This is a genomic window from Metallosphaera tengchongensis (assembly GCF_013343295.1).
Classification (GTDB): Archaea; Thermoproteota; Thermoprotei_A; order Sulfolobales; family Sulfolobaceae; genus Metallosphaera; species Metallosphaera tengchongensis.
This window is the reverse complement of sequence record NZ_CP049074.1, coordinates 1,098,528-1,326,928: the sequence shown is the minus strand read 5'-3', so window position 1 is coordinate 1,326,928 and position 228,401 is coordinate 1,098,528. Positions and strand designations below refer to the sequence as shown.

The 228,401-nt window shown below is 43.6% G+C and carries 240 protein-coding genes, 5 tRNA genes and 5 pseudogenes; 127 read left to right on the top strand and 123 right to left on the bottom strand.

What is annotated here, in order from left to right; translation table 11 throughout:
- Positions 1-319: 319 nt before the first annotated feature.
- Positions 320-445, bottom strand: coding sequence for a hypothetical protein (locus GWK48_RS11675; RefSeq protein WP_281359962.1), 126 nt, complete (start codon positions 443-445; stop codon positions 320-322).
- Between the two features lie 506 nt (positions 446-951).
- On the opposite strand from GWK48_RS11675, the gene GWK48_RS07285 reads away from it, so the two are divergent.
- Positions 952-2,376 (top strand): APC family permease, encoded by a 1,425-nt coding sequence (locus GWK48_RS07285; RefSeq protein WP_174630952.1) that lies wholly within the window; start codon positions 952-954, stop codon positions 2,374-2,376.
- 2 nt (positions 2,377-2,378) lie between these two features.
- On the opposite strand, the gene GWK48_RS07280 is transcribed toward GWK48_RS07285, so the two are convergent.
- The 5 genes from GWK48_RS07280 to GWK48_RS07260 form a co-directional block, all read right to left on the bottom strand.
- A complete protein-coding gene (locus GWK48_RS07280; RefSeq protein WP_174630950.1) occupies positions 2,379-3,074 on the bottom strand; it encodes a GntR family transcriptional regulator in 696 nt (231 codons plus the stop codon).
- Positions 3,075-3,099: 25 nt separating this feature from the next.
- Positions 3,100-4,248, bottom strand: a complete 1,149-nt coding sequence (locus tag GWK48_RS07275) for a mandelate racemase/muconate lactonizing enzyme family protein (protein ID WP_174630948.1) — start codon at positions 4,246-4,248, stop codon at positions 3,100-3,102.
- Between the two features lie 32 nt (positions 4,249-4,280).
- Positions 4,281-5,441: a UxaA family hydrolase gene (locus GWK48_RS07270; RefSeq protein WP_174630946.1), complete on the bottom strand. Its 1,161-nt coding sequence runs from the start codon at positions 5,439-5,441 to the stop codon at positions 4,281-4,283.
- Positions 5,438-5,722, bottom strand: a complete 285-nt coding sequence (locus tag GWK48_RS07265) for a UxaA family hydrolase (RefSeq protein ID WP_174630944.1) — start codon at positions 5,720-5,722, stop codon at positions 5,438-5,440. Before GWK48_RS07265 ends, GWK48_RS07270 begins: the two co-directional genes overlap by 4 nt.
- A gap of 285 nt (positions 5,723-6,007) precedes the next feature.
- Complete coding sequence (locus GWK48_RS07260; RefSeq protein ID WP_174630942.1) at positions 6,008-6,982, bottom strand: Ldh family oxidoreductase; 975 nt, start codon at positions 6,980-6,982, stop codon at positions 6,008-6,010.
- A gap of 213 nt (positions 6,983-7,195) precedes the next feature.
- Between GWK48_RS07260 and GWK48_RS07255 the strand changes: the two genes are divergently transcribed.
- From GWK48_RS07255 to GWK48_RS07225, 7 genes are all read left to right on the top strand, one after another.
- On the top strand, positions 7,196-8,557 hold the full coding sequence (locus GWK48_RS07255; protein WP_174630940.1) for an MFS transporter: 1,362 nt from the start codon (positions 7,196-7,198) through the stop codon (positions 8,555-8,557).
- 200 nt (positions 8,558-8,757) lie between these two features.
- Positions 8,758-9,645, top strand: a complete 888-nt coding sequence (locus tag GWK48_RS07250; RefSeq protein ID WP_174630938.1) for a fumarate hydratase — start codon at positions 8,758-8,760, stop codon at positions 9,643-9,645.
- Positions 9,646-9,650: 5 nt separating this feature from the next.
- Positions 9,651-10,232 (top strand): FumA C-terminus/TtdB family hydratase beta subunit, encoded by a 582-nt coding sequence (locus GWK48_RS07245; protein ID WP_174630936.1) that lies wholly within the window; start codon positions 9,651-9,653, stop codon positions 10,230-10,232.
- Complete coding sequence (locus GWK48_RS07240) at positions 10,222-11,943, top strand: FAD-binding protein (RefSeq protein ID WP_174630934.1); 1,722 nt, start codon at positions 10,222-10,224, stop codon at positions 11,941-11,943. The genes GWK48_RS07245 and GWK48_RS07240 overlap by 11 nt, the downstream gene beginning before the upstream one ends.
- On the top strand, positions 11,944-12,351 hold the full coding sequence (gene sdhC, locus GWK48_RS07235; protein ID WP_246263772.1) for a succinate dehydrogenase, cytochrome b556 subunit: 408 nt from the start codon (positions 11,944-11,946) through the stop codon (positions 12,349-12,351). It begins immediately after the preceding gene.
- Entirely contained in the window at positions 12,348-12,671 is a 324-nt protein-coding gene (locus tag GWK48_RS07230) for a succinate dehydrogenase (RefSeq protein ID WP_174630932.1), read from the top strand. The genes sdhC and GWK48_RS07230 overlap by 4 nt, the downstream gene beginning before the upstream one ends.
- A gap of 5 nt (positions 12,672-12,676) precedes the next feature.
- Positions 12,677-13,366: a succinate dehydrogenase/fumarate reductase iron-sulfur subunit gene (locus GWK48_RS07225; protein WP_174630930.1), complete on the top strand. Its 690-nt coding sequence runs from the start codon at positions 12,677-12,679 to the stop codon at positions 13,364-13,366.
- A 137-nt stretch (positions 13,367-13,503) separates the two neighbouring features.
- On the opposite strand, the gene GWK48_RS07220 is transcribed toward GWK48_RS07225, so the two are convergent.
- Together GWK48_RS07220 and GWK48_RS07215 are read right to left on the bottom strand one after the other, a co-directional pair.
- Positions 13,504-13,788: a hypothetical protein gene (locus GWK48_RS07220; protein ID WP_174630928.1), complete on the bottom strand. Its 285-nt coding sequence runs from the start codon at positions 13,786-13,788 to the stop codon at positions 13,504-13,506.
- A gap of 229 nt (positions 13,789-14,017) precedes the next feature.
- Positions 14,018-14,458: a hypothetical protein gene (locus tag GWK48_RS07215; RefSeq protein ID WP_174630926.1), complete on the bottom strand. Its 441-nt coding sequence runs from the start codon at positions 14,456-14,458 to the stop codon at positions 14,018-14,020.
- A 353-nt stretch (positions 14,459-14,811) separates the two neighbouring features.
- Between GWK48_RS07215 and GWK48_RS07210 the strand changes: the two genes are divergently transcribed.
- Complete coding sequence (locus tag GWK48_RS07210) at positions 14,812-15,564, top strand: enoyl-CoA hydratase-related protein (protein ID WP_174630924.1); 753 nt, start codon at positions 14,812-14,814, stop codon at positions 15,562-15,564.
- Between the two features lies 1 nt (position 15,565).
- Positions 15,566-16,321: an enoyl-CoA hydratase/isomerase family protein gene (locus GWK48_RS07205; protein ID WP_174630922.1), complete on the top strand. Its 756-nt coding sequence runs from the start codon at positions 15,566-15,568 to the stop codon at positions 16,319-16,321.
- 240 nt (positions 16,322-16,561) lie between these two features.
- Here GWK48_RS07205 and GWK48_RS07200 read toward each other — a convergent pair whose 3' ends face one another.
- On the bottom strand, positions 16,562-17,899 hold the full coding sequence (locus GWK48_RS07200; protein WP_174630921.1) for an ATP-binding protein: 1,338 nt from the start codon (positions 17,897-17,899) through the stop codon (positions 16,562-16,564).
- Positions 17,900-18,250: 351 nt separating this feature from the next.
- On the opposite strand from GWK48_RS07200, the gene GWK48_RS07195 reads away from it, so the two are divergent.
- Complete coding sequence (locus tag GWK48_RS07195) at positions 18,251-19,258, top strand: aminobenzoate oxygenase (RefSeq protein WP_174630919.1); 1,008 nt, start codon at positions 18,251-18,253, stop codon at positions 19,256-19,258.
- A gap of 135 nt (positions 19,259-19,393) precedes the next feature.
- Here the strand turns inward: GWK48_RS07195 and GWK48_RS07190 are convergent, their stop codons facing one another.
- From GWK48_RS07190 to GWK48_RS07170, 5 genes are all read right to left on the bottom strand, one after another.
- Complete coding sequence (locus GWK48_RS07190) at positions 19,394-20,200, bottom strand: HpcH/HpaI aldolase/citrate lyase family protein (protein ID WP_174630917.1); 807 nt, start codon at positions 20,198-20,200, stop codon at positions 19,394-19,396.
- A gap of 618 nt (positions 20,201-20,818) precedes the next feature.
- Positions 20,819-21,718 (bottom strand): helical membrane plugin domain-containing protein, encoded by a 900-nt coding sequence (locus GWK48_RS07185; protein ID WP_174630915.1) that lies wholly within the window; start codon positions 21,716-21,718, stop codon positions 20,819-20,821.
- 4 nt (positions 21,719-21,722) lie between these two features.
- The gene (locus GWK48_RS07180; protein ID WP_174630913.1) at positions 21,723-22,100 is read right to left on the bottom strand and encodes a DsrE family protein; all 378 of its coding nucleotides are present in this window, start codon (positions 22,098-22,100) and stop codon (positions 21,723-21,725) included.
- A 12-nt stretch (positions 22,101-22,112) separates the two neighbouring features.
- Positions 22,113-23,267 (bottom strand): NAD(P)/FAD-dependent oxidoreductase, encoded by a 1,155-nt coding sequence (locus tag GWK48_RS07175; RefSeq protein ID WP_174630911.1) that lies wholly within the window; start codon positions 23,265-23,267, stop codon positions 22,113-22,115.
- Positions 23,264-23,494: a sulfurtransferase TusA family protein gene (locus tag GWK48_RS07170; protein WP_246263771.1), complete on the bottom strand. Its 231-nt coding sequence runs from the start codon at positions 23,492-23,494 to the stop codon at positions 23,264-23,266. The genes GWK48_RS07175 and GWK48_RS07170 overlap by 4 nt, the downstream gene beginning before the upstream one ends.
- A gap of 256 nt (positions 23,495-23,750) precedes the next feature.
- On the opposite strand from GWK48_RS07170, the gene GWK48_RS07165 reads away from it, so the two are divergent.
- A complete protein-coding gene (locus GWK48_RS07165) occupies positions 23,751-24,491 on the top strand; it encodes an ATP-binding protein (RefSeq protein WP_174630909.1) in 741 nt (246 codons plus the stop codon).
- Positions 24,492-24,493: 2 nt separating this feature from the next.
- On the opposite strand, the gene GWK48_RS07160 is transcribed toward GWK48_RS07165, so the two are convergent.
- Entirely contained in the window at positions 24,494-25,309 is an 816-nt protein-coding gene (locus GWK48_RS07160; protein WP_246263770.1) for a sulfurtransferase, read from the bottom strand.
- 439 nt (positions 25,310-25,748) lie between these two features.
- Between GWK48_RS07160 and GWK48_RS07155 the strand changes: the two genes are divergently transcribed.
- From GWK48_RS07155 to GWK48_RS07145, 3 genes are all read left to right on the top strand, one after another.
- Entirely contained in the window at positions 25,749-27,515 is a 1,767-nt protein-coding gene (locus tag GWK48_RS07155) for a chloride channel protein (protein WP_174630907.1), read from the top strand.
- 199 nt (positions 27,516-27,714) lie between these two features.
- Positions 27,715-29,046 (top strand): glycosyltransferase family 2 protein, encoded by a 1,332-nt coding sequence (locus GWK48_RS07150; RefSeq protein WP_174630905.1) that lies wholly within the window; start codon positions 27,715-27,717, stop codon positions 29,044-29,046.
- A gap of 544 nt (positions 29,047-29,590) precedes the next feature.
- Entirely contained in the window at positions 29,591-30,061 is a 471-nt protein-coding gene (locus tag GWK48_RS07145; RefSeq protein ID WP_174630903.1) for a peroxiredoxin, read from the top strand.
- Positions 30,062-30,130: 69 nt separating this feature from the next.
- Here GWK48_RS07145 and GWK48_RS07140 read toward each other — a convergent pair whose 3' ends face one another.
- On the bottom strand, positions 30,131-30,400 hold the full coding sequence (locus GWK48_RS07140; RefSeq protein WP_174630902.1) for a hypothetical protein: 270 nt from the start codon (positions 30,398-30,400) through the stop codon (positions 30,131-30,133).
- Positions 30,401-30,651: 251 nt separating this feature from the next.
- On the bottom strand, positions 30,652-31,260 hold the full coding sequence (locus GWK48_RS07135; protein WP_174630900.1) for a sulfite oxidase-like oxidoreductase: 609 nt from the start codon (positions 31,258-31,260) through the stop codon (positions 30,652-30,654).
- Between the two features lie 201 nt (positions 31,261-31,461).
- Between GWK48_RS07135 and doxD the strand changes: the two genes are divergently transcribed.
- From doxD to GWK48_RS07120, 3 genes are all read left to right on the top strand, one after another.
- Positions 31,462-32,010 (top strand): thiosulfate:quinone oxidoreductase large subunit, encoded by a 549-nt coding sequence (gene doxD, locus GWK48_RS07130; RefSeq protein ID WP_174630898.1) that lies wholly within the window; start codon positions 31,462-31,464, stop codon positions 32,008-32,010.
- A 5-nt stretch (positions 32,011-32,015) separates the two neighbouring features.
- On the top strand, positions 32,016-32,516 hold the full coding sequence (doxA, locus tag GWK48_RS07125; RefSeq protein ID WP_174630896.1) for a thiosulfate:quinone oxidoreductase small subunit: 501 nt from the start codon (positions 32,016-32,018) through the stop codon (positions 32,514-32,516).
- Between the two features lie 578 nt (positions 32,517-33,094).
- Positions 33,095-33,535 carry a hypothetical protein gene (locus tag GWK48_RS07120; RefSeq protein ID WP_174630894.1) on the top strand — a complete coding sequence of 147 codons (441 nt, stop codon included), beginning with the start codon at positions 33,095-33,097 and terminating at the stop codon, positions 33,533-33,535.
- Positions 33,536-33,547: 12 nt separating this feature from the next.
- Here the strand turns inward: GWK48_RS07120 and GWK48_RS07115 are convergent, their stop codons facing one another.
- Positions 33,548-34,234 carry a PD-(D/E)XK nuclease family protein gene (locus tag GWK48_RS07115; RefSeq protein ID WP_174630892.1) on the bottom strand — a complete coding sequence of 229 codons (687 nt, stop codon included), beginning with the start codon at positions 34,232-34,234 and terminating at the stop codon, positions 33,548-33,550.
- Between the two features lie 81 nt (positions 34,235-34,315).
- Between GWK48_RS07115 and GWK48_RS07110 the strand changes: the two genes are divergently transcribed.
- On the top strand, positions 34,316-35,884 hold the full coding sequence (locus GWK48_RS07110) for an aldehyde dehydrogenase family protein (RefSeq protein WP_174630890.1): 1,569 nt from the start codon (positions 34,316-34,318) through the stop codon (positions 35,882-35,884).
- Positions 35,885-35,970: 86 nt separating this feature from the next.
- Here GWK48_RS07110 and GWK48_RS07105 read toward each other — a convergent pair whose 3' ends face one another.
- The 11 genes from GWK48_RS07105 to GWK48_RS07055 all read right to left on the bottom strand — a co-directional run bounded on the left by GWK48_RS07105 (position 35,971) and on the right by GWK48_RS07055 (position 42,824).
- Positions 35,971-36,381 carry a hypothetical protein gene (locus GWK48_RS07105; RefSeq protein WP_174630889.1) on the bottom strand — a complete coding sequence of 137 codons (411 nt, stop codon included), beginning with the start codon at positions 36,379-36,381 and terminating at the stop codon, positions 35,971-35,973.
- Between the two features lie 132 nt (positions 36,382-36,513).
- Entirely contained in the window at positions 36,514-37,119 is a 606-nt protein-coding gene (locus GWK48_RS07100) for an MBL fold metallo-hydrolase (protein WP_174630887.1), read from the bottom strand.
- A 17-nt stretch (positions 37,120-37,136) separates the two neighbouring features.
- Positions 37,137-37,499, bottom strand: coding sequence for a DsrE family protein (locus GWK48_RS07095; protein WP_174630885.1), 363 nt, complete (start codon positions 37,497-37,499; stop codon positions 37,137-37,139).
- Positions 37,496-37,792: a hypothetical protein gene (locus GWK48_RS07090; RefSeq protein ID WP_174630883.1), complete on the bottom strand. Its 297-nt coding sequence runs from the start codon at positions 37,790-37,792 to the stop codon at positions 37,496-37,498. The genes GWK48_RS07095 and GWK48_RS07090 overlap by 4 nt, the downstream gene beginning before the upstream one ends.
- 1 nt (position 37,793) lies before the next feature.
- Entirely contained in the window at positions 37,794-39,044 is a 1,251-nt protein-coding gene (locus tag GWK48_RS07085) for a YeeE/YedE family protein (protein WP_174632650.1), read from the bottom strand.
- A 17-nt stretch (positions 39,045-39,061) separates the two neighbouring features.
- Entirely contained in the window at positions 39,062-39,316 is a 255-nt protein-coding gene (locus GWK48_RS07080; RefSeq protein WP_174630881.1) for a sulfurtransferase TusA family protein, read from the bottom strand.
- 81 nt (positions 39,317-39,397) lie between these two features.
- The gene (locus tag GWK48_RS07075; RefSeq protein WP_174630880.1) at positions 39,398-39,937 is read right to left on the bottom strand and encodes a TQO small subunit DoxD; all 540 of its coding nucleotides are present in this window, start codon (positions 39,935-39,937) and stop codon (positions 39,398-39,400) included.
- The gene (locus GWK48_RS07070) at positions 39,924-40,835 is read right to left on the bottom strand and encodes a hypothetical protein (protein ID WP_174630878.1); all 912 of its coding nucleotides are present in this window, start codon (positions 40,833-40,835) and stop codon (positions 39,924-39,926) included. Before GWK48_RS07070 ends, GWK48_RS07075 begins: the two co-directional genes overlap by 14 nt.
- A gap of 22 nt (positions 40,836-40,857) precedes the next feature.
- The gene (locus GWK48_RS07065) at positions 40,858-42,072 is read right to left on the bottom strand and encodes a YncE family protein (protein WP_174630876.1); all 1,215 of its coding nucleotides are present in this window, start codon (positions 42,070-42,072) and stop codon (positions 40,858-40,860) included.
- 82 nt (positions 42,073-42,154) lie between these two features.
- The gene (locus tag GWK48_RS07060; protein ID WP_174630874.1) at positions 42,155-42,424 is read right to left on the bottom strand and encodes a DsrE-related protein; all 270 of its coding nucleotides are present in this window, start codon (positions 42,422-42,424) and stop codon (positions 42,155-42,157) included.
- 31 nt (positions 42,425-42,455) lie between these two features.
- Positions 42,456-42,824 carry a hypothetical protein gene (locus GWK48_RS07055; RefSeq protein ID WP_174630872.1) on the bottom strand — a complete coding sequence of 123 codons (369 nt, stop codon included), beginning with the start codon at positions 42,822-42,824 and terminating at the stop codon, positions 42,456-42,458.
- 139 nt (positions 42,825-42,963) lie between these two features.
- Between GWK48_RS07055 and GWK48_RS11670 the strand changes: the two genes are divergently transcribed.
- Positions 42,964-43,089: a hypothetical protein gene (locus tag GWK48_RS11670; RefSeq protein ID WP_281359961.1), complete on the top strand. Its 126-nt coding sequence runs from the start codon at positions 42,964-42,966 to the stop codon at positions 43,087-43,089.
- 233 nt (positions 43,090-43,322) lie between these two features.
- Positions 43,323-44,306 (top strand): sulfurtransferase TusA family protein, encoded by a 984-nt coding sequence (locus tag GWK48_RS07050; RefSeq protein WP_246263768.1) that lies wholly within the window; start codon positions 43,323-43,325, stop codon positions 44,304-44,306.
- A 226-nt stretch (positions 44,307-44,532) separates the two neighbouring features.
- On the opposite strand, the gene GWK48_RS07045 is transcribed toward GWK48_RS07050, so the two are convergent.
- The 4 genes from GWK48_RS07045 to sepP form a co-directional block, all read right to left on the bottom strand.
- Entirely contained in the window at positions 44,533-45,069 is a 537-nt protein-coding gene (locus tag GWK48_RS07045; protein WP_174630871.1) for a hypothetical protein, read from the bottom strand.
- 673 nt (positions 45,070-45,742) lie between these two features.
- Positions 45,743-45,922, bottom strand: coding sequence for a hypothetical protein (locus GWK48_RS07035; protein ID WP_174630869.1), 180 nt, complete (start codon positions 45,920-45,922; stop codon positions 45,743-45,745).
- A 70-nt stretch (positions 45,923-45,992) separates the two neighbouring features.
- Positions 45,993-46,283 carry a hypothetical protein gene (locus GWK48_RS07030; protein WP_174630868.1) on the bottom strand — a complete coding sequence of 97 codons (291 nt, stop codon included), beginning with the start codon at positions 46,281-46,283 and terminating at the stop codon, positions 45,993-45,995.
- Positions 46,284-46,455: 172 nt separating this feature from the next.
- Complete coding sequence (gene sepP, locus GWK48_RS07025; RefSeq protein WP_174630866.1) at positions 46,456-47,067, bottom strand: undecaprenyl-diphosphatase SepP; 612 nt, start codon at positions 47,065-47,067, stop codon at positions 46,456-46,458.
- Between the two features lie 137 nt (positions 47,068-47,204).
- Between sepP and GWK48_RS07020 the strand changes: the two genes are divergently transcribed.
- Positions 47,205-48,392: an MFS transporter gene (locus GWK48_RS07020; protein WP_174630864.1), complete on the top strand. Its 1,188-nt coding sequence runs from the start codon at positions 47,205-47,207 to the stop codon at positions 48,390-48,392.
- 256 nt (positions 48,393-48,648) lie between these two features.
- Positions 48,649-49,248 (top strand): NAD(P)H:quinone oxidoreductase, encoded by a 600-nt coding sequence (gene wrbA, locus GWK48_RS07015; RefSeq protein WP_174630862.1) that lies wholly within the window; start codon positions 48,649-48,651, stop codon positions 49,246-49,248.
- Here the strand turns inward: wrbA and GWK48_RS07010 are convergent.
- The 5 genes from GWK48_RS07010 to GWK48_RS06990 all read right to left on the bottom strand — a co-directional run bounded on the left by GWK48_RS07010 (position 49,238) and on the right by GWK48_RS06990 (position 54,865).
- A complete protein-coding gene (locus GWK48_RS07010; protein WP_174630860.1) occupies positions 49,238-49,534 on the bottom strand; it encodes a hypothetical protein in 297 nt (98 codons plus the stop codon). The two genes, wrbA and GWK48_RS07010, sit on opposite strands and share 11 nt — an antisense overlap.
- Positions 49,535-49,565: 31 nt before the next feature.
- Positions 49,566-50,918 (bottom strand): MFS transporter, encoded by a 1,353-nt coding sequence (locus GWK48_RS07005; protein ID WP_174630858.1) that lies wholly within the window; start codon positions 50,916-50,918, stop codon positions 49,566-49,568.
- Positions 50,919-51,007: 89 nt separating this feature from the next.
- The gene (locus GWK48_RS07000; RefSeq protein WP_174630856.1) at positions 51,008-52,624 is read right to left on the bottom strand and encodes a thiamine pyrophosphate-requiring protein; all 1,617 of its coding nucleotides are present in this window, start codon (positions 52,622-52,624) and stop codon (positions 51,008-51,010) included.
- A gap of 219 nt (positions 52,625-52,843) precedes the next feature.
- Positions 52,844-53,740 carry a PEP/pyruvate-binding domain-containing protein gene (locus GWK48_RS06995; protein ID WP_174632642.1) on the bottom strand — a complete coding sequence of 299 codons (897 nt, stop codon included), beginning with the start codon at positions 53,738-53,740 and terminating at the stop codon, positions 52,844-52,846.
- 558 nt (positions 53,741-54,298) lie between these two features.
- Positions 54,299-54,865, bottom strand: a complete 567-nt coding sequence (locus tag GWK48_RS06990; protein ID WP_174630854.1) for a cysteine hydrolase family protein — start codon at positions 54,863-54,865, stop codon at positions 54,299-54,301.
- Positions 54,866-54,998: 133 nt separating this feature from the next.
- On the opposite strand from GWK48_RS06990, the gene GWK48_RS06985 reads away from it, so the two are divergent.
- Complete coding sequence (locus GWK48_RS06985) at positions 54,999-55,661, top strand: DUF3834 domain-containing protein (RefSeq protein ID WP_246263767.1); 663 nt, start codon at positions 54,999-55,001, stop codon at positions 55,659-55,661.
- A 168-nt stretch (positions 55,662-55,829) separates the two neighbouring features.
- On the top strand, positions 55,830-56,507 hold the full coding sequence (locus GWK48_RS06980) for a hypothetical protein (protein WP_174630853.1): 678 nt from the start codon (positions 55,830-55,832) through the stop codon (positions 56,505-56,507).
- Positions 56,508-56,544: 37 nt separating this feature from the next.
- Here the strand turns inward: GWK48_RS06980 and GWK48_RS06975 are convergent, their stop codons facing one another.
- A complete protein-coding gene (locus GWK48_RS06975; protein WP_174630851.1) occupies positions 56,545-57,483 on the bottom strand; it encodes an NAD-dependent epimerase/dehydratase family protein in 939 nt (312 codons plus the stop codon).
- A gap of 102 nt (positions 57,484-57,585) precedes the next feature.
- On the opposite strand from GWK48_RS06975, the gene GWK48_RS06970 reads away from it, so the two are divergent.
- Positions 57,586-58,926 carry an FAD-binding oxidoreductase gene (locus GWK48_RS06970; protein ID WP_174630849.1) on the top strand — a complete coding sequence of 447 codons (1,341 nt, stop codon included), beginning with the start codon at positions 57,586-57,588 and terminating at the stop codon, positions 58,924-58,926.
- A 737-nt stretch (positions 58,927-59,663) separates the two neighbouring features.
- Here the strand turns inward: GWK48_RS06970 and GWK48_RS06965 are convergent.
- The gene (locus GWK48_RS06965; RefSeq protein WP_174632638.1) at positions 59,664-61,001 is read right to left on the bottom strand and encodes a cryptochrome/photolyase family protein; all 1,338 of its coding nucleotides are present in this window, start codon (positions 60,999-61,001) and stop codon (positions 59,664-59,666) included.
- Positions 61,002-61,138: 137 nt separating this feature from the next.
- On the bottom strand, positions 61,139-62,128 hold the full coding sequence (locus GWK48_RS06960) for an alcohol dehydrogenase catalytic domain-containing protein (RefSeq protein WP_174630848.1): 990 nt from the start codon (positions 62,126-62,128) through the stop codon (positions 61,139-61,141).
- 147 nt (positions 62,129-62,275) lie between these two features.
- Here GWK48_RS06960 and GWK48_RS06955 point away from each other — a divergent pair, with 147 nt between their 5' ends.
- Complete coding sequence (locus tag GWK48_RS06955; protein ID WP_174630846.1) at positions 62,276-63,883, top strand: S9 family peptidase; 1,608 nt, start codon at positions 62,276-62,278, stop codon at positions 63,881-63,883.
- 72 nt (positions 63,884-63,955) lie between these two features.
- Here GWK48_RS06955 and GWK48_RS06950 read toward each other — a convergent pair whose 3' ends face one another.
- Positions 63,956-66,235 carry an ABC transporter substrate-binding protein gene (locus GWK48_RS06950; protein WP_174630844.1) on the bottom strand — a complete coding sequence of 760 codons (2,280 nt, stop codon included), beginning with the start codon at positions 66,233-66,235 and terminating at the stop codon, positions 63,956-63,958.
- Between the two features lie 445 nt (positions 66,236-66,680).
- Complete coding sequence (locus GWK48_RS06945) at positions 66,681-67,850, bottom strand: hypothetical protein (RefSeq protein ID WP_174630842.1); 1,170 nt, start codon at positions 67,848-67,850, stop codon at positions 66,681-66,683.
- 373 nt (positions 67,851-68,223) lie between these two features.
- Here GWK48_RS06945 and GWK48_RS06940 point away from each other — a divergent pair, with 373 nt between their 5' ends.
- The 7 genes from GWK48_RS06940 (at position 68,224) to GWK48_RS06910 (ending at position 75,262) form a co-directional block, all read left to right on the top strand.
- Complete coding sequence (locus GWK48_RS06940; RefSeq protein ID WP_246263766.1) at positions 68,224-69,237, top strand: ABC transporter permease; 1,014 nt, start codon at positions 68,224-68,226, stop codon at positions 69,235-69,237.
- A complete protein-coding gene (locus GWK48_RS06935; RefSeq protein ID WP_174630840.1) occupies positions 69,234-70,637 on the top strand; it encodes an ABC transporter permease in 1,404 nt (467 codons plus the stop codon). Before GWK48_RS06940 ends, GWK48_RS06935 begins: the two co-directional genes overlap by 4 nt.
- Position 70,638: 1 nt before the next feature.
- Positions 70,639-71,625, top strand: a complete 987-nt coding sequence (locus GWK48_RS06930; RefSeq protein ID WP_174630839.1) for an ABC transporter ATP-binding protein — start codon at positions 70,639-70,641, stop codon at positions 71,623-71,625.
- Positions 71,622-72,563, top strand: a complete 942-nt coding sequence (locus tag GWK48_RS06925; RefSeq protein WP_174630837.1) for an ABC transporter ATP-binding protein — start codon at positions 71,622-71,624, stop codon at positions 72,561-72,563. The genes GWK48_RS06930 and GWK48_RS06925 overlap by 4 nt, the downstream gene beginning before the upstream one ends.
- Entirely contained in the window at positions 72,532-73,050 is a 519-nt protein-coding gene (locus GWK48_RS06920; protein WP_174630836.1) for a hypothetical protein, read from the top strand. Before GWK48_RS06925 ends, GWK48_RS06920 begins: the two co-directional genes overlap by 32 nt.
- 70 nt (positions 73,051-73,120) lie before the next feature.
- The gene (locus GWK48_RS06915) at positions 73,121-73,894 is read left to right on the top strand and encodes a zinc ribbon domain-containing protein (RefSeq protein WP_174630834.1); all 774 of its coding nucleotides are present in this window, start codon (positions 73,121-73,123) and stop codon (positions 73,892-73,894) included.
- A gap of 165 nt (positions 73,895-74,059) precedes the next feature.
- Complete coding sequence (locus GWK48_RS06910; RefSeq protein ID WP_246263765.1) at positions 74,060-75,262, top strand: NRAMP family divalent metal transporter; 1,203 nt, start codon at positions 74,060-74,062, stop codon at positions 75,260-75,262.
- On the opposite strand, the gene GWK48_RS06905 is transcribed toward GWK48_RS06910, so the two are convergent.
- Entirely contained in the window at positions 75,259-75,588 is a 330-nt protein-coding gene (locus tag GWK48_RS06905; RefSeq protein ID WP_174630832.1) for a DsrE family protein, read from the bottom strand. The two genes, GWK48_RS06910 and GWK48_RS06905, sit on opposite strands and share 4 nt — an antisense overlap.
- 104 nt (positions 75,589-75,692) lie before the next feature.
- Here GWK48_RS06905 and GWK48_RS06900 point away from each other — a divergent pair, with 104 nt between their 5' ends.
- Positions 75,693-76,451 carry a dioxygenase family protein gene (locus GWK48_RS06900; RefSeq protein ID WP_174630830.1) on the top strand — a complete coding sequence of 253 codons (759 nt, stop codon included), beginning with the start codon at positions 75,693-75,695 and terminating at the stop codon, positions 76,449-76,451.
- A gap of 141 nt (positions 76,452-76,592) precedes the next feature.
- A complete protein-coding gene (locus tag GWK48_RS06895; protein WP_174630829.1) occupies positions 76,593-76,949 on the top strand; it encodes a single stranded DNA-binding domain-containing protein in 357 nt (118 codons plus the stop codon).
- Between the two features lie 102 nt (positions 76,950-77,051).
- Here GWK48_RS06895 and GWK48_RS06890 read toward each other — a convergent pair whose 3' ends face one another.
- The 3 genes from GWK48_RS06890 to GWK48_RS06880 are packed head-to-tail and all read right to left on the bottom strand — an operon-like array spanning position 77,052 to position 80,330.
- On the bottom strand, positions 77,052-77,531 hold the full coding sequence (locus GWK48_RS06890; protein ID WP_174630827.1) for a DUF4382 domain-containing protein: 480 nt from the start codon (positions 77,529-77,531) through the stop codon (positions 77,052-77,054).
- Positions 77,532-77,570: 39 nt separating this feature from the next.
- Positions 77,571-78,758, bottom strand: a complete 1,188-nt coding sequence (locus GWK48_RS06885; protein ID WP_174630825.1) for an MFS transporter — start codon at positions 78,756-78,758, stop codon at positions 77,571-77,573.
- A gap of 57 nt (positions 78,759-78,815) precedes the next feature.
- A complete protein-coding gene (locus tag GWK48_RS06880) occupies positions 78,816-80,330 on the bottom strand; it encodes a CARDB domain-containing protein (protein WP_246263764.1) in 1,515 nt (504 codons plus the stop codon).
- Positions 80,331-80,761: 431 nt separating this feature from the next.
- Between GWK48_RS06880 and GWK48_RS06875 the strand changes: the two genes are divergently transcribed.
- Positions 80,762-81,682 carry a lactate/malate dehydrogenase family protein gene (locus tag GWK48_RS06875; protein ID WP_174630821.1) on the top strand — a complete coding sequence of 307 codons (921 nt, stop codon included), beginning with the start codon at positions 80,762-80,764 and terminating at the stop codon, positions 81,680-81,682.
- A gap of 218 nt (positions 81,683-81,900) precedes the next feature.
- Here the strand turns inward: GWK48_RS06875 and GWK48_RS06870 are convergent, their stop codons facing one another.
- Together GWK48_RS06870 and GWK48_RS06865 are read right to left on the bottom strand one after the other, a co-directional pair.
- Positions 81,901-82,704 carry an aldo/keto reductase gene (locus GWK48_RS06870; protein ID WP_174630819.1) on the bottom strand — a complete coding sequence of 268 codons (804 nt, stop codon included), beginning with the start codon at positions 82,702-82,704 and terminating at the stop codon, positions 81,901-81,903.
- Positions 82,705-82,915: 211 nt separating this feature from the next.
- A complete protein-coding gene (locus tag GWK48_RS06865; protein WP_281359960.1) occupies positions 82,916-83,650 on the bottom strand; it encodes a nucleotide-binding protein in 735 nt (244 codons plus the stop codon).
- A 48-nt stretch (positions 83,651-83,698) separates the two neighbouring features.
- On the opposite strand from GWK48_RS06865, the gene GWK48_RS06860 reads away from it, so the two are divergent.
- The 6 genes from GWK48_RS06860 to hjc all read left to right on the top strand — a co-directional run bounded on the left by GWK48_RS06860 (position 83,699) and on the right by hjc (position 89,833).
- Positions 83,699-83,848, top strand: coding sequence for a hypothetical protein (locus GWK48_RS06860; RefSeq protein WP_174630816.1), 150 nt, complete (start codon positions 83,699-83,701; stop codon positions 83,846-83,848).
- Positions 83,849-84,680: 832 nt separating this feature from the next.
- The gene (locus GWK48_RS06855; protein ID WP_246263763.1) at positions 84,681-85,058 is read left to right on the top strand and encodes a hypothetical protein; all 378 of its coding nucleotides are present in this window, start codon (positions 84,681-84,683) and stop codon (positions 85,056-85,058) included.
- A 264-nt stretch (positions 85,059-85,322) separates the two neighbouring features.
- The gene (locus GWK48_RS06850) at positions 85,323-86,777 is read left to right on the top strand and encodes an ABC transporter substrate-binding protein (RefSeq protein ID WP_174630814.1); all 1,455 of its coding nucleotides are present in this window, start codon (positions 85,323-85,325) and stop codon (positions 86,775-86,777) included.
- 2 nt (positions 86,778-86,779) lie between these two features.
- Positions 86,780-87,733: an ABC transporter ATP-binding protein gene (locus GWK48_RS06845; protein WP_174630812.1), complete on the top strand. Its 954-nt coding sequence runs from the start codon at positions 86,780-86,782 to the stop codon at positions 87,731-87,733.
- Positions 87,730-89,379, top strand: a complete 1,650-nt coding sequence (locus GWK48_RS06840; protein ID WP_174630810.1) for an ABC transporter permease — start codon at positions 87,730-87,732, stop codon at positions 89,377-89,379. Before GWK48_RS06845 ends, GWK48_RS06840 begins: the two co-directional genes overlap by 4 nt.
- A 43-nt stretch (positions 89,380-89,422) precedes the next feature.
- On the top strand, positions 89,423-89,833 hold the full coding sequence (hjc, locus tag GWK48_RS06835; protein ID WP_174630809.1) for a Holliday junction resolvase Hjc: 411 nt from the start codon (positions 89,423-89,425) through the stop codon (positions 89,831-89,833).
- A gap of 114 nt (positions 89,834-89,947) precedes the next feature.
- Here hjc and GWK48_RS06830 read toward each other — a convergent pair.
- Positions 89,948-90,223: pseudogene (locus tag GWK48_RS06830) on the bottom strand (zinc ribbon domain-containing protein); the annotation flags it as partial.
- Between the two features lie 176 nt (positions 90,224-90,399).
- Between GWK48_RS06830 and GWK48_RS06825 the strand changes: the two are divergent.
- Positions 90,400-91,371, top strand: a complete 972-nt coding sequence (locus GWK48_RS06825; RefSeq protein ID WP_174632631.1) for an acetamidase/formamidase family protein — start codon at positions 90,400-90,402, stop codon at positions 91,369-91,371.
- A 237-nt stretch (positions 91,372-91,608) separates the two neighbouring features.
- Positions 91,609-91,941: a hypothetical protein gene (locus tag GWK48_RS06820; protein WP_174630806.1), complete on the top strand. Its 333-nt coding sequence runs from the start codon at positions 91,609-91,611 to the stop codon at positions 91,939-91,941.
- Between the two features lie 561 nt (positions 91,942-92,502).
- On the opposite strand, the gene GWK48_RS06815 is transcribed toward GWK48_RS06820, so the two are convergent.
- A complete protein-coding gene (locus GWK48_RS06815) occupies positions 92,503-93,498 on the bottom strand; it encodes a CBS domain-containing protein (RefSeq protein ID WP_174630804.1) in 996 nt (331 codons plus the stop codon).
- Positions 93,499-93,507: 9 nt separating this feature from the next.
- Positions 93,508-95,367 (bottom strand): 4Fe-4S binding protein, encoded by a 1,860-nt coding sequence (locus tag GWK48_RS06810; protein WP_174630794.1) that lies wholly within the window; start codon positions 95,365-95,367, stop codon positions 93,508-93,510.
- Positions 95,368-95,868: 501 nt separating this feature from the next.
- Between GWK48_RS06810 and GWK48_RS06805 the strand changes: the two genes are divergently transcribed.
- The 3 genes from GWK48_RS06805 to GWK48_RS06795 are packed head-to-tail and all read left to right on the top strand — an operon-like array spanning position 95,869 to position 98,444.
- Positions 95,869-97,971 (top strand): AAA family ATPase, encoded by a 2,103-nt coding sequence (locus GWK48_RS06805; protein ID WP_174630793.1) that lies wholly within the window; start codon positions 95,869-95,871, stop codon positions 97,969-97,971.
- Positions 97,958-98,245 carry a hypothetical protein gene (locus GWK48_RS06800; protein ID WP_246263762.1) on the top strand — a complete coding sequence of 96 codons (288 nt, stop codon included), beginning with the start codon at positions 97,958-97,960 and terminating at the stop codon, positions 98,243-98,245. The genes GWK48_RS06805 and GWK48_RS06800 overlap by 14 nt, the downstream gene beginning before the upstream one ends.
- Before the next feature lie 4 nt (positions 98,246-98,249).
- Positions 98,250-98,444, top strand: coding sequence for a hypothetical protein (locus tag GWK48_RS06795; protein ID WP_174630791.1), 195 nt, complete (start codon positions 98,250-98,252; stop codon positions 98,442-98,444).
- Positions 98,445-98,452: 8 nt separating this feature from the next.
- Here the strand turns inward: GWK48_RS06795 and GWK48_RS06790 are convergent, their stop codons facing one another.
- The 12 genes from GWK48_RS06790 to GWK48_RS06735 all read right to left on the bottom strand — a co-directional run bounded on the left by GWK48_RS06790 (position 98,453) and on the right by GWK48_RS06735 (position 108,657).
- Positions 98,453-99,223 (bottom strand): hypothetical protein, encoded by a 771-nt coding sequence (locus tag GWK48_RS06790; protein ID WP_174630789.1) that lies wholly within the window; start codon positions 99,221-99,223, stop codon positions 98,453-98,455.
- 64 nt (positions 99,224-99,287) lie between these two features.
- On the bottom strand, positions 99,288-101,165 hold the full coding sequence (locus GWK48_RS06785; protein WP_174630788.1) for a hypothetical protein: 1,878 nt from the start codon (positions 101,163-101,165) through the stop codon (positions 99,288-99,290).
- A gap of 10 nt (positions 101,166-101,175) precedes the next feature.
- Complete coding sequence (locus tag GWK48_RS06780; protein WP_174630786.1) at positions 101,176-101,331, bottom strand: hypothetical protein; 156 nt, start codon at positions 101,329-101,331, stop codon at positions 101,176-101,178.
- A 260-nt stretch (positions 101,332-101,591) separates the two neighbouring features.
- Complete coding sequence (locus tag GWK48_RS06775; protein WP_174630784.1) at positions 101,592-102,197, bottom strand: DUF1404 domain-containing protein; 606 nt, start codon at positions 102,195-102,197, stop codon at positions 101,592-101,594.
- 15 nt (positions 102,198-102,212) lie between these two features.
- Positions 102,213-102,410 carry a SepZ protein gene (locus GWK48_RS06770; RefSeq protein ID WP_174632627.1) on the bottom strand — a complete coding sequence of 66 codons (198 nt, stop codon included), beginning with the start codon at positions 102,408-102,410 and terminating at the stop codon, positions 102,213-102,215.
- A gap of 183 nt (positions 102,411-102,593) precedes the next feature.
- A complete protein-coding gene (locus GWK48_RS06765) occupies positions 102,594-103,421 on the bottom strand; it encodes a hypothetical protein (protein WP_246263761.1) in 828 nt (275 codons plus the stop codon).
- Positions 103,422-103,542: 121 nt separating this feature from the next.
- Positions 103,543-105,189 carry a DOMON domain-containing protein gene (locus GWK48_RS06760; RefSeq protein WP_174630780.1) on the bottom strand — a complete coding sequence of 549 codons (1,647 nt, stop codon included), beginning with the start codon at positions 105,187-105,189 and terminating at the stop codon, positions 103,543-103,545.
- A 32-nt stretch (positions 105,190-105,221) separates the two neighbouring features.
- On the bottom strand, positions 105,222-105,467 hold the full coding sequence (locus tag GWK48_RS06755) for a hypothetical protein (RefSeq protein ID WP_174630778.1): 246 nt from the start codon (positions 105,465-105,467) through the stop codon (positions 105,222-105,224).
- A gap of 5 nt (positions 105,468-105,472) precedes the next feature.
- Complete coding sequence (locus tag GWK48_RS06750) at positions 105,473-106,078, bottom strand: cupredoxin domain-containing protein (RefSeq protein ID WP_174630776.1); 606 nt, start codon at positions 106,076-106,078, stop codon at positions 105,473-105,475.
- A gap of 321 nt (positions 106,079-106,399) precedes the next feature.
- Positions 106,400-106,855: a hypothetical protein gene (locus GWK48_RS06745; protein ID WP_174630774.1), complete on the bottom strand. Its 456-nt coding sequence runs from the start codon at positions 106,853-106,855 to the stop codon at positions 106,400-106,402.
- A gap of 1,120 nt (positions 106,856-107,975) precedes the next feature.
- Positions 107,976-108,437, bottom strand: a complete 462-nt coding sequence (locus GWK48_RS06740; RefSeq protein ID WP_246263760.1) for a hypothetical protein — start codon at positions 108,435-108,437, stop codon at positions 107,976-107,978.
- Between the two features lie 19 nt (positions 108,438-108,456).
- On the bottom strand, positions 108,457-108,657 hold the full coding sequence (locus GWK48_RS06735) for a hypothetical protein (RefSeq protein WP_246263759.1): 201 nt from the start codon (positions 108,655-108,657) through the stop codon (positions 108,457-108,459).
- A 594-nt stretch (positions 108,658-109,251) separates the two neighbouring features.
- On the opposite strand from GWK48_RS06735, the gene GWK48_RS06730 reads away from it, so the two are divergent.
- The gene (locus tag GWK48_RS06730) at positions 109,252-111,006 is read left to right on the top strand and encodes a cbb3-type cytochrome c oxidase subunit I (RefSeq protein ID WP_174630770.1); all 1,755 of its coding nucleotides are present in this window, start codon (positions 109,252-109,254) and stop codon (positions 111,004-111,006) included.
- A 199-nt stretch (positions 111,007-111,205) separates the two neighbouring features.
- Here the strand turns inward: GWK48_RS06730 and GWK48_RS06725 are convergent, their stop codons facing one another.
- From GWK48_RS06725 to GWK48_RS06700, 6 genes are all read right to left on the bottom strand, one after another.
- Positions 111,206-111,958, bottom strand: a complete 753-nt coding sequence (locus tag GWK48_RS06725) for a CBS domain-containing protein (protein ID WP_174630768.1) — start codon at positions 111,956-111,958, stop codon at positions 111,206-111,208.
- 322 nt (positions 111,959-112,280) lie between these two features.
- On the bottom strand, positions 112,281-113,168 hold the full coding sequence (porB, locus tag GWK48_RS06720) for a pyruvate synthase subunit PorB (protein ID WP_174630760.1): 888 nt from the start codon (positions 113,166-113,168) through the stop codon (positions 112,281-112,283).
- Entirely contained in the window at positions 113,137-114,333 is a 1,197-nt protein-coding gene (locus GWK48_RS06715; RefSeq protein WP_174630758.1) for a pyruvate ferredoxin oxidoreductase, read from the bottom strand. The genes porB and GWK48_RS06715 overlap by 32 nt, the downstream gene beginning before the upstream one ends.
- The gene (locus GWK48_RS06710) at positions 114,330-114,587 is read right to left on the bottom strand and encodes a 4Fe-4S dicluster domain-containing protein (RefSeq protein ID WP_174630756.1); all 258 of its coding nucleotides are present in this window, start codon (positions 114,585-114,587) and stop codon (positions 114,330-114,332) included. Before GWK48_RS06710 ends, GWK48_RS06715 begins: the two co-directional genes overlap by 4 nt.
- Positions 114,577-115,143 (bottom strand): 2-oxoacid:acceptor oxidoreductase subunit gamma family protein, encoded by a 567-nt coding sequence (locus tag GWK48_RS06705; RefSeq protein ID WP_174630754.1) that lies wholly within the window; start codon positions 115,141-115,143, stop codon positions 114,577-114,579. Before GWK48_RS06705 ends, GWK48_RS06710 begins: the two co-directional genes overlap by 11 nt.
- Positions 115,144-115,191: 48 nt before the next feature.
- On the bottom strand, positions 115,192-116,409 hold the full coding sequence (locus tag GWK48_RS06700) for a 4Fe-4S dicluster domain-containing protein (RefSeq protein WP_174630753.1): 1,218 nt from the start codon (positions 116,407-116,409) through the stop codon (positions 115,192-115,194).
- Between the two features lie 60 nt (positions 116,410-116,469).
- Here GWK48_RS06700 and GWK48_RS06695 point away from each other — a divergent pair, with 60 nt between their 5' ends.
- Positions 116,470-116,712 (top strand): hypothetical protein, encoded by a 243-nt coding sequence (locus GWK48_RS06695; RefSeq protein ID WP_174630751.1) that lies wholly within the window; start codon positions 116,470-116,472, stop codon positions 116,710-116,712.
- Positions 116,713-116,797: 85 nt separating this feature from the next.
- Here the strand turns inward: GWK48_RS06695 and GWK48_RS06690 are convergent, their stop codons facing one another.
- Complete coding sequence (locus tag GWK48_RS06690; protein WP_246263758.1) at positions 116,798-117,667, bottom strand: sodium:calcium antiporter; 870 nt, start codon at positions 117,665-117,667, stop codon at positions 116,798-116,800.
- Between the two features lie 876 nt (positions 117,668-118,543).
- Between GWK48_RS06690 and sso10a the strand changes: the two genes are divergently transcribed.
- A complete protein-coding gene (gene sso10a, locus GWK48_RS06685; RefSeq protein WP_174630750.1) occupies positions 118,544-119,131 on the top strand; it encodes an Sso10a family chromatin protein in 588 nt (195 codons plus the stop codon).
- Positions 119,132-119,179: 48 nt separating this feature from the next.
- Here sso10a and GWK48_RS06680 read toward each other — a convergent pair whose 3' ends face one another.
- Positions 119,180-121,498 carry a M1 family metallopeptidase gene (locus GWK48_RS06680; protein WP_174630748.1) on the bottom strand — a complete coding sequence of 773 codons (2,319 nt, stop codon included), beginning with the start codon at positions 121,496-121,498 and terminating at the stop codon, positions 119,180-119,182.
- 430 nt (positions 121,499-121,928) lie between these two features.
- Between GWK48_RS06680 and cutB the strand changes: the two genes are divergently transcribed.
- From cutB to GWK48_RS06635, 9 genes are all read left to right on the top strand, one after another.
- Positions 121,929-122,771 (top strand): glyceraldehyde dehydrogenase subunit beta, encoded by an 843-nt coding sequence (gene cutB / locus GWK48_RS06675; protein WP_174630746.1) that lies wholly within the window; start codon positions 121,929-121,931, stop codon positions 122,769-122,771.
- Entirely contained in the window at positions 122,761-123,249 is a 489-nt protein-coding gene (locus GWK48_RS06670; RefSeq protein WP_174630744.1) for a (2Fe-2S)-binding protein, read from the top strand. The genes cutB and GWK48_RS06670 overlap by 11 nt, the downstream gene beginning before the upstream one ends.
- Positions 123,246-125,474 (top strand): glyceraldehyde dehydrogenase subunit alpha, encoded by a 2,229-nt coding sequence (gene cutA / locus GWK48_RS06665; RefSeq protein WP_174630742.1) that lies wholly within the window; start codon positions 123,246-123,248, stop codon positions 125,472-125,474. Before GWK48_RS06670 ends, cutA begins: the two co-directional genes overlap by 4 nt.
- A 234-nt stretch (positions 125,475-125,708) precedes the next feature.
- A complete protein-coding gene (locus GWK48_RS06660) occupies positions 125,709-126,002 on the top strand; it encodes a hypothetical protein (RefSeq protein ID WP_174630741.1) in 294 nt (97 codons plus the stop codon).
- Positions 125,962-126,495, top strand: a complete 534-nt coding sequence (locus tag GWK48_RS06655) for a nucleotidyltransferase family protein (protein WP_246263939.1) — start codon at positions 125,962-125,964, stop codon at positions 126,493-126,495. The genes GWK48_RS06660 and GWK48_RS06655 overlap by 41 nt, the downstream gene beginning before the upstream one ends.
- A gap of 282 nt (positions 126,496-126,777) precedes the next feature.
- Complete coding sequence (locus tag GWK48_RS06650; protein WP_174628449.1) at positions 126,778-126,981, top strand: hypothetical protein; 204 nt, start codon at positions 126,778-126,780, stop codon at positions 126,979-126,981.
- Positions 126,982-127,071: 90 nt separating this feature from the next.
- On the top strand, positions 127,072-127,503 hold the full coding sequence (locus GWK48_RS06645; RefSeq protein WP_174630737.1) for a rubrerythrin family protein: 432 nt from the start codon (positions 127,072-127,074) through the stop codon (positions 127,501-127,503).
- A gap of 1 nt (position 127,504) precedes the next feature.
- The gene (locus tag GWK48_RS06640) at positions 127,505-128,707 is read left to right on the top strand and encodes a heterodisulfide reductase-related iron-sulfur binding cluster (protein WP_174630735.1); all 1,203 of its coding nucleotides are present in this window, start codon (positions 127,505-127,507) and stop codon (positions 128,705-128,707) included.
- Positions 128,691-129,254, top strand: coding sequence for a DUF3501 family protein (locus GWK48_RS06635; RefSeq protein WP_174630733.1), 564 nt, complete (start codon positions 128,691-128,693; stop codon positions 129,252-129,254). The genes GWK48_RS06640 and GWK48_RS06635 overlap by 17 nt, the downstream gene beginning before the upstream one ends.
- Positions 129,255-129,472: 218 nt before the next feature.
- Here the strand turns inward: GWK48_RS06635 and GWK48_RS06630 are convergent, their stop codons facing one another.
- Genes GWK48_RS06630 through soxA form a run of 4 tightly spaced genes read right to left on the bottom strand, consistent with a single transcriptional unit; the run spans position 129,473 to position 133,856 of the window.
- On the bottom strand, positions 129,473-130,024 hold the full coding sequence (locus GWK48_RS06630; protein WP_246263757.1) for a DUF1404 domain-containing protein: 552 nt from the start codon (positions 130,022-130,024) through the stop codon (positions 129,473-129,475).
- A 7-nt stretch (positions 130,025-130,031) separates the two neighbouring features.
- Positions 130,032-131,729: a proton pump complex cytochrome B SoxC gene (soxC, locus tag GWK48_RS06625; protein ID WP_174630731.1), complete on the bottom strand. Its 1,698-nt coding sequence runs from the start codon at positions 131,727-131,729 to the stop codon at positions 130,032-130,034.
- Positions 131,730-133,328 carry a proton pump complex quinol oxidase subunit SoxB gene (gene soxB / locus GWK48_RS06620; RefSeq protein ID WP_425487497.1) on the bottom strand — a complete coding sequence of 533 codons (1,599 nt, stop codon included), beginning with the start codon at positions 133,326-133,328 and terminating at the stop codon, positions 131,730-131,732.
- Positions 133,329-133,379: 51 nt separating this feature from the next.
- On the bottom strand, positions 133,380-133,856 hold the full coding sequence (soxA, locus tag GWK48_RS06615; protein WP_174632619.1) for a proton pump complex quinol oxidase subunit SoxA: 477 nt from the start codon (positions 133,854-133,856) through the stop codon (positions 133,380-133,382).
- Between the two features lie 336 nt (positions 133,857-134,192).
- On the opposite strand from soxA, the gene GWK48_RS06610 reads away from it, so the two are divergent.
- The 6 genes from GWK48_RS06610 (at position 134,193) to GWK48_RS06585 (ending at position 137,387) form a co-directional block, all read left to right on the top strand.
- Positions 134,193-135,167: a Rieske 2Fe-2S domain-containing protein gene (locus GWK48_RS06610; RefSeq protein ID WP_174630727.1), complete on the top strand. Its 975-nt coding sequence runs from the start codon at positions 134,193-134,195 to the stop codon at positions 135,165-135,167.
- A gap of 124 nt (positions 135,168-135,291) precedes the next feature.
- Positions 135,292-135,474 (top strand): hypothetical protein, encoded by a 183-nt coding sequence (locus GWK48_RS06605; protein WP_174630719.1) that lies wholly within the window; start codon positions 135,292-135,294, stop codon positions 135,472-135,474.
- Positions 135,475-135,585: 111 nt separating this feature from the next.
- The gene (locus tag GWK48_RS06600; protein ID WP_174632617.1) at positions 135,586-135,999 is read left to right on the top strand and encodes a hypothetical protein; all 414 of its coding nucleotides are present in this window, start codon (positions 135,586-135,588) and stop codon (positions 135,997-135,999) included.
- 143 nt (positions 136,000-136,142) lie between these two features.
- The gene (locus GWK48_RS06595; RefSeq protein ID WP_174630718.1) at positions 136,143-136,532 is read left to right on the top strand and encodes a hypothetical protein; all 390 of its coding nucleotides are present in this window, start codon (positions 136,143-136,145) and stop codon (positions 136,530-136,532) included.
- A 101-nt stretch (positions 136,533-136,633) separates the two neighbouring features.
- A complete protein-coding gene (locus GWK48_RS06590; RefSeq protein WP_174630716.1) occupies positions 136,634-136,942 on the top strand; it encodes a hypothetical protein in 309 nt (102 codons plus the stop codon).
- On the top strand, positions 136,932-137,387 hold the full coding sequence (locus tag GWK48_RS06585; RefSeq protein ID WP_174630714.1) for a hypothetical protein: 456 nt from the start codon (positions 136,932-136,934) through the stop codon (positions 137,385-137,387). The genes GWK48_RS06590 and GWK48_RS06585 overlap by 11 nt, the downstream gene beginning before the upstream one ends.
- A gap of 13 nt (positions 137,388-137,400) precedes the next feature.
- Here the strand turns inward: GWK48_RS06585 and GWK48_RS06580 are convergent, their stop codons facing one another.
- The 8 genes from GWK48_RS06580 to GWK48_RS06545 form a co-directional block, all read right to left on the bottom strand.
- The gene (locus tag GWK48_RS06580; RefSeq protein WP_174630712.1) at positions 137,401-137,952 is read right to left on the bottom strand and encodes a hypothetical protein; all 552 of its coding nucleotides are present in this window, start codon (positions 137,950-137,952) and stop codon (positions 137,401-137,403) included.
- A 166-nt stretch (positions 137,953-138,118) separates the two neighbouring features.
- Entirely contained in the window at positions 138,119-139,255 is a 1,137-nt protein-coding gene (gene gltA / locus GWK48_RS06575; RefSeq protein ID WP_174630710.1) for a citrate synthase, read from the bottom strand.
- 1 nt (position 139,256) lies between these two features.
- Complete coding sequence (locus GWK48_RS06570) at positions 139,257-139,682, bottom strand: CBS domain-containing protein (protein ID WP_174630708.1); 426 nt, start codon at positions 139,680-139,682, stop codon at positions 139,257-139,259.
- A 33-nt stretch (positions 139,683-139,715) separates the two neighbouring features.
- Positions 139,716-140,540, bottom strand: a complete 825-nt coding sequence (gene prpB, locus GWK48_RS06565; RefSeq protein ID WP_174630706.1) for a methylisocitrate lyase — start codon at positions 140,538-140,540, stop codon at positions 139,716-139,718.
- Complete coding sequence (locus tag GWK48_RS06560; RefSeq protein ID WP_174632615.1) at positions 140,527-141,813, bottom strand: MmgE/PrpD family protein; 1,287 nt, start codon at positions 141,811-141,813, stop codon at positions 140,527-140,529. Before GWK48_RS06560 ends, prpB begins: the two co-directional genes overlap by 14 nt.
- A gap of 78 nt (positions 141,814-141,891) precedes the next feature.
- Positions 141,892-144,159 (bottom strand): xanthine dehydrogenase family protein molybdopterin-binding subunit, encoded by a 2,268-nt coding sequence (locus GWK48_RS06555; protein ID WP_174630705.1) that lies wholly within the window; start codon positions 144,157-144,159, stop codon positions 141,892-141,894.
- Positions 144,156-145,352, bottom strand: a complete 1,197-nt coding sequence (locus tag GWK48_RS06550) for an acyl-CoA dehydrogenase family protein (RefSeq protein ID WP_174630703.1) — start codon at positions 145,350-145,352, stop codon at positions 144,156-144,158. Before GWK48_RS06550 ends, GWK48_RS06555 begins: the two co-directional genes overlap by 4 nt.
- Before the next feature lie 17 nt (positions 145,353-145,369).
- The gene (locus tag GWK48_RS06545) at positions 145,370-146,623 is read right to left on the bottom strand and encodes an acetyl ornithine aminotransferase family protein (protein ID WP_174630701.1); all 1,254 of its coding nucleotides are present in this window, start codon (positions 146,621-146,623) and stop codon (positions 145,370-145,372) included.
- A gap of 175 nt (positions 146,624-146,798) precedes the next feature.
- On the opposite strand from GWK48_RS06545, the gene GWK48_RS06540 reads away from it, so the two are divergent.
- From GWK48_RS06540 to GWK48_RS06500, 9 genes are all read left to right on the top strand, one after another.
- On the top strand, positions 146,799-147,959 hold the full coding sequence (locus GWK48_RS06540; RefSeq protein ID WP_174630699.1) for an acyl-CoA dehydrogenase family protein: 1,161 nt from the start codon (positions 146,799-146,801) through the stop codon (positions 147,957-147,959).
- Between the two features lie 110 nt (positions 147,960-148,069).
- A complete protein-coding gene (locus tag GWK48_RS06535; protein ID WP_174630697.1) occupies positions 148,070-149,140 on the top strand; it encodes an acyl-CoA dehydrogenase family protein in 1,071 nt (356 codons plus the stop codon).
- 106 nt (positions 149,141-149,246) lie between these two features.
- Complete coding sequence (locus tag GWK48_RS06530) at positions 149,247-150,362, top strand: thiolase domain-containing protein (RefSeq protein WP_174630695.1); 1,116 nt, start codon at positions 149,247-149,249, stop codon at positions 150,360-150,362.
- Positions 150,359-151,534 carry a thiolase domain-containing protein gene (locus tag GWK48_RS06525; RefSeq protein ID WP_174630693.1) on the top strand — a complete coding sequence of 392 codons (1,176 nt, stop codon included), beginning with the start codon at positions 150,359-150,361 and terminating at the stop codon, positions 151,532-151,534. Before GWK48_RS06530 ends, GWK48_RS06525 begins: the two co-directional genes overlap by 4 nt.
- Before the next feature lie 9 nt (positions 151,535-151,543).
- The gene (locus GWK48_RS06520; RefSeq protein ID WP_174630691.1) at positions 151,544-152,044 is read left to right on the top strand and encodes a Zn-ribbon domain-containing OB-fold protein; all 501 of its coding nucleotides are present in this window, start codon (positions 151,544-151,546) and stop codon (positions 152,042-152,044) included.
- A 1-nt stretch (position 152,045) separates the two neighbouring features.
- Positions 152,046-152,474 (top strand): Zn-ribbon domain-containing OB-fold protein, encoded by a 429-nt coding sequence (locus GWK48_RS06515; protein WP_174630689.1) that lies wholly within the window; start codon positions 152,046-152,048, stop codon positions 152,472-152,474.
- Positions 152,471-154,300 (top strand): AMP-binding protein, encoded by a 1,830-nt coding sequence (locus tag GWK48_RS06510; protein WP_174630687.1) that lies wholly within the window; start codon positions 152,471-152,473, stop codon positions 154,298-154,300. The genes GWK48_RS06515 and GWK48_RS06510 overlap by 4 nt, the downstream gene beginning before the upstream one ends.
- A gap of 184 nt (positions 154,301-154,484) precedes the next feature.
- Positions 154,485-154,853, top strand: a complete 369-nt coding sequence (locus GWK48_RS06505) for a winged helix-turn-helix transcriptional regulator (RefSeq protein WP_174630685.1) — start codon at positions 154,485-154,487, stop codon at positions 154,851-154,853.
- A 125-nt stretch (positions 154,854-154,978) separates the two neighbouring features.
- Positions 154,979-155,410 (top strand): PaaI family thioesterase, encoded by a 432-nt coding sequence (locus GWK48_RS06500; RefSeq protein ID WP_174630684.1) that lies wholly within the window; start codon positions 154,979-154,981, stop codon positions 155,408-155,410.
- Positions 155,411-155,475: 65 nt separating this feature from the next.
- On the opposite strand, the gene GWK48_RS06495 is transcribed toward GWK48_RS06500, so the two are convergent.
- From GWK48_RS06495 to GWK48_RS06480, 4 genes are all read right to left on the bottom strand, one after another.
- Positions 155,476-155,880, bottom strand: coding sequence for a DoxX family protein (locus GWK48_RS06495; RefSeq protein ID WP_174630682.1), 405 nt, complete (start codon positions 155,878-155,880; stop codon positions 155,476-155,478).
- Positions 155,881-156,234: 354 nt separating this feature from the next.
- Positions 156,235-156,759: a hypothetical protein gene (locus GWK48_RS06490; RefSeq protein WP_174630680.1), complete on the bottom strand. Its 525-nt coding sequence runs from the start codon at positions 156,757-156,759 to the stop codon at positions 156,235-156,237.
- On the bottom strand, positions 156,756-157,160 hold the full coding sequence (locus GWK48_RS06485; protein WP_174630678.1) for a hypothetical protein: 405 nt from the start codon (positions 157,158-157,160) through the stop codon (positions 156,756-156,758). The genes GWK48_RS06490 and GWK48_RS06485 overlap by 4 nt, the downstream gene beginning before the upstream one ends.
- 268 nt (positions 157,161-157,428) lie before the next feature.
- Entirely contained in the window at positions 157,429-157,800 is a 372-nt protein-coding gene (locus GWK48_RS06480; protein WP_174630677.1) for a putative metallopeptidase, read from the bottom strand.
- Between the two features lie 171 nt (positions 157,801-157,971).
- Between GWK48_RS06480 and GWK48_RS06475 the strand changes: the two genes are divergently transcribed.
- Positions 157,972-158,865: a pirin family protein gene (locus tag GWK48_RS06475; RefSeq protein ID WP_174630675.1), complete on the top strand. Its 894-nt coding sequence runs from the start codon at positions 157,972-157,974 to the stop codon at positions 158,863-158,865.
- A gap of 205 nt (positions 158,866-159,070) precedes the next feature.
- Here GWK48_RS06475 and GWK48_RS06470 read toward each other — a convergent pair whose 3' ends face one another.
- The 3 genes from GWK48_RS06470 to GWK48_RS06460 all read right to left on the bottom strand — a co-directional run bounded on the left by GWK48_RS06470 (position 159,071) and on the right by GWK48_RS06460 (position 163,436).
- Positions 159,071-160,189 (bottom strand): MFS transporter, encoded by a 1,119-nt coding sequence (locus GWK48_RS06470; protein ID WP_174632613.1) that lies wholly within the window; start codon positions 160,187-160,189, stop codon positions 159,071-159,073.
- A 135-nt stretch (positions 160,190-160,324) separates the two neighbouring features.
- Positions 160,325-162,505, bottom strand: coding sequence for a tRNA(Met) cytidine acetyltransferase TmcA (locus GWK48_RS06465; protein WP_174630673.1), 2,181 nt, complete (start codon positions 162,503-162,505; stop codon positions 160,325-160,327).
- On the bottom strand, positions 162,492-163,436 hold the full coding sequence (locus tag GWK48_RS06460) for a 2-hydroxyacid dehydrogenase (protein ID WP_174630671.1): 945 nt from the start codon (positions 163,434-163,436) through the stop codon (positions 162,492-162,494). Before GWK48_RS06460 ends, GWK48_RS06465 begins: the two co-directional genes overlap by 14 nt.
- An 84-nt stretch (positions 163,437-163,520) precedes the next feature.
- Between GWK48_RS06460 and GWK48_RS06455 the strand changes: the two genes are divergently transcribed.
- From GWK48_RS06455 to GWK48_RS06440, 4 genes are read left to right on the top strand one after another with little or no spacing between them, the layout of a single operon-like run.
- Complete coding sequence (locus GWK48_RS06455) at positions 163,521-164,870, top strand: MFS transporter (protein WP_425487496.1); 1,350 nt, start codon at positions 163,521-163,523, stop codon at positions 164,868-164,870.
- A gap of 59 nt (positions 164,871-164,929) precedes the next feature.
- Positions 164,930-165,322 carry a universal stress protein gene (locus GWK48_RS06450; protein ID WP_174630669.1) on the top strand — a complete coding sequence of 131 codons (393 nt, stop codon included), beginning with the start codon at positions 164,930-164,932 and terminating at the stop codon, positions 165,320-165,322.
- Positions 165,323-165,365: 43 nt separating this feature from the next.
- On the top strand, positions 165,366-166,319 hold the full coding sequence (locus tag GWK48_RS06445) for an ATP-binding cassette domain-containing protein (RefSeq protein ID WP_174630668.1): 954 nt from the start codon (positions 165,366-165,368) through the stop codon (positions 166,317-166,319).
- Positions 166,316-167,083, top strand: a complete 768-nt coding sequence (locus tag GWK48_RS06440) for an ABC transporter permease (RefSeq protein ID WP_174630666.1) — start codon at positions 166,316-166,318, stop codon at positions 167,081-167,083. The genes GWK48_RS06445 and GWK48_RS06440 overlap by 4 nt, the downstream gene beginning before the upstream one ends.
- A gap of 149 nt (positions 167,084-167,232) precedes the next feature.
- On the opposite strand, the gene GWK48_RS06435 is transcribed toward GWK48_RS06440, so the two are convergent.
- The gene (locus GWK48_RS06435) at positions 167,233-168,633 is read right to left on the bottom strand and encodes an APC family permease (RefSeq protein ID WP_174630664.1); all 1,401 of its coding nucleotides are present in this window, start codon (positions 168,631-168,633) and stop codon (positions 167,233-167,235) included.
- Positions 168,634-168,827: 194 nt separating this feature from the next.
- Positions 168,828-169,145 (bottom strand): hypothetical protein, encoded by a 318-nt coding sequence (locus tag GWK48_RS06430; RefSeq protein WP_174630662.1) that lies wholly within the window; start codon positions 169,143-169,145, stop codon positions 168,828-168,830.
- 204 nt (positions 169,146-169,349) lie between these two features.
- On the opposite strand from GWK48_RS06430, the gene GWK48_RS06425 reads away from it, so the two are divergent.
- Both GWK48_RS06425 and GWK48_RS06420 read left to right on the top strand, forming a co-directional pair.
- Entirely contained in the window at positions 169,350-169,946 is a 597-nt protein-coding gene (locus GWK48_RS06425; protein WP_174630660.1) for a ParA family protein, read from the top strand.
- A gap of 217 nt (positions 169,947-170,163) precedes the next feature.
- On the top strand, positions 170,164-170,940 hold the full coding sequence (locus GWK48_RS06420; protein WP_174630658.1) for a cytochrome C oxidase assembly protein: 777 nt from the start codon (positions 170,164-170,166) through the stop codon (positions 170,938-170,940).
- 20 nt (positions 170,941-170,960) lie between these two features.
- Here GWK48_RS06420 and GWK48_RS06415 read toward each other — a convergent pair whose 3' ends face one another.
- Genes GWK48_RS06415 through GWK48_RS06405 form a run of 3 tightly spaced genes read right to left on the bottom strand, consistent with a single transcriptional unit; the run spans position 170,961 to position 173,863 of the window.
- Complete coding sequence (locus tag GWK48_RS06415; RefSeq protein ID WP_174630656.1) at positions 170,961-173,258, bottom strand: tRNA(Met) cytidine acetyltransferase TmcA; 2,298 nt, start codon at positions 173,256-173,258, stop codon at positions 170,961-170,963.
- Positions 173,259-173,262: 4 nt separating this feature from the next.
- The gene (locus GWK48_RS06410) at positions 173,263-173,508 is read right to left on the bottom strand and encodes a MazG nucleotide pyrophosphohydrolase domain-containing protein (RefSeq protein ID WP_174630654.1); all 246 of its coding nucleotides are present in this window, start codon (positions 173,506-173,508) and stop codon (positions 173,263-173,265) included.
- Positions 173,498-173,863 (bottom strand): hypothetical protein, encoded by a 366-nt coding sequence (locus tag GWK48_RS06405; protein WP_246263755.1) that lies wholly within the window; start codon positions 173,861-173,863, stop codon positions 173,498-173,500. The genes GWK48_RS06410 and GWK48_RS06405 overlap by 11 nt, the downstream gene beginning before the upstream one ends.
- 33 nt (positions 173,864-173,896) lie before the next feature.
- On the opposite strand from GWK48_RS06405, the gene GWK48_RS06400 reads away from it, so the two are divergent.
- The 3 genes from GWK48_RS06400 (at position 173,897) to agl3 (ending at position 177,586) form a co-directional block, all read left to right on the top strand.
- Entirely contained in the window at positions 173,897-175,324 is a 1,428-nt protein-coding gene (locus GWK48_RS06400) for a gamma-glutamyltransferase family protein (RefSeq protein WP_174630653.1), read from the top strand.
- Positions 175,325-175,378: 54 nt separating this feature from the next.
- Positions 175,379-176,338 carry a zinc metalloprotease HtpX gene (gene htpX, locus GWK48_RS06395; protein WP_174632607.1) on the top strand — a complete coding sequence of 320 codons (960 nt, stop codon included), beginning with the start codon at positions 175,379-175,381 and terminating at the stop codon, positions 176,336-176,338.
- A gap of 93 nt (positions 176,339-176,431) precedes the next feature.
- The gene (agl3, locus tag GWK48_RS06390; RefSeq protein ID WP_174630651.1) at positions 176,432-177,586 is read left to right on the top strand and encodes a UDP-sulfoquinovose synthase; all 1,155 of its coding nucleotides are present in this window, start codon (positions 176,432-176,434) and stop codon (positions 177,584-177,586) included.
- A 1,074-nt stretch (positions 177,587-178,660) separates the two neighbouring features.
- Here the strand turns inward: agl3 and GWK48_RS06385 are convergent.
- The 4 genes and pseudogenes from GWK48_RS06385 to GWK48_RS11475 all read right to left on the bottom strand — a co-directional run bounded on the left by GWK48_RS06385 (position 178,661) and on the right by GWK48_RS11475 (position 180,715).
- A complete protein-coding gene (locus GWK48_RS06385; protein ID WP_174632604.1) occupies positions 178,661-179,419 on the bottom strand; it encodes a nucleotidyltransferase family protein in 759 nt (252 codons plus the stop codon).
- Positions 179,420-179,623: 204 nt separating this feature from the next.
- Positions 179,624-179,815, bottom strand: a pseudogene (locus tag GWK48_RS11485) (RNA-guided endonuclease TnpB family protein); the annotation flags it as partial.
- A 66-nt stretch (positions 179,816-179,881) separates the two neighbouring features.
- A complete protein-coding gene (locus GWK48_RS11480) occupies positions 179,882-180,151 on the bottom strand; it encodes a transposase (protein WP_281360018.1) in 270 nt (89 codons plus the stop codon).
- Between the two features lie 180 nt (positions 180,152-180,331).
- On the bottom strand, positions 180,332-180,715 hold the full coding sequence (locus GWK48_RS11475; RefSeq protein ID WP_246263753.1) for a hypothetical protein: 384 nt from the start codon (positions 180,713-180,715) through the stop codon (positions 180,332-180,334).
- 371 nt (positions 180,716-181,086) lie between these two features.
- Between GWK48_RS11475 and GWK48_RS06375 the strand changes: the two genes are divergently transcribed.
- From GWK48_RS06375 to GWK48_RS11825, 7 genes and pseudogenes are all read left to right on the top strand, one after another.
- Entirely contained in the window at positions 181,087-181,473 is a 387-nt protein-coding gene (locus GWK48_RS06375; RefSeq protein WP_174630649.1) for a CBS domain-containing protein, read from the top strand.
- 562 nt (positions 181,474-182,035) lie between these two features.
- Positions 182,036-182,239 carry a hypothetical protein gene (locus tag GWK48_RS11835; protein WP_425487472.1) on the top strand — a complete coding sequence of 68 codons (204 nt, stop codon included), beginning with the start codon at positions 182,036-182,038 and terminating at the stop codon, positions 182,237-182,239.
- Between the two features lie 351 nt (positions 182,240-182,590).
- Positions 182,591-182,740 (top strand): hypothetical protein, encoded by a 150-nt coding sequence (locus GWK48_RS11830; protein ID WP_425487471.1) that lies wholly within the window; start codon positions 182,591-182,593, stop codon positions 182,738-182,740.
- A 218-nt stretch (positions 182,741-182,958) separates the two neighbouring features.
- Entirely contained in the window at positions 182,959-184,461 is a 1,503-nt protein-coding gene (locus GWK48_RS06365) for an MATE family efflux transporter (RefSeq protein ID WP_174630647.1), read from the top strand.
- A gap of 200 nt (positions 184,462-184,661) precedes the next feature.
- A complete protein-coding gene (locus tag GWK48_RS06360) occupies positions 184,662-184,883 on the top strand; it encodes a transposase (RefSeq protein WP_174630645.1) in 222 nt (73 codons plus the stop codon).
- A gap of 118 nt (positions 184,884-185,001) precedes the next feature.
- A complete protein-coding gene (locus GWK48_RS06355; protein WP_174630643.1) occupies positions 185,002-185,820 on the top strand; it encodes a class I fructose-bisphosphate aldolase in 819 nt (272 codons plus the stop codon).
- A 98-nt stretch (positions 185,821-185,918) separates the two neighbouring features.
- Positions 185,919-185,990: pseudogene (locus tag GWK48_RS11825) on the top strand (putative integrase); the annotation flags it as partial.
- Between the two features lie 33 nt (positions 185,991-186,023).
- Here GWK48_RS11825 and GWK48_RS06345 read toward each other — a convergent pair.
- The 3 genes from GWK48_RS06345 to hxlB all read right to left on the bottom strand — a co-directional run bounded on the left by GWK48_RS06345 (position 186,024) and on the right by hxlB (position 187,209).
- A tRNA-Val gene (locus GWK48_RS06345) sits at positions 186,024-186,098 on the bottom strand.
- Positions 186,099-186,278: 180 nt separating this feature from the next.
- Positions 186,279-186,506, bottom strand: coding sequence for a hypothetical protein (locus GWK48_RS06340; protein ID WP_174630641.1), 228 nt, complete (start codon positions 186,504-186,506; stop codon positions 186,279-186,281).
- Positions 186,507-186,582: 76 nt separating this feature from the next.
- The gene (hxlB, locus tag GWK48_RS06335) at positions 186,583-187,209 is read right to left on the bottom strand and encodes a 6-phospho-3-hexuloisomerase (RefSeq protein WP_425487495.1); all 627 of its coding nucleotides are present in this window, start codon (positions 187,207-187,209) and stop codon (positions 186,583-186,585) included.
- Positions 187,210-187,473: 264 nt separating this feature from the next.
- Here hxlB and GWK48_RS06330 point away from each other — a divergent pair, with 264 nt between their 5' ends.
- Both GWK48_RS06330 and GWK48_RS06325 read left to right on the top strand, forming a co-directional pair.
- Positions 187,474-187,752 carry a hypothetical protein gene (locus GWK48_RS06330; protein ID WP_174630639.1) on the top strand — a complete coding sequence of 93 codons (279 nt, stop codon included), beginning with the start codon at positions 187,474-187,476 and terminating at the stop codon, positions 187,750-187,752.
- Positions 187,739-188,527 (top strand): carbohydrate kinase family protein, encoded by a 789-nt coding sequence (locus GWK48_RS06325; protein WP_174630638.1) that lies wholly within the window; start codon positions 187,739-187,741, stop codon positions 188,525-188,527. Before GWK48_RS06330 ends, GWK48_RS06325 begins: the two co-directional genes overlap by 14 nt.
- Here the strand turns inward: GWK48_RS06325 and GWK48_RS06320 are convergent.
- Together GWK48_RS06320 and GWK48_RS06315 are read right to left on the bottom strand one after the other, a co-directional pair.
- Positions 188,493-189,365, bottom strand: coding sequence for an FAD/NAD(P)-binding protein (locus GWK48_RS06320; protein WP_174630636.1), 873 nt, complete (start codon positions 189,363-189,365; stop codon positions 188,493-188,495). The genes GWK48_RS06325 and GWK48_RS06320 overlap by 35 nt on opposite strands.
- A 30-nt stretch (positions 189,366-189,395) precedes the next feature.
- A complete protein-coding gene (locus GWK48_RS06315) occupies positions 189,396-189,707 on the bottom strand; it encodes a hypothetical protein (RefSeq protein ID WP_174630634.1) in 312 nt (103 codons plus the stop codon).
- A gap of 148 nt (positions 189,708-189,855) precedes the next feature.
- Here GWK48_RS06315 and GWK48_RS06310 point away from each other — a divergent pair, with 148 nt between their 5' ends.
- Together GWK48_RS06310 and cedB are read left to right on the top strand one after the other, a co-directional pair.
- Positions 189,856-190,056, top strand: a complete 201-nt coding sequence (locus GWK48_RS06310; protein ID WP_246263752.1) for a hypothetical protein — start codon at positions 189,856-189,858, stop codon at positions 190,054-190,056.
- On the top strand, positions 190,053-191,900 hold the full coding sequence (gene cedB, locus GWK48_RS06305; RefSeq protein ID WP_246263751.1) for a DNA import protein CedB: 1,848 nt from the start codon (positions 190,053-190,055) through the stop codon (positions 191,898-191,900). The genes GWK48_RS06310 and cedB overlap by 4 nt, the downstream gene beginning before the upstream one ends.
- Here the strand turns inward: cedB and GWK48_RS06300 are convergent.
- A complete protein-coding gene (locus tag GWK48_RS06300; protein WP_174630616.1) occupies positions 191,874-192,299 on the bottom strand; it encodes a hypothetical protein in 426 nt (141 codons plus the stop codon). The genes cedB and GWK48_RS06300 overlap by 27 nt on opposite strands.
- Positions 192,300-192,354: 55 nt before the next feature.
- Between GWK48_RS06300 and argC the strand changes: the two genes are divergently transcribed.
- From argC to GWK48_RS06250, 10 genes are all read left to right on the top strand, one after another.
- A complete protein-coding gene (gene argC, locus GWK48_RS06295) occupies positions 192,355-193,404 on the top strand; it encodes an N-acetyl-gamma-glutamyl-phosphate reductase (RefSeq protein WP_174630614.1) in 1,050 nt (349 codons plus the stop codon).
- 2 nt (positions 193,405-193,406) lie between these two features.
- The gene (locus tag GWK48_RS06290; protein WP_174630612.1) at positions 193,407-194,195 is read left to right on the top strand and encodes a [LysW]-aminoadipate/[LysW]-glutamate kinase; all 789 of its coding nucleotides are present in this window, start codon (positions 193,407-193,409) and stop codon (positions 194,193-194,195) included.
- A complete protein-coding gene (lysM, locus tag GWK48_RS06285) occupies positions 194,192-194,617 on the top strand; it encodes an HTH-type transcriptional regulator LysM (RefSeq protein WP_425487470.1) in 426 nt (141 codons plus the stop codon). The genes GWK48_RS06290 and lysM overlap by 4 nt, the downstream gene beginning before the upstream one ends.
- A 66-nt stretch (positions 194,618-194,683) precedes the next feature.
- Positions 194,684-194,854: an alpha-aminoadipate/glutamate carrier protein LysW gene (lysW/argW, locus tag GWK48_RS06280; protein WP_174630610.1), complete on the top strand. Its 171-nt coding sequence runs from the start codon at positions 194,684-194,686 to the stop codon at positions 194,852-194,854.
- A complete protein-coding gene (gene lysX, locus GWK48_RS06275; protein WP_174630608.1) occupies positions 194,851-195,702 on the top strand; it encodes a lysine biosynthesis protein LysX in 852 nt (283 codons plus the stop codon). The genes lysW/argW and lysX overlap by 4 nt, the downstream gene beginning before the upstream one ends.
- Positions 195,699-196,859: a [LysW]-aminoadipate semialdehyde/glutamate semialdehyde transaminase gene (gene lysJ / locus GWK48_RS06270; RefSeq protein ID WP_174630606.1), complete on the top strand. Its 1,161-nt coding sequence runs from the start codon at positions 195,699-195,701 to the stop codon at positions 196,857-196,859. Before lysX ends, lysJ begins: the two co-directional genes overlap by 4 nt.
- On the top strand, positions 196,810-197,847 hold the full coding sequence (locus GWK48_RS06265; protein WP_174630605.1) for an N-acetyl-lysine deacetylase: 1,038 nt from the start codon (positions 196,810-196,812) through the stop codon (positions 197,845-197,847). The genes lysJ and GWK48_RS06265 overlap by 50 nt, the downstream gene beginning before the upstream one ends.
- Positions 197,820-198,599, top strand: a complete 780-nt coding sequence (gene uppS, locus GWK48_RS06260; protein ID WP_174632597.1) for a polyprenyl diphosphate synthase — start codon at positions 197,820-197,822, stop codon at positions 198,597-198,599. Before GWK48_RS06265 ends, uppS begins: the two co-directional genes overlap by 28 nt.
- 39 nt (positions 198,600-198,638) lie before the next feature.
- Positions 198,639-199,025, top strand: coding sequence for a 30S ribosomal protein S8e (locus tag GWK48_RS06255; RefSeq protein WP_174630603.1), 387 nt, complete (start codon positions 198,639-198,641; stop codon positions 199,023-199,025).
- Positions 199,022-199,288 (top strand): signal recognition particle subunit SRP19/SEC65 family protein, encoded by a 267-nt coding sequence (locus GWK48_RS06250; protein WP_174630601.1) that lies wholly within the window; start codon positions 199,022-199,024, stop codon positions 199,286-199,288. The genes GWK48_RS06255 and GWK48_RS06250 overlap by 4 nt, the downstream gene beginning before the upstream one ends.
- Before the next feature lie 64 nt (positions 199,289-199,352).
- Here the strand turns inward: GWK48_RS06250 and GWK48_RS06245 are convergent, their stop codons facing one another.
- On the bottom strand, positions 199,353-200,978 hold the full coding sequence (locus tag GWK48_RS06245) for a thiamine pyrophosphate-binding protein (RefSeq protein ID WP_174630599.1): 1,626 nt from the start codon (positions 200,976-200,978) through the stop codon (positions 199,353-199,355).
- Between the two features lie 45 nt (positions 200,979-201,023).
- Positions 201,024-201,139: transfer RNA gene (locus GWK48_RS06240), tRNA-Cys, on the bottom strand.
- A gap of 59 nt (positions 201,140-201,198) precedes the next feature.
- On the opposite strand from GWK48_RS06240, the gene GWK48_RS06235 reads away from it, so the two are divergent.
- The gene (locus GWK48_RS06235; RefSeq protein ID WP_174630597.1) at positions 201,199-201,762 is read left to right on the top strand and encodes a nucleotidyltransferase; all 564 of its coding nucleotides are present in this window, start codon (positions 201,199-201,201) and stop codon (positions 201,760-201,762) included.
- Here the strand turns inward: GWK48_RS06235 and GWK48_RS06230 are convergent.
- Positions 201,749-201,919 (bottom strand): 50S ribosomal protein L40e, encoded by a 171-nt coding sequence (locus GWK48_RS06230; RefSeq protein WP_174630595.1) that lies wholly within the window; start codon positions 201,917-201,919, stop codon positions 201,749-201,751. The two genes, GWK48_RS06235 and GWK48_RS06230, sit on opposite strands and share 14 nt — an antisense overlap.
- A 69-nt stretch (positions 201,920-201,988) precedes the next feature.
- On the opposite strand from GWK48_RS06230, the gene GWK48_RS06225 reads away from it, so the two are divergent.
- Positions 201,989-202,495, top strand: a complete 507-nt coding sequence (locus tag GWK48_RS06225) for a transcription elongation factor NusA (RefSeq protein ID WP_174630593.1) — start codon at positions 201,989-201,991, stop codon at positions 202,493-202,495.
- Positions 202,495-203,784, top strand: a complete 1,290-nt coding sequence (aspS, locus tag GWK48_RS06220; protein WP_174630591.1) for an aspartate--tRNA(Asn) ligase — start codon at positions 202,495-202,497, stop codon at positions 203,782-203,784. The genes GWK48_RS06225 and aspS overlap by 1 nt, the downstream gene beginning before the upstream one ends.
- 73 nt (positions 203,785-203,857) lie before the next feature.
- Here aspS and truD read toward each other — a convergent pair whose 3' ends face one another.
- The 4 genes from truD to GWK48_RS06200 form a co-directional block, all read right to left on the bottom strand.
- Positions 203,858-204,949: a tRNA pseudouridine(13) synthase TruD gene (gene truD, locus GWK48_RS06215; RefSeq protein WP_174630589.1), complete on the bottom strand. Its 1,092-nt coding sequence runs from the start codon at positions 204,947-204,949 to the stop codon at positions 203,858-203,860.
- 9 nt (positions 204,950-204,958) lie between these two features.
- Positions 204,959-205,312 carry a peptidyl-tRNA hydrolase Pth2 gene (pth2, locus tag GWK48_RS06210; RefSeq protein ID WP_174630587.1) on the bottom strand — a complete coding sequence of 118 codons (354 nt, stop codon included), beginning with the start codon at positions 205,310-205,312 and terminating at the stop codon, positions 204,959-204,961.
- A gap of 92 nt (positions 205,313-205,404) precedes the next feature.
- Entirely contained in the window at positions 205,405-206,514 is a 1,110-nt protein-coding gene (locus GWK48_RS06205) for a GMP synthase (glutamine-hydrolyzing) (RefSeq protein WP_174630586.1), read from the bottom strand.
- Complete coding sequence (locus GWK48_RS06200; RefSeq protein WP_174630584.1) at positions 206,515-207,918, bottom strand: cobyric acid synthase; 1,404 nt, start codon at positions 207,916-207,918, stop codon at positions 206,515-206,517. It abuts the gene before it with no gap.
- Positions 207,919-207,935: 17 nt separating this feature from the next.
- Here GWK48_RS06200 and GWK48_RS06195 point away from each other — a divergent pair, with 17 nt between their 5' ends.
- Together GWK48_RS06195 and GWK48_RS06190 are read left to right on the top strand one after the other, a co-directional pair.
- A complete protein-coding gene (locus GWK48_RS06195) occupies positions 207,936-208,676 on the top strand; it encodes an adenosylcobinamide-GDP ribazoletransferase (RefSeq protein ID WP_174630582.1) in 741 nt (246 codons plus the stop codon).
- Positions 208,643-209,566 carry a cobalamin biosynthesis protein gene (locus GWK48_RS06190; RefSeq protein ID WP_174630580.1) on the top strand — a complete coding sequence of 308 codons (924 nt, stop codon included), beginning with the start codon at positions 208,643-208,645 and terminating at the stop codon, positions 209,564-209,566. The genes GWK48_RS06195 and GWK48_RS06190 overlap by 34 nt, the downstream gene beginning before the upstream one ends.
- On the opposite strand, the gene GWK48_RS06185 is transcribed toward GWK48_RS06190, so the two are convergent.
- Complete coding sequence (locus GWK48_RS06185) at positions 209,495-210,511, bottom strand: zinc-dependent dehydrogenase (RefSeq protein ID WP_174630578.1); 1,017 nt, start codon at positions 210,509-210,511, stop codon at positions 209,495-209,497. The two genes, GWK48_RS06190 and GWK48_RS06185, sit on opposite strands and share 72 nt — an antisense overlap.
- 85 nt (positions 210,512-210,596) lie before the next feature.
- On the opposite strand from GWK48_RS06185, the gene GWK48_RS06180 reads away from it, so the two are divergent.
- From GWK48_RS06180 to GWK48_RS06170, 3 genes are all read left to right on the top strand, one after another.
- Positions 210,597-211,217: a M48 family metallopeptidase gene (locus GWK48_RS06180; protein WP_174630576.1), complete on the top strand. Its 621-nt coding sequence runs from the start codon at positions 210,597-210,599 to the stop codon at positions 211,215-211,217.
- Positions 211,218-211,328: 111 nt separating this feature from the next.
- A complete protein-coding gene (locus tag GWK48_RS06175; protein WP_174630575.1) occupies positions 211,329-213,467 on the top strand; it encodes a xanthine dehydrogenase family protein molybdopterin-binding subunit in 2,139 nt (712 codons plus the stop codon).
- Positions 213,460-213,933 carry a DUF1947 domain-containing protein gene (locus tag GWK48_RS06170; protein ID WP_246263937.1) on the top strand — a complete coding sequence of 158 codons (474 nt, stop codon included), beginning with the start codon at positions 213,460-213,462 and terminating at the stop codon, positions 213,931-213,933. Before GWK48_RS06175 ends, GWK48_RS06170 begins: the two co-directional genes overlap by 8 nt.
- 73 nt (positions 213,934-214,006) lie before the next feature.
- Here the strand turns inward: GWK48_RS06170 and sul12a are convergent, their stop codons facing one another.
- The gene (gene sul12a, locus GWK48_RS06165) at positions 214,007-214,321 is read right to left on the bottom strand and encodes a Sul12a family chromatin-organizing protein (protein WP_174630573.1); all 315 of its coding nucleotides are present in this window, start codon (positions 214,319-214,321) and stop codon (positions 214,007-214,009) included.
- A gap of 63 nt (positions 214,322-214,384) precedes the next feature.
- Between sul12a and GWK48_RS06160 the strand changes: the two genes are divergently transcribed.
- Positions 214,385-215,323 carry an ornithine cyclodeaminase family protein gene (locus GWK48_RS06160; protein ID WP_174630572.1) on the top strand — a complete coding sequence of 313 codons (939 nt, stop codon included), beginning with the start codon at positions 214,385-214,387 and terminating at the stop codon, positions 215,321-215,323.
- Entirely contained in the window at positions 215,308-216,447 is a 1,140-nt protein-coding gene (locus GWK48_RS06155; RefSeq protein ID WP_174630570.1) for an aminotransferase-like domain-containing protein, read from the top strand. Before GWK48_RS06160 ends, GWK48_RS06155 begins: the two co-directional genes overlap by 16 nt.
- On the opposite strand, the gene GWK48_RS06150 is transcribed toward GWK48_RS06155, so the two are convergent.
- Both GWK48_RS06150 and GWK48_RS06145 read right to left on the bottom strand, forming a co-directional pair.
- The gene (locus tag GWK48_RS06150; protein ID WP_174630568.1) at positions 216,444-217,499 is read right to left on the bottom strand and encodes a M24 family metallopeptidase; all 1,056 of its coding nucleotides are present in this window, start codon (positions 217,497-217,499) and stop codon (positions 216,444-216,446) included. The genes GWK48_RS06155 and GWK48_RS06150 overlap by 4 nt on opposite strands.
- Positions 217,500-217,529: 30 nt before the next feature.
- Positions 217,530-218,360 (bottom strand): zinc ribbon domain-containing protein, encoded by an 831-nt coding sequence (locus GWK48_RS06145; RefSeq protein WP_174630567.1) that lies wholly within the window; start codon positions 218,358-218,360, stop codon positions 217,530-217,532.
- A 379-nt stretch (positions 218,361-218,739) separates the two neighbouring features.
- On the opposite strand from GWK48_RS06145, the gene GWK48_RS06140 reads away from it, so the two are divergent.
- Together GWK48_RS06140 and GWK48_RS06135 are read left to right on the top strand one after the other, a co-directional pair.
- A complete protein-coding gene (locus GWK48_RS06140; protein WP_174630565.1) occupies positions 218,740-219,396 on the top strand; it encodes a DUF5752 family protein in 657 nt (218 codons plus the stop codon).
- A complete protein-coding gene (locus GWK48_RS06135; protein WP_174630564.1) occupies positions 219,393-220,589 on the top strand; it encodes a glycosyltransferase in 1,197 nt (398 codons plus the stop codon). The genes GWK48_RS06140 and GWK48_RS06135 overlap by 4 nt, the downstream gene beginning before the upstream one ends.
- 9 nt (positions 220,590-220,598) lie before the next feature.
- On the opposite strand, the gene GWK48_RS06130 is transcribed toward GWK48_RS06135, so the two are convergent.
- Genes GWK48_RS06130 through GWK48_RS06115 form a run of 4 tightly spaced genes read right to left on the bottom strand, consistent with a single transcriptional unit; the run spans position 220,599 to position 223,632 of the window.
- Positions 220,599-221,054, bottom strand: coding sequence for a hypothetical protein (locus tag GWK48_RS06130; RefSeq protein WP_174630562.1), 456 nt, complete (start codon positions 221,052-221,054; stop codon positions 220,599-220,601).
- Positions 221,038-221,925, bottom strand: coding sequence for a triphosphoribosyl-dephospho-CoA synthase (locus GWK48_RS06125; RefSeq protein WP_246263750.1), 888 nt, complete (start codon positions 221,923-221,925; stop codon positions 221,038-221,040). The genes GWK48_RS06130 and GWK48_RS06125 overlap by 17 nt, the downstream gene beginning before the upstream one ends.
- On the bottom strand, positions 221,882-222,778 hold the full coding sequence (locus GWK48_RS06120) for a nucleotidyltransferase domain-containing protein (RefSeq protein ID WP_174630561.1): 897 nt from the start codon (positions 222,776-222,778) through the stop codon (positions 221,882-221,884). The genes GWK48_RS06125 and GWK48_RS06120 overlap by 44 nt, the downstream gene beginning before the upstream one ends.
- Positions 222,739-223,632, bottom strand: a complete 894-nt coding sequence (locus tag GWK48_RS06115; protein WP_174630559.1) for a DUF1464 family protein — start codon at positions 223,630-223,632, stop codon at positions 222,739-222,741. Before GWK48_RS06115 ends, GWK48_RS06120 begins: the two co-directional genes overlap by 40 nt.
- A 122-nt stretch (positions 223,633-223,754) precedes the next feature.
- Here GWK48_RS06115 and GWK48_RS06110 point away from each other — a divergent pair, with 122 nt between their 5' ends.
- The 7 genes and pseudogenes from GWK48_RS06110 to GWK48_RS06080 all read left to right on the top strand — a co-directional run bounded on the left by GWK48_RS06110 (position 223,755) and on the right by GWK48_RS06080 (position 227,138).
- On the top strand, positions 223,755-224,309 hold the full coding sequence (locus GWK48_RS06110) for a hypothetical protein (protein WP_174630557.1): 555 nt from the start codon (positions 223,755-223,757) through the stop codon (positions 224,307-224,309).
- A 285-nt stretch (positions 224,310-224,594) separates the two neighbouring features.
- Positions 224,595-224,743: pseudogene (locus tag GWK48_RS11820) on the top strand (putative integrase).
- A gap of 160 nt (positions 224,744-224,903) precedes the next feature.
- Positions 224,904-225,035, top strand: a pseudogene (locus GWK48_RS06100) (integrase); the annotation flags it as partial.
- A 504-nt stretch (positions 225,036-225,539) separates the two neighbouring features.
- Positions 225,540-225,791 (top strand): hypothetical protein, encoded by a 252-nt coding sequence (locus tag GWK48_RS06095; RefSeq protein ID WP_174630555.1) that lies wholly within the window; start codon positions 225,540-225,542, stop codon positions 225,789-225,791.
- Entirely contained in the window at positions 225,791-226,048 is a 258-nt protein-coding gene (locus tag GWK48_RS06090) for a hypothetical protein (RefSeq protein ID WP_174630554.1), read from the top strand. Before GWK48_RS06095 ends, GWK48_RS06090 begins: the two co-directional genes overlap by 1 nt.
- Positions 226,049-226,299: 251 nt before the next feature.
- Positions 226,300-226,668, top strand: a complete 369-nt coding sequence (locus GWK48_RS06085; protein WP_174630552.1) for a hypothetical protein — start codon at positions 226,300-226,302, stop codon at positions 226,666-226,668.
- A 335-nt stretch (positions 226,669-227,003) separates the two neighbouring features.
- Positions 227,004-227,138: a putative integrase gene (locus GWK48_RS06080; RefSeq protein WP_174632590.1), complete on the top strand. Its 135-nt coding sequence runs from the start codon at positions 227,004-227,006 to the stop codon at positions 227,136-227,138.
- Between the two features lie 44 nt (positions 227,139-227,182).
- Here the strand turns inward: GWK48_RS06080 and GWK48_RS06075 are convergent.
- Both GWK48_RS06075 and GWK48_RS06070 read right to left on the bottom strand, forming a co-directional pair.
- Positions 227,183-227,258: transfer RNA gene (locus GWK48_RS06075), tRNA-Gly, on the bottom strand.
- Between the two features lie 119 nt (positions 227,259-227,377).
- Positions 227,378-227,463: transfer RNA gene (locus GWK48_RS06070), tRNA-Phe, on the bottom strand.
- Between the two features lie 344 nt (positions 227,464-227,807).
- Here GWK48_RS06070 and GWK48_RS06065 point away from each other — a divergent pair.
- Both GWK48_RS06065 and GWK48_RS06060 read left to right on the top strand, forming a co-directional pair.
- Positions 227,808-227,993, top strand: coding sequence for a hypothetical protein (locus GWK48_RS06065; RefSeq protein WP_174630550.1), 186 nt, complete (start codon positions 227,808-227,810; stop codon positions 227,991-227,993).
- Between the two features lie 236 nt (positions 227,994-228,229).
- A tRNA-Met gene (locus GWK48_RS06060) sits at positions 228,230-228,303 on the top strand.
- Positions 228,304-228,401 lie beyond the last annotated feature (98 nt).

The following is a 228,401-nucleotide window of genomic DNA, read 5'->3' as shown; positions in this document are numbered from 1 at the left end:
CATATGATTACCACCTAACTTGCTTAAATTTACATGGAAATTAAAAATTCACGAGTGGATGGTTTTACTTGATTTCATTGAGACTTGACTGCAAGCCCTTCTCAATTGCTCTAAGAAGATAGTAAACATAATTCATTTCAGTTATTGAAACTCCAGGAACTGACCTCCTATCCGCCCTAAAGGGTGAGGTTCGCTGTTCTTTTATCAACAATTAGAGCTATTTGGGCAGTAGTTAAGGGGTTTGGGTTTCATCGGATCTCATATAACTTGATATCAATCCTCAACCCTTGGGCTTCACGGGAGTCGAGCGGGCCTTCCTTCACCCTCCTCCGCCCCAAGGGGTAACCCCGACCCACCTAGACGGGATACCGTGTAAGTGGGGGAACCCGCACATCTTGGGCTGTTCATATGCAAGCCTTTCGGGATACATACCCACATCCGGCATTATGTAAAAACATTAGATGGAGTTATATAGGCTTAATACTCTCAGGCTTAATACTCTCACTGAAACTGCTCACTACGGCAGTACTTAGTCCAATAAAAGGCAAGGTGTATAATTTATTAAAATATCAGTGAAATTAATCGTCCATGAAGGTCTTTATGGCTAGACCTATATTTAATACTCGTCCCACTTCATATGCCTATCTCAAGAATACGGAAGGCCAGGGTAAAATCATCCAAAAGGAAGTTACTGTCTATTATGGAGACTGGTAGCATGTTCTGACCATACAGTTCCGCCCCCATGTACACTCAATAGCCACAGGGATAAGATAGATATTAAACAACTGAACTAGAAGTATAGGTCATTAGTTGAATTTCCTCAACTAGGCTCAACGCCTATTTATACTATTTAAAAGCTTTATCTTTAACTACGTTTAATTGATGGACAAAAAATTAATATACATTTTAAGTATGGAAAAGCAAATAATAGACTATACATTATTTGAATCTATGGATCAAAATAAAGGTGTTGAAAATCAGAAGGATACAGGATTGAGGAGGGGGGTTCTCGGTACCTGGTTAGTTGCTAGCTACGGTATAGCAGCCAACGCTCCCATTGCCGTGGCTACTCTGTATTTCGTTGGTATAGCAGGTATTGCAGGAGGTGCAATGCCTTTAGTTGTCTTACTTTCCTATCTCATTTATGCAACCACACTTATAGTGATCTATGAGTGGAGCAAGGATATAGCCTCGTCATATAGTTACGTCGCTATCATGAAAAGAGGGTTGAATAGCAGTTTAGCTTCATTCTCCGTAGGCTACGGATACATCTACCAGTATTTAGTTGCAGGTTCGGCCGGCTTCGGAATTCTAGGATTAGCCTCATTCCTTTATCTCATATCCCCATCCATTGCGTCGTCTTTTCCTTGGTTATGGGCCTTAATCAGCTTAGTTTTAACGGCGGAGGTCACTTTAATCCTTTGGCTAGGGGTTAAACCAGGAGGAATGCTCAACCTTGCAATAGGTCTTATTTCAATCCTTTTTCTTATTTTAACCTCGCTGGCCTTGATTTTCATAGCAGGTAAAACCAATACGGTAGCTCCGTTCACTTTATCCCCCGTAAAAGGGGATCTGGCCTTGGTGCTAGTTTCTATGATTTTTGGAATAACAACCTTCGGTGGAGCTACCACACCAATAGGGGTAGCGGAAGAGGCTAAATTACCTAAGAAAACTATGCCGAGGGCTTTGCTTCTATGTTTTGGTCTATTGGGTGTAGGCTTAATACTAAATTCCTACGCACAAGAAGCGGTTTATGGAATAGGGAATATGTTCAACTACGCCAGCTTACCTGACCCAATGATCGTAATTTACAGTAAATATTTTAGTCCGGTCATTGTAGATTTATTGATTGTTCTTGTTGCCTTTATGTTTAACTCCTCAATCATAGCTTTCGCAACTAGCGGTAGTAGAATGATTTACGGCATGGCCAGGGATAACGTGCTTTATCCCAGTACCTTATCCAAGATAAACAGACACGGAGCACCTGGTAACGCTGTTTTACTCACGGGAGCGATAATAGGTGCTCTCAGTCTCATATCTGGATATCTTCTAGGCCCCCTAGAGGCAAGTATATTTCTGATAACGTTCGGTTCCTTTTACGTGGCTTTGGGTCACATGTTTGCAGCGATCTCACTGATGCGTCACAAGATTAAGGAAGGGAAGCTAAAGGTGATACAACACATCGTCGTCCCAATAATATCAATAATAGCTTATCTACTAACCATTTACTATGGTACATATCCTGCGCCGGCTTATCCTTTAAACATAGCAGTTTACGCTGCTTGGGCCGTTCTGGTGGCTCACGTACTGACATACTATGTACTGAAGAGAAGATATCCAATGAGGATGAAGACCTTTGGAGACCACAGTCTATAATTTCATTCCTTTTCCTTCGTTAATGGGCTACTAGCTGATGCTGAAGGGGACAACAAAATGGGAACCACCTTAGACCTTAAGTAATCAAGGACGTTCCTTTCGTGTAGGTTCATTATCTCTGAAGCCCCCTCTGGATCCCTATTCTTTATTGCGTTAAATATTTCCCTGTGCTCTTTCAACTCCTCCATCCTCCTGTCAAAACTAGTGAATAACGTTAACCTTACAATTCTTAACTTTAATCTGATCTCTCTCAGGTAAGAGTATAAGAAGGGGTTCGAACTTGACTTTGCAACCTTATCGTGGAATTGTCCGTTTAAATCGGCGAGTTTAACCGGATCTGGACTGTCCTTGTAAGTTTCCTCTTCAACTAGCTTGAGAATCGCCTCCATTTCCTGAATATCCTCGCTTGTAGCCCTTATGGCTGCTAGTTTACTTGCTGTAGACTCTAGAGGTATCCTAACCTCATATAGCTTATCGACCTCGTCTGAAGTTATGTAAATAACTGTAAAGGACCTGTTGTTCTTTTTTACTATTCCCTCGGACTCCAGTATCTTTAACGCTTCCCTCACAGGGGTTCTACTCATGCTTAGATCCTTGCACAATTTATCCTCAGTAAGGGACTGTCCTTGTCCATATTCTCCCCGTAGTATCCTCTTGAGGATTTCTTCATACGCTACTTCGCTTAAAGTATTGAACATGAATACAAATCTGAATACCTTTTTATTAAATTTTCCCCCTTTTAATCATTTTAGTCTCGAGATCAGAGAAAGGTAGGATTCTTATTTTGTTTGTGTATGTATAATTTTTCAGTGATTCCTCGATTATATCTACCCCTACGCCTACTCCACTGGGCACCGCTACTTCGCCCTTCTCGAGAGGAGGAACATGTGTGTAGAGATCCTTAGGAAAATTAGAGATGGTATACTCTATTGTGTTTATCTCCGGTCTCGCTGAGGCTATCTGAAGGGTGTAGGCTAGGGACAGAAGAGAAGAGTCTGGTCTGTCATGTGGGGCAACACTAACGTTGAAGCTTGAAGCTAGGTCAATAACTTTCAGGAACTTGCTTACTCCTCCTATTTTAGCAATGTCAGGCTGGAGGTAAGAAATTCCAGTTTGGAGTAACCTCTTGAAACCGTTAATGGAGTACTCGTTCTCTCCAGCAGCTATGGGAACTGAGGAGTATTCGCATAGCTTACTGAGGGAGTCATAGTCATCGGGAGGCCAAATGGGTTCCTCAATCCATTCAATTTCATATCTACTGACATAATCAGAAAATTCCTTAGCCTTTTTGAGATCGAAGGGAGCGTTAATATCTAGCGCAATCTTAAGGTCGAATCCTATCTTCTCCCTTATTTCCTTTAGGCTTTCCTCAACAGTTGAAGGGGACTGGTGTAACTTGATCTGATCGAACCCCTTCCTCGTGGCGTAAAGTACAGCATCCATTAGATTTTTCATGGAACTGTACCTTGGAAAACTGCCATACGCAGGGACTCTTTCCCTGACTTTACCTCCCACCAGGTTGGATAGGGAGGTTCTTAGCTCCTTGGCCTTTATATCCCATAATGCCATCTCAACTGAGCTTATGGCTCCTGTTACGACACCGCAGTTCCCAGCGGTGAACATTATCTTTTCTAGGTCAGTTTCTACTTCAGAGGGTGATTCTGCTTCACGATTCTCGAGGAATGGTAATATTAAATCGTTCAGGACCGATGAGTATGCATTTAAAATTCCACTTCCGAATACGCCTGTCTCTCCCCATCCGACAGTCTCTCCCATCTTAACCTTCACGTAAAGTTGGACTGACCATGAATCGGAGAAATCTGAATTGGTTATAGAAAATGGAATAGAAAGAGGAAAAATGGAAATTTCCATTCAGCTCTCACCTTCAATTTTATCTAAAAAAATTACGCACTGATATACAATTTAATTGGTGAAAACTCTTCGTGGTGGAGCACTTCGGCTGCGGTCAATCTGCCGTTAGCTACCTTCAGCGTGTAATTGTAAATTCTCTCCCCAGCCTCCTCCAAGGAGACCTTTAGGTCAAGGAGGTCGGAAACGTCAACGTCTATGTGCTCACTCATGAGCTTGGCCGTTTTGGGATTTGCGGTAATTTTGATCACAGGAATCAGAGGATGACCTACTATGTTTCCTTGGCCTGTTGTGAAGAGATGAAGGACGGAACCTTTTGCGGCGAAGAGCGTCACGGCTTCCGCAGCTGCAGATGATGTGTTGACGAAACACAAAGTACCTCCCCTTTCCTTATTTAGGGGATCAAGGTAATCCAGAACGCAGTTGACCTTCCTGTGACCCAGTTTCTGGATGTTCCCCAGAGCTTTCTCCTCTATTGTGGAAAGCCCTCCCTTTATGTTTCCCTGGGTTGGTTGAGACCCTAATAGGTCAACTCCCTCCCTTTCAATTACGTCTATGTACTCCTTGTATATCTTAAGGAATTTCTTCCTTAATGCTTGATTCGCCATTTTTTCAGCAACAATGTCTTCTGCTCCGGTAAGTTCTGACGTCTCGCCGAACATAACTGTAGCTCCCAGATCAACCATCTTGTCCACGACTACTCCCACAGCCGGGTTAGAGGCGAGACCTGAAGTGGTATCTGACTCACCGCACTTTATGCTCATGGTAATGGACGATATATCAACCTCAGTCCTCCTCTTCTCGCTAGCCTCTTGCACCATTTCCTTTGCTTTCCTTGAAGCTTTTTCAATTGTTTTTAGATCTCCGTATCCCTCTATGGGAAAGACTTCCACAGGCTTTCCTGTCTTCGCTATCTCATCAGCTACCTTGTTGGCCCAATTGTCCTCTATACCAATTACGATTGCCCCCGCAACGTTGGGGTTTGCCCCACTTCCAGCTAAGACGTGGAAAAATAGATCGAGATCTCTCCCAAATTGCAATCTCCCGTAGGGATGGGGAACTGAAATCACCCCGTTTACTAGCTTTGATACCCCAACGGCAGCTGAATTGGAGAGATCGTCCAAGGGTAAAACTAACACGTGATTTCTGACCCCAACGGCCCCGTTTTCCCTTACGTAACCGTTAATGGTTATCATTTACCCCACCTCATGGACTTAAGATTGTGAACGTGGACGTGTTGACCTTTGGAGATACTTTGCGTGGCAACCCCAATGGGACGTCCGTATTTGATCACCTTTTCTCCTTGCCTTACATCCTTTACCGCAATTTTATGTCCTAGCGGGATATCGTCCACGCTTTTCACTATTAAGTGCGAATTACCTTCCAAATACGCACATAGGACTTCCTCCCCTTTCTTTATGTCTGTTGTGGCTACGCAGACGTTATCCTGATCCGAATGAATAAGACCTCTCGCCATAATATTAAGAATATGTCAGTTATTAATATACTTTATGTATATACGATACTGTATACGTTAACTTATCCATTCTAGAACAGTCGAATTGTTAGATCATTTCTTTTTCGTAACACCATCCAAAGTGGTAGAGTTATCCGCCAGTCGCTTTACAACCCAAGTTCAGTCGGTAATGGGTAAAGTGTTTCTCTAATCTCACAGGAAATTATCATGATGAAGAGTTAACTTTGAAAACTAGTTGGTTTATAACTGTTAAACTGCAGTATAAAAATTACTAGATTATAAATTCTAATTTGATGTGAAATAAGGAACCTTGTCCCTCAGGTTAATCAGGTTTGTCCACAGCTCGTCATCGATATTCACACCTTCAACAAGTTTCAATTTTTTTATTTTTTGAGAATGTTCACCAGGGAGCTCCATATTTAGAATTGTTCTCAACTTGATAATGCTCTCTGTATTATGGGCAAAGTAGGATGGATTTATGACTATCAAAACTTCACCCTTGTTGGGAGGGTTCTCGGTATTCAGAACTCCCCTCACGTCAGGTCCTACGGCACAACCGCTTAGAAAGGATGTAACTAACTCAAGGAGTAGCATAAGATAGAATCCCTTAACTCCACCAAGAGGGAGTATACCTCCCTTTAGCGCCTTGTCTGGATCCAAGGTGTAATTTCCATTCTCGTCTACCGCTAATCCTGGCTCTAGTTTAAGTCCTTTTCTATTGGCCTCGATTATCTTTCCTCTGGAGGTCGCCGAGAGGGCCATGTCCAAGACTATGGGTGGGTCATATGGTATGGAGATGGAAATGGGAGTAGTGGAAAGGACCCTTTTAGCGCTTCCTGGAAATACCACTGCGGGCTCAGCGTTACCAAACATTATGGAAACAAGTCCTCTCCTGGCCAACTTCTCCGTATAGTAACCTAAGAACCCTATATGGGAAGCATTCCTTGTGGAAATTATTGAAATTGGATCCTCAAACTTCTCCTGGATTAATTTATTCCAAATTACCATTCCAACGCTTCCCATGGCATCTATTAACTTGGAGGTCTTTGTTTCTTCCAGTACCTTATACTCCAGTTTACTTCTTATAGTACCCAATTCCACTCCCTTGACCAATGGGATCAATCTCTGAACTCCATGAGACGAGTGACCACGGAGTTCAGCTTCTACCATATGGTCGGCAATGACATCAGCCGATTCCACATTCCTCTTGTTTAAGATTTCCATTACTGTGTCCTTTAGTTCTCCAGCCCTTAATTTCATATGTCGTATACAGTTCAAAATACAGTTTAAATGTTCTTATGCTAGGTCATTCGACCCCAATTAGACGTAGGCCTTTCGTAAATTTGAACTCATCAAGGCAGTATAATCTCTTAGTAGATCTATAATGATGTATAAAATAGATAACTCAAAATCGTATACCTCATAAGATGTAACATATAATTAAAAAATAAATACTACCATTTGCAATGTAAAATGAGTGAAATGGCAGATAAGGCACTTTCGTGGGATGAAGTAAAGGAAAGGCTCTTCAGTAACTTAGATCTATCTAGGGAGAAGTGGTTTCACTATAAGATGCTTCTCCTGGTAGGTGGAGGAGTTTTCGTGGATGCGTACAATACAGTGGTCCTTACCCCTGTGCTCGGTCAATTAAGGACCTCCTTCCATTTGACGGCGTTTCTATTAACTGCTATTGGAGTTGCAGTTGTCATAGGGACAGGTATAGGTGCGCTAATCTCCGGCTATCTCGTTGATAAAATTGGAAGGAAAACCATGTTCATACTCGATCTAATATTTTTCGTCGTTATAGCTGGAATATCCGCGTTCTCCATCAATGGGTACATGCTATTTGCCTTGAGGCTTCTGGTAGGAATAGGTGTCGGACTTGACTACCCCATATCTAGTTCTTACCTATCCGAATTCGTTCCTGTGAAATCAAGGGGCAAGTTCATGGCTTATGATATTCTTTTCTATCCACTAGGTGCGCTGGCTGCGATTTTGGTGGGCTACTGGCTCTTGAGTGTTGCTGGTCCAGATGCCTGGAAGATAGCCCTTGCTTCAGCTATAATTCCAGCTCTAATTATAGCAGTAGCTAGGTTAGGAAGCCCAGAGTCCCCAAGATGGTTATTGGAACAGAACAGGGTAGATGAAGCTATTAAAGTAGTCGAGGGGATAATTGAGAGACCTCTCACCGATCAGGAGAAAACCTTGATAAGATCTGCTAGGCCTGAGAAGATCAGAAACACATATTATAAGGAACTTCTTACCAAGTTTTCAAAGAATTCAGCCTTTATAGCAATTTACTATACAGGATATCAAATAGCCTTCGTGGCTGCGGGCGTCCTTAGCTCTCTCTTTGCCACGTCATTGAAGGTTCCTGTAGAAACTGCGTCAGCCCTATTCTGGATAGAGAATATCATTGCAATATTAATAATAGCCTATACCATTGACAGGGTAGGACGGAAACCCATGGCTAACATTGGATGGATAGGAAGCATCTTGGCTTTCCTGGCACTGATATTTATACCAAGCACAGTAGGAAAAGTAGCGTTACTGATAATCTATTCATTACTTGCACTATTTCTGAACTTTCAAGGAGGACTCCATCTGGATCTCTCAGCGGAGTTGGCACCAACTAGAATAAGAGGTACAATGGAGGGATGGAAGCAGGGAGTATCTAGGATAATAGCTGCTACGTTTTCGACTGCCGTATTCCCGCTGATGTCTTTTCACGATTCCCTCTATGTAATGATGGCAGCGTCAATAGTTGCGCTCATAGCCACGGTGATAATGATGCCTGAGACCAAAGGTAAGTCCTTGGAACAATTATGGAAGTAAGGTCAAGGTATAAGCTAATTTTTTTCAAGACTTCATTTGGGTTTCATCAGATACTCAAAGCATTCAATTTAGCATGGGATGTATTCCATGATGGGCTTGGTGAAGCTGATCATAGAAATTTTATTAAAATTGAATAATTTTCTCGTATCTTGAATTGTATACGAAAAGGTATATATACCATTATAATATATACTTATCCAATGAACGTAAGTTCAAGTTTTTATGAAGTGGTGTCTAGTGTTTCTGAGTCTCTTTACTACAAAGCCCTTAAGGTCATTCCCACTGATGTGGTGAGAAAGATAAAGGAGGCATATGAAGTCGAAGAGGAGGAGTTAGGGAAGAAAGTTCTATCCACTATACTAAGAAACATAGAGGTAGCAACCAAAAGGAACATCCTGGTTTGTCAGGATACAGGAACCCCGGTTTACCTCGTTGAAGTTGGGGATATAGACATCTCTCTCGTTAAGTTAAGAAAAAGCGTGAAAGATGGCGTTAGAAACGCCACTTTGAAGTATCACTTAAGGCCAAATATGGTTCATCCGATATCCAGGGTAAACACCGGTGACAATACAGGGCAAAATTCCCCTGTGATTCACATAGAACTCAACGAAGCTCTGGAAGACAAAGTAAAGATTGTGGCTATACCAAAAGGCTCCGGTTCAGAGAACATGAGTTCCCTGGCTATGCTGAGGCCTGCCGACGGAATTGCTGGAGTTAAAAAATTCGTTCTCGAAACAGTAGCAAATGCTGGAGGGAAGGGTTGTCCGCCATATATCGTTGGTGTGGGAATAGGGGGAGATTTTGAGAGTGTAACGTATCTAGCTAAGAAGGCTATTATTCGACCCCTAGGTTCTAGAAGCAAAGATCTTGAAGCTTCAAAATTGGAAAGGGAGCTTTTCGAAGCTGTTAACATGCTCGGTGTAGGGCCTATGGGTCTGGGTGGCCGTTTCACAGCTCTTGGCGTAAACGTTGAGGTGGCGGAGACGCATATAAGCAGCCTCCCGGTCGCCGTAAATATTCAATGCTGGCGTGGAGAGAGAGCCGAGGCTGAGATAGAGAGCAATGGTGAAGTGCATTACCTGGAGTGATCTTTATGGAAATTCACACTCCTTTAAAAGATGAGGTAGTTAGCACGTTAGAATTGGGAGATCAAGTCTATTTTTCAGGTAAAATTTATATAATGAGAGACGCGACCTTAAGGAGGATATTTGAGGAGGGGGTCTCTCCACCAGTTGATCTAAGGAACCAAGTCATCTTCTTTGGAGCTCCGAGTTTCGCTAAGGAAATGGATAGGTACGTAATACTCTCAGTGGGCGTCACAACTTCGCAAAGAATGGAAAAATACATCCCTTCCCTTCTAAGTAAATATGGGGTAAAGGGTATCATAGGGAAAGGAGAACTGGGAGAGAAAATGAACTCTCACTTCCAGAGAAACAATGCAGCGTATTTCCTCTTCGTTGGTGGGGCAGCAGCCATTGCTACGTCGTCCATAGAGAGAGTACTCAATGTGTGGTGGGAGGACCTGCGAGGAGAGGCCCTATTTGAGGTTGAGGTCAAGGATCTGGGTCCTGCTTTCGTGGCCATCGACAATGATGGAGAGAACTTACCTCTTAACGTTAAGAATAAGGTTCTAGCCAACTTGAGGGCTTTACAGGGAGATCAAAGTGAAAGCTGAAGTTGTCAACACTGACCTTGTTGTTCTAGGGAGCGGCTTAGCTGGGCTTAGGGCTGCCATAGAATTCGATAAATTGTCGAGAGGAAAATATGAGGTCGCCGTGATCTCTAAAGTCCAAGTGATGAGATCCCACTCTGTGGCACCAGAGGGAGGTGCCGCTGCCGTGATGAGAGAGGGGGACTCGTTTGAGCAGCACGCTTATGACACTGTTAAGGGGTCCGACTTCTTAGCAGATCAAGACGCAGTACAGCAGTTCGTCATGGACGCCCCAGGCGAAATCATTCAACTAGAACATTGGGGAATGCCATGGGCGAGAGATCAGGAAGGGAACCTCCTAGCTAGGTCCTTTGGAGCCCATGAGGTGCCTAGAACGTATTTCGCTTACGATAGAACTGGATTTTTCCTCATGAAAACACTATATGACAGGGCCTTGAAGGGGGATAACATAAGGTTTTATCATGAATTCTTCGCTACAGCCATACTAGCTAACGAAGGTAGGTTCAATGGTCTTCTGACCATGGAGAGGGCTACGGGGAATTTCGTATATTTCAAGGCTAAGGCTCTCATTGTTGCTACTGGTGGCGTTGGGAGAATATACAAATACGTGACATACTCCCACACGGTGACTGGGGACGGACTAGCCATGGCCTACAGGGCAGGAATACCTTTGAAAGACATGGAGTTCATACAATGGTTACCAACCACCATGATTCCTTATGGAATACCAGCTACTGAAGCTTTACGTGGGCATGGGGCTCTTCTGCTTAACTCTGACGGTGAAAGGTTTATGAAAAAGTATGCCCCAAGAAAGATGGAGCTTGCAGCCAGGGACATTGTTACAAGGGCAATATTTACGGAAATAAGCGAAGGGAAAGGGGTCGAGGGCCCACGAGGTGTGAAGGCCGTCCTCCTCGACACTAGACCAGTAGGCGAGGAAAGGCTAAAGAGCATATATAAAACGTTTAGGGAGAACTCAATACAGTTCCTTGGTAAGGATCCTCTTGAAGAACCAATTCCGGTTCTACCTGCAGCCCATTACTCGATGGGGGGTATTCACGTAATGGGGACAGAACTCAGCACTACGTTAAAGGGCGTCTTCGCTGCTGGGGAAGTGGCAAACGTAAGTTTACATGGCGCAAATAGGCTAGGATCCAACTCTCTTCCAGCCTGTTTAGTGACAGGAAAGTGGGCCGGTAAATCAGCCTTCAACTACGTTATGGCTCTTGACGGAGAACTCATGGACAAACCAGTTGAAGACATAGATAAGTACGTTGAGTCTTCATTTAACGTTGTCAAGAAGGAGAGAGGTGCTGTCACTCCTTACGAGATAAGAAACAAACTTCAGGACGTAATGGAGGAAAAAGTCGGGGTGTTTAGGAACGAAAGAGATCTGATGGAAGCAATAAAGACAATAAGAGATCTCAAGGAAGCCTCAAGGGACATGTACGTGAGAGACAGAGCGTTTGAATATAATCTGGAGTGGGTTCACGCTCACGAAGTCCTTAATTTGCTGGATCTTGCTGAGGTGATAGCAACCTCTGCTCTTTACAGAAAGGAGTCTAGAGGGGCTCACTTCAGACAGGACTTCCCTTCCAGGGATGACGGAAATTTCCTAAAGCATAGTCTTGCATCATACACTAGGGATGGCCCATTGGTTTCCTACGTTCCCGTGACCGTAACGAAATGGAAACCTACGGAGAGGGTGTACTGAATGGGTATGAGGGAGTGGTTCAGGGTATTCGGATGGAACAAGGAAAGGGTACTTTTCCTTTTTCACAGGATAACCGGTTGGATACTGACTTTCTTCATAGTCGGTCATGTTATTTTCGTTCACGAGGTAGTTTATGGTAGAGGAACTTGGAACTCTCTCTTGTTGTTGGATTCGAGCATCTTAGGGAAAATATTATTAATAATCGTCACAGCCTCGCTTATCTTCCATGGTATAAACGGTGTGAGAATTATGTTGATAGAAACCGGAGTACTTCTCACTAAACCGAAGGAGCAGGAGTACCCATACACCGTGTGGTTAACGGGAAAGAGGCATCAGATTTACGTGTTGGCAATGGGAATTATTGGAATAGCGCTCACTATCCTTGCGGGTTTGGTGATATTAGTATGAAGGAGTCGTCCATCAGGCTAATGGTATACGTAACCGGGATTGGTATTTTCGCTCTAGTCGTGGTTCACTTGCTCTCGCTATCCTCGGGGGGACTTGAAAATAACGTAGCTTACGGGACGGTTATTAAGGAGCTTTCACCCTCTCCCTACTCAGTTTCTCTTTTGATCCTCCTAGGCTTAGTATTAGTTCACTCAAGTTTAGGAATACGAAGATTCCTTAGGGACGTTGGAAGTAAAAAAACGTCAGTACTCCTTACTCAGATTTTTGTGGGAATAATTTTCCTTCTCGTTTTGGTTATAGGTGTCATGACAATAAGGTGAATTGAATGAGAAGACTTAAAGTTCACGACGGGAAAGGGGTAAGAAGTTACGAGGTAAATGAAAGTGAAATAGACGATTACACAACGGTCTTAGAGCTTCTCCTCAAAATCAGAGAAGAAAAAGACCCGTCACTAGTTTTGAGGTACTCGTGCAGGATGGCTCTTTGCGGCTCTTGTGGTATGATAGTGAATGGGAGGCCTAGGTTAGCCTGTCTCACTAAGGTGAAAGGTCTTCCTAACGAGATAGAGGTCGAACCCTTGAGAAATCTCAGGACAATTAGGGGTTTAGTGCCAGATCTTGGGGATTTCTTCAAGAAATACAAGTCAGTTAAACCTTACCTTATTTCGGATTCTGAGCAGGAAACTCCAACTAAACCATATAGGCAAAAGGATGAAGAGGTGAAGAAGTACCTACAGTTCAATTACTGTATACAATGTGCTCTCTGCTACTCCGCTTGTCCCATCGTAGCAACGAATAAGGAGTTTCCAGGTCCTGCAGCAATTAACGTAGCGTACAGGTATAGTGCAGATTCAAGGGATATAAATAAGGAGAGGTTAGCCAGTTTAGATACCGTAGACGGAGTGTGGTCTTGCAGGGTCGCTGGGTCATGCTCAGCAGTATGTCCTAAGGGAGTAGATCCTTCCCTATCTATTCAGCTGGTAAAATCTCTTCTGATTCGTGGAGGGAAGAAGTAATAAAGTAACTCTACTTTTTAAATTTTATAGTGATGAATTAGCGAGCGAGATTTAGGGCAAGGGATGTTGAAGGATAAGCGGAAGTAATTCATTAAATTCAAATATATTAAACTTCCTAGAAGTGACCTTTTTAATGTTTAATGAAGAAATGTTGGTTTCTTCAGAAATTCGACGTCATCAGTTTCAATCCCTAGATCTTTTTTAAGCTGATTGGCTAAGGGTTTAATATTATATGAAAACCTAGTTAGGGCTTCACTAACTACTTTCTTAGCCATACCACTTAACCAAATTAACTGAAGATTCTCCTGCTTCCAGATAAGGTTCAAATCCTGATTGCTATCGCCTAACATATTTCTTAGCTTCTCTAAGTGTAAAAGACTAATTTTTCTGGTCATAATGCCATGGGCTAATCCCTGCTCCACTGAAACCAAAGTAGACCATTAGCCTTATCAATCCTGAGAGAGACAGGCTCTTTTTAATTTTTTACAACATAATCTCCATAAATGGTAAAGAAAAGAGATTGTGGTTTCATGAAGAGAGTTTTAGATTTACTATTATATGTTACGATAAATTAGAGATCTTGCTGAGAACAGTCTAAGTTTTTAAAGGACTTTTATCAAGAACAGGAGGAATATCAAGTGATCTCTTTGATCAGTGTTTTGATTTCTGCATAAAGAATGGTATTATTTCGATGAAACCGTTCCTCGTGCCTTGGGGTAGATAAACGTTATAGTAAAATCCCACTTCAATATCATAAACGTTTATGGAATACTTTCTCTTCTCAACTCCCTTGTTTTCATCCACCTCAAGAAGTTCATCTCTAGTTGAGATGGGTGTCTTTCCTAGGGATTGTGCCAACACTGTAATGTACCTGGTAAATTCGCCCTTTATATCCCTAAACATGTACATGATGGAATCCCAATACGATGATCCGTTGATGTATATTATACCCTTAGTTTCGGAGACATAAACCATTGGATTTCTAGGGACATCGAGATAGAATGTACCACCGCCCAAAGACACTTCTAACGTCTTCTCAATAAGCTCGTCCTTTTTGTTTTCCGATCGGTAAAGTGAATACTGTTGAGGCATCTTCTCACAAATACATTTTCTTCCAGAAAAGATAAAATATAATCCCCTTAATGTTAAGGGTATATTAACAGGATATTGAGGCATCGATTAAGGTTATGCTCATAGAGTCCTCCATTTACTTGTTTTTACAAGGAATAACAGATGGAGAGCTACCTCGCGTCTCAGTGTACAGAATGAAATTGACGTTAGAATGAGAATTTCACCAAAAGAAATCCAGATTAGTTATCTCCCCCTAGCTGATGCACAGACTTCCTCCCCCGCTCTAAAGGTCGAGGCTTTCCTTAATTGAATCTGGACTATCCCTGATATTTATATAAACCAAGTTTTATATATATGAACATGAACCTATCATAATGCCGTCGGTTCAGTTTGAAGAAAGAGGTTCCGTTTTACTACTCGTCTTAAACAGACCTGAAAAGCTCAACGCGCTGAACCTTGAGTTGAGGGAGGAGCTCCTTGGCTACCTGAGGAAGTTCAACTCAGACCCTACCAAGAGAGTGGCAGTGATAACAGGCTCTGGAAGGGCCTTCTCAGTGGGGGCTGACATCTCGTCCGTGTCTGATGACTTGACTGAGGACTTGAGGAACAGTTTCTATCCAATCCTAAGGGAGATACGGTTTTCTCCAAAGATATTCATTTCTGCAATATCTGGCGTAGTTGCTGGAGCTGGTATAAGTCTCTCCTTAGCCTGTGATATCAGGTTAGCTTCAAAGAACGTAAAGTTTGTCACGGCGTTCCACAACATAGGGTTAGCTCCTGACACAGGGTTGGCCTTGATGTTGCCTAGACTTGGAGGTACTAAGTTTCTGGAGAAACTCCTCTTGGGCGGGGAAATCACTGCTGAGGAGATGAGCCAACAGGGGATTGTTAGACTTTCCGATAACCCATTGGAGGACGCTCTGAAGTTGGCCGAGGAGATATCTTCTGGACCCTTTAAGTCCTACTCCGCTTCGAAGAGGCTGTTGAACAGGGCCCTATTTCATGACCTAGACGAGTTCCTGGAGTACGAGTCGGCAATGCAAGGGTACTTGGGTACAACTGCAGACTTCAAGGAGGGGGTGAAGGCTTTTCTAGAGAAGAGAAAGCCTCAATTTAGGGGTGAGTGAGATGACAGTCCAAGTGGAGGTAAAGGATAGAATAGGAATAGTCAGGCTAAACAGGCCGGAGAGACTAAACGCCATAAACATGGAAATGGTACACGACCTAGTAAGGGAGTTCAACCGGCTCAAGGGAGAGGTAAAGGCTGTGATCATAACGGGGAACGGAAAGGCGTTCAGTGCTGGGGCGGACGTAAAGGAGATGTTGGGAATGTCACTGGAGGATGTGGTCAGGGAAGGGCATATGCCCTTATGGGACGCCATGAGAGGTTTCAGGAAACCGATCATAGCTGCTCTCAACGGGGTCACCGCTGGAGGCGGACTTGAGTTAGCCATGGCATGCGACGTGATAATAGCAGCAGAGAGCGCAAGGTTAGGGCAACCTGAGATCAACCTTGGTATCATACCAGGTGCTGGTGGGACCCAAAGGCTAACTAGGACTATTGGAAAGTACAGGGCCATGGACTTAGTCCTTACTGGTAGGCTGATCTCCGCATGGGATGGGTATAGGATGGGACTTGTAGATAAAGTCGTTCCAGACGAGGCCTTAATGAGGGAGGCGTTGAGGCTAGCTAGGGAAATAGGAGAAAGGTCAGGTTTCGCAGTGGAACTAGGGAAGGAGGCTGTCAATAAGGCATTGGACACTACTTTACAACAGGGACTTGACCTGGAAAGAAGGAACTTCTACGTCTCTTTAATGTCTGAGGACGGTAAGGAGGGCATGAAGGCGTTTCTAGAGAAGAGGAAACCTCAGTTCAAAAGTTGAGTAGTTCGAGGTTTTTGTTTTTTAATGAGTTTTCTAATTAAAGACAAGGATTAAGAGATCGTTTAGAACCTCACTTATACTTTTAAACAAGGTATTTACAAAGTAGGGGAAGCCCATCCTTTAGGGGTAGGAAAAGTCAGAAATTCTTGAAAGCCCACCATCCATGACGGGGATGAAAAACGTATAAAACTACTTCTCTATTTTGCAATTCGAATAAAACTTCCTTACAACTGAATAAAGTTACGCATCCATTATCTCGCCCAACACCTCTTCGTATCTAGTCAGGAACGAGTAAGCTGGAAGAAGGATCACTTCATTTTCACCAACGCTCTCGTTAACGGTATGGTAAGTGACTAGTAAAGTTCTGTCAACCGGTCTAACTTTCTCTTTAAACTTATCTATAGCCCTAAGTTCCCTTTTCATTGTTTCTTGGTCATTAATCTCGTAAGCTACTTGGATGGGTAAGATATTGTTCGGGCTTTTGAGTAAGAAGTCAATTTCATAGTTCCCATCATACCAGTAATATAGTTCCAGGTCCTTCTTATTTAGGGAATATCTATAAAGATGTTGAAAGACTAGGGATTCGAGTAGGTGACCCCTGGACAGTCTAGGATTAAACAATTTGATGAAACCGTTGTCCACAACGTGGACCTTTCTTGGAGAGTTCTCGACTGCCTTTACGCTGAATGAGAAGTTCCTTAAAAAGTAAATAAGATATGAATTTTCTAAATATTTCGAGTACCTCTCCACGGTCTTGACCGGTATCTTAAGGAACTTGGATACACTGTTAAAAGTCACTCTAGACGCAACTGAGGAGATGTAGTATTTAGCCAAGGTCCTTATCTTGTTCTCATCCCTTATTCTATATCTTCTGACAACGTCCTTAACTATAATAGTATCGAAATGGGAATCCAGTAGCTCAAGCGCTAAATCTTTATTTAGTGTTATTTGAGGTAGTCCTCCTAGACTTAAGTATTCTTCCAACAATTTTTTGATTCTTTCAAGATTTCTAGCAAATTCTAGTTTGGAGTCTACTTTTATAGAATGAAATGACAAGTACTCCTTAAAGTCCAATGGAAATATCCTCACCTCAACGTGCCTCCCAGATAACAGGGTTGTATATTCGGAACTTAGCAGTTTGGCAGAGGAGCCGGTTACTAAGAACTTAGCCTTTCCTCTATCTGCTAGTCCTCTGACGAACCTCTCCCACCCGTTGACCTCTTGAGCTTCATCAAGCAATACATACGTTGTACTTTCTTGACTACTCTTTATGTGAGTAGTGTATAAATCATATATTCTCAGTAGAGTGGCATAATCGAGATTTAGCAACCTTTCATCATCGAGTCTAATCACTAGCGTATCATTGATGTCAATCCCACTATCGATAAGCTTCTTTAAGGCTTGTAAACCTATCGTTGATTTCCCACTCCTTCTTATCCCAGACAACGCTACAATGTTAATAGCTTTTAATAACCTCAAGACATTGTTTATATACCTCTCTCTTTCAATGCCTACATCTATTTTTCCTCCCCAGAAGTTCCACTCTGTCATCATTGATAGAAGCTCTGCATCGTCCACAAATTCTATTACTTCAAAAGCAATAAAAAGTTTGTCATATATAACAAACTTTGTAGGGAGGAATTAATTATATGTGACAAACTAATGGAGAACATAAGACGCGGTAAAAGGACATCCTTTGAGCATCAACGAGGATTTGATTCATATCTATAAAATTGAATTTAGTCGGCTTTCACGGCAGAACCATGGTAAATCAGCATAACCTCGACGATTGCCGAATATAATATACTGAAAATTTTGAGTGCCCGAAACAACATCACTGAATGAATCCATGATATGGTTAACGGATTATATAATGGATATAAAGAACATTTATATATGACCTAGTTACTTATATATTAACGAGGTTAAATGTCTGAAACCGATTACACCAAGGATCCAGTTTACCCGGAGGCCAACGTGTATCCCCCCAGATGGAACTTTGACAACGAGAGGGCCTGGCAACTTTACAGGAGGGCGAAGAGAGAGCAGTGGGATGAGGAGGAAATTAACTGGGAGAAGGTCAGGGAGATAGCTTCAGGGTTGGACAGGAAACAGAGGTTAGCAATAGCGTACTGGTGGTCTCTCCTATCCAATTTCGACAACGCGACACCTGTGTTTGCCCATTCGGTGATTAAGGCTTTTGAACATCACCTGGACACGGCAGTTAGAGGGATCTTAACTACCATAACCTATGACGAGAACAGGCACAACATGACCTGTGGGTTGGCAATAGATTCGATGATGCGTGGCTTTCCCTTTAATTTCAAGCCCCAGGATGACCTAGAGAGAAAGGCTATGCTCAACGTGGAGTGGACTTGGTATAACGGCTCAAGGTATTGGAAGGCATACCTAGAGGCGTACAAGAAGTACACGTTGGATGTCCTTTTTACATCTTTCATGATGGGAGAGGCTGCAGCAACCACAGTCTTCACAACCATGTCGCAGGGATCCAAGATAGATGAATTCTCAAAGGCCTTTAGGAAAACCGCGGTGGACGAGACCAGACACTACGCGTTTACCCACCTAATCATGACAGATAACGCTTCCAAGATGAGCGACGAGCAGAAAAGGATGGTAACAAAGCAGGTAAGGGCAGGTTTCGTATTCCTCTCCTTAATCACGTTTAAGCCCCCTAAGGAGTTCTGGAAGCTACCCCCGTGGTTTGAGGAAGTAAATGAGAAGATGGAGGATCTAGCCAGGAGCGCCGGTTTCTATATACCAGACCTCAAGGAAAAGGAGAAGAGTTGGAGGACAGCAATCATCAGGGTTGGATCAACACTGGCAAGATACAACGTGAAGTTACCAGCGTTCCCCGAACTCGGTGTGACGGGGGAGGAAGTGGAAGTTTCCGAAGAGGACATGGTACCTATTTTTTAGTGGGCCGACTACTCGTTCGTGGATGGAGAGGTTTCCCTCTGCTCCGTTTTCATGAGCGGTTTTTAGCTTTAATTAAATAATTTCATAAAAAGTGCTAGACCACAACACAGACTCAGGACTTCCCAGATAAACTCCTTAAGGGAAATCCTGGATGTACCTTTTTGCTATCTTGTAATGGACGTTGTCTATGAGCTGATCCCTCAATCTAATAGCACCTCTTCCCTCCTTTATTGCCCTCTCGTAGGCCTCGACGATCTCTTTGTACCAGGCCATCTCCTCAGGGCTCGGAGAGAAAACTTGGTTTGCCAATTCCACCTGAGATGGATGGATGACCTGTTTACCTGAGAAACCCAGAGCTTTGGCGATCTCAGCCTCCTCCTTAAATCCCAATGTGTTCTTTAGGTCAAAGTATACCTTATCAATAGGCTCCACATCGTAGGCCCTCGCCACGGAGACTATTTCCAGCATTAAGGACGTGTTCTTCTCATATCCTCTCACTTGACCTAGGGAATGTAATGCTAGGTCCGCAGCACCGTAGGTCAAGGCGACTACACCCTCTGACCTTACAATTTCCTCTAACTTCACCAAACCTCTCGGGGTTTCGATTATGGGCTCAAGCCTCTTTCCCGTTGCTTTATGCACGAAGCTCAGATCGGATTCCGCTTTAGGGACTAGGAAGAGGTCTATTTTCTCTAGGTCTGAGAAGAAGAGGATGTCCTTCATCCCCTCCTTGTCGGAGATGGAGTTAATTCTAACGCATAGCTCCCTATTCCCCCAGTCGTTTACTAGGTTCCTCTTTATGATTTCCCTAGCCTTCTGCTTGTCCTCTGGGGGGACAGAATCCTCCAAGTCAAATATTATAGAATCTGCAGGAATCTGTAAGCTCTTCTGAACCATTTTTTCGTTTACCCCAGGCACGTAGAGTTGAGACCTGCGTTTCATACCATATTGTATTGAATTTTAATTAAAAAAGGATTTTTAAAGACCTAAGCACTCTCGTCCTTCATACAGGAAAGTGAAGTCCTATAAAGTTCATTTCAGATTGCTGATCCGTTAATTCTGAAATTATTTTAAGATGACATCACAACCATTATTTAACCCTCATGAGGTGAAACTCCCTATTCTATCTCTCCTTTTTGCAATAATAAGTCCTTGTAGATATGAACATGGTTAACAAACCTTTAAGAGGATTCTGATCCCAGACACGAATAGTTTATAACTAAGAATGCGAGCTGTGAATAATAGTTGATTTTAAGGGTAAAATTAATCAAATAGACTAACATAAATATTTATATATTTCGACTACATAATTGATACAATGAAGACGTATTTCACTATAAGAAAAACGTCAACTTGCCCTACAGATTACGGATTGTATGAATGCAGTTTAACTGATGAAGGGGAGAAATGCAGACTGCTAGCGTGCGTGCTACCTAGGCTAGCTAGTCCCTTAGAGATGGAAGAATTCAGGCCACTTTTTTAAAAAGAGACTTATCTCTTAATTTTTAGGAAATTTACATGCTTGAGCTTATTAGAAGGGCGAGAAAACTGTAAAAAAGATTACTTTGCGGTCTTGCCTAAGACCTTCAGCATACCCATCATTATACCTAGTCCACGTTGAATGTCAGGGTCTTTCATCATGGTTACAAGTTTACCCAAGGTCACGTTCTCAGGGTTCATCATAATCTTTTTAGCCTCTTCTCCTGTCCAAGCTTCAATCATAGTACTCAGTGGAGGGCTCATTGCCTTATTCAAGAATTCCAGGCCCTTGGGAAGGAAATCAAATACGAGGGAGAGAGTTGTACCCAAGTTAGTTATCGCATCGTCGTTCAAAGCGTCCCTAAGCGACTTGAGGGCATAGGACATGTTAATTAAGACGTCTAGGGTTCCGCTGTTCTTCAGGTCCATCACCCGGTTAAGTACCTCATTTAGCTCTGGAGCCTTAGCCAGAATTGCCTTCAGACCATCAGTAGTCCTAGGGTTCCAAGAACTCAATACTTCCATTAAGTTGGACATTGTACCGGCAAGGTTAGTTATGGCGTCGTCGTTCAAAGCGTCCCTAAGCGACTTGAGGGCATAGGACATGTTAATTAAGACGTCTAGGGTTCCGCTATCTCTAAGACTCTTGAGCCTAGTCATGGTGTCTTTCAGCACGTCCATGTTCTTAATAACTTCCTCTACATCACCCTGTCTCGCCTTCATTGAGCTTGCCACAACCATGAGGCTGGACATCATGTCTGCTAAGTTGCTTATCGCATCGTCGTTCAAAGCGTCCCTAAGCGACTTGGCTCCATAGCTTAAGTTAATTAGAACATCTAGGGCCCCGCTCTCCTTGAGCTGGTTTACTTTGTTTAATACCTCGTTTAGGGTAGACATATGGTCAATGAAGTTGGCTAGTTCCTCCATTTTTTTATCGTCAAGTTTCACTAGCACCTTATCTAGGTTTAGTTCAGTAGCCATGTTCTCACCATATGGAGATCAACTGCCCTCCCTCTACTTCCATAGCGAAGGAGGTAATACCGACTATATCATCCACTAGGTCGCTGTATTTATCCTTATCTAGCTTCATGATCTTGCTAGCGTAGGAGCAAGCGAATATCTTTAGCCTGCCAGACTTCTTCGCTCTCCTAAAGTGTTGATAAATGTCCTCGTTACTCTCCTTGATAGTCTTAGAGGAAGCGCTCTCCACCTTAATTTCTGGGTTCTTCAAGAACGCCTTTACTCCATCCATTGTTGCAAATATCACGACTTCGTTATCTAGGGCAGTGTATATGGCAGAGTGCATCCCAGCATAGGCTACTCTGTCCAACTCGTTGGTGCCAAGTATAATTCCAAATTTCATGGGGATTCCCTTTCAGACCACTGCCTTGGCAGTAACTGTCCAGTAGAGTTTGTTGTACATCAGTTTGCCCCACCAGTGGACGTAGGAAGGAGGAGGTGGAACTGGAGGTGCTGCGTAATTGAACCTAATGTAGGTAGCTGAGTCTAGACCTGTAGCAATGTAGCAGAATACCGAACCGTCGTAACTCTTCTTAAGTCCGTTCCCTCTAATTTCATTTGTAACGTTATTGGCTATGATATATGACTCGAAATCAGCGGTTGATCCAGCCTTGGATATGGGTATATCGGTCGTGTCGCCAATGACGAAAACGTTGGAATGATCCTTCATTCTTAGGCTGAACTTATCCGTAGGCACCCAGTTCCTCTTGTCACCTATACCAGAGTCGCCTATGACCTTGGCTCCTGTGTGGGGAGGAACTCCAATGGCTATGTCAAACTTGATCTTCTCTCCTTCCTGGGACTCCATGACCTTATCCTTTGCGTTCACGTTGGTAACGTTGAAAGGCGAAACTATTCTTATCCCCCTCTCTTGAAATATCTTAATCATTACGTCGTTGGTGGTCTTTATGCCAAATATTCCCGGGACTGGGTAGGTGTATATAATCTCAGTCTTGTCCCTTATCCCCCTCCTCCTTAACATGTCATCCAACATCAACGTAAGCTCCATTGGGGCTACTGGGCACTTGTGGGGTAGTTTCGCCACGTTCATTACAATAGTTCCGCCAGAGAACTGATCCAAAGCCTCCCTCAACTTCAGAGCGCTCTCAAAGTCCCAAGGAGAGTAGACAGCCTCCTTGTAGCCCGGAACTTCATCCCACCTTAAGTGGGAACCAGTCGCTATAACTAAGTAATCATAGGAGTGGGAAACTCCATCTGCAGTGACAACTGAATGGTTAGCTGGATCTATCTTGGTTACTTCACCCTTTTGGCCATGAAGTAACTTTATTCTATGATCCAATAGCTCCCTCTCGTTCCTGATTAGTTCTGCGGGGTCTTGAACGTTAAATGGGACTAGAGCTTGACCAGGCTGATAAGTGTGCCTATCGCTCTTGTCTACTACAACTATCTCAGCTTCTCCTTTCTCGATCTCCTCGGGCATCATTCTAGCCATTCTATTGGCCACTATTGTTCCAGCGATTCCTCCACCAACTACTATAACTCTCTTCATTTTGCTATCACCACCACAAACTTTCCGTTCTCATTCCTTTCGTTGACGACCTTGTAACCTTTCTTAGTAACGAATGCTACCACGTCCTTTTTTGTTGCCTCGTCGCCCAAAATAGCCTCCACTGCCTCACCCGGACTGATCTCCTCCAAAACCCCCGATAGTTCACCGAGGGGTCCAGCACATGATTGACCTGTTAGATCTAATTTTTTATATATCTTTAAGGACATTTTTATCATTATATACATGATCATTAGGCTTATAAACTTTTATTTAAAAGTGTTTATAATGGATTTTTTCATATATACTAAATTTAGAATAAAATAGTAAAAAACCGTAGAGCGAAATTTATGGGGCATTACAGACAAATAAAATTTCATTTAAGATGGAAGATTAGAGGAAGGGCCCCATCTAAACTTTAAGTCTGCCTCCTTTAATGTTAACCCCCCATACGGTTAAAAGCCGAGTCTCTGGGAGTTTCACAATATGGAACTGGGTTCGATAACTTTAACCAAGGAACAAGTTTTAAGGAAGTGCATAGCTATCCTTGGTATAAGGGGATCAGGTAAGTCCAACACCGCCAAGGTCATGTCGCAAGAACTAATGAGGGAAGGAATTCCCTTGGTAATAGTGGATCCGGATGGGGAGTACAGGGATCTCAATGCGGTCACTTTTGATAAGTTTAACGTCGATCCAGAGGAACTGGTTAACCTCCTGATGATAGGCAAGAGCCTGATACTGGACGTGAATGAGTGGAACGAGGAGGTCTTCAAGTTCCTAACTGAATTTTTCAATTATTTATGGGAAGTCTCGAAGGTTTATAGAAGAGACATGTTCATCTTGCTGGAGGAGGCTCACGAATTCATACCGCAGGGCGAGAGGAGTCCATTGAGTGACGTGCTAGTAAGAATAGCGTTGAGGGGGAGAAAGAGAGGCTTAGGAATGATCCTAGTTAGCCAGAGGTCAGCTAAGGTAAACAAGGACGTATTGACGCAGAGTGAGATATATTTCTTACACAAGGTTGTCCATCCTGTTGACATGAAGGTCTACAAGGAAATCCTCCCATTGAAGACCAAGGACTTCGATAAGGAGGTGAAGTCCATGTCCACTGGAGAGGCCATATTTTACAAGGATGGAGAGTTCACGAAAGTTTGGATAAGGAAATTCGATGAAATAACCTTGCCTAGTAACCCAGGTAATGGGCAAGGTGAGGGAGTCGAGATCTGACCTCAGAACCCCCTTTCGATTGGAACCCCAACCATATTTCCCCATTCCGACCACGAACCGTCATATAACCTGACCTTCTCCACGTTTAGGAGAAACTTGAGATAAAACCAAACGAGAGAGGCCCTGGCTCCGGTTCTACAGTATACTACTACCTCCTTATCACTATGAAGATCCAGCTTTAGTGAGTCAGGTGGAACGAGTTCCTCTGTGAGTTTGTCGAAGAAGTTGTTCCAAGGTATGTTTATGGCTCCGGGGATATGCCCTGAATTCTGGGCCTCCTCGTTGGGGTGCTCCGGTGGCGTGCTGACTTTACCTTCAAATTCTTCCCTATATCTTACATCGATCAGCTGAAATTGGTCTGAGCCCAGCTTGGATAGTATCTCCCAAACGAATATCCTGTCCTTCCAGTTTGGTTCATTAGCCTCATATTTCCTGGGAATGGGCTCTCTCTTATCCTTTTCCTTGGGTAGCTCCCTAAACTCCCAAGAAGATTTACCCCCGTTCAGCACGTAAACCTCTTTGTGACCAAAGGCTCTCATGACCCAGAAGGCGTAAAAGGCGTATCTATTGTTCAGGTCGCTGTAAAGAACTACTGCGTCATTCTCGGTTATCCCTGCATCTCCAAGCTTGGCTTCTAACCTCTCCTTCGGTCCAAAATCTCTCTTTAATGGATGAAGGAAGGAGCTCCAAGATAATGGAACAGCTCCAGGGACGTGCCATTCCAAATATGAGTCTAAGCCGAAAGATCCGTACGTAATCTCTACGATCTTATAGTCTTTTAGATTCGCTAATAGTCTGTCGGGGGAAATCAACATCATATCTACTTCAAAACCTCTTTATTAATAAATCATTCGTTAGTTGTGTAAACAATAAAATGGATCTAGACGAGCGATTTGAAGTTGTTGAGGCATTAGGAGCTCAAATTGCTAAACAATGGAGAAGTCTTTCGTGAATCTTAGTTTTGGAATTTGCTAATGCATAGAGCTTGGTAAATGATGTTTGAGCAATTTGGTAATTACCCTTCTGGTATTAATGATTCTGATAGGAGAACGGGAAAACCCAGCCCTTTAGGGTGTGGAGGGGGTCAGATTCTAGCTCTAGTCTCCCTTGAGTATCTCATCATATGATTCTGCTTGGGAACCATCAACCCCCACAAAGCTTAATGGTTGAGAATTAACGTCAAGCATTGCGAAATCCTATGAAACCCAAAACATCAAACCGATGTCGTTATAATCATTGACCTAGATTAAGTAGATTATGTGGAGGTTATCTTCCCTTCCGTTCTTCGAGAAGTGGTTTATCCTAGGTATAGTGTTGGGGGTAATTGCGGGGCTAGCAGCAGTGTTATTCTACCTGCTTCTTAGGATTACGGAAGACATTTTCATCTTCCAATTTTTAGGTATGACGTATCCTAGACCCGTAGGAGAAGGAGGCTCACTAATCTTTAAATTTCAACCTGGAAGGTACTTTCTCATTCCAGTATCATTGGCAATAGGTGGCCTAATCTCAGGATTTCTTGTGTACACTTTCGCTCCTGAGGCTGAAGGTCACGGAACCGATGCAGCCATAAAGGCATTTCATTATCTTCAAGGGAAGGTGAGATGGAGAGTAATTCCTATCAAGATATTAGCCTCAGCTATCACGATAGGTTCTGGGGGAAGTGCAGGGAGGGAGGGTCCCACAGCCCAGTTCGCATCAGGCGTAGGATCCATGGTGAGTGACCTGCTCAAATTGTCACCTGAGGACAGGAGAAGAGCTGTGGCCGTGGGTATAGGGGCAGGGATAGGTACGATCTTTAAGACCCCCATAGGAGGGGCCCTGTTGGCTGCCGAGATTCTATATAAGAGGGACATAGAACCTGAGATTATATACCCTGCCCTCATAGCCTCCGCAGTTGGCTACACCATATTTGGAATTACATTTGGATTTACACCGGTGTTTGGGTATTACACAGGGGCCTTCAATCCACTGAGGTTACCCCTTTTTGCTATACTAGGCGTCATCTCTGGACTATCGGCTATACTTTACGTTAAGACCTTCTATGGAGTAAACGCCCTATTCAAGAGAATTCCATTACCCAACTTATTGAAACCTGCAATTGGTGGCGCCATGGCTGGAACTGTAATTCTAGTAGCACCAGAGGTTTTGGGCACAGGATACGGTTGGATAAATCTTGCGGAGTTTGAAAAATTCTCGTCCTTTTATTCACCTTTACTTCCAGTAATAGCACTTCTTGTGGCACTCCCCTTCCTCAAAATAATTGCTACCTCTCTTTCCATAGGTTCTGGAGGTAGCGGAGGGGTATTCGCTCCAGGCCTGTTCATAGGGGCTTTCCTGGGTGCTGATGTTGGCCTCCTATTTCACTACCTCTTCCCCACGATAGTTCCGGACGTAGCCCCATTTGTAATTATTGGGATGATGTCCTTCTTCGCTGCAGCTGGAAAGGTTCCCCTATCAGTAATAATTATGGTTACAGAGATGACCTCGAGCCTACAACTTCTCCCAGGGGCTATGATTGCAGTTGCGATATCATACTTAGTATCTGGGAAATACACAATCTACAAGAGTCAAGTACCAACTAGGAAAGATTCCCCTGCTCATATGCCTGAATATGAGACTCCCGTTATGGAGAAAGTAAAGGTCTCACAGGCTACTATATCTGACGTCAAGGTTACGACCCAGGATCACGTAGAAGAGGCGTTGAACCTCATGATGAAGAACAACTTTCTAAGCCTCCCAGTCGTGGATGCTCTAAACCGGTTTTGGGGAATAGTGTACTATAACGAGATTAAGGACAGAAACCCAAATGAGAATATTACAAAGTATGTCATAAGGGGTTCACCTTACGTCACTTCCGAGTCGTCATTGGAGCAGGCTTGGGAAATAATGACTAGGACTAGGAGCAGGTGGGTAGCTGTGGTGGAGAAAGGAGAGTTTAGGGGAATCTTAACTCTAGACTCAATGCTGAAAGCATATGAGGCTGAGGTTAATAAAATAAGGCAGGCCGAGAAGAGAGGTAACTAAGGGTTATGCCAAGAGAATCTGAGTAACTCTCTTAATTACTCACAACCTGTTCCACAAAAAATAAAAGATGCCTCGCCCTTCAGGGTGTGGAGGAAATTAGAAACTCGGAATAACTTTTAACATTATGGAATCTCCTTTTCATCATCTTTGTTATTTAACTAACCAAAGAGTTTTTTAATCTAATACTTAAAACGAAATCGTGAACTCGTTTATTACGATCTATTTGATATTTGGTTCAATAACGCTTTCACTTTCGTTGGTCTACTTCCTATTAATATCCTACTTCTCTGTCAACTCTAAAAAGTTCGCCAGGAATCCGGTTAAGGATCTCTCCGATGTGACCGTTCTAATACCTGTATACGGGGAGGACGAAGCAGTCTTTAGAAAGGTGATATCTTCAGTGGCAAGACAAGGGGCGAGGATTCTCGTTGTGGGGGACGGATGTGATGAACCCTATAGGTCAATCGTTAACTCTGCAGGAGGAGAGTTCCTGAGGACTCCCGAGAGGTCAGGGAAAAGGGTTGCACTTTCTTTTGGAATAAACCACGTAAAGTCCAAATACGTATTACTCCTGGATAGCGATACCATACTCCCCCAAGACGGGTTGAAGAACATGCTTTCCATAATGGACAAGGACGTTGGTGGAGTTAGCGTGAACGTGAGGAACGTTAAAACGGGCAACACTTACTACCTAGCTGAACTCATTGAGAGATTAAAGGAGATGACCATGAGGGCGGTCAACGGTTCGGGTTACGCTATGCTTCTGAATGGGAAATGTTCCCTATATAGAGTGGATCTGATAAAGCCTTTTATGCAGACAGATGAGTTCAAGTACCCCACATTTCTGGGAAGGAGAGCCCTTATAGGAGATGACAAACAGTTGACCAACTACGTCATTTCCAAGGGGTTTAAAGCCATTGTTGACTTTGAGACTGTGGCGCTGACTTACCCGCCTGAGAACTTGAAGAAGCTGTCGAAACAACTCCTAAGGTGGTCCAGGGCTAACTACTACTTCTTCGCTAGGGAGATTAGGGATGGCACGATGTTGAAGAGGGGACCTGTGTACGTATACAACTTCTTTTACACTACAGTACTTCCATTCCTATTGACCGTTATGACAGTTTTGGATCTGTTCTTTATGGACTCAGTTTTGGCTGACACTAATCCAGTAGACTACGAGAATGCGGTTATCTATGGTGGGAATTTCATTCTACACTTACCCCTAATTATAGCAAAGAGGCTGCTGTTTACCTTCTTCGTAGGATACTTCCCCATTGCGCACCTTCATCCCAGGGTGCCCCAATTACACGCAAATCTCCTTCCGCGCATTAATCTGAAATACTCTATAATACTCGGTCATTTGGCCAATTACCTGACAATAGTGCCATTCGTCTACTCCCTTTGGAGGTTAATGGCTGAAGAAAAGCTGAAGACGCTTGTTATAGGCTCCCTTGGATTACTGATTCAGTGGATAGTAAGTTTTTACGCCTTATTAACGATCTGGGATCAGGATAAGTGGCTCACCAGATGAGTCATGGTATCCTTCAAATTTAGAACGAAATAAAGGTATGAGGTTAGCCCTGAAGGCACCTGAATTTACCCTGCCCTAGGGAGGCGGGGTTCTGCCCTTCGATTAGATCCACATTTTTCATAAGAAGATAGTCAATAGGACAGGAATCTGTTCTCATAGAGGTACATCATTCTACTAACATGACAGTCGTTCTTGTAACCTTTCTCTATGGATCAATTGCCTATAGGACACCCCTCATTCCCTCACTGCGATTAGGGAAATCAGCAAATTGGAGTTGATGGTCAACATAAACAAGTTTGAACTTTGTTTCCTAACTTGCCACTTAATCCAATACTAAATGAATGGTATTGCATCGGGCACCCTCTCCTATACCTGTTTTCTCTTTCGACTAAGTGGTCTAAGTCCTCAAGGGATCAGTACTCTTAGTAGATGACTCTTGGTAGTTAACAGGGAGACACGTTTGAGGATCGAATTAGCTTTTAGGTTTAAACTTTTCAAAGTTTATTGAAATTTGGTTTAAAAGGCTGAGTTTCAATTAGCAAGTATGCCAGAAATAGGTGAGAAGGCTCCCGATGTGGAGCTTGTAGACACTGAACTAAAGAAAGTTAAGATATCAGATTTCAAAGGTAAGATAGTAATACTAGCGTTCTACCCGGCAGCGTTCACATCGGTGTGCACTAAAGAGATGTGCAACTTCAGGGATTCACTAGCTAAGTTCAACAAGTTCAACGCTCAAGTGTTGGGGATTAGCGTGGATCCTCCCTTTAGCAATAAGGCGTTCAAAGAGGCGAACAAGTTAAACTTCCCGGTCTTGAGTGACTACAGGAGGGACGCCGTGAAGACTTACGGTGTAGATATGGAATTCCCTCCTCTTCCTGGTTACGTCATAGCCAAGAGGGCTGTCTTCGTTATAGATAAGGAAGGAAGGATAGCCTACAAATGGGTCTCGGAAGATTTGGGAAAGGAACCGAGCTATGAGGAGATAGAGAAAGTAGTTAGCAAACTAAACTCTTAAGTAATCTCAAAAATTTTTACACTTAAAAATAAATAAATTTTTTGGAGAAATTTCTAGAATATTACAAAATTAGCCGGACCCGGCTCCACACCCGCACATACCATACTCATCTATATCCAGGTTACATACTGGGCAGACGTAGCCAGACGTACCTGTATCGAAACATGGCTTCCCGTATTGCGAGAGGTGAGGGTTCATTAAGCTTTCCATTGGGTTGGAACTTACGCTGTTGAACCTTATCTTCCAGATCACTTTATCCTCTTTCAATAACGAAAACTCGATCTCCTTTCCACCTGTCATCTCCCTTATTTGATCATGTCTCAGTAAAACCTTTGTCATAACGTGAATATAGAACTAGTTGTTAATAAAGATTTCCAGTAGAAGTCTAAAAAATTTTAACTCAGTAGAACTGAGAGGATAGTTTATATTATTTATATATACAATTTTGTGGTAGAGGAAAATTAAAAAGATTATACAGTCATGCAGTCTAGAATACAGGGAAAGAGTCCCCACGTATGCCTAGCCTTGATTGTGAAGTAACATAAACAAGAAGAGGAACTTATTGAAACGTTTTCACAGATCATCGATTTTTATCTAGGAAGAATTGGACTTTTCCTAGAATGTCTACCCCAGAACCCCTTAAATCTCTCCTCATCCCAGACGCTTCCTCTCTCATGGTATCCCCTCTCCTCCCAATAACCATCTACGTAACTTCCCACTAGCTCTATTCCACTAACCCATTTCGCGCTCTTCCAACCATAGAGGTGAGGTATGAAAGGTCTAGCAGGGAACCCCTCTTCCTTACTTAGAGGCTTCCCGTCCATCATTAAAGCAAGGATGGAGTCCTCGTGCATTGCGTCTGACAGCGGAACCACTGAAGTGTACCCGTCCAAGGAGTAGAATATTACCCACTTTGCATCTGGACTAGGTTCTGCCTCTTGTATTAGCCTGGATAGCTTAATCCCTTGCCACCGAACGTTCATTACGCTCCATCCCGTTACGCAATGGAAGTCTCTAACGTAATCCACGTCCATCATTTTGAGTAAATCGTCGTAGGAGTACTCTTTCTCCCTTTTCACCAATCCCGAGATCTTGAGCCTGTACTCCTGGACCTTAACTTCAGGTACTCCCAAAGCTGCGTAGTATATGAACTTCCTAATTGGTCTCTGTCCTGGAGGTATCTGATTCTGTTTTTCCATAATCTTCGCATGGTCTCTGGACAATTTAAGCATGCGTAAGAAAATTTTTAAAACCAAGTATTACTCCCAAGATTCATAAAGTTATATTTCTTTGCTATTAATATTGGATTTATATGAATATATGACATACCCATTTATTCTAGTAAAAACTTTTTATACTAAAACTTTATAAATCTAGATAAACTAAACATGTGTGAGAGTATGGCACGAGTACAGAACTTAAATGAAGCAAACTCCACTAGACAAGAGTATCTTTTCCCTCTAAGGTTCGCAGTAGGTTGGATGTTTCTTGACGGTGGACTAAGAAAGGCTGTTTTAAAGCCGGCCAAGCTGGATCCAAACTCCTCATCGTTTGTAGGTGGTAAGCTTGTGAACTTCCTTCCACATGCAGGTCCTTTTAAGCCACTCCTATTGATGACATTGGAGAACAGGGCACTGGATGTTACCTTTTTAACAGTGTTTAGCTATCTAGAGATATTAGCTGGTCTTTTCATCATAATAGGTCTAGTGACCAGGTTGTCCTCCCTTGGGGCTCTGGCGATGTCCCTAGGGTTCGCTCCTGCATATTGGTTAGGTTCGACTTGCGAAGACGAATGGCAGATAGGGTCTCTCCTCACTGCAGGTGCTGTGGTTCTGATGCTTACAGCGTCAGGTAGAGTTTTCGGTTTAGATTATTACCTCTATAAGAGGTTTGGGGACAGACCAATTTCCAGGAAATTACCCCTCTTAAACATGATAAAGCTATGGTGAGCTAGATGGAGAGAACTATTATTATTGCAATAGTTTTCAGCGTGTTGGTAGCAGGATGGATATTGGCTACGGGGCAATGGGCTTACGGAAATGTGGTCGGTCCACTCGTGAATCATTCTAAGCTGCCTACCTTGGAAATTACCTACATAAATGCAGTTCCACAGGGCAACGGAACTCTATTAAAACTTAATGTAACGGACGTGAACGGCCCGGACGCGTATCCAGCCTCAGCTCCCATGATGGAGATATATAACTCTACATGGCACGTTTACCTTAACTCCTCCATGATTTCAAACTACACTGTAAAGGTGATTCAGGCCCCATGGAACTCCAACAAGAAGGACTACGTAAACTGGTACAGTGGGTTTGCGGTGATTTTGGGAAGTGAGGCTCAATTCCAGTTACTGTTACCAATACACCTTTCCCCTGGTACTTACCATGTAAGGTTGTTCACCCCAGCCGTCAGTCCTAAGGATCAGGCCGAAGCTAACTTTACAGTGGGTTGAAATTTCTATATCATATTGATTGCAAATATCGCAAAGTATGGTAAGTTATTTGTTTTTAAAATTTTAAATCTAATTTATCTATTATTGCTTTCGCTTTCAATCCAGGTTCTTCGAGGATGTAAGTGGGGATAGAGTCATCTACCTGTGCTGTACATATTGTCCAGGGGCTTAGACACTACAGACTTTATCTTAAACTTGAATAAACTAAAGGAGTCATGATATAGATACGATCCTTTGTTCGCAGTAACACCTGTTATCTAAAGTCCATTTCCCCGGTGGAGAAATGGATGAACGGAGGAACAGGAAAATTGGAACGTCTCCTTGATCTTTGACAAAAAGGATGAGGCTGACCTTTAAAGTAAGGAGTAACTGACCTCCTCCCCGCCCTAAAGGGCGAGGTTTGCCCTCCCTTTGTCATGAGTTAGTTGTAGAATACCCTTCTATTGAACGTGACTTTATTTCTTGAAATTGTGTCAATATCTAATAATAAATTTGACAAGTCGGTTAAAAATGAATCTAATGATAAAGAGAGAGTATATTTGGGTTAAGTTTATTATTTATGTAGTATCGATGTATTCATGAATAGAAGGGTTCTGATTATAGGTGTTATAGTACTAGTTTTAGGGCTGATAGTGGCAGTTGCAGGTTTCTTTGTGGCTAAATCGGGACTGGCCATCAGTACGCAAATCCTCAGTCCACAGGGGGAGAAGCAATTCCCATTGAAACCAGGCATTAACGTCCTCTCAATAGCTTATAATTCCAGTACTCCTCCTAAAGTAACAGTCACAGGAGCCAAGGTCGTACAGGAGTCCTCCTCAAAGGGTTCCATGGCCCTGGTAGTAAACGGGACGTCACCCTCAGTTACGGTAATCAACAATTCCACTTACCCAGAGTCCATCGCCGTAGGCACAGTGAGTGGTACTGGCACGGTGGCTTTTGGAGGACTGGCGTTCCTACTGGGTATAATACTATTCTTCGTAGGGTTAGGGATAGCGATCTACGGTTTAGTAAGAAAGTGAAGCGTGCCTGGACTATTGGTTCTGAGGATTGTCAGGCTCCCTATCGCACCTAGCCTTGTGGACGCAAAAGCCACATTGCCATTTCATCTCCTCATCAAGCTTGGCCTCAGCCTTAGGTGTGCTTTTCCCTTTTAAGGCAGAGTGGAGGATAAAAGCCCTCTCAAGGGTCTTCTTGTAAAGCTCCTCCTCGAACTCCACTTGGATCTCCTCCATGTCGAAGTTCGAACGGTCTACGTACAGGAGAATTCCCTTTGATTTGGGGAACGCCTTTAAGTAAAGGTTTAACTGCGCCTTGTGGTCCTTCCTGGGAAGAAACCCCTTGCTTAGTTTATTCCTTAGATCATCTACGCTCTTAACCTCCACCAAGTACCTCTCCTTGGTGAACTCAACTACTATTAGGTCGTCAGCCCTCCCGGAGATTACGATCTCGTGGTTAGTTGGATGGGGTATTCTTACTGGGACTTCGCTGGTTACCCTAACGCTTTCCTCCTTCTTGAGCAGCTCAGCTATAATGTCATGTAAGGCATTACCAAGGGTTGTAAACCTTGCAGAGTCCATTGAAAGCGGCATTGGGAAAACCCTGTCGTAGTACTGCTTCCTCAAACAGTTCCATAGTTGAGATGGCCAGTACTCGCCCTCGTAAGGGTCGTGATAGTCCTTCTCAACTAAGTTCCTGTAAATGATTTCCTTCACGACCATAAGATTTACTCGTGGTATTTCTATATAAGCATAGGGTGAATTATCATCCTAAATTTATAAACCGGCTGTCCAAATAATTACATGCCATTTGTAAACGAGAAGACCTACCAGAAGTACGTACAGGAGGGAAGGGAGGAAGAGTTCCACTCACAAGTGGAGGATGGGCTCAGAAAAGTTCGCGAAGAGGCTGGGTCAGATTACCCAATTCTTATAAACGATAGGGAACTGAAGACGTCCTCTAAAATTGTTGTGAGGAGCCCAGTGGACACTGAATTCGTTCTGGGTACGTTCCAGAAGGACGACGGACTACTCATGAGGAACGCAATAAAGGTCGCTAGGGATGCGTTCAATGAATGGAAGGACTCTGACTGGAGGGATAGGGTAGAGCTTACCGTTAAGGCAGCGTATGAGCTTAGGAGAATGAAGTACGAACTGGCGGGAATCATAACCTATGAAAACGGGAAGAACAGGTACGAGAGCGTCGCCGAGGTAGATGAGACCATAGATTACTTCAATTATTACGCGCAGGTCCTTGAGGAGAACAGGGGTTACGTCAAGGAGATGGAGGGGAGAATAGTGAAGGGGGAAAATGGTGTCTCAGTGATGAGGCCTTACGGTGTGTGGGTTATAATATCCCCCTTCAACTTCCCCTTGGCTATAACGGCGACCATGACTTTAGGGGCACTTATCACTGGTAACACGGTTGTGATCAAGCCGTCTTCAGATACCCCATTATCTGCCTTTAAGTTGGCCACTATCCTGAGGAGAGTAGGGTTCCCACAAGATGCCGTGAACTACGTGACAGCTCCTGGCGAGGTAGTATCCAAGGTCTTGGAGGACTCCTTAGAAGTAGCAGGTTTTGCCTTCACTGGGTCTAGGGAGGTTGGACACTCTCTCCTAAAGAGCTTCGTGAGCAAGAAGCCTAGACCTGCTGTGCTGGAGTTAGGAGGAAAGAACGCCACAGTGATTACCTCCAAGGCTGACCTTAAGAAAGCCGTTGAGGGGGCCTTCCGAGGAGCTTTCGGTTTTGGAGGACAGAAGTGTAGTGCCACTTCAAGGATATTTGTTGAAGCGTCAGTTTACCAGGAATTCTTGACCAGGTTTAAGGCTAAAGTGGAGTCCACGGTTATAGGAGACCCTAGGGTTAGGACCACATTTTTGGGTCCGTTAATTAATAAGAAAGCAATAGAGAAATATAGAAGATACGTGGATCAGGCCGTATCAGAGGGAGGTAGGATACTTACTGGTGGAAGAGTTAAGGAAGAAGAAAAGACGTATCTAGTGGAGCCCACGGTAGTAATAGATCTACCTTACACTAGCTCCCTGTGGAGAACGGAGCTCTTCGTGCCCATCGTCTTAATTAAGGAGGTGCAAAATCTAAAGGAAGCCCTTAGGCTGGTCAATGACGTAGACTACGGCCTCACTGCAGGAATCTTCTCGTCTGATAGGGAGGAAATAAAGTACTTTTTTAACAATGTGGAAGCTGGGGTAGTGTACGCTAATAGAGAGTCGGGCTCAACAACCGGCGCCATGCCTGGCGTCCAACCGTTCGGTGGATGGAAGGACTCGGGCTGGACCGGAAGAAACGCGGGAGGTCCTTACTACCTTCTCTCCTTCTTGAGGGAGCAGGCAAGGACCACATACGAATAGACTCAAGAATCAAGGAAAGGATTATCAGAAAGGTAAAATCCAATTAGAAGGATACAGTCGACCTTAAACCCATAACTTGAGAAGCCTCACTCCAGGTTACTTCCAACGCTGTTTAATAGGTGCATTATTTTTAGCATCCTAAAGTACTCTTGTCGAACCAAATTGATCTGCAATCCATCAATTCTCTCTAGATCTAATTTTCTGCTAAATTTTTTTAGCAATGATAGAAAGCAACCGTTGGCAAATACTTCCACCCCTGCTACTATGTCCAGAGACCTAAGCCTCGGAAGGAATAACTTTATTCTATCTCTGACCAGTAACACGTCCTCACAGTTGATACTTTTGGAAACGTAAATGAGGACGATCCCCGAATCCATCAGGTCGAGGAAGCTGTGCTCAAATAGTTTAACCCTCACTCCCCTTTCTATAGTTTGAAAGGACTTCGGCGTAAATCCTCCCTCCACTAACGCCCTGTTCAATAACTCCAGTCTATCCACAACAGATTTTAAATGGGACTACTATAAAACGTTTGATAAGAATTTGAACAGGAACCTTTTCCCATTTCAACACTCAAGTGAAAAAGTATTGTAAAATGAGATAGCCCTCGGCATAAATAACGAATGTTAAAACTAGAAGTCGTCCTTGCCTAGGACTCCATTTAGAAAGGGGTTTGAAGTAACCTCTTCCTTAAGAGTTGTTGAATCTCCATGTCCCGGTAACACTTCATTAACTTTCAGGTCCTTTATCCTGTTCAGGGAGTCAATTAATTTCTCCTTATCCCCTCCGAGGTCATAGCGGCCTACAGTCCCCCTAAATAGCGTGTCTCCAGTGAATATTTTGTCCTCTACCACCATGGATACGCTCCCCAAGGTGTGACCAGGGGTACTCAGCACCTGGACGACGGAATCTCCAACCCTTATCTCGTATCCGTCCTTTAAGTCGTCATCAGGCTCGGGAGGCATTTCCCTCCAATCGTAGTACAGGGGCATCAGATCCACGTCATTTAAGTTCAACAGGAACTTTGCTCCCTGCCTCTTGAGGGGTTCAACTCCCAGCACGTGATCAAAATGACCATGGGTTGAAATAACGTACTTCAGGTGAAGGTTATTGCCCTTGAGGAAGTTGATTACACCCTCTGGGTCCCCACCGGGATCTATGACAACAGCCTCATTTGAGCTGTACAAAACGTAACAATTGGTATTAAGTGGACCTATCACGAATTTTTTTACATGCATGCGTACTATTAGCGTTTTTAAAAAATAAGTGTTGCTTTGGACTGGGAACTCTTGAGGGCGAACTCCGAGACTCCGCTTACCTTCACCTTATAGATGAACTGGTCCTCATGGATGTTCTTTACCCTCATCCCAAACTCACATGCGGTCATCTCAAGCTCCTCCCCTGCCAGTTCGACGAGGTTATCCAGGTAGTACTTCAGGTTCTTGGTACCGTTTAGGGAGATCTTCTCTGACTCAGCTGTGAGGGCCCTTAGGGCGTCCATTGTGAAGAACATGTAAACCTTATTTCCGCTAGAGGCGTACCCAATGGCTGTAATAACTCCCATCATCATCTTTTCCTCATTCCCTGATATCATCATAAATGAGTACATATCGGTCATGCTCCTACCTCCTTAGACTCGACATACCTCACGAGGGAGTACCAGAACATTATCAGCCCGACGTACACCACAGTGTAGCAGATCCATGTTGTGGCCTCCAAGTATCCCTGGAATTGTGCCGGATTTACGTAAATTGCAAAGTTGGCCTGATTTAAAGCTAAATTGTCAGCGTTAAACAGGTAGACCTTGCTGAATTGATACCACCCTATGGCAAACAGGGACAGCACCAATGGCGCTATTACCCTCCTCAATGGATAGGACTTGGCTTTAGTCTTTGACTTCTCGACTTCCATTTTACAACCTCTCCTGGACCTTGACTGCTAGGTACACACCTGCTAACATGCCCCCTAGGAATATGTATCCATCGTATCCTAGTTGGCCGAAATTAGTCCACATCAACCCTACGTTACAACCTAAGGCCATTCTGACTCCTATCCCGACCAGCATCCCACCAACGAAGCCTATGGCCAACCTTTTCCTGTCCTTAGGTATCCTGATCTTGAAGTCACCGCTTAAGAAGGACGCTGCGAAAGCCCCAACGCAGAGCATGACCACCATCAACGTGCTGGGATCTACGATAGGGAGAGAATCGTTAAACCAAGGTGTATTGGTGAAAAGGTTTATTCCTAAAGGCATCAAGATGTACTCGAAGAACCTTCCACCGTCGGACGACGTAATTACCAGGTAGTTAAAAGTGTACCCAGCCCCAACTATGAAGACCAATAGCATATCTAGGGCTAGTATCACAGTTGAAAGGTTAGTCCCGTAAGGCTTCTTGAGGAGTAACATCTCCTTAGCTTCTTTCAGTCTCATGGAACTTGGAACTGTCGTAGGTGTTGGAATTCCAGGTCCCATGGCGTTGGCGAACTTTACTCCCTGAATACCCATGGAGGAACCAGAGCCGGAGAGACCAGAGCCGGAGAGGGTTTTCCCCCACTTACCCCTAGTCCTCATCTGTAAGTATATCCCCAAGAAGATTAGGGGTAGGGAGACTATCATGGTAGTGACGTAAACTGACATGTTGGAGACTGAGTGGAATAGAACGTACGGAAGGTACTCCACGTATCCACCTGAACTTGTGGAGAATATCCCAGCTTGCATAGTATAGGACTGAAAAGGCCAGATTGCGACTGCAAACACGTAAGTTCCTATCATCATTCCGAACAACTCAATCCAGTTCTGCACGTATCCGCTACTCGCTCTATATAACATGGACAAGTTACACCCACCGGCCAACGCCGCCCCAAATCCGAAAATAAAGGAGCCCACTAAGATGTACCATCCCGCAAAGTAGTTGTTGAAGTATTGGTCAACCGCTGGGATAAACCCAAAGGCCACAAGAAGACCTGTTCCCAAGGCTGTCAAACCAAAGAGGACTAAGAGAGCTCCGAACCTCTCGAAGCTCTTGGTAGTGAAGATTGACGTCATGGCATTTACGAAACAATAATTCCCCCTTTGGGCCACCCAGCCTAGAATGAAGCCAGACAAACCAAATAGGCCGAATATCAGAGCCCAAGATTCAGAAAAAACAGGTTCGAGTATCATGGAAGGAGTGGTCAATACTAACCCACCTTTAGTATCCTGAACTTGTATACATCCCCGTCCTTAAATACTGCGTATGGATAGCCTAGGTTCTTGCACAGGGAAGGTAGCGTTACGTCCACTGCAGGCTGATGGTCCGTAAGGACTTCCAGGACCTGTCCAGCCTTCATTTTCCTTAATTTCTTCCCAGCCATCATCTCAGGTACAGGGCAGGACTCACCTATTACGTCCAACGTATCATCTGGTTCTCTCGTCTTGAGAGGTTCCGAGGACACTTTTTCACCCAATATTAAATAATAACGTCAATCTTTTAAGTTGTACTCTTTTTTAAATGGTTTTTTACACTGAGTAAAAAATTAGTAAATTAAGAGGATAAATATAACTATCAGATATACTAGAGAACCTAGAACTAACCATGGGAGAGGTCTCTCCACTATCCGTAACTTGCGCTGAATTAACTGGTCCACAGATAGATAACCTGGACCTTTAGCTACTAGGTATAAGTTAAAGAGCATGAGCAGGAGGTTAATTCCGTACTCCTCAGTCCCAGTCCAGTAGGCTGAGAGGAAGTATATCAGGTTGGTGTAAAAAGCTACAGTCCCTGCCAGTCTAGACATGAAACCGAGCAGGGTTAGGACCCCAAAACTGATCTCCCCGATCATGACTAGGATACCCACGAGCTGTGGATGCGGGAAAACTACGGAGTAAAGGAAGGCTCGAATGGGAGACCCCTCAGCTAAGTATTGGAGGGTAAAACCTATATACGCAGTAGAACCAGGGTTTAGGAACCCAGGGTTTAAGAGCTTATTGAAGACCCCGGCGTCAATCCATATGCTGGCAACAGCAATCCTAACTAGCGTTTGCCAAAGGTCTGTCTCTCCCTTAAGAGACTTCATTCTTGTTCGCCCTCCTCACTAGTTGTGATGATATTAAAGATATTTGCCATATCCCAATGCCTAGGAGCAAAATACCGGCTATGGTCGGGGATAGAAGCAAAACAGCTTGAAGGACACCTCCAGTCCACGCCCCCGCAATGAAGGCTCCATACTTCCAAGTTAACCCTTTGGTCACTGCTGGGTAACTACCTGACAACAGGTAAAGTAAGGAATTCATAGCGGTAGGGGTCAGGCAACAAATTCCAGCTATAGTCCCTAAGGACGGTATTGACGCTGTCAGGAATCCTGCAGTTGTATTTATGGTGCCAAGCCTGAATGACTTAGGCACCATCCACGTGTTGACTCCACTAGAGACGTAAATGAGGGACATCACATAATAGGAAAATATCAAGGAGAGGGTTAGGACGACATCATTTAACACTCCCAAAGCTATCATGGGGAAATTAAGGACAAGCGGACCTAACGTAGGAATCCCCAGGCCTTGATAAGTCAGGTACGTTAAGGAAATGAAATACGAGCTCACATTGACATTGGGGACCAATAGGAGCCCTGACACAATGAGGAAACTTAGGAAGTAGCCCGGGACATAGGACAGGACCAAGGCTCTCCCTACACTGTCCTTGAGCGTGGCCTTGAGTACAGCTCTCAGTCTCATGGGGCCGTGGACTAAGATAAACCTTCCCCTCTTGGACCTATAGATTATTGCGCCCACAAGCGAGCTCAAGATCACGTAAAGTATCACAAAGAGCAAGAAAGGTTTAATGAATGTAGACTGTCCGGTGTCAGCTAGGGGGGAATACCAGACTCCTACGACCCTTACAGCATTAACTACTATGGGTAAGAAAATTGTGGAATTGAAAAAGATGAACACGTACAAAAAAGGGTTTATTGGCTTCATTTCTTTCACCCAATTACTTGGATCAACAGTGTAGACCTGTAACTGGAGGTAACATAACCTGGTTAACTAGGTATGTACCCATACTCTGGGAAATCGGTATAACTATTGCGGGGGCTGTCGTCAGAGGTAGCGTGGTGCTCACAGAGAGACTGGAAAGGGAAATCAAGACTATCATGCCTCCAGTCTGAACGCTTCCGTGGATTACGACGTATGCGTAACTCCCTCCAGGAGTTATCTCAATATCAGCTAGTCCAGCAGGAGTTATTTGGGGTAACGGTATCTCCTTAACTATTTGGAAGTTGGAGGTTGAAATTACAACTACCGTGTCGTTGTTACTTGGTGCCTCTAGGTAGTATTGACCGCTAGGGGTGAAAACTCCCCTTTGAGGAGTCAGTCCTTTAGGCATCTGCACCATTCCTAAGTATTGTAGGGAAGGCAACGAATAGAACCCCACTGAGTTGTTTCCTGCAAATTCTACTGCGACCATCGTCCCCTGCTGGTTCGGACTTACCATATAGGGTTGTGATCCCAGTGATGTAGGTCTCACGACCAGCACTGTCCCATTGGAAGCGCTAATTAAGTCAACGCTGTTGTTGAACCTCATGGGGACGACCAAAGACGATCCATCAGGAGTCCATCTAACGTCGCAGGGATAGTAAGTTTTTCCTGTTGTCGGAGAAACAAATTTCTGAGACCAAACCGTCTGAAGGGTCTGAGTATTGATCACCTCCAAAACCCCTGAAGGACCGTCAGCTATAGCTGCATACTGTCCGTTTGGAGAAATAGAAACGCCGATGAACCCCACGGATGACCCAACTTCCAAGGTCTTAACGACCTTAAAGGTAGTAGTATTTATAACGAAAACAGTACCATTATTCAGGGGCATGAATAGTACTTTCATATTAGCTCCTCCCTCAACTTCCTCCCAGTAGTAGACCTGGGTCGGGACGCTTGTGGAGATGTTGACTACCCTTGTGAATCCAAGGAAGTTTTGGCTAGAGCTAAACGGATTCAGAACTTGAGCTATCCCCTTCTGGGTAAGTGCCAGAAAGTAGAAATTGTTATTTGGAGTACTAGTGCTCGTTGAGGTAGTGTTACTGCTACTGGTTGGGGTCGTAGTGGTGGTTGTACTCGTGCTCGATGGAGAAGTTGAGCTTTTCATCATAATGTAAGCAGCTCCTATTCCCACTAGAAGTATGACCACAATACCTACTATTAATAATACCTTATAGTTCATACACTTCCGTCTCCTCTTTAGAACGTAACTTTTTAAAACTAATTTATTTATAAGTATTTTCTATCCTTTACATTATTCTTAATTAAATAGTTATTATCATATCTGTCTTATCAGCTACCTCCTTGTAGAAATCGGGAAAACAACCTATCCTACAAGAAGGGATTAACCTATCGGCAAGGTTCCTCATATAAACGCATTGATCGCATGCCTGGAGATAGATTTTATCGCTGAGCTTCTGTAACCTTTCCCCTAGAGGGTTCCCTCTCATGGGTACGTATACGTTGTCATGAATAAAGAACATTCCTACAACCTCCACTCCATGCCTTCCCTCCTCAAGCTGAGGGACTATCATCTGTCCAAGAATGTAGGATCCTAGGTTGGACTCAACTATATAAGCGACCTTCCTCGTGAGACAACACCTCCATGAGAGATGCCCCTAGCTTCTCTAAGACTGTATTGAGTTGTAGGCCCTTGACGTTCCTGAGAACGTCAACCCAGTTACCCTGTTTAAGCTTCCCGTCTTCCCATGCCTCCAATAAAGCCTCCAGTCCTATGATAACCAATGGGCACTCTGAGGACTTGTACCTAATCTCGTTACCTTTGCGGTAAATCTCAAACCATCTTTCATTATCCAACTCAACCCTCTTCACGAGAGAGAAACCCCTTCCCTTAAGTGTGTAAAGCCTTTTTGAAAGGTAGTCTGAGGCGTATATCCTGTTCACAACACAACCACATTCGTCAACCTTTACCATTTCATCTCAAATAAATCTCTTTTTGCTAATCTATAAATCTTTTGGATATCTTGTATAAATATGAATATATATTCATTTCTCATTAAACTTAGTCGTCAGAAAATAAGGAATGCACACCCTTTAGGGTGAAGAGGTTAGTTTGTCCCAATGGGCTGCCCATCTGCTAGTTTTGATGGATGAGTTCAGCTTCACGTGGAAGGCTCTGGATGTCTCGTTCAATCCCGTGCCTATTGCAGGGCTTAGCTCCCATTTAGAGATGATATAGAAGACTTGTGGGCTCCGAGGACGTTAGAGTTACTTCATTGAAATTCCGTAAACGTGCCTGTCCTATTTACATCGTTACGAGGAAAAGGAGAGGGACGCGATTGTAGTCACAAATTCTAGCTATGGTACTGTGATCTTCTCCCATCTAGCAGACGTAACCCTGAACCCATAAGTATCATATGTGAAGATATGCTATAAATTAATCTTTATATATTCTGGGAATTAATAAATAATGTGCAATCTGAAGTTGTTTTAATTGGTGCCAAGGACTTTAAACCCCTAATGAGTTTAGAGAAGTATCACAGGCTTTACCTTCTTCACGACCTTAGAAGGCTGAATTGGGGCTACTCAGGGAAATTGAAACTCGGGAAACTAGCTTTTCCAGTCCTAGTAAGGTTGAGCGAGAGATCCATAGAAATTTTAGAAGAAAATGGGAGGTTCCTAGTTAAGATTGACTTTAAGGAAGGTCCGAGCATCAAGGTTGAAGTCGAAGTGAACTCAACGAATGAGATGGTCGCTTCGTCCATAGAGGAGTCTATCACAAAGAACCTGAGAGAATACGGTGAGGCTATATGTAATGGGCAGAGTAATAAAGCACAGTACCCTCAGGCTCTCATTTCAATTATGAAACCTCTAGTTAGGAAAGTTTTAGACGTGAGGGGAGAACAGTGTCCTGTCCCCGAGATAGCCTCAAAGAAAGAACTGATGAAAATGAGACCCGGAGAGGAGTTGGAAGTTCTGGTGGATCACCCTGCTGCTGTAAACGTAACTCTGCCGGAAGTCGCGAAGTTGATGAATTGTAAGTACGAGATATTCAACATGGGGGATTACGTCTCCTTCATCATGTTAAAGCTGGGGAACCCTGTAGTACACTCCCTATACGCTAGCTCGCTCTCGGAGAGGGAGAGACTCGCCGAGTTAATAAAGGACACGGGCTTCATTGCGTACCTGTACGTGACCTTTGATAGGATAGTGAAACAGGTTCCTGTGAATGGACTGTCAGAAAGCTATCTTAATTTTGATGGGTTAACTGTAGTAACCTCAGCCTCAATTGGGAGAGGTTGGTTACTTGTAAGCTTAGTTGAGGGCGATAAAGTGTACGCCACTATGTTGGACTTCAGTGGGGAAAGGTATTGGAACGAAGAGGCACTGAGGAATCTCGATAAGGTAAAGGGTATGGGACACGTGTTTTACCTTAAACCCTCTATCCCAATATGAGGGCAAGTACACCTTTTAGGCAAGGAATCTTGGTTTTTAGAAACCTTTTTCCAAACTTCAGTTTCTAACCGTGTCTAGACAGGTTCTCGGACCTAGTTGGAAGTTCATAGTCCCCAGGGCAAAATGGTAACAGATTCGCTTACCCCCTCAATGTAGATACACGGAATGCCCAAGTCCATGCCCTAACTTTTAGTCTCAAAATGCATGGAAAAGGGAAAACATCTCTTCACGTCAGGACATGACTTTCGAGGTTTGCGACTTCCACGCTTTCATTTGGGTACACAACCCCATTGAGATAAACCACCACAACGTAGTTATGATAGGCACCATAGAGGAACTGGGAATCGTTTGACTGAACAGTGAAACCCGTGATTGAACCGTTTAGATCCTGCGTTCTCCAACCTAACTTGTTGTAGATTTGCTGAATCGTCAGGACAAGTTTAGAGAGGGAACTGGAATTTTGATACTTATAGATGAACATGGATAGGTTGGACTCATCCCCCACATAAAGTATGAAGAACGCGCTCTCAGAGCTATTCTCTAGAAGGGATAGTATTTCGTTAGGTGGATTAATCGTGTCAGGATACTTCAGGTTCTCGACGACATCAAGCCTCCACTGTCCTCCTAATTTTTGGTCTATAGTTGAGGGGGATATATAAGGTACTTTTTGCTGGGTAGTCAAATCCCTTAGGACTAGGTAAATTGAAAAGGTTGAAACAACGATAAGCACTATGAGCAAGGCCATAAATATTCTAAGATCCATGTTTATCTTGAAACGTAGTTATACTTATACTTTGTCGAAATGTGCTATGTAGGGTTGTAATTAATAGAAGAGTAAGAGTTCATGTCATTAAAACGGTCTCACTTAGTAGAGGGATGAGATAAGACTACTCTCTGAATATCTCCATCGTTACTCAAAGTCTTTAGCGTATATTATCTGACTTTTATAAATGAAAAGGGGTTTTGGATTTCTTCTGTTCTCACCTATTTTGATATCAACCCCCATCCCTTGGGCTTCACGGGGTTCAAGCGGGACTTCCGCCTTCATACTCCTTATTAGAGGGGTTAACCCCAACCCACTTAGACGGGGTGGAGTCCATCTGGGGGAACCTGCACATTCTCAGGTAGATGTTCAGGGAAGAGTTTAACTGCCTATCTAGCCTGAAACCACACCTCTCACAGACAAAGGTCTTATCTAACTACGAGGATTAGCTTCCTCCTTCCCTTGTCTTTCTAGCCCGGTGGTGAAATGTGCTGAATGAAGGAAGGCAGGCTATCTTTATTCTTCAATATTGAGAAGAAAGACGACCACGCTTCGTTGTTCTTCTGTAATACAGCTTGAGCGTTAACTCCAAGTATCTCCTTGTACTTCTTCTAGACTTGTCCCAAGTGACCTTGAGGTCTACTCTCTTGTCCTTTAAGGACTGTTGCCTGCTCTAGCAGTTTACCTCGTTGTATAGCCTCGCTGATGCGTCTGCCAACTTCCTCAGTTTTCTTTGCTGCGCTCCACTAGGGGAAAGCCTGACAGTTACGGTTCTGACGCTCCCCTCCGGTGTTGCGGGGGAGATCGGCTCCCGCTCCTCATGGCCTTTAAGTTGACCGGAAGGGAGTTCCATAGGCAAAAGCGAGGTAAAAGAGTTTAAAAACCTCCTCACGCCCTGAAGGGCGAGGTTTAGCGTTCCTCTATCATGAAATCTTTCCCATCTCCGTGACGTTGCCGTTCATGTCCTCAAACACTAACTCACCATCTATTCTTATTACTACATAGCCTGGTTTCCCGTTGCAGGAGTAAGGGAAGGCGAGAAGACCCTCCGTCTTCAATGCTGAGACCGCGTAGATCGGCATAAGGGAATCGTCCATGTTGAGGGCAACACAGTTGGGTATTACCTTAAATAGCGCGTTAAGCATCTCGTTCAAAAGATTCTCGTATTCATCTCCAATTTCCCTCATTCTCCTTGCCTTTTCAATGAGGTTCACAATCCCACGTAATAAATGCAGTAGTCAAGGTATTCAAATCCATCTGCTGCCAAGGATTTGCAGCCTTGATACTACGGGAGACAGGTTACTCGTCCTCTTGACGTCCCCCGACCTACTCGCCTCAAAGTACGAAACTGTCTTCAATTATAAAACAACACAATAGCTGGTCCAGCTAAGCCTTGAGGAGCTTCTCCACGAAGGCTAAGGTCCCCCTTCTCTCTAAGTCCACCGTGAATAACGACGTCCACCCACCTATTAACCAGCCTGCAAAGACATCTACAGGCCAATGGACCCCGACATATACCCTAGAGTACGAGACCAATAGAGCTTCGATCAACATAATTATCCATAACCACTTCGGAGCCATCTTAGCTAACACGATGGCTCCGTCGCTTACTATTAGGGCGTGACCTGAAGGGAAGCTGTAATCCGAGGGTTTAGGTACTAAAGTGTAGTCCGGGCTCACGTAAAGGAATGGTCTTCCCTGGGCAAAGGCGTACTTGCTAGCTTCACCCACTATTATAGCTAAAATGAAGGAGGCAGCCAAAGTAATTGCTATACGCCTAGTCTTCCTGAATACTAGGAGTATTGCAGTCAGCGGAATCCATACGTACTCCCTCCCATATTTTGATAGAAACACCATAACTGGATTTAAAAAACTAATTTGATGGTAATTAATTAATTTGAACAAATAAACATTAAGTGGGACATTAGGTTCTGACACCGCCTTCACTCCTACCCCGACCAGGATGAAGGCTATTAGCAGGAACCAATAATATTTCATTGATTAGGATTAGACGTTAATCCGTAAATAAATTCTTTCGTCTTATACAGAAACAATGTTTGGTCTCTACTGTAGTTTTAAGAGTTGCTTTGACAGTTAATAATAAAATATTTAATGTGTTGCACCCAATGGAGAGTATGAATAGAGACGTCGTTTTTCTCATGACCTCCAGAATATCCCGTAGCGTTTCTGCAGGAGTTTTGGCAGTGATAGTTGGGCTTTATTACGTACACGGACTTCACCTTTCCCTGTTTGATGTCGGTATACTTTTCGGAACTGGGGCCTTTATAACCCCACTCCTTACGCTTATCTTAGGTTTCTACTCCGACAGATATGGAAGGAAAAGGATATTGTTGCTAACCCTCACGTTTCTTCCCCTTTCTGTACTCATACTAATTACAACGTCCAACTTCTTTCTGCTTCTCCTCTCCTCAGCGTTGGGAGGTTTCGGGATAGCTGGCGGTCTTGTAGGTGGTGGAGTGGGAGCTGCAGTAGCTCCAATGCAGACCGCCCTCCTTACTGAGAAGGTCCCCCCTAAGGATAGGACCAAGGTGTTCTCCTTGTTTACCATAATGTCGAGTTACGCTGGTGCTGGTGGAGCCCTGCTATCGTTCATATCAAGTTACAAGTTAATATTTGAGATCGCATTGGCAATCTCAGCTATCTCTGCCTTCATTGTCCTACCAGTAAAGGAATCTTTCAAGCCTATTAAGAGGGCTTCCCCCGAGGTAACCAAGAGGGATAACGACACGATAAGAAAATTCACCATAACCGGGGTGCTTAACGGCGTCTCCCAAGGACTTATAGTGCCCTTCATTCCCATAATATTCAGCGAGACATACAAACTACCCCAGTCCGCCATAGGGGAATTGATCTCTTTAGGGGGAGTAATCTCCGCTACGCTCATGTTCGCTACTCCAGTCCTGACAGAAAAGTTAGGTTTCGTCAGGTTAATCATCACTACGAGGGTCATATCAGCCTTCCTAGTATTGACCTTTCCCTTCTTAGGGATACCGGCTCTGGCCGCAGTGGATTACGTAATCTTCACTCCTCTCAGGATTATCTCTTTACCAGCCCAGCAAGCTTTAATGATGAACTTAATAGGTGAGAGCAGAAGAGCCACGGCATCTGGGGCAAATCAGGCCGGGAGACTAATACCCTCCGCTGCTTCCACTACGTTATCTGGATATATCATGCACGCAGTGTCTGTAGCAATTCCATTTGAGGTCTCTTTTGTGGCTACTGTGGCTAACTCGTTCCTGTACTTCAAGTTTTTCAGGAAGGTAGATAAAGCAGTTACAGGTCAAGTCCCTATTACTGAGTGACCTACCAGGGAAACTTGTGGCTTCAAAACGTGTTAGGGCTGATAGGATCTGGCATGCCCCTGTCCTAGTAAGGTAGTTTTGTCGTCCTTTTATTAATGAAGGACAGGCCCCGCATGACATATCGTAACTTGCTGGACGTAACGACGCTCCATCCTTACTGTATTTATGTTGAGGGTCAACCAGTCCTAGTCTAGAGAGTTAATTAAAAAGATAAAGCTGATTAACTTTTTAAATGAAGCTCATTTAGTAGAGTCCTATGTCATCTCCTAAACCCAAAATCCTAGTCCTGTTCTACGGGTACGGGACAATAGTTGATCTAGCTCTAGAAATCGCAGAAGGGGCGAGAGGTGAAGGAGCCGAAACTAAGGTAGTTAGAGTCCCAGAGCTCTTCCCCAAAGAGGTAGTAGCTAAGTTCAACGTTGATATGTCCAAGGTCGAGAAAATCCCAGAAGCCAGATTTGAAGACCTGGAGTGGGCAGACGGTATAGCTATGGGTTCACCAACTAGGTATGGGAACATCACAGGCCAGCTCAAGTTTTTCTTGGATCAGACTAGGGATCTCTGGTTGAAGGGTGCTCTATATGGTAAACCAGTAGGTTTCTTCACTGAGGCTGGGACAATTCACGGAGGACACGAGACGACCATATTGACCATGAGCACATATGCTTACCATCACGGCATGATAATTGTTCCCCTAGGCTATGGAATAAAGGAGTTGTTTACGTCCACTACTGGTGGATCCCCTTACGGACCCAGCCATCTTGGAAGTCTAAAAGAGTTGGATGAGGCTGAAAGAACCATAGCTAGGTTTATGGGTAAAAGACTGACTGAGGTAGCTAGAAAACTCAGATATTGAATTTTTTACTCCTACCCTTCCTCCTTTGTTCCCTCCTTGGGGTCATTGCCCTATATTCTACGATCCTTGACAGGGCCTCCTTAGGGTTACTAACCCCTTTCAACATCTCCGCTAAACCTCTCTCCCCAATGTAGTTAAGCCAGTTCACTAGATGTCCTTGTTTCAAATGCCACTCCACACATGCTGGATCCTCTCTCACTAACCTCCCCATCTCCCTCTCCAGCTCGTTCACGTCACTCGCCTTTCCTATTACCTTCTCATAACTTTTGAAGTAAAACGGTTCCATAAAAAGTAGATAATCGTGGAAAGCCATTTAATCATTTCTGCGCCTGGCCCTCCTTGCTTAACTCTTCCAGTTCCCTTCCTCTTGACTCAGGTATTACGAACAGGGTAATGAGGCTGGACAAAAGAGCTATACCAGAATATAGTCCAACCATTGCAGCTAGACCGAAGTGAGCGAGAAGGAGAGGGAAGGCCGTTATGTTCAAGGCAGCAGATAACCTATCCACAGCTACACTTATGGACTGGGACGTTGCCCTAACCTTGGTGGGCACTAACTCCGGTGTTACCATGGCTGAGCCTATAATGGAGGCTGGGCCTATAGCTGAGAAGAAATAATTAAGCATGTAGAACGAGAACCCCAACACCGCAGCCTCACCCACTAGACTGGACGTGTTCAAATGGGTTGAAGACAACCCAAATATCCTAGGGTCGGCCAACAATAGAGAGTACGCCAACAGCCAGGCTGCAACTCCAGCGTATCCTAAAACTATTAGTGGTCTCCTTCCTATCTTATCTATGAGGAGGATGCAGAGTATTTGCCCTGGAATTCCAGCAAAGAATTGGGCGACGTAAGTGAACTCTATGGGCGTCATACCTAGATTGGAAGCGATGGTTATTGGACCATAGATAGCGAACGTGGAGGAATACATATCGTATAGTAGCCAAAGCAGTGAGGCAGCTACAATGAAAATTGCAGAAGACCTTAGCCTACTCATGAAAGATGAAGTGTCCTTAGCTTTAACGAGAGGCTTTCCCAGCTCCCTCTCTATCTTCTCACTGTCAATGTGTTCAGGCTTGACCCTCGATACGAACATAACGGTCTCATAGATCCTCCTCCTCAGGAAAAACACTGATATTGCAGGTATAGCTCCGACACCTAAGACTATCCTCCAGATCAAAGACGGAGGAAGATTGGCCAATAGGGTAAGTTGCTCTACAAAGGCCGCTAAGACCGCCCCAAGCCCCCACATTACTGCAAACGTGATTACCATCATCTTACCTCTATTCTTTCCGCTGGAGTTCTCAGCTACTATCACTGGGGAAAGAACGTAATCAGCCCCTATACCTATCCCTAGGATAAGCCTTGAAAGCAGGAGCTCTAAGTAGGACTGGGAGAAGGCTTGTAGGACTGCACCGAGAGACATGATAGCGACGTCAAAACCATAAATCCCTTTCCTTCCAAGCCTATCGGCTAACGCGCCAAAGATCAACGCAGCAAAAGCTGCACCGAAGTAGGACCCTGCCACCAAAAGTCCCAGCTCTCCGCTTGAAAACTTGAAAGATGAGGGGATGAAAAATGAAGTGAGGGATATTGAGTAAAGATTATATCCGTCTGTGAACACACCCATTCCTGCCACTATTACGTTTCTCCACGTCAGCGAAGGCATAATAATAGTATTTACTAACAGTTAAAAAATCTTAGTATTTACAACCTTCATTTTGGTGACGAAATTACTAATGGATAACGAGGCAAAGGTTATCTAGCCCTCTCCACTATTGCCTGGATCACGGCTATGTCCCCCATTTTCACTCGTCTCCATCCATCTTCGAGACCCTTCTTTGCCTCATCTGGGGTCTCAACTAGTCTATAGAATCCCCCGAAAGCTTTCACCGTCTCCCCTATATTGTATCTCTTAAAGTCGGCCCCAGGGAAGTACTTTTTGGCTTTAGCTAGACCCTCCGGGTAGACCTCCTCTACAGCCTCTGCTGATGCCAACCACCCCTCGTTGTCGAAAATGACTACCATTGTGGGAAGTGAGTAGGATTTGGCTGCATAGTAAAAGGCTTCAGGGACTCCAAAGATGAAAGACCCATCACCTGTAGTTATGATCACATCTCTATTGGTTGCCATCTTTATTCCCAGTCCCGCACCCAGTGCCCAACCCAGATAACCTGCAGATAAGTCCCCGAAGTATTCCCCAAAGGAGAATTCGCCATATCTGGGATTAAAGGGGTACTCGTTAACTACTATTGCCTTAAACTCTGAAACATACTTGGAGAGCAACCTGGGATGTATCTTGGACTGCGTCTCTAGCTTCTCCAACTCCCTCTGTTTCTCCTCCCTTTGTTTCAGGACTCTCTCCCTTACCTCCTCCCTCCAGCTGTCCTTAGGTGTAACCAGGATTTCCCTTAAAGCTAAAGGAGTCGATTGCAGACATACGTGACATGGGAATCCGTAGTAGGGAATGTAAGAGTACGCTGGCTCCACATCTATCCTCACTACGGGGGCCTCCACATTAACCCTCTTTGGTATCCACGGGACCTCAGATTCTATGACCAACAGGAGGTCAGGCTCCCTTAGGTCTAACTTGTCTAACGCCATCTCGCCCTTGGAGGGGTAATTAGATACTTCCCCCACGTAGTTAACTACTGGTGAACCTATTCTCTCAGCAAACTCCTTTAGGGCATCAAACCACTCCTTTCTCCTTCCGGCTCTCCAAGTGATGATAGCAGGCCTCTCTGCCTCTCTCAGGAGCTCCTCTACCCTCTGTAGCTGCTTCCTTGACGGGCCCGGTTCGTATGGGTCCATATTCAGGAACTTTCCTTCACACTCCTTGACGCTAACCTCCCTGGGGACTTCAAGGTAAGTTGGCCCTCTCGGTTCACTCAAGGCTATCTGTAAAGCTCTCTTTACGGCCACCAGAGTCTGACTCGGATCCCTAATCTCAAAGTCATACTTGAAGTATTGTCTCCCCAACTCGCCTTGGTCCCTCGCTTCCTGAGTCCAGTGTATCCTGAGGTTCCTGCTCGCGCTGTTTCCCTCCTCTGTATAGGGAGACCTACCGGCCAAGACTAGCAGTGGAATCCTGCTCGTGAAAGCGTTGCTAACTACACCCAGGGAGTTTAAAGTCCCTGGTACAGTATGGACTGCGACCACTCCCAATTTTCCAGCAAGGGAGTAACCCAGAGCCATGGACGAAGCGGTGATTTCGTGAGGGACTAGAATAAACTCGGGGAGTGAGTTATCCTTAACCTTCTCCTCAATGAAAGCGGCGTAGTCGGTTCCCGAAACGATAAAAACTTTCTCAATACCCTCCTTCTCCAGCGTGGCCAAAATAGCCCTCGCGACGGAACTGAAAGCCTTTCGCTCCATGGATTATCTGTAATTAACAAATAGTTAAGTTCTGTCCTATATCTAAAGAACATTTCAGGTATGGTTAAGATAAGTTAGGTATAGGTTAAGATAAGTTGCCCAGACCCGTTCAGTTTAAATTAGAGAGCCCGGATCCCCATGCCCTAATCCAGGGCCGAATTAACGTCAATCTCCCAACTTCTCCATATTCCTGGATTCTAGATATAACACTCAAAATTATCAGATGTCCTCCCACATGGTCTTAATTCCCCTTACCTCCAGAATGTATAGCTTCCTATCCTGCAAAGCCCATTCGAGGTTGACGTGTTTCCCAAAGTGCTCCTCTATTCTTATTGCTAGGTTTGCCAGCTCGATTACCTTTTCATCTTCTAAACTGGGCTCAAGTGCTTTACCACCAAGCGGAATTTCCCTTATACCCCTATAGCTCGGGTCAAACCTAAGCATCAGGTGCTTGTTCCCAATGTACCTCTCCGCTATGATTCTATCCCTCTTTGGTAATGTGAATCTGTCTGGAGTGACAAGACCCCTAGTGACTACCTGACCTAGCCCCCAAGATGACTCTATGACTACCCAGTTAGGGTTGCCTGTCACTGGGTGAATGGTGAAAACTGTGCCTGCAGAGTCCGGATCCACCATCTCTTGAATTAAGACCGCTATGTCTATGGAGTCCCCCCTAGCCACTCTATAGGCCAAGGCCTTGGGACTGAAATAGTTCGCCCAAGCTTGCTTCAGGAAAAAGGGAATGTCGGCCTTATTTACGTAGAGGAAAGAGTCGACCTCCCCTGCAAAGCTAGGTCCGGATATTCCTGAGGTGAAAGTGGGTCTAACAGCAACGAAATCTGTGGAGATTTCTCTCACGTGCTGGTCTATCTCAAGGGATATATCCATGGGAAGATCAATTTGGGTCATTATCTCCTTAATTCTCTCGTACCTCCTCGACAGGTCACGCGGATCGTCCAAATTGACCCCTTTCAATGCGTCGCTTACAGTGTCCTTAGCTATGTCCATGAACCTTCTGAAGGCAGACCTCGTAATGACGAACCCCCATGGTATCCTTATCCCCAACCTCGTAAGCTCGCCGAGATAAGCAGCTTTTCTTCCTACAGACCTTACCATATTTGATGATGACTGGTCAATGCTATACACATACATGGTATTCAGTATTCCCTTACAAAATATAATCTTTTACTTAAGGCTAGGGAATGAGCCTACTTCGAAAACACTCTAGCATTCTCTAAAAAATCCCAAACGACTGGGTCTCATGTCATATGATCTCAGATTAAGGTACAACTGTTCGAACTCCCAAAATTAACGTATCACAACGGACAAAGGCCGTGGTCAACAGTTTCAGCGAACTCGTTGAGTTACATAGTTATATGTTGAGTTACATAGTTATATAATGTAATGCGATACTGTAGATGATAAAAACTAAGTGTAAACACCTGCCTCAGATGTGGGCTTATATCCTGAGAGGGACAAGGTAACCTGACCAGAGATGTCCGAGTTTACCCACATAGTAGGTTGGGGTTACGCTAAGGGACGGGGGACAGAGGAAGTAGTTTCCTTAACTCCCGTGAAGCCCAAGGGTTGAGGATCAATGCCAAATCATGGAAACCAACTAAACCCGAACCCTTACAAAATATATCAAGAATATCTCTAAAACTAATTTAAAAATTAGGATAATAACCTCTCTATCTCCTCTGAGGAGAGGACTGGGAAGAAGTCCTTCATGTTTTCCAGGGACCTCTGATGACCTTCCTTATTGTAGGATGAAACTGCGTCCCTCACTATTACTGGCAAAAATCCCAACGCAAAGGCATGTCTGGCGCTAGATTCCACACCGATCTCAGTCGCTATACCAGAGAAGATAATGACGTTCCTGCCGGAGTTCCTAAGGAGCAATTCAAAGTTAGTCCCCACGAAAATGCTCCAAGTGTTCTTGGGTAAAACTATCTCAGAACCCTTGGTGCCAACCTCAGGGTTGACGTAAAGCTCTAGATCCTCCTGCGTGAACGTGAACCTCCTCTCAGTCACCCTAGAGTTATATGGCTCAAATCCAGATGGGAAAGGAGTGATCTTTGTGTAAACTATCGGTATCTTACTTTTCCTCGCTGTAGTTATTACCCTCTCTAGGGCTTTGCTAAATTCCTCCTTATTGAATATGTTTTTCACCAGTCCTTTTTGAACGTCCCACACAACAAGCACAGAGTTATTTGGAGTTAGGATTTGTTTTAGATCCATGAGGTTTAAGGGATACTTAAAAAATAAAAAACTAACTATCTAACTATTCCCTTAACGATTCAACCGTGCTTATCTTCTCGAAATCTACCGCGGTCTGAACTGTTTTGAACAAATATTTAAGCGATGGGTATCTATGTTACCTAGTGAAAGCATGTTAAACGTAATAGCTGCACCTGGACCTGTGTCCTATCCTATGGTAGCTGCGAGTTCAAAATATAAGGACATCACCATTGACTTTGGAAAGGAAGGAAAGGCAGATGTCATTTTAGATTCAACAGTATCCTTGGTAAAGAGAGGAGTGAGAATTGACTATATCACAATCAAGGGACTTATGGTAGTTTCCCCCGACGTTGGAAGAAAGATAGGCGTATGGAGAAGGGGAAGCGCTGCAGACGTCTTGACCAAGGCACTTTTCCATAAAAAGGGAATAAACGGTGAGATAGTCTACGCTGAAGATATGCAAAAGCTGATGGAACTCCTCAACCAAAGACAAGTTGAGTCCGTTGTGGTACCGGCACCGTTTGGCAGAGGAAAGACTTTCGAGGAGTTGCTTAACGTCCCAGGGAGTTGCGGGGCAAGCATCCTGGCAAACCATGAGGAGTTCGTCAGAGCATACTCAGAAGGGATAGATCTTATGAAGGAGGACCCTCAGGGGACTGCTGAATACATAGCATCTAGGTTACCAGTCCAAGCCAATAAGAAAATGATAGTGGACTTGCCCAGAGTTACCACCTTGGGGGTTATGAAGATGGACAAATACGACGAGTTTGAAAACCTAGTGAAAAGATTCCTGTAACTAGATGAATCTACTGAGACTTGGGACGTTTTTAAGTATAGCCCTCGAAGAGATGTTCTGCCTTTATACATTAGATAGAGCAAGTCGTGGGAAAATCCCCTCTAATTAATAACCAGATAGCTCAACCGGAGAAAAAATAAAATCGTGTAATTCCATTAGCCGAGTGAAATGAAATTTCCAAAAGCGTCTAAAAACTTCAATTTTGGATATGGTGGGTGGCCAACGTATAACAGCAGACCCCTCTATCTCCAAGCCTTTGACTTTTTTATCAAGAACCTAGGTATGATTATCCCGGTAATCATTGCTCTAGTTGTTGCAATTTTGATAGGATTCGTCTTAGGGGGCATTTCGTCTGCCTTAATTTCTTTTGGACTATCCCCCTTGGCTGTAAAGATAGTCCTATTTGTAATAGGATTCATATCAGGTTCAATTTATTCTCTGCTCATCTTAATAGAGGCGTTCGAATCTGGGAGCGCCATCATGGGGAATATTCCTGACCTGTCACTGGCCTGGAACAGTACATTGAATACCCTACAGGTTTTTTCACCAACCTTGTTAGTCACTGGTTTGGTTTTCGGTCTACTCTCGTCGTTCGGTGTGCCCTATTCTTTCTTCATTGAGGGTCTCCTGCTCATCTTAGTGTACATAGTTAGCTCTTCCATAGTAGTGGGGAGCAGGATCGGACTGGGAGGCGCTATAGACTGGTACACTAGGGCCTTTTCTAGAGATGGTATCTCTTCTCTATTAGTTTTACTAGGTGCACTTTTATCCTTGATACCCATATTGAACTTGTTTGTTATCCCCTATACGGCGATCCTGACCCTTCTAATGCTCAGAAATTACTAAAAAGTTCGCCTTAAGGGTCTTGTTTACCACATAAACTTCACGTAGGTATCAGCTTACCTTTATGGTCTAACAGCTTTAGGAACTCAGCGTTCATTTCAACTTCCTCTGAGTCGAACGTCTCACCGCCCCCAAGTTCCCTGAAAGCCGTACAGTCGTATGTTGTCCCAGCGTAACGGAGAAGACTCCTTATCTCTGAAGGTAAAAAAGCCTTAGCTAGACCCACAGGGACCGGTATACTAATCCCTCCACCTAATCTCTTGGCCATAAGTCTAAAGAAGTCTGAAACCTTGACGCTACCGCACTCTGAGGCATAAACGATGACCCTTCTGGGCATCTTCTCGCCTAGTGTCCGTATTACTCTCCCAATGGACCATGCGTTAACAGTAGCCATGTTTAGGTTAAGATCCGGAATTATCCTCCTTTTCGCGAGCTTGTACATGGTCACAAACTGGACGTGAACTGCATATCTTCCGTAGACTAGTGTAGGTCTAAGGATGGCTACACTACCATCCCTTTCGAGGGCCTCACTCATTACGGCTCTCTCTCCCTCACATTTTGACCTTTCAAAGGGAGTCTTCGGTTGCGCTCCCTTGCAGTGCTCCGTTTCCTCCCTTACGTTTTTTCCGGTAATACCAGTGGAGGTCGCCCCGCTGAGGTGAACAAACATCTTCCCTTCCTCAAAGGATCTCTTAGCCAACGTTTTTGGTATTTCTATGTTCGCTGTCCTAAGCTTATCCTCACCCCCTGAGATCTCTCCGACAAAATTGACCACAACGTCGTGTTCCTTGATTAGCTTCCCCATCTCCTCACTTAGGGGATTAGCCTTTACCGCGTTAGCCTTGGACTTTATGAGTGCCAAGTACTCCTCTTTCACGGGATTTACGCTATTGAAAGTTACTGTTACGCTCTGATCCCTCGACAGCTCCAGTGCAACGTGAGTGGATATGAACCCTAACCCTACCAGAAGAAACTTCATGAATCCTTGATGTATCCTAGCATAATATCTATTATTTTAGAACACTTTAAGAAAGTGATCTACAGGGTTCAAGGTTATTAACGCTTCTCAAACTTGTTATCTATGGACGACCTGGAAAAATTGGGATTAGAAGTCTCCAAGGAAACTAGGGAAGACTTCGTAAACTTCAAGGTAGAGCCTTTAGCAGTAGTTTACCCCAAAAATGAGGACGATGTAATAAAGATAGTTAACTACGCCAGACTTAAAGGTATCCCAATAGTGCCTTGGGGTGCAGGGACTAGCCTCACTGGCGCTGTTGCCTGCCAGGGATGTATTTTGATTGACATGAAGTATATGTCCAACATAATAGAGATTAACGATGTGGACTGGTACGTTAGAGTTCAGCCAGGCGTGAACCTGGAGTACCTTAATAAAAAGTTAATGGAAAGGAACTTCTTCCTGCCTCCTGATCCCGCGTCCTTCTTCCTATGTTCCGTGGGAGGGGCTGTATCAAACTCATCAGGAGGTATGAGGGGAGTGAGGTACGGTACGTTTAGGGACTGGGTCCTAGCCCTGAGGGTGGTGCTACCTACTGGGGAAGCTGTTAGGATCGGAGAACCTTTTAGAAAAAATAGGGCTGGATATGATTTAGTACACCTTTTCACGGGAAGTGAGGGAACTCTCGGTATAATAACGGAAATATGGCTGAGGATAACACCCTTACCGAAGGAGAACCTAACGGCCATAATTGCTTTCGTCCCCGACCTAAAATCCACTGCTGGGATAATCCAGGACATGAGGAGGGGCGGTGTACTACCTGAAATTTCCGAGTACATCGACAACGAGGTAGTAAAGGCCCTAAACAGTGCTCTAGACGCTAGATTGAAAGAATCGGAGGGAGGTTTGCTCCTGTTACGTCTACAAAGTGAAGACGCGGAAGCCATGAAGGAGATACTAAAGAAGTGGGGTGCAGACTTCACTGTCCTCTCAAGGGAGGAGTGGGAAAGGATGTACTCCCTGAGAGCTCAGTCGGCCTTAGCACTCAAGGCTATTTCAAAGGAGATGTACGTTGAGGACATAGTTGTCCCAGTATCTAAACTTGCGGAAGCCATAGAGAGAATTAATGAACTGGAAGCCAAATACAAAGTTAAAATGCCTGTGATTGCCCACATTGGCGACGGAAACTTACACCCAAATATCCTGGTAAGAGATAAGGAGGTCGCCGATGTCATTTTTGAGGAAGTCGGGAAAATCGCCATCGAATTGGGTGGTTCGGTCTCCGGAGAGCATGGGATTGGCGTACAGAAGGCTGGACTCATGGGAGAGCAACTGAAGCTCCACAACGGGCTTAAGGTCCTGGAAATAATGAGGGATATCAAAAGGCTGATTGATCCAAACGGTATAATGAACCCAGGGAAGTACGTCGAATTAGCCTACGAAAGGGCGAGGGCGTCGAATCCATGACCTCCTGATCAGGTAAACTATTGCCGAGGCGATAAGGAGAAGGAAAGCCAGAGGAATCATTGCTAAGTTTGTGAGAAAAATAGAACTGGCGTCGGTCTCAAACAAAAAGGGGATAAGTAGGAACGCAAACTGATGAAGGGATAACAGCCTTAACGAGAGCCCAATGAGGAAAACCAAGGCTCTGGACGTTGCCCGGTTCAACCTAATAATCAGAGACACGAATTAACGTCACTCTCTTGTTATATAAATCTTTTCAGTATTCTCTAGATAGCGAATTTTATTTTCAGTTCGTCGGATGAATTAGATATATTGAAATTGCTCAGCTGAAAACTGTTGAGTACCTACCGCTTTTAGGCTTCTTGAACCATGATTTACACTTAGCTATAGCGTCCCTATAGTAGTCTCGGACAACTCTAGGCGGTAGATACTCTCTTAGAGTTCCTCAAGTCCCATGTGAGTACCTTTCAACAAGATTGGGCTGAGAGGCGGGGAAGGGGAGATCCTCATAACTGTAGCTCTGACGTCCCCACTTTTTAACCTTCCTTCCAGTAACATTAGGGTAGAGAAGGGCGTTTAAATGCTTTCGATCCCTGCCACAAAGGGCTAGGCTTTCCTCAAAATAGTTATAGAGTTCTTCTTAGAAACGTTTATATAAATTGTCAATTTGGTAGAAAGGATTCATAATTTTAAAACATTCTTGATTTTCCTAGCCATCATAACGTGGAAATCTCCACACGCTACTGTCCGCTCTCTCTAGAGATGTATGTTTCTATTGACTTACCCTGGCATAGAGCTAAGGACTCTTCATATAGTAACCTAGCTCTCCTAACTTCCTCAGCGTAGTCAACAATAGGAGATGGGTAGCCTGGAACCTTATACTTATAGATTTCATGTATTACCATGGTTGGCTCTTTTTCAAGTTCAGGTACCCATGTCCTTATGTACTCTGCCTCTGGATCGAACTTCCTTTGCTGTATCCAAGGATTGAAGTTCCTGAACATGTAGTCGGTACCTGTTGAAGCTACCCATTGCCAGTTTCCGTTATTTACGCTGGGGTCAAAGTCCACTAGCCTGGTGGCGAAGTACCTCTCTCCCCATCTCCAATCGATATGTAAAACCTTAACTAAAAAGGAGGCAGTAATCATCCTCGTCCTGTTATGCATGAAACCGGTTGAGTTGAGCTCTCTCATCCCTGCGTCCACAATAGGATAACCGGTTCTCCCCTCGCTCCAAAGTTTAAATTTTTCCTCGTTATTCTCCCATTTTATACAATTAAACTCCCTTTTATAGGAGTTTCCAAAGACATGTGGGTTGTAATGTGCAATAAGGGTGTAGAAGTCCCTCCAGTAGAGTTGCCTCCTTATTTCCTCATTACTCACCCCATGATATACCTCTCTAACTGAAAGAACACCAAATTTCAGGTAGGGCGATAGTCTCGTGGTCCCAGGGGAAGCTGGGAAGTTCCTGAGGGAGTAATCGACCTTCTTGGCCCTTTCTAATTGTCGTAAACCTTCCTTACGACCCCCCGCTAAGGTCCCTCTTTTGACGTCCTTCACTTCATCGAGAAGTTCCACACCCGGTAAAGGCATCGTCCCAAAGTTCTTGGTGAAACTGATAGGTTCCCTCACTTGTAGCTTCCTCGCATCGTTATAGAAATGGGTAAATACGGAGTAGGGTTTGCCCTTCCTCACAAAGAACTCCTTGGGAGTCAGGAGAAGATCCTCACAGGAAACGAGCCTCTTGACTTTGGCAATCTTCGCATCCCTCATTACACTGAAGGGTGTGTAGTCCTCGTTGACGTAGATCTTATCTAAGCTCAGGTCTTTGACCACCTCCTCAGCTACTCCCTTAATTACGTGGAGCTTCGATCCCATCTGCTCAAGTCGCTCATTAAGCTCCAAAAGTGTATCCAGCATGAAACCCAGGGCGAAAGGAGACTTGTAGGGGTTATTTTCAACCTGCCTTGGGTCTAGAATGAATAGAGGGATAACCTCTTCGCACTCATCTAGGGCCCTCGATAGACAGGTATTGTCCTCCAGTCTCAAATCTCTTCGGAAAATGAAGCCGCAACGCATACCTGACACAAACAAGGAATTTTAAAAATAAGTGGAAAATTTAAATTAACATTTAACGTCCCATAGGACATGAACGTTAAAAAGATTCAGGGGACGAGGACGATCGCGTGATGGTGAACTGCTTTCCGTGATATCCCCTAGTTAATTCTTATAAATATTCTGCCTTTCCTATCGCTGGACTTAAACTGCTCCATGGCGAACCTGCCCTGCTCCAAAGGAAATACCTTCCAAGTCCTTACCTGCAGCTTCCCAGCGATTTTTAAGAGTTCCATGAGATCCCCCATGCTCCCCCTGTTGGTACCTATGATTGAGGCGTGCTTTAGGTAAATATCGTTGATGTTTAAGTTAACGTTTCCTCCTGTCAAGGAACCGAAGGTAACCAGTCTACCGTGATTGCCTAGCAGTCTTAGACTCAAATCCCAATACTTTCCACCTAGGGAGTTAACCACAACTGAAGCCATATCCCCAAAAGTTATCTCCCTTACCGCTTCCTCAGCCTCCTGGTAGTCAAGTACATAATCTGCACCGAGCTCCTTAACCCAAGGCTTTGCGCTTATGGCTATGACCGTTGCCCCCAAAAGTTTTCCCAACTGGACTGCGAACATCCCAGTATTTCCAGAGGCCCCAACTACTACCACCACGTCTGAGCTACTAACGCCAGCACTCTTGAGCGCGTGATATGGAGTAAGCATAGCTATAGGCAGGCTTGCTAGGATTTCATCTGGAAGGTCTGACCTTACCACGTTAGTCCCCGGTACCACGATTTCCTCAGCGTAACCTCCCTGACTCTCTACCCCTATTCTTTTACCGGCTTTACAGTAGGTCTGATCCCCACGCAAACAAGACCTACAAGTACCGTCGAAAAGCCTTGTGTAGACTGCCACCCTATCTCCTGGGGACACATGTGAAACTTTCTTACCAACCTCCTCGACGACACCGAAGAACTCTGACCCTGGTATGTGCGGGATCGGGTATACCTTGAGGGATTCGACTGACATGATGTCCACGGGGTTAACGGATGCCATCTTCACAGCTATCCTGACATCTGTGTCCCCTACACTGGGATTTGGGACCTCCCTTAGTTCTAAGCTTTCTAGCCCACTCTTCTCAAATACTAACGCCTTCATTACGCACTTGAGGATCGTTGATGTATAAAAGCTTGAAGTGCGCAGACACAAGGTCTTTACTCGAATGTACTGGGAGAGGTACCTAAGATCTTCAAAAGTCTATCCCTGAAGGATTCCTTTAATATCATGTGATCCGAATCCCTTACCATGAACACTTCTTATTTAAATCATGAACCTGTCTTAGATTTTGATGTAAAGAACGGCAGGATAGCCTACGTGGTCCTGGAAGAAACTCCAACCGTTTACATATATGGCGTTGGTAAGGTGGAAATTGAGGAACCTGAATCGGTACACTGGGTTGGATCTAGGCTAGCTGTGGTAGCCGACAGAGGAGGGTCAGAGGTTAGGTCAATCTACATTGTTGAGGATAAGGTTCACCCTATACTCTCGGACGGATATGATAACATGGATCCCTTCTTCTTAGGTGAGGATAAATTCTACTTCCTATCCAACAGGGACAAGAGGACAATCCACCTATATTTCTACGACGGAGGAGAGATAACCCAAGTCAGTAAGGGAGACCTCCCAGTAATGGACTATTGCGTCTCCCCCATGGGGAGGTGGGTTGCCTACTCGCAGGGAATCTACGACAACGATCTAACCGTGATCGATAATAGTTCAGGGGAGGAGTTCAAGCTTTCCTATAGGAATAGCGAAGAGTTCCCAGGTTCCAAGGACTGTTTTTGGGGAGATCAAATGCTTTTCTTGAGCAATTTTAGGGGGTATGCGGACATAGGTACGTTGTCGCTGAGAGATCACTCCGTCACTTGGCTCAAGGTGGATAATCATGACAAGTTAAGCGCAATGTTTTGGAAGAACAAGTTAGTTTATACTGTTAACACTAAGGGAAACGTGAGCTTGGTCATAGACGACAAAGAAATCTTGAGCGAAGGTTTTCCGACTGACCTAAAGGAGGACGGTGATCTTTACTTTCTTTACTCCAATCACGAGAGGAGCTACGACCTCTACAGGCTCAGCGTCACCCTAGAGAGGATTACAGATTCGATGAGGAACGTCAAAGGAAGTTTTGTCAAACCGACAAGGGTGACGTACAAGTCTCAGGGCGAAGAGATAGACGCGCTCCTTTATCAGAGGGGTGAGGAAGAGAGAGGGGTAGTGTACGTTCATGGAGGACCTGACTACGAGTGCCTCAACGTTTACTCAGCCGAAATACAGATTTTGTTGGATGAGGGGTTAAAGGTCATTTGCCCAAATTACAGAGGTTCCACTGGAAGGGGAAGGAGGTTCAATCACCTAAATGATAGGGATTTGGGTGGAGGGGACTTAATAGACGTAGTTGAGGCTTCAAATGTACTAAACGTAAAAAGGGTGGCTATAACGGGAGCTAGTTACGGGGGGTATCTCACCATGATGGCTGTCACTAAGTTCCCGGAGAGGTGGTGCTCCGCTGTGGCAGTTGTGCCATTCGTGAACTGGTTTACCGAGAAGGAGACTGAAAGGGAAGTCCTTAAACAGTACGACGAAGTCAAAATAGGTAACGACGAAAGACTTCTACATGATAGATCTCCAATATTTTTTGTTCAGAACGTGAAATCTCCTCTCTTAATACTCGCAGGGGAGAACGATCCTAGGTGTCCAGCCTCCGAGACCCTCCAAATAGTGCAAAAGATGAGAGAGTTGGGGAAAAGTGTTGAGTATAAGATTTATGAGAACGAGGGACACGGGTTCTACAAAAGGGAAAACCTAAAGGACTCCATCATCAGGACAGTGGATTTCATACTAAAGCATTGCTAGGACGGGGAAAAAGAAAACTAACCTCTTTTCCATAAGGGTGAGGTTAATCATCCCTTTTTTAAAAAAAGCTGTTCACCTTCTCCTGAGTAGGATTACAGCCACAGCTATTATGACAATTACTACAATTACTCCAGCTACTACCTCAATTGTGGTGGAAGACGTAGACGTGGTCACCGTGGTCGGAGGAGTCGTAGTCGGTGGCGTGACCTTTGCAGTTACGTTTAGAGAGCCATAGGAGTACAGCTCTCTCGTCCCGTTATTCCAGGTTACCTTACTGACTATCTCATATATCCCTGGCTTAAGACCCGTGGTGTTAATGGTCCCCATGTAATTCCCTGGAGATACCATCTTCATGGGAACTGGCATGGTAGCGTTTCCGTAGCTTTCCCCAGATACGTTTAGGTACTTCAGCCACATCATAGCGGTACCGTTAACTGGGTTGGGTACAAGGGAGGAGGTCGAGTTGTCCCAGGTGTAGTACTGGAAGGTAGCAGTAAAGTTGTAAGGCTGACCCGCAGTCACGTTCTTTAGGAATATCAACGGGTTAATCCTGAAGTAGTATGGGTTATACGTAACTGTTACTGTCTTAGCCTCACTGTTGTAACTTGAGAACATGTAAGGACCTGAGGATATCTCCGGGGCTAAAGTGGAGTGGTATAACGTGACCACGTTTACTGGGGCAATGACGTGGGCTGGCATTATGGGGTACTCAGTGAGGACTAAGTACTCATTAACGTAAGAGGACGAGTTGAGGTAGAACACTATTTGATAGGGGTTTGTAACGTTAGTCCAGACCAGGGACGGGATAGTACCGAAGAGGTCGGTGTTTATGAAACCTTGATTGGCTAGGTAAGTGTAGTTTAACGTAACTCCATCAAAGGTGTTTGTCCCCATCATTCCAGGGAGGTCATAGTACCAGACAGTGAAGTTAACGTCATAGGCAGTTAGGGGCACACCGTCTATCCAGGTATCGTTGTGCACCAGGTTCACGGTGATGACTGAACCGTTCACGATCCTGTCTCCATTGGGCAAGGTCATGGTCACTGGCTTCTGGACGGTCCAGGAAGAGGCTACCCATGGCATGACTTGGGTCGGGTTATTTAAGGGGGATATTCCAAGGGAGTCGTACATATCGTCTAGGGTGTTGAACGCGTAGAGGGAAGTGCTGGCGTATATGTTTATGTGCCTAGGTTGGTCGCTCGATATCGATGAGAATATGAACGTCCCATTTAAGGCCTGGTTTGTTGGATGAACGTCCATGATGTTTATGGCGTACTCTGGGGTTCCAGACTCAAGGTATATATAGTTGGCCCAGTTTGGAAGGTACACAGCCTGAATACCGTTGCTCCAAGTGTAAACCACGTAGGGTTCCTGCTGTTGTAAAAGGTACTCGGCCTGTTTAGTGTAGTTTATCTCTTGGGATAAGGTCGGTGAGTTTAGGGCGTTCTGTAGGACCTGATCTATAGTTGAGTTGGAGAAGCCTCCAGTGTTCCCAGGGGATGTGTAAATTCCATTCATCCAGGAGTTGGGGAAAGGCCCTAAGTTGATCCATCCGAAGGTCGTAAGGTTAAATCCATTAAATGGAGGAGTAGTAGCCTGGGTTATTAGAGTAGCGAAGGTTTCAGATACTGGGGTTATAGAGAGGTTTATTGCCGCTGCTGAGCTAGCTAGAAGGTCAGCAAACCTCTTCAACGTGTTGGGTGGGAAAGTGTAGTAGAAGGTCAACTTCAATGGTTTTCCTTGATAGAACCACTGCCCGTTCTGGTGGGTTACTCCAGGCACCATCTCTAGGTACATCACTGCTCTAGTTAGGTTATAGGACTCGTACTGTTGGTAGAAGGACTCAACTTGAGGATTGAACCATTGTTGGTAGACCTGGAGGGAGGGGTTTACGAAGTAGGGCTCGTCTACCCCTAGAACTCCATTGTCCAGTACGTAAGAGGTGACGTTCTCGGGGTTAATGAGAGAGCTTATGGCGTACCTGAAGTAAATGTTAGAGGTCAGGTTGTTACCAAAGGCGAAGACCACTTGCCCGAAGCTCTCCTGAGGAGCTATTGCTAGGAAGGCAGTCTGGTTATAGGGGGCGTGCTTAAGCTCATTTATCTCTGAGATATGGGTTAGACTTATGAAGTCTACCTTGCCTGCTAGGAGAGCGTTAAACTCATCTGTATGGGTACTGTAGGCGTAGGTATATACTATGGTTCCTACCCAGGGTTCGTTGTATATAGCCTGTGATGGTGTGAGCACTGGAGTATCGAAGTTGGCTATAGCGAAGCTCGATACCTCAACCGGTACTGCGATAAACATTGCAATTACCAGAAGAAGGCTTATCAAAATGAGTATTCTTCTCATATATACATCTCTCCGTTTATAATGGGGAGCGATATAGAATTTAAACTTTTTCATAACTGAACTATCACTTAATGAAGTTCTTTTAATAGAATTAAAAGAATGTATTAGCGTACTTTAGCAAGATAACTTTTGATCTTTGAATTAGAGAGTAAACTTAAGATAACATAAACATTGTTTTTCAACTAAACCATTCAAACCCCAATAAAGTTAAGAGAGGTGAGAGTTCCCTCATGGAATGTCCGCTCTTTATTATGAAATATTACTGAATCTTAGACAAGAAAGAATATATTACGAAATTTATTTATTTTACTGCCTCAAAGCCTTAAAGCAGGGTAAAGTCTTCAGAGAGGAACCGGACTCTCAGCAATTTCAACTAACTTTTCTACCCGTCAGAGTACATTCACAACTCTAAAGTATCCTTATATAAATTATTTCTCTTGAAAATTTAGTGCTCTAGAACCAAAATAATTGCCTGTCTTTGGCTGGAGTACACATAACCGGCGCCCACTATATGGTTGCCTACTACAAGGAGAGAGTTTATACTTGTATTTGTCGCAGTATATATGGGATTAAGAGCATTTAAATTACTACCAGAGAGAACTATCCCTTCCTCTGATGATGATTCGGTGAAGTTATTTATTACCGGAATCCTCAGGGAAATAACGTACTTCCCATCCGCGTAAGTTATTGAATTAACTATACCGACTTCATATTTTAAGGTAATTAATTGAACTTTTGATCCGTTTAAAACCCCAAGGAGGGTTAGGGTTATCTGCGTGTCGTTGAGAGAGTATGTAAAGCCCCCAAAGATCCAACCTGCTGGCGAGAAGGATGATGCAATAATCCCTCCTAAACCTTCAGGATAGCTAATGAAGGACTCCCCATCGTATAGGGCTATTGTATAGTTAAACAAGTGGGTTCCCCCAATGAATGAACTTCCTCCATCCGAGGAGATGGTGAAGATCCCTGATCCCACGCTAAGCGGTTGATAGAAATAAGAGGGTAGGTTCGAAGTTACGTCTGACACGTTAAGGTTAGGGAACACCTTAATCAGAAATGGGATCTGGAACTTACTCGATCCCTGTATGACTAAGGAACTGCCTCCGATGAGCCAGAAATCCCTCTGCCACGAAACAGAGAAGACCTGACCTGGGGTGTAGATGTTTGGGATAAGACTAGTCAAGTTAATTATTTTATTATCATTATAAAGAATTGTCTCTGGTACTAGGACGCTTGCGTTACCTACCTTGAAGTACTGTGCCCCGCCTAACAGGAAAGCTGATCCGTTATAAGCTATTGAATACACTGAGCCGTTCGTAAAATAGTTCCCCAAATTAAAGAGAACATAAGATAAATTACCTAGAAAGAACTCCCCTAAAACACCACGGTAAGTGTTGCCCTGCTTAAGGTCACCTACAAAAGCCAACGTATTGTTATTTACTGCGACTATTTGATTAATTGTTGAAACCCCTTTTACTTCGATTGTAACTGGTCCAGATTTAACGTGAATGTAGAATAGCTCAGTCCCAGCGAAAATAAGTAGTAGTGCCAACGCAATAGTAAGGATCCTCCACTTAGTGACCTTTGACTTCTCCCCTTTCCTTGTACCCTTCATTTCTGTATGACTCTAGTTATTTCAGCTCGGTTATATAGAGTTTGTCCGAACTGACTCCGTCCCCGCCGTGAGTAACGAGGCTTTCCCCTTATAAATCCTTATGAATCTTAATTCTAGATCTCACAGAGAATTTTGCCTTTATTTGTAAAAAACTAATTTTAAACCTCACAGAAATAATATACCATGTCTAGGACAACTTTTCAAGTATTTGAATAGTCCTCGTGTTAATTACATTCGACCCTTGTACTTTTTCCAGTCTTGGATCAAGCACTGATGGAATGTTTAAACAAGAAACAGGGATATTATTAACATTTCAAACAAACAAGAGAACATTACTACATAAAGTTTTTTTGAACTGATTGTCATTAGTATAATGTTGATAGTTATGGGATTGGCAAGATACTTGATAAAGAGAATCGCTGAGAGACTAGTGCTCCTATTCGGTATATTAGTTTTCAATTTCGCAATTTTCCAAGTACTTCCCACCTTATATGGCATTAATCCGGCTGAGCTCTACGTTCCCCTCACATATAAGGGTCTACCCAGAAGCGAGCTTGTCCAGGCTTTGGATGCTCAGTTTGGGTTGAACCTTCCTCTCCCGGAGAGGTTCTTCATATACATTAAATCTCTCCTGACTTTCCACCTGGGTATATCCATGAGTTATCAGGAACCTGTAATTACTCTAGTGGAGCAAAGGTTCCCAGTTACAGCCTTGTTAGTTATACCAAGCTTAATCTTAAGTTCAATTTTAGCTGTAGTCTTGGGACTTTACTCCATTTCTAGGCAAGGGAAGATAGGTGATAGCGTTGTTAGCTTTACCTCAATAATGACGTATTTTATACCAGCGTTCTGGCTTGGGGAGATAGTACTATACTTCTTTGGATTCTACTTTAAGATTTTCCCCACAAACCTAGGCGAAGCTATTACAAATAACGGTCATCCTCTTCAAGGTGTAGTTTACTGGGTAGACCTGTTGAAGTTCCTCACTCTGCCCATTCTATTCATTACGGTAATAAGCTACGGAGTCAGAAACATCCTTTTTAGAAACAACGGAATAGAGCTCATGGGGAGTAACTTCGTTAATTATTTGAGGGCAAGAGGGATCGACGATAGAAACATTCTATATAAGCATATTACAAGGAACGCCATAATACCAGTAGTCACAAGGGTGGGAATAGACATTGCTTTCCTCTTTGCGGGGGTCGTTTTCATAGAGGATGTGTTCAATATCCCAGGATTGGGGAGGTTACTTGTTAGGGCTTCTGAGAACCTTGACGTACCCTTACTTGGGGGAGATTTCTACATCATAAGTCTGTTCGCGGTAGTCATCCTACTCGCGTTAGATCTAGTTTACCCCCTTATCGATCCTAGGGTGAAATACGAATGAATAAGGTAGTGACGGATCTTCTGTCTAGGAAGAGTTTTATCTTTTCTGTGGTTGTTATAGCCTTTTTCGTCATATTGGCCTTAGCGGCACCCATCCTGACCTCTTACAACAACCCCTATTCTATTTCACAACAATTTGTGGCAGCACCGTATGCTGTCCCATCGTGGGCTACACTCTTCCCCCAATACAGGTCTTTGCCACCCAACGTTCATCTTACACTAACTGGCTCTGGAGGGAATGAAGTAAACTCCACGTATATCAGGGTTGTAGTCCCTCCAGGAGGTACTGAAAACGTCTCCTTCCCTATCAAGTGGAACTGGTCCCATCCATACAACGTAATCATTTCGTTCAACTTACTCGCCCCAGATACCACTGGATTTAACGTAAACCTTTACCTAAACAACCTGAACATAATGACCCTTTCACCCATACCTATTACTCCTACTGTGCAAGTGAAGCCAGGTACAGTAAACCATGTGATGTTCAATTCGGAATCAATAAACCCAAGCAATTCGCCATATGTGAACTCCCTCCCATTCCAAGATCAGCCCTTGGCTTCCTATGAGTTCCCATCTGCTGCCCTTCCTAAGCCGGGGCTATATTACCTGGTTGTCTCCTTCCAAAACACTGGTAACTCCAAGGAGACCTTCCTGATATCTAACCCTCAATTTAGCTCACTGGGTTTTGCCTACGGCAGGCTCGGAACAGATGATAATGGAGGTAGCGTCTTCTCAGAGTTCATATACGGGGCCAGGTTCGATCTTTACCTTTCCTTGGTTGCCTCAGCCCTAATTATTGGAATAGGTTTAATAATAGGTTTGCTTGCTGGGTATATAGGTGGATTCACGGACCTTACCCTAAATGCCTTGACGGACTTTTTCCTCCTCATTCCGGGTTTGCCTTTACTGATTGTCCTTATTAGTATATTTGACGCCACTGGCGTAATAGTTAACGTGAATAAAGCGCTGATAATCTTGCTCATCATATCCTTTCTCTCGTGGCCAGGCACTGCAAAGATAATCCGTGGTCAAACCTTATCACTGAGGAACAGAACATTCGTTGAAGCTTCCAGAGCCTTGGGGGAGGGAAAGTTCAGGATCCTCTTCAGGCACATAGTACCTAATCTTATGGGCATTCTCTTCGCGCAACTGGCGTACGATGTCCCTGGAGTAATATTGGCAGAGTCAGGGCTTGATTTCCTAGGTCTAGGAATCATCAACTTCCCCACCTGGGGGAACATGTTGGGCTTTGCAACCAACAATATCTCCTTCGTAAACGGGTTCGCCTGGTGGTGGGTTCTCCCTCCAGGAATAGGGATAATCCTCCTAAGCACAGCTTTCTATTACTTCGGAACTGCCATGCTGGACGTGTTAAGTCCCTACAAACTTAGAGGTGAATAAGATGATTTTCGAGGAATCAACGGATACCTTACTTCAAGTGGATTCCCTTAAGACCTATTACAGGACTAAGACCGGATACGTGAAGGCAGTGGACGATGTGTCCCTCTTCTTGGATAGAGCAAAAGTCCTAGGGGTTGCTGGGGAATCTGGTTGCGGTAAATCAACCCTTGTGACTGCTATCTTTAGGGTCATGCCAAGGAATGCCCAGATCATGGGCGGAGAGGTTAGGTTCAAGGGACAGAACCTACTCAACATGGACATGAAGACTTTCAAGAAGACAGTAGTCTGGAAAGAGATGGCGTACATCCCACAAGCCTCAATGGACGTCTTGGACCCGGTCTACAGGATAAAGGATCAAATGCTGGAGACCATATTAGCACATGAGGAGATATCTAAGGCTGAAGCCACAGAGAGGATTTACCAGGCTCTAGAGAACGTTGGAGTCCCACAGGAGAAGGCAGAAATGTTTCCACATGAGCTGTCCGGAGGGCAGAGACAGAGAGTTGTTATCGCCATGGCTCTGCTGCTCAACCCGTCCATGATAGTTTCGGACGAAGCTACCACAGCTCTAGATGTAATCACTCAGGCAAAGATAATCGAGCTCATGAAGAACCTGCAGGAGACTAGGAAATTCAGCATGATGTTCGTTACCCATGACCTCTCACTTCTTGCAAACGTAAGCGACAGCATCGCAGTCATGTACGCTGGGAAGTTGGTGGAATTCGGGGATGTGGAGAAGGTTTTCAGCAACCCTTTGCATCCGTATACGCAACTTCTAATTAAGGCTATACCAGACTTAAGGTTAAGGAAACAAAAGAAACTGGTAGCAATACCAGGCTTCCCACCAGATCTGGAAGATCCTCCTAAAGGTTGCAGGTTTGCTCCAAGATGCCCACTCGCCATGCCCATATGCAACGAAAGGGAGCCTGAGTTCACCAGGATTGAGGGGTTCCATTACGTTGCATGCCACGCGGTGAATAAGAAATGATAGAGACCAGAGACCTTAAGGTGTATTTCAAGTCCAGGGACGTCTTGGTGAAAGCGTTAGACGGAGTGAACGTGAACGTAAAGGAAAGGGAGATTGTGGGCCTAGTTGGTGAGTCCGGAAGCGGAAAGACGACTCTTGGAAGAACCATTCTGAACCTTCAGAGACCGACTTCGGGCGAAGTGCTATGGAACGGGAAGAACGTATTCAAGTTGAGAGGAAAGGAGGAAAAGGAGTTCAGAAGACAGAACCAGATAATCTACCAGAACCCATATGAGGCGGTGGATATCAGATTGAAAGTCTACGATATTGTAGCTGAAGGGTTGAGGGTTCAAGGACTAGTTGAGAGTAAGGAGGAAGAGCGCCAGAAGGTCATGCAGGCCCTAAGAGACGTGGGTCTAACTCCCGAAGAGGAGTACGCAAGTTCCCTTCCAAACCAACTGTCAGGAGGTCAACTTCAGAGAGTAGCAATTGCAAGAGCCCTAGTTTTGGATCCCAGTTTCATTGTGGCAGACGAGCCAGTGTCCATGCTTGACATGTCCATAAGGGCCGGAGTCCTGGACATCTTCCTGAAATTGAAGGAAGAGCGTGGAAAGAGCATTCTCATGATAACCCACGATATATCTACAATAGGGTATGTTGCAGATAGAATATACGTCATGTACCAAGGTAAGGTAATTGAGGCAGGTAACGCAGATACCCTTTTAGATAAACCGCTCCACCCATACACGAAGGCTCTAATCTCAGCAGTTCCCATTCCAGATCCAGCTGGGAGAGCGTCACTCTTCTCGGTAAAGGTGAAGGAAGACGCTGAGCCCTATAATGGAAAAGGTTGCAAATATTACCCCAGGTGCCCCTTCGCAATGAATTCCTGCAGAGAAAAGGAACCTGAACTTCGAGGCGTTTCCAATGACCACGACGTCGCATGCTTCCTATACTGAGGAGAGACCTCTAGCAACCAAGAGGGAGGTCATAATATCCTCAATTTTCCTCGTGTTAGGATCACTTATTGCTATAATCTCATTTTTTCCTTTGTTCCTAATTATTATCCCACTTTCATTATCTATCCTCCTGTTCCGAGAGTGGAAAATGGTGAGAAATCTGAAGGAGCTGAAGGAAAGGGGAATCATAGAATTTGAGCCCAAGTATAGGACGAATAGGAGGGAAGCAAACCGGTCCTTGTTCGTAGTTATCTCGCTCATAGCTACTCCAATGATTCTGGCTGAATTCATGCCACCTCTGCCCTGGCTCAGCTTAACCATGGCTTTCGTTATGGCGTGGCCTCTATCAAACATATGTGAAGTTGTCCTTCAGCTTTGGATAGAGAGGACAACTAGAAGAAGAATAAGGAAGTTTTACAAATGGGTGGCCTTAGGAAAAGAAACTCTAATGAAAGAGTACGGTTGGAAACTAGAGGGAATTGAATAATATGCATTTTAAGTTCTGAGCCCTCTCCCCCTTAGACAATGCTTAATAGACATGTTTTAGATGGTTAACTGTGAAGAAGTGTCCCCGGTGCGGTTTCGAGAATCAAGATAACGCCTTCTTCTGCGAGAGATGTAGGTATCCTTTGAGTCCTTCCACACCCTTCCCACTGGAAAAGTGTCCCAGGTGCGGTTTCGAGAACCCCTCCGGTTCCTCGATCTGTGAAAGATGTAAGTATCCCCTTGTTCCACCAAGTGTTCAACTGACGGAAGAGGAAAGTACGGTGGTCAATAGGGGTGATGAGTCTTATCTCAGACTAAGCAACGGTGCCATGTATCTAGCCCTTGGAGTTACTCTCCTCCTTTTGACCTTTATACCTACTAACTTCGTAGTGGAGAACCTTTTCGGCTTTGTGGCAGTTGTTTTAATAGGTTTAGGTATAGGGAGCTACTCTTTAGGTTTCAGGTTACTGGATAGGAGATATAAGAATTCATCCATTATGTCAATCTTTCTCCTTCCTGGATTTCTACTAATGTTATCTGGGGTAGGGTTATATCAAGCCAACGTGGCACCGTCTGATACAATTTCTAAAAATCTTTTCCTTATTGCCCTGATTGACGTTGGTTATTTAGTATATCTGGTCGGTAGTTTCAGCATCGCCTTAGGACTGATTAGGCTGTCACGCGAGAGAAATAGAAGGACTTTACTAATAGCCTCAGTCGTTACCCTTGTAGGACTAGTTGCTCTTCCCCTCCAAGTATTATTGGGAGTCTTTCTAATTGTAGGTCAAATCATAACATACTCTGAGTTGAAAAAGAGGACTAACACGTCTAGCCCACAAGTTTAAGAAATGCCTAACAAGCGACTGTCTCCCCCAAATGCTCTGGGGGGTCTGCCAACCATATCCACACACTCTAACGTCCTCCGAGTCCTGAGGTCTGTCATTTTTATCACCCTTCACCTAAAAAGTTAGGGAAAACTTTTTATTAATTAAAGACAATCTAGATTTACGATGCGGCGTAAATCAATTACGGATTTTCGTAGATTTAAAAATGCCTTACTGTTGTTCGGTCCCGCATGGCTAGTGATGATGGCCGACATGGACGCCTCTAGTACCATAGGTGCAGCTGAGACTGGAGCTTTGCTCAAGTACTCCCTTGTGATTTTTCTCCTCCTTTTGTCTGTCCCACTCTACTTTATTCAGGAAGCAGCAGGGAGAATCGGGGTAGCCACTGGAAGAGGACTAGGGGACGTGATTAGGGAGAATTACTCTAAGGGATTAGCCTCTCTTATGGCTTTACCCATGGCTCTGACTGACGCCCTAACATACGCTGTAGAGTACGCTGGAGCTGCAGTTGGATTAGCGGTCTTTGGGATTTCCCCACTAGTCTCAGTCCCCCTAGTTTTCCTACTTCATATGGGCTTGATAGTCACCAGGAAATACGAACATGCTGAAAAGCCACTACTTCTCATGTCATTGCTCCTTATAATCGGTTATGGCTTGGTCCTAGCACACGTGGGCTTGAGGGACTATCCTGTTCTGGAAGTATCTGCGTCCAAAAATTTCCTTTTTCTGGTAGCAGCTAACGTTGGGGCAGTGGTAATGCCCTTCATGTTATTCTTTCAGGCATCGGCTACGGCAATTAAATTCTCTTCTATCAAGAATTTGATCTCAAAAAGGGAGGCGATGAAAAGGATAAGGATGGAGACCGCGCTTGGTGCCATAGCGACTGAGGCACTCATGGTAATAGTAGAGATGGCTATGGCTGGCGTCGATCCTAGCACTAACTTCTTGTCCCCAGAGTCGTTGACAAAGGCGTTGGATTCAGTGGCTGGATCCCTTTCCCCTGTATTTTTTAGCGTTGGACTCGTATCCTCGGCCTTCCTTGCCTTGGTAGTCATATCTCTAGGAAGCGCGTGGGGTATAGTGGAAGCCTTGGGAATAAGCAAAGATAAAACGATCTTGGTTTATCTCTTTGAGAGCTTGCCTGCTGCCGTTCTCATATCTACTGTACCTATTGCATCATTAACAAACGTAATTCTAAACCTGCTAGTGTTCTTCGTGTTCACACTCATAGGCCCAGGCGTTATACTTGGCCTCCTTTCTTCTAGCGAGAAAATAATGGGGGAGTTGAGAAACAGAACCTACGAAAAAATAATATATTGGATTTGCCTTAGTTCGGTAGTTTTGTTTGGGGTTCTCTCTCTCCTTTAGAAAGTTATTACTTCATATCCCTGGTTCACGTACTTGGATAACGTCTCCCCCATTGGAGTTAGCCTTAGCCCCATCTGTAACAGCGTATCCTTGATCCCCATGTTTTCAGCTACGCCCACACATGCGGAGTCCACAGTCCCGTTCTTAAGGAGCTCCTCAAACATGTTCTTGAGATCTCCTTGGAGTCCCGTTATGCTCTTTTGACTAGGACCGAAGAAGAGCATCTTAAGATCGTCATATCTCTTGTTCTTAACTGAGTTATAGGCCATTCTGAGCGCTAGACCTAACTTATCGTCTCCTGACATTACAAGGAATACTACCTTCATGGCTCACTCCACTACTCTCATATAATTTTAACTCTTTCTTAGCAAGATGGACACGGAAAAGCATAATAATTTATAAAACAGCTTTATCTATTAAAGCGAGTTTAATGATTGGACTATTCGTCTCTCACGGATCCCCCACAATTTTAGTCGAGGATATACCATGGAAGAAATTAATGACGCAGATAGGGGATAGGGTGAGAAGAGAGTACTCCCCAGAAGTTGTGATTACCTTAAGCCCACACTTCATTTCGTGGAACGGGAAACACCTAGTCGAGGTTCAGGGTAAACTAGAATGCATCCAGGATTATTACGGTTTTCCTGATGAACTTTACAAGTTCTGCTACTCAGCGGAGAACGATGTAGAGCTGGCGAATGAGATCATAAGGCAAGGAAGAAACGAGGGTATTGAGATGGAGCCCGATACCTCGTGGGGCCTAGACCACGGCGCTTGGATCCCCCTAAGTTTCATGTTTCCCGGTGTCAAAGTGATTACCATCTCCATTACTGATGGAACCCCTGAGGAACACGTAGCGTTAGGAAGGGCCATATCGAAAGCTGTAAGTGGGAGGAAGGCCATTATGCTTGGTACCGGATCACCTACCCATAGACTAGACGGTATTTACCTAGGGGTAAAGCCCAGGCCTTCAAGGTTTGACCAGATTCTCATAGAGTTGCTAAAGGAGAAAAGGATTGACGAGTTGATGACTCTCCCGAGAAGAAAGGAATGGATCGAGGCTCAACCTGAAGGGTTATTGAACCCTCTTTACGCCGTGCTCGGTTTCTCTAACCCCTCAGAGGTGGAGGTACTAGGGTATGATGTACCATGGGGAGGAGTAAGCATGCTAGCTGCTCTCTTCAAGTAGGACCCGACCCCACCCGAACCAGTGTTTCATGAATATAGAATATTGACTTATATCTTTTAACTAGTGGCAAATATTTTTCCTGCAATTATTTCAGAAGGATTTAATATGAAGTATGCCTACATATAGTTAGGTATACAAAAATTGAAAGTAAAAGATCTAATGCCCAGGAAGAGGGCTGACGTAACAGTAAAGGTAATTAGTCTAGGAGAGAAAAGACAAGTGATTGGGAAGGACGGATCCTCTCATCAGGTTGTAGACGTCCTAGTCGGAGACGAGACGGGTTGCGTTTTAATGAGCGTGTGGGATTCCAACATAAATAAGGTAACTCAAGGTAAGGTATTCGCAATAGAGGATGGATTTGTCTCAGTACATAGAGGTTCCATGAGGTTATCTCTAGGAAGAACAGGAAAGATGGTAGAAACTCAGGGAACCTTCGAGGTCAACACTCAAAACAACATCTCAAACAAAGTAGTTGAAGACGAGCGTAGGAGATACTGAGTTTGAGTTTTCTCATGACTCTACTTGAATCCTTCGTTTTAATTTAATTTTTATATTTTTATTTAAGAAAAACTTATGTGGAAAAATCTTATCCTTGACGGCTTATCCTATAGCCTCAGCCGTGATAGACGGAGATATTATTAAAGAACCTGCTGACAGGGAAACGTGCGGGAAGCTGATTATAACTTGCGCGTTCAAGTTGGAGGCTACCACTAGGTCTTTATCTGAAATGAAGTGTATCTTAAGAACGTTACTTGGAACTGTGACGGAATATCCAGACAGAGATACTGAGGCGTTCTTAATCACCAAGAAAATCTCGTTATACTTCCCTGCAGGCACCCTAGCAGATACAAGTTGGGTCAGGTTTGAGCTAAGCTGAAAGGTTACGGTTTTATTGGATACGGTGATCCAAGACCCGTTGACCTGATGAAGCATAATGGACGATACGGTAAGATAAACTGCAAAGCCTGAGGGAGCGTCCTGGACGTACACGGATACCGGTCCGGTGTTGAGGTAAACGTAGCCGAAATATCCGACTATTACCAATACAACCACAGCTACGGCGATTAGCCACGTTTTCATTTTACCATCAGATAGTTATATCCATCTTGGTTAAAAAAATCATACCTTCAGGTATGACAGTCTTAGGGTCTCTGGACCGGCTAGCAGTCCTACTCCTGCTACTAAAGCTCCAGCTCCAACCACGATAATGGCAGAGTGAGAGGTCGAAGTGAAAGCCGAGAGCCCGGAAATGAAGAGCTGAGTGAAGCCTGCAACTAGGAACGCACCGTTATAGGACGAACCTACTCCTGTAGCTCTGCTAAACGTCTTAAACCTCTCCGCCAGGTATGCAGGGGATATGGAAGATGCCACGTTCATGCCTATTCCGAAAGCTATCATGGATCCTATCGACGGTGTTCCAAATGAATAAAACCAGAGCGCAGTCAGGAAGGCAACCAGTACCCCAATAACTCCTAAGGTCTTCCTTCCCAGAAGGTCGGATGCGAGACCCGATATTATCATGGTCGGTATTCCAACCACGTTCATAATGAGGGCAAGGAAACCGTAGGTTGCAGGAGGTAACTTCAGGACCTGCCCTAGATAGACAGGTATGAACTGAGGTCCTGCGTATATAATTACCCAGAATCCTATCATGACCAATATGGTCTGCCATATGGGCTGAAGACCTTTAGTTGGATAATCCTTCTCAGCCTCTAGGTAAACCTTTGACTCGGTCATCTTAGCCCTTATCAACAAAGCCAACACAGCAGGAATTACACCCGTGAAGTAAATGTACCTCCATGTGTACTGGAAAAACGAAGGGGATTTTGCTAGGGAAGTGAAGAGCAAATCCACTAACACGAAACCCAGGAGCGTTCCAGACTGCATAAGTCCAGAGAACAACCCTCTCCTTCTGGATACGCTCTCCATGGCGAGGGTGAAGGAGCTAGATACATCCCCGCCTATGAATATTCCTTGGATAACCCTTAACATGGAGATAAGGACTGGTGCGACTATCCCGATTTGAGCGTATGGAGGGACGAGTCCCGTGATCCCAATGGAGAGGGAGTAGCCTAGTACAGTGAAAACTAACGCCTTTTTCCTCCCTCTCAAGTCAGCGAGTAGTCCGAAGAGGAATGCCCCTAGAGGTCTAGCTGCCACAGTAAACACCACAGGAAGCACTGCACCGAGAAGTCCTAAGGTAGGGTAGAAAACTTTCTCTAGAATAGCTGCCGTGATAACCACTGCGCCGAGATCATAGGAGTCCATGACCCAAGAGAGATACGAACCTATGAAATTTAATTTCATAAAAACGAAAACATCATGATAGTTTAAAAGATTAGCTTCAATTTTTATAGAGAAAAATTATTTTCTTCTTAAAAGAACTACTACCAAAGCAATTACAACTATTACCACTACTATCCCTAGCACTAGGTATACACTGAAATTGCTGGATTTGGGGGAAGGTGTGACGGTGACGTTAGAGGTTGGAGGGGTCGTAGTTGTAGTGGTATTGGGAGATGTAGTTGTAGTCGTCGTATTACTATGAGTGGTTGGCGGAGACGTAGAGGTGTTAGTTGTGCTGGAGGTTCCTGTAGAAACTGAGGTTACCTTAGGTAGTACAGTTAACGTGATTGAGGTAGAGTTGATAGGAACGTTACCCGATGGGGTCTGAGCGTAACTATATGCCGTGATTACAACGTTTTGGGCGCTGGTAACCTCCAAGGGGAGTACAAAGCTCTTAGTCGCTTTGACACCTAAGCTAAAGTTGTAAGCCTTATTAATTAAGGTTGAGTTCCCCTGCTTCGCCAAAATAAGGAGGTAGCCGTGCCCCGACGAATTACCTAAATTGGTTACGTTGACTGACAGCTCATAGGACGTGTTTCCGAATATCTGGGTCGGCTTTGTGGAGTTAACTAATGACAAGGTAAGGGTGGGGTTGAAGATAAGAGATAGGAAGTTAACCGTAACCTTCACTGAGGAGCCATTTACGGTGACCTTTCCCGCTTGCAAAGATGGAACGTAACCTAGGATACCCCTAGAGGCGTAACTTACGTTACCTATTTCGTAGTTATACGTACCATTCTTCGCCTGGAATGTTATTTGGTTTGATTGAGAACTCTTAAGAGTACCGTTGAAGTTGACCGACCAGGAAGTTCCAGAGGGAAGCCCCTGTTCGACGAAGGTGACGTTATAACTTGTTACAGTTGTAGGAGTTTGGCCAACGTAAAGATATGATGAAGCAGATTCCGTGATGTTCGGCGTTGCTGAAACCGTCACTTGGAAGTCGTAAACCCCGTTCTGCGAAGGGGTCCATTGAAAACCCAAGAATGTTGAAGCTCCAGCCGCTAATCCCTCTAAAGGTGTGACTGATGTGACTGATCTTCCGTTAAGTATTATGGTCTCATTGACCGTCACTAGGGTATTTGTATTTCCCTGATTCTGGATCTCCACTCCAACCTCGTAGGTTTGACCTGTTTGAAGTTCACTCACCACCTGTCCAGTGCTCTGAAGTTTTGCCTCAGGCTTTCCTAGGACTATCTTAACGAAAGGTGGAGAGAAACTGACGTTTACCGTTGTGGAGGAATTAACGAAGACGTAACCTGAGGAGGGGGTAGGAATAAGTTTTCCCACATCGGGAATGGAATAATGAAGGTACGATGGGCCCTGGACACTGAATGTGATTTCGTTACTTGTCGAGTTTTTCACAGTACCGTTGAAGTTGACCGACCAGGAAGTTCCAGAGGGAAGCCCCTGTTCGACGAAGGTGACGTTGAAGTAGTTAGGTTTAGAACTTGATGCTAATGAACCTATGGTGGATATAGGTATTATTGAAAATATTATTACAAATAATAGCAATGGGGCTAAATTTTGTCTCATGGTGAGAGACAATTTGAGGACAACTATTAAAATCTTATCAGAAGGTTTGGATGGTAAACTAAGTTTTCTGCAGAAATTGAATATAACACTTTAAGGAAACGTCCATGGTTTTATATTAGGGAGATTTATTAATTAAAATTTTTAATTAAACTTAAGATATCAGTAGAATTATATGAGAGTTGAGTCTTGTGTTCCTAAACTCATTCCATTAGAAACTAAGGATATGATAGCTATGATCTCCGAAAAGAGAAATAAAAATAACCAGCATATTTTTCCATTTCTTAAAAATGTGTAACCTGAGAGATATGGTGTCTCAAAATCTACATTATCGAATTGCATGAGGTTCCTCACACTCTAGACTTTACTATTATCATATATACTTAAGACCGTAAGTTTTTATAAAAGTAATATCACATTAATCATGTGAAAGAATGAGCAAGGTAGGTTTTATAGGAGCTGGAAAAATAGGACAGACAATCGCTTATTCTGCCATGGTTAGTGGTGCTGTGGACGAAGCTATAATTTATGATATTATTCCAGAACTTCCAGAGAAGTACGAACATGAGCTTAGGCACGCTTTCGCCACCAAAGGGATTAAGATTGAGGTGCTCGGAACTAACTCCCTTGACGACGTAGCTGGAATGGATATGGTAGTGATATCGGCTGGAAAACCTAGAAAGCCAGGGATGAGTAGGAGAGACCTCTTCGTGGACAACGCCAAAATAATGATGGATCTAGCCCAGAAGTTACCACAGAAGAACCCTGGAGCAATCTACCTAATGGTGGCAAACCCGGTGGACATGATGGCTTCAGTCTTCATGAAGTTCTCTAAACAGTTTACCATAAGTGCGGGCGACCAAGTGGAGACCATGAGAATGAGATCCTTTATCGCTAAAAAATTGAAGGTACCTGTTACCCGGGTGGATGGTTTTGTTGGCGGGGAGCACGGAGAGGACGCTGTTGTACTTTGGAGCACCGTAAAGGTGAACCGAGAACCTGTGGAGAAATACAACCTGAATAAGGATGAGGTAAGCGACTACGTCAAGAAGATCCCAGGTGAAATCATAAGGGTAATTGGAGGGACTACCTGGGGTCCCGGAACTATAATTGCTGACATCATTAAGTCAGTCTCTCTTGGGGAGAACAGGGTAATGAGCATAGCTACTCCCAAGGAATATGAGGGAGAGATAATACACGTGAGTGCCCCCACAGTGGTCGGGGCCAGCATAGGTCCATCTCTTGAGAGCCTCCTTGATGAGAAGGACAGATGGCACTTGAACGCTGCCATGAAGGACTTCTACGAGGTTTACAAAGAGAACCTGAAACAGCTCGAACAGGCCCTAAAGGCTTGATTTATAAAGTGGAAAGTTTTTAAGAGGTTTTTCCGTCTCTGTAGATCCACTCTAGTTGTTTCCCCAGGGATTGACCTGTATAGTGTCAACTAGAACTGCTTATTCGTGTCGATTGACAGTTAAAACAAGATTATCTGAGACGACTTGTAGATAATATGCAAACAATATAATGAACAATATTCAGACAATATAATGAATTTGATTCAATTACTTTTTTTCTATATCTCCAAATTAACTAAAAACTTGTAATCCTCATCCGTAAGGTCCCACTTGAGAGCCCCTGCTATATCATCAACGTGAGATTTCGTTGAGGCCTTAGGTATTGGCAATGCCCTTCTCGAAACGTAGTTAAGGCCCACTTGGATTGTGGAAACTTTGTACTTGCTAGAGATCTCCAATAAAGGCTTTACCTTAGTTATCTCGCCTCGCCCCAACGGTGAATAGGCTATTGCGTTAATATTGTTCTTCTCAAGATAAGGCAAAAGTTCCTCCTCCGGATCCCTCTTCACGTAGCTGTACTCTATTTCGTCTGCCATAATTTGATACTTAGAAGTGGATTCCATGGCTTCTTGAACCAAGGTAACGTTAAAGTTACTTACCCCTATACATCTGACAACCCCTTCGTCCACAAGCTTTTCCATTGCCCTTATGGTCTCCCTCAACGGTACAGAGGGGGAAGGCCAGTGAATGAGATAGAGGTCTATGTACTTCAGCCCTAACCTCCTTAAACTTGCCTTTGCGGATTTGAGAACATCGTCGTATGAGAGATGATTGTTCCATACCTTAGTAATCACAAAAACTTCCTCCTGATCATAATCTTTCAAGGCTCTACCCACTAGTTCTTCGGTGTGCCCTCCACCATACATCTCTGCTGTATCAAAGGCGTTTATACCCTTTTCCACGACATATTTGAGAAGATCCACCCAGTATTGGTCTCGAGTTGAATCTGAACTCCAGTAACCTCCACCTATTTTCCACGTACCGAAACCTATCTTCGAAACTTTCTTGTCACATATTTGCATATATTAATGTTACCAAGAGAGGTAAGTATTCTTTCCGGTTGTCTAGCCTTGCTAGGAATTTGTAGTATGTTCTAGTCATTAAGGATAGTTCTAATGGTCCACTTATACGTTTCTTAAAGTTGACCCTACTCTTAACCCTAGATGGTTAGCTTTGACCATTTTTCTGACCTCCTCTCCGTCCCACGAAGTCTACCGTTATTTTATCACGGCTCTACTCCATATCGGGCATTATTACTAGGAGATCAGGGGCGGGACTATCTAAAAATCCAATCAATTTGCGAATAGTAACAGGGATAAGATCCGTTGATAGGGAATCTACATTAAACAAGGATTCAATAAAGGGATTTACTACTACTAATCCTTTAAAAAGAGAAGCGACTTCCCTTGCTTTTTCCATCGCTGATGGAAAAGGAGGAACCATGTTAATAATAACGCCAAAGGGGTCGATGTCCTCGTTAACTAATTTCGCTGTTAACTCCAAGTTGATGCTGTTGGAGTCGGTAATGTAAAGTCTCTTCTTTGTAAATTGATTTAATGATTCAGTTATAATATCCTGAACTATTTTCGTATTTCCAGTAAATTGTGACTTATCGGTTATTACGTACTTTGTGTTCTTAGTTACCTTCAGATAATGTTCGAGCCTTTGCTGAATTTCTTCTCTGGGAAGACTCTTGAGCAAATTCCATAGTCCCACATGACCGAAGATTTTCAACACATTCACACTACCCCTCCCTACGTTTATTTCCCCTTGAAACTGTATTTCCTCCGTAGAATTATGGGACAGATTTGGTTCCCTTACTCCCAAAAGGTGGGAACTATAACCCAATGGATCCAAATCTATTAGAGATACCCTCATACCCTTCTCAGCCAATCCAAGTGCCAAAAGAGCAGACAAGGTAGACCTTCCCACCCCTCCCTTAAGCCCCAAGAACTCTATCAAAAACATATATTATACTAAGTGAAGCAAATTTAAAAATTCACCATAAGTTTTCTCATGAAAATACGAAAACTAATACAGATATTGTTCTTCACCCTTCCAGTTTTAGAGATATTCCAAGAAAGATGTACAATTATTATTGATACAACGACAAGGAGAAGACAGGATCCATCCTTTAGGATGAGGAGGAGGTCAGATGGAATCTAAGATTGACAACAATGCGGGGTTTCGGTTTCATCGGATCTCATACTTGATATCAACCCTCACCCCCTGGGCTTCACGGGAGTCAAGCGGGTTTTCCTTCACCCTCCTCCGCCCCATTACCGGTAACCCTAACCTACCTAGACGAGGTGTGGTCTAAGTGGAACCCGCACATCTTGGGCTGTCCATATGCAAGCCTTTCGGGATATATACCCACATCCGGCATTTTACAAAAATGTCAGTACGGAGTTATATATACTTAATAGTCTCACTGAAACTGCTTACCACGGCCACAGGATAACTCACCCGTACATCACTTAAAAAGACAGCCAGCATATCCAATTCCAAAACTAAATTCAATAGTACCAGCTTAAGTAAAGGGCTTCTCCAGTGAAGTGGATTTGGGTAAAAGTATAAAATATCGCTAAATAAGTTACATTAATGGTGAAATTAAGTGGTAAAGCTTTCTGGGATTAAGATAGGCGTTTTGGCTCTAACAGTCCTTGTACTTATAATTGGAGGGACTTTTATGGGAATGGCGCTCGCTCATCACTCTTCAATTACAACCTCAACGAATACTCATACGAGTTCTTACTCTAGCGGGACATCAAACACCTCGAGCAGTTCCAGTAGTTCGAGCTCATCTGGTTCCTCCTCTAGCGGAAGTTCTGGTTCCTCTGGAGGCTACACGTGGGGATAACACCTAGTCCCTTTCCTATTTTTAAGTTTTGTCAGTTATTTTTTATGTTAATGAAAATAAATTAATAATAATATACTCTCTTAGAATTAAAGAGCATTTGGGAAAAAGTATATTTATAGATCTCGTGAAACTCTGTTTATGAGCAACGTATCCAGTATACATAAGCCATTGAGGTTCCTAGGTGGAGCCCTAATGGTGATATGGGCCATCATTCACTTTTACTTGTCTACAACGCTCATTAAATTTCTACCACTTGTGAGCTATTTTTTCATTTTAGATGCTGTGCTATTTCTAGTGGGAGGTGCAATTTTGTTAATAGGGCTTAGATTACTTTATATCCCTACCCTGATCTTAACTTGGATCAACTACTTACTTTTGACTGAGTCGAGGATATACCCTGCACCAATACTGGGAAAGCCGTTACCAGCGATAAACTCTTTTGTTCTTGGTACATTTGTATTAGACATTATATTGATAGTTGTAGTCACCCTTACATTGCTGACCAGTGAAAAGTGATCTAAGTTCGTAAGTTAACCTTTTTCCTCGCTTCCCGAATGTTTCGTAGCTTCCTGAATGGACATAAGACTTTACTAATTTGTTTAAATTATGGGTACTCAACAAATCCCATAGAAAGATTGACACATACAAACATATTTTAGCATGAAATTCCTCGATGACGGTTCCATATCCTTGGTAGATTTCAATATAATTTTAAATTATTGGGTATCAATTTTAAGGAAAACTGCCAGCTTTTTAATCTCAGGATGATTTATTTCTCCCATGAAAGGCATTTCTGGTAAGATAGTAGGAGTAGTCGTAGTTGTAGTAATAATCATTGCTGCAGTTACTGTCATTGAACTAAACCAGCGTCCGCACACCTCCACTCCCTCAAATGTCACAAGTCCCACAAACACTACAACCTCTACGGTTCCTCCCACAACGTCGAATGTAACCATTACCGTTGTCACCTTCTCAGGTCAATCTGCTCAATTTATTCAATATGCAGGTCAGTTATTTCACGAGGAACATCCAAACGTATACGTCCAAGTGATTCAGTTTCCATTTAGCGAATATATTAATAAGGAATTAACAGCGCTTGAGGCCCACTCCACCCAGTATGATATCATAGGTTTCACATCGACTTCAGCCCAAAGGGTTTCTCCTTACCTTTTACCTCTCAATGACTTCAACCTGTCCGGGCTGATAGGACCTCAAGAGGACTTCGGAGGAGTAATCTATAACGTGAGCACTGGGAAGGAGGAAACTGTGGGTGTAGTTTACGAGACAGCAGTGTACCTTATGGCCTTTAGGAATTCCATTTTCTATAATCAAACCTTAGCCCAAGAGTTTCAGAGCCAATACCACGTCTCGTTCAACCCGCTGACATGGCAGAACTGGACTGACGTTATAATGGCTGATCAGTTCCTGACTTCCAATCACGTTACTCAATACGGGTTTCTGATAGACGACCACGTATCACACGGGATAATAGACGCCTTCCCTGCTGTATACGGCTGGTATTACGCCAGGGACAGCTCCGTATCAGGAAGTACCACTGGAGGAGTACCTGGCTTCAACATTATGTTCACGGGGTTCATACCAAACGGAATGAAGTTCCCTGTCACATCCTTCAACTCCACCGCTGGGGCTATGGCATTGGCGACCTATGCCAACCTAGTTAAGTACGAACCGTCCCCTTCGCAGCTGCAGATAAGCTACGATAATCTCCCAGAATTTGTTCCACAATCTGCAGGAGCGTTCCTCTTTACCAGTCAACTTTCATATCTCAACTCCTCCGTGGCTCAGGACATCTCCCTCTCTCCTCTCCCTGGTGGATATGCAGAAACTGGAACAGATTTCCTAGGTGTCAGTCAGTATTCAACTCATCCCCAAATTGCAGAGCAGTTCCTACAGTTCCTGGTTTCACCCCAGATCCAGGAGTTAGGATTCCTGAAGTTCGGCAAATTCCCTGCAAGCCAACAGGCATTCCAGGACCTGATAAATAACGGATCAATTCCGCCTTACCAAAGGGAATGGTTGAACGCAACTTATCACGCTGCGTTAAATGCGTGGGCTAATCCACCGAATATACCCCCAACCTACATCTCCCTAATAAGCGACTTCAACAGCCAGGTATATAACTACCTAACTGGGCAGAACACAAACGCTACTCAGGTCCTACAGACAGCTGCTGAACAGTGGATGACCTCAGTCGAAAGTTACTATGGTGCCTGAGCTTGAGCGTAGAGCTCAGATCAGTTACCAAGCAGTATGATAAGTTGAAAGCCCTGGACCAGATAAACCTGAAAATAGAAAAGGGAGAATTTTTTGTGATCTTAGGACCATCTGGATCAGGTAAGACTACCCTGTTGAGAGCTGTAGCAGGACTTGAAAGGGTAGACTCAGGGAACATACTGTTGGAAGGAAGGGACGTTACGGAGGTGCCTCCCCATAAAAGGGAGGTGGCAATGGTGTTCCAAAATTACGCCCTTTATCCTCACAAGACCGTGTTAGAGAACATAGTTATGCCTGTGGAAAATCAGTTAGACAAGAGGGAAATTCTAAGAAGAGTTGAGGAACTGTCTAGTAGACTAAAGATAGATGCCTTATTGGGGAGGTACCCTTCAGAGCTGTCAGGGGGACAACAACAAAGAGCTGCCCTAGCTAGGGCATTGATAAAGAGACCTAGGGTCTTCCTTATGGATGAGCCTCTTTCCAACCTCGACGCCATTCAGAGGATTTCCGCTAGGAAGTTAATCAGAGAAGTGCAGAGGGAGAATAACGTGACTACACTTTACGTGACCCACGACCAGATCGAGGCCATGGCCTTAGCAGACAGGGTTGCCGTCATGAACAACGGGAAAATAATCCAGGTCGGAACTCCAGAAGAGGTTTACTCTAACGCTGAGAGCGAATTCGTGGCCTCATTTTTCGGGAATCCACCCACATCCATAATAGACGGCAAGATCGTAGGTCTTGAGGGTAAGATAGGGGTAAGACCAGAGGACGTGGAAATAGGAGATGGTGATCTAAAGGGTCAAATTACTGATGTGGAATTCTGGGGTGACAGATACCTCGTTTACGTCTACTTCGCCGACGAGGAGATAAGGGCCTTCCACCACAAGAGATTAAAAATTGGGCAAGAAATTAGGTTCAAATTCAAAAAAATTTCGGGGCCTTGGAACTCATGAAGTACAATCTCCCATACTTGACTTACGTTACGCTATTTGGAGTTATTCCCTTTTTCGGCGCATTCTTCCTCCTGGGGGTCAACCTTAAGACTGCGTTCTCTATTTTTAGGTTAATTCCGGTATATGAAATAATAGTCAATACCCTGATTTTCGCTATTTTTACGGCCCTACTCTCGTCACTCATAGGTTTACTTTTAGGTGTCTCCGTTGATATAATGAGGAAGGGGTCAAGATTTACCTCCCTTCTGGTTATGTTACCTTACACCATACCCTTCACTTCCTCAGCCCTGATATGGACCATTAGCCTCTACGGCAAGTACGGCTGGTTCTCCTACTTGTTCCACGTCCCCTTTGACCCGCTTTACTTGAGCAGTACTTCCATTTGGGCTGTTACCGGAGTGAGCGTTTGGTCATCCATCCCCGTCTCCTTTTTAGTCATAGTCTCTTCCCTGAAGTCCATTGGTAAGGAGATAAAGGAGGCTTCCCTAATGGATGGCTTATCCCTATCTCAATACTACAGTAAGATAGCCATACCGATGGTGGGAAAGGCGTTTTGGATCTCGTTTCTACTCCAATTTGTCCTAGCCATGGGGAACTTCGACCTTCCTTACGTAATGACACAGGGGGGCCCTGGGTATTCCTCCACAACGCTACCCCTCTTAGTGTTCGATGAAATTTTCCTGAGCGGGAACTTCTCTGGAGGAGAAGTTGTAGCTGCAATACTAGGGTTAATGGCTACTCTCCCGTCATTGACATTGATATTCCTGTTCAGGTCCAGGAGGAAAAAGTACCTCCCGTCCTTCGAGATAAAGATCCATGACAAAGCCTTCAAGGCATTAGTGTTGGGCTTAACAGGAGTTGTAATATTCCTTTTAGACTTCCCCGTTTATTGGATGCTCCTGGTGGCCTTCAGAAACGCAAGTCTAGATTTCCACTCCCCACCAATTCTATTCCCCACGGGCCTTACTGCCAATTACTTCGTGTCTGCACTCTCTGGGTCGGTGCCTTATCTGGTGACGAGCGCGGTCGTAGGTATATCAGCCTCTATCATGACAGTTTTACTCTCATTACCTGCGTCCTATGAGTCTGCTAGGAAAGGTATGAGTTGGATTTTGTTTCTCTCGATTTACCTTTATTCTTTACCTGCAGCATCGTTTATAATTCCTCTATACATTCTTTTTTCCTCAATAAAATTAATTAACACCTGGTGGGCCCTGATCCTATCCACCCCAATATTCACGGCGACCTTCGCTACTTGGATATTTTACAATTACTATCTGGACTTCCCAAGGGCATACGAGGATGCAGCGCAGGTCTTTGGCATAAGAAGAAAGCTCACTAGGATAGTTTTCCCCCTCTCTAAGGGGACCCTCTTCACGGTATTTCTCCTTTCCTTTGTCTTTAACTGGCACCTGCTCTTCTATCCTCTAATATTCGCCAATACCCCCTTCAACATGGGGTTTCCTCCTGAGGGAGCTCTCACAATCACGGTCTACGCTTTAGACGCTATAGGAGATCAGTCGTTGAACTGGGGACTTCTCGCCTCCTCAGCCTTGGTAGCAGCCCTCCCAGTGATGATAATAACCCTCGTAACGGTGGACAGGATATTGAGGGAGGATCAGCGGAGCGGTGTGAAGTTTGTGTGAAGTGCCCTCTCCCTTATTTGCTATTCCGCACTCAGATTTACTCATGAATAAGGATGTAGGTAGGAACGCTGAGAGAGAGTTGGTATCCATCCTAAGAAACGCTGGATACAACTCGGTGAGGATACCGACTTCAAATTCTTCTGGGAACCCTTTGCCAGACGTGTTTGCAGTGAGGGGTAGTGTACTTCTGTCAATAGAGGTTAAGAGTACCTGGGAGAGGAAGGTTAAGGTAAGATCAATCCAGTTAGACAAGATCTTAAGGTTCGTCTCCATGTTTCCTCTAGAGGGTCACGCGCTTATAGCTGTCAAGTTCAAGAGTTTGAGGCAATGGCGTTATTTTGAGGTGTTCTCCCCGTCTGACGTGGTAGTCGACACCGAAAACACGCGTCCTCTTGAGGAGCTACTCGGACAAGTCATATTACAAGGATCCGAGATTAGCACCGTAGTTTCTTAAGAGACGATCGGTTTTTGGTATTTTAGACGGGCTTAAATTAACCTAGCCCGAATGTCCTTCTAACTTGTTAAATAATCTCTGACTTCCTCCTCACCTTAAAAGCAAGGGTTCCCCTTATCGATTCGGATTTACATCTCTCATTTGAGGGGCAGTCGAGAGGCTCAGACAACGCCTCCCATAAAGGTTCATGACTGCGATGAAGTCATGATCGATCTCATAACCGCAAGGGCAACTGAGGTACCTATGTCCTGTTTCTTCCATCTTATTCCCGCACTTAGGCCATGAGGTGAAGGAGAAGTGTGGGTCGACGTAGATTACCTTGAGACCGCGCTTTTTAGCTTGCCATCCAATCCAGTACTGTAGTCTGCGGTACTGCATGAGATAGAGTCTAACTTCCTAACGTAACAGAAGAGCTACGTTTCCGTTGAATTGCTCCGTAGTATCCCATTGCATAGCTAGGTAAGTCTTGCCCTATAGGGCGAGACGAGGTGAGACTTGACTGATGTAATCACGTTGTCGGAGGACGAGGATAACCTAGATTTTATTTCCCTGTGATTCTTCTTATCATCATGTATACAATCCATTCAAGGCTGTCCCATAACAAATGGGACAACTCTCTCCCACCAGTTTTCTCAATTAAGTCAGGAGATGTCATTAAGGTTGAATCTAAGGAAGCTTCGGACGGCCAGGTTACTCCTAGTTCCACAGCCTCAGATTTACTAAAGTTGGACTTCTCAAGAATCCACCCCCTTACAGGACCTATCGAGATCCAAAATGCGGAACCAGGCGACGCGTTAGAAATCGAGTTCTTAGATCTCCAACATAAGGGGTGGGGTTGGACCGGCGTGCTACCAGGTTTTGGGTTTTTAGCTAACGACCAGTATACAACGCCGATAGACCTAGCCGGTCCCGCTTTAAAAATATGGAAAGTGAGAGAGTACGCTGAGGCTAAGTTTGGAGATGTGACCTCGGTTAAGATACCGCTTTATCCCTTTCCGGGTGTCATCGGCACTGCATTACCCTCACCGGGTAAGTTCAGTACAATACCTCCAAGGGAAAATGGAGGAAATATGGACATTAAACACTTGGGAAAGGGGTCCAGGCTTTACCTTCCGGTTTTCGTTAAGGGAGCACTCCTTTCTTTAGGTGATACACATTTGGCTCAGGGAGATGGGGAAGTCTGCGGGACTGCCATAGAGGCACCAATAGACGTAACCCTGAGAGTAACGCTACACAAGGGTAAAGGGCTTCAACAACCTATCTTTGAGAGTCCTTCCGTGAAAGAGACGGACTATAGGGAATATCTCGCCTATCCAGGAATTGACCATAACCTTTGGGAGGCAGGCAAAAAAGCAGTGAAAGGGATTATCTCGATCTTATCCCGCTTCATGAGCCCGGTGGAAGCATATATGCTGGCCAGCGTAGCGGTGGATCTGAAGGTAAGTCAAGTCGTAGATGTGCCAAATTGGATAGTAACGGCATATCTCCCTAAGGATATTTTCCCTGAAGACTTTAGGGGGAAACTAAGCATCTTCTAATCGGTGCGTTATTCAGCTTTTTGGATAACATCCCCCTTACGGAATCTTGTTTTTATGTAAAATTTTATAACTAATATGATAAATAGAAGGAGGACAAAGTAAGAGACTTACCCTAACGTGTATGGAGATTTTACACAAATATGTTTTTTGAATTATACTTAGAAATATTCAAAGATATCAACTTGCTTTGTATAATTAAACAAAAATTTATTATCTACAAAACTAAAACTTTCCTGAATGAAGGTAAGGTCATTTAAGGTTGAAAAAAGTCTGGCTGAGCAGGCGTGGGAAATAGTGAGGAGGAGGAAAACATCTCTTTCCTCGGAAATAAGGAAAAGAGTTGAAAGAATCATCGACGAGAACATTCCTATAGACGATTTGATTAGCTCTTCTGAGTTAACTATTCTGACACTGAAGATTCCAGACGATTTAGATAGTAAAATAGAAAAATACCTGACGACCGCCCAGGTGAAAAGAAGCGAATTATTCAGGAAGGCTATCAGAATGATGATAGAGGAGGAATATGAATCCAAAGACAAAGAGAGTTTTCAGACAGGAATAGTCTCCTAAAGACATACCGCCACTGGATCCTTTCCCTACCCTAAAGGGTGAGGGAATATCCCTCCATCTCCCAGCACTTTCTCCCTACCTTCCAGTTCATGGACCTTCCATATCAACATTCAACTTGTCTAAGATACAATCCTGTACTGAAAGACGTTATCCCAGCAGTTGGAGTGCATAGTTGAGGACTCTTGAGGTCATCTCAAGACGAGTATAACTTAAGGTTAGCGTAACGATTAAGATCTCACCTGCCATTGGAGGAGGTATGAACGTCCATAACGCGAAGAGCACGTCCGTAAAGGACGGCCTGTTCCATCGGATTGTCTACATTTGAGCTTCATCTGACCTCCTCCCCGCCCTAAGGGCGAGGTTTGCGTTCTCTTTATCATGGATTTTTGATTAGCTTAACGGGAAGATGCTCGGAGGTTTTTAGGGTTACTTCAGGAAACTCTCCAGTCAATAAGGACATAGAGATGTCATATCCGTAAACGGAGAAAACTTTATATCTTAAAATATTTTTCTAGATAAGTTTAAAATATAGTAACTTTAAAATTAAAAGGTCTACTTTTTCTATGCCCCTCTCTCAGGGGCAGTGATCCAGATTGCATGTTTAGCTATCTCCTTGACGCTTAGAATTTTCAATTCTTCTCCGTCTATCACCGGCATGTTCCTGATGTTATGCTCCATCATAATAGCAATGGCCTTAGAGATCGACTCCTCCGCAGAAATGGGTTTAACCCACCTTGGCTCAGCGTGATCCTTTAGCGACCTTCCTAGGGCGAGGGCCTTGGTCAGATCTCTCACGGAAATTAGACCTACCCTATCGTTATCTCTAACCAATAGGGCCTTTAGACCGTGCTCCCTGAGTGTGACTAAGACCTTTTCGTTGGTTGGATTCTGGAGTACTGGACAGGTCTTGACGAATTCCCTCACCTTCCCGTTTGGATTAATGGGAAATATTCCCTGGTCCTTAACTGGCGATGTAACAGAGGACGCCCTCAATGCGTCCCTTATGGACAGCATTCCCACCAGTTTCCCTCTTTCCAGAACTGGAAGATGGCCTATTCCCTTCTTTATCATGACCTCCAGTGCTTCTTGTACAGTAGCTCTACCCTCTACCGTAACTGCCTCATGAGAGAAAGCTACAAGTAGCTCATTCTCCTTTCCCGTGTACCAGGCGTTCAGGATGTCAGTCTCTGTAGCTATCTTGAGCTTATCCGACCATATGAGCAGTGAGCCTATGTTCTCCTTGGTCATAATCATGGCCCCCTCCTTAACCGTGGTAGTTGAGAAGACAGTCCTCAACCTCTTATTCATGTACCGCCTCACTCTCGACAACGTTACCTTAGCCCTTGCTGAAACGTCAACTCCCTCACTGAGTACCTCAATGCAGTTGTATGGACAAGCCCTTTCGCAAGCCATACAACCTGTGCAGTCCTCAGGTCTGACTACCTCAGCAAATCTTGTGAACTCATTTATCTCTATGCATTGGGCTAGCGCGCAAGCCCTTTGGCACATGTAGCAACCGACGCACCTGTCAACATCAATCAAGACTATGGGTTCCATACTATCACCTCAGAACGGTGGAGAAGCCTGCAACGGGTTGTAAACCACGTTTCCTAGGTAGGGATTATAGAAAGGTAGGGCCGGATTCGCAGGAGACGACATCCAGTACGTGACCAACATGAAGGTTACGCCAAAGCCAAGGACCACTGCATAGTACGTCCATTTGCTAACCCCGTCAGTCTCCGCAAGCATGTTAGACGCTCTTATTCCCAAGTAGATCCCAAAAGCCATCACAGCCTCCATGACCAGGAGTACCCACCAGGCCGCAGACGCGTGGAGGGGATCGTTGCCTAGGGAGTGGAGGAATGACCCCCAGAAGGTAGAGTAAATCGCACTGTTGTGCATTCCTGCACCTGTAGGATCTAATATCTCGTTTAGTATCAGGGGAGAACCACCTAGGAACTTAGGCAGGTTTCTCACTAGGATTGACGCTGCAAACACAGGGATCAGCGCATATGATATGGTAGTGAACCCCCACTTTAATGGCACCCCTCTCCTTTCCTCAAACTTGGCTGCCAAAATTACTCCAATTATAGGAACCAAGTTTATGGCGAAATAGTCCAATGGGTTGGGATAACCGTCAGTGGAATACCCAAACTTTCCTAGACCAGGTACAAGGTACTGGGCGAAGTTAGCCCAACCAGTCACTGAATTCAGGAATCCGTCGATCATGGAATAAACTGGAAGGGCGTTCAGGAATTGGAATAATACAACTCCAGTAAGCAACGTAACTGTTAACGCAAAGTCAAACCTCTTTTTCCCTGAGGAGAGGTCGCTTAACCATGGGAATCTCTTTACCTGCCAGTCTATGTTCTCATGTGGGCAAGCCTTATAGCAGTCCGAGGCAAGACCGCACATCGGGGAGTTCTCTTTGCTGCCTGGGGAGGCAAACCACGGGCAACCGTGATACTTTTCATTGCCCCTCATACAGTCCTTAGTGGTGCAAGCCTTGCATACTTCCGGGTTCTTAGCCCTAAAGGTCCCCAATGGAGATATCGTGGTGGTCACAGCCAGTGGGGCGCTGAGTGGACAGATTGTCCTGCAGAACGTTCTATCCTGAAATAGCAAGCTTATGAAGAGCTCCAGCGCTCCTATATATATCAACACCACAGAGGTCAGCTCAGGAACTCCAGGCCCCCCTATGCCATAGAATTCTTCCATCCAGGTTAGAACCGAGAAACCTACCGCTGAATAAAAGATGGTACTGTACTTGATGGGCCACCTCAGATTGAGGCCTAGTTTCTTGCTCATCTTCTTCCAAGGGTGAAGCCTATGAACCCACTCCGCTTGCCCGCTGAAGGGACAGGTCTGGCACCAGGCGCGTCCATTTGCTAACCAAGTCAGTAGCCATAGGAGGGGGAACCAGAAGAGCCAACTTATATCCGACGCGAAATTAACTAGAGAAATTCCCGCTGGACCTAGCTTCTGATACCCTATTAGACCTGTAGCCATGACGACATAGAAAATGACAAAACTTGGGAGAATAATAGCAAAATGTGCCCAACTCTTCTTAAAGATCTTGGACACCAGTCTGCTTATGGGGTTGTTCCCTTCAAGGAGAGAGGGTCTATGCTCACAGAGTTCCTTACCTATCCTGTCAGCCGACTTTAAAATCTCCCTAGGTGGAGTAGCGTATACCCAAGAGTTGGAGTGGGACTTAACTTTTATGTCCACGACAAGATTCACCGCTAGGATAGTTAAAGCGGTCGTGAAGAGAAGGATTCCTGTCTCTATCATCAAAACTTGCTTTAAAATAGCGGAAATCCATGTAAATATTCCAGTGAAGATTGTAGCTAGTGCAGTATAAAAATTAAATTTTCTTTCATATCGCCTCACCTTCTCCGTAACCTTGTACTCCATCTTCTGCATCATATCACCACTTTTATGTGTATTTTAACATGATTAAACATATTTACACACAACATGGTGTTCTCTCTGTAGTATTCCCCCCTTAAAAAGATTTCTATAATTTGTTAACTTAGTGTAACTTTGTTATTAAATTATTTAAACTTTGTATAACTCATAGAACAAATAATGTAATTATAATTATAAATTTCTTCCAAATAGCTAGCAAATCTTTAAACATATTTAGACGTAGTTTTAGTCATCTGTTTAAATTATGAGGAAATTATGAGGAATCTGTTATATACTAACGATCTACTATTTATTCTTATTCAACATACAGTTCTCTTGACAAGCATATGTCCTTCAGGAAAAGTTTAGGAAACCTAGTTTTAACTAGTAATAGATATTTATTTACAGGATTAATCCGTATTTTGCAGACCAATGTCCTTTCAATTAATTTTGGGCATAAAAACTCCCTGAATGAAGCTTTTTATCCCTAAAGTCCCATAGTTTCTTAGGTAAGGGATGGTTAGCGAATTCTTCATTAAGTTATTTAGTGGGACAAGAAAAGTCAAGAGTAGGAACGTGTGTCTCATAGACCCAGATATAATGAAGGGCAAGGGGTTGGGTTACGGTGACACCATAGCGATCATCGGAAATAAAATGTTCCCTCTGCTTGTCCAGGAGGACAGGGAAAACACAGGTGGAATTACAGTGCACGATGACGTTCTAAGGTTCATAGGTGTGAGAAATGGAGAGAAGGTCGTGGTTAGAAAGATAGAACCAGTCCCTTTGAGCTCCGTAGTTCTAGCGCCTTCATCTCAAAAGACGTTTGACACTAGGAGATTAAACCTGGAACTGAGAAGTGTACCAGTTTCTAGGGGGATCCCTCTTTCGACTAAACAGGGCGAATTCGTCGTAGCCTCCTATGAACCGAGAGTGGAAGTAGGCATGATAGTGGGTGAGACTGAGATAGAGATCACAGGTGAGATCATCAAACAGACACAGAAAAATATCCCCCTAGTGTCACTGGACGATATTGGAGGCCTGACCGAACAAATAGCTTCCCTTAAAGAGATCATTGATATAGCACTACTTAAACCTGAGGTCACGCGACTTTTTGGCTTTCGTCCTCCAAAGGGTGTACTCCTCTATGGACCCCCAGGGACAGGTAAAACCCTGATAGCTAAGGCCCTTGCAAACTCGGTAATGGCTAACTTCTTCTTCATAAGTGGGCCAGAAATAGGATCAAAGTACTATGGGGAGAGCGAGAAGAGATTGAGAGAGATCTTCGAACAAGCTGAAAAGTCCTCCCCCTCAATGGTATTTATTGATGAGATAGATGCAATAGCTCCCAATAGAGACGTGACTAACGGGGAGGCTGACAAGAGGATTGTGGCACAGCTTTTGACCCTTATGGACGGGGTGTCCTCTGGAGGGGGTCTACTAGTTATAGGTGCAACCAATAGGCCCAATGCGATTGACCCTGCGTTGAGAAGACCAGGAAGGTTTGACCGAGAAATTGAAATTCCCGTTCCTGATAAAAGAGCTAGGCTAGACATCATAAAGATACATACTAGGAGGATACCCCTTGCGGAAGACGTTAACCTTGAACAGATAGCGTCCATGACCAACGGTTTCGTTGGGGCTGATCTTGAGGCTCTCGTCAGAGAAGCTACCATGAGAGCGTTAAGGAGGGTGAACAACCCAGAAGAAGCGAAAGTGACTATGACCGACTTTATGGATGCCATGAAGAACATTGAGCCCTCAGCACTAAGGGAGTTCAGAGTGGAGATCCCGAACGTAACGTGGGAGGACATTATAGGGCTGGACCAGGTAAAGCAAGAACTTAGGGAAGTCGTTGAGTGGCCTCTAAAGTACTCCAACCTTTATGATGAAATGAGGGCTGAGATCCCAACAGGGGTAATGCTATACGGACCGCCAGGCACAGGGAAGACCATGCTAGCTAAGGCCGTTGCACATGAAAGCGGAGCCAATTTCATAGCAGTCAGCGGTCCAGAACTGATGAACATGTGGGTAGGGGAAACGGAGCGAGCAATAAGGGAAGTTTTCAAGAGAGCGAGACAGGCGTCCCCAACTGTGATCTTCTTTGACGAGATAGATGCAATAGCGACAGTGAGGGGTTCAGATCCCAACAGGGTTACGGATAGGGCTTTGAGCCAAATGCTCACGGAAATGGACGGAGTCGCGACCCGTAAGGAGAGGGTAATCTTTATGGCAGCTACCAACAGACCAGATATAATTGACCCGGCAATCATTAGACCTGGAAGGCTAGAGAAGCTGGTTTACGTTCCTGCCCCGGACTACGAGACCAGGAAGGTGATGTTCCAGAAGATGGTAACGAGACATCCCTTCGATGAGAAAATAGATTTCTCTTACTTAGCTAAAGTCTCTGAAAACTTCACCCCTGCCGATATAAGGGGTGTTGTAAATAAGGCAGTGCTCCTTGCCATAAGAAGAGGGGTGAAGGAAAATAAAGTTTCCAAGATTACCTTTGAGGACCTCGTTGATTCAATAAGATCAGTTAAACCTACGGTGACTCAAGCTATGATCAACTATTATAACTCATTTTTGGAGAGAGTAAGACTCGGTGGTGCCTATAGTTGAAATTTTCTCAATAGCGGGATTGCTAGTGTACTCCGTGGGAATGGCAGGAGTTTTCACGATGATAGTTCTAGGGATAGCGTGGAATGACTTTGTTTCTTGGTTGGATCTATTTTATCTAACAAGTACCGAGATAAAACTTATATTCATGTTAACACTATATTTCATTATTCTTGCAGTTCTGGAGGGGTTTGTCGTGGATCCCATAGCCTTTCTCGTTTCGATTGAAACCATACCGTATTTAATAGTGTTGTTTGCCAGAAAGATCTTTAGGTGAGAAAATGCCAACTGAGGGTTTAAGGTCAATGGTCAATGTTATCCAGATAGGTATCCTTTTCGCAATAATCCTTTTCCTGGACATAATATTTGTTAAAAATACCTTGCTCTTCATAGGTGTCCTAGGGGTAGATCTGGCAGTCTGCGGCGTCTTACTGAGTCTTGTGATAAAGGACATCCAGAAGTACTTCGATTACTGATGAGCACTTCATCTTATCCCGGACAGTCTTTCAGTTCTAAAAACACCTACGTAATACATTACCATTCCCGCTATCACAGCCACGTCAAATATCCAGGGTAGATAGAGGGCGCTCAAAGAACCCACTGCAGCAAGTATATATAGGTACCGCCAACTGCCCTTAAAATATATACCGAACAAGGAGAGACCCACGTCCATTATAATAGAGAAGTATTTCCAGATCAGGATCCCCTGAAATATGACTGGAGGAAAAGCTGTGATCCCTATGAAGGGAAAGAGCTCTATGCGTGATCTCCCTCTGGAAAGCGAAATTAGATACAACGATAACATCTCCGCCATCATTGGGTAGAAAAACCAGTAGCTGTTTATCGACTCGTTTATCCCGGAAACAAGGGAGGAGAACGGGGCTACACCAAATTGGGCCAACCCAAATGTCAGCCCCATTAACCCCTCATTTATCACGGTCAACAAGGAGATTGAATAATAGTGATACCAAGTGAATGTCACTTTATCAGTCAGTCTCTCCGCAACAGCAAAGAAATAACCGAGGAAAAGAATCATTGACACCATGTTAATTCCCACTGCAATTCCCAAACTCGTTTCGCTAGGAGAAAACAGGTACACAGAAGCCCCTATAAGCATAAATATCATCATGAAGAAAGCAAAGTATAGAAAGAAAGTACCAACTTTGGTGGTCACTTTAGAGACGTAGTAGAGAAGCACCACTATGACCGCAACCATTAGTGAGGCCAAGCCAATTAAGACCGTTAGGTTTTCCATATAGGACTTTAAAATCATGGTTTATAAACAATAGCTCAAAAACTTCACAAGGGAAAACCCTCGTTTACCTTGGGTTAAGATCACCTTTTCTTTCAACTGGCTGGGTAAGATCTAACTTGCACGATAAGTTGGTTGTACGAATAACGTAGACCAATAGGGCAGTCAAGATGGCTAAGGACGCAATAGTAAACGCTATTTGGCTATAAAAGGACAGTATTATGCTGGATGCGACTACCGTAGAAGATATGACATACCCTAACGCAGATAGACCACAGGACGGACACGCAGTCAGAAGGCTGAACGCAGTTAACGAGCCAAGTTTTTTCCGTTTCTGATTATATATCAAAGCCCAAATGTATCCAGAAAGAGCAGAGGATGAAACCAAAGCCAGTACAGAGACTGGATACAGATAAAACCCAATGATACCTGGCACATAAATAGTCACAGCGGGAGCATACATAGGCTCCCCGTACCCTAAAACGAGGACTGGTGGATAAGGATAGCCATTCGGCGCTATTATCATCATCTTAGTCACAAGCATTTCGACAATTCCATACAGGATGGAAGCCAACAAGAAGTGCTTCTTACTAATAACTGGGAAACCGTATCTCCTCTTAATGGCCAGGTATACTCCATACCCAATCGCGACAAGTCCAGCGCTCATTAGAAAGGTGGAGGAAAGAGTCATCGTCTCTAAAAACAGAAGATCGTATCCGTTATAGTCTAGGAAGTACCTCGAGTGGGTTGAGAAGAACGCTATTTGGGAGAACACCGCCAGTCCACCTAACACTAGCCACTTTAGGTAGCCATAATCCGTGTACCTGGTTGGTGGAAGCCTCAGAGATGAACTGTAAGTTGCCAGGTTATCCCGTATGTACTGCAGATACTGAACACCTGCAAGCCACGCTATGGGTGTGCCGAATATCCATGCAGTAATCCAGAAGAGGATGGCCTTACCTCCAGTGAGGCTAAAGAATGGTATTGGACTACCTAGAACTAAGGAAATGGGACCAGGCATAATAAGGCTCCAACCGATTATATGAAGTAGACCAAGCCTACTCCAGGGTTTTAGATTGATGTAACCTAGATACCCTAAAAATCCCGACAAGATGGAGAGTGAAATTGCCTCTAAGCTATTAAAGTACTCAAACATGACGAAGAGAATTGAGACTATTACTGCAGAGACAAAAAAAGAGTATTTCCCTGGGTTGCCTATTTTTCCTGCCTTTTTCAAGACGTAGCCCACTATCCCTCCTATTAGAATAGAAATCACAAGTCTGGCGAGGAAGAATTCCTTCCCTTGAGGAAGGAGAAGTAACGTAAGTGCAAATATTATAGCTACTGGGATGCCTAACTTCCACCTCATCCATGAAAAGGGCTTAGCTCCGACTATTTCTGAGGCAATGACCAGAGATGATATTACCAATATGGTACCTGCAACAACGGTCAAAGCTTCACCCAACAGATTCATGAAGGTTATGGATACTAGAAAGGGGATATTTGACACAGTAGCCCCAATCAGGGCAGTGAAAAGTTCACATGAGCAGGACAGGGAGGTAGCCAACAGACCGAGGGAAGCTGCCAACTTATGTTTACTACTCATCCTTATGGAGTAGAAGAGGAAAATGTAAAGGCTCACGTTCAATGCCACAAGGAAGGAGAGGATAAACGAAATGCTCAACGACAACGGCGTCATAGCCCAGTCAAAGTATCTCGTCGTTATAGATAGAAATGGGCCCCATAAGGGATAAGGCATCTGATTTGGTGGGACAGGTGGGGAAGTGTCAACCACAATGTTGACACCTTGAGGCAATAAAATGTCCTGAAACAACAGTATCCTGTCCACATACTGATAAAACACGAAATATAGTACAAAAGTGATTGAAAATATCAATCTTATAAATCTTAGTTGAAAAATATCAGTTAGCTTTCTATCTTCCAATAAAAATCCCTCATGCGGACTCCTGTTTCATAACCTCGGATATGTCCACCTGGGGATCCTTTTCTGCCTTCCACAAGATAATGTAGTACCAGATCGGGTAGACCACAGCCATTAGGAAGAATATTACTTGGTATAAGTTCTCCTGGGTTTCTAAAAGCAATACCATGTTCTATCGTGATAGAATATAAATAAAATAATATAAAAAACTTTCGTTGTTCCCGATTTGGTAGTAACAGTACTGTGTATTTCAAAAATCCAAGATCTAAGGCTACTTCGAATACCTGTTGTCTTGCTTACTCGGGGAGATAAAAAGATAGGGACAATAAAGTTTCACTTAAGCAGAACTTGAAACTTCATCAAAACCAAGGAATGATAAAATTTTTACTTGAGATTCATTCGTTTTAATTATATTACGGGAAAAATACTTTAAAATATATCTAGATCCCTTAATATCTTCACCATATAGTAAGTTGAAGGTATGAAAGCCATAGCAAATAGAAAATACGATGTCTCAACTAACTGGGACACTGAGTACGGTCTATACACATCCACAGCGTAGTATGTACCCATTTCTAAAAACACCTCTGCCATAGTTGCCATCATGCTGAACACCGCAAAAATCGTTATGCTCTTCCATACTTTAGGCATACCGTCCCATCCGATTCCAGACACTAAACCTGCTATGATAAAGGTAATCAATTGAAGCGCCCTTATCGACGGACTGACAACGCTCAAGGCGAAAGGTCCAGGTATATACCAAAACGTGACTATTGAACCGCCTATCAACCATGATAGGAAGAGACCCCTCGTCCTATAGTTAAAGTCTAGAAAGCTCGACCCGAGTCTACCGCCCTTACTATATATCACCTTAGCGAGCCATATCCCTATAAGACCTGCTCCCCACACTAGGGTCATATCAAACGAGAACTTTGCCACTTCCTGAGACGAGGAAATCTGAAGAGAGAAGGGATTAATGCTCGCAACCACAAGGGCAAGTCCTAGAAAAAGATATATATTACTTGGTTTGGGCATGGTCTCTTCACCCGGTCAACTCCATAGTCCGAGTAAAGTTCCTCCAGCTACTAACACTGCACCCGATAGTGGAACTATAGCTACAAACGAATCATTGGCGAACTCAGAATAAGGTAGCGTTTGCACCAAAAACAAGTCCGATACCCACGCAGTTACTCCAATTGCTGCTATTACTGCTCCGAGAACCCTTCTTACAGTCTTTACTCCTGCCATGTTTATCAATATTATGTTTATAATTCTCGTTTATAAATCTTCTTGAGATCTAAAGGAGATCTGGAAGTCACAATGATCTTCAAAACTCACATAGAACCATTTTCTAGAACATAGAACCACTTTCTAGGGTGTTGTTAGAGATTATACCAAATTCAGTTGAGATTTTAAAATACTGGTTTTCGACTATTGCCTGAAAGCAGCTTCCTTTTTCTGGATAGAGCTTAGTATGGCTAACAGAGATATTGCAGATACTGGAATCAACAAATATACCGTCGTGTCTACGCTATCAAATATCAAGGCCCCAGAAAACAGGGATAATACAGAAAGGGATATTGCAGGATCTTTTTTGTATAATAGATAAGCAGAGCCCACTCCCGTAAGGCCCACAGCGAAGAGAAGAGGGGGCATCCAATCCCTGACTCCCAAGATTCCCAATATATAGGGGAAAGTGATACCTACCATTTGCCCTAAACCAGGTATAAGGTTAAAGTATACGATTAAACCCACCAGTAAAGACAACGCCAGAAAAGGCAAAAGTAACTTTTTGTTTATCCCACTCTTTATAGCGTAAACAATGAAAGTCGTACCGCTGATGATTATGAAGTAGGGCATTACAATTCCTCCAGCATAGGTTATAGTCCCGAAGGCCGAACTCCCTGTCAATTGCAAGAACCAATCGCCTAATAGGGTCAAGTAAGCCAAGAGATCAGGTATCAACACGACTAAAACAATCCATTTTTTAAGATAATTGACTACTGCTAAAATTGTAGAAATCAACAGAATAACATAAATTATTGAAAATATTAAAGGAGGGTTAAATGAGGTGTTATCATATCCCTCGATCAAGTGAACTAGATCAAGGATAAGTGAAAGGTATAAACTAGACCAAAGCAGTGCTTTCCCTGTCCTACTTATGTTCCCTACATAGGCAGAGATGCCCAATATGATAGGTTGCATGATAAGTACCAAACCAAAAGCTACGGCACCAATTACATAAAGATAAGTGAACATTCTATCAATAACCTGAACGTTTCCAATTAAACCAATAGGAATGGTACCGGCCAAAAACTCCCTATTAAAGAATAGTTCAAGAAAAAGTGAAATAACATATATGATAGAAAAAAGATTTAAATTAATGCCTAAATCTCTGTTCATTTCCAATCTGCCTTACTTGTCTTATTATTGGTACTAGCCTTAGGGACATTTCTTGCATCATCCCTGGATTAAGTAGTATGAACGCCATAGCAGGAGTCAATATAGAACTACCAATAAGGAATAAGGGTAGGAATGAAATGGAACTCTGATTGTCAGGCTGTATGTATAGGTTCCACCAGAAGGATATGGCCTTAAAGTCTACAGACTCTCCAGAGCCTCCCTGGAATACCGCAAACGCCACGTGATAGGTCTGACCAGGCTGTAATTGGATCTGATAGTGCGACTCACCTTGTCCTCCGGACACGCCGTAAGTCGTGAACGTCCTCGCGAACTCTGCAATCATGTAGGGACCTGTGGGGGAGTTAACGAAGTCGAAACCAGTAGCTACTACTGAGGGATTCCAAAGTTGAGAAACGTTAGCTTTACCGTTAGCTACTGACCATGGAGAAATGTGAGGGTTGTCAATTGATGGGAAGGCAGTCTGGTAGTTTCCTCCTATGTAGTAAATTGATGACCCGTTAACATATAGGTCAGCTATTAGACCTTGGTTAGGTAGATATCCTAGGTTAAGGGGATCCTTGTACCTCCTATGATGAATATATGCTGGCGGGGATGTCCTACTGAAGAATGTAGGTCCAGGGTATCCTGAGTCCTGTGTATTATTAGCCCTTGGGTTATCATTTAAGACCCATAACTCGGCTTGTCCTGCGGAAAGTGCACCGGAAGTTCCAGGCATCATGTGAGGAGTATAGGCAACCTGGGTCCAAGAATTGGGTACACCTCCCAGTAGCCACATTATTGCCAACCTTTCTGGGTACATGTAAGTGTTGTTGTAAAATAACGATACATATCCAGCAGTGTCCTCAGGATAGAACAAATTATACGTATCCTGGAACCACGTGGTACCATTTAGACCTAACGATAGGAACTGAGATAGTGAAGTCACAGGTGTGCCATTGTAGTTTAAATTAATAGTAGTTATATTAATTGGGTTACCATTGTTTAGTGGGTTCCCATAGGGATCTATGGCCCCCATTATTTGACCGTACAGCTTACCAGACTGGTTGTAAACGTATATGGTAATTGGGTTAGTTAGGGCCTGGCCTGGTGGATATCCCATTTGTTCAGAAGCAGGCAGCGTGTAAACTGATGCCACTCCCTCATTGCTGGCTGAATACGAAACATTCACCACGTACCAGCCATCAGGTAACACTAGTGTGAACGGCTGCCAAAGCTGTCCCTGTGGTGTTCTCTCGGGACAAGCTAGCCATGACTCCTGCCCTACTACTGGAGCTTTCATAAGCACGAAGATGTAAGGTACTCCTTGGACATATGTCCATGCAGCCTTAACGTATACAATCGTTGTATGACCCGATATTCCATTAGGTACCGGTACAGTAGGTTCAAGAGGGACTGAGCTCCACGGGATGGTTTCCCAAAAAGCCTCGTCTCCTGGAGTTCCTTCATTTAACTGCGCGTTAGGAACGTAATACGCAGTTACTGTATTTGAGGCACTGGAAGCCGCGTTTAAGAGGACGTCTGCCCCATAAGCTACTCCAACGAGGACTATCATAAAAATAAAACCTAAGATGAGGAGAGTTTTAACATTATTTCCGTTTGCCATTTAATTCACCTCGGAAACTATAATCATAAAAATCATCTCTTTGACCTCCTTCCTAATTCTACGTGAGACAGTAGAGAACCTACCCCGAATAGTAGTATTGCTAGCCCTATGAAGTTGAAGAAGTAGTTGGGCGTTGTACTTCCGGTCACTAGATTCATACCATTTACTGCGAAAACTTCTCTCGGATATGTCCATGTCGTTGTACCTACTGCCAAGAGAATTATGCCAACTATTGCTAGTAAGACACCTAAATATAGGAAAGTTCTCCCATTAGCCATTTCCATCACCCTGAAGAGTTAACATATGGATCCCAAGTCCCTTGGGGCATCACGCCACCAGTGAGCAGAGAGGCATAAGTTGCGTTACTGGTCGCTACTATTGTGCCCACTAACCAAGAATGTCCTAACCCAGTGGCAGCAGTGCCGCAGTATTCAGCACACGCTACGTGATATAGACCTGGCTGGGGGAAAACGTAGACCAGATAGGAATAGTACCCTGGGACAGCCTCTGCGCCTATGCTTAACGGAATTGTGAAGTTAGAAGTGGCGCTTTGTACGAAGAATTCATGGAATACGTCTACACTGTGTATCACGAAAACGACAGGCTCTCCGACTGGTACAACCGTGAGATTAGTGTAAACCTTATCGTGGGGATAGAAGTCCCAGTGCCACTGTTGCCCTGTAACATATATTATTACGTAGGGTCCCTTATAAGACCCTAAGGCGTTAGAAAACTCTGCATGGACTACGCCCTCACCAGCTGGAATGTGGTCTGATACGAAGTTTGGATTGAAACCTAAATAGTCGTACGTGCTATATTGGACTTCTAGAGATATTATTGCTACTATAACTAGAACGAAGAACAGAGCTATTACGGTTCCACGCTTCACCTTTTCACCTTAATATCTAGCGTATTAAACCCGCTTAAAAATTTTTTGATTCTTTAGTTAGATTCTTTTTTCTTATTTTCCTCACATTAACCTTAAATTAACTAAATAATTACCCTCTAACAACGACTTCCACCAAAAGAATCATGAAGATCCACGTTTAGATAGCCCCAATAAGTTGTTCCCCAAATCTCACTATGGAAAATTTGAAATATAAAGCTGATTCGTCGTGCATTATACTATGTTACAACCTAATGGATTCGAATATCAGACAACGAATATGTGAAGTTAAACTAATATTAATCTAGTTACTCATTAGAAGATTTAATTATTATTAATAATAATTTGAGCATCACTAGAATTATTTCTTATTCTATTTGCTATTTCAGCGACCATTTGTATCCAGCTAGAGTGTGGAAGCGTCGAATCCCTTTTTATCCTTAATTCTTTACTAACTATCTTCAGCCCATATACGCACTCTGTCATTAATCTGCAGTCAAAGCATGCAGGTTTCTCGTCTAATATCATTGTGAAACCGATGTGCTGATTTGACAAGAATAGTAGTTTGTCCGAAATGATCCTTATGCAATTATTGTCAAACTTATATGGAACTATTACTTTGAAAGCAAGTGCGTTCTCTTCCAGAACTTTTAGTTTTCTAAGTTCCCTGACTATTGAGTAGAAATAACTTCTACTGACGCCAGAACCAACATGCTTTTCTTTAACAAGTACAGAGAAATATGGATCGTCTATAATCTTTAGGAAAATGTCCTCCTTCAAGAGAATTATCTTGTCTGTTTTGCGAACTACCCGCTCTACCCTAGATATTCTATAATCGCACATCGCAGTGAGTCCATGTTTCAATCTGTAGATAGAATAAAAATTTTCCTACTCGCGTACTTCCTCATTTATGGGTAGCCATTTCCGTGTTAAACATAAAAAATAGGAAGGTTGAACAAATATGAATAGTAAACCTGAAACATATTAGTTGTACCTCTTCCGACCTTTGAATTAACATCAACGTGAATCTTTAGCACCTACGTCGTATTTACTTTCCCCCAAGGTTAATTGCAGCCTCATTAGACCCCAAAACTCGTGTTCTACATGCTATGGTTTTAAATAAAATTATTTGGCTTCTATAGGGAACGTCGCATGTAGAATTTTATCTTAACGCTCTAAAATGAGTAGTCGATAATTCTCTTTATGAGACAAAATTACTCCTCTCATTCTTCTCTTGGAATAATGAATCTTGTGATGAATATAGTCCATCAAATTTCTTCAGAAAATCTTTGAGAATCAGTGAAAACAGTCACTTATATATTTGTCCACTTCTATTCTTTACTTTTAAAACTTTCTTTGATTGCCTTTTCAATATAATTCCTAAAATATCTTCAAACCCCGTTAAAGATACAATACTATTTAATTGTAATTATAAACTGCCAAGCTGACTAGATTAAAAACTTGACCCCTTATACGCAGCCTTAGTTGGAAAACCAATTTTGCAATATAGATCCGACAAAAATTGAGTTTAGCTATGTACTTAAGTGGGCTCTATCAAAATGAGGATAAATCTGGCTACTGAGAACATGGAAGATTTTTCCGGAACATATATCCATTTTTAGGAGGGAGGACTTCAAGGCATGCAACATCGTTACGTATATGCATTCCTCTTTCAAGACATGCCCTTCACTGGCAAGGATTGTGTGCATCACGATTGCGAGGGGAAGATGGCAGAAGAGTGATCTTTGATCTACTCCCTAAGAAAAGGGACGATATGGGTGTTCGTATCTGTTGATTGTACAGCGGAAGGATGAAGATAGAAAACTATACTAAATCTCAAAATATTAAAAAACCCCTAACCCCTTACGAAAGGGGGTCGGATTGATCTTTTAACTAACATCTAGCTGGCGTTATAGCTTACATTAAAATTGAGCTCATTTCCGTCACTAAAAATAATCGAGTAAACGCCAGGATAAAGCTTTATTGAGGTCGGAATTATGATCGTATCACTCCCCAAATAGATTTCAGTAGTATTTACAAAGGCACTTCTTATTGATCCGTTCGAAAGTGGCACTGACTCCAATTGAAGGTAGTATGAAGGACTAAAGGAGAATGTAGAGTTGGAAATAGACGTTATTTTGAGGTTATTTGTGTCCTCGTTATCCATTATTACCTTTATCCCATGGACATTTACACTATTTAGATATCCTGAAGAATAAAATTGAATCACGAAGGTGCCGTACTGGACGTTATAGCTAGGCACGTAAGGTGAGCTTGGGACTAAACTTTGAACTACAAAATAGATAGTAACGGCGATCAGAAGAGCAACCATGACAATTACAAAAAAACTTCGTAACTTCAAGGTTATCCCCAAACAAACCCTAGTCCATCTGATATGCTCCAGCTAATATCAACGCAAGCCCTATTACAGCGACAGCCATACCAGCTATGTCAAAGCCCGAGACTGAGAACGCAAATGCTGCTGGATTAGGTTTAAGGAAAGTGTAGCTATATATTGACAGCATTATTATAGAAATTGCAACTAAAAATCCTCCAGGGAGTATCAGACCCCACACTTTCATGTTCATCTTTGGATCGAATAGTTAGCTTATCAACAAAAATAAAAAACTTTTCTGTAAATGTCCTTACTCTATAAGTGTCAGAAGATGTAATTTAGTGAATGCTGAACGACATTAAAGACACAAGATAATTAGTGGGTTTCGGGTTTGCGCATCCTAAATAACGTCATTCAGGATAAAATAAAGACAGTTCTTCCTTTAGGAAAAGGGAGAGGGTTGGATCTGTAGTCAAGTGTTGACTCACATACCAAAAAAGGCGTTTTCCTGCACACCAAGTTAGGTACGTTAATGATACATAGTTGAGATGATCCTGAGAAATTGTTTAACAACTTGATTTCATCTTATTCCCCTTTGAAACGTTCAGGAGACATTTAACGAGAATGAGGAACAGTATTATTTAATTTTTAACTGGATATTTACATGGGTAAAACTTTCAAAATTATTATCTTTTACTTATTTTTATTAACTTTATATAAATAAATCCCATCTTCATGGACGTCACACTAAAGATGGGATGAACCATAATGAGTACTTTGGTTATTCTCTAAAACTTTGCAATTTAAAGCTGAATTTAGCTTGGTTAACAATAGAGAGAATATGGTTAGTCGTGAGGAGGTTAGACGCACAGATCAGGAAAAGCTAATTGAATGGGCAACCAAATACCAGGAGGTGTTAGAAAGAGAATCCAAACGATCAGTATTTATAAAAGTTCTCTACACTGAGGAGTACAAAACTTTAAGCATAAAATTACTACTAACGGCTGTAGTTTGGTTCTTCATCGGAGGAGCTTTCGCCCTATTTTTAAGGGCGCAATCTGGCCTTTCTAGTACAGGAGTACCGGTCGTGTTAGATCCTTCCTACTATTTCCAGGCTATGACCAACCACGTTATGGACATGGTTTTTGGTCTAGCGTTCACTGCGGTGTTTTCGCTGGCTTTCTATGTAGTGCCGGCTCTGAACGGTAGTAGGTTGGTAAAGTGGCCTAAGGTCGCTAACTTCGGCTTTTGGCTTAATAACTTTGCACTGTTTTTGATGAACCTAGGCGGAATCCAGAATCAGTACTTGTTCACTTTTCTAAATCCATTACAAGCTTCACCGACGTGGTACATAGGGTACGGGTTAATGGTTGTCGGCGAATGGATGGAAATGGTATCGGTAATAGGGACGAGCTTCGAAGGTAGGGTCCAAGGGAGGCTAGTCCCCACTGCCATTGGGTTCATCGTGATGGACATGATAATGATGGCGCTGGCAAACATTTCCGTGTTCATAGCGGACATGTGGAGCCTGTTCTCCCCCATAGGTGGGTTGAACATCTACCTGTTCGGAATTCCCAACGCTGAGGTATGGAAGGGGCTTTTCTGGTTCGCCGACCACCCACTGGTGTACTTCGCGCCATATACTCTTACAGGCGCGACTATTGCTATAGCTCCACTCTATGCCAGAAGACCAATGTATAGCGTGAGGTTTACCAGGTGGCTGATACCTACGCTCTTTGTGCTGGGTTCAAGCGTTTACGTACACCACATTGTTGACGACCCTTGGCCACTCATACTCAGGGACATATTTGCCCAAACTAGTACGGCCCTTATAGCAGTACCGTTCGCCGCCCTATGGTTGCTCTTCTTCATAACTCTGGGAGATCCTAGGAAGATAAAGTGGGATCCTGGGTTTGCGTTCATCTTTGCTGGCGCTGTCTGGAACATCATAGGAGGTATTCAGGCAGAGCCAACTAATCCAACTCCTGCACTAGACCCGACAATACACAATACTGGATGGATATTCGGACACTTCCACATAATGCTAGCAATATACTCAGTAGGAGGTCTTCTTGGGGTATTGTATGTCGTAGGACCTTATCTATTTGGAAAGAAGTGGTACAGCACTAAGCTAGGGTGGATGCACTTCTGGGGATGGCAAGCTGGAATGGGACTTTTCGCTATCGCATCAAGCGAGGGTGGTTTCTTCGGCCTAATAAGGAGGGAAGTAGCGTGGGCAGGGTTCTACGAGCCTTACTACCAGCTCTTAATGATTGGCGGATGGTTAGCAGGGTTCGCTACCATAATCTTCGCCTACAACCTTGTGTTGACCTTACTGTACGGGGAGAAGATGCCTAAGACTGACATAGACCTGTGGGCTGTACAGACCATTGCCCTCGAGAGGTACGGAATGAGGAGGGAAGGGTACAAGGAAGAGGAGTTACCAGTAGCTCTACCTGCTGACGGTATGATAAGGATGGAAGAGAGCAACGGAATATCTGCAGGTTCTCCAGTGGGAACTAAAGCAGTCTCCGCATCTACTTCGTTAGAAGCTGAGGGGCAAGATAAACTAACTAGTCTAGACAACCTGAAATGAAAAGATACTCATTTTTTTCTCTAATCTAATTTTGATTTTAAATATAAACTAGATTAGTATTACTTATTTTAAAAATATAAAAAATTATTTTCCCTTTGAGATCTTCATAAACATTGTTCATGGATAATATACATAAAGATTAAGATTTAAAAAATCTATTCGTGATTTGAATAAAGGCATCTTACTTGTTTTCAATGTCTTAATTAACTGAATTTATAGCTGCATAAAGGAGATCTCTTTCCGTAACAATGCCTACAAGTCTATCCTCTACAACAGGAAGGGTGCCTATTCTCCTTTCATCCATTATCTTAACTACCTTCATTATGGTGTCTAGTCTCCTTACAGTGATTGGATTACGGGTGCCTACTTCCAATACTGGTCTCGGTTCAATTGAATTGGATAGAGACTTAACTATGTCAGCAGCAGTGACTATTCCCTTAAGCTGACCATCAATAACTATAGGCAATCTCCTGACTCCGTGTTCCACCATCAATTTAGATGCCTCAAGCGTGTTAACATTTCCTGTTATCTCCACTACGTTTTGACTCATGATTGAGTCCACTAGTCCGGAGTACACCTGAGTTGACATGAACTTGACCAAATCCCTTTCAGTGAAGATACCAACAATAATATCTCCATCCATAACCGGAACTCCGCCGATGTCGAAACTAATCATCTTCCTTATTACATCCTGTAGGCTGTCGTTAACGTTAGAAGAGATGAGCTTTTCCCTTATTAGGTCCTTAATCTTTAGCTCCAAAAGATTTCTCCCGTATTCCACGTAAGCCCTAACTATTCCTCTGGTAGTTACTATTCCCTCAGGCTTCTCATCCTTGGTTATAATAACCCTCCCAGATTTCTCTCTCGCTAATACCTCTATGAGCTCCTTCGCTTTAGCGTCCACTGACAATGACACCACTACAGGACTCATTACATCTGCGACTTTTGTCATGTGAAATATATCTACGCCAAAAGACTAAAGCTTTTCTATGAATAATATAAGAAAATCTGAAATTAATATATTGTTCTATTTTAGGACTATACCTCGCTATAATTAGTAATGATACTCCGGGTATAAGTTTGAACATAGAACTAATATTGGCTAAAAGGTAACGCGATTTCCCTAGATTAATTCTAAAAATTACCAAGTAAGACTGGGTAATGAAATATAGTTTTTCTTAATGGTATAAAAACTCTTATTATTCAATGATCATCTAACCAGGCAGGATATCTCAGGTTAAGAGATCATTAAAGATCATCAACTTTCCACTCCATTAGTCCATGAGTTTGGATATCCTATCCCACAAATAATCTACGTACTTCTCCAGTTCCTGGAAGTCTTGCTCCGAGAGTCTTTTGTACCTCCCTTGAAGAGAGGTAAAGTCCCTTAGAGGTCTTCTAGTCTCTTTCTTAAGGCAATGAAGGGACTCGTTGCTCACAGTAACCTTATCGTGCGATACCTCTATTAAAGGCCAGTAACATGTCTGAACAGCCAGTTTAGCTACCTCGGCGGTCCTCGAAGGGTCAAACAGCCACCCATAAGGGTCAGGGGTCAATACTTGAATATATCTGAACCCTTCAATGTTCTTAGCCCTTCTTAATTTATCGATGAGGTCGTGAGGATATCCCACGGACGCTGTTGCGACGTAGGGGATGTGGTGATCCAACATTAGGAACAGAAGCTCCTTCTTGTTCTCCTTCTTCCCTTCGGGGGTTGTGCTAGTCACAGCTCCGTGAGGAGTAGAACCGCTTCTCTGACCCCCCGAGTTCATGTAGGCTTCATTATCTACGCAAAGATAAATGAAGTTCTCATTTCTCTCCGCTGCTCCACTCAACGATGCAAATCCTATATCTGCAGTCCCACCGTCTCCAGCCCACACCACAACTGTAGTATCCTTGTTCCTTTGCCTGAGAGCCCTCCACATCCCTGAAGCAGCGGCAGAACCTGCAGCGAACGCGATGTTTAGAACGGGATAACCGTAAGCGTTCTTGGGCCCTATTCCTTGGATTACGGAGGAACATCCTGCAACTACTACCATGACCACATCGTTGCCCAATGCCATCCCTACCATTCTCATGGCCATATTTTCTGGACACCCTGGACACGCTGAAGTGCCAGGAAGTAAGGACTTAGATCGAAGATCTCGGAGTGCCAAGCTCAACCTCCTTCACCTCACCTGGATAGTACCACTCTACTTCCCTGAACGACTTGAACCTAAACTCCTCTATTGACTTAGATATTACATGATAGAAGTCCTTTTTCCCTATGGAGACGCCACCTAGACCTGTCACAACTCCCTTAACGGGGGAGTCTATAGTAGCTTTCATTTCAAGGTAGAGAGGGCCCCCTCTACCCAGTGATGTAGCTCTATCAAACACGATAACTCCTTTCTTGTCACCGAGCGCCCTCATAATTTCGTCAGTTGCCCACGGTCTAATGTACCTCACTCTATATAGACCGACGTTCACTCCTTCCTGTCTCAGCCTATCCACAGCCTCCATGGCGTCGAGGGACCACGCTCCCATGGTCACGACCGCGTAGTCTGCGTCCTCTAGCTTATATTCAACGTTAAGCGTCTTATAGTCTGAGAGTGGATTCAGTTTCTCGTACTCGCGACCGATCTCCCTTATGACATCTTGTGAGCTCTCTATGGACTCGTGGATGGAGTGCCTAAGTTTCATGTAATCAAAAGGTTGGAAAATGTTCCCCATACTTTCCTGAGTCTCTGGGTCTATGACGTAGGGTTGTCTCCTTGGAGGAAGGAACTCGTCCACGTCCTCCTGTGAGGGGATATATACGTTGGTCTTGGTGTGTGATAGAACGAAGCCGTCCATCCCAACCATCATAGGGAGGAATACCCTAGGATCCTCTGAGACCCTGAACGCTTGTATAGTTAGATCAAGAGCCTCTTGTGGACTTGATGCGAACGCCATTATCCAACCGCTGTCTCTTTCGCTCATGAAGTCTGTGTTTTCGTTCCAAATGTTCCAAGGAGCTCCAACAGCTCTCGTGGCGACCACCATAACTAGTGGGGCTCTGCTCCCTGCAGCCCACCAGACCATTTCGTGCATGTAAAGGAGACCTTGAGAGGAAGTCGCCGTGAAAGCCCTTACACCAGATACTGCTGCCCCTAAGGTCACTCCCATGGCAGAGTGCTCACTCTCGACCCTGACTACATCAGCACTTACCTCTCCCCGTAGCTTCATCTCCGCCAGCTCCTCAATTATGGTCGTTTGGGGAGTAATTGGGTAAATCCCAACTACTCCTACCCTCGCCAGCTTAACTGCCAGGGCCACAGCCTCATTTCCAGAGATTATCTTCCTCATGCTTCACTCACCATGGTTATTGCTTTAACTGGGCACACATTGGCACAGACTCCACATCCTTTGCAATAGACGTAGTTTACCTCAGCTTTGTTCCCTTTCACCATGATAGTACCCTCTGGGCACCACAAAAAGCACGCATTACACCCAATACACTTACTAGTTACCTCAGGTCTCACTACCCTCCAGTTCCCGGTTTTCCCTCCAGCTCCCTCTTCTGGGTGGGAAACTGGGAAGAATTGGTAGTTAGGCAACAACCGATCCCACCTCCATTACTCTGTTAAACGCGACCTCCACTGCCTTCTTGTTAAGCTCGGCTACGGACTCGCTAAACTCCGAATCTATAGCAGTCTTCAATGAATCCAAACTCGGGGTTCCAAGAACCTTGACTAGGGCACCTAGCATAACTACATTGACAAGGGGCCAGCCAGACTTGACTAGCTTGTGCTCTATGGCTATACCAGTAGCGTCCACAAGGAATAGCTTTGAGGAGAGATTGGGAGGGACTTGCTTCCAGTTCAGCAAGACCTTTCCTTCCTTCTTTAACCCCTTAAGGGGGTTAGAGATCTTGAGGAGGGTAGGATCTAATATCACCACCACGTCCGGTTCCTCAATTGGAGAAGTCTCCCTTATGGGAGAGTCTGAAATCCTACAATAGGACTCTATCTCCGCCCCCCTTCTCTCTGCACCATATATTGGGAAGGCCGAAGAGTAAAGGCCCTCTAATCCTGCAGATACTGCAAGGAGATTTGAGGCAGTGACAACGCCTTGACCCCCTCTGCCATGGAAGCGTATCTCAAGCGATGATCTCACCGATATACTATTAACTTATTAGTCTAATAAAGGTTGTTACTGAAAAATTTAAACTGATGGAACTCCATAATATATAACCTTTTGAAAGAATTCACGTCTGTGAATTATTTCTGATATAAGAGCTACTATGACTGACGCTATGGAAAGGTATGGGACAAGTAGGGAGAGTGCCAATAGAGGTAAGTAAACCAAATTTAGAGTCCTTCTATCCTTGAATCCCATCCTCGCCTTGCCTCTAGCAGAGGCTATCTCGATCACCGAAAACGCGGCTCCCAGCGCAAGTAAGATTAGGCTATGGGTAAACAGGTAAGCTAAGGGTGAGACAACTGTAAATCCAGTACCCAGAAATGAAATAGGAGTGTCCAGGTTATACCAAGATGGTCTGGACTTCAACATGTAAATCATTATGGATGAGGCCACCGCAATACCTAGAAAGAGTAAAGCTACAGGGTAGAACAACTCACTTAAAGCAGTAACTAGGAATGCAATTGACGCGAGTCCCCCAAACAGCACTTCCCTGCTAAGCCACGACGTCCGTTGGTTCAGTATTACCCTCAAGGACCTAGTGGTAACCTTAGCGTGGTTAACGGAAAGCAGTAGGGTCAGGGCCAGGAGAACGAAAGAGACTATGGAGAAGTAAGGCAACTTAAGTAGGGAGTAAACCAGGGCCACTTCACTTGACAGAGTAAAGGCTACTAAGCCCAACGAGTTCTCTTCCCTCTTTTCCTTTAACGGTGACACCTTAATTTCCTCCTTTGGGGGAGTTATCTTGAGCCTAGGTTTCGTGATGTCGGCAGGGGCTAGATAGCTAACGTTCCCATCTGGTTCATCCAGCCAACCAAAGGTGAGAGCTCCTGTGGGACAACTTTCAACGCAGTACGGCATTCCCTTACCTAGTCTATCCACACAGAGATGACACTTACCCATGGTTCCCTCCTTAGAGAAGTGGAGGGCTTCGTAGGGACATGCCCACTGACAGTACCCGCAACCTATGCACTTTTCAGCGTCTATCTTCACTACTCCCCTGCTGTCCTTAGAGATAGCTAAGGCTGGGCAAGCCTTCAGACATACAGGGTTGTCACAGTGATTACACGAAATGGAGAGAGCGGTCTTACTACCGTCTATTTGAAAGGTTGGGAGCACTCTCCAGTTTCCTCCATAAGCCTTATTACAAGCCTCGACGCATGCGTTGCAAAGTATGCACTTGTTGTGGTCAAAGGTAAATCCTAGTTTGAGTTCCCTCTCTAATCCTACAGGCTGTGCCATAGGTTATTTGTGACCGTGAATGATATTAAGGTTTATTACCTATAAATTTAAACAATTTATATGGAAAGCGATTTCTATAGAACAGCACTGATAAGAAATTTCCTGGCAAAAACCATAAAGGATATAGACGTAACCCTACAAGAAGCGACGGAAGACGATAAATACAGGGTATGTTCTCTATCCAAAGATGAGCTTGATAGTCTCCTGAACGAGACGGTAGAAAATATCGTGGGGGAAGACCTTGAAGCGACACGAAGGGGGCTCATCATCGAAAAGATAATTCTCTGGTGCCAAAGTAAATAATGTATTTGAAAATGAAGAAAGTCTATTTCAGGAGACTGGCTAGTCTTAAGGGTATAATCCTGTTACCCAAGGACGCTCCAGTCATTCACAGTATTATAAATTTTCCATAAAATTGAGAAATAAATAGAAGCAAACCGAGAATCATTATAAGAGAGTCGGAGAGCCTAATCTCTCCGTTCTTTACTAGAACGTAGGCTAAGGTACCAACGAGAAATGAGATCTCTATCATGGGGTTGAGGTAGTTGAGCTCAACTCCGTTAATCCCAGATGCAAAACCTATTATAGCTAGAAGCAGCGTAGATGCCATCACGTTTTCATTTATTACACCCAATAGAAATTCCCTCATTACGTTTTCCTTCTTTGACCTGAATGCGGTGGAGATCTCTTGGATATTGGACATGATGGGGACAATGAAAACGGCAACATAGTAGGGCGGTATGTGGAAAGCGCTGGAGATGGAGAAGATATCTTGGAGTAGCCATCCGGAAGAGAACCAGATTATTAGTCCACCTGCTAGCAATGAGGGGATGGCTCTGGCGTTTATCTTCGTTGAAGTCATCTTTATTGCGCTATAAAAAAGGAAGAGGATGAGAAAAATTATACCCCAAAGGAAATCCAGCCTCCCAAACAAGGGCAGTAAACCTAGTAATAACGAAGTGACAACTATAAAGGGGAACTCCCTCTGTTTGCCTACCTTGAAATGGCTCTTCCACCTCAGAAAATGGACTATACCGAAGAAACTGATCCCTATGACGTAGAGTGAAACTACACTACCTAAAACCGTTGAGAGGGCAACGTAATAGTTGGAACGCATAGACGACTCTATGGTTAGAATAAGCTCAGGAAGAATAGAGATGAGGGCTATAAAATAAGGGCTACCTATCTTCACCCCCCTATACATGAGTTCGACTCCCAACGCAAACATAGGTATTGACAATACCGATAGGATTAACACAAAGATATTTATACGCTAATGATCCTTTAAGCTTTTAAATTTTTTAATTAAAAAGTTTCTAAAAATCTAATGCATCTCCTAACGTGTTTTATAAATGATAACGCACTAATTTAAAGTAAATATTAAAAACCTGCTTAGTACCTCCGGATTTTTTAAAGGTCACAAGGGAGAAAGGTTTACCTACGCTACCCAGACAGTAATGAAAGTTCCAACACACCAATTTTGACACCGAGTTAGACATGCGTCTCAAAAAAGTTATGTCATTCGTAAAAGAGCGGAAAACCTCACCCTTTAGGGAAAGACTAGTTCACGACTAACTGTCCCTAACCATTCCTCTGACCTCTTCTCCGACATGGCGAGGGTTCCTCCGAGGTCTTGGGTGTTACTCTCCTTTATGCGTTGTACGGACGATTAGGAACACCTTTGTACCGTACTCGTGGAGCTTGGACGTGATACCCTCGATTAACTTATGATACGATTGGGTGTTCGCAGTGAACTTGATACCCTTGTCCCGGGAGATGGAGTAAGAGTAACCAAGGTAAACTGTTAAGACACCTAACTCTCACAGCGTCTTGGACATGTGGGAGGCTAAAGCCCTGAAGTGAAGAAGCCTGCGTTAAAGCTCGGTGAAGAGCCCCTCCATTTCTTTAAAGACAAGGATATACACCCACGGAGCACTAGGGAGCCGGCAAGATACAAGTTTCAATACGAAGTCAAATTCTTAGGATATAATTGGTGGTAATTCATCCCATTTTCCTTTGTTTAATGTTTTTAAAATTATTAAGGATAGTTAAAAATTTAGCTTCTTTCATACAAATTTATGCATCAAATGTTTTTAAATAAAAACTTATAAAGGTCGGGGTCATAAGGTTTCTCATGAGTGTATCTTCGAAGAAGAGGAACTACATGGATATAGTAAGGGAGATACTATCATTGAGTAAGGATGGGATAAGAAAGACTAACCTGATGATAAAGGCTAGGCTTAGCTTTGATCTTCTTAAGAAGTATCTAATGACTCTCGAATCGTTGAAGTTAGTGGAGGAGAGGGACAGAAAAATATGGACTACAGGTAAGGGGATGGAGGTGTTAGAGATTATGAGGAGGTTAGACAAGATAAAAAGTGAAGAGATCTCCCTTAGGGAGAGGTTGCAGAGACTTATCTCTGATGATGGCTACTCTTTCACTCAGAGTTCCTTTGGGTTAATGGACGAGATAAGGGATCTATTGAAATCTCGTTCAATATCTTTTCAAGAAGTTAATGGTGCTATAGTAACAAGTAACTTGGTGATCATGGAAGAAAATAACGTGTACGGGAGGTCAATGTTCCATCGGTTACCTAGACTCATAATAGGTAAGGAGCTTTCAGTGTATTCAGACGGAAAGAATGTGAGAATATTAAATAACCCAAATTTAATGCGATTCCTGGTTGATGTCTTAAGTAAAAAGATAAACGTGGAAGCCTGATTGGAATGTCTAAATAGAAGGTAGATTTTCAGGAATCATCTCCTGGATTCACTTTTTCGGTTCAACCTTTCCCATGGCGTAAACCTTTCTTAGAGCCGTTGCCCTCAGGCGTCCATCCTCGTCCTCATTGTTCACTACCGACTTCAGGACAGGAATAGCCTTCAGACTTGAGGTCTCAGCAAGGGCTTCAATGGCGGATGACCTCACCGTGGGGAACTCATCTTTAACTAAGGCCGATAACGGTTCTACGGCCCTTTCACCAAACTTACCGAGCCATCTAGTGGCAGATTCTCTTATGGGGAGGCTTTCCCCATTAAACGCCTTCTCCACAAGGAAATTGAAGTTCTCCTGAGACCCGAAGTTGGCAAGGGCCTCTATGACTGCAGATCTCACCACATCAAGGTGACTGTCCTCAGAGTAATACTTCCTGACGGTCTCCTCATACCTTTGAATGCTTATTTTGCCCAGACTACGTAGAAGCTCTGCCTTAACGTAGTAGCTATCCTCCTTCTGAAGTAAACTATTGACGAACTCGGCTGCTTCTTCATCATACTTAAACTCTGAAAGAGACTTAGCTACACCTCTCCTAGCCTTTGAATTAGCAGGAACGTGGTCCTTTAGCTCCTTTAACGCCCCCTTGGTCTTTACTTTCCCTAGGTTAATTGCTGCTTCATAAGATACCCCCCAAAACTTGTGGTCCAACAATTTACCTAAAGCGTTTACAGCCCTTTCGCTCGTGAACTTGGAGAGCGAATTTGCTGCCCTTATGCTACACATAACGTCCCTATCGTCAGCCTCGCGTATGAGAAGCTCCTCGCCCTGATTATCGTTGACCCACACGAAGGTTCGAAATTCAGGGTCCACACATATGTAAAGCAGGCTTTTGGGCAGGTCTAGTTCCATTTTCTTGGATTCCATTTTTACCTTCCTAATTTCCTCGCCACTGGATGTAACAATTTTCACATCGATCTCTAGGGGAAATAAAACATCCTGGGCTTGTTCCAGAATCATGACAGGTTTGTCAGAGTACCTAACGCTGAGGCTTAGCTCAGGGTGCCCTGCCGAGTATAGGTAAAGGTCAAAAAACTGGGTGAGATCTAGCCCTGAGGTCCTCTCCATAACTTTTCTGAAGTCTTCAGTGTCAACGGCCTTTCCTGAAAATTCCTCAAGGTAATTCCTTATCCCTTCCCTGAATATCTCATCTCCCACGATGTTCCTCAACGTGTGGAGCACTAGGGAACCCTTCCTGTAGGTGTGCCTATCGAAAAGCTCGTCTGGCCATTTATAATATCTAAACACAATGGGTCTGGAGTACTCTGAGTACTCTTCCAGATATGTCTTGAATTTTATATACAGATCGTAGATAAACTCGTCCTTCCCCTTTATCTTCTCCGTGAATAGGGCTTGAAAATAGCTAGCAAAGGCTTCGTTGAGCCATATGTTAGCCCAATCCTTAGTGGTTACCAGGTCGCCGAACCACTGGTGGGCCAGCTCATGGGAGATCAGGGAACTGGCATCGTAGTCTTGCTCTGCCCTCTTGTCGTGGAGAACCCTCCAGGTTAAATGGGTATTGGTTATGTACTCCATTCCTCCGTTCATTCCGTATAGCACAACCTGGGAGTATCTCTTGTAAGGGTACTTTACGCCCGTGTAATTGGAGAAGAATTCCATTGCCTGCCTAGTCACACCCAAATTCCACAGAAAGCCCTCTTTCCCTTTGGGCAGGTAGTACTCGAGGGATACCCCTTCCCACTCTTCCTTAAACTGGTGGAACTCCCCTATGGCTATGCTGTTCAAATAGAAAGAGTGAGGGTAGGACATCTCCCAAGTGAATTCTCTCCACTCTCCTGCCTCTTTTACTTCCAACAGGTCACCGTTGGAAATAGCCAGAAGAGGTTTCCTGACCATTATCTTCATCCTTGTCCTAGTTTTAACGCCAGGTTCAGTAATGCACGGTATCCAGTAGGACGGGTTTTCGGTCTCTCCAGTTGACGCTATCTCCAGCGTGTCTCCCTTAACCACCCTTACAGTCCCAAGGAACCTCCCCCTGTACTTTATTGCCACTAAGTTCCGTCCCTTTTCCACCTGGAACCTAAACGTTCTTCCGTCATACTGGAAATTGCTCTCTCCATTTAACGAAAAGGATATGACTTCGAAGTGAACACCTTCCAGGAACATATTACCCTTTACGCACTCCAATATAAGCTCTGCAATTCCCTCGAACTCTACGCCGTCTACCTTCAATTCGTAATTGGCTTGGACAATACTACAAGGTATAGCTATAGGGTAATGCTTTTCGTGTTCCTTAAGTAGATAACCCCTTCCCAACCTCGCTTCAGGGGCTTCACTTGGAGGTACGTAGCTCATGTATGATTTAAGATTTTAGGAGATTAAATTTCTACTCGTTAAATTTGTTCAAACCATCACTTGAGACGAAAAATTTGGGCAAGCTGTTGTATTGGACTGACACTATGACAACCCGTATGGGAGGTTCCTAAATATTCCTTTTGGTCTAGACTGCCTTGCAAGATAAACCAACGATTAAGAACCTCACATCCTTCTAAGAGTAAATTCCTGGCCTTTTGCGGCTCCCATTTTCCCAGACTTACGCAAGTTGAGGGAGAAATTTTAGTACGTAGAAATATTTCTAAGAAAGGATAAAACATTTAAGCTTTTCTAACATCATTTTGTAATTTCTATCGTTAATTTTTTAGAGTTTCTAAGATTTAGCTTAAATAACAACTAATGATGATTACGTCTATAATCTCTTATTAGCGTGGAATAGGTTATATTATAGATGTATCCTGCCCAAATTGGCTATTACAAACCTGACAGCCTGGGCGACGCCTTAGATTTTCTTGAAGGCAAGGACGCTAAGGTTCTAGCAGGTGGCATGAGCATTATTCCTATGCTTAAGCTCAGGATCTTAAGGCCAAAGTACCTCGTTGACATTGGCGATCTAAAGGAACTATCCTTTATAAAGGAGGGAGAAGTTACAGCGATAGGGGCCACAACTAGACACAGGGATCTAGCCTCTCATAAAATCCCAGGTCTAGAACTGATCCAGGAGACCGCCTCAAAGGTAGGCGATGTCCAGGTAAGAAACATGGGGACTGTAGGTGGAAGTCTCTGCAACGCAGACCCTTCAGCTGACTACCCTGCAGTCTTCACTGCCTTAGAGGCCAGGATGGTTCTAAGGTCCAGGTCAGGGGTGAGGGAAGTGGACGCAAACGAGTTCTTCAAGGGGCCTTTCTCAACAAGTCTAAAGCAAGATGAGGTCCTGGAGCAGATCAAGGTTAGATCTCTAAAGGGGTATTACCAAACCTACAAAAAGATCGTTAGGAGAGCAGGGGACTACGCCCTCGTTGGTCTCGCCCTGGCGATAAAACTGGACTCTGGGATTGTGAAGGATGTTAGGATATCTTTCACTGGAGTTGATGAAAAGCCTTACAGGGCTAGGGAAGCTGAAAAGGCTCTAATGGACTCGAAGCTTGATGAAAGTAAGATATCTGAGGCTTCGAATCTGGCGTCTAGGGGAGCCAATCCACCTTCCGATTCCAGAGGTTCCTCCTCTTATAGAAGAGAGGTGATGAGGAGGTTATTAAAAAATACATTGGAGGGGATCTTAAATGCTAGTTGAACCTGGTCAAAAGGCTAAGATAAAGGTAAAAGTGAACGGAGTACTCCACGAGGTAGAAGTTGAGCCCAGGAAGCTCCTTGTGGACTTCCTCAGAGAGGACTTGAACCTAACCGGTTCAAAGGTAGGGTGTGATACCTCAACGTGTGGAGCTTGTACGGTTCTGGTAGACGGTAAGTCAGTCAAGTCCTGTACCATGCTGGCTGTTCAGGCCGATGGCAAGGAAATTGTGACTATTGAGGGGCTGTCTTCAGACTCCAAGCTTAGTCCAATCCAACAGGCCTTCAAGGATAACTTCGCGCTGCAGTGTGGCTTCTGCACAGCCGGGATGATAGTCCAAACTCATTATATCCTGTCAGAAAGGAAGGAGATTACAGAGGAAGAGGCGAGGGATCTGATTCACGGAAACATATGCAGATGCACAGGTTACCAGAACATTATTAACGCCATAATGGATGCGTCAAGGAGGATGAGACAATGAGCTACTCAGGAAAATCCGTTAAAAGACTATACGACGATAAGTTTGTCACAGGAAGAAGCACGTATGTAGACGACCTAAAAGTTAACGCCCTCTACGCAGCATTTGTCAGGAGCACAGTGCCTCACGGTAGGTTCAAGGTCAGCAAGGAAGACGCTCTAAAGGTCAAGGGCGTAATCGCGGTTTATACCGGTAGCGAACTAAATCAAATAATTAAGGAAGGTATAGGTCCCTGGACCACGTACATTGACCCTAGACCCTGGAAGATCCCCAAGTGGAAATTTGCGGAGCATGAGACCAAGTACAACGGTGAGCCCATTGCCATGGTAATAGCAACAGACAAGTATTCCGCAAGGGATGGGGCGGATGCCGTAAACGTGGACTATGAGACCATGGACGCTGTAATAGACATGGAGAGAGCCTCCAAGAACGAGATCCTGGTTCATAAGGAGCTTGGGACAAACATAGGTTATGAAGGGAATTTCAACGCGGGAGATGTCGAAAAAGCCCTTGCCAACGCCGATAGGAGGGTCGAGGTCGAGATAGGCAACAACAGGTTGATCCCCTCACCTATGGAACCTAGGGGGATCATCTCTCAATATGATGGCATAAACTTGACCATATGGTACTCCACACAGATACCGCACTTCGCCAGGTCAGAGTTTTCCAGAATATTTGGAATCCCAGAGAGCAGAATTAGAGTAATAATGCCTGACGTCGGTGGGGGATTCGGTAGCAAAGCCCACTTTATTCCAGAGGAGCTAGCCGTAATAGCGTCCTCCATAAAATTGGGGAGACCTGTTAGATGGACAGCCACAAGGACTGAAGAAATGATGGCGACCAACTCTAGACATAACGTGTTCAAGGGGGAAATAGGTTTCAAGAACGACGGAACCCTTGTGGCTATTAAGGGGACCTTAGACGTTGAGTTGGGAGCTTACCTTACGTATACCGAGGGGCTTCAGCCAACCATAATACCACCCATGATCCCAGGGCCGTATAAGGTCAGGGACTTGGCGATTAAAAGTAGAGCAATATACACAAACACCATCCCAATTACCATGTACAGAGGTGCCAGCAGACCTGAGGCTACCTTTATAATAGAGAGGATAATGAGCACTGTAGCTGACGAGCTCAAGATGGACGACGTTGAAGTGAGGCTAAGGAACCTTGTCAAGGAGGAACAGATGCCCTACGTGAATCCTTTTGGGCTAAAGTACGATACTGGAGACTACCCAACTCTACTTAAGGAAGGAGTTAAAGTGATGGAGTATAATAAAATGAAGGAGTGGGCGGCTGAGGAAAGGAGGAAAGGTAAGAGAGTTGGAGTAGGTTTAGCGTTCTACCTTGAAATATGTGGGTTCGGACCCTACGAGTTCGCTGAAACTAGGGTGACAGAGGACGGGAGCGTGATCGTCTCCATTGGCGGAACGCCCCACGGTCAAGGTACTGAGACAGCTATAGCCCAACTGGTGGCTGACGAGTTGCAGATACCCATAGAGAAGATTAAGGTGGTGTGGGGGGACAGTGACGCTGTTCCATCAGGTACAGGTACCTACGGTTCCAGAACGTTAGCAATTGCCGGAAGTGCAGCTGTGGCATCTAGCAGACAGGCTTTAGAGAAGATGAGAAAGGTCGCAGCTAGATCCATGAAGGCTGACGTGGAGGAGATAGAGTATAGGAATGGGGAGTTTGTGCATAAGAAGGAAGGTAAGAAGGTCACTTGGGACGCGGTAGCCAGAGAAGCCTACTCAGGGAGAGAACCAGGTGTCACAGCTAGCGTGACGTTGGAGGGAGACGTGACCTTCCCCTATGGAGTCCATATGGCAGTAGTTGAGGTGGACGATTACGGGATAGCGAAGGTGAAGGAATACAGAGCCTACGACGATATAGGAAGAGTAATAAATCCTGCATTGGCGGAGGGGCAAGTACATGGTGGAGGGACTCAGGCTGTGGGACAAGCGTTGTACGAACTGGCTATAATAAATGAGAACGGTCAACTTGCGGTAACTTACGCTGACTACTTCGTTCCCACGGCAGTTGAGGCACCGAAGTTCAAAAGTTACTTTGCTGAGAAATACCATCCATCAGCGTACCTGACTAAGAGCAAGGGAGTAGGGGAGGCGTCCCTCATAGTCGGACCAGCTGCTATTGTTAGGGCACTTGAGGACGCTACAGGGAAGAGGCTGAACAAAACGCCTGTACTCCCGGAAGAATTAATAAAATAATTTTTATTTTTAATTTTTATTAGATTTTCTTAAAAGTTATGGACTAAGATAGTCCTTTTATAGCTTCTCGAAACGTTTGAACTCTAGAAGCGACAGTTAACGAGACATTCTGAGAGGCTAGTGATTTACTCCCCATCATAAAAGCGAGGCTTTTTCCTCAACTATGTAATCCTGTCCTATCTTTGTTGGACAGCCGTGTAAAGCTTATATATACTATGAACTAATAGTATATTAATGAGAATACAGGCCAAAGGCAGTTACCTCTACGTTACTCTGTGGGACAGAGGGAAGAAGAAGCCCAAACGCTTCTACCTTGGTAGGGCTGAGGAAATAGAGAAGTGGGAGGCGCTATTTAACACGGTTAGAGGTTACAAAGTCGATGAAGATTCCATAAAGGAGTACCTAGACCTCTACTTAGACAAGGAGAAGAATTACACTAAATGGGAGTACGTTCTCCTCTCGTTCGTAGTGGGTGGCCTTTTTGAGCGTGGAGATGAGATTCAAAGAAGCCTTCAGAAAAGCAGTTAGGTTGATTGATAGATTTTATCCTGACTATGCTTTGATCGGCAGATTTGCCAGAAATTTCTATGCGATGCCTGAAACCACATTGGATATAGATTTTCTAGTTGATCTCGATGATCATCAAGTTCTGGCGGAAATCATAGACCGATCGCTGGAGTACGAAATCTCACCCAAGGATGTTGGACACTGGCAATATAAGTTGCTCATAAAAGGTGTAAGGGTAGATCTAGTAAAACCCCCAGGGTTCAAGATAGATAAGGAGGTAATTAGCCGGAGGAGATTGATGAGCCTTGAAGGTATAGGGAAAGTCTACGTGTTGTCCCCAGAGGATCTAGCAGTCCTTTACGCTGTGAGTTCAACCAATAGGGGAGTAAGAGATGCTCTGAAGGCCAAGGACATCATTATTTACTCCAAGAGAAGATATGACTTCAACGTAGACTACTTCCTGAGAAAGTGCGAAGAGAACAGCTTAAAGGCAGTATGTTTAGCTCTACTATAAGCTACAATTGATGAAAGCCCAACCCTTTAGCTAGGGAATGTGTATCATCCCATGTTTTAAAGAACTCAACGAAGTAATCATGGTATGTTGAACGCGTTTAGATAGTAAATTACGTCCTAACACTGCTTATTGTCTCTGGATCAGAAATTAAAGAGAGGTACAATATGAAATAAAAGTAGTAAAATGTATGTTCAAGTAGACTATTGTATTTCCATTTGTATGTTTTAGCTTAAAGATAGCAAAATTTATAAGACTTTTCTTACTATTATATCATGTGATAGTATGAAACTAAAACAAATATGCTCCTGCTCCATACTCTCCCTGGTGGGAGTTCTAATTTTGATTGAGGGTCTATTGGGGAGGATAGGTTACTTTAGCTCTTCTCCAGACGCACCTCTATTCATAGGCATCTTAATGCTAATTGTAGCGTCATTCGCCGGCTTATCCACTAAGGCTCCTGATAATGCAGAGGAACCCTGGCCTTAAACCCAGTTAAATTAGAACTACTACTACTTAAGATGAACAATAGATTCGAAACTCTTTTATACTATAACGTGATGATAGTTAGTAGAGACCATGAAAAGTATGAAAGGAACTAAAACGGAACAAAACTTCAAACATGGGTTCCAGGGAGAATCAATGGCTAACAGAAGGTACCTTTACTTTGCCAAGAGAGCTGATGAAGAGGGGTACCCTGAGCTAGCTGGACTTCTAAGGAGTATAGCGGAAGGAGAAACTGCACATGCCTTCGGTCATCTTGATTTCATAAGACAGGGAGACTCCGTAGATCCAGCTACAGACAAACCCATAAAGACAATCGAGCAAATGTTAGAGTCCGCAATAGCTGGCGAGACTTACGAATGGACTCAAATGTACCCCGGATTTGCCAAGACTGCTAGAGAGGAAGGGTTTGACGAAGCAGCGGAGTGGTTCGAGACCCTAGCTAGGGCAGAGAAGAGCCACGCCGAGAAGTTCACCAATGCTTTGAAGATGCTAAAAGGGGAATGAATTGTATTCCCTAAATAAAGATAATCCTTCTTTTTTTGACTCAAAGAAGTTGCTTTCTGAGTTCATAAGGCAGGCAACGGTTTGTCACGGCTGTAGGTTGTGTTTCAATTACTGTCCCGCATTTCCCAAAATGTTCCAATACACTGACAAAAAGGGTCCTTCCAAGTTGACCTTAGAAGACCTTTTCGATATATCAGCTGACTGCTTCCATTGTAACATGTGTTTCACCAACTGCCCCTATACCCCTCCCCACGAATTCAATATGGATTTTCCTCACCTCATGTCCTGGGCTTGGTTACACTACAAAAGTAAGACAGGTCTGTCCCTAAGGGACAGGCTATTCGAGATGTTAGATACAGCTGGCCTAGTTAGACCTATTGCCAAAAAGTTCCTTGACGCGGGGAAGGACTTTATGGGGATCAGCCCTGAAGCGCCGTCCCTTAGATTAGCAGATCATGGGTTCCTAAAAACCGTAAAACCGAAGAAGTTGGAAAACCCAGTAGCTAAAGTGGTCCTTTTCCATACGTGCCTAGTTGAGAATTTTTACCCGGATATAGGACAAGACCTAGTGGAGGTCTATAACGCGCTCAACATTGAGGTAGCAATCGATAATTTCGTGTGTTGTGGTGCCCCAATGCTCGACGTCGGAGACGCAGATTCGTTGAAGAAGCACGCTGAAAGAAACTACAAGATGTTAAAGGATTACATTTCGAAGGGTTATGACATAGTTTCTCCCATCCCCACCTGTACTCTCATGCTGACTAAAGAGTACAGATACATCCTCGATCTCGACTCTGACGTGAAGGTCTATGATGCTATGGAGTACCTCATGAAGCTAAGAAAGGAAGGGAAAATAAATTGGAAGGGCGAGGTCCCAAAGAACGTGCTCTACCATACTCCATGTCACATGAAATACCTAAAGGTGGGCTTACCTGGGGTGCAGACCATGAGAACTTTGAAGATGAACGTTGAAATTGCTGACAAGGGTTGCTCTGGAATAGATGGTGGTTGGGGACTGAGAAACTATAGTAAGGCCAGGGTCGTAGGTGCAAAAATGATGGACGCTTTTGCCAATAGTAAAGCTGAAGTTTTCGCAACAGAATGTCCTTTGGCTGGGTTACAGATAGAAAAAGCTTCAGGTAAGAAGTCAGTCCATCCCATATCTATACTTAAGGAGGTGATCAAAGGTGATTCAGGTAAGTGAGGTTTTACCTTGGAAGGAATACGAGAAGATTAGGGCAGAGAGGATAAGATGGTCTGCCCAACTGAAGAAAGATAGAAGAATCGAGCTTGGGGAGAGGATGTCAATATTGTTTGAAAACCACGACACAGTCCTTCAGCAAGTTCAAGAGATGGTCTACCTTGACAAATTGAGCAAACCGGAGGAGATCAAGAGAGAGATTGAGATCTATAAATCCCTACTACCGTGCAACGGTAAGATAAAGGCGAGCCTGTACATATATGCTCAGGATGAAAACGACCTAAGGGTTGTGTTCAAAACATTACCCAAGATATACGATAGTATATTTCTAAAGGTCGGTAATAAACTAGTTAAGGGAGAACCGGAAGCCGGTAGAGAGCAGGGGAATGAGTTCAGCACGGTGCAATTTCTTACTTTTGATCTTGAAAATGCCAAGGACACAAATATGGAGATTTACGTTATACACGAAAACTACAGGTTTAACACCAAGATAAATGAGACATTATCCAAAAAGCTGCTCGATGAAGCTTATCAAGAATGTAAAGAATAAACTCCCTATCGTGGATTTTTAGATTCTTGTTGAGAACATGTTATCTAAGAAGTGCTTTTTAGTTGATCCCGTCCCATTACTCCTTACTAAGTCTCTTATTAAACCCTAAACCGTCTACTGACCTCCTCCCCGCCCTAAAGGGCGAGGTTTTCTTTTTCTTTTATAAATCTAATACCCTCTCTCTGACTTCGAAGTTCGTTTTAAGCAGCTAAAAATTCTCAGTTAAGTAATTTTCTTAAAGTATAGCCCAGTACTACAAACAAAATTAAGTTCATTACTCCAAACATGAAGTAAGAGACGTCGTAAAATTGACTTACAGAATATGGCGAGAATATTACGCTAGGTGGACTATACACAGGAAAACCTAGAACCAAGAGTATAGCTAAAGTAGTGTCGCCCACCATATAAAGTACGAAGAGAGAACTTTTAATCAGCTTACCTGCAGATCTCAGGGCTGCACCGAGCAATACGCCTCCAACAACCATCGTTGAATAATCGGTGAATGTCCATGCCAAATTGATCCCAGATTGGACAAAAAAGAACGGAAAATGAAATATTATTGGTGGAACAACAGCTGGTATCACAAACGCCTTATTTAATCTAAGGAGGGATGCCCCTGCCAATATCCCTGCGAAGTACAATGCATAGTGAGAGGCCATCAGGACTAACGGATTCTTAGGTAAAAAGGAGATAGTTATAGGGTTAACAGAAATAACTACAATCAAAAAGGAAAGTATTAAAAAAGGTAATTTTGACTTATTATTCAACAAAAAAGGATCACCTTACATAAACTATATAGTGATACAGCTGCATAGCAATTCCCCAGAGGAATAGTAATATCCCTAGATCCATTCCGGCGTACGTAGCCTGAGGACCGACGCTAGGCAGTCTCCACATAATAGCTGTTTGTATCGCGGTCACCACTAAGATAACAGGGAGAGCAAAAAGCGCAATAGTCTTTCTGAACTTAACTTCCTCCCACGATAACCCTCCAGTAGCCTTTACTGGACCTCTCTTGAACGATGAAGCCATCCTATATACCATGTAGGCCATTAGACCGCCCAGTGGGAATAGCGTGAGGAAATTAATCATCGCTGGATGCATTAACCATACTCCAAAATTGCCTGCAAACAATAAGGATACAACTGCTGTTCCCAATAGGGATGTTGGCCCAATTTTTGGAACAGTTTGTGGTGTATTAAGAGAAGGTTCTGACTTTTGAGATTTATCTCTTCCCATAGCTAGAATCACAATACCAACTAGCACTGCCGGTATTCCTAAAATTTCGATCTGTTGACTAGTAGGAGCGGGTACACCTGGAGCTAAGTATCCCCACACGCTCAATTCTATTAAGGAGATCCAGGCCACAGTCATGACCCACGTCCAGAACTTCCTATTCTTGAGGAACATGTATTCGCTGTTTTCAAAGAAGGGCATTAGAATTAACACTAACAGTATTACAACTAAGATGGATAGAGCCTGGGCTGGGCTCATTGCCTGTCCATTTGGAAGCTCAAAATCTACAAACTTATATAGGAATAAGAAGAACCACGGCGGATAAGGCTGAGTGGAAAGTGCAGCGGCTGTTCCAGGCTCTGGGGCTGGATATGGATTGATGACTATAGGAAGGCCGTTTATGTTAGCTAGAAGATCTGGGACGAAGAGGATTATACCCCATGTCATTAGAACTATGGACAACATGTAAACAACGTTCCTAGGCCACCACTCATTGAACTTGGACCACTCCTCCTTTGTGTAAAATGCAGGGACTTTAGGCTTCTCCTTGGTAGATGGAGTCATACCGTATCTCTCTGACATGAGGAAGTGGACCCCAAAAAGTAGTCCTATGAGGAAAACCATTATGATGTGCCAACCCAAGAGTCTGTCAAACAACTGGGATTTGACTAAGGGATTACTTGCAGTTGCCGCATCCCCTCCAGGGCCAAACAGCCAGTTTGCGATAGTGGTTGCACCAGGGAAACCTGTTCCTACAAGTAGGCTCTCTCCAATGTTTATTGCGTTAACACCCAATACGTCACTCACTAAACTGTAACCAAAGAACGAAGCTCCCATTGTAAGGGCTAAAAGCAAAATTCCAGTGACCCATTGAAGTTCCCTTGGCTTCTTGTAAGCACCCTTATAGAAGTTCCTGAACATGTGGATGTAAGCCAAGATGATCATGATGTAAGCTCCGTATAGGTGACTGAAAAGTAGGACGGACCCATAGGGTACAGTGTTTATGATCGCCTGTGTTTGAGGATATGGGTTGGCCGGCATGTAATATAAGAGCAAGAACAGACCTGTAATAACAGTGTAAGCAAACGCACCAGATACCATTGCCCCTAGCCAATAAGATACGTTATACATGTAGTCAGGAGTTTTGAAAAACGGAGCCTCAGTAACCCCTACTCTGTCGAGAATCTGATCAATTAATCCCTTCTTCCCTTCCTTCTTCTCCTGCGACGTCTCGGTCATTTAGCTCACCTTCCTTATTTGACTATACTTACCATTAACACTGTTATTAAGCATTAGTTTAAAATTATCAAAACTTTTCCTCTCATCACTGCCTTGACTTAAGACGACTGAAGGAGTGCCACCAGTGGAAGTTGAAGAGGAAACTCCGACGCTGCTGGGTACCGAGTAGGTTAAGAAGTCTACTAAGGCAGATCCCACAGCCATAACTATTCCAGCTATCCCTATCTCAGCTAGGAAAGAGATAGCCACATTGTATAGGTAGAACGTTTCAGGATAAGCTATCACCCTTCTCAACATCCCCATATATCCCTCAACACTCATTAGATAGCCTACTGTGGCAAAGGGTATTGTCCACAGAACTATTCCTGCGTTGATCATCCTGGTTGAAGTTCTACTAAAGTTAAAACCAGGTCTCATGGTCCTGAGCAGGTCTAAGAATACTGCAGTGAAGCCCATTAATATGAGGGTCCAAATAACCAGGTGGAAGTGACCCACTACGTAATATGTGTTGTGAACAATTGGGTTTATAGGGAACATTGGTAAGGGAACGGCTTGCACTCCTCCCAAGATGAAACCTATAAGTGCCATCAGAGTTGCCATCCCTACTGGGTCTTTCAGGTTGTATCCCTTGCTCGTGAGCACTGTAAGTCCTAGGTTAAGTACAGTTAACCCAGACCCCGAAGCTAGAATTAACGTCGACAGGTTTATCCATAGCCTTACTGGGACGGGTATTGGAAAGGTCTGGAGGTGATGTACCCATATCAGCATTGAACCTACAGCCAACAGATAAATGTTCCATCTTGCCCACTTTTCGCTGTAAAGTGACCTCCCAGAGAACTTTGGCACGTAATAGTAAAGCGCACCGAAGATGGGGAAGGGTACGTAGTACACTACAGGATGACCATAGAACCAGAACAACACTAACCAGAGCAAGGTGTTTATGGGCACCCCAGCTAGTATATTTAGAGTGTACCAAATTTCCCCTGCTGTAAGCGCAGGTAGGGTTAAAGCTATTATGACCGCGAAGGCAACGCCGTAGGCTGAGAATATGCCAAGCTTTTGACCCTTAGGCTTCGTAGCGTAAGCGTCACTGACTAGGTTCACCGTAGCTATGGTCTGGGCAAGTGAACTAATAGCTAGCGCGAGGTAAGCTACTCCCATAAGGGGTCCATGATAGTTCAGGAAGGCATGGAAGTTAGAGTTATCCTCTACTGCCAACGGAGGGTACATGTACCAGCCCATATCTGGACCTCCAAGGAGTGCGAATATTAGGCCAGCGTTCGCTATCCAAAACATAGAGCTCATCAACTTAGTCCTCCTTATGGACATCCCATCCTTGTACATCGAGAAGGCAATCACGGATATCGCAGCGAAGGGGACTAGCCCTAGCATGGCCGACCAGCCGTGTAGAGTGAGGAACGCATAATAGGTAACACCGACTTGGGGACTATTCTGAGGGTAGACCAAGTAAGTCCTTAAGTTCATCGCCGCCATTCCGACTATTGCCAGCCAAGCCAGCGATCCAGCGAAATACTGCCATATAACCCCTGAGGTGCTACTCGGGAAAAATACAGATTTTAATTTAGAAAAAGAAAATATTTTGAGAGAATTGGATACAACCTTAATCAAATCATTCAATTGGGAGCTCATTTACACCACCTCTAGGGTGCCGGTCATATAGGAGAAATCATACCCTGCTAGTTCCGGCTCTCTCCAAGTGTAATTCCCTGGCTGATTGGGAGCAAGGAAGTAAACGTAACTAGGTGTTCCAGGTATGGCGTTAACGTTCACAACACCGTCAGGTAATCTAATGAAGAAACCAGTTATGACCTGAGGTGAGTTGAGAATGATGACTATTGGCTCCCCGGGCGTTGCTTTTATGAAGTTAGGCTTAAAGACATCGGAAAATGTCGCGTTCTGAACAGCTGTCATGTTCACCACAAGTATTCCGTTCACGACTTCCGAAGTCCCGTTTGGGGGCGGGGAGCTTTCAAAGGTCTTCACTGCAGCCTGAGCTTCCGGTGGTAGACCAGAGAACAGGGGTAGTCCATATCTCACGCTAGTACTTGACCCGTTAGTTACCTCTATAACCGACCACGAGAAAAATACAGCCACGAGAATTAGCATAACTACAAACCAAGCTAATTCAGCGTGATGAGCCAACTTTTCCTTGAGATCAGCCAATCTTTAACACCCTTTTATCATTTAAAATTTAGTATGTGACCCCCTTTTTAACTTTTCTATTTTAACTTATTTTTAGTTTAACTTCCTCAGCTTTATTAGTTATAATAATAGTTTTAAGTAAAACGTAAATTAACTAAATACATCTAAAGGTTTATGATGGTAATTAATGAATTTTTATTTAATTTTTATAGATAAGATCAAGAGAGATATATTTGATAAGATCTATTATAACAAAATATTTAAACCTTTCATTGGAAAGAACTTAGTGAAGTGGTAATCATGGGTAGACATTTCGCTTTGAAGAGGGACGATTTCATTTTCGCCACTAGGCTTCTAAGGAAAATGAGGGATCCTAAGACTAAGTTTGATGAGAGGAAGTTCGCTGAAAAGGGAAGAGACTATCTATACAATTACGCTGAGGAGAAGGTAGGTCCCCTTAATCCAGGGAGAAGAATGTTCCTAAAGGGCATGCTGATAGGTATAGGCGCACTTGCAGTTGCAAGCGCGGTACCTGTGATATCATATCTTAACCAGCCCCCAGTTTACATTAAGAATTTCCCTTGGATAATTATTGTAGATTCTGACGGAAACCCCATAGAGGCCTCTAAGCTCCCAGTTAACGACCCTTCCATACTCCTCTTCCAGTATCCCATGGAAGGTGACATAACGTTTTTACTGAACATGGGCGATGCTAACGACAACCCGGTAGCTATTCAGCCTACCACAGTGGTGATACCAGAAGATGGAAGTACCTACTCTTTTCCAGGCGGAGTTGGTCCCAACAAGTCTATAGTTGCCTATAGCGCGATATGCCAGCACCTAGGGTGCCAGCCCCCAGAGATTCACTTCTACCCACCCAAGTACTTTGCCCCTGGAGGCGTAGTCCCCAATTTCCTACCTCCAGTAGCATACCAGGCAGCTCAGAGCGCAAACGCAGCGTCAGTAATTCACTGTGACTGCCATGGCTCAACTTATGATCCGTGGAGAGGGGCTGCAGTCCTCACTGGACCGACCCAGAGGCCTTTACCCTACGTTGAGCTTTACTGGGATCAAAACACGGACTACCTTTATGCCGTAAGTATGAATCTAAAGGCCCCAGTTATCATGGGACAACCATCGGATCTGGGGAGCTTCGCTTATTTATCCTCCTATAACCAAGATACAGGTTGTCCTAAGATGTTGTTGAACAAAGGACAGACCCCCTCTCAGTGCTACTCAAAGCTTAATAATGAGGGGGACACTTTCACATCTTGAGGTAGAGCTCAATGACCAAGCTCGGAGTATTCATCTTATCTTTAATCTTTGGTGGAACGGTAGGAATTGCAATATTTATTGCCTACAACATGTTGTGGAACACTTCGCCAATTAGGTGATAGTGGTGAACGATAAACTAATTGCTGCACTAACATCCATTGCTATAATATTCTTCTTCATCTCCATTCCACTAAATATATTTTCAGGGTTTTCCCTTGGAGTCGGCTCCACAATAGAAATAGTAGTAGCTCTATACATATTATTGATGTCAGGATTATTTATATTTATTTTCAGGAAATTCTCATAAATAAAAGATATTTTAATTTTAAAATTTTTAAATAAATTATATTATCTAATTTTCTAGATGATATGAGTGAAAACTTTATAAAGCCGAAAAGTTATGTTAATAGAGAGAGCAATGAGTGTGGAAACTCAGGTATACAAGCTAATGGATCTGGTGTCTAGACATAACTATGTTACAGGACTTTCCATGCTGGAAGTTTTGACGCTGATAGGATTGTATTCTGCAGGTATGTCAATACCTATATTTAACCTAGGCTTGCAGGGTGCCGCCATTACTGCACATATATACGGTGCAATAACCATCGCCATCTTAGGCATTCTGATACTAGCTGCAGCTATGAGGACTAATGAGATGGGGTTGAAGTTCCTCTCGTTATTAAATGTCCTGTTTATCTTAGTTGCTGCATTTGAAGGTCTATTCTACTTCGGTGGGTTTATCGACCCATCTTATGCCTTAGGAATGGGAGTAGGGTTTGTAGGGACTCTTTTCGCTGGGACTGGAGTTTTGTTCTATTGTCTTTCTAGATAATTTTTTCTAAATATGTTTTTATACGCTATGAGTCTTTTGCATCTCGTAGTATTGTCCAGCAAACTCTTGAATCTAATGACTAGCAAAATAGATTTAATAAAAAATTTTAAAAACTAGTTTTCAAATCATAGTTAGGGTTAGTTATGGCTATATACACTGGTTCCAAGTCAAGGATAACTACTACTTTAGCCGTTGTGGAGTCCCTCTTTATGACAGGTGCATTCATTGCAGGTCTTGCTGCCTTATTGTATGATAAGTTTCCGATCCAGGCCAGTTGGCAGTCCTTTATACTCTCTGCCCACATAAGTTTCGCTATGCTCACTGCTTTCTTTGGGCTAGCGCTATACGCCGCGACTGCCCGGGAGAGCAGAAGAGGGCTCAGACTACTTGGTCTACTCAACGTGATTTTTGTGGCGATTGCTGCCGCTGGAGGATTGCTATTCTACAGCACAGTAAATTACAGTTACTCCTATCTCATGGCGCTAGCTTTTCTAGGGGCTTACTTATCATCTACCGCGTGTATATTCTATTGAGATAATTTTAATTTATTTTTTTATATTTTAAGAATTTGGAATACTTTGTTATCTGAGAAAAGTTTAAAAGTAAAAAGATGGATAAATTATAATGATTGAAAATGAAGTTTGACGTCATACCTGGGTTTAGGGCAGCTTACAGAATATCTGGAGATGAAGTGACAAAGGTAAAAGGGGAGGACGTGAACATAAACATGAAAAAGCTAGTGGAAATCATTAGGCAGAACGCTAAAATTGGAGATGAAGAGGCAAAGAAACTGGATATGGGAACACTACTTGGGTTCGCCATGATTCTGGACGACCTCGGAATTGCCTACATGGGTGGCTACATAGTTTTTGTAGACGCCTTGAAGACCAACTGGAACAAGGTACTTGAGGCGTTTAAGGAGGTGGTCACTAATGAAAATTAAAGGCTATTTAGGTCACATAAAAGTTGATAACAATTGGGACATAAACGAGAAGGTTAACGTTCCCGATGAACTACTTTCCATTCTAAAATTTAACGTTGAGAAGGGGAATCAGGAAGCGAAGGAGCTTGGGTTTAATAGGATGAACGGGTTCGCCATGATGGGGAGCAAAAAGAGTCTAGCCTTCATGAAGGGAGAGGTAGTGATGGTAGAGACGGATAAGGCAGACTGGCAGGAGCTATTCGTGCACTACGTCTACATGAAGGGATGGCTGGCCTTGGGAATAGGTATACTAATCCTTTCGATTATATTATACTATTTGAGTTTAGATACTTCTCTTCTAGATTATTTCGCCCCGCTACCTAGGTTATTTGTTCCTACAATATTACTTCTGATCTCCCTCGTAATGATCCCAGCGTCCAAAACTAGATATACATATAGACTGTAATTTTCAAGTAAGGCTATTTTTTATAAATTGAGACTATCTTGGTTAGTTCTACGTAGATGAGCATTCCCGCGGCAGTCACCGCAATGGCAAAAGGGATGACACCTAAAATAAAATAAAGTACGGTTGAAATCAGTAGAATACCAGACGCTATTTTGAGGCCCCTAGAGTTGAACTGATTTCCTAACCTCACCATCTCAAAGGAATACTCGAATATGTAACTAAGTACTAATATAGAACCGATCAGTTCTGTTATAGAAAAAAGATAAACGGAGAAATTCTCCTCGACTAGAACTGAAGATGCTAAAGATAGAACCAATCCAGCTATGAGGACCATAAATAATCTTACGGTTAAATTATATTCCTCGCCCATAGATGAGAACGATCTCCTGTTCAACCAGCCAAATAGGAACAAAGATAGGTACGATATCACCAAAGGTATATAGTATAGAATAGAACCTTCAGCATCAATGGATATTCCCAGGAAAGTGGCGAAAAGAACTAGGGAAAGAGATCCCCTCCTTATTCCGTCATATATGGTGATATTTAATTTTGGTCTCCTAGGCATTATGTAAAAACTGATGGGAGCTATTTAAATGAAGATTCCAGGTATATACATTCCGTAGATGAAATGAGGCAAAACATTTTAAAATAATATAGTACAGGGCCACCGAAATTCTATTTAAAAAGTAGGGAGCTTGGAGAAGATGAGAGAGGACTCCTTTGTACTAACTTCATCCTCTCAACTCTATTGGTATAACCTCCCTCTTCAATGGACCGATATACAGTGCCCTAGGCCTAATCAACCTATGTTGATCTTCCACATACTCTATAACGTGAGCGGTCCAACCTAAAGTCCTTGAAAGGGCAAACAGAGACGTGAACATATACACAGGGAAACCTAGAGAGTAGAAGACTACTCCAGAGAAGAAGTCCGTGTTTGGATAAATGTGCTTCTCTGCGAACTTTTCTATTCCCAATTCTTCAACCTTTAAGGCAATTTCGAAGTACTTCCGTGCCTCGTTGCTCCTCTCCGATAACTTCTGCGCGTATCTCTTGAATATTTTAGCCCTTGGATCATAAGTTTTGTAAACCCTATGGCCGAAACCCATCAACCGAGACTTCTCCTCTAATATCTTCTTCTTAAACCACTCCTCAGTTCTCTCCGGTTCACCTATCTCTAAGAACTGCTTGAAAGCCTCCTCCGCTGCTCCACCATGAAGAGGACCTTTCAACGCAGCTAACGCTGCGACAACGCATGAGTACATGTCGGAGAGAGTAGAAGACGTGACTAGAGCAGCGGTAGTTGATGCAGGAACTTCGTGATCGGCGTAAAGAATCAGCGCTGCATCCATTGCCTTCACTTCGTCGTTGGTGGGTGTTCTGGCAAAGCTCGCGCTTAGGAAGCTCCTGGCAAAGCTATCTGAGGACTCAGGTATAACTGGTTTCTTACCCTCCTTGGCCCTAAGCACATTCGCTGTTACTGTAGATGCCTTGGCGATTAGTTTTATGGCAGTTTCCTTATTGGTGTTCTTGTTCCACATCTCTCCGTATATGGAAGATAGCGCCGAAAAGGCTGTCTCCATCATACCAATGGCATCTGATTCCCTAGGGAGCGAGTATATGGTATCTATAACCTGTTGAGGGATTTCGTAAGCCTCGTTGAGTGAGGTTTTCAACCTCTGAAGCTGTACCTTAGTTGGTAAGTCGCCATATAGCATCAGATGAATAACCTCCTCAAAACTAGTGTGCTCAACTAGATCATCTATGTCAAAACCGCCATACCTAAGTATACCGTTATCGCCATCAATATAGGTGAGGGCAGTGGTCTTTATGAAGACGTTTTCCAATCCTCTGCTTATTTGGCTCACGTCAATCACTCCCCACAAATTCCTCTCTTTCCACGTCTGAGATTGCCTTTAGCACGTGAGATTCCCTTATTATGTCCCTAACGGAGATCACTCCTCTCAAGTTTCCGGACTTGTCTACCACTATTAGGTGCCTAAGGTTCTTCTCCGCCATCTTCTTCACCGCTGTATAAATAGTATCGTCCTCCCGCACAGTTACAAGATCCTTCATGGTTCCAAACTCCTCAACAGGCTGAACTATGCTTACGCCCTTTGCGATTCCCCTTATTACGTCCCTCTCTGTAATTATTCCTGCTAACTTTCCCGATTCCATAATAATAACAGATCCAACATTATTAGACGCCATGATCTCAATGACCTTCAAAGTAGAAGTGCCCTTCTCCACAGTTATTGGGTTTTTACTTATTAACTGTTTTACTATACTCGCCATAATAGATATATTACATTTCGATAATAATAAAAGTTATGCTAGTTCCCTATCTAACTTCTCGTAATAGTCATAATGAATTACCTCATATTGCTCTTTCCTGGTCATCATTTTCTCCATGAGGTTTCTCTGGGTCCCCTCTTCCTTCAGGACTTTGAGCGCATCTTCCATAGCCTTTGCTGCTACACGAAATATGGTAACTGGAAATATCACATAGACGTATCCCATTTCTTGGAACTCTCGAGCTGAGATCAACGGTGTCTTCCCAAACTCCGTCATGTTAGCTAAGAGAGGGGCTTTAACTTCCTTAGCGAACTCTCTGAATTCATCCTTTGACGTTAAGGCCTCCGGGAATATTATGTCTGCACCTGCGTCTAGATAAGCCTTAGCCCTTTCTATCGCGTCTCTTAAGCCAAAAACTGCCCTAGAGTCAGTCCTTGCAATTATCCTGGCTTCCTTTCTTGCTCTAACAGCGGCTTTTATCTTCGATATCATTTCGTCGTGGGGAACTACCTCCTTCCCTTCCAGATGACCACATTTCTTAGGCATCCTCTGATCCTCTATTTGAATTGCATCTGCCCCCGCTTTTTCCAATACTGAGACCGTCCTGTACACGTTTAAAGCCTCACCGAAACCTGTGTCTGCGTCAACTATCATGGGTATCTGTGTCACTTCCCTAATTCTCCTTACCATATCTGCAAGTTCATACATGTCTATTATACCAATGTCGGGCAAACCCAAGGAGGAAGTCAAGGCACCCCCAGAAAGGTACACGGCCTTAAAGCCGACCCTTTCAGCCAATAGGGCAGAGAAGGGGTTGAAAACTCCAGGCACTATGGTGAACTCTTTACCAGGTAACAATGTCCTTCCCCTCCAAATTCTCTAAACTCCATATTTTCTCTATTTGGGTTCTACTGAGACCTAATCTAAGGGCTTTCTCCTCTAGCTCTCGGTCGCTCATTGGATTTTTGAAGTGACCTCGAGGAACCCTCACCTCTTCCTCATATGTTCCGTCCTTGGTTGACACAACTATCTTTGTAGGTAGTTCTTCAGGGTAGACCTTCGTAAAGTTCTCGTTTTCCACAACCTCGACCTGTTTCATGAGGTCTAACACTTTCTGATTCCCAATTAGATCGTATGAGTTTAGCCAAAAGTTACCGGTTAAGAGGGACACTGAAACAATGAAAGGAAGGCTATGATCTGCAGTTTCCTTGTTTTTAGGATCCCATTTCCCTTCGTCGGCTAAAATCGTGACCCCTGCCTCATAGGTCTCAACGGTTACCTTCTTTATCTCGCCCTTTATCCTTTCCTTCAATTTGAGAGATGCCTCGACTGCCGCCTGCGCGTGGTACTCCACTGGATATTTCTTTATGTACGTGCTCATGATTTTGTCAGTCCCCATTTTTTCAAATGGAGAGAAACTCATGTCGGGGGCAACGATCCTTGTGAAGCCCATCTTACCTGAGAAAGGAGTTCTGGGACCGGTGAATCCTGATTTAGCCAGTATGCAGGCGAACGCTGAGTTCCTTACAGCTTCTCCGGCTGCCCCAGCTTTCCACATGCTGAGGCTCCCAGACCTGGTCTCCCTGAGCGCTACGTGTGGTACTAAAGAGATAGATATGGCATTCCTCATCTGTTCAGAGCTTAGTCCAAGGGCGGAACCTATGGCCACAGTAGCCCCTACTTCAAGGAAGTTAACGTGGTCATATCCTTTCTTTCTGAGCGAAGTGGAGTCGCAGAGCCTCGTGGAAACCTCATATCCTAGCGCGATTGATCTTATTAGTTCCTTACCGTTTAGCCTAGGGTTAACTGCCAAGACCCCACCTATCATATCGCTAGGATGTAACGGCTCTAAGGATAGGTAAGTATCGTTAAAGTCCAGGTACCTTATTAGTAAAGTGTTGTAAAAGGACGAAATATCTGGAGAGGCATTTCCTCCCCCGAGGAGGAGCCCGTTACCAGGAAATTGAGGGAGTACGTCCCTGACCACTAAAGCTGGGGGAGAACTTTTAGAAGCGTAAGCCACAGCCAACGAATCTAATACTCTCCTTTTCACTTCATGAACGACCTGATCTGAAAGGTCTGAAAAAGTCACAGAGGATGCGTATTCTGCAAATATATCTGCAAGCTCCATACTTATATTCATGAACTGGAGTTTAAATTAGTTATGAAAAACTCAAATTTGAGCAAATTTGTCTATTTTTTAGTCAAACTACCCGACACTAACTTTCAGCCTCTCCCTGAGGAGTCCCTGAACGAATTCGGGTGTTATGGGAACTTCTATCCTCTCCAGGTTCACTCCCAATGCGTCTTCTAGTGCGTTAGCTATCACGGCATAAGGAACGGTTGCTCCTCCCTCTGCCACACCCTTGGTCCCCAATGGGGTAAAGGGAGACGGAGAGACCAAGTGTCTTATCTCCATTTTCGGCACCTCCATTGCGGTGGGCATCCAGTAGTCCCCCAGGTTAGATTGGAGGGGTGTACCTGAGACATATTTTATAATCTCATATAGAGCAGCACCTATCCCCATGGCTGTGCCACCCATTAGTTGCCCATCGACTATTACGGGATTGATTATGGTACCACTATCACTGACGATTACGTACTTCTTTATCTTGACAAACCCAGTCTCTGGATCGATTTTTAATATAGCGCCGTGAGCGTTTACCCCGTAGGTAGAGGAAAAGTTTACCCTTCTCTTCTCGTCTGCTACGTTAACGTTGGGGGAATTGAAGACTTCCGTCGCCTCCAACCCAATATCGTCTATGGGGGAGTGGTATCTGTTATAAATGATGTTTGCAGCCTCCTCCAGGGTAACGCTTTTCTGCCCAATCCTTACTGCTCCGTCCCTCATTTCGATCTTGTCCATCTCCACATTTAGAGCCTGGGAGAGTAATCTCCTCATTTTCTCCTTCAACTTAAGCGTTGCCTTGTAAACTGCACTTATGGTCACAACTGAGAACCTGCTACCATAAAAGCCAGTTCCGGGTGGTCCTGCAGTGTCCCCCATTATTACTCTCACCTTTTCGGGTGATATACCGAGTTCATGTGAAACCACTTGGACCACAGAGGTTTCGTGTCCAGTTCCCATTGAGTTTGTACTAATTTGGACCGTTACATCTCCCCCGCTGTCCATCTTTATATAAACGCCCTCGTAATAGGGAGTTCTGGGCTTTCCCACAACTAGGGTTTGGAACGCCAATGAGGATCCGGGTTCTAGGGCGAAGGCCACGCCCAAACCCTCAAGTCCAGGCCCTTTGTCGCCTAGTGCATTCCTTAATGTCTCAAGGGACTTTTCGTAATCTCCGCTGTCGTATATGGCCCCTGAAATAGATGTAAAGGGAAGGCTCCTTATGAAGTTTCTTTTCCTTACTTCCCACTGGTCGATTCCTATGACTCTAGAAACGGAGCTTACCATATTTTCAAGAACCAAAACTGCAGGAGGAATCCCCAGCCCCCTGTATGGCCCTGTGGGAGGCATATTGGTTAGAACACCTCTCACCCTGAACCTCAGGTATTTTAGGTCGTAAGCTCCAGCCAGGTGATATATCTGCCTAAGGACTGGGAGGGGTTGGTAGGTGTGCATGTAAGCGCCAAAATTTTCAAGTAAATCGACGTCCATCCCCAGGATCTCGCTGTCGCGGAACATTATCCTCGCCCTGTATTCCCTATCAGGTCCTTGGACTGCAGATGTCACGTGCTCAGTCCTAGTTTCCACATATTTGACAGGCCTCTCAGTGAGGATGGATGCCAGGGTCGCTAAAACCAAGGGTTTTAGGAAGATCTTTCCCCCAAAGCCCCCACCGGAGTCTGGGACTATTATCCTTATCCTGCTCCTGGGTATTTGAAACACTATACTTAGGGCTGTTCTAAATATCTGCGGGACCTGCGTGTTGGCGTACACTGTTAGACTTCCATCCCCAGGCGAGTAGTCCGCTATGACTCCGTTGGTTTCCATGGGCATCGGAGATATGCGATTTACCCTAAAGCTCTTCTCGACTGTCCTATACGAAGTTGGGAATTTTCCGTACTCAAAAACATCTTCATATACTAGATTTTTCCCCAGGTCTGAGTGAACGAAATTCCCCCCAGACAAGGCGTCCTGGAAGGACTCCACTGCAGTTAGGGGTTCATATTCAACGTCTACCCTTTCCTTAAGATCCTCAACCTCATACCTGTCCCTTCCCACTACAAGGGCAACTGGTTCCCCCACATACCTCGCTTCGTTCACTGCCAAAGGGTACTCCTTAGGGGCTTCGTTAAAGAAAAAACAAGGCAAAGGATTGGTTCTCAGGTCATTCTGCGTAATTACTTGTGCTCCATCAACGTTAGTTGTATGAACCTTGAATCTGGCCCTAGGGTAAGGGGATCTAACCACTCCCAGGAATAGCTCCCCTGGTAATGAGATATCATCGATAAACCTACCTCTACCGGTCAGAAGTCTTGGATCCTCCACTCTCCTCATGGGTTTGCCTATCATACGTTTTGCCCCATAAACTTCCTATAAAAGTGCCTTGCTGCAGACGTCCTCTGGATGTCGTTAGTACCTTCATAGGTTTTAAGGATCTGTATATCCCTCAACATCCTCTCCAGTCCTGTTGAAACTGTGACACCGTAGCCTCCATGAGCAGATATGGCTCTCAGCACCACTCTCTCTGCAGCCTCAGTAGCAAAGAACTTGGCTAGGGAAGCGGCCATGATGTACTCGTTCTCCATTTTCCTCTGATATAGACTCCCTGCCCAATACACTAGAAGCCTCGAGGTAGTAACGTCAGCCAGCGATTCTGAAACCTTTTGCTGAACCATCTGGTAAGACGCTATGCTCTTATCGAAGCTCTTCCTCTCCACAGAGTACTTCACTAACTTCTCTAAGGCTGATTGTGCTATCCCTAACGCTTGAGCGGATACTATAGTCCTGGCGTAATCGAAAGATGATACAGCGTACTTAAACCCCTGTCCTACTTCCCCTACAACGTTCTCCTCCGGTACCTTGACCTCGTTAAACGAGATCTCAGTGGTATGGGAAGCCTTCAAACCCGTAGTATCTATTCTCCCTTCAACCTTAAAACCGGGGAAGTCCTTCTCCACAACGAACATAGTAATGCCCCTCCATCTCGGCTCGGCTATGGGTGACGTCCTGGCTGTAACTATAATGTAATCTGCAAGGTCACCGCTTGTGATGAAGATCTTCCTTCCGGTTATAACGTATCCTCCGTCTATCTTTTTCGCTGTGGTCTTTATTCCAGCCACATCAGTCCCTGCTGATGGCTCGGTGTTTGCGAACGCTGCTATTTTGTCTCCCCTAGCGACTGGGGGTACATATCTCTTCTTTATCTCGTCCGAGCCGAACCTAAGTAGCGCACTGGTAAACATCCAGTTGATAAGGAAGAATGTCGAAAGGGATGGCCAGACCCTACTCATCTCCTCAGTTGCTACTAGTAGACTAATGTAATCCCCACCCGATCCACTGTACTCCGCTGGAACATCGAGACCGTTTAATCCGAGTTCTTTTATCTTTTCCCTCACCTCTCCTAGATCACCGCTTCTCTCTCCGATCTCCACCTTACTCTGCACTTCCCTTTCAAGATAGTCTCTCAGTGTTGTTCTGAGGAGCTCGTGATCCTGGTTCAAGTCAACTTTGAAGTCCTCTAGGTTCTTGAAAGGAAAAACCATTCGGTTTCATCCCCTAGTTATAGCTTCTCCATCTCCTCCTTAATTACGTTAGCTCCTTTAACTGCAAGATCCTCCTCAATCGTGAGAGGTGGCAGAAGTCTAACAACGGACTCCCCTGCACCTATGGCAAGGACTCCACGTTTGAAGGAGTTATTGAGAACCTTAGCTAGTCCATCCTCATAGGGTTTTCCGTCCTTGGTGAGCTCCGCTCCAATCATCAACCCCATTCCCCTGACCTCATCTAGATAAGGAGACCTAGCTAATGATAGTATATCCCTTATCTCTTCTCCCAGTTTAGACACCCTACTCAAAAGACCTGGAATTTCCTCCAATACAACCTCGGAAGCAGCAAGGGCAAGAGGATTTCCACCGAAGGTGTTTGCATGGGAACCCTTTGGGAGGTCCATGACCTCGCTTCTGCCCACCACGGCTCCCAGAGGGATACCTCCCCCTAATGCCTTAGCTAAACAGATCAGATCAGGCTTGACGTTAAAGTTTTCAAAAGCAAACATCTTTCCTGTTCGTCCTATCCCTGTCTGAACCTCATCCATGATGAGAAGAATTCCGTTGTTTCTTGATATTTTCTCTAAGCCCTGTAAAAATTCTCTCGGTGGCACTATCACGCCCCCTTCACCCTGAATTGGTTCAAGTATGAACGCGGCTACGTCGTTGGGATCAACCACTTTCCTAAGAATCCAGTCCTCTATGTAAGAGAGCACGGAGGAGCTACAGTCCTCCCTACACAAGGGGTTATGACGATCTGGATAAGGAACTAGTAAAGTGGAGGGTAAGAGGGGAGAAAACATGGATCTCTGGACGCTCTTGCTAGATGTGAAAGACATCGAGCCAAAGGTCCTCCCGTGAAAGGAGTTGAGAAAACCTATAACGTACTGTCTCCCAGTGTGCCCTCTAGCTATCTTTATGCTGGCTTCAACGCTCTCAGTACCACTATTGGTATAGAAGACTTTTCCGTCAAAAGGTAAAAGGGAGACCAACTTCCTTGCGACTCTAACTGCAAGATCGTAGTAGAAATCCGTGAGGCTGTAATGAAAGAACTTCCTCATCTGGTCCTCCACTGCCTTAATCACCTTTTCGTTGCCATGACCTAGTGCCATAACACCTATTCCTGCGTTCATATCGATATATTCCTTCCCGTCGACGTCATAAATGAGGGATCCCTTGGCATGGTCTATAACCAGGGGGTACCATCTAGTGAATGACTGCATGAGGTACTTTGAATCTTCCTCTATTACTTTGTATGCAAGTTCCATATGTTTATATTTATCATTACCAATATAAATCTACTCTCTCATTTTTCTATTCTAAAGAATGTAGAAATTATGTAATCAGGTTAGCTTATGCAGTACTTTATGATTAAGTGTATCAGACATTTTAATCTTTTTATATATTGCATAAATTTTATATCTTGAGCATACCACTATATATATGGACTTTTCCTTAACTGAAGAAGAGAGGTTATTTCAAGAGGAATTGAGGGAGTTTTTGCAGAAGGAGTTACGTCCGATTACCCCTAAGATAGACAGAGAAGGAATTCCCCATGAATTCGTCAAGAAAGCAGCTCCTCTTGGAATATGGGCCATGCCTGTATCGCAGGAGGTTGGAGGGCAGGGTGCAAGCTTTCTTGTCTCATCCATAGCTGCTGAGGAAATTGCTAGGGCAGATTTTAGCATGGCTACGGCAGTCCTCTTTCTTCTTGAGAGCGGTTGGGGATACGTCCTGGATAAGTATGGGTCTAGGGACCTTAGGGAGACAGTCCTCCCAAAGGTCACCTCGGGGGACTGGTTCTTGGGAATTGCTTCAACGGAACCTACTGGTGGGAGCGATGTGGCTGGAATCAAAACTACTGCTAAACGAGAAAATTCCACTTACCTTTTAAATGGACAGAAGATTTACATCAGCGGAGTTACGGAGGCTCTCGAGTGGGGAGGAGGGCATCTCACATTAGCTAAAACCAGTCCAGAAGCTGGACACAAGGGGATATCAATGTTTTACGTTCCCATAAAGAGCAAGGGTGTAGAAGTAAGCAAGATTGAAAACATGGGCAGAATGGGAATATCGTCCGGTATCCTGAGGTACTTAAACGCTGAGGTGCCTGAAAATTTCATGGTTGGAGAGAAGGATAAGGGTTTTTACTATGCCATGGACGGCTTCAATCACGCCAGAGTTTTGGTATCTGCTGCCTGCGTAGGCGCTGGCGAGACTATCCTTGATATGGGAATAGAATACGTTAAGTCCAGAGAAGTATTTTCCAAGAAACTCAAGGACTATGAGGCGATTGCCTTTGAGGCAGCGGAACTGAAGACTAGGCTTGAGATGGCGAAGCTTCTTACCTATAAAGCAGCCTGGATGATGGACAGGTTCCCGAATTCCGATGAAACCGCAATGCTGGCTGCGATGAGCAAGCTCACGGGACCTCAAACCGCCTTCGAAATCATCAAATCAGTAATGATGTGGATGGGAGCTTACGGTTATACTAAAGACGCCCTAATTGAGATGGGATTTAGAGGCGTAGTGTCCTATATGGTTGGAGCGGAGGGTGCAATGAACGTTATGAAGCTCATTATTTCCAAGAGACTCTTCGGTTAAAATCGATGGCCATGAGGATAATCGTTGTCTCCTATCCCCTGAGCCCGTGTCCTCCTGAAAGTTGACATTGATTTAAAACTTTCCAATAATAATTTATCATGGTAATTCTTATGGATAAATTATTGTTAGATACCGTCAGAGATTTCAGCAGAAAATACATACTGCCCCTAGCGGAGAAGATAGATAGGGAAGATTGGTATCCTAGGGAGATAATTGCTAAGATGGGTGAAGTGGGAATTTTAGATCCTCTTCACTACGGTGCTGATCTTTACGACTCCATGCTTTCCTTGTCAGAGATAGCTAGGGTGAGCGGGTCTGTAGCCCTAATCCAGGACGTACAGGGGGAACTGGTTAATGCCCCAATTAGGAAGTATTTAGGGTCAGGGTTATCAGACGAACTAGCTCAGGGAAAGATTATAGGGTCTTTCGCCTTAAGCGAGCCCTGCTGTGGTTCGGACACTAGGTCCATGAGAACAACAGCCAGGAAAGAGGACGGGAAGATAGTCATAAATGGAGATAAAATGTGGATAACGCAGGGTCTCTATGCTGACTTGTTTTTAGTAGCTGCTAGGGATGCGGATAACGGTAAAATTTCAACGTATCTAGTTTCAAAGGGAAATTGCATTGAAAGGGAGAAAGTAGAAGTTCAGGGTAATAGGGGGACAGGGACAGCAAAGATCCTTTTTTCTGACTGCAAAGCGGAAGCAAAGGTGGGTGGATGGGAAGTGGTAAAGTACGCTTTAGCCATAGGGAGGATTGCCATTTCAGCCCTTTCGCTAGGTTTGGCGTTAGGGGCAATGGAAGAAGCTTACGCCTGGGCATCTGAGCGAAACGTCTTTGGAAGAAAGTTGGTCGAACATGAGGGAATTCAATGGATGTTCGCTGACTCTTTATCGGAGATACTGGCTACGCGATCCCTCTTGGAGACAACCTGCGCTGCGTTCACTAGAGACTGGGTAGAAGCTGAACCTCTCATCTCGTCCCTGAAGTTGAATTCCTCTAGGATGGTCAACAGAGTAGTGGACAACATGGTGCAAATCATGGGAGGGATGGGTTACGCTAAGTCCACAAGGGTAGAGAGAGCATTTAGGGACGCAAGGCTGACCAGGATAGGAGAGGGAACTGACGAGGTACAAAGACTGATATTATTTAGGTACGTTGATAAAACCCTCCATTCCTAAACCCACTCATGACCGTATTTTTTAATTTTTCTAAAAGAATTTTAACAACATGACAGAATAACGAAAATTTAAATATCATTTTAAACATTACAAGTATTGTGAGATAGTGGAAAGTGTTGGAATAGTGGGGGTAGGATGGTACGGCTTTTCACCCCACGTTCATGATCTATCCTTCAGGGAAATGATGTTCGAGGCATCTCAAAGGGCGTATTATGATGCGGGAGGGATAAATCCAAGAGAACAAGTGGATGCATTTATATCATGTCAGGAAGATTTTTGGGAAGGTATATCTATTTCAGATGAATTCGCCCCAGACCCTATAGGAGGGGCCATGAGACCCACAATGACCGTGGCGGGAGACGGCTTACAGGGGATCGCTCACGGTATTATGCTCATAAACTCTGGTGTAGCTGATGTGGTAGCAGTTGAATCTCACGCTAAACCAAGCGATATTTTGACCTTTTCGAAGATAATGGAATTGGCCATGGATCCCACTTACATCAGGAGGAGTGTAGTAAACTATCACTTCATAGCTGGACTTGACGCCACGAAATTCATGAGTAGGACGGGAATTACAAGGGAGGACCTAGCGGAAGTTGTGGTTAAAAACAGATCGGCTGGATTAAAGACGGATAGAGCGCCCTTTTCAGCCCTCCTAGACAAGGAAGACGTCCTTTCCCAGGAGGTTTTAGTACATCCTCTAACTGCGCTTGATATAGCAAGACCTGTGGATGGAGCAATTGTTGTGGTGTTAGCATCTGAAAGTTACGCAAGAAAATTTAACGATACACCAATTTGGATTAACGGAATTGGTTTCGCAACGGACAATTCGAATCTGGAGCTCGCCAGTCTCGGGGAAGCAAAGTACGTAAGGATCTCTGCGCAGAACGCCTACTCTATGGCTAGGTTGGAGTCTCCTCTTAAGGTGAGCGGAATATTCGTGGATGACCGATATAGCTACAAGGAGCTAATGCACTTAGAGGCCTTAGGTATCAAAGAGGTTGCAGATAAACTACGCGAGGGATATTTCCATCGGGGTAGCTACTTGCCTGTTAACCCTAAGGGAGGCCACTTGGCTAAGGGTTTCCCCTTGGAAGCGTCTGGCCTCTCGCTACTTGTCGACGCTGTGGAATTTCTGAGAGAAGGAGGGGAAAGCGCCATTGTAGCGAGTTGGAGGGGCATTCCCACTTTTACAGGAGGGGTGGTGGTGGTAAGGAGATGAGGGTAAACTTAAAGTATAGGAAAGTAGCAGCCATAGGGGCCGGGATGACCCCCTTCAGGAGAAGGTTCCTTGAAACCCCACAAGAGTTAGCGTGGGAAGCGTCCAGGAAGGCGCTGGAGGAGGCAAACTTGGAGTTGAAGGATATAGATTGCGTCGTAATAGGAAGTGCCCCTGATGCGTTTGATGGGGTTCATATGAAGGGCGAATACCTGGCCCACGGTTCAGGAGGTACAGGGAGGCCTGTGAGCAGAGTCTTCGTTGGAGGTGCCACTGGGGTAATGACAGCAATTTCTGCGTGGTACCATGTGGCAAGTGGCATGTGCAAGAAAGTCCTAGCTGTGGCTGAAGAGAAGATGAGCCCTGGTAGACCACACCCTCAAGCAGTATTTAGATACATCTGGGATCCGATCACCGAAAAACCTCTCAACCCGAACCTGATCTGGATTTTCGCAATGGAAATGCACAGGTACATGCACGTGAATAACGTTAGTAAGGAAGAGATAGCCTTAGTGTCAGTTAAGAACAAGAGAAACGCCTCAGTCAACCCATACGCTCAACTGGGAGGGGAAATCACCGTGGATGATGTGCTTAGGAGCGAGGTTCTAGTATGGCCAGTTCAGCTACTTGACGTAAGTCCTGTTAGTGATGGGGCTGCAGCCATGGTCATGGTAGATGGGGATGTAGCTAGAAGGTACACAGATACCCCTGTGTGGATTGAAGGGGTCGGATGGACTTTGGACAACACAACCTGGCCCAACAGGGAACTAGCTTACCCTAGGTATTTGGAGAACGCCGCGAGGATGGCCTACAAAATGGCTGGAGTCGAAAGACCTCAAAAGGAGGTAGACGTGGTTGAACCTTATGACCCCTTTGATTACAAGGAACTTCACCACTTAGAGGGGCTGCTTCTTGCCAGGAAGGGAGAGGCACCAGCTCTGCTCAAAGAGGGGTTCTTCGACAAGGACGGGGACATTCCCAGCAGTCCCTCCGGCGGGTTACTGGGGGTTGGCAATCCCATAGCCGCTGCAGGGTTAATGAAAGTGATCAGTATTTACTGGCAACTAAAGGGAACAGCTGATAAAATGCAGGTCAAAAGACCTGTTCACACAGGAGTGGCCCAAGCGTGGGGGGATCTAATGCAAGCCTCCACTGTGATAGTTATGAGGAACTAGGTGAGGAACATGACTCTACATCCTTTAAAGGATGAGGAATTGAAAACCCACTTTACAATAACCTACAAACCAGAGGCTAAATACTCTTATACCGCTGGACAGGCAATAAGTAATTTCCTAAAGGGGTTGAAGGAGGGGAAGATCCTGGGGAGGAAGTGTCCAAAGTGCGGGAAAGTCTACGTACCCCCAAGGATGTACTGCGAGGAGTGCTTCTGCCCAACTTCCAGCTGGACGCAGGTTTCAGACGAGGGAGTTGTGATGACGGCAGTGGCTAGCTTCATCTCTTGGACTAGGGACAGGTTAGAGGAACCCGAGATTGTAGGGACCATAAGGCTTTTCCCTTCAACCTCTAGGGACTATGTTTACCCCGGACTATTCCACAGGATATGTTGCTCTTACGAGGAGGTTAAAAACATGAAGATTTTTGGTAGGAGGGTTAAAGCCCGATGGAGGCCTACGGAAAAAAGGGTAGGAAGCATAGACGATATTGAGTGCTTCGAGGTGATCTAATATGTCATGGGATAAGACTGGAAGGGAAACTGATCTCCTAACTTGGAAGGACGTAATGGAAGTTAACAGTTACGTGTATACGGTAGGAAGCGACGGAGAGAATTTCCTAAAGGGGTTGAAGGAGGGGAAGATCCTGGGGAGGAAGTGTCCAAAGTGCGGGAAAGTCTACGTACCCCCAAGGATGTACTGCGAGGAGTGCTTCGTTGAAAATGGAGAGTACTTGGAACTTAAGGAGGCATACCTTGAAACTTTTACCGTGGTGTATTATGATAGTGACGGAAATCGTCTTGAAAAACCTGTAACCATAGGACTAATTAGATTCCACGGAGCTTCTGGCGGTCTGTTGGCTTACTTAGACGGCGTTCCTGAGATTGGGAGAAAGGTTGAAATCGAAACATACGATATTCCTCTTAGGGTTAGAGTGAAATGATATGGAGACCTGATAGGGATTGGATAGAAGAAAGCAATATTGGAAAGTGGCTGGCACATCGAGGTATATCTCTAAACCATTTTCAAGAACTCTCTTGGAGTAAACCTGAGGTATTTTGGCCTGATTTTCTTGATGAGGTTTCTCTTGTTCTTAAGAAAAAACCCAAAAGAGTTCTCGACACTTCTCTAGGTAGAGAGTGGGCAAAGTGGTTTGTTGGAGCCAGCCTAAACATCTCGGATCAGATAAAGGATAGTCCAGATGTAATGGTTAGGTCCATGAATGAAGAAGGGGATATAAAGGAGCTCACTTCCTCTCAGGTTTTACAATGGTCCAAGTCGATTTCCAGTTGGCTTAAAAGAAACGGGTTGAGGAAGGGAGATCGAGTAGCAGTCTATATGCCCATGAGGGCTGAGATAGTGCCAATCATGCTAGGTATAGTGAGAGCTGGGATGATAGTGGTTCCGTTGTTTTCTGGATACGGAGAAGAACCAATAAGGGTTAGGTTAGAGGACAGCGAAGCGAGGGCAATTTTCACTGTCGATAGTTACAAGAGAAAGGGGAAAGAAATTGAACCTTTTAGAAATCTGGAAAAGTTCAATTTGATCAAAATTGCTTTGAAGACAAACAAGGAGCTTAAGGACTATTGGAACCTAGAGGATCTATTGAGGGAGGGAGGAGACGGATATGAAGAGACCGAGAGTGAAGATCCTCTTATGATAATATACACCTCCGGTACTACGGGTAAACCTAAAGGATGCGTCCACGTACATGGCGGATTTCCGATAAAGGCAGCTGCAGATATGTATTTCCACTTTGACGTAAGAAAAACAGAGTTCGTTTCATGGATTTCTGACATGGGCTGGATGATGGGACCGTGGCTGGTGTTTGGCTCGCTAATTTTAGGCGCTAACATGGCTTTGCTCGACGGTTTTGCGGACTCGGAAACGCTTCAAAGGTTCATATCCTCCGCCAACGTTAAGGTTTTAGGACTTTCGGCAAGTCTAATTAGGAGCCTTAGGGCTTCTAGACCCAACGCGAAATTAGACGTCAGGGTGGTAGGAAACACTGGAGAACCAATCGATCCCGAGTCCTGGAACTGGGTGGCTGAGGCTACGTCTGCTCCTGTAATAAACTACTCTGGTGGTACAGAAATTTCTGGTGGGATACTCGGTAACTACGTCGTAAAGGAAATGAAGCCTTCAGCGTTCAACGGACAGTCCCCTGGTATAAGGGCTGAAGTGATGAGGGAAGACGGTCAGGCCGCTCCCCCAAACTACGAGGGTGAGCTCGTAATACTGAGTTTATGGCCAGGTATGACTAGAGGATTCTGGAAGGACCCAGAAAGGTATATTTCCACGTACTGGTCCAAATGGAAAGGTGTGTGGGTTCACGGTGATTTGGCTATGAAGGACAGTGAGGGTTATTTCTACATACTTGGAAGAAGCGATGATACCATAAAAGTATCAGGTAAGAGAGTAGGTCCAGGAGAGATCGAAGCGGTAATTAACTCGCACCCAGCCGTCGTGGAGAGCGCATGCGTGGGCGTACCGGATCAGTTAAAGGGGGAGAGAATAATCTGTCTAGCTGTTCCGAAGATAATAAAAGACGGACTAGAAAAGGATATTGTAAACTACTTAGAAGAAAAATTGGGGAAGGCACTCATGCCATCCGAATTGAGGTTAGTCCCCGAACTTCCTAAGACTAGAAACGCAAAGATAATGAGGAGGTTGATACGAAATACAATCTTGGGCAGGGATTTAGGTGATATTTCTTCCTTGGAAAACCCTCAATCCTTAGAAATCATTAAAAAATCCATAGGTAAATGACAGTACTGTGAACTGAAGTATTAAGAACAAGCTCCACTGAGTCAACTTTTCCCGCGTAACGTTCTTAAGGAAAAACTATTTGAAAACTATTTTCATTTCAATTAAGAGAAAGAGGGGTAACGTAATATTCCGTTGCTAAAAAAAGAGAAGATTTATTTAGTGGGAACTAGCCAAAGTAAAGTAGATGGCATCAATTTCACGTAATGAACAAAATAAGTCTGCCTGCCCCATAGTGGAGACCATAAAGATCATAGGCACTGAACCTAGACTGTTGGTGCTAAGGTACTTGTTTGAGGGACCCAGAGGCTTCAATAAGTTATTAAAGGAAACTGGACTTAGCTCAAAGACCTTGTCCTCCACCCTTAAATTCATGGAAGATAATGACATTGTGGAAAGGAAAATAGTAAGCACTAGACCGTTTAAGGTAGAGTACAGCCTAACAGATAAAGGAAAGGAACTTCAATCGCTGTTCAAGATAATGGGTGAATGGGGAGAAAAATGGGTTCTGAGCCCTACTGGACGCAAAGATAAACCTAGAGAGATCTCTCACTAATAGTTCTTTTGCAAACCTAGGCCGACTTCCTCCCTGCCCTAAAGGTCGGAGAAAGCATTCAATATAATGAAAATAATATGATAAACTACGTGACTTATTTATACCATTACCACGTAGTGTAACGTATGAATTTTCAGACCCTTCAGGAATTACAGTCTTACCTTGAGGAAGGAGACCCGGTCTTTAGAATGTTGGAAGGTAAAATAAGGGAATTAAGGACAGGTGAAGCACTTCTTGAAATTCCTTATAAGACCGAGATTACCAGAAGGGGAGGAGTGCTGAACGGTGGTATGATAATGACCATAATGGATTTCGCTGGGGGGATTGCTGTGGCAAGTGTTAATGATGGCGATGACCAGGTAACGCAGGAACTGAAAGTTAATTTCTTAGAACCTATGTATAAAGGTCCGTTCCTTTGCAGGGCCAAAGTGTTACGCAAAGGTTACACTGCCATAGTTGTGGACATAGAGCTCAGAGACCAGGATGGGAGGATAGGTGCTAAGGGTTTGGGGACCTGGTACATTATAAGGGGAAGAAAGGTAAAAAAAGAGGAATAACTTTTTTCAGGTACAACTTCCAATAAAAATGGTTGGAAATTCCTTAACGTTGGCTTTTCCTTAGGTTATAGGGATGGCCCAGCTAGTATAGAAAAGCTCCCAGGTCCAGTTATTAGTAATAATATGGCACCGGCGAGAAATAAAATATCTAAGTCATATCCTGGGCTCGTCATTGATGGAAGAGGTTTCTTCATCTTAGCTATGCTCGTTACGACTGTGCCTAGGAAGAACAGGACAAGAACAGCACCAACAAGAATGTATAACGTTCCCAAAATAACTAGGATACCACCTAACAACTCAATTATCATAGACAGATCTACGAATGCGGGATGAATACCGATTTGTTTCATGTAGCCTTTCATCTGTTTATTTCCGGCCCTATTTATTTTAGGAAAAGAGTGGGGAATTAATGCCACTCCGTAGAGCAACCTAAAGATCAAGATTCCCGTTGAACTTAGTATTTGATCCATCTGATTCATCTTCTAACTCTACTTTACTTTCTAAAGCTTATAAATAAGTAAGGGGATTGAAAGATATTAGATTTACTCAAAGTTATCAAATATAGTTAATATGATTTACATCCAATTAACTCTAAGAGGACAATTATAAGTTGAATTAAATATATCTATAGAATAATGACTTAGGTTATTTGGTTTTGTCCAAATTTCAGTCAAGCGAGTATGTTGTGTCAAGACAGGATTGAGAAATGAAATAATAGACTTTCTACTGGGGGGTTAAAATCAACGAGATACCTTATCACCCATCTATTAGAATTTTGGTTCGAGTGAGCACTTTATTATCTTCCCTCTATAACAACCTTAAAATTACTTGGTAGCTGCTTTCCTAAGCTCTAACCTTGAGAGAGGATAAAGGAAGGCACTTGCAAGAGCGATCCAATATGTGAAGGTGGGGTAACTCTGAACGTAGGCGGTTATCATATTCCCCTTATAACTAGAGGAGAGTTTTTCTGTACCCCATATGAAGAAAGGGTATTGTATTGGGATCCCCAGAAGTTGAGGAATGAAATTGAATAGTACATATATTAACACAGGATCTAAAATATAGAATACGGGGAACCAGAACATAGTAGAGTAAACTTTTTTGTAGCCCCTTGAAACCTGAACCATGTAACCTAGCGAAATAATGAACACGTATATCCTAAAGGCAGTTAGAAAGAAAGTAATTACATCAGACAAGAACAGTCTAGTTCCCAAGAACAGGATTAGAACCTGAAAAGGTGAGTCTGATATGGTAACAATGCCCCCTACGCTGTAATACCACCAAGGCAATGGAATTACAGTGACCAACGCGACTAAGCCGTAGTAGGCTACTGAGAACTTGTTTTTCATATATTGACCACCTGAGTGAAATTAAAATTCCCTAGACCCATATAAAGTGTAATGTTCTCTTGTCTAGCGTTTGCCAAGTTGTAGAAAGAGCCTGGATTCGTGATGAGAATCACGAAGTCCTCAGTGGTATTGGGCGAAACCTTTACTGGTTGGTCTAAAGTGACATAGGGTCCAGACACGTTATAGATATAAATAGAAACGTTAAATGGATTATAAATTGAAAGTGTAATGTTCTTGGGGGATGACGAAACGGAAGAAATTTTCACTTTCCCCAATGACTCTCTCAACTGATTAATCTGGTTTACGCTTGTCAAGAGAAGGGTTTTTACATTAAGCATGACTACGAACGCTACTAGAAAAGCAATTGATATGAAGACTGCCGCCAACTTCACTGAGTCCATGTTTTTTCACATTGTTTTGGTAACTGAAAACTGCCAGTATATAAAATTTCTAAGTGTATCCATAAACAACTTCCCTACATCGATAATTTAACCACAAACCTGGCCCTTAAGGCGGGGAGGAGCTCAGATCTCAATTGATCTAATGAACCCTTACGTTCTGGATAGGGGTTTCTAATGCCTAGACTAACCCTTCATTTAAATGTCAAGTCTTCTTCTGATTTTTCCAAATTCGTCCTTTTTTCAAGTAACCCTGATAGAGTGTATTTAATTAACATAACTCCTGTTCCGAGAGGACTTTTCGCGTTAAATGACGAATTCTTCTAAAACCAGCATAACTATGATTCCTTAATCCACCACGCATTCCGTTAGGAATGTGCATCAGTTCATGGACCACAATATAAACCCTGTCTTCGCAAGTTAACCGGTCGAATTTTTCTGAAATGACTTCGACAATATATATCTTCCTGGAATCTAGAATATACCTCCACTGACTTGGAAGAGCTAGGGTTCTAGCATACGCTCTCGATCTAGAACCGAAGCTCCTGATGAATTCAACCCTCTCTAGGTCTAGTCCTAGATCTAACTTCAGGTTAACTGTTTCAGCCGTTTTCTTAACATCTGGGGCCAGTTCGAACTTCAATCTTACTCTACTAGCCTAAAGACATTGTTCTTTATATCTTTCTGGTGAGGGTCTGTCTTTACATGTCTTAAATTAGTTATTCTAAGGTTAAGATAGAACTCAGATCTAGATCCCACGTGCTAATCGACGTTCCCAAAAGTTTTTTATTTGCCCAAGTAAAAGTATTAAGTTATGACTCAATCGGATCTTCACATAAGAAAAGTATTACAGATAATTAGGGGCAGATATACGGTCGACGGCGCTGGCGTTAAGTTGTACAGAGTTTTTGGCGGTCAGGGAACAGTAGAACTTACAGATCCTTTCCTCTTACTGGACTTCTTCGGCTCAAAGGATCCCAAAGACTACATGGCAGGATTTCCTTGGCATCCTCATAGGGGAATCGAGACAGTCACCTACATGTTAAAGGGCAGAGTGAAGCACGAAGATAGCACAGGAAATAAAGGTGTAATTGAGACCGGAGATATACAGTGGATGACTGCTGGCTCCGGGATATTTCATCAAGAGATGCCAGAGGTCAATGCTGATGGAGAAATGAGAGGCTTTCAGTTGTGGCTAAACATCCCTAGTGAAAAGAAAATGATGAGACCTAAGTACAGAAATCTAAGGGCGAAGGCTATTCCCGAAATTACCCTCGAAAATGGAGTTAGAGTAAAAGTCGTTGTAGGAACGGCAGGAGACGTTGTAGGACCGATTAAAGACACGTTGGTTGACGCGCAGTACCTCGATGTATACATTCCTCCAGAGACATCCTTTGTCCATGATGTAAAATATGGGTACACTTCATTGGTATATGCATTTTCGGGAGAGGGCTTTGCTGATTCTTCTGAGAAGGTCTTAAAGGAAGGAGAACTAGCTGTCTATAACAGGGAAGGGGACATCATTTCCATAAGGGCCAAGGACAAGCCCATGAGGATACTAGTTCTTTCCGGTAGACCTTTAGAGGAGCCTGTCGCCTGGTATGGTCCTATAGTCATGAACTATGAGTTTGAGTTGAGGGAAGCGTTTAGGGAACTTTCAGAGGGAACTTTCATCAAGAAGGACGCTGAGATCCAAGACTTTGAGTAACGGGATGCTGTCTTGAACGTCCTTTCTATTCAAAACGACACAAATCCCTAATCAACGGCTTTATCAGAGAATGGACAGATCAAGCCCGAGTTTTCAGGTTAATTCATGATTTCTATTTGTTTCCTATCAAATTTAAAAATAAAAGATTACGTTAAAACATCGGAGTATGTGGAGTGAGGTTCGGCTAGTGCTCAATAAGGTTTTCTTATTGCCCCTGAAATCCTTTGAGTATCCGGTCGTTCCAGAACTGTTTAAAGAAAACTACCGCTACCACAAGTACAGGAATCGCCAGGAGACCGAAGGTAATATCTAAACCTAGATATTCAGACATGTAGCCCACAATAGCCGGAACTGCGATGAACAGAAAGTTGTTGAAAGCAAGAAAGTAAGAGTTGACAGCATTTCTCTCTTCCTTACCTGTGGCTCTCTGGATCATAATAGTTGACATGGGAAAGACGGATCCATGAGGAATCCCCAAAAAGGCCATAACGATTAGAAAGAACCCGTACGTGGGGGAGAAAACGGTTCCCCACAACCCAAGCACGGTAATAATCACCGACACTAGCATGGGTAATCTCAGGGAATTGAAGGGCCTCACTGTCATGTAAAGCCTTGTAAGGAATGATGTAGTGAAGAATGGAACGTACGTAGAGTAGGCTAGGTCTCCTGGAACATGAAATTTATCAATTGCCAAGATTGTGAGGAACGCCGTAATGGCCGCAAATGGGACATTGTACGTAGTTATAGATAGGACAGATGAAAGGAAACCCCTATTTCTCAGCGCTTTCATCCCCCTTATTTCTTTCTTAACGTCCGGGAACTTGACCGTCCAGGACAAGGTCAAGGCTATAATAGCCAACGGGATGAAGGCAAGAAATACCTCCCTATATCCAAGCCTACCTAAAAGGAAGCTCTCATAGGAAGGACCTAAGATCAGACTGACGCTTAAGCTAGTGGAGTAAAGGGAAAGTAATCTCTCTGCTGTCCTTCTGTCATTGGTTAGAGACGCTGCCGTTATAAGGTTTGGCATTACTAAACCGAACGCGAAGCCTATGAGGGCTGCTATTATCCATATGGTGAAGGGGTTTGAAAAATAGAGCCATAAGAGCAGTACAACTATAACAAGATTCGAGGCTACGAATGCCTTTCGCCTCAGCTGAGAACTAAGAGAGGGGTTTATGTATGAAGTTGTAACAAACGTCGTTGCGAACATGACTGCAGTGACCAGCCCGACAAGGGTATTGGAGAAATTGAACCCATACTTTGACAGAGGTCCAACGGTTGTGGTCACCATATTGTTTGTGGCCCTTGCTGCAATGGTCATTAGGGACAACGTAATAGCTGTATATAGAAACGAAGAGTCTCTCTTCAAGCCGATCTTACTTCATTTCGGTGCAGCTTAAAAAACTTGATATAGGATTAAACTTTTTAACATACCTTCAATGGTACTCTTCAAAAATTATGTCAGACTATATCCGTTTAATATCCTAGAGACCGCTTCCCTAAGTTTGTCCTCGACCTCTGAACTTTTGAGCCCAAGGGCGAGCCCTGCGTGATACCAGCTCTTGCCTTGGAGGGTTCTAGACACTAGGCAAGACAAGGTGAGATCGTCAACATCGAAGGAGAGTTCCTTGAAGTAGATCTCAGCAAGGGTATGTACAGCATCCGCGACTGAGTTATAGGGAATAATCCCTTCCAAATAAGCCCTTAACCTCTCAACTAAAATGGGGTTAAACCTTACACTATGGGGAATCTTAGGTGTAGCTTTTAAGAGTTTTACGATAACAATCGGGTCTAGGTTAAAGTACACCTGATGCGAGGTTCTCAGTAGCTTATCTTTTAACAAAGTCGAAAGCTCTTGAACGAGTTCCTTAGACCTCTCGCTAAGGGGTCTAATAACTATTACAGAGTAGCCCCCTAAACCTTCATTCTTCTTAGTAGCCAAATGCACTGGAGTGTAACCGTTCCTTATCCAGAAATTCAACACCTTTGGCGTAGAAAGAAAGGAAGACCCTAACCAGTCCACTCCTTCCTTGAGGGCAACAGCTTCAATGTGGGAGAGGAGTGCAGTACCAACACCTCTATCTTGAAGATGAGGAGTAACTGCTATCCTCATGACCCTCCACCCTTTCATATGGCCAATTGAGGATGCCCTCAAATATTTGATAAGCCTCTGAGGGATTAGGTGTCCCTGATTCTCCTCCCCTCTGGATATGGCCTCCACTTTACTTTTCTCTAGTCCACCTTCCTCAACTATTTGGACTACCCCTGCTCCGTCCTTGGCCTCAAATAACCTCTGAAAGCTGGCGTCCCCCAGCATCATCAGGTCATCGGGAGAATTTCTGTAGTGTGCAGTAACTAGGATACCGTAAATCTTCCTTAAACTCTCTTCGCTTTGAAAGATGTCCTGGACCTTGATTTCCTCTATTCTGTTAAGGAAGATTGAGCCCTCGTTGTCGACATCCAGTAACATGGTATCGTAAAGGAATCTTTCAACTGGATCACCCTTAGCGTATCTTATTGGGGAGTCGAGCCTCAGCCGCTGAAGATCGTGCTTGCCTTGGAATTGTTCAAGGAACTTCAGGAAAATCTTTCCTGAACCCTCATATCCCTGTATGGTTGAAACTATCACCACTTTGTTCCACCTCCTCAATACATAGTCTAAGTACTCCTTGCCCAAAGCTGCGGCCTCGTCTATCACTATGATATCGCCGTGGGAGTCCCGCGCAAGCTCTGGTGGTAACCATCTAATGCGGCTCTCCCCAGCTTCTAAGGCCATCAATTTCCCGTCCTTAGACCTCACGGCCCTGAACTTCTTCTTAAGTTGCCTAAGGCCAGCCTCAGCGAAGCTCATGATCTCCTTACCAGACCAATATGTCGGCGATGTTACCGCTATTACCACGGGGTATTTGCTCAATGACAACAACAGGGATAGGGAGAGTCCAACCGATGCGCTTTTTCCCCTCCCCCTAGCTGCAGTAACTGCTAGAAGTTTCTTCCCCTCCTCCAAGAGGAAGTCAACCTCGTCTAACACCTTGACCTGGTCATCGGTTGCGCACAGCCTTGACAAGATAGGAAAACGTCCATCCTTAGTCCTTTTTGGTCTCGAGGTCTCAGAACTGGAGAACGGCCTCAAGGTAACATCTCCGTTGTGATAATATACTATCCCCCTATGGTCCTCCAGCTTCCTCCTGAACCTCTCTTCAAAAAAGTTGAAGGACTTTCCATCTCTTACAATTGTGGACTTATACAGTTTCTCATGTTCTATGTCATCGGAAAATATGACTGCTATTCCTCCCCCTCTTACAGTCTCCACAGCTCTGGCTATATAGGAGGGCCGGAAATCATCTACTGCATCTATTAAGGCAACGTCAAAGGTTTCACCTAGATACATCTCCGATGAGGAGTAGTCTATGTCCTTAACGTAGTTAAACTTGGACTTAATTATGGATAACCTCTCCTTACTTCCAACTATCCAAGGATGGAAGTAGTATCCCACTAAAGGTTTCTTGTTAACTTTGAGATACTCATTTATTATTTCAAACAAAAAGGGTTTGTATTCCCCCTCAATGACCACGAGATGCCTATAGTATCCCCTTGATCCATCCTCCAACATTTCATGTACATTACGTAACCTCATAAAGTGGGCGCTCCCCTTTCAGAGATAAAATCAAGTTCTTAACTGCTATCTCAGCCATCCTCTCCCTAGTTTCCACTGTCGCGCTTCCTAGGTGTGGAGTTAATACCACGTTTGGAAACTGAATTAAGGGATCATCCTTATCTATAGGCTCTTTCTCGAACACGTCAAGGGCTGCACCCGCGATCTTGTTCTCTTTCAGGATCTTTACCAGGTCTTGTTGGTTGATAACAGCCCCTCTAGACGCGTTTATTAGAAATGCAGTCCTCTTAAGCTTAGAGAGCTTTTCGTAGTCAAGTAAATGATATGTTTCTTTATTCAAGTCAACTGTCACCACAAGAAAGTCTGACTCCCTTAGTAAAGTGTCCAAGTCCACGAACTCTGCTTCCACTTCATGTCTCTTTCTACTATGATATATGACCCTCATATCAAATCCCTTTGCCCTCTTGAGCACAGCCTGCCCAATTCTACCCATTCCCAATATCCCTAGCGTGCTATGATTAACCTCTTTACCTAACATGTAGGTGGGGAACCAGGGCAAACTCCATTGACCTGCCCTTATTACCTTGTCTCCCTCCACAATCCTTCTAGCCACGGCGATTAGGAGCCCAAATATAAGGTCAGCAGTTGCATCTGTAAGGACTTCAGGGGTGTAGGTAACCTTTATGTTTCTCTCCTTCGCGTAGGCCACGTCAATATGGTCCACTCCAACACTATAGGTACTTATTACTTTCAGCCTTTTAGCGGAATCTATTATTTCTCTATCCACCCTCTCCGTCAATGTGACGAGGATTCCTTCCTTATCAGCTACCCTTGAGATTATCCAAGATTTTGGTGGTGGATAGTCCTCCTCCCATAGCTCTACCTCTGCTTCCTGTGAAAGTTCATGAACCCACTTACCTGGTAATTTCCTCGTGATTAGAACCTTGTACATTACATTCTTTATTTGTATACTCCTTTTTAACGTTCAAGACTGAGCCATTTACCCTCCGTTAAGATATAAAATTAGGTTTATAACCTGCTTATATTAAATATCTATATGCAGATTCCGGATAAAGTGGATAAAGTTGCGTGGAGTAGAACACATTCACTTCTTCTCGCCTCATTGGCTCTAGGATTTTTTATGTGGGGAACAATCAGTACAATTGCCCCCCTCCTTTACCCATCTGTGAACTACCTATTCTTCATTCTCGCTCCCATTATTGCCACCCTAACGGGTAACATTGTCTTCCCACTACTTTCGGATAGGATATACGGAAGGAAAAAGACCTTTATGATAACGATGGGGATGTATGGAATAGGTTCCCTAATGATCGCATCGTTGGCTGTCTTCTCTCAGTTGACAGGAACTCCTTTAACTTATACACCTGTGCTCTACCTGCTTACCATCGGCATAGTTCTGGGAGTGTTAGGGGTAGAAGGGGAAGTGCCTGTGATGCTATCTTATGCAGCGGAGATGATGCCTTTGAGAAGGAGAGACCAGGTTCTAGTATTGGCACCTAATTTCGACAATGTGGGGGCGATGGTAGCCTCAGCCGTAGTTCTCGTAACCTCAGCAGTCGCAGATAGTGCAGTGATCGATCTGCTGGCTCTTTCCATAACGGCCCTTGTAGGGCTAGCATTTCTTATAATCGTTAGGTTAAAGTTACCCGAGTCTGTCCGTTGGCTGTTGGAGAAAGGAAGAGTGGAAAACGCTGAGAAGGAGGTAACTAAGTTGGGTAACAAGATTCAAGAACTGAATGAAAACAAGAGCGTCAGACCCCTCAATCTTCTCTCTAGGTATTGGTTTTTAGTAGCCATTGCAATATCACAGTACTTAACCTACGGTCTCATGGCATTCTACATAGGTGATTTTTACTTCCCTAACCTGGAGAACCTGATAGTCTTTGTAGCCAACGTTGGTGCAAGCGTTGCGGGTTTCATCGCTGCAATGGCAATAAACAAGATTAAAAGTAGAAAGTTCTCGCTCTTTTCCTTCATGGGAGGTACCATAACTATCCTAGGTATCTTGGCAACCATTAACATTATTTCCAAAAATATGGAGTTATTTTACGGCCTTCTAATGCTTAATATGGCCTTCAGTGAGTTCGGTTGGGCTGTACGAACTATTTACGAACCTTTAATCCTTCCCACCAGAAATAGGGCCTTTCTCATAGGCCTCGTGAGGGTATTTCCAATAACCCTAAGTACAGTCTCAGTTTACTTTGCAAGTTTCCTCAACTCTCCATTCGACTACGTGTTATATAACACCGTCCTATGGGCTTTGGGAGCAATCGCGTCCCTGACCTGGTTCTTCAAGGGATTTGATGTTAACATGACTCCGATAGAGTTTTCATCTGGAACAATAGCGGAAAAGGGCACTACATAATAGCTTTTTAAATAACATGATAAAAAATTAATATACTATTTTACCCTAATAGTAATTTGATGAAGATAGTTTTAGGTTATGACGGATCAGATAACGCCAAGAAGGCCCTTCTCTTTGCCCTTCAAATAATGAAGGAAAAGGACGAGTTGCATCTCATTTCTGTAGTGAAGGAGATTCCTCGAAGCCCAGAACAAGTGGTACTGGAGAACGATAAGAAGGCTGAAGATGCGTTGAATTCCATAAAGAAGGAAATAGAAGGATACAACGTAAAGACCCACATACTGGAGGGGGCTGACGTAGCTTCCACCATAATCGAGTACTGCAAGAAGATAGAGTGCGACCTAATTGTTACCGGGAGCAGGGGATTAACAGGAGTAAAGAGGATAGTTATGGGTAGTGTCTCAAACTCTCTCGTGAGTAAATCTGAAGTTCCCGTTCTCGTGGTTAAGTGAATAAGATATATCTTTTTTATCTTGTAGTAAGTAATGATAATACATGTATTCTATAGAGGTAAAAGACCTTACAAAGAGATACGGGGACTTCACTGCTGTGGATCACATATCCTTCAAAGTGGAAAAAGGTGAGATCTTTGGACTCTTAGGGCCAAACGGTGCAGGGAAGACAACAACAATAAAGATGCTGACAGGGTTAACACCACCAACCGAGGGAGACGCCATTGTATCAGGTTTTAGCGTTAAGGAGAAACCAATTGAGGTTAAGTCTAGAATTGGGTGGATTTCCTCAGAGGTTATCCTTGATGACGATCTTACGGCGTGGGAAAACCTGGAGATACAAGCTAGGCTCACTGGAGTGAAGAACTGGAAGGAAAGATCCCTCGATCTCCTAAAATACTTTGGCATTGCAGAGTTCAAGGACAGAAAAACTGGAAAATTCTCAACAGGTATGAGAAAGAAATTAGAGGTCTCAATGGCTCTCCTAAACTCTCCTGAAGTTATATTTATGGACGAACCAACCATAGGTTTAGACGTCAACACCAGAGCTACTATGTGGAACCTGATAAGAGAGATCAACAGGGATTATCAGGTCACAATATTATTGACCACACACTACATGGAGGAAGCCGATTCCTTATGTTCAAAAATAGGGATCATTAACAAGGGGAAGATCATAGCGTTGGGGAGCCCTGAGGAGCTTAAATCGAGATATGGTGGAGATATGATAGAAATAGAGCTGAAGGAGAAGGATAAACTGAAATTTGATATTCAAAACGCAATTATCTCCGACAGCAGGGTGAGAATTAAGGTGAACAACGCCGAGTCATCACTAATGGATATTATCAAGGCTATAGGGGATAATAACATCAAAACTGTAAGGATTCAAAAATCAAGCTTAGACACCGTTTTCATAAACCTAACGGGAGGAAGCATTGAGGAGCAGGACTTCGATGCGAGAAAGTTTTACGCAATGATAAGGAGGGCGAGACGATGATGGACAAACTTTACGCCCTATACATGAGGGAATTCAAGAGGATATTTAGAAGCGTGTATATGTGGATAATGCTGATATCCCAACCAGTTATGTGGCTAGTTTTCTTTGGAAGTAGCTTCTCTGGAGTTCCATCCCAGGTCTTAGTGAGCTTCTTTCACACTACAAACTACATCGCCTTTATCCTTCCTGGAGAACTTTCAATATCCATGTTATTCGTAGGGATGTTTAGCTCCATGAGTTTAATCCAAGATAAGAGGTTTGGGTACCTAAAGAGGGTAATGATAACTCCAACCCCGAAGTATGACGTTTTCCTTGCTAAAACTTTAGGGGGGATGACCAGAGGACTACTTCAAGTTCCGATATTGCTTCTCGCGAGCTATTTTCTCGGTGTAAGGCTGGATCTTAACGTTGTATCAATAGGTGTACTGTTACTGTCACTTGCATTCGTAGGTATTGGTTTCTCCTCATTATATTCCATGTTTACTCTGAAAACCGCTGACTGGCAAGCTCCCGGCGTTATCTCTAATCTGATAAACCTTCCGCTAATGTTCTCTAGTACAGCGTTATTTCCAAGAGCCTTCTTCCCAGGATGGCTCAAAGTCATTAGCGATTTCAATCCTCTGACTTACGCAGCTGAACTTAACAGAGGTATGCTCCTATATAACGATCCGTCATGGAATTACCTTGGGTATCTTGCGGGATTCGCATTGGTTATGTTAGTTCTAGGCAGCGTATTAACAAACAAGTACCTGAGCGCTGACTAAGGTACTCTCCTGGATACTGACTCCCTCCCCGCCATAAATGGCGGGACTTTCAGTTAGTTTGTAACGCAGGGATCATAACATTTTTTTGTTAATTCAATTGATTAGTAATAAAATAAACCATTTATTCCTGATAGAAGTAGCTGTATTTATCACGGTGTAACTTTCTTCTTTAACTTTTGCATATACTCCTCTATTGTTACTACTTGGTTATTTTCATCCACCACAAGGGATCCAGGTCTACCCTTTCTTCCCACAGTAATATACCAAATACTAATGGCAATTAGAGTTGAAATCAGTATGTAAGATGAGAATGTATCGGGAAATGCTATTGACTGAGCAACGCCCCAGGAATTTAGGAGAGTAGCAACTATGGGAATGACTGAAGTAGCCCAGGTTAGCTGACCTATTCTATAATAGAAGACTGGGACACCAAACCCGTCTATTATTCTACCCGTAAGCCAGAAAATACCCGTTATCACGCTGACATCGGCGAAAGCCCCAGGTATACCCAGAAACTGGATAGAGAGAACAGTTATTACTACGGACAATGAGCCTATGAGTAAGGTAGCTAGGAGCGGTTCTCCACTCTTGGTAACCTTCGATAATATGTGAGGGGCGGCCTTTTCTCTAGATAAATTGAAAATGATCCTGGAAGCTCCCAGAGTAGTCCCTATATTGGAGGTCAATAGGCTGTTAGCAGCCAAGACTAACGCAATTAACATAGGTATTTCCCCATAGCTGAACATTTCGTATATAAGGGGTTGGGGAGAGTTTGCCAAGGACGACAATGAACCGTTCCAAAGCGCTATGAGCGCGTAGGTTCCTAGGAACATGGCCACTCCGCCGAGGATTAAGGAGAGCCACATCCCCTGGGTCACAGTTTTAAGAGGTTTCTTGGTCTCTTCTCCTAAATATGTTGCCGCACCAGCTCCAGATATGCTTACCATGGAGAGAATGAAAGCTTGAGCTATGTCGTTAGCACTAACACCGTTAGGGGTGAAGTACTCTGGATGAAAAGGTTTGCTAAGGGAGAACGCAAATAAACCAACTAAAAGTATAACCTCTGCAGTTGCGCTTATAGTAACTACATAACCTAGAAGTTTTTTTACGTTTGTAAGGGAGATAAGAGTAGGGTAAGCTAGACCAATACCTATTACTAGAGGCTCAAGCCAGATGGGGACAGAAAGACCGGACACTTGGAGCCCTATACTGATTAGTAAGTACAGTGTGATAACATTTACAGCATTCAAAAATGAGTAGGCAAAAGCCTCAGTCATCGCCTCGAAGAACGACACTGATTTCTTTCTCCACGCGCTATAACCATAGGTATAATATCCTCCAGCTGATGCTACCCTTCTGGTATAGCTAGTTAGGGTGTAAATCCACAAGGCACTGCCAAGCAAAGCCAAAAGAGTTGTGAACACTACTGCATGCCCCGCATACAACATTGCGGCAGTAGATGTCGAAACAACACTACCTAAAGGTGCAGTTACAGCCATAGCTTGACCGTACGTTTCTTTTAGAGAAAGAACTCCCTTGTTGAGCCTCATAAGTCTCCCTTTAAGCTTTTCGATCCTAAAAGTTTAAAAAATTTCCCTTGAAAAAACATTGGATCTCATGAAAGCTTAAAGGGTGTAGCCCTTGAAAAGTTTAAAATTTGCTTAAAGGGAAAAACCATTCTATTCAGAATATCCCCATCTCTCAAAAACAATTTTAAGCAAAATCGAATAGGAAGTAATATTATCTAGTTAGTTTCGCTAGACTTCGCTAAATCTTCCATAGTTTTCACTAAACTTTCAAACCTTATCTTCATTTCTGGAGGCATAGGTTTTTTAGGTTGAATACTTTTTAACTGTTCTAAACCATTTTTGATAGAATTAACCAATTTACTATGTTTTCCATCATAATACTCTTTTTTTACAGTTTTCTCAATGGATTTTAGCTTCTCATAATCTTCATTGGTAAAAAATCCCTCCTTTACTAGATAGGTTTCCATGTCAGTGATTACTAGCGGAAACTGGAGGTCTAGTAGTTTCCAGACCTTAGAGATGAATTCATCCATGATCGCTCAGAGACATTTTGACATCTGACATATTAAGAGTTTAGACAAATTTGGAACTCACTTGATCGAATGATAGAGATGTTAGACATTCCGGGTTACCTATGATAGAGGTTTCCTTTTTCACGGAATATCCCTTATTTAGCTTGGCGAGATCGGCTATTGGAATATGAAAGTTTTAATAACCTCAATTGAAAACTTGTTTTATTGATAAAAATTGGAATATTTGGGATAAAGGATCGTGTAGGAAAAACTACGTTGAGCGTGAACCTAGCCATGGAACTGTCCAACTATGGTAGGACGTTGATAGTTGACAAAACCCCGACGTGTGGTTTGTGGAGGAAACTTGGAATTAGTGGTTCTGACCATGATCTCATATGTTACAATAACATGTGCGTACTCAAGCTCTTTAGAAAACCTTTTAGAATCAACGAGGAGTATCCTGACGATGAAATAAATAAATTAATGCATTTTTATCGGTCTGGTTGGGATTATATTGTTATTGATAATTTTACCAATGCGACATTAGATAACAAAATAGTAAGGGTAGACTTAGACGCTCTTCCTATCTTCGTCACAGACCCTCTAAATATTGACATCCTCCTGCGATACGCTTCCAATTTTCCTAGAAGGTACGCTCTCATAGTTAATTTCGCCTTTAATGGGTTAAATTTAAGCAACGAGGTCAATAGACTTTTCCAGATGGTTCTTTCAATTCCGGTTACTGATGATAACCAGATGAGAGCTTATCTCGGTAGTATCGTTAAGGACTTGACAAATCGATCAACGCTATTTTACGGCTAGTAAAATATGTCCTTATTCTGCAAAAATATGAGAACAGATATTTATTCTAAAACGAGATCTTTAAGGACAACTAATTATTTTCTCTTAACATCAAAATCTAGAAAGTAATTCTTTCAAAAGGAAAAATCTATTTCGGATAAAAACAGTAAAACTCAATGTCCAAAAGTTAAGTACACGTACAATAACTTATTTTACCCAATTCATAGTACTAATCACCATGTTGTACTCTTTAGGGGTTATAGCTTCGGCCTTGGCTGGGTTAACTGTCGTACTAGGTGGTATAGTTGAGGGGTACGGCTATGGTCTATCGTTAGGTACCAAATGGCCATACACTAGGGACATTCATCATGTCGCAATGAAAGGAGATCCAGAAGCACTTCACAGGATAAGCGCAACAATCGTTGGTTTAATTTCTCTAGCGTTTCTAATAATGTCTCCTTCATTTATAACAGTTGTTGGATTTATCGCAGTTATATTTACAGCGCTTCTGGGAATGGCTACGCTTTACGTGCTGGCTGGAAAATTACCGTCCGTGTTTCAAGGCCTTCATGACATAGCTGCCTACACGGTCTTCGTCACATATCTCCTTATCTTCCTTCAAGGGCTAGGCTACAACATAAACATCATAGCGTTCTTGGAACAAGCAATAATACCTCCCCACTTCCTCTACTTCGTAATTTTCATGGGAGGAGTAGTAACGGGACTCAGGAGAATGTCTAGGCCTATTGGACAGGTCAGGAAACCTCAGGGGAGACTTCAGTGGGCATGGGCAATTCACGGCGTTCTGGCAGTAATATTCATTCTTGCTGTATTGTACCTACATTACTGGCTAACTTTAGGGTTCACCGCGCTAGAAATAACGGCAGGACTATGGGTCTATAGATCTATCAACAAGAATCCAGAGAAGCCAGGTGCTTCCATAGGGTTTCACCAGCTCTTCTCATTGTTAACTGTCGTCGCCATAATTCTAAATTCCCTTGCAATAGTACCTTGAATCAGCGGAGATGCATGAAATCACATAAATTCATTTATTTCAAATTCATCATCAAGTGAGCCAAGGGATATGTCTATTTTGGACTCCTCGTCTAAGTTATAATATTTTTTCGCTAATGTTCCTATCGCTTCCCTCAAAAGCTCGTTAGCCCTAGTTCTGCCTGTCCCTATGACATTATTCAGATAGGACCATGGCATGCCCTGTAACACCTTCGCTATTAGAACCTTCTCCATGTCGTCATCTAGTCTCCAGTCTCTTCTGAAATCCCAGAAGTACTTGAGAACTAACATATGGATTCCATCAGCGGAGGACTCGTAAGGGCTTATTCCCTGCAAATATGCTACTATTTTAGCCAAATATATCCTGTTCAACTTTACCTCCCTATGAGCTCTTCCGCCATCCAACAACAGCATGGCGATCTCAGGAGTCATATTGAAGTAGACGTCATGGATGGTATTGAGTAATTTATCTTTAAATATAGATGAAGCTACGCCAATCACTTTCCTCGCTGGTTCCGAAATCGGGCGTATGACCACGACAGGAAAGTCACCGAATTTCTCATTTCTCTTGGGCGAGACGTGAACCGGGATGAAACCGTTTCTTAACCAAAACCTCAGAACCTTCGGATCTCCCATAAACGAAGAGCCTACCCAGTCCACGTTGGATTGCATGGAGTCCTCAACTATTATACGCAGAAGCTGGCTCCCGAACCCTTTGTCTTGTATCTCTGGCATGGTTGCAATCCTAACTATCCTCCAACCTTTCAGTTCCCCGACTTCCTTTATCCTTGTGTGTTTCAGGAGCCTGTCTGGGATCAGGTCTCCGTCAAACGTACCGCCCTTTAGAGCCAAATCTATCATCGACTGAGATAGGTCACCCTCCTCTGATATCTGAGAAACTGTAATGAAGCCGTCCTCCGCTCTCAACGCTTTTAAGATGTGATGTGGGCCGTCCCCCATTATCATTAGGTCGTCAGGGTTATTCCTATAGTGAGCAGTTACAAGGATCCCGTAAGCCTGAGATAGCTGTTTATCGTCCTGGAAAAGAACCTCCTTATCCAGTGTAAGGTATTCAACGGTATCTAGATTTTTAGGTCTTACAGGTTCAGGGCTTAAGAGAAGTGCGTCGTATAACCACCTTTCCACTGGGTCTCCTTCTGAGTACCTCAATGGTTTAGACATGGTTAGCCATCTTGCCCAGGCTTTCTTACTTTCCAGTACTGCTCTCAGATACTTAAGGAAAGCTTTTCCAGACCCTTCGTAACCATAAACTGTAGAAACGAAAACAACCTTTCTCCACCTGTTCACATACTGAGCTAGCAGGTTTATTCCAATAGCTGCTGCTTCGTCCACTATCAGTAGATCTCCATCATCACCGACAGCAGTCTCAGGAGAGACATAGACAATGGAGAAGTTATCTCCCCTTATAGACCTAATTAGACCCACGTCTGAAAATACAGCTGTGTTATCTATACCTAAAGTATCTAACCCCTTCTTTGCAAACTCCAATATTTGCGAAGCTGACGCCAGTGACGGTGCGGTTATTACGATCCTAACCCTGTCCTCACCGGCGTCTGCAACTAATGCTGCAATTCCAAGACCTGTAACAGAGCTCTTACCCCTTCCCCTTGGGGCGGTAATTACGACTATCCTCTTTCCACCACGCTCAAGGACCCTAAACTCCTCAAGTACTCTATCCTGTTCATCAGTAGCGCAGAGATCGTGAAGCTCTTTAGGGAAATACATGCTTTTAAGGGGCTTTTTCTCCCTAGTTGATTTAACTTCCCCCTTAAATTCCCTGGGACTATAACCTGTTGAATCTATTAGGAAAATCCCCTCATGCTCTCTCAACTTTCTTCTAAACCGTCTTTCATAGTAGTCATTTACTACCCCTTTTCTCGCAATGGAATTCCTAAAGATCTTATTTCTAATGAGGTCATCCGTGTACATTACCACGAGTCCGCCACCGCTAACTAAATCTGCGAGCCTACCGACGTAATTGGGTTGGAAATTGTCTACTAGGTCCAGCACTACTAGGTCGTAGGTCTTCCCCAGATAATATTCGGAACTGGAATAGTCAATATCGTCCGCATTACCCAAAAGGGGTCTAAGTTGATTGAACCTTTCCTTTGAACCAGTTACCCATGGATGAAATGCATAAGCCCTCCTATCACCGCCAAGCTCATTGTAAACTTTTATCACACTCTGCAAATCGTCCATGAAGTCTTCCTTTTCAATAAACACCAGATTTCTGTAGAACCTCTTTTTGGAGTCTATTAATGAGAGTCTCAGGACGTCGAGAAATTCATTCCTTTGCATGGGCTCATAATCCGTATTTCTTCTTTAAAGCTTCCTCTACATCTACCTCGCTTAAATTCGCAATGGAAATAGCCCAGGCTATTACGTCAGCTAGTTCCTCCTCAACGGAGCTCTTGTCCCCAGACAAAAGAGCTTCAGCCAACTCCCCTACCTCCTCAGTGAACCAGGTAAATGTCCCAAATATACCCCTCTCCAAATCCTTGTTGAAGTACATTTGTTTTAGTTTAAATTGCACTTCTTTAATTTCCAACCCTCATCTCCCTCTTTACCAGCTGGATCTCTTCGTCGCTTAAATGGATAACCATCGTCTTTCTAACTTCACCTTCCTTCGATACAAACTGGATTTCTACTCTCCTGAGCGAGGAGACGGTGTCTAGGAATTCCTTATCTATGAAGTATTCGACATATAGCGGGCTTTCCTCCTCATCGTAAATAACGTGTCTCACAACCACGTTGCGATTCTCCCTGTCAATTTCAAATTGGACAGGTGCATTGTCTCTCTTGGGAACGTCATCGCTCATACAGGCAACTTTCGCTCCATCGTAGCAAATACACGAGCCGTCCTCAAGTCTTTCCAAAACTTCCTTCGGAATGGTCATCCTCATTAGACTTATTTTCTACATCAATATAAACATAGTATGCCTACAACTGTTGGTAAGAAAGTTGTAGCCTCTCAGAACTATCTGGCTTCGTACATAGGCGCTAAAGTCCTTGAGATGGGAGGGAACGCTTTTGACGCCTCCGTTGCCATTAGTGCTACCCTGTCCGTGGTTTTACCATATACGAGCGGATTAGGAGGGGACGGATTACTTTTAGCGAGGACTCCTGAGGGCTTGGTTGCTTTCAATTCTACTGGTTGGGCACCAAAGAATTTGAGGATTGATAAAATAGAACCGAGAGGACCTAACTCTGTGGTGATCCCTGGGCTAGTAGAACTGTGGAGAATGATGCAAGAGTATACTACCATGGACCTCTCCAAATTGCTTGAACCAGCCATTAAGTTAGCCGTAAATGGGTTTTACGTAGGAAGGGGTCTTCATCACGCCATCGTGGACTCACCAAGATTAAGTCAAGACTGGTTGGAAATCTACGGAAATAAGAGGTTCGGGGATATAATAAAATTGAAAAAGCTGGGTGAAGTATTAAAGAAGGTCTCCAAGGATCCTAGGTCGTTCTATGAAGGGGATTTAGCGGAAGAAATAGTGGCTGAGTTGAAAACGAGGGGTGTCCCTGTTGAAGTCGAGGACTTCAGCGAATTTAAGGGAGAAAGTGTTAACTTGGTTAAATCAACGTACAGGGACTACCAAGTCTATGAGTTTCCGCCGAACACTCAAGGTCTTACAACCCTGCAGATCCTTAAAATGGTTGAGATGACTGAAATAAACAAGTTACCCTATAACGATGTGAGGAGAGTTAACGAACATGTTAGGATAGCCTCTTTGGCTTACGAAGATAGAGACACGTATATAGCCGACCCCAGATTTCACGAAGTACCTAAATTCTTGTTAGATAAATCATATCTACAAAGGAGGATGTTGGAGGGTGGAATAGAGCCTAAGGTCAGGGGAGATGGTGACACCACCTTTTTTGTTGTTGCTGACGAGGAGAACCAAGTGGGCATGATCCAGAGCCTATTTCAGCCGTTCGGGTCTGGGATAGTTGCAAGGGAAATCGTTTTCAACAATAGGGGAGACAACTTCACTGAGGGCATAAATAAACCTGAAGGCAGGAAAAGACCTTTGCATACTCTGTCTGTTCTCTATGCGGAGGGGAAGGGAGAGGAGTTAATAATAGGATGTGCAGGAGGGGATCTGAGACCGCAAATACACTCGGAAGTTTTTGAGTACTACGTGGATTATACCATGGAGTTGGATGAGGCTGTAAACGCTCCTAGGTTCATGTTTACGGGAAACAAGGTTATAGCTGAAAGTAGACTGGGCGTACCATCGACCAAGTTGGAACCTTATTCCCCTCAGGTAGGCATAGTACAAGCCTTAAAGACACATAAAGGGAGACATATAGCCGTTGCCGATCCTAGAAGTGAGGGTATGGCTCTTCCTGTTTGAAAATATTTTGAGAAAATTTTTATCCTCTACGGTTGACATAACTATTTGATAATAATGAACGTGGTATCAATTAAGTTGAAGCTTGGAATGGTCCTGTTAAGCCTAGCGGTTCTAGTAGCCGGTTTCGCCCTAGTTTATGGAGTTCTTGGCTACATCTACGGCTCCTTTACCCCTGCTATCATTGTGGGAGCCCTGATAGTAGTAGCATTTCTTAACGTTATACAATGGCTCATTGGTCCATACATAATAAACGCCATGTACAGGGCAAAGGAGGTAAGTAGAGATGACCCTACCTATGGATGGTTAGTAGATCTGGTGGATGAGGTAGCGCTTTACAATAGATTAGGTACTCCCAAGGTTTACATAGCAGACGTTCCTTTCCCTAACGCTTTCGCTTACGGTAGTCCCATAGCAGGGAAGAGGGTAGCCATAACCCTACCTCTCCTGAGATCCCTTAATAAGGACGAAATAAAAGCAGTTCTAGGTCACGAACTAGGTCATCTTAGACACAAGGACGTAGAGTTACTGTTGGCTATAGGTCTCATCCCAACTCTAATGTATTGGATTGGGTACAGCCTTATGTGGACTGGATTTCTGGGAGGCGGGGGAAACCAAAGAAATGGCTCCCTCTACGCTTGGGCTATAGGAATAGGACTTCTAGTCCTAAGCTTCGTTTTTCAGTTTTTCATTTTGGCAATAAATAGAATGAGGGAAGCCTACGCTGACCTCAACTCAGCTACCACGATACCAGGTGGGGCTGAAAACCTGGAAAGAGCCTTAGCTAAAATAACGTTGACAGTTGACCCTAGGGCTGTAGAAAAATATAGGAACAAGAATAACGTGATGAGGATGCTTTTCTTCACTTCAGTGTCGGGCGAGGATGTTTATGGAAACGTAGATGAATTGATAAACTACTGGAAAAGCGAAAAGGTTCCTTGGTATGCGGATTTCTTTAGCGATCACCCTCACCCAGCTAAGAGAATTCAGATGTTAGAGAAGCTAAAGTATTCATAAATCTAGTTTTGAAATCTAGTTTTGAATAAATACCTATCAAGCGCCCAATTTTCCTCCTAATAAATTTTTAACCTATGTGGAAATCACACATTAATGAAAGCTCTGATATTAGGTATTGACGGATATCTAGGATGGGCATTAGCTTTACGTTTGGTAGCTAAAGGACATGAGGTCATGGGGATAGATAATCTATCCACAAGACGGTTCTCTACTGAGGTTGGGTCAGATTCCGCTTTTCCTCTTCCATCTCCAAAGGATAGAGTGGAGGCAGTGAAGAGAAAGTTGGGAGGGGATATCGAGTTCGTGGTAGGTGACGCAAAGGACAAAAAACTAATAGAGGATTCAATAAGGAGATTCAAACCTGACGTTATAGTCCATTTCGCTGAACAAAGATCAGCACCGTATTCAATGAAGGATTATGAACATGCATGGTACACCCTTGAAAATAACCTGAAGTCTACTCTGAGTCTACTCTACGCAATATCAGAGATAGATCCAACAATACACCTCCTGAAAATGGGAACCATGGGAGAGTATGGAACCCCAAACTTCGATATCCCTGAATCACCTTTCGTTAAGGCTTTGATTGGAGGGAAAGAGGACGTTATTCCCACACCGAAATGGGGTGGATCATACTATCACTGGTCCAAAATCTTTGACACTTACCTGATCCTCTTTAAGGGAAGACTTTCAGGCTTAACAGTCACTGACATAATGCAAGGTCCTGTCTATGGAACCAAAACTGAAGAGATCAATGATGAGGAATTGAGAACTAGATTTGACTTTGACGAAACTTGGGGTACTGTCATAAACAGGTATTGCGTAGAGGCTGTCTTAGGTTTACCTCTAACTCCTTACGGAAAGGGAAAACAGACGAGAGGATTCATATCCCTTGAGGATAGCGTAGAGGCACTGAGACTCTTAATCGAAAACCCACCTAAGCAGGGAGAATACAGGGTCGTTAATCAGTTTGCTGAGATCTATAACGTTAGGCAATTGGCGGAAATTGTAAAGGATGCTGCAGAGGGCCTCGGGTTGAAAGTGGATATTAACCACGTAAAAAACCCCAGGTTTGAGTCGGAGGACCACTACTACAACCCAGAAATCAAAGTCCTTCCATCGTTGGGGTTCAAACCTAAAAGAAACATAAGGGATGAGACTAAGGTCATGATCAAGGATTTGCTACCGTATAAGGAGAGGCTAGAGAGATTTAAGCATACGATTATGCCCAAAACTATTTGGAAGTAACTTAGTCTAATTTATTTTTAGTCTCCAGTTTATTACAACAGAATGTAAGTTTTATAGTCTCTTACGTATTACTGCCTCCACGCTCCTACGGACTATGTTTGCCGTTATTTTATTATGTAGTTTGGTTTTTGTGACAACGAAGGGGATAGTCTTCTCGCACAATTCCGTGAAATTCAAGGGATTAGAAACGACACAATATGGGGTTATTAAAATATTTGACCTCCTCCACGCCCTAAAGGAGGGTTCCACTGAGGTCTAAGGCGTTACTCCCTTCACGGGAGTTACTCCGTTTGAAGAGACGAGGAGGGAGACAGGTCTTTTCAACTTGTTTTGCCTTCTCGCCTTTAGGCGAGACTATCTGTATCTTACCCCTCTTACCGTTAATGATTAAGGAGTCCTTCATGGGCTTACCGGACTTCTTTGCAGCAACTCTACCTACGTCACCGGTATATGCGGATAGAACTTGTCGTCTATGTGTACCTCTAGCTTACCTTGTGCAGACTACCTCAACCTCCCTGCGAAGGATATTTCCATCTTCCAGTCCTTGAGGATGAGGACGTGTCTTTCCTCATCTACTTCGTAGCAGTCTAGCCTAATGCTAGGGTTTCCTCTTCCCTCTTTCCAACATCCCGGTGGTGAGACATGCTTGACGAACTGCGGTAGCCTGTCTTTACCCCTTAGAAAAGAGAAAAAGGACAGGCTTCATTGCTCTTCTGTAAAACAGTCTGAGCGTTGACCCCAAGTACCTCCTTGTACTTCTCGTAGTACTTGTCCCAAGTGACCTTGAGGTCTACTCTCTTCCGTTGGAAGAACTGTTGCCTCCTCTCATAGTTGACCTCGTTTTATAGCCTCGCTGAAGCGTCTGCTAACTTCCTCAATTTCCTCTGCTGTGCTCCATTATGGAACAATCTGACAGTTACAGTACGAACGCTCTCTTCTGGTATTGCGAGAGAGGTCCGGCTCCCGCTCCCCATGTTCTAGAAGTTAACCAGGAGGGAGTGTCACAGGGAGAAGTGGGGAAAAAGAAGTTAAGAACCTCACACAGCCATGGCGAGGTTTGTCATTCTTTATCAGCTAACTTATTTTACCATATGTAAACTCCAGAGCTTTAAAATAACTATCAGGATCTCCTACATTCAGCCATCTCTCGTTCTTCAATAGAACCGCATAAACCTCTCCACCCTGCTCGATTAGCCTTTGTATCCCATAGGTTAGCTCCAGTTCCCCCTCAGTTATGCTAATTTCTTTCAATGCCCCCATTATCTTGTGGGAGAAAATGTAAACTGCAGAAATACCGAGGTTAGATCTCGGGACCTTAGGCTTTTCCTCAGCCCTCTCTACCTTAAGTAACTTATGATTATTTATCTCACCCAGTTCTTTAACCTCCACAACTCCATACCGTTGGGGATTGTTAACCTCTCTAATGAGCAACACACCGTCTGGAGCGTACTGATCAAAAACTTCAGCTGCCTCCTTGTAACCGCCAGTTAGAACTCCGTCATCTGCATGGACAAAAAACGGGTCTGAACCAACGAAATCTTCTGCACGAAGAACTGCGTCACCGAATCCTTTTGGATAGTGCTGAGTCACAAAGGTAACTCCTCTTTCGGAAAGATAATCTACCAGCAATTTACCCTGGTTGCCAACTACCACACAATACTTATCAGCCCCAACACCAGATAGGGACTCTAGAATGAGATCTATAATTGGTCTCATGACAAACTTACCATCCTCCTTTCTGAAAAGGGGCAGTAGTGCCTTGGGAAGAACTGAGGTGATGTACTTCATTCTACTCCCCTTGCCGGCAGCGGTTATGACGCCCTTTTTTACCATCATTTGAGGTAAGTATGGTTTGAGTGAAGTAAATAAGTTATGGGAACTGACCTCCTCCACGCCCTTTAGTGCGGGGGTCCTACCGAGGTCTAAGGCGTTACTCCCATCTACGGGAGTTACACCGCTAGATGAGACTATAAAGGAAAGTGGTCTTTTCAACATATTTACAACTCTCTTTACCCTCAGCTTCATTATGTTGAGAGCACCGTTAACGTCGCTGTGCAGTCTATGAGCTAAAGGACAGCTGACGACTCCCCTAGACTTTCTCACAACGACGACTTTATGGAAAGCACAGAGACGTGAAGTGTTGTACTTAATTGTTAAGTATGTCTCTATACCATACTCGTAGAGCTTGAACGTGATTGCCTCAATTAGTCGGTAAGACCAGATGTTCACGGTAAACTTGTTACCCTTGTCTTGGGAGATGGAGTGAGGGTAGCCAAAGCAAACGGTTGAAACGCCTCATTGCCATAACGTCTTAGCAAGGTGGGAAGCTAAAGACCTGTAATAGTGAAGAAGCCTGCGGTGGAGCTTCTTAGAGACCCTTTCATTCAGAACTTCTTCCCTAGCTTCTGTTTCTTGGACTCCCTCTGCCTCAGCCTTTAGCCTGTCTAGTCCTGCTATCTTCTTTTGCAAGTGGAAGTAGTCGCTCTTAACGAGAGAGGCATAGTGGAACAAGACGTTTCCGTCGTCTACGGTGACTATTGCTAGCATGTTGATGCCCAGGTCAATTGAGGCTACCCCTAGCCTTTAGGTGTAGCTAGCTGTATTTTGTCCCTCTCACAGTGAATGGTCATGGAGTCCTTCATGGGCTTACAGGACTCCTTTGTTGTAACTCTGCCTAGTCAACTAGGATGTAAGCATAGGACTTGCGCCAATTATGTGTATCTCTAGCCTGCCTTGTGTGCCAGACTACCTCAACCTCCCTGCAAAGGGTATTTCCATCTTCCAGTCCTTAAGAATTAGCACATGTTTCTCTTCATCATCCTCGTAGCTGTCTTGCCTAACTACGAGGATTACCCTCCTCTTTCCCTTGTCTTTCCAATAACCTGGTGGAGAGGCATGCTTGACGAAGGAAGGTAGGCTGACCTTATCCTTCAGAGAGGAGAAAAAGGATGATCGAACCTCGTTGTTCTTCTGCACTACAGCTTGTGCATTAGCAGGACCTAATATCCCCTTATGCTTCTCGTAGAATTTATCCCAAGTGCCCTTGAAGTCTACTCTCTTCTGTTGGAAGAACTGTTGCATCCTCTCGTAGTTTACCTCGTTGTATAGCCTCACAGTTTCATCTGCCAACTTTCTTTTTTTCCTTTGTTGCGCCCAACTAGGGAAAAGCCTTACTACAGTTGTACGGACGCTACCCTCCGGTATAGCAGGAAAGATCGGCTCCCCCTCCTCACGGTATTGGAGTTGACCGGAGGGGAACTACATAGGGAAAGGTGGGGAAAAGAAGCTTAAACGTTCATACCCGCCTTAAAAGGCGAGGTTTTCTTTTCCGTTTATAATCCATTTGGATATTTCTGATCCACGGCCTTGGAGACCAAGGTTTGTCTTCTCTTTACCATCAATTATCCTTCTCTTTGGTCTGAAACTAATGTTATTTTTGCTACCGTTAAAATCAGTTTATCAAAGCTTAATTTTATATTTCCGCCCCTACCCTTTATCTCATGGAAGAGGTAGTCAGGGACTACATGAAAAGTGAGGTCATTTCTGTAGAGAAGGGGGCTTCCCTTAAGGAAATTACAAAAATCATGACCGAAAAGAATGTAGGTTCCGTAATTATAACCGAAAAAGGGAAACCTATAGGAATAATCACTGAAAGGGATGTTGTAAGAGCCATTGGTAGCGGAAAGGATCTCAACACCTTGGTTGAAAACGTAATGACGGCTTCACTGATAACAGTGAGGGAGGACTCTCCCATAACAGGGGCTTTAAGCCTAATGAGAACCTACAACATAAGGCATTTACCGGTTACCAATAACGACGGCAAACTCACGGGTATAATTTCCATAAGAGATGTCGCAAAGGCCCTGGACGACATGTTTGAACCATGAACTATCCCGAAAGGATAAACTAAACCTAAGCCTATAGTTTACAAAGTTGAGGAAAGCCCTGCCCTTTAGGGCGGGGATGACAGAGGATATAAAACCTCTTTCCTCCATTTCTATACGTATGGGCAGATGGGCTAAAAAGAGTGGGAACAAAATCAGAGCTACAGTTCCAATGTAGGGTTTCCCCACCACCTCTCTGCTGTCCCTAACTGAAAGGTATGGAAAAGGTCTACGTTTAGTCCTCGACTGGTTAAGAGAGAACAGACCAACATGTAGTTAAAAGACACTCATAAGGGTAACTTACGAAACGCTAAGGCAAATGTTTAATCTATCCCCTAAAGTCGCCCAAGACTGCTATAGGGATGCTATGGCAGTATACAAGGGTCGTTTAAACAACCTTAAACGCGGTAGGTATCCAAGTTTACGCAACGTGTCTGTATGCTTAAAACCCCAACCCTATCGTTTTCAACTGACTTCGATAAAATGAGCGTAAGGATAGCAGGAGTTGGCGAACTATCAATATTAGGATACTCAAGGAATCTGTTTTTCCTACAAGGGTTGAGAAATGAGAGAGGCTAGTTTGTTGCTAAGGGACGGCAACGCGTACCTAAAGATTCCAATCCTCAAAGACTGGAAAGGACCAGGAGTTAAGGATGGAGTTGCAGTCGACATAAACATGGCTGAACTCGTAGTTGGAAAAGACCACGAAAAGTACGTTAGGATACCAACCAGATTAGAAGACGTCCACCACTACAAGAGCTTAGCCTAGAGACTACAGAAGAAGCATGAAAAGAAGTGGAAAGAGAACGACAGAACCCTTAACAGGATAAGGTCGTACTACCAGAAGGCTAGGGACATCCTGGAAGATTTAGCAAAAAAGTTGGGAAGAGGGTAGTCAAAGTAGCTAAGTCGTTTAACGTCTCTGCCATCTTCCTTGAAGACCTCAACAACCTCATCAAGAGAGTAAAAAAGCTACCTTTGAGTTTAGGGACAGACTTTATCTCATGCAGTATCGTAGGATACAATACTGCATTGAGTAGCAAGCAAAGAAACACGGGCTTAAGGTAGTCTACGTTGACCCCATCACTCCTATATCCATTGCCTAAAGTGTGGGAAAGAAATGGAAGAGGTTGCCCATAGATATTATCATTGTGTTGATTGTGGTTATGAGAACGACCATGATGTAATCGCAATTATGAACCTTTATGGGAGGTGTTCTCTGAGCCTCTTGACTGCCCCCCACATGAGAGATGTAAATCCGGACCGGTGAGGGGAACCCTTGCCATTTATGGCATGGAGGAAGCCAGCAATCCCATCTTAATTACTCCAGACTTTTGGATCTTTGGCCTCTAGATAGAGGCATGCGTGTTTGTGGTTTAACATACAATGCCCACTGCACGATTCCACCCTACCAAAAGATAGTCCTTACTTGCGAATAAGTTTTAATTTACGACTATATGAAAGAGCCAGAGCTTGGGTGCTGTACATTTGAGCAAGGCGAAGCCAGGCCTAGTGAGGGTTGGAATCTTTAACTTAGCTCTTAGGCTGTTAGGCTCACCAATTTCATTTCTCTTTTCGATTATAGTTGCAAGGTATCTATCTGCAATTTCAATTGAAACCTTTGGTGCATGGCAGTCCATTTTCGTTTTAGTGACGGGATATTTCACCATACCTGGAGATCTCCTATCTAATATAACGTCTAGATATACCGCTGAAGGGAAACCCGTAGGAGGAATCATAATGTTTAACCTGTTCAGCGGAATTCTGAGCTCTATCACTTATCTAATTCTAGTACCCTATTTCGTGTCAGTCTCACACTTCAATAATCCCTTTTACTTTGATCTGGGAGTACTCATGATATTTATCATTTACCTGATGAAGTCGACCAACGCGATCTCTCTAGGTAAGGGGCCCAGGGTAAACGCCATAGCTGCCCTAACCTTTCAATTATCCAGATTGATAGTGGGTGTATACTTAATTCTAGTACTAAAGCTTTCAATTGAGGGTGTGATAGTAGCTTACGTTGCCGGTTACCTCGCTCAAATAACAATAAATCTATTCTTTGTTAAAGCTAACCTCAGGAACGACATAAGGGTAGCCATCTCAGCCTTTAAGAAGTCTGTGGTCTTCATTATTCCATATGTACAGAATGTACTTGAAGCTACTCTAATGTGGGTAGCTGTACCTTTAGTGAGGAATACAGTACCAGTTTCGTATTTCGAATCTGCCCAAATAGTCTCTAACTTGGTGGTTTGGGCTTCAAGTTCCACAAGCGGGTTAATATCTAAACTGAGCGAAAGCAAGGATCCCTCCTTAATCGAGACCTCTTTAAAGCTGTTCTCCCTATCTGGATCGATATTCCTACTCCTAGCGCTAGTTGATGGAGTTCCGTTACTATACGTTTTAAGACCAGAATATACTGCAGCATACGTTTCTCTGATCATTTTATCAATTTCAAATCTCTTAAGAGGTTTTTTCCAAATCTTCTATACTAGTGTCTATATGAAGGATCAGACCTTAGCTGCAGAGTCAAAGGAGGAGTTAAGAGGGAAACTAGCTGAGTTAGTAAAGAGAAACTCGGTACTCTCCTTGATGGGAGCTGGGGTTGCAATTGCTCTAATGGTTATCCTTAATCTCTCTGGGAAAGGGAACCCAATAATCTATTCAGTTTTAATAAGTTTTGGCCTCTTGATAAATTCTATAGCTATCCTTTTCTCCACTTACAAGAGTTCGAGAGATTTATATGAGTTCATTACTCCTCTAAGGGAAATTCTTAGTCCCGTTACTACGGCAATCATTATTGGACTTCTGTTTATCTTCGTCCCTGTCCTTCCTTCCCACGGCTCGGGATTCGTCCAGGACATACTATTAATGATTTATAGGGCCTTCATAGGTGGGGCAATCTTCTTAGTTATTAACCTAGGGGTCAATAATTACGCGCGTGAGATAGCACGAAAAGTATTTAAGAGTTTGTTTAGAAGTTTAGTTTAAAATGTGAAAATACTTTTTAGAGAATGACCTCCTCCCCGCCCTAAAGGGTGTGGGTTCTACCGAGGTCTTGGCTGTTACTCCCCTTTACGGAGGTACTCCGTCAGAAGAACGTCTAGGCAAGGTGAGAGGCTAAAGTCCCGTAATAGTTAAGGAGTCTGCGACAGAGCTTCTTAAATATCCTTCCTCTTAACATTTCTTCCTTGCTTCTGTTTCTCGGACTTTCTCTATCTCAGCCTAAAGACGAGAGGGTAGTGTCCATAGGCTTGGGCATCAACATGTTAGCAACTGTTACTCTGGACATATGTACCGCTCTGTCCTACCGTGGCTTCTCCGTAAAGGCGGACTACTTCTATTTTCAGAAGAAGATAGCCGAATTGGACAGACTAAAGGCTGCATTTCTGTCTCTTGTCCCTCTCACGTAGACGATAAGGAGTACTTCATGGGCTTACTACACTTCTTTGCACTAACTCTATCAACCTAGATTATAGGAGATTATAGGAGAGACCTTAATTTTTTAGGAATAGAATGGAACAAGAGACCATGAGCGGGTTAGAAATAAGGTTAAAGAGACTATTCAGCAGGGGGAAAGCCTTCGTGGTCGCTTTGGACCATGGTTTAGTAATGGGCCCTCTTAAGGGAATAGAGAACGCTATGGGTGTAGTGAAAAGTATAGGGAATTATCCTGATGCCCTTCAAATGACTCCTGCTATGTTGAAGGTCGTTGAGGAAAACTTCTACTCAAGGAGTAGCCCTATGCTTATAGCCAGGTTAGATACGGCAAATGTCTGGAGAGATGCGAGGAAGTACGATCAAGGCTACTACTCCTTGGTCTACGGAGTGAGGGAAGCTATAAGGGCAGGCGCAGACGCGGTGGTTACTTACCTCGTTGTTGGCTACGGTGATGATAGAGTTGAAGGTTATAACTTGGAACAACTGGCTAAGGCAAGAAATGAGGCCAACGATTATGGAATACCTTTCATTATTGAGCCCCTCTTCGTAAGAAAGGAGATCACAGACTCCATGAAGGAGGCTAGCGTGGTGAAATACGTGTCCAGACTTGCGTCTGAGATAGGTCCTGATATATTGAAAGTGGATTATACGGGGGATAAGGTTGGATTTGCTTCTGTTGTAGAGGCGAGTTTTGCACCGATCTTAATAAGGGGAGGTCCAAAGACGTCTAATGATTTAGAATTCCTCAAGATGTTGAGGGATGCAATAGACGCTGGTGCATCGGGTATAACAGTTGGAAGGAATTTGTGGCAATCACAAAACCCAACCCTGGTTGCTCAGGCTGTTTCCAAAATTGTCCACGATAGGATGGACCCCGAAAACGCCTTAAATATCATTAAGCAAAAATGATTTATTTTGCCATGTTATAAATATTAGTTATAAAAATAATGATTATATCGTCATGGGATTAAAGAGAAGAGAGCTCTTACGTACATTACCTAGAGAGTTTGGAAGACAATGTAAAGAAGGTTTGCATCTACCCTTTAATTGACGTAGTCGAGACTTACGTGAAATTGAAAAACGGAAGTGGAGGTGTGGTGGTGTCCCCTACATGGACCCGGAGGGATTTGAACCCTCGACCTCAGCCGTGTGAGGGCTGCGTCCTAACCAGGCTAGACGACGGGTCCACATTTCTAATTTTACAGGTTCCATAAAAATCTTCTGCTTCACAGTTCAATTAGATCAGCCTCCGTCCTATACGTTATAAAAGCAGCCTCTAGAGACTGAAGCTTCGGCGTAACACGAAGTAATTATAAAATTGACCTGCTAAGAAACTTAAAATTTCCTACCCCCGAAATGGGATACCCTTATGCTTCAATGGCTATCACATAACCCTCAGTCAGATCCGCTAAGTCAGGGTCTATATCGACAGCTATTATTTTATCCTCCTCCTTTGATAAGTCTAACAAATAAATCTTAAAATCTGGATAAATTTTCGTCGCTCTTCCAAAAGCTTCCCTAGCCTTGTCTATATCTAAGGAGAAATAGAAGACACCCGATAGAGCTAAAATTATGGAACCAAAGGGAGACTTCACCCAATCACCTCAATGCGTTACCAACTTACATTTCCCTAACCCAATAAAGTCGTTGGAATAATCTCAGGGAGAGCAGCTAGAGCTCTATATTAGCGTGAATTCTCCTCAAGTCATCCTCAGATTTTTTCAGTTTAACCATTAATTCGGCAACAATTCCATCAAGAAAAACTTGGGCTGTGTCCTCAAAAAGTGTACCCATAGGAGCTAGGGGTTCCCTGACACCCAATATTTCCCTCTGGAAATAGTCCTCGTTAGTCGAGTACTTAGTCCTCCCCGGAACTTCAACTACCACGTCTGCCAATTTACCCAAAGGGCTGTCATGATAGCTAGTGATTGCTATCAAGGTAGCCTTATTATCCTTAGCTGCCTCGGCTGCAGTGACTATTAACTTAGTTCTCCCGGAACCAGAGATTGCTATGGTCACATCTTTCTCCCCTATGGCAGGAACTATTGTTTCACCGAGAACGTAGGGATTGTAGCCAAGATGGAGTAGCCTCATTGCAAATGCCTTCCCCACTAAACCGCTCCTTCCCGCCCCCATCACCAAGACCTTACCGTCTTTCCTGTTATAAAGGTCAACTAGAGTCTCGATCATCTTCCCAGCCTGTTCAGAACTCACCTGACTGGTTGCGCGCATTATGAACTCGGCTATGTCATACATGGTCTTAAAGGTGAGAGAAAGATTAATGGACGATGAGCCCACCCGATCCACCACTTTTCTATTGGAAGGAATATTTTAAATCTACCTTATTTATCTTCTCAGCGAAACTAGAGTTTGAAGAGTGGAAATAATATTTGCAATGAAATCTCTTCAACTTTGTTTATAGTCTGACACGAATTATGTGGAGATCCATTAGTATACGTTTCCTGATGAGGGGATCCTTCCCCTTCAAGACTGGGAGGGAGATACTTTAGGATTATTAATCGTAGTAATTAGCTTAAATTTCCCTGTGCATTAATAGTTTCAATGAGCAGTCGTTGGATACCTAGGTGGCAGACTATCAAAATAAACGTGAACCAGAGAGAGGAAATAGCGTGCTACGACCAACAAACCAGGATGTATGCATGTGCGAAGTGCAGTCCAGAGTGTCTTAAAGGAGGGATACCGGATAGGGGGTCATACTTTTTCAATGAAAAGGACCTGGTTGATCACATTCTTGCCCATAAGTACGCTCTATGGGAAAAGAAGAGGCCTAAACAGATGGAAATTGAAGAGGAGGAAGAAAACGAAGATGAGGAGGACTAAGGTAATTGTCCTAGGGGCTGTGACTATTGACGAGATATACGAAAGGGGAACTCTCATTGAGAAAGCAGGGGGATCTCCCATTTACTCAGGGCTGGGCGTTGACGTTACTGGGGGAGAAGTAGGTGCTTATATAGGGATAGGGAAGGATTTTGTCTTTGAGTTGCCTAAATATCTCAAGGTAGTGGAGAAATCAACCTTCGAAAAGACCATGAGGTTCACCATCATTTTTGAAAACAATGAACGACATCTCATACTAAGACACAAGCACGGAACAATACCACTTAGGCACTCCGTATTGCAAGGTTGGCAAGGTGTGCTAATAAACCCTGTTTGTGGCGAGATAGGGAACTACGACTTGCCTGAAATGCCCATAGCGGTCGACATTCAAGGATTTATTCGAAACTGCATCGAGGGGGAAGAGATAGTGCTGTCCCGTCCTTTTAGCTTTAGGGTAAATTCTGATATTTCAGTGTTTCATGCCAATGTTGACGAGCTTCAAGCTAGTAACTTAGATCCTACAAAAATTAAAGACCTAGGATATAAAGAGATAATAATCTCAGACGGTAGCAATGGTTTTACCCTCTACGCCAGTGGAAAGATCATAAAGAGGACTCCCATTGTGAAAGGCAGTTATGAAGTTGGAAACGGGGACTTCCTTTTAGCATCGTACTTCACTCTGAGGTTAGAAGGACTGGATCCAGAGATCGCCTCTAGCGAGGCACTGAATTTCTCAGAAAAGTTTAGCACTCAAGGGCTGAACCTATCGCGTCACTAAGACTTAAGTTCTCCCATAGACCTAAGCGACCGCAGTCTCTTACATATTGGGGTCTCTCTTTCCTCTTCTCACCCATCAAGATACATTCTTGAATGTATTTTGCCCTCATGGAGTATATATTCTGCCTAACAACTACCCCTGCTCTTTTTAGGTCTTGCATCACTCTTTCAACGTCTGGCAACTTGTTTTTATTATAGAAACTGTAAACGTAATAAACATCTAATTCGTCCGAGAGGTTAAGCCTGAAAATGTGAGAGAAGATAGTGGAGGATTTTCCGTATTCTAGCACATCCCATGAGTGTAGGCCTTTGTCGGCAGTAAACGTTACTATGAGACAACCTATACTATCTAAGTTCTCGTTTATACCAATAATCCTGTCAAGCCGCTGCCTCGAACCGGTGTTGACCAAGGTTTTGAACTCTAATGGAGCCCTATTGGAAAAGAGGACGTTTCCTGAAATTTTAACCGGGTAGCCTCTAATTATCTTAACTTTACTCTTGAGGGAGTTAAAGAGTTCCGACATGTTTCGTATCATTAATACTTTTCTAGGTCTTAACCAGGACGGTAGACTAAGGCATCTTTGGCATACTTTTTCTTTCAAGTGGATATCATCTACCGTCTCAACTATTAGAGACAGTTCGTCTATAACTGCGCTGGGGAATATCTCTAAAATCTCCTTCTCCCTTTCTACGAAAGGGGGTAGGCCTGGAATCTTTATGTTGGATACCTCATCAACTAAATAAACTCCCCCTACTTCGTGTTGCTCCTCAAGGACTACAGATTCCCTTGTGGTCGCAGCGACTAAACCTGAAATCCCAGCTCCTATTATGACGTCCACAGTTGGTTTTCCCATCTCCCAGATAAAAGTTTAGGATGCTAAAACGCCGTCGGAAAATATCCTGTCATCTCTAGGAGAAGAGACCTTGGGTGAGCGCTGGGTTGGTAGCTCTCCCTTTATTAGTCTCTTTACCTGCTCCCTTGCGTCCTCATCAGACAAGTAGTCGAATGTAACCTTAACTCCATCTATCTCTATAGAAGGGTAAAGCGAGTCATAAAGTAGATCAACGTCTACCTTGATGTTAAACTTGTCCTTAAATCCAGTAGACCTAGTCACCTCATATATCACAGGAAGTATACCTCGATCACCGTTCAAACCAAAGATAACCCTTATAGTGCTCATGTCATTTATCTCATTGGAAAATGGAGCGAATTTAAATTACCTCATTTGATATTACCGACCTAAATTTAAGGCTGGAGAAAAATGCCGTGGTAAGCAGTTTCAGTGAGAGGATTAAGTTTATATAACTCCATATCAACGGTTCCGCATAATGCCGGATGTGGGTATATATCCCGAAAGGCTCGGATATGGACAGCCCAAGATGTGCGGGTTCCCCCACTTAGACGGTATCCCATCTAGGTGGGTCGGGGTTACCCCGCTAATGGGGTGGAGGAGGGTGAAGGAAGGCTCGCTCGACTCCCGTGAAGCCCAAGGGTTGAGGGTCGATATCAAGTTATATGAGATCCGATGAAACCCAAATCCCTCCTGGCAAGGAAAACTATCGCTAAAGAGTGGTACTTTAAAGTTTTCACTAAGTTCATGGATCTTGAAAGATACGCACCTTACGTCATGCTCCTGCTTCCTATTTTACTAACAATAATCTTTAGAAATCTATTATTTATTCTTATTTTAATTTTAATATTTATTCTAATGATTGCAACAGGAAACATTAAACTCTCCGGTATATCTCTATCACAGTTTAGGGTAAAACGTCTGCAGAATAGGTCCATAGAGAAGGGCACCCTAATAACAGATAAGGAGTCCATGAGCTTCATTGTTGTAGAGGACGTTCCCTTTGATTATAGGGATATGTCTGAGAGCTCCTTGAAAACTTCAATTAATGCATTTCATAAAGTGACAAATGTAGGGACACAAATTGATATGATTTTGAGAAAAAGATACATAGACCTACGATCATATACTAACAAAGTCCTAAATAAAATACAAAATCTAAGAATCATAGTGGAGAACGATCCTTCGAACGCTAGAGCAAAAAAGGAGATGGAGTTACTACAGTCACTGCTTTCAAAAATAGATGAAGGAGAAAGACCCTTTTCTTATCAATTAGTCCTAGTTATCCACGGGAAGAGTAAGGAGGAGGCCAGAAGTCTTGGAGAGGTAGTGATGAGGGGGCTTGAAAGTTTAGGCATTAAATCGAGATTTGCTGACGTTAGGGAAATAGAGGAGATCATTAATCTCTCAACCTATTCGCTAAGGAGAGAAGGATTCCCTTCCCAAATTCCTTTCATTACTCCATTCTCCGTTGATAAAACCCCTAAAATTGAGATGTGGAGCAAAGGAATATATTTGGGAAAGGACATGACCCGAAACACCTCGGTATTTTGGAACGTGGAAGCGATGGAGAACGGGCACCTCTTGGTCATAGGTCCCACAGGATCAGGAAAAACTGAGTTCCTGATTTCGTTGGGGATAATGATGAGCTTTAATTACAGGATTCCCATTCTGTTCTTTGATTCGAAGGGGGATATTAAATCTCGTCTCAAAAAATATGGTTACAACTTTAGAGTACTGAATCCGTTCTTTCTTTCCCTGAATCTACTCAACTCTCCTTACGTACCCCCCTCCGTGAAACCACTATTCCTAGAGAAGGTTATTGGAGTGACTTTCAGGCTCAACAGGGAAGAGAGAGCCATATTATTCACATCCCTTAACAGACTCGTAAGTAGCAAAGAGAAAAGTAGAGTTTCTTGGGACGTCCTCCTGGAAGACCCGGAAATAAGCGAGAGATTCTCGTTAAGAAGGGTCATAGAAATAATAAAGATATTTGAAAATGATGGGCCCTCCTTGATAGATGCTGTCTATAATGGCATTAACGTAGTCGATCTGACGCAGCTGAAGGACGAGACGCTCCGTAGATTTGTAACGTACTCTTTCATTTCGATGTTATATTCCAAGTACTCTCTGTCCGTGGATCAAGGCCTGAGGATAGCACTCGTCGTGGATGAAGCTTGGTCAGTCCTTCGGGACGAGGAAGACTACGGTATCATAGGAGATCTAATTAAAAGGGGGAGAGGTCACGGTATATCCCTACTGATGGCCACTCAAAATATCCAAGATTTAGGTAATAACACAGATGTGTTTATGGAGAACTTCGGAGTCTTGTGCTTTATGAATAACGGAGACAAAGAATTCTGGAACGGAATTGTAAAAAGGTACTCGAATATCTTAGACGCTGATGTGGAGAACAGGCTAACATTTATGGGTAGAGGTGAAATGTTGGTTAGATTCCTAGGAGATCCTAGACCTATCCTAGTTTCCCACAAGAGATTAGCTGGAGGCTCTCTCGAGAATTGATTGGACTGAAGCCTTTAACCTACTATAGAGGAGCTCCTCCTTGACTCCACTGATGGAAATCTCCTTCAGGTCTTCCTTATCTAACACTATGTTATAATCAATTTTGTCAATTGCCTTGCTGTCGTCAAGAATCTTACTCAATGCGTTCATGTAACTTCTCGGCATGTTTACCTTTTTCTTCACAATTATCTTCATTGAGGGAGGGCTGAAATAAATCTCTCCTATTATCTCCCCTTTCCTGTTCTTTATGTAATCCAAACTGACTTTCCCTCCTCTTGAATTAGGTACGTAACCTGACTCTATTACGCTAAGAAGATATTCGTAGTATTCTAGCTCCTTTTTTAGAGATGCGATTTTCCCCTCCAGGAACTTCCTGAGCTCGTCTGTATTAGCCTCCACATACTTTATACAGCTCCAGTATTATTTATAAGCTAAGTATCTGCTTTCATTTCAAATGATTCGAGCTGCTGTAATTGGAGGTTCGGGTTACACTGGCGGCGAATTATTAAGAATATTAGCAACCCATCCACAAGTTGAAGTCACTACGGTAACGTCTAGGGAGTACGCTGGTAAGCCCATATCCCTAATTCATCCTAATTTAAGGGGATTCTATACAATAAACTTTACCAACTTCTCGATGGACAAGATTGGTGAAAAGGCGGACGTGGTTTTCCTTGGCCTACCTCACGGAGTATCGCTCAATTACGTCCCTAAACTATTGGAAATGGGTCTCCAAGTTGTGGACCTGAGCGCTGACTTTAGGTTAAAAAACCCTGAAATTTACAAGTACTGGTATGGAATAGACCATCCTTATCCTGATCTATTAGACAAGGCAGTCTACGGGCTTCCAGAACTCCATTACGAACAACTTAAGGGAGCTAAGCTGATTGCTTCTCCAGGCTGTAACGCTACTGCAACTATACTGGCACTTGCCCCAATTGTAAAGGGAGATTTCACAAGGGATTTAAGATTCATCAGTGACGTGAAGGTTTCCAGCAGTGAGGGAGGGGCCAAACCCTCTGAAGGGAGTCATCACCCTGAGAGACAAAATGCCATTAGACCCTATGAAGCCGACGGTCATAGACATGCTGCCGAGGCTGAGCAGGAGCTCTCAATACTATCAGGGAAGGACGTTAAGGTGAGCATTATTCCTCATGCCATTAGTAGCGTGCGTGGGGCCCTAGCGTCAGCCCATGTTTGGTTAGATACAGAAAGGAATGATATGGATATTTGGAAGGGAATAGCTGAGTTCTATAAGGGTAAGAGATTCATTAGAATAATTAGAGGTGGGATTCACCCATATCCAGATCCTAAATATATAATTGGAAGCAACTTTGCTGATATAGGATTTGCAAATGAAAAGAGATTAAAAAGACTTACAATATTTTCAGCAATAGATAACTTAATGAAGGGAGCTGCAGGACAGGCTGTTCAGAGCTTCAACATATCCCGTGGTTTCAGGGAAGATGAAGGTTTGAGAACTCCACCATTGAGGCCTGCGTAACCATGATAGTTGTAAAAATAGGCGGAAGGGTAATAAAAAACGCCTTCGACCAACTCATAGAAAGTATACTAAGATTCAACGGAAAATTGGTTCTTGTCCACGGTGGCGGAGATATAGTAACTGAATACACCAAAAGAATGGGAATTGAACCCATGTTCGTGACTTCACCTGAAGGAATAAGGAGCAGATACACTAGTAGGGAGGAGCTGGACATATATGTAATGGTAATGGGCTTAATCAACAAGAATATCGTTACCAGGCTCACCAGCAAAGGGAAGAGAACCGTGGGTATAACTGGAGTTGACGGAGGGTTCATAACAGCAAATAGAAAGAAGAGAATTATCATTATGGATGAGAGGGGTAAGAAGAGGATCATAGACGGAGGGTATACAGGTAAAATCTCGCAGGCAGACCCAGAAATTCTTAATCATCTACTCTCCTTATTTGAGGCGGTAGTAATTTCGCCCATAGCCCTAGACAATGAAGAAGGAGTTCCCCTTAACGTTGACGGAGATCAGATGGCCTTCGCTGTTGCTAAGGCTGCTAGGGCTGAAGCTCTTCTTCTCCTATCGGATGTGGATGGGGTATTACTGAACGGAAAAGTTATTGATAGGCTTAATAGGGAAGAAGCGAGGGATCTAGCGACGAAAATAGGCCCAGGGATGAATAGAAAAGTCTTAATGGCAAGCGAGAGTATCGAGGCGGGAGTAAAAAGAGTAATAATTGGCTCCGGTCTTATCCAGGATTCGATTAATCAAGCTCTGAATGGAAGGGGGACTGTTATATCTTGAGCGAGAAGATTGATGAAAAGGATATAAAGATACTTGAAGTACTTAAGAAGAACGCCAGGACTCCTTACACTCTAATCGCAAAGGATCTTAGAGTTAGCGAAGCGGCGATTAGAAAAAGGATCGAAAAATTGATGAAATTGGGTGTTATCAAGAGATTCACCATAGACTACGAATTGGAGAATGAGGTCAAGGCGATAGTGATGGTAAAGTCCACCCCCCAGATACCAACGCCAGAAATTTCTAAGAAAATAGCTAAGACTCAAGGTGTGGAGACAGTTTATGAGACTACGGGAGATTACGATATAATTGTTGTTGTTCGAGGAATAAACATCTCGTCCATAAACAGAACAATAGATGAAATAAGGAGTATACAAGGTGTTATGGGTACAAACAGTACTATAATTCTTAGGACATGGTTCTAAGTTAGAACCAACTATTTTCATAAAAGCTTTTGAACACTGAACTATAGAAGGTGAATCGATCCAACTATGGTTTCACTTAAATGCCCGGTCTGTGGTGGCGAAGTTCAAGTAGACGATAACGCATTACCAGGAGAAATAGTTGAGCACGAGTGCGGAGCCCAGCTGGAAGTATTTAACGATCATGGTAGACTATCTTTAAGGTTAGCAGAACAAGTGGGAGAGGACTGGGGAGAGTGATATTAGGAGTATCCTATGATCTCCTCAGATGGGAAGAAAGAAATCTTATTGAGGAAGCTAAAAAGATAGGGAATAAGGTATATCCTCTTTTTACCAAAGATATGACATTTTTGACCAGCGAGGACGCTTGGTACCAGGACGTGGATGCTGTCATTCAGAGGAACACCAGTCACAGCAGAGCGGTAGCCACATCCATGCTATTGGAGAGCATGAATTTTAGAGTATATAACGATTCGCTTAGTTTAGTTAGATGCGAGAATAAAATACAGACTACTTTTCTATTGAGGAGCAGAGGGATTCCAGTGCCCAAGACAGCAATAGCTTTCTCCAGGGACAAAGCCATGGAAATGGCAAGCAAACTGGGATATCCTGTGGTTATTAAACCAGTTGAGGGAAGTTGGGGTAGGATGGTAGCCAGAGCTCAGGACGAGGATACGTTAAGGAGCTTAATTGAATACCAGGAATTTACTAACCTTCAGTACAAAACGATATATTACATCCAAGAATACGTGAATAAGCCAAACAGAGACATAAGAATATTTGTGATTGGCGACGAAGCGCCGGTGGGAATATACAGGGTGAATGAGAAAAATTGGAAAACTAACACAGCCCTCGGTGCAATTGCAAGACCTCTTAAGATCGATGAGGAACTAAGGGATTTAGCATTGAAAGTTAAGGAGATTATAGGTGGCTTCTTCCTTGGTATAGATGTTTTTGAAGACCCTGAGAGGGGCTATTTGATAGGGGAAGTAAATGGAGTTCCTGAGTATAAAAACACGGTCAGGGTCAATCAGTTCAACGTGAGCGGATTTCTTTTAAACAAGCTTAACGAGGTAATAAAGAAATGAAGCTAATTACCTTTTATGGAAGTAGAGGTTTAAGGATAGTAAAGGGAGAAGGCCAGTACGTCTGGGACGATAAAGGTAGAAAGTTTCTTGACCTACACTCTGGTCACGGTGTGGCATTTCTAGGACACAGAAACCTAAAGGTTGTGGATTACCTGAAAAAACAGATGGATTTGATAATGACTCTTACTACTGCATTTGACAACGATATCAGGGACGAAATGCTCAAGGAGCTAGACAGCCTGAAACCAGACGGAATGGATAACGTGTTTCTACTCAATAGCGGGACCGAAGCGGTGGAATTATCAATGAAAATAGCCAGAAAGATTACTGGGAGAAAGAAGTTCATTGCGTTTAAGAATTCGTTCCACGGCAGAACCATGGGTTCCCTGTCAATCACATGGAATAAGAAATACAGAGAACCCTTTGAACCCCTTATCTCCCCTATTGATTTCTTAGAATTTAATAGCCTAGAAGAATTGAAGAAGCTTGACGACACTGTCGCTGCGGTAATACTTGAACCTGTACAGGGTGAAGGTGGGGTAATTCCAGCTAAACCCGAGTTCGTGAAGGCACTTAGGGAAGAGACAGAGAGAAAGGGTATTTTATTGGTCTCTGATGAGGTACAGGCAGGGTTCGGAAGAACAGGCAAAGTTTGGGCTTATCAACACTATGGCATAACGCCAGATCTGCTTACTGCAGGGAAGGCCATTGGTGGAGGATTTCCGGTGAGCGCAGTATTCATGCCAGATTCGATTGCCAATAAGCTTGGGGAGGGAGACCACGGAACTACGTATGGAGGAAACCCCATGGCTGTAGCAGCTGTAGCGGCCTCATCTAAGGTTCTGAAGGAAGATAATGTTCCCGAGCAAGCTAGGATAAAGGGGCAGACATTTATGAAGATGTTAAGAGAGGCTCTAGAGGACTTTAAGTCAGTGAGAGAGATTAGGGGATTGGGACTAATGATTGGGGTTGATCTCAGGCTAAACCCTAGCACAGCTATCAAAGTTCTCCAAGATAACGCTGTGCTTTCCCTCAAGGCAGGGATAACGACAATAAGGTTCCTATCTCCATACATGATAACTAATCAGGACATGGAGCTGGCAGTGGATGGAACTCGAAAAGGAGTTGCTGAAACAGAAAGGAAAGGAAGTTCTTAAAAGCCTTATTGAAATCTACACACCTTCTGGCGAAGAAGGCAAAGCAGTTGATGTTTTTGAAAGAATTTCCAATTGGTTTAATTTAGAGCTCAGAAAGTCCAGTTCTAACTCTTTTTATCTCGGTAAAGGCGATATTCTTCTTGCTTCCCATTTGGACACAATTAAGGGGTTTATCCCGTCTAAGGTCACGGGAGAGGAGATCTACGGGAGAGGAGCTGTTGACGCAAAGGGACCGTTAACATCCATGATACTAGCAGGTTGGATCATGAATGAAAGAGGATGTAGTGTCCAAATAGCGGCCCTTTCTGATGAGGAAAATAAAAGCTCTGGAGCCAGGGAACTCGTCTCTAGCGGCTCTAAGTATTCTCACATCATAGTGGGCGAACCTACCAACACAACTCACATAGCCATTGAGTACAGGGGAATACTTAGGGTCGGTATTAGCTGTAAGGGTAATCCAGAGCACTCATCTTCCTCTACTTCCAATGTAATTCTGAATCACATACCTGCTATCCTAGAAGTATCACAATTGCCGTCCGAATATTCTACCCCTAGCATAGTACCGACCGTCATAAGGGGAGGGGACTCTCCTAACGTAACTCCAGACAAACTTTACGTTCATTTTGACGTCAGGTATCCTCATGGAGTAACAAAGGAAGAAATAATTTCAAAATTTGCTAGGCTATTTCCCAATTGCGAGATAAGCGTCGGAGAGTCTATAGAACCAGTTAAGGTTTCATCCTCCACCCCAATTGTGAGGTACCTGATGAGAGGGCTAATAAAGCAAGGAATAAAGCCCTCACTTGTGAGGAAGGCAGGTACAAGTGACATGAACATCTTAGTTTCACTTACAAACAATATTGCGACCTACGGACCTGGGGATTCTAGGCTTGAACATACTGACTTTGAAAGAATAACTCTTGATGAAATATATATAGCAACAGTCACATATGTCAATGCATTGGAGGAGATATGCTTAAAACATTAATGAAACCACTCTACCCACTATACGAAAAAGTACTTTGGCACGAAATTAAGGGTGGTCCTATTCCGAGTCACGTGGCCATTATTCCTGATGGGAATAGGAGATGGGCTAGGAATAACAATCAGACAATTAATGAGGCGTATATGTTGGGATATAAGAAGCTTAGGGAAGTCCTCATCTGGCTTCTAGATGTTGGAGTAAAAAACGTAACCGTGTTTGCGTTATCTACTGAAAACTGCACTAAGAGGACTAGATCTGAGCTAGATATTATCATGGGATACATAAAAAGGGGTATAGAGGAACTTGTGACCGAAGAATTCATTTACAAGTACAAGATCAGGGTTAGGGCAATTGGCAAGCTGGAGATGGTCACTGAGGATCTGAGGAAATCTGTATCTAAAGTGAGTGAGATTTCATCTAAATATTCTGAGAGAAAACTGACCTTAGCAATATGTTATGGAGGAAGACAAGAAATTCTAGATGCGGTTTCGAGGATGCTTAGGGATATTGAGAAAAAGGATCTATCAAACATTACTGAGGCTGAGTTTAGGAAATATTTCTACGACGAGGAACTGAGCGATATCGATCTAGTCATAAGAACTTCCGGAGAAATGAGGATAAGCAACTTTCTCCTTTGGCACCTGGCGTACTCAGAGCTATTCTTCTGCGAGGCCTACTGGCCAGATTTCAGGAAGATCGATCTCTGGAGAGCCATTAGGGCTTACCAACACAGGCTGAGAAGGTTCGGGGCTTAACCTTATAATCCTCCTTTATCGAATGAAGAGTGAGTCGTAATGGGTGTGTTTCAAGGAAGGGACTTAAGGAAGATCACCGGCGGTAAAAAATCTGAATTTAGAGGGAAAAGGAAATTTGAAATTGGTAGCCAACCAACAGAAACAAAAGTTCACACAGAAGATGTACGAGAAAAGGCCAGAGGTCTGGGAGGGAACATTAAAATCAGATTGACCTACGCAGGTTACGCCAACGTACTGAATCCAGATGACGGTACTGCAAAGAAAGTTAAAATTCTTGAGGTCTTAGAGAGCCCTGCCAACAGAGAATATGCCAGAAGAGGCATTTTAGTCAAGGGCTCTGTAATCAGAACTGAACTTGGTAAGGCCGTTATAACTTCAAGACCTGGGCAAGACGGTACAATAAATGCTATACTGATCAGAAAATGAGTTTACGTGATTATGAGGGAGAAAGGGTAGTAATCTGGCTGGCCTATTTTGTTGCCACCTCAAGGAGAGAAGGAAGAAAGTTCCCAAAACTAAGAATAACCCTAAAGGAGATAGTGGACGTTTCAAAGGAGATGGGGTTAGATCCTATAGTTCTTGAGAAAACCCATCCTTCAAGCAAAATAAAAGGAATGTTAGTTGTAAAGAAAATCGGATCCAAACAAAAAACGATCAAGGCTATATATGAAAAGTTAAAGCATCGATAGAGACAAAAGGAGGGTCTTAATGTTCCCCTTTTCTTTCAATCACATTCATGCCTCAAAAATTATTTTAAGACCGTAGAAGTGTAACTGACTCAAACTCTGGGTCAATTTTCACGTTAATTATGTTCAGCCCGTTGGATCTGTTTTCGAGAGCACTCTTTAGGGCTCCATAAGTATCAACGGTTATAGCATCTAAGGAATCTTCAAGTTTCCTATCAAGTTCCACGTGAATTCCCGTCCTACCTATAGAAGGTATATCTGATTTATACGTATCCAGATAAGTAGAGTTCCCGTCATTAAGGATTATGATAGTTCCCCTCGAGGTCGACCTCCTCTGGATTATGAGCCCTATATTTCTTTGAATCCCTCCAAGGTCAGTAACCCCCAAGGAGTTAGGGTCGTTGGATTGCAGAACCCCAGCTACCCCTATATTTTTCTCCAGAATCGTCTCGCTAGTGTACCAAATCGGAGTATCCATAGGCAATCTGATCAGGTCAAACGTAGTAGATGATAGATCCACGTAGTACTTGGAGAATTTGAAGTTCTGGAGGAGCCTTGTCACGTCATAAGGCCAAAGTTTAGTATGAGGTTTCATAGAAAACACTCTCCTGCTAGAAGAAATTTCAGATCTCACATCTCTCTTAATATTGTCCTTTATCTTCTGTTTCAGGTTTGCTACAAGTTCCTTCAGGAAGAGACCTGTATCAGACACTATGGGCACTTGAGGCATTACCACTTTACCTATGTCCTCTCCATCTACATTGTTATGCATCAACAATCCCTTATACCTCATCGACCATCCAGCAGTTGAGAGTTGAGGTAACCTAGAACCCACAACCAATATAGAGTCTGCTTCCATCATTATTTTAGATGCAACCTCCGTCGAGAACAATCCCAAACCCTCGCCAGCGTATAGGGGATGGGATGCTGGGAACACTCCCTTCCCTCTTATTGTGGTTATAACTGGGGAATCCAGCAACTCTGCCAATTCCCTTAAGAGATCCATGGAGTTACTAGCCTTCACCCCATGACCTGCAACAATGACTGGAAGCTTTGAATTTCCCAATACTTCAGCTACCTTCGCGACCGTGTTTTTGTCTGGAGTTTTCCTTTCAGGTTTCTGCTCTGCAGTAGATAGGGGATAAGCCTTTAGCCTAAACAGTTCCTCGGCTATTTCCACATATGCAGGCCTCATTCTATTGCTTAAGGCTTCCTTGTAACCTTTCTCTACAGTCACAGTTATTTCCTCAATGCTTATCACTCTTTCCTTTGTTTTTACAAATGGTGAAATGGCTGTGGAAACGTCATCCGGAGATCGCAATTCCCCTACCCTTGCCCTACCTACGTCCCTATAAGACCTCAATGTCCCAATTAGAAGGAGAGGAACCGAGTCTGAGAATGCTTGTGAAATTGTGCTAATCCCTTCTAAAATGGAAGTACCAGGAACACTTATAACTACACCTGCATCATTGTTCTCCCTTGCGTACACGTCAGCCAAAGCTACTGCGTCCCTGAGACTCATGGATACGTCTACATCAAGGTTATATTGAACCAACCTCTCCTTGAGGAAATCAGGTATGCTAGGAGTAGAAAATACCTTCTTAACTCCTATCTCCTTTAAGACATAGGCTAAGGCCTCGTCGCCAGTCATCTCCCTACCTACTGTCTCCTCTTTCCTTTTTGGTTGACTCAAAGCGGGATCGTTATAATACGAGAATTACTTCAATATAAACTTAGGAGCCGGGGGCGGGATTTGAACCCGCGAAATAACGGGTTTCCATGAAGGAAACCACTGCAGCCCCTAGCGCTATCGTATACCGATAGTGCCGCCTTAGACCGCTCGGCCACCCCGGCAATATTAGTGTAGTAGCAAAAAATTATAAAGTAATTGCGTTTCTTGTTGTGTGGTTTAGTTGATCTCGTTTGAAAAAATTGGTGAGATATTGGATGAGATAAGGCGGTTAATGGACTTCGTCATAATAGGGGACACCGTTGTTGATCTAACCCTAAATAGGAAAGTTACTGAGAGTGACGTTGACATTTTTCCCATAAATTTCAGCGTACTAATTGAGGGGGATCTACTAAAAAGTTTCGCTGAGGAGAGGAATTGGGAGGTAGGTTCTACGCCTATTGATACCCCTAGGCTGATAGTACCAGTAGATGATGAGCAACTACAATTGGACTTCTACGAAAACATCCAGGACTTCTTTGTGCCTCCAGTAGTTGTGGAAAGCGCTGAGGAGATGAAGGTTGGAGGAAAGACTTTCAAAGTTATAAAAATAGAGGACTACATTCTTCTGAAGGCCAACGCGTTCAGGGAGGAGGATGAGACTGAGATTAAAAAAATAATACAATTGATAGGGGAAAAGAAAATCAAAATTGACTTGAAAATCCTAAGCGAACACGCTAAAGATTTTGAGGAGAACGCTCAAAGCATAAGGGAAAGGTTAGCTTCCATTGGACTTAAGCTCTCTTAGTTGGCAATTCCTTCTTTTTAGGTCTTAAATTGGTGCTATGACATCTCCTACACTTGGTAGCTCTTATAGAGTTAAGAGCGCCGCAACTTCTACATACCTTCTTTATGAACACTCTCTGTTGGACTATCTGAATTTTTGCTTGATCTGTGAGGGGCATCGTTCTAACCCAGTAGTTATATAATAGCTAGATTCAAAAGTATTGCGGTAAAGGGAGAGTGAAGCTGAAATGAAAATTCCTCTTGATTACCTTTGCGTCAGAAGCGGTCTTCTTTGCGATCGTTGCCAGAGACTTGTTGATAGCGGGGATGTAGATCAATTTGAGATCAAGGTAATGGAAGCTCTTTTGGAACTCGAAGAGGGTCAGTTTAAAGAACTGAAGGACGCCACTTACTACAAGGCTATTAAGTCAGGGAATTTACTCATACTCCTGGTCGATAGTCCGCCCTCAATAGACGCACCTAAGTGGATAAAGATAGCGAGGGCTTTACAAGACAAATTGAGACTGAAGGTGAGAATAATCGAGAAAACTACCAGCATAAAGAACAGTGCAGTGCAACTTCTTTCGCCCGCTAGGGTCTTGGGAGTTAATACCGTTTGGCTCCCAGACGGGTCAGTTCAGTACGTCATAAGGGTAGCAAAGAACGAGAAGAAGCTTTTACCAGCAAGTGCAAATGATCTAGAAAACGCTTTATCCAAGATCCACGATACAAAGGTCAAGATAAGGGTTGAATAATGCTTAGAACCCACTTCGTTTCTGAATTAAATCCGGCCCTAGAAGGTAAGGAAATAGTTTTGGCTGGATGGATCCACAACTTGAGAGATCTTGGGGGAAAGAAGTTTATCCTCCTTAGGGATAAGAGCGGGATAGGTCAGGTAGTAGTAGATAAGTCCTCCCCCTCATTTGAGATTACGAAGGAACTAAGCCAAGAAACTGCAGTTCAAGTTAGAGGTTTTGTGAAGGCTGACAAGAGAGCACCAAACGGTGTTGAGGTCTCATGTCAAGAATTGAAGATACTAAGCAAAGCCAAGGCTCCACTGCCTCTTGACGTAGCGGATAAGGTAAAGGCTGATATTGAAGTCAGACTGAAGGAGAGGCTTCTGGATCTAAGAAGGTTGGAAATGCAGGCAATGATACGAGTTCAGTCTACCGCAGTTAGAACCTTTAGAGAAACCTTGTATAGGAATGGGTTCTTCGAGGTTTTCACTCCCAAAATCATTGCTACTGGAACAGAAGGGGGAGCTCAACTCTTTCCTGTTATTTACTTCGGTAAAGAGGCGTTCCTTGCCCAGAGCCCACAGTTATACAAAGAACTGTTGGCTGGTGCAGTAGAAAGGGTATTCGAGGTTGCTCCTGCCTGGAGAGCTGAGGAGTCTGACACGCCTTACCATCTAGCTGAGTTCGTTAGTATGGACGTGGAAATGGCATTCGCAGACTACAATGATGTAATGAACGTTGTGGAGGAGGTCATAGCTAACGTTCTAGATAATATCGCCAAGTACCATGAAGCTGATTTAGCCATATTGAATCACAAACTTCCTTCAATAACCAGGCCCATAAAGAGAGTTACCTATAGGGAAGCCATAGAGATACTCCAGTCCCAAGGACTACAGATTAAGTTTGGGGACGACATAAGCACCCCAGAGTCTAGGATTTTAAATAAGGTACTAGGTCAAGATCTATATTTCATAACCGACTGGCCTGCAGACGCTAGACCATTCTACACGCGGAGAAAAGAGAGGGATCCAGAAGTTAGTGAGAGCTTCGATCTAGTTTATAGATGGTTAGAGTTAGTCTCAGGTAGCAGTAGAAACTACACCAGGGAGGTACTGGAAAAGGAATTGAGATCCCGAGGGTTGAACCCAGCTAATTTCGAGTTCTTCTTGAAATGGTTTGATTACGGGATTCCACCTCACGCAGGTTTCGGAATGGGATTGCAGAGATTCATGCTAATGTTAACTGGGTTACAGAACGTAAAGGAGGTCTCCCTATTTCCAAGAGATAAAAAGAGACTGATCCCATGAAACAACAGGTTTAAGTCTGATCTTATTTTTATAGATGCTTTTTATATATTTGTACTAGTTTTGTATATAAAATTCACGTGAAACTTGCTGGATCACTATTTAAAAGCTCGGATAGAACAACCGTGGCGTACATGCCGCGGTCAAGAGAAAAAGAAAGCACACCATCCTTGAACTCTAGAGACTTCACTCTCATGAAGGCGTTCCTTCTCAAATTATTCAGGTTAACCTCCAGCTCAGGTATCTTGAACGAATTTTTCCCTATGTTTTCCTCCTCATAGACCTCTCTGCATTCATAGTCGCAAAGCGATGGGTCTGTGTAGAGGGTAATAATATCGTCCTCCTTAGCCTTTTCGTAGATCAGCTTCCGTGAAAGAACTCTATTGAACAAATAACTTTGGTAAGCTTCTACCATGAAGCTCAAATCCTGCGGAAGAAACCTCTTTAACGCCATAAGGCAATCTCCGCTCCTGTCTAGCTCTAAGTAAACTTGCCTCTCCCTATAGGGAGCTCTAGCGAGTTGATCTTTAGATATGGTACCTGACATGAAGTCTTTCCTAAATTTTATCATAGTCTCACTCTCCTTCAAAAATGGGTAACCTAACATGAACTTCACGGCTTGACACCAATCCCTTTGAGTAATGGCCTTCCCAATCAGGTGAGTAGTGGGCCTCCTCGTTCCAAACCTCTGATACCCAACATAGGCTGGGAGCATCTCGTCTTTTAACGTTCTGACCCTTTCCTCAAGCTCGTTTGTCTCCTCGGTGACGAGATTTATCTTAAATATATTTCCCGTATGATCTAGCTTTGCATCAGTGTAACCGAGAAATTTTATTCTAAGGTTTTTCTCAGTATAAGCGTCCAGTCTCTTGGATCTAACGTAAACGATCTGCATAGTAGTAGCATTGGCATCCTTTATACCCAAGTAGCTAGGTTTCTCTCCTAAGATTTTAGTGAGCCTTGAAATCAACTTAAAGTGATCCACTCCTCTCTTTTCAACAAGGTAAACCGCGAATTTTCCTTTTTGAGAACCAACCCATTGGTCACATGGTTTTCCGTTTACTTCCTCTATAACATTAAAACCGTCAGGTCTGGGAACGCTAACGTTAACCTCTTTCCAGTCGTGAACCTTAACCTCTATGCCAACTGCAATGTCCAATAAATGCAAACTACATCCTCACAGGAGTTTAAGGTCTCCAGTTATTCTATCTATTTCTTCTTCCGGACCCGGTCCTATTCCGGCACAAGTAATGGTTCCTGGCTCCACTTGGGTTTTCCCGGCATCTGAAATTACAGCTACAGGGAGATTGTCTCTCCTAGCTCTCTCTACCCTAGACAACAAATCTTCTAGGGAATTGATTTTAACTACTATCTTTGGTTGACCTTCAGATAGCCATGAGTCTAACCAGTCTCTCCATGTGCCTCCACTAAAGGCTTGTAATACCAGGCTCACAGCAGCGTGAGCAACTTGCGCTGCAATCTTTCCTTTACCCATATTAATGTCAGTTCTCACAATGATAACCATCTTCATTTAAACCCTATTTTGAATGAATGTCTTAAGGGTTTATCTACTACGATTGATTGAGTCTTTCCTATTAGAAATCAGACTTAGAACAACTATCCTCATTCAAACTCTATGGTCGCTGGCGGTTTGGTAGTTACATCGTAAACCACTTCTCCGACTCCGTTCAGCTCCATTATCCTTTGGGCCACTTGGATTAGTAGATCAGGCTTTATCTCTAGAATATCAGCTGTCATGAAATCCTCAGTGTTCACTGCCCTAATAACTACAGTGTACTTACCCTTCCCTGATCTCACTCTCATTAGTGCTCTTGTAAAGTCAAGTGACGTGATTTTCTTTGAGATCTGTCTTATCTCTTCATAATCTTCTCGAAAGCTGAAGGACGCCATCCTTCCATAGCTCCTTACGTCCCCCTTAACCCCAGTAGCTTTAGTCCTGTAGACGAATATCTCGTCCTTAAACTTCTGTGAAAGCGTATGATCTGTTTGACCTTCGTTTTCAAAGGCTGCGGCGAAGTACTGAGATGGATGAAGCTCACTTAACGCGTCTTCCACTATTGAATTGGCGCTTCTAACAACATCGAGCTTGTCTTCAGTTACCTTTCCCACACATCTGACTAGTAAACCTGGCCCTGGGAAGGGTTGTCTCTCGGAGATTTGCCTTGGCAAACCTAAATATCTAGCAAGTTCCCTGACCTCGTTTTTGTAAAGATCAGCTAATGGTTCAACCAGTGAGAAACCCCAAGTCCTCTCGGTATTAATACCTAGTTGAACTAAAACGTTATGCTGAGTCTTTATCCCCCCTTGAGTCTCTATCCAGTCAGCAGCTATAGTACCCTGTACAAGAAATTTTGAATTTTCTTCTCTCATAATAATGGAAATAGTATTGTAAAATGTATCCCTGAAGGTTTTCCTCTTCTCCTCTGCGTCTTCTAATCCCTTGACTGCCCCTAGAAACTCCTGACTCCTGTTCACTACCTTTAGTGGCATAATATCCTTTAGCATACTTTTAACAGATTCTGCTTCATCCTTTCTTAAAAATCCAGTATCTATCATTATTGGTGTAACTTTATTCCCTAGAACTCTGTACATGAGGGCAGCGGCAGTAGTGCTGTCAACTCCCCCACTTACCGCAGCTACCACCTTACTGTCTCCAACGACGGACCTAATCTGCGGAGTTATTTCTTCGAGGAACTTCTCTGGTGAGAACATCTATACTGAATTAGTTTCACTCTCCCTATAAATCTGTTCTATCAGGCTGAGGTCTACCCTATCTCTCAAAATTCTATAGATTAGATCGACCGATTCCGTTACCTCTTGTTTCAGAGAACCTGAGTAAATTTTTATTCCGAATCTCTCTAGAAGTTTTTTTCCACCTTCTGAGTACAGAGCACCGTGAATGCTAATACCTATCTTATCTCCAGCATCAGCACCGTCCTCCACTTCCACCGGTATATTATTTCTCTGTTTAATTGTCAATAATGGTACCCAGCCTTCATATTCTACCTTACCTCTTCTTATCTCATACCCCGTAATCTCTCCCACATCAGATACGCCTAAACTTAGGGAGACTACCTTCTCCTTCTGAAACTTCACATTCACGGGTAAGAAACCTAAGCCCTGATATTCAGCAGGCTCTCCAGCTTCTAATCCGTAAGGATCAATTAGCTTCCTTCCCATTATCTGAAAACCTCCACATATCCCTAAAATTTTCTTATTTCTCAATCTTTCTGGAAAACCATTTTGAATCAACCAGTCCAACGACGCCTTTGTATTTCTGGTTCCGGGCAATATTACTAGGTCCGCCTTGGACAATTGCGAGGGTCTTGTTACGAATCTTAAAGTTGCGTTAGACTTGGAAAAAGCGTGGAGTTCGTTGAAGTTGCTCATGTAAGGATAAGCTACTACTGCTACCTCTAGTTCCCCGTCCCCTAGATCTGATATGTTCATTGAGTCCTCCGCCATGATTTTCAACCTATGATCGTATGGGATAACGCCCATAAATTTCATGGAAGTTTTGTCCTCCAGCCACCTAACTGCAGGATCCAAGAATTTTTCCTCTCCACGAAACTTGTTAATGATAAAGCCCTTCAACGTATTTCTAATACTCGACGGCATCATGTTATATATTCCATACGCAGAGGCAAACGCCCCACCCCTATCAATGTCGAGGACTAGGATGGATGGTATACCTTCCCTCATTAACCTGTAACCTGAAATGTCCCTCTCCATGAAGTTGGGCTCCCCGACTCCCCCTGCACTTTCTATAATCATTTCATTTTTGATGAGACCTTTAATTTTTTCCCAAAACTTCTCAATAGAAGAGTAATACAAAGAGGGAGCTAGATTACCTAAGGAGTCTCCCATGAATATAACTTCGATCCCATTACCGCTTGGCTTGAGGAGAACTGGGTTCATGTACCTTTCTGGTTCTAAACCGCTACCCATAGCCTGATAGGCTTGGATGAAAGCTATCTCCCCTCCACTCCTGGTCGGAAAGCTGTTAAGCGACATATTCTGCGCCTTAAACGGGGTAGAACGAAAATGTTTAGTTAATCCAGCAGTTACTAGAGATTTTCCTGAATCGCTCATACTAGAAGAGATTATAATCGCCATATGCTCAGTATCAATGGATGCGTATATTAAAAGGAATCATCGCCCAGCTATCGTTCTTCTCAATAGTTCCCAGCGGTCAGACAGACTTTCAGCTGGTCATAGACTATTCTTACTTGTCCCCCATAGTTGTGGGTGCAGTCATGGGTGCGTTAGATTACATTGTGGTATTTCTAACCCACTTCGTTTTAGAAAATTTTTCTTATCTTTTACTCATTCCATTCGTGGAGATCATGAGAGGGTTTAACCATTTGGACGGACTGCTTGACTTTGGGGACGCGCTAATGATCAGAGGTTCTCCAAAGGATAGACTGAGAGCTCTCAAGGACGTGTCTGTTGGAGCTGGCGGTTTTGGACTGGCAATAGTCTATTTGACAATATTCTATATATCGACGCGACTTCTTACCGGTTACTCTCTAACCCTTCTCTATTACCTGGTTTCCGCAGAAGTTGTCTCCAGGGCCATAGGACTGTCTGTACTATCTACCCTCAAACCTATGGATGGGAGCCAGCTCGGGAAGATGTTTCACGAGAAATTGAGGAATAAGTTACCTGTAATTTTGCTTCAGGTTGTTCCCTTTATCTCCCTTTCAGTTGCAGTTCTTTTTATAGTTCTAGCGCTGATATTCTCTTCCCTTGGAAAAAAAATATTGGGGGGCTCTTCAGGTGATTTAATAGGGGCCACGATATCCCTCAGCTTCCCTCTACTTCTCATAGGTGATGTCAAGTGCTACCCATTTTGTTTGCCTCACTTCTTTTAGATCTACTTTTTGGGGAGCCGCCAGTACAATTACATCCAGTTGTTTACGTAGGTAGACTATCTGCCCTGCTCATAAAGCCATATAAAGGAAGACTTTACGGAGTACTACTGTGGCTGGCTTCAGTATTACCCGTCTTGATCCCAGTGACGTTGATATTTTGGGTAAATGTTCCACAATACCTCTTTATCTTAAAGGTTATACTGGCAGTATACTTTCTAAAAATTTCATTTTCTATACGAATGCTATATAAAATAGTTAGAAACTCTATTCCCCTTAGGGAAGAGTCTAGACATATAGTCCAGGAAATAGTCAGGAGAGATCTAAGTTCAGTTCCTCTAGGTTACGTCTCCTCAGCCTCCATTGAGTCCCTATTTGAAAGCACTGTGGATGGTATAACCTCACCAATCTTTTGGTTCCTGGTCTTGGGTCTTCCAGGGGCTCTACTACAGAGATTCTCAAACACCTTAGACAGTATGGTAGGGTATAAGACCCCTGAGCTGATAAGGGAAGGATACTTTTCGGCAAAGGTCGACACTTTACTGAATTACGTACCTGCTAGATTGACTGGGTTGTTCATGATAGTTTCTGGTATTCTTTTAGGGCTGGACTTCCGCAAGGCTTTGAAGGTTTTACGCGAGACAAAGATGGAGAGCCCCAACGCAAGGTACCCTATAAGTATCGCAGCAGGTCTGCTCAACGTAAGACTTGAGAAAAAGGGAGCCTACGTAGTGGGAGATGGGGATCTCCCCTCCACTGAACATGTAGAGAAAGCTATAAGGTTGTTCGAACTTACTCTAATTTTATATATTTTGTTCATTTCAATTTGTTATTACTACCTTTATGGCATTGGCTTGCTTAGCCACGTTTACGGCATCTTGGAATTTATCTAGACCATACCTATGCGTGATAAGGTCAGCTACCTTGATCCTTCTTTCAGCAATTAGCTTCAGAGCCTGCTCTGTGTCCCTATCGTCTGCAGCGTTACTGGAGACTATTGAAATTTCATTATTGAGTAGGTCACTAATGTCATAGTTTAAGATAGTCCCTTTATATGGAACTCCAAATAGAAGAACCTTGCCACCCCTTCTGACCGAGTTGAGCCCTGAAACAATGGCTTGGGGCGAACCTGAAGCTACTATCGCAACATCTGCCCCTCTACCCCCAGTAAGTTCCTTCAAAGTTTCCTCTACTTTCATCTTACTAGGGTTTATTGTATAGGTAGCACCCAACCTCTCCGCGTAGTTTAACCTATACTCTGATATATCTGAGACGTAGATCTCTTGGAGCCCCAATTCCTTAGCTTTAAGTAAGTGAAGCAATCCCATAGGTCCAGAACCAACTATTAAGACAGAATCGTCCTTTCTTAGCCCAACTCTGTTATGAGACCTGACTACGGTTGCTAGAGGCTCCACAAAGGATCCTTCTTCGAAGGAGACGCTTTGGGGTAGAACCAAAATCCCGCCTCTCTCAACGTTCCATGCAGGGACCCTGAAGTACTCAGCAAAACCTCCAGGATCTAAATTGGTTTTTCTATAATGGGGGCACATGGTGGTGCTTCCTTTTTTACAGTAATAGCACTCGTAACACGGTACGTGGTGATGCGCAAAGACCCTGTCTCCAGGTCTCACTTTATCCGAAAGTGATTCCTCTACGATGCCAGCAGGCTCGTGACCGAGTACAGGTTGAGAAGCGGTATATTGACCGCATATTTTCTCTATATCAGTACCACATAGTCCACAGGCTTTCATTCTTACCAGCACATCACCGTTGCTCAGGCGTGGAACTTCGACATCCTTGAGGTGAGCCTTCCCACCTTCCATTATGACGGCTTTCATTAAGTTCGATATACGATTGGGAAATAAAAGCGAAACTTTTACCCATTTCCTCAAGGTTAAATAGTACTACGCCTCATAATATCACATGGACATGATTATTTTCACAGTGCTCCCTCCCTTAATTATACTGCTTTTCTACGTTACTAGTCCGTTATTATTAACCAGAAAGTATAAAGGCGTAAATAATCGGTTGATCGATGAGTTAAGCGCTCTATCGAATACAGATGTGAAGGTTAAATTAAAGGATGACCCTGAGGTAAACGCAATTTCCTATCCTAACGGCGTTGTGGTAGTTACCTTAGGCCTGCTCCAAGCGGGCGATGAATATTTGAGGGCTGCGTTGGCACACGAGATTGGCCACATTAGAGGGAGGCATAGCCTTAAAACATTACTTTTAACCTTGGCCCTGGTCACTCTCTCCATTTTCCTTCTAACTAACGTAAGCCTGGCGCTTGGATTAACTTTGACCATAGGCAGTATTCTACTCCTCAGGTACGTTTCCAGAATGTTTGAATACTCTGCCGACAGCTTCGCCGCTAGGTTGGTAGGGGAAGCGTCTTATACGTCCTTGCTCCTACGTTACATGAACCCAAATGAGAAATCTTGGATACTTTCATCCCATCCCACTATTTACAACAGACTTAAAAGGATCGCAAGGAGTTCAGGAATGGAGATCAAATCGGAAGAGATCGGTCCCTTGGGTTAGAACCAGTTGTGATCTATTTACCAATAGTTTTGAAATCTTGTTTTAATATCTGGTATTACGTTTGAATATTACCGTAAAATGTTTTATTCATCGTCATCCTAAATAACAACTATGAAATACGTTGGCAAGGCTCTTCGGAGAATAGAGGATCCCAAGTTAATAACAGGAAAGGGAACTTTCGTAGATGACATTCAGTTACCTGGGTTACATTACGTGGCTTTCCTTAGATCCGAGTATCCGCACGCAATTATAAGGGTCAAACGCACAGACGGTATATTCACTGGTCATGATGTAAACCCTGGTAAAGACTTTCCTATTCCCTCCAACGAAGTGACCTATGCAGGACAACCCATTGCTGCCGTTGTAGCCAGAGATAGGTATGAGGCTTACGATCTCCTAGAGAGCGTAGAAGTGGAATACGAACAGTTACCATTCGAAACGGATCCCTTCCAAGCGATGGAAAACAAAGTAAAGGTTTACTCCAAGCTTGAGAGCAACATTTTCGTAAAGAAGGAGTTTTTTAGTGGAGAAGCTAAAAAAATCCTTGAAGAATCCCCTGTAGTTATATCAGGAGAACTTCATAATCAAAGGATAATTTCAACCCCAATGGAGACGATAGGAACGGTAGCGTGGTTTGATGGTCAAAGATTAAACGTGTGGTCCTCTACGCAGTCAGCACATTACTTGAGACGGAACTTGGCGAAATTTCTAGGTATACAAAACGTTCGTGTAATACAACCAGATGTAGGCGGAGCGTTTGGTAGCAAGATCATCACCCACCCAGAAGAGTACGCCTTGAGTTACCTTGCCTTAAAGCTCGGCATACCCCTGAAGTGGATACCTACCAGAAGGGAGGAGATGGTAAGTGCAGGTCACGGAAGGGATAAGTGGCTGAGATACAAGGTTGGGGTAAAAAGGGATGGCACCATAACTTCGGTGGTTGGTACCGTAGTGGGGAACCTAGGTGCACCTTACCAGGACGCCAACGATGATGATTCAGGTAATGTGATCAGCGCTGCTAGAATGCTTCCAGGACCGTACAAAATCTCCCACGGTTACGTTGTAGCTTACGGAGTAAATACCAATCTCACTCCTACGACCTCCTATAGAGGAGCAGGTAGACCTGAAGCAACATATTTCATCGAGAGTATATTGGAGGAAATCGCCACTGAACTTAATCTAGACCCACTAGATGTCAGACTGAGGAACGTTGTAAGACCAGAGGAAATGCCCTACACTAATCCGTTCGGGATAACCTATGACACTGGAAACTACGTGGAACTTCTAAATTTAGCAAAGTCCTACTATGAACAGTTAAAAAATGAAGCAAAGTCTAGCAACTCATGTGTAGGCTTAGCTATGTACGTAGAAATAACTGCCTTTGGACCTTGGGAGACCGCAAGGGTTTACGTTAAGTATGATGGTAAGGTTACCGTTATATCAGGGACCGGTCCTCATGGACAAGGGGATCCTACAGCTTTCGCCCAACTTGCAGCTGAGACGCTAGAGATCCCTATTGACTGGGTAGACGTTAGGTGGGGAGATACTGAAATAATAGAGGATGGTATTGGGACGTGGGGCAGTAGGACATTATCGATAGGGGGCTCAGCCGTCTTAATGGCGTCTCAGGAGCTCAAGAAAAGATTAACTGAGGCTGGCGCAAAGGCTCTAGATGCGGACGTAGAGGAGGTAATATATGCAGAAGGTAAGGTTACGCATAAGAAGACTGGGAAAAGCGTGGAGTTCCTGGATATTGTGAAGTCGGCTTACAAAAATGGTATTTCCTTAGATGTGACCTCAGTTTATACTGTGAAGAAACCAACCACCCCCTACGGGGTACATATGGCATTAGCGGATTTAGATAGAGAGACTGGAATGGTGAAGGTAAGGAAGTACGTAGCTTTGGATGACGTAGGTAATGTGATAAATCCGCTATTGGCTGAGGGGCAAATTCACGGTGGATCTTTGCAGGGAATTGGACAAGCTCTATATGAGGAGGCAGTTATAAAGGACGGACTTCTGGAGAACGGTAATCTAGGGGATTACAGTTTAGCCACTGCAGTAGAATCTCCAAAGATAGTTTGGAAGTACTTCACCATTGGTCTATCTCCTCATCCTACTGGCTCGAAGGGGATAGGAGAAGCTGGAACAGTAGTGGGAACTCCAGCTGTGACCAACGCAATAGTGGAATGCCTTAAACGCAAGTTCGATTCTATGCCTCTAAAACCGGAGAGGCTTATTGGTGAGTAATTTGCAAAAACATCCACTTTCCCAAAAGGAGACAAGAGAATTTCTCTCTAAATTGAAAGACATATATGGACTAAACATTACTGCAGAAAAGGTAGAGGTAGGCAAAGAGAAAAGGAACGTATATTATTTCATAGACGGGAAACTAAGTTTCGTGGAAGATGGTCTTATCCCTACCCTCTGCTTTCTTCAAGAACACGAGATTAAGCTCCCGTTTGTTGTAGTGGACGAGGGGGCAGTGAAAGCTGTAGCTAGGGGTGCGGATCTTTACGCTCCCGGAGTTTTAGAAGTTCAAGGAACCCTGGATACAGGAAAGCTGTTGCTTGTAAAAGCAAAACAAGGCCAAATAATAGCTGTTATGCGGATCTCTGAAGGTGCCGAGGAAGCTATGAGAAACAAAAAAGGAAAAATTGCCTCAAACGTACACTACATTGGAGACGATTTATGGAAAATGTGCAGGAGCAGGTAAACAAAACGAGGCCCAATTGGTGAGTTCAGCACTACTTTAAGCGTACATCTCCTCCAAACTCGTATATCCTCCTTCAGGATCTGTATCTTTTTTTCATTTTTTGTATTTCCTCCCTCATCTCCTCCAATTGCTTCCTAAGCAATGAAATTTCGCTCTCGTGGATTTCGATTATTTTAGATATTTTCTCCACAGGATCCTCTCCCTTTATGAGTAATTTGATGTTCCCTCCTTCATCAACCGTCACGTACCCAAGCCTGACCAACTCCCTTATATAACCCTTGGCTGTTTTAGGGGACACTTTTAAGTATAGGGCAATGTCCTGAACGTTGATGTCTCCCTTGTTTTTAATAATGTTAATAATGTCTTGAAGCCTCGGTGTCAGTTCCATATATGAGTGATTTAGCCCATTATAGTTTTTTAAGGAATAAGGCTCATGTAAACAAGGGCTCTGTTGACCTTATTTCTAAAGGAGAACCAAGTTAACGAACTATTAAGTTTCAAGGACGCTTATGACGCACTAAGGGAAGCTTTCGTTCTTGAAAATAATAAGAAAGCTGTAAACACAAAAAGGGTCAGAACGTCGTTCTCAGGTTCCACCTTGACGTATCAGGCAGGAGCAATTGAAGGGTTTATAGGATATAAGACTTACGTAAGGGGTAATTTCGTTTCGTTGCTCTTCGATCAAGACGGAAATCTCTTACTTTTCTGTGAGGCTGATAGGATGTCCCTATACAGGACCGGCGCACTCTCTGTCTTAGCTGCAGATTACATGAAAGGGAACTACTCATCAGTTGGAATTATTGGACTGGGAAAGCAGGGGATATCTCAAGTTGAAGCCTTCCACAATCTCAGGCCTGGTGTTACAATCCTGGGTTACACTAGAACTCCAGAGCGCGAAAGGAGAGCTAAAGAGACCCTATCAAGGGAAGGTATACATATAAGAACAGTTACTAATCTGAGGGACTTGTCCTCGCAGTCAGAAGTTATCGTAACTATCACTACCTCTACCTCTCCATTTCTTAAGCTGGAATTTTTGGGCTCACAAACTCATGTTAATGCGCTAGGATCGAACTTGCCAGAGAGGAAGGAGCTTTTCCCTGAAGTTATAAAGGCCTCAAGCGTTATTGCCGTTGAAGACAAGGATCAAGCTAAGGACGAAGCTGGAGAGTTCCATCTGGCTGATAAAATGGGCATGATGGACTGGAACAAGGTGGTTAAGCTTTCTGAAATTATATCTGGGAACGTTAGGATTGGTGAGGGATTAACTATTTTCAAATCTGTGGGTATAGGTCTTGAGGACGTAGCTGTTACGAGAAAGTTATACTCCTTAGCAAAAGCTAAGAGGGTAGGGACTGACATGGAGGTCGTAGGAAAGTGGTATCGAGAATAGGTAAAGAAATAGAGCTGTCCCCTGTAGAAATGGGTTCCAGGATAGGGAGAACAGTAGAGATCAACATGGCCAGTGGGACGCCTGACCCAAGGACAATACCGGTAAATGAAATCCGTGATACCTTTCAGGAAGTTCTGGACGAGATTGGATCTAAGTCCCTCTTTTACCCCGGAGCAGGTGGCCAACAAGACCTCATAGAAGAAATAGAAAAGTACCTTCCAAGGCTCGGCATATCTAAAATGGGTAGGGTAGTGGTTACCAGTGGGGCACAGCATGCCCTAGAGCTTATTTCGAAATATCTTCTACAGGATGACATCATTGCAGTGGAAAATCCCACATTCGTCGAGACTTTTATGGCACTCAAGCTCAGATCAGCAGTCTCCTTACCCATCTATCTTGATAAGGACGGTATCTCGATCGAGGAACTGGAAAAGGTTACTAAAATCGTAAAACCCAAGCTTGTTTACACTATCCCAAACTGTCATAATCCCGCAGGCGTCAATATGAGTGAGGATAGAAGAAAGAGATTAGTGGAACTGTCGGAGGAAAGAGATTTTTTCATAGTTGAGGATGATCCCTATAGACCCATTGCTGGCTGTTTGCCTAAACCTATAAAGGAATATGACAGATCCGGGAAGGTAATATACGTGAGCAGTTTTAGCAAAATCTTAGCTCCTGGACTCAGAATTGGATTTGTGTTTGCAGACGAAATCATCGGAGAGAAACTGAGTCTGCTGGAGCAGCTTGACTTCTCCACCTCAACCCTTAATCAGTACGTTATTGCAAAAATTTTAAGAAAAGGTCTTATATATTCAAGGATGGAGAGTCTGTCTCTGCATTACAAGGAGAAAATGGGGGTTCTTGTAGATTCTCTGATGGACGCTGGATTTCATAACTTTAATGTGCCAAAGTGCGGGTTCTTTCTCTTGGTCGACTTAGGTGTAAACGCCGACGTAGTTTTAAACGAAACGGCAAAGAGAGGGTTAAGTTTCGTACCCGCAAAGGCGTTTTTCCTGAGGGGAGGGGATACAATGGCAAGGCTTAGTATAACAATGCCCAGCGAAGAGCAAATAAAGTCAGGTGTAAAGATTTTAAAAGACGTAGTAAGTTCTATGCGAAACTAGATTACGTAAAGTTCCCTTGATAGGGAGTTCATTCTGTTTATTTTTTCGTTCATAATTACCATGTCTTCAAGTCTTATCCCAAATCTTCCTGGAATGTATATTCCGGGCTCTATAGTAAATGTAGAACCTCTTTCAACTACCTCTAAATTATCGGAGGAAATGTATGGATCCTCATGAACATCGATTCCTATTCCATGACCTGTCCTATGTATGAAATATTTCCCATAGCCCTTCTCCTCTATGAGTTTCCTTGGTATATTATCGATCTCTCTTCCAGACAACCCAAATTGGACCTTCTCGGCCAGATTCACTGCTTCATCAACTATAGACCATATCTCCATTACTTCCTTCGACGGGCTTCCCAGGCTTAACACTCTTGTAGTATCGGTGGAGTAACCCCTATACTTAACCCCAAAGTCTACAATAATAATATCCCCTTTTCTTATTCTCCGGTCAGTACACCTAAGGTGGGGCATTGAAGTGTTCGGGCCGGAGGTTGAGATTGTCGAGAATGAGGGGACTACCCCGTGTTCTGCAAAGATCATTTCCAATTTCCTGCCCACCTCACACTCTGTTTCGCCCTCCTTGATCATGTTAATGAGATCGTGAAATGACGCCTCTGCGATACCTAACCCCTCCATCATAATTTCTATCTCCTCTCGATCCTTAATTGCCCTGAGTTTTTTCATTAAAACTGAACCACGCAATAGATTTGAAGGCAAGAATCTATTTACGATCTCTATCAGGAAAGCCGACCATAGGCTATCATCCACAACGAGCGATGCACCCTTTCTCAGGTTAAGGTAAGAATAAGGATCCTCTCCGTCATTATAGGTTTGCAACTCTATAGGTAGGTCAGACAGCTGCTCCATATACATTCTCGGAGCCAACATGAAGTCCCTGTCACCTAGGACTAGTAAAATGGGTCTCTCCATAGGCTCCTCAACGAAACCTGTAAGGTACAGCATATTGCTCGAAGGACCCACTATTAGATAATCTGCCTTTCCTTCCATCATCTTTTTGACTTTCTGAATCCTTCTATTGTAGTCCACATGCAATGTTAAACAGCGAAAAGAAATAAGTTAACATGTATAATAACACTTCAACGCCAGATTATACGCAGCGTTAAAGTCCCTGTCCACCTTGTATCCACAAGCGGGACATACAAAGATAGAGCCAAGTACTTCGCCCTTCTTGTAACCACAGTGGGAACACACCTTTGAAGTGTTCCTAGGGTCTAGTCTCTTAAACCTGATCCCTTTCTCCATGAGCTCCCTTTCAAGCTCGTCCTCTATAATCTTCAGACCTCTCCCAATTCTTGCATCGTAAAGTCTTAGATCTTCCAGTGCTACCATTTTCGGATTTATCTCATTTAGGAATGCAATTAGCTCTTTCATGGCTACCCTAACCTTCGATTTAATCTCAGCTACGTATGAGAGACCCTGAGACTCGCTCATGTACTTAGTGAACGTGTCGAATATTCCGCTACTACCGATATACTTACTCTTGTACACCTTTCCGTCTCTCACTACAGCCACTACAGTGAATATGTGCCTTATCCCCAGGTCAATTCCTACTATTGGGTCGTCAAATTGATAGGCTAAAAATACTTTAATCCCGTTGGTGAAATCCACCAATGCGTAAATGGGCTTTCCGTATTCTTCTGACTCCACAACTGCGTTCAGTTTCTCCAGTCTGAACGAAGGTCCGTCTCCTATGAGTTTCACAGGCCCTAGTCTAGGCTTGCTCAGTATGACGTTCATCTCCTTTAGATATGGGGGTGGAGAAGGCTTCGTCTTTACTCCAGACTTTTCAAGAGCTTTCGAATATTCAATATAATACATGATATCACTATATATTTGCTTGAGTTTTCCGTAATCAACAATCTTTGCCTCCACTAGCTTTTCTTTCATAAGAATAATTATCTCAATTTGTCCTTATGAACTTAAGCCTAATATCTTCTATGTCCGGTTGGAAAGAATTCTTGACTTTGTCTAGCTTAAAGGAGATTGTATCCCTTAGTATATTACTTTTTAAGTTTATAAAATAAAATATAGAAAGTTTAGGTTTTACTTGATTGTATACCTCCTGACCTCCACCACGCCCTAAAGGGCAAGGCTTTCCTCACTTCGTAAAACTCGCCTAGAAGAAAACCCATCCCTTTTAGGACTGGCTGAGACAATTCAGGAAGAAGCATCCCATTGATTAGAGACTGGGAAGCGAGTCCGTGAAATCAATGCTATCCAACAGAGAGCGCTAAAAGATATTAGAATCCGTATCCTGATAAGTAATATGACCAAGGAATTTTTAGACGCTAAAGCTAGACAGCCCTTTGAGTTCTACGCAGCTTACTACCCACCCATATACGCAGGTAAGAAGGCACTCACAATAGAAGACCTAATTGACGGCTTAAGGAAAGTCGACGGGTTTTCCGTCTTTTATCATGTATTTCATCCAGTCTTTTCAAGCCATGTCATTCCATATGATCTCCATAACGACTTCGCTTTTTGGATAAGGGACGAACTTCATGACCCCTCCTTAGCCTATCGCGTCTCCGACGTGGAAGCAGTTGAGCCTAAAACTGTTGAGCAAGTTAGAGAAGATATTATAAATATTCTCGAGGAGTCGGACAACAAAAACAAAGGTAAGCCATTTCACTTCAACACATGCAGGCCCGTAGTCTTCGACACTGGCATTAGGGCACATTCCATAGGTGAACTAATTGATATCCTTTCAAATATAACAATGAGATCCATAGTCTATCACTTGGTTTTTAGGAGGGTAATGGGGTATGCTGAGACCAACGACTTCTCGGCATGGCTCATTCGTGAATTTCAGGCTGATAAAGTGGCACAAAGCATATCGATGCTGGATCCACAGACATACAATAGCGAAGAGAAGCTAAGGAGCGATATCCTTTCCACACTCGAGAAGGTGATCTTTTCATGATAGAAAAGTATGGAGAAATAATAGGTGAAAGCGAACTCGATAGCGTCTATAAGATAGCAGAAAAATTGAAAGGCATATCCGTACTCCACGTTAATTCTACACCCAAAGGGGGAGGTGTAGCTGAAATTCTTAGCAAGATGGTGCCCATGATGAAGGAGCTGGGCATAAACACTGACTGGAAGGTTATAAGGGGTGACAGTGAGTTTTTCAACGTTACTAAGTCGTTCCATAACTCTTTACAGAACGGGGTAGGGAATTTGCCTCCCTCAGCCTTCGATATATATAATAAGTGGCAAGAAATTAATTCGTCTGAAATTTCAACGGATTATGACGTGGTGTTTATCCATGATCCACAGCCTGCAGGCCTAATTAGGTTTAAGAGAAAGGGTAAGTGGATATGGCGTTGCCACATTGATATATCTAACCCATACCCTCCAGTCTGGGAGTTCCTCAAGAGATACATAGAACTATACGACTCAATGGTTATTTCTTCCCCTGTGTTTGGTCGAGATGATTTGAAACTACAACAATTTATTATTCCACCGTCTATAGATCCCTTCAGTATAAAAAACAGGGATATATCAAGATTTACAGTAGAAAGAATATTGAGAAAGTTTGACGTAGACCCAGATAGGCCTTTAGTGACCCAGATAAGCAGATTTGATAGGGCTAAAGATCCATTGGGAGTCATAAAGGCATTTAAAGGCCTCAAACGTCATATTGACGCGCAGTTGGTTTATCTAGGAAGTCCAGCTTCAGATGATCCTGAAGGTAATATAGTGTATCAAGAAACTTTAAAAGCGGCTGAGAGTGTCAAGGATGTTCATCTACTTCTCTTACCACCTGACAGTGATCTAGAGGTTAACGCTTTTCAGAGAGGTTCAGACGTAGTCATGCAGAAGTCTATAAAGGAAGGTTTTGGGCTAACTGTGAGTGAAGCCATGTGGAAAAGGAGGTCTGTAATAGGGGGCAATACTGGTGGAATTCCGCTTCAGATAATCCATGGATACACAGGATTCCTAGTAAATACGCCAGAAGAGGCAACCCACTACTTAATATACCTAATGAGAAATGAGGAGGTAAGGGAAAAGATTGGAGAAAGTGCAAGGGAACATGTTAAAAATAACTTCCTAATGATAAGGGAACTAAGGGATTACCTAATGACTTTTGCACTTGCTCTTCAAGGAAAATGAGGTTGAAGGCTATAAATTGGTCATTTCGTATATATTTGTAAATTGAAATTTTCCATTCCCAAAGTATTCTATGACGTACCCCATCAAGGTTGAACCGATAGAGACCACCGTAGACCCATGGAAATCGGCCACGCTCTGAACCTCCGAGTGACCGTGAAACAATAACCTAGGTTTGTGCGCAAGTATTCTGGCCCTAACCGATTTGGATCCTACCATAACCCCATAAATCATCCCAGTTGAACTTCCTAATGGTGGAAGATGAGAGATGACAAGTGGGGTAGAGAAATCTACTGAGAGGTCTAGAATTCTTTCCTTGACCAATAAGGAGTGGTTCTCCATGTATTTCATGGCAGTAATATTGTCCATCTCTCCCAAAATACCTCTAAAATTCTTCAACCTTTGAGGACATTCTACGTCCCCAAGACCTAGTATTGGCTTATTTAGACTATTAAGTCGTTCTATCACATCCTCTTGGCAAGGGAGGCCTGATATCATTATCAAATAACTCACCTATCTCGTGCAATGCAATTCCTGCAGCTATTATATCAGCAGTAGAACCGGGATTTATTTTCCTCGATCTAAGGAAGTCGTTAAATATCTGGAGTTCCGTTTCCTGCGGGCAAGGTGGGATCTTGGAAGCCATTTGAGATATTTTTATTGCTATTGAGTGTCCCCATTTCCTCGAAATCAGACCATCGGGTTGCTTAGAGAGAACGTAAATGAAAGCCCACTTAACGTTGGACGAAAAGGATCCGCAGGGATTCTCCCTTATGATATTGTAAACCTCCTTAGATAAGGGATATCCAGCTACAATTTCCTTTGCTATCTCATCGTATACTGCAGACCATCTTAAGATCTCCCCCATGGATACACTGGCGTTTCTGTAATCCATCCTATCTGTTCTTCCAAGATAACTCAAGTTCAGCTTCGTGAGAGCCTCCCTGAACCATTTCCAGTCCTCTGAAGTGAGCATAACGCTGACCAGTGAAGCGTTATGGATTAGCTGTTCCACGTCTGTGGAGAACGTAGATGAATAGGCTATGGGAAAAAGGAGGAGTGCAGTGCCTAGCAAGGAGAAACTCCTATCCGTTACCTCGCTTAGCCTATCCATTATTGGAAGTCTCCTTTCATAGCCTCTCAAACATACGTTGTAGTAAGAATCTTTCAATCTTAGCGCAGAAACAATAATATCTCTCAAAGTTACAGTTTCTATGTCCTGTAGAGGGCTGGCGTTTCCTGGCTTAGGTATCGATGACTCTAAAATTGAAGCCATTGAGAGTCTCTCTGCGATTTTAGTGCAGAACTTTGATGTAACCCTGGACGTTTCTGTCTCCAATAATTATCACCCTCTTGCCTGAGCACGCGAGCTCAATCCCTCTAACCTCGGCTTTCCTTCTCCCATACATAGAGGAGGAAAAAATACCTTCCCACGAAATTAACTCATACTCCTCATGGCTATTGAACTTAGCTCTGGCAGGGTAAAATAGCGCTTGACATTCTCCTTCGATTTCTCCTTGCAATCTGATATCCCCCTTTTGAGTGCAAACGTCCATGCAGTATCTACGAGGCGTCTCATCTACAAAGTGGACGGAATACTTTATTCCCTTAAATATCCCTCTAATTCTTGAGTCGTAAAGATCTTTAACTAGATCTTCCTCAAGAGAATAATTTATAGAAGTCTCCCTCAACCAATCCTTATCAGGTTCTCCGCCTCTAAATTCTGTAAGGAAGTCCTCAGCTCTCTTACAGCCGTAAACCAAGATGTCTATATCGGAATTCTTATGCTCTATACCTAGAAGAAGGGACCCTGTGACTCCAAGCCTAGAGTTGGTAACAGGCTCCAGAAGCCCTAGTAGGTAATCCGTTAGAAACGACTTTCTCTCATTCGTTAGTAAGTGCCTGAATGCCTGTTCAGGTAGGAGGTGCTTCCTTATGTCAGACGTCATTATTGTGGGGAAATCAACGTTCTGGCACGGGTCAAACATGAATTTCTGTTGGGACTTAACCAGATTATGGACGCCGTAATTTCTCAGTACTCTCTCGTATCCTTTCCATAACCCGTTACCAGTAAATACGTATTTCCTGTACGCATAGACAAAGCCAGGCCCATTAACGTTGGAAATAGTGAAGTAAATATCTCCATTTTTATCTATAATTCCGTCTTTATCCAGGAAGTAACTTCTTCCCATCCCTCCAGTTTCACATAATCTATTGCCGTCCCTGCGCTATTAAGCATTTCAAGGAAATCCTTGTAGGCGTTTCCAGAGAAAGCGGAGGCGATGTACGCCGCACCGACTGCGGCCTCTTTAAATCTGAAATTGAACTTTAGACCAAACTCCACTTGGTTCTTGTTCCTTCCCGACACTATTATGGGTATGTTATACTCTTTTGAGTAATATTGGGCAAACATTTTAGCTATCTCTATCCCCCTCTTGAAATTCCCTCCTGAGTAGATGGACGCTTTAGTCAACTTAGAGAATTGAGACATTAGGTACGCTATCTCCCCGTCTATAAAGCCAGCGGAGCCTGGAAAAGCTGAACCGCCTAGCCCATCTATTATATTCCCATTCACGACAACAATTACTGCAATAAACTTTGATCCAGCCTCAACTAACACGAAGCTGTCAAACATGGTCCTGTAAAAGAAAGCCGAAGATACTTTGTCGGCTGTTCCTAAGTCTATGAAGTTTTCCTTTCTAAAACTCGGGACGCTTGCCAACTCTATGACTGATGGTATAGTGATCCCGTTTAGCTTTCTCGAGTTTTGCAAGAACCTCCTTAGTGGACCCTTTCCCGATCTGCTTAGAGATACCATGAAGAGGTCTTTCTCTGTGAGACTATTACTTGACTTAAACGGTAGACCGTGACCTGAAGGAAGAGAGATGAGGTAAGGTCTTTTGCTCATGATGTAGTCTAAAATGATATTCACGTCCTTTTCGACCATATCTGTAAGAAATTCCCGATATGCGATTAGCCTACCTAGATTATCCACAAAGGCCACAGCGTAACTTGAAGATCCGGGGTCCACTCCGGCGAAAATCATTAAGCGTTTATATCAATCTTCGCTTAAAGAGATTTGATGATGAAGCTTTTTCCTGGATTGGTGACAGGAGCGGGCAGCCACTGAGGAAATTGTTTATATACTAATGTATACATAGCGATCACATGTCCCAGATTGGAAAGAAGGGAAGGAGACATCCATGTTTTATGGACAGGGAACTCCACGCCAAGTTGCAAAGGGAGGCCGACAAGAAACACATGAGTCTCTACAACTACACTAATTACCTAATTAAGAACGCCTTGGAAGTTGAAAGCGCTGGAATCAGATTACAGGACATCAAGGAATTCGCCGTAGTAATGGGCAAACTGGCCCAAAACTACAAGGGAACTGTGGTAATTGCACCGTTCTCAGCGGTCGAGAAAGGGGAAGGATGGAGAGAGTTAGGCAAAATGATGGGGATAGTGTCAAAGGGAAGCTTTGAGAACGTAGAAAATGCAATCTTGGAGGTAATAAAGACTCTCTTAGAGGTCATTGGCCACGTGGAGATCAGTTCAGACTCCATTAAAGTAGTCTCTCCTCATTTGATGTCTGATATCGTGATGAATAATCTTAGGAATCTAATTGAGGGGTTATTGGAAACGTCCGAGATAAAAGCGAAGATAATACAGGATAAAGGAGTTATAGGATTGAAACTAGATATCAGTAACGTATCAAATTAACGGTTTTACCTTTTACCGTTGTGACATAACGCACGGAAGACTCGAATAAATTATCGAATGAGAGCTAACGGATTAGATTGGAAGTTAATATAAGTATAGTTTTTAACTTAAATAACATATATTTATATGAATACAAAAAGTTTATGAGAATTTAGGATAAAACCTATAACCGATACTTATAGACGTAGATTGGTAACTATAATACAGGGCGTTAAAGTGGCGAGAGAGAAGACGGATTATAAATACGGTAACTATATCATTCGTGGGATTAAAGGGCAGTATTACATGCATGAGCTAGAGAACGTCGACAGCGAGGTGAAGGAACATTACGTAAACCCTTAATCGACGTTGTTGAGACTTACATCAAACTGAAAGAAAACGTAATGTGGATGCCCCCACATACGACCGCCTGGATTTTTACCCTGAACCTTTGACCTGGCAAGCCGAAAAATCGGCTTTGAGAGGGGCGTAAAATAGCGTTAGTTACCAATTTACGCCAATACGCGACAGACGGTAACGTTAGGGCGTTCTACGACCGGTTGTTGAATAAACGCAAAATGTCAAAAGTACTTCTAGAAGTTCGTTTCGGCGTAGATCGCAACACTACAGGTACCCTTCGACGTGATCGATTTTATTCAAGGAAGGAAACTTACACGCGTGTTAACGCGACGCTACATCTCGCTCTTTGGCATAGCGAAACAGTACTATCAAAAATATGTCGAGTGACTTAGGACGAACGTAGAGGCGTAGGAGTGGCAGGGGATGATGAACAGAGTTACCCGAGACCCATGAAGAGCCAACCGGCAGCTGACCCACCACTCCCTAAAACTTTTTACGCAGTTTTGGGTAAAAAAGTCTTTCCCACGCTTTATCAGACCTTCTTGACGATAAACTCCTTGTACTTCTTTAAGCGTTCGGGTAGTATTGTTCATAGAGCAAATCGACAGACAGAACATAAACTACTTACGTGGAGTTATGAGTGAATGTCAAACGCAATGCTCTAGGGAGAGGGCGTTAGCGAAAGTTTCGAAGCGAAGGCGACAGTGACGTATGCATTGAGCGAAACGCCCTTAGAACGCAAAGATAAACGACGAAGTTGTAAGGGCGGTCATGGAGTTTAGAAAGAGTTCGAGGGGTTACGTGAACAATATCGGAGTTTTGAATGGAGCGACTGAGAGTTGAGGAACTTATTGAAGTCGTACGCAATCGAGATTTAAGAACGTAGTCGACATGACTATTTATAACGCCATCGTGGGCGAGTTCTATGACGAGGTATTGTTTGACGTCTTAGGACCCACTGAAAGGGACATTGAGTTCTTACACTATGTTAGGGACGCTGAACGCGAAAATGCGGACGTATTGCCTAAGACTGGCGACGTTGTGAAAATAGCGAAAGTAGGCAAGCCTTACATGATAAACGTGTTGAAGTCCCTAGAGCGCAAAGGGTTAGTATCTAGCGAAAAGCTTGACAACGCTTTCTGATGGAGACCGACGGATTTGGGGAAAGAATACTCGACTTCGTCGAGTCTGTTGAGAGTGACGATAGCTACGTTAAGGTCGAGGGTGACGTCGTTAGGGTAAGACGCCAAATGTTGAAGTACTCGCAGACAAGGACTTTTTTCGAGGGGCTGATGGAGGAGGAGATAAGCCAAATGCCGTGCCAGGCGACAAAGGAGGAGTGCGAGAGGGCGACGGAAAAGCTGATAGAGGCGTTGAGGGCGTACCGACGCGTCGGCTGAGGATAAAGGTGGAAAACTTGACCGTTTCGTATACTTCTACAGTTGCATCACTGACAACCTAGAAGAGTGCGAAAGAGCAATAGAGCGGTTTAAACGTAATTTGTGACCACTTGCACTAGGCAGGCTGAGAATATAGATAGGTCCGCGAAGTTTTTACAAGTTTCGCAGACTAGCTAACATTTATTACGAAAATAGGATTACAACGCATACCTTGAGTAAAGTTCTTATGCCAATTCCGTTTTTTATAAATAATGAGGGTTAAAACTCTAGTCCTCCTCTCAGCAGCAATAATTCTGATAGTTAGTGGTATTGCACTCCACTCAATGGATAGACCAATACCACTAAAGACACCACCACTCTTTTCGATCTACTACCTACCGTCAGGGCGTACAACAGTCGTCCAAGTCGTTAACTCTAATACATCTAACTTTACCCCATATACGGTGGCCAATAATACGTTTAACTTCGTGCCGCTCACTAATAGTGTAGAAGTCATGATGCCCTCTAATACGTCTTACTTTGTTGCCAACCCGCCGCTCTACGCCCAACTGTGGTTTTTGCCACTCGCTGCCGGCCTAGCCATATTGGCTATACTAGCGGCTAAGAGGTCTAAGCTATAAGCCGTTTTCTAATCCTCTCTCCTTTCCCAGGTATGCAAAAGGCCTGCTATTCCTAATACTCATACCAGTCGTCCCAGTTATCCCTACCTCTGCCCTAGTACCAACGTTTACCAGGAGTAGACTGAGTTTTTGTCACAATAACGCAGTCTGTCGTTTGTGTATACCTGGGGTAGGACGTTGATAATTCTGCACGTATGTGAGTCTAACTTCTCTGTTATTATTACTGCCGAGGAATTATTACCGATATCTTTCAACTAAACTTGGATTCCCGTAACTTTTTACAGGTTACCAGTGCATATAAACGCGTTTTGGTAACCATTATACTGGGCGTAAAAGTGACGAAAGAGAAGACCCGATATAAATATGGCGACTATATTATACGTCAAATTAAAGGGAAGTATTACATCTATAAATTGGAAACGATAAACGGTGAGGTAAAGGAAACTTACGTCGCTCCCTTAGTTGACTAAGTCGAATCAGGTTTAAAATTGAAAAAGAGTGGGGTACCCCCACATGCGACCGCCGGGATTTGAACCCGGGATCTCTGGCTTGGGAGGCCAGCGTCCTAATCCAGGCTGGACTACGGCCGCAGTATAAAGAATTGATCTAGAGATTATAAATTTCACCTGGTCCCCAAACGAGCTGCTGCGCGAATCATAGACCGAATATCCACAACTATCTTCTTGCGTACTTCTAGAAAGTCTTTGTATGCCGCCGCGGGGACTTGAACCCCGGACAACCCGGTATCTGCAGGAGTCTTCAGCCGGGTGCTCTCCCGGGCTGAGCTACGGCGGCACATTCATTATTGAAGTATCTAAAACTTAAAGCTTTTGCCTGAAATGCATATTTGGGGTCCGGCGACACCCGAGGAGTACCCTTATTAGGGTGTCTGTGAATTAGGGTCTCCAGGGACCCCTACAGTGGAAACTCTTTTGGTAAATATCAGTAAGAACGATAGAGTGTTTATTGAACTAATTCGCGACACTTTGGAAAATCATGGAATTAAACTGTATGTTATGACGGAAATAATACATCTTAGCCTCTCCGCATACAATTGGAATAGCAATAGATACGATGGGAGGAGGATCATTAATAGTCTTCAAAGAAGGCTATCCAATTTTCCTTTTTCTTCAATTATCTTGTTATTTTTTCCCGAAATCGAATATGAAGGAAAGGAACCAGAGTGTATAGTCTCTGATAAACTAGTTCTGATCTCTATCTCCAATATTAAGAAGGGCGATTTAACTCAACTTATGGCCGAATTGCGAGGGTTAGCAGATAAGATAGCTGAAAATGATTTCAACTCTTGCACAAAGATAATATAGACGCCAAGATGATATTACAACTCATTCTCTAATTATTGTACTATAACTTGAATGACCTCTTGATAACGAGAATTTGAACTGTCGCTTAGTTCCTGCAAGGTGGTCGCATCCAAGCTTGAGCGAAAACAAACATGTTTTACCAGACCGTATCCAACCCGCATAATCTATATGTCAGGTAAACGGTTAGGAAAAATTTAAAGGATAAGTAGTTGTACTAAAGCTTGGTAGGGTAGAACAGCGGCGTAGGCCAGCCTGGTAGGCCGCAGGGCTCATAACCCTGAGGTCCCTGGTTCAAGTCCAGGCGCCGCTATTAGTCCCCTACCTCCAGATCTTAACTTTCATTTCATCTAATTTTCACGGCTTTCCTGATTAGTACTAGGCTAATCTTAAAGTGTTTGTAACCCTTTG

Bases quoted from the DNA above. Each gene is read 5' to 3' on its own strand.
- GWK48_RS07075 (WP_174630880.1), bottom strand. From the start codon at position 39,937: ATGAAGTCTCTTAAGGGAGAGACAGACCTTTGGCAAACGCTAGTTAGG.
- GWK48_RS06385 (WP_174632604.1), bottom strand. From the start codon at position 179,419: ATGGTAAAAAAGGGCGTCATAACCGCTGCCGGCAAGGGGAGTAGAATG.
- GWK48_RS06910 (WP_246263765.1), top strand. From the start codon at position 74,060: ATGCGGCGTAAATCAATTACGGATTTTCGTAGATTTAAAAATGCCTTA.
- GWK48_RS06875 (WP_174630821.1), top strand. From the start codon at position 80,762: ATGAGCAAGGTAGGTTTTATAGGAGCTGGAAAAATAGGACAGACAATC.
- GWK48_RS07110 (WP_174630890.1), top strand. From the start codon at position 34,316: ATGCCATTTGTAAACGAGAAGACCTACCAGAAGTACGTACAGGAGGGA.
- GWK48_RS06485 (WP_174630678.1), bottom strand. From the start codon at position 157,160: ATGGACTCAGTGAAGTTGGCGGCAGTCTTCATATCAATTGCTTTTCTA.
- GWK48_RS07180 (WP_174630913.1), bottom strand. From the start codon at position 22,100: ATGAAATTTGGAATTATACTTGGCACCAACGAGTTGGACAGAGTAGCC.
- GWK48_RS06545 (WP_174630701.1), bottom strand. From the start codon at position 146,623: ATGGAACTTGCATACAAAGTAATAGAGGAAGATTCAAAGTACCTCATG.
- GWK48_RS07285 (WP_174630952.1), top strand. From the start codon at position 952: ATGGATCAAAATAAAGGTGTTGAAAATCAGAAGGATACAGGATTGAGG.
- GWK48_RS11835 (WP_425487472.1), top strand. From the start codon at position 182,036: ATGAGAGAGGCTAGTTTGTTGCTAAGGGACGGCAACGCGTACCTAAAG.
- GWK48_RS06535 (WP_174630697.1), top strand. From the start codon at position 148,070: ATGGATAAATTATTGTTAGATACCGTCAGAGATTTCAGCAGAAAATAC.
- GWK48_RS06820 (WP_174630806.1), top strand. From the start codon at position 91,609: ATGAAGGTAAGGTCATTTAAGGTTGAAAAAAGTCTGGCTGAGCAGGCG.
- GWK48_RS07210 (WP_174630924.1), top strand. From the start codon at position 14,812: ATGCCGTCGGTTCAGTTTGAAGAAAGAGGTTCCGTTTTACTACTCGTC.
- GWK48_RS06765 (WP_246263761.1), bottom strand. From the start codon at position 103,421: ATGTTCACTTATCTTTATGTAATTGGTGCCGTAGCTTTTGGTTTGGTA.
- GWK48_RS06960 (WP_174630848.1), bottom strand. From the start codon at position 62,128: ATGAAGGCGTTAGTATTTGAGAAGAGTGGGCTAGAAAGCTTAGAACTA.
- GWK48_RS06315 (WP_174630634.1), bottom strand. From the start codon at position 189,707: ATGAGCACTATAAGGGTTATCTTTGGTTTGAACGGTGATCGAGGTATA.
- pth2 (WP_174630587.1), bottom strand. From the start codon at position 205,312: ATGAAGATGGTTATCATTGTGAGAACTGACATTAATATGGGTAAAGGA.
- GWK48_RS06405 (WP_246263755.1), bottom strand. From the start codon at position 173,863: ATGAGGATGACCATTCCGAAGGAAGTTTTGGAAAGACTTGAGGACGGC.
- GWK48_RS07170 (WP_246263771.1), bottom strand. From the start codon at position 23,494: ATGTCCTTAAAGATATATAAAAAATTAGATCTAACAGGTCAATCATGT.
- GWK48_RS06670 (WP_174630744.1), top strand. From the start codon at position 122,761: ATGCTAGTTGAACCTGGTCAAAAGGCTAAGATAAAGGTAAAAGTGAAC.
- GWK48_RS06970 (WP_174630849.1), top strand. From the start codon at position 57,586: ATGGACGACCTGGAAAAATTGGGATTAGAAGTCTCCAAGGAAACTAGG.
- GWK48_RS07265 (WP_174630944.1), bottom strand. From the start codon at position 5,722: ATGGCGAGAGGTCTTATTCATTCGGATCAGGATAACGTCTGCGTAGCC.
- GWK48_RS11675 (WP_281359962.1), bottom strand. From the start codon at position 445: ATGCCGGATGTGGGTATGTATCCCGAAAGGCTTGCATATGAACAGCCC.
- GWK48_RS06790 (WP_174630789.1), bottom strand. From the start codon at position 99,223: ATGGAAAACCTAACGGTCTTAATTGGCTTGGCCTCACTAATGGTTGCG.
- GWK48_RS07185 (WP_174630915.1), bottom strand. From the start codon at position 21,718: ATGGCTACTGAACTAAACCTAGATAAGGTGCTAGTGAAACTTGACGAT.
- GWK48_RS06925 (WP_174630837.1), top strand. From the start codon at position 71,622: ATGATAGAGACCAGAGACCTTAAGGTGTATTTCAAGTCCAGGGACGTC.
- GWK48_RS06935 (WP_174630840.1), top strand. From the start codon at position 69,234: ATGAATAAGGTAGTGACGGATCTTCTGTCTAGGAAGAGTTTTATCTTT.
- GWK48_RS07100 (WP_174630887.1), bottom strand. From the start codon at position 37,119: ATGCATGTAAAAAAATTCGTGATAGGTCCACTTAATACCAATTGTTAC.
- GWK48_RS06525 (WP_174630693.1), top strand. From the start codon at position 150,359: ATGAGGGTAAACTTAAAGTATAGGAAAGTAGCAGCCATAGGGGCCGGG.
- GWK48_RS06435 (WP_174630664.1), bottom strand. From the start codon at position 168,633: ATGAGGCTCAACAAGGGAGTTCTTTCTCTAAAAGAAACGTACGGTCAA.
- cutB (WP_174630746.1), top strand. From the start codon at position 121,929: ATGTATCCTGCCCAAATTGGCTATTACAAACCTGACAGCCTGGGCGAC.
- doxD (WP_174630898.1), top strand. From the start codon at position 31,462: ATGGCACGAGTACAGAACTTAAATGAAGCAAACTCCACTAGACAAGAG.
- GWK48_RS06840 (WP_174630810.1), top strand. From the start codon at position 87,730: ATGAAGTACAATCTCCCATACTTGACTTACGTTACGCTATTTGGAGTT.
- GWK48_RS07020 (WP_174630864.1), top strand. From the start codon at position 47,205: ATGAATAGAGACGTCGTTTTTCTCATGACCTCCAGAATATCCCGTAGC.
- GWK48_RS06325 (WP_174630638.1), top strand. From the start codon at position 187,739: ATGAGGAGGACTAAGGTAATTGTCCTAGGGGCTGTGACTATTGACGAG.
- sdhC (WP_246263772.1), top strand. From the start codon at position 11,944: ATGGGTATGAGGGAGTGGTTCAGGGTATTCGGATGGAACAAGGAAAGG.
- GWK48_RS06950 (WP_174630844.1), bottom strand. From the start codon at position 66,235: ATGAGAAGAATACTCATTTTGATAAGCCTTCTTCTGGTAATTGCAATG.
- GWK48_RS06090 (WP_174630554.1), top strand. From the start codon at position 225,791: ATGGAGACCGACGGATTTGGGGAAAGAATACTCGACTTCGTCGAGTCT.
- GWK48_RS07000 (WP_174630856.1), bottom strand. From the start codon at position 52,624: ATGGAGCGAAAGGCTTTCAGTTCCGTCGCGAGGGCTATTTTGGCCACG.
- GWK48_RS07160 (WP_246263770.1), bottom strand. From the start codon at position 25,309: ATGATGTTGATTTCCCCCGACAGACTATTAGCGAATCTAAAAGACTAT.
- soxC (WP_174630731.1), bottom strand. From the start codon at position 131,729: ATGACCGAGACGTCGCAGGAGAAGAAGGAAGGGAAGAAGGGATTAATT.
- GWK48_RS06735 (WP_246263759.1), bottom strand. From the start codon at position 108,657: ATGAAAGTGTGGGGTCTGATACTCCCTGGAGGATTTTTAGTTGCAATT.
- GWK48_RS06180 (WP_174630576.1), top strand. From the start codon at position 210,597: ATGGACATGATTATTTTCACAGTGCTCCCTCCCTTAATTATACTGCTT.
- GWK48_RS07250 (WP_174630938.1), top strand. From the start codon at position 8,758: ATGAACGTAAGTTCAAGTTTTTATGAAGTGGTGTCTAGTGTTTCTGAG.
- GWK48_RS06505 (WP_174630685.1), top strand. From the start codon at position 154,485: ATGGCATCAATTTCACGTAATGAACAAAATAAGTCTGCCTGCCCCATA.
- GWK48_RS06775 (WP_174630784.1), bottom strand. From the start codon at position 102,197: ATGCCCAAACCAAGTAATATATATCTTTTTCTAGGACTTGCCCTTGTG.
- GWK48_RS07065 (WP_174630876.1), bottom strand. From the start codon at position 42,072: ATGAACTATAAGGTATTATTAATAGTAGGTATTGTGGTCATACTTCTA.
- GWK48_RS07245 (WP_174630936.1), top strand. From the start codon at position 9,651: ATGGAAATTCACACTCCTTTAAAAGATGAGGTAGTTAGCACGTTAGAA.
- GWK48_RS06450 (WP_174630669.1), top strand. From the start codon at position 164,930: ATGAAGATAGTTTTAGGTTATGACGGATCAGATAACGCCAAGAAGGCC.
- GWK48_RS06415 (WP_174630656.1), bottom strand. From the start codon at position 173,258: ATGCAAAGGAATGAATTTCTCGACGTCCTGAGACTCTCATTAATAGAC.
- GWK48_RS06465 (WP_174630673.1), bottom strand. From the start codon at position 162,505: ATGAGGTTACGTAATGTACATGAAATGTTGGAGGATGGATCAAGGGGA.
- GWK48_RS06890 (WP_174630827.1), bottom strand. From the start codon at position 77,531: ATGAAAACGTGGCTAATCGCCGTAGCTGTGGTTGTATTGGTAATAGTC.
- sso10a (WP_174630750.1), top strand. From the start codon at position 118,544: ATGAGTGTATCTTCGAAGAAGAGGAACTACATGGATATAGTAAGGGAG.
- GWK48_RS06195 (WP_174630582.1), top strand. From the start codon at position 207,936: ATGCGTATATTAAAAGGAATCATCGCCCAGCTATCGTTCTTCTCAATA.
- GWK48_RS06560 (WP_174632615.1), bottom strand. From the start codon at position 141,813: ATGGAGCTTGCAGATATATTTGCAGAATACGCATCCTCTGTGACTTTT.
- GWK48_RS07275 (WP_174630948.1), bottom strand. From the start codon at position 4,248: ATGGAAATTTCCATTTTTCCTCTTTCTATTCCATTTTCTATAACCAAT.
- GWK48_RS07115 (WP_174630892.1), bottom strand. From the start codon at position 34,234: ATGGTCGTGAAGGAAATCATTTACAGGAACTTAGTTGAGAAGGACTAT.
- GWK48_RS06955 (WP_174630846.1), top strand. From the start codon at position 62,276: ATGAACACTTCTTATTTAAATCATGAACCTGTCTTAGATTTTGATGTA.
- lysJ (WP_174630606.1), top strand. From the start codon at position 195,699: ATGAAGCTAATTACCTTTTATGGAAGTAGAGGTTTAAGGATAGTAAAG.
- GWK48_RS06110 (WP_174630557.1), top strand. From the start codon at position 223,755: ATGTCCCAGATTGGAAAGAAGGGAAGGAGACATCCATGTTTTATGGAC.
- GWK48_RS06570 (WP_174630708.1), bottom strand. From the start codon at position 139,682: ATGGCGAGTATAGTAAAACAGTTAATAAGTAAAAACCCAATAACTGTG.
- GWK48_RS06780 (WP_174630786.1), bottom strand. From the start codon at position 101,331: ATGGTATTGCTTTTAGAAACCCAGGAGAACTTATACCAAGTAATATTC.
- GWK48_RS06265 (WP_174630605.1), top strand. From the start codon at position 196,810: ATGGAACTCGAAAAGGAGTTGCTGAAACAGAAAGGAAAGGAAGTTCTT.
- GWK48_RS06885 (WP_174630825.1), bottom strand. From the start codon at position 78,758: ATGAAATTAAATTTCATAGGTTCGTATCTCTCTTGGGTCATGGACTCC.
- GWK48_RS06200 (WP_174630584.1), bottom strand. From the start codon at position 207,918: ATGGCGATTATAATCTCTTCTAGTATGAGCGATTCAGGAAAATCTCTA.
- GWK48_RS07120 (WP_174630894.1), top strand. From the start codon at position 33,095: ATGAATAGAAGGGTTCTGATTATAGGTGTTATAGTACTAGTTTTAGGG.
- GWK48_RS06135 (WP_174630564.1), top strand. From the start codon at position 219,393: ATGATAGAAAAGTATGGAGAAATAATAGGTGAAAGCGAACTCGATAGC.
- GWK48_RS06255 (WP_174630603.1), top strand. From the start codon at position 198,639: ATGGGTGTGTTTCAAGGAAGGGACTTAAGGAAGATCACCGGCGGTAAA.
- GWK48_RS06095 (WP_174630555.1), top strand. From the start codon at position 225,540: ATGACTATTTATAACGCCATCGTGGGCGAGTTCTATGACGAGGTATTG.
- GWK48_RS06880 (WP_246263764.1), bottom strand. From the start codon at position 80,330: ATGAGACAAAATTTAGCCCCATTGCTATTATTTGTAATAATATTTTCA.
- GWK48_RS07190 (WP_174630917.1), bottom strand. From the start codon at position 20,200: ATGAAACGCAGGTCTCAACTCTACGTGCCTGGGGTAAACGAAAAAATG.
- GWK48_RS06995 (WP_174632642.1), bottom strand. From the start codon at position 53,740: ATGGTAAGGTCTGTAGGAAGAAAAGCTGCTTATCTCGGCGAGCTTACG.
- GWK48_RS06445 (WP_174630668.1), top strand. From the start codon at position 165,366: ATGTATTCTATAGAGGTAAAAGACCTTACAAAGAGATACGGGGACTTC.
- cutA (WP_174630742.1), top strand. From the start codon at position 123,246: ATGAGCTACTCAGGAAAATCCGTTAAAAGACTATACGACGATAAGTTT.
- GWK48_RS06975 (WP_174630851.1), bottom strand. From the start codon at position 57,483: ATGAAGTTTCTTCTGGTAGGGTTAGGGTTCATATCCACTCACGTTGCA.
- GWK48_RS06680 (WP_174630748.1), bottom strand. From the start codon at position 121,498: ATGAGCTACGTACCTCCAAGTGAAGCCCCTGAAGCGAGGTTGGGAAGG.
- GWK48_RS07090 (WP_174630883.1), bottom strand. From the start codon at position 37,792: ATGGAAGTCGAGAAGTCAAAGACTAAAGCCAAGTCCTATCCATTGAGG.
- GWK48_RS06145 (WP_174630567.1), bottom strand. From the start codon at position 218,360: ATGAAAGAAAAGCTAGTGGAGGCAAAGATTGTTGATTACGGAAAACTC.
- GWK48_RS07140 (WP_174630902.1), bottom strand. From the start codon at position 30,400: ATGACAAAGGTTTTACTGAGACATGATCAAATAAGGGAGATGACAGGT.
- GWK48_RS06460 (WP_174630671.1), bottom strand. From the start codon at position 163,436: ATGTACAAGGTTCTAATCACGAGGAAATTACCAGGTAAGTGGGTTCAT.
- GWK48_RS07225 (WP_174630930.1), top strand. From the start codon at position 12,677: ATGAGAAGACTTAAAGTTCACGACGGGAAAGGGGTAAGAAGTTACGAG.
- GWK48_RS07085 (WP_174632650.1), bottom strand. From the start codon at position 39,044: ATGATACTCGAACCTGTTTTTTCTGAATCTTGGGCTCTGATATTCGGC.
- GWK48_RS06860 (WP_174630816.1), top strand. From the start codon at position 83,699: ATGAAAATACGAAAACTAATACAGATATTGTTCTTCACCCTTCCAGTT.
- GWK48_RS06290 (WP_174630612.1), top strand. From the start codon at position 193,407: ATGATAGTTGTAAAAATAGGCGGAAGGGTAATAAAAAACGCCTTCGAC.
- GWK48_RS06725 (WP_174630768.1), bottom strand. From the start codon at position 111,958: ATGACAAAAGTCGCAGATGTAATGAGTCCTGTAGTGGTGTCATTGTCA.
- GWK48_RS06730 (WP_174630770.1), top strand. From the start codon at position 109,252: ATGGTTAGTCGTGAGGAGGTTAGACGCACAGATCAGGAAAAGCTAATT.
- GWK48_RS06855 (WP_246263763.1), top strand. From the start codon at position 84,681: ATGAGCAACGTATCCAGTATACATAAGCCATTGAGGTTCCTAGGTGGA.
- sul12a (WP_174630573.1), bottom strand. From the start codon at position 214,321: ATGGAACTGACACCGAGGCTTCAAGACATTATTAACATTATTAAAAAC.
- GWK48_RS07230 (WP_174630932.1), top strand. From the start codon at position 12,348: ATGAAGGAGTCGTCCATCAGGCTAATGGTATACGTAACCGGGATTGGT.
- GWK48_RS07060 (WP_174630874.1), bottom strand. From the start codon at position 42,424: ATGATAGTCCCTCAGCTTGAGGAGGGAAGGCATGGAGTGGAGGTTGTA.
- GWK48_RS06140 (WP_174630565.1), top strand. From the start codon at position 218,740: ATGACCAAGGAATTTTTAGACGCTAAAGCTAGACAGCCCTTTGAGTTC.
- GWK48_RS06085 (WP_174630552.1), top strand. From the start codon at position 226,300: ATGAGGGTTAAAACTCTAGTCCTCCTCTCAGCAGCAATAATTCTGATA.
- GWK48_RS06205 (WP_174630586.1), bottom strand. From the start codon at position 206,514: ATGTTCTCACCAGAGAAGTTCCTCGAAGAAATAACTCCGCAGATTAGG.
- GWK48_RS06715 (WP_174630758.1), bottom strand. From the start codon at position 114,333: ATGAGGAAGATAATCTCTGGAAATGAGGCTGTGGCCCTGGCAGTTAAG.
- GWK48_RS06520 (WP_174630691.1), top strand. From the start codon at position 151,544: ATGACTCTACATCCTTTAAAGGATGAGGAATTGAAAACCCACTTTACA.
- GWK48_RS06920 (WP_174630836.1), top strand. From the start codon at position 72,532: ATGACCACGACGTCGCATGCTTCCTATACTGAGGAGAGACCTCTAGCA.
- GWK48_RS06490 (WP_174630680.1), bottom strand. From the start codon at position 156,759: ATGAAAAACAAGTTCTCAGTAGCCTACTACGGCTTAGTCGCGTTGGTC.
- GWK48_RS06230 (WP_174630595.1), bottom strand. From the start codon at position 201,919: ATGCCCCTCACAGATCAAGCAAAAATTCAGATAGTCCAACAGAGAGTG.
- GWK48_RS11830 (WP_425487471.1), top strand. From the start codon at position 182,591: ATGGAAGAGGTTGCCCATAGATATTATCATTGTGTTGATTGTGGTTAT.
- GWK48_RS06440 (WP_174630666.1), top strand. From the start codon at position 166,316: ATGATGGACAAACTTTACGCCCTATACATGAGGGAATTCAAGAGGATA.
- GWK48_RS06120 (WP_174630561.1), bottom strand. From the start codon at position 222,778: ATGGGAAGAAGTTACTTCCTGGATAAAGACGGAATTATAGATAAAAAT.
- GWK48_RS06945 (WP_174630842.1), bottom strand. From the start codon at position 67,850: ATGAAGGGTACAAGGAAAGGGGAGAAGTCAAAGGTCACTAAGTGGAGG.
- GWK48_RS06475 (WP_174630675.1), top strand. From the start codon at position 157,972: ATGACTCAATCGGATCTTCACATAAGAAAAGTATTACAGATAATTAGG.
- htpX (WP_174632607.1), top strand. From the start codon at position 175,379: ATGAACGTGGTATCAATTAAGTTGAAGCTTGGAATGGTCCTGTTAAGC.
- GWK48_RS06760 (WP_174630780.1), bottom strand. From the start codon at position 105,189: ATGGCAAACGGAAATAATGTTAAAACTCTCCTCATCTTAGGTTTTATT.
- argC (WP_174630614.1), top strand. From the start codon at position 192,355: ATGATTCGAGCTGCTGTAATTGGAGGTTCGGGTTACACTGGCGGCGAA.
- GWK48_RS06660 (WP_174630741.1), top strand. From the start codon at position 125,709: ATGAGAATACAGGCCAAAGGCAGTTACCTCTACGTTACTCTGTGGGAC.
- GWK48_RS07175 (WP_174630911.1), bottom strand. From the start codon at position 23,267: ATGAAGAGAGTTATAGTAGTTGGTGGAGGAATCGCTGGAACAATAGTG.
- GWK48_RS06375 (WP_174630649.1), top strand. From the start codon at position 181,087: ATGGAAGAGGTAGTCAGGGACTACATGAAAAGTGAGGTCATTTCTGTA.
- GWK48_RS07095 (WP_174630885.1), bottom strand. From the start codon at position 37,499: ATGACCGATATGTACTCATTTATGATGATATCAGGGAATGAGGAAAAG.
- GWK48_RS07280 (WP_174630950.1), bottom strand. From the start codon at position 3,074: ATGTTCAATACTTTAAGCGAAGTAGCGTATGAAGAAATCCTCAAGAGG.
- hjc (WP_174630809.1), top strand. From the start codon at position 89,423: ATGAATAAGGATGTAGGTAGGAACGCTGAGAGAGAGTTGGTATCCATC.
- wrbA (WP_174630862.1), top strand. From the start codon at position 48,649: ATGTCATCTCCTAAACCCAAAATCCTAGTCCTGTTCTACGGGTACGGG.
- GWK48_RS06420 (WP_174630658.1), top strand. From the start codon at position 170,164: ATGTTGTACTCTTTAGGGGTTATAGCTTCGGCCTTGGCTGGGTTAACT.
- GWK48_RS06870 (WP_174630819.1), bottom strand. From the start codon at position 82,704: ATGCAAATATGTGACAAGAAAGTTTCGAAGATAGGTTTCGGTACGTGG.
- GWK48_RS06495 (WP_174630682.1), bottom strand. From the start codon at position 155,880: ATGGATCAAATACTAAGTTCAACGGGAATCTTGATCTTTAGGTTGCTC.
- GWK48_RS06550 (WP_174630703.1), bottom strand. From the start codon at position 145,352: ATGGTTTTTCCTTTCAAGAACCTAGAGGACTTCAAAGTTGACTTGAAC.
- GWK48_RS06700 (WP_174630753.1), bottom strand. From the start codon at position 116,409: ATGGCACAGCCTGTAGGATTAGAGAGGGAACTCAAACTAGGATTTACC.
- GWK48_RS07165 (WP_174630909.1), top strand. From the start codon at position 23,751: ATGGAACTGGGTTCGATAACTTTAACCAAGGAACAAGTTTTAAGGAAG.
- GWK48_RS07070 (WP_174630878.1), bottom strand. From the start codon at position 40,835: ATGAAGCCAATAAACCCTTTTTTGTACGTGTTCATCTTTTTCAATTCC.
- GWK48_RS07195 (WP_174630919.1), top strand. From the start codon at position 18,251: ATGTCTGAAACCGATTACACCAAGGATCCAGTTTACCCGGAGGCCAAC.
- GWK48_RS06585 (WP_174630714.1), top strand. From the start codon at position 136,932: ATGAAAATTAAAGGCTATTTAGGTCACATAAAAGTTGATAACAATTGG.
- GWK48_RS06985 (WP_246263767.1), top strand. From the start codon at position 54,999: ATGTTACCTAGTGAAAGCATGTTAAACGTAATAGCTGCACCTGGACCT.
- GWK48_RS07055 (WP_174630872.1), bottom strand. From the start codon at position 42,824: ATGGTAAAGGTTGACGAATGTGGTTGTGTTGTGAACAGGATATACGCC.
- GWK48_RS07010 (WP_174630860.1), bottom strand. From the start codon at position 49,534: ATGGAACCGTTTTACTTCAAAAGTTATGAGAAGGTAATAGGAAAGGCG.
- soxA (WP_174632619.1), bottom strand. From the start codon at position 133,856: ATGCTAATTCTCGTGGCTGTATTTTTCTCGTGGTCGGTTATAGAGGTA.
- GWK48_RS06930 (WP_174630839.1), top strand. From the start codon at position 70,639: ATGATTTTCGAGGAATCAACGGATACCTTACTTCAAGTGGATTCCCTT.
- GWK48_RS06580 (WP_174630712.1), bottom strand. From the start codon at position 137,952: ATGCCTAGGAGACCAAAATTAAATATCACCATATATGACGGAATAAGG.
- GWK48_RS07255 (WP_174630940.1), top strand. From the start codon at position 7,196: ATGAGTGAAATGGCAGATAAGGCACTTTCGTGGGATGAAGTAAAGGAA.
- GWK48_RS07145 (WP_174630903.1), top strand. From the start codon at position 29,591: ATGCCAGAAATAGGTGAGAAGGCTCCCGATGTGGAGCTTGTAGACACT.
- aspS (WP_174630591.1), top strand. From the start codon at position 202,495: ATGCTTAGAACCCACTTCGTTTCTGAATTAAATCCGGCCCTAGAAGGT.
- lysW/argW (WP_174630610.1), top strand. From the start codon at position 194,684: ATGGTTTCACTTAAATGCCCGGTCTGTGGTGGCGAAGTTCAAGTAGAC.
- GWK48_RS06865 (WP_281359960.1), bottom strand. From the start codon at position 83,650: ATGTTTTTGATAGAGTTCTTGGGGCTTAAGGGAGGGGTGGGAAGGTCT.
- GWK48_RS07045 (WP_174630871.1), bottom strand. From the start codon at position 45,069: ATGGATCTTAGAATATTTATGGCCTTGCTCATAGTGCTTATCGTTGTT.
- GWK48_RS06400 (WP_174630653.1), top strand. From the start codon at position 173,897: ATGCCTACAACTGTTGGTAAGAAAGTTGTAGCCTCTCAGAACTATCTG.
- GWK48_RS06645 (WP_174630737.1), top strand. From the start codon at position 127,072: ATGAAAAGTATGAAAGGAACTAAAACGGAACAAAACTTCAAACATGGG.
- GWK48_RS07270 (WP_174630946.1), bottom strand. From the start codon at position 5,441: ATGATAACCATTAACGGTTACGTAAGGGAAAACGGGGCCGTTGGGGTC.
- GWK48_RS07035 (WP_174630869.1), bottom strand. From the start codon at position 45,922: ATGGAACTCCCTTCCGGTCAACTTAAAGGCCATGAGGAGCGGGAGCCG.
- GWK48_RS06650 (WP_174628449.1), top strand. From the start codon at position 126,778: ATGAAACTAAAACAAATATGCTCCTGCTCCATACTCTCCCTGGTGGGA.
- GWK48_RS06990 (WP_174630854.1), bottom strand. From the start codon at position 54,865: ATGGATCTAAAACAAATCCTAACTCCAAATAACTCTGTGCTTGTTGTG.
- GWK48_RS06795 (WP_174630791.1), top strand. From the start codon at position 98,250: ATGCCAACTGAGGGTTTAAGGTCAATGGTCAATGTTATCCAGATAGGT.
- GWK48_RS06185 (WP_174630578.1), bottom strand. From the start codon at position 210,511: ATGAAAGCCGTCATAATGGAAGGTGGGAAGGCTCACCTCAAGGATGTC.
- GWK48_RS07155 (WP_174630907.1), top strand. From the start codon at position 25,749: ATGTGGAGGTTATCTTCCCTTCCGTTCTTCGAGAAGTGGTTTATCCTA.
- GWK48_RS06595 (WP_174630718.1), top strand. From the start codon at position 136,143: ATGGCTATATACACTGGTTCCAAGTCAAGGATAACTACTACTTTAGCC.
- cedB (WP_246263751.1), top strand. From the start codon at position 190,053: ATGAAACCCAAATCCCTCCTGGCAAGGAAAACTATCGCTAAAGAGTGG.
- GWK48_RS06695 (WP_174630751.1), top strand. From the start codon at position 116,470: ATGGAAAGCGATTTCTATAGAACAGCACTGATAAGAAATTTCCTGGCA.
- GWK48_RS06770 (WP_174632627.1), bottom strand. From the start codon at position 102,410: ATGGCAGGAGTAAAGACTGTAAGAAGGGTTCTCGGAGCAGTAATAGCA.
- GWK48_RS07005 (WP_174630858.1), bottom strand. From the start codon at position 50,918: ATGCCTTCGCTGACGTGGAGAAACGTAATAGTGGCAGGAATGGGTGTG.
- sepP (WP_174630866.1), bottom strand. From the start codon at position 47,067: ATGAAATATTATTGGTTCCTGCTAATAGCCTTCATCCTGGTCGGGGTA.
- GWK48_RS07135 (WP_174630900.1), bottom strand. From the start codon at position 31,260: ATGGAAAAACAGAATCAGATACCTCCAGGACAGAGACCAATTAGGAAG.
- GWK48_RS07205 (WP_174630922.1), top strand. From the start codon at position 15,566: ATGACAGTCCAAGTGGAGGTAAAGGATAGAATAGGAATAGTCAGGCTA.
- doxA (WP_174630896.1), top strand. From the start codon at position 32,016: ATGGAGAGAACTATTATTATTGCAATAGTTTTCAGCGTGTTGGTAGCA.
- GWK48_RS06330 (WP_174630639.1), top strand. From the start codon at position 187,474: ATGAGCAGTCGTTGGATACCTAGGTGGCAGACTATCAAAATAAACGTG.
- GWK48_RS07260 (WP_174630942.1), bottom strand. From the start codon at position 6,982: ATGAAATTAAGGGCTGGAGAACTAAAGGACACAGTAATGGAAATCTTA.
- GWK48_RS06310 (WP_246263752.1), top strand. From the start codon at position 189,856: ATGCCGGATGTGGGTATATATCCCGAAAGGCTCGGATATGGACAGCCC.
- GWK48_RS06805 (WP_174630793.1), top strand. From the start codon at position 95,869: ATGGTTAGCGAATTCTTCATTAAGTTATTTAGTGGGACAAGAAAAGTC.
- GWK48_RS06905 (WP_174630832.1), bottom strand. From the start codon at position 75,588: ATGAAGGTAGTATTCCTTGTAATGTCAGGAGACGATAAGTTAGGTCTA.
- GWK48_RS06610 (WP_174630727.1), top strand. From the start codon at position 134,193: ATGGGTAGACATTTCGCTTTGAAGAGGGACGATTTCATTTTCGCCACT.
- GWK48_RS06850 (WP_174630814.1), top strand. From the start codon at position 85,323: ATGAAAGGCATTTCTGGTAAGATAGTAGGAGTAGTCGTAGTTGTAGTA.
- GWK48_RS06815 (WP_174630804.1), bottom strand. From the start codon at position 93,498: ATGGAACCCATAGTCTTGATTGATGTTGACAGGTGCGTCGGTTGCTAC.
- GWK48_RS06600 (WP_174632617.1), top strand. From the start codon at position 135,586: ATGAGTGTGGAAACTCAGGTATACAAGCTAATGGATCTGGTGTCTAGA.
- GWK48_RS06250 (WP_174630601.1), top strand. From the start codon at position 199,022: ATGAGTTTACGTGATTATGAGGGAGAAAGGGTAGTAATCTGGCTGGCC.
- GWK48_RS06515 (WP_174630689.1), top strand. From the start codon at position 152,046: ATGTCATGGGATAAGACTGGAAGGGAAACTGATCTCCTAACTTGGAAG.
- GWK48_RS06555 (WP_174630705.1), bottom strand. From the start codon at position 144,159: ATGATAGGCAAACCCATGAGGAGAGTGGAGGATCCAAGACTTCTGACC.
- GWK48_RS06940 (WP_246263766.1), top strand. From the start codon at position 68,224: ATGTTGATAGTTATGGGATTGGCAAGATACTTGATAAAGAGAATCGCT.
- GWK48_RS06430 (WP_174630662.1), bottom strand. From the start codon at position 169,145: ATGGATGAATTCATCTCTAAGGTCTGGAAACTACTAGACCTCCAGTTT.
- GWK48_RS06540 (WP_174630699.1), top strand. From the start codon at position 146,799: ATGGACTTTTCCTTAACTGAAGAAGAGAGGTTATTTCAAGAGGAATTG.
- GWK48_RS06355 (WP_174630643.1), top strand. From the start codon at position 185,002: ATGAGCGGGTTAGAAATAAGGTTAAAGAGACTATTCAGCAGGGGGAAA.
- GWK48_RS07215 (WP_174630926.1), bottom strand. From the start codon at position 14,458: ATGCCTCAACAGTATTCACTTTACCGATCGGAAAACAAAAAGGACGAG.
- GWK48_RS06900 (WP_174630830.1), top strand. From the start codon at position 75,693: ATGATTGGACTATTCGTCTCTCACGGATCCCCCACAATTTTAGTCGAG.
- GWK48_RS06510 (WP_174630687.1), top strand. From the start codon at position 152,471: ATGATATGGAGACCTGATAGGGATTGGATAGAAGAAAGCAATATTGGA.
- GWK48_RS06965 (WP_174632638.1), bottom strand. From the start codon at position 61,001: ATGCGTTGCGGCTTCATTTTCCGAAGAGATTTGAGACTGGAGGACAAT.
- GWK48_RS06980 (WP_174630853.1), top strand. From the start codon at position 55,830: ATGAAATTTCCAAAAGCGTCTAAAAACTTCAATTTTGGATATGGTGGG.
- GWK48_RS06500 (WP_174630684.1), top strand. From the start codon at position 154,979: ATGAATTTTCAGACCCTTCAGGAATTACAGTCTTACCTTGAGGAAGGA.
- GWK48_RS06810 (WP_174630794.1), bottom strand. From the start codon at position 95,367: ATGCAGAAGATGGAGTACAAGGTTACGGAGAAGGTGAGGCGATATGAA.
- GWK48_RS06175 (WP_174630575.1), top strand. From the start codon at position 211,329: ATGAAATACGTTGGCAAGGCTCTTCGGAGAATAGAGGATCCCAAGTTA.
- GWK48_RS06755 (WP_174630778.1), bottom strand. From the start codon at position 105,467: ATGGCTAATGGGAGAACTTTCCTATATTTAGGTGTCTTACTAGCAATA.
- GWK48_RS06590 (WP_174630716.1), top strand. From the start codon at position 136,634: ATGAAGTTTGACGTCATACCTGGGTTTAGGGCAGCTTACAGAATATCT.
- GWK48_RS06470 (WP_174632613.1), bottom strand. From the start codon at position 160,189: ATGACCATTGCAGCAAGGGCCACAAACAATATGGTGACCACAACCGTT.
- agl3 (WP_174630651.1), top strand. From the start codon at position 176,432: ATGAAAGCTCTGATATTAGGTATTGACGGATATCTAGGATGGGCATTA.
- GWK48_RS06225 (WP_174630593.1), top strand. From the start codon at position 201,989: ATGAAAATTCCTCTTGATTACCTTTGCGTCAGAAGCGGTCTTCTTTGC.
- GWK48_RS06115 (WP_174630559.1), bottom strand. From the start codon at position 223,632: ATGATTTTCGCCGGAGTGGACCCCGGATCTTCAAGTTACGCTGTGGCC.